190 protein-coding genes and 1 riboswitch (1 of these 191 cut by a window edge) are annotated in these 230686 nt (G+C 38.4%); of the genes, 85 read left to right on the plus strand and 105 right to left on the minus strand.

The genetic code is table 11. From position 1 onward, the window contains the following. Positions 1-358: the 3' portion of a response regulator transcription factor gene (locus tag AC04QZ_RS04450; protein ID WP_478356734.1), read on the plus strand. The gene continues 32 nt to the left of window position 1, outside the view; 358 of the gene's 390 nt are visible here — the last part of the coding sequence; the start codon falls outside the window, past its left edge; it ends in the stop codon at positions 356-358. Positions 359-368: 10 nt separating this feature from the next. On the opposite strand, the gene cysM is transcribed toward AC04QZ_RS04450, so the two are convergent. The 4 genes from cysM to AC04QZ_RS04470 all read right to left on the minus strand — a co-directional run bounded on the left by cysM (position 369) and on the right by AC04QZ_RS04470 (position 6814). After that, positions 369-1241 carry a cysteine synthase CysM gene (cysM, locus tag AC04QZ_RS04455; protein ID WP_478356735.1) on the minus strand — a complete coding sequence of 291 codons (873 nt, stop codon included), beginning with the start codon at positions 1239-1241 and terminating at the stop codon, positions 369-371. A 12-nt stretch (positions 1242-1253) separates the two neighbouring features. Further along, positions 1254-2066 carry a serine O-acetyltransferase EpsC gene (gene epsC / locus AC04QZ_RS04460; RefSeq protein ID WP_086546564.1) on the minus strand — a complete coding sequence of 271 codons (813 nt, stop codon included), beginning with the start codon at positions 2064-2066 and terminating at the stop codon, positions 1254-1256. 221 nt (positions 2067-2287) lie between these two features. Continuing rightward, complete coding sequence (locus AC04QZ_RS04465; RefSeq protein ID WP_478356736.1) at positions 2288-4168, minus strand: heparinase II/III domain-containing protein; 1881 nt, start codon at positions 4166-4168, stop codon at positions 2288-2290. Positions 4169-4207: 39 nt separating this feature from the next. Further along, complete coding sequence (locus AC04QZ_RS04470) at positions 4208-6814, minus strand: DUF7133 domain-containing protein (RefSeq protein ID WP_478356737.1); 2607 nt, start codon at positions 6812-6814, stop codon at positions 4208-4210. A 357-nt stretch (positions 6815-7171) separates the two neighbouring features. Here AC04QZ_RS04470 and AC04QZ_RS04475 point away from each other — a divergent pair, with 357 nt between their 5' ends. The 5 genes from AC04QZ_RS04475 (at position 7172) to AC04QZ_RS04495 (ending at position 11327) form a co-directional block, all read left to right on the plus strand. Continuing rightward, entirely contained in the window at positions 7172-7342 is a 171-nt protein-coding gene (locus tag AC04QZ_RS04475; protein ID WP_478356738.1) for a hypothetical protein, read from the plus strand. A gap of 328 nt (positions 7343-7670) precedes the next feature. Beyond that, positions 7671-8222: a hypothetical protein gene (locus AC04QZ_RS04480; RefSeq protein WP_478356739.1), complete on the plus strand. Its 552-nt coding sequence runs from the start codon at positions 7671-7673 to the stop codon at positions 8220-8222. A 168-nt stretch (positions 8223-8390) separates the two neighbouring features. Continuing rightward, on the plus strand, positions 8391-9476 hold the full coding sequence (locus AC04QZ_RS04485; protein ID WP_478356740.1) for a fatty acid desaturase family protein: 1086 nt from the start codon (positions 8391-8393) through the stop codon (positions 9474-9476). A gap of 468 nt (positions 9477-9944) precedes the next feature. Continuing rightward, positions 9945-10532: a GDSL-type esterase/lipase family protein gene (locus tag AC04QZ_RS04490; protein ID WP_478356741.1), complete on the plus strand. Its 588-nt coding sequence runs from the start codon at positions 9945-9947 to the stop codon at positions 10530-10532. A gap of 114 nt (positions 10533-10646) precedes the next feature. Beyond that, positions 10647-11327 (plus strand): esterase family protein, encoded by a 681-nt coding sequence (locus AC04QZ_RS04495; protein WP_478356742.1) that lies wholly within the window; start codon positions 10647-10649, stop codon positions 11325-11327. Positions 11328-11348: 21 nt separating this feature from the next. On the opposite strand, the gene AC04QZ_RS04500 is transcribed toward AC04QZ_RS04495, so the two are convergent. Then, entirely contained in the window at positions 11349-11876 is a 528-nt protein-coding gene (locus AC04QZ_RS04500) for a hypothetical protein (protein WP_478356743.1), read from the minus strand. Positions 11877-12083: 207 nt separating this feature from the next. On the opposite strand from AC04QZ_RS04500, the gene AC04QZ_RS04505 reads away from it, so the two are divergent. Then, on the plus strand, positions 12084-12866 hold the full coding sequence (locus tag AC04QZ_RS04505) for an HAD-IIA family hydrolase (protein WP_086546572.1): 783 nt from the start codon (positions 12084-12086) through the stop codon (positions 12864-12866). Positions 12867-12964: 98 nt separating this feature from the next. Here the strand turns inward: AC04QZ_RS04505 and AC04QZ_RS04510 are convergent, their stop codons facing one another. From AC04QZ_RS04510 to AC04QZ_RS04560, 11 genes are all read right to left on the minus strand, one after another. Beyond that, positions 12965-13240, minus strand: a complete 276-nt coding sequence (locus tag AC04QZ_RS04510) for a hypothetical protein (protein WP_478356744.1) — start codon at positions 13238-13240, stop codon at positions 12965-12967. 444 nt (positions 13241-13684) lie between these two features. After that, on the minus strand, positions 13685-15187 hold the full coding sequence (locus AC04QZ_RS04515; protein ID WP_478356745.1) for an alpha-L-fucosidase: 1503 nt from the start codon (positions 15185-15187) through the stop codon (positions 13685-13687). A gap of 106 nt (positions 15188-15293) precedes the next feature. Further along, positions 15294-16883 carry a beta-N-acetylhexosaminidase gene (locus tag AC04QZ_RS04520; protein ID WP_478356746.1) on the minus strand — a complete coding sequence of 530 codons (1590 nt, stop codon included), beginning with the start codon at positions 16881-16883 and terminating at the stop codon, positions 15294-15296. Then, positions 16883-18271, minus strand: a complete 1389-nt coding sequence (locus tag AC04QZ_RS04525; RefSeq protein ID WP_478356747.1) for an alpha-L-fucosidase — start codon at positions 18269-18271, stop codon at positions 16883-16885. Before AC04QZ_RS04525 ends, AC04QZ_RS04520 begins: the two co-directional genes overlap by 1 nt. 53 nt (positions 18272-18324) lie before the next feature. Beyond that, complete coding sequence (locus AC04QZ_RS04530) at positions 18325-19695, minus strand: M60 family metallopeptidase (protein WP_478356749.1); 1371 nt, start codon at positions 19693-19695, stop codon at positions 18325-18327. 6 nt (positions 19696-19701) lie between these two features. Then, a complete protein-coding gene (locus tag AC04QZ_RS04535) occupies positions 19702-21135 on the minus strand; it encodes a hypothetical protein (RefSeq protein ID WP_478356750.1) in 1434 nt (477 codons plus the stop codon). 58 nt (positions 21136-21193) lie between these two features. Continuing rightward, complete coding sequence (locus AC04QZ_RS04540) at positions 21194-21496, minus strand: alpha-L-fucosidase C-terminal domain-containing protein (protein ID WP_086546579.1); 303 nt, start codon at positions 21494-21496, stop codon at positions 21194-21196. A 208-nt stretch (positions 21497-21704) separates the two neighbouring features. Then, a complete protein-coding gene (locus tag AC04QZ_RS04545; protein WP_478356751.1) occupies positions 21705-23450 on the minus strand; it encodes a RagB/SusD family nutrient uptake outer membrane protein in 1746 nt (581 codons plus the stop codon). A gap of 11 nt (positions 23451-23461) precedes the next feature. Then, positions 23462-26551, minus strand: a complete 3090-nt coding sequence (locus AC04QZ_RS04550; protein ID WP_478356752.1) for a SusC/RagA family TonB-linked outer membrane protein — start codon at positions 26549-26551, stop codon at positions 23462-23464. A gap of 105 nt (positions 26552-26656) precedes the next feature. After that, positions 26657-28285, minus strand: coding sequence for a RagB/SusD family nutrient uptake outer membrane protein (locus AC04QZ_RS04555; protein WP_478356753.1), 1629 nt, complete (start codon positions 28283-28285; stop codon positions 26657-26659). 9 nt (positions 28286-28294) lie between these two features. Continuing rightward, on the minus strand, positions 28295-31195 hold the full coding sequence (locus tag AC04QZ_RS04560; RefSeq protein ID WP_478356754.1) for a SusC/RagA family TonB-linked outer membrane protein: 2901 nt from the start codon (positions 31193-31195) through the stop codon (positions 28295-28297). Between the two features lie 717 nt (positions 31196-31912). On the opposite strand from AC04QZ_RS04560, the gene AC04QZ_RS04565 reads away from it, so the two are divergent. Next, entirely contained in the window at positions 31913-35911 is a 3999-nt protein-coding gene (locus AC04QZ_RS04565) for a hybrid sensor histidine kinase/response regulator transcription factor (protein ID WP_478356755.1), read from the plus strand. 392 nt (positions 35912-36303) lie between these two features. Here the strand turns inward: AC04QZ_RS04565 and AC04QZ_RS04570 are convergent, their stop codons facing one another. The 8 genes from AC04QZ_RS04570 to AC04QZ_RS04605 all read right to left on the minus strand — a co-directional run bounded on the left by AC04QZ_RS04570 (position 36304) and on the right by AC04QZ_RS04605 (position 52574). Continuing rightward, on the minus strand, positions 36304-38514 hold the full coding sequence (locus tag AC04QZ_RS04570) for an alpha-galactosidase (protein ID WP_478356756.1): 2211 nt from the start codon (positions 38512-38514) through the stop codon (positions 36304-36306). Between the two features lie 53 nt (positions 38515-38567). After that, positions 38568-40547 carry an alpha-galactosidase gene (locus AC04QZ_RS04575; RefSeq protein WP_478356757.1) on the minus strand — a complete coding sequence of 660 codons (1980 nt, stop codon included), beginning with the start codon at positions 40545-40547 and terminating at the stop codon, positions 38568-38570. Between the two features lie 67 nt (positions 40548-40614). Further along, a complete protein-coding gene (locus AC04QZ_RS04580; RefSeq protein WP_478356758.1) occupies positions 40615-42951 on the minus strand; it encodes a glycoside hydrolase family 95 protein in 2337 nt (778 codons plus the stop codon). 170 nt (positions 42952-43121) lie between these two features. Beyond that, entirely contained in the window at positions 43122-44342 is a 1221-nt protein-coding gene (locus tag AC04QZ_RS04585; RefSeq protein WP_478356759.1) for a DUF4998 domain-containing protein, read from the minus strand. A 27-nt stretch (positions 44343-44369) separates the two neighbouring features. After that, entirely contained in the window at positions 44370-45608 is a 1239-nt protein-coding gene (locus tag AC04QZ_RS04590; protein ID WP_478356760.1) for a DUF5000 domain-containing lipoprotein, read from the minus strand. A 100-nt stretch (positions 45609-45708) separates the two neighbouring features. After that, a complete protein-coding gene (locus tag AC04QZ_RS04595; RefSeq protein ID WP_478356761.1) occupies positions 45709-47640 on the minus strand; it encodes a RagB/SusD family nutrient uptake outer membrane protein in 1932 nt (643 codons plus the stop codon). After that, positions 47640-50891 (minus strand): SusC/RagA family TonB-linked outer membrane protein, encoded by a 3252-nt coding sequence (locus AC04QZ_RS04600; protein WP_478356762.1) that lies wholly within the window; start codon positions 50889-50891, stop codon positions 47640-47642. The genes AC04QZ_RS04595 and AC04QZ_RS04600 overlap by 1 nt, the downstream gene beginning before the upstream one ends. A gap of 660 nt (positions 50892-51551) precedes the next feature. Then, complete coding sequence (locus AC04QZ_RS04605; RefSeq protein ID WP_086546590.1) at positions 51552-52574, minus strand: winged helix-turn-helix domain-containing protein; 1023 nt, start codon at positions 52572-52574, stop codon at positions 51552-51554. A gap of 341 nt (positions 52575-52915) precedes the next feature. Here AC04QZ_RS04605 and AC04QZ_RS04610 point away from each other — a divergent pair, with 341 nt between their 5' ends. Then, complete coding sequence (locus AC04QZ_RS04610; RefSeq protein ID WP_478356763.1) at positions 52916-53116, plus strand: YtxH domain-containing protein; 201 nt, start codon at positions 52916-52918, stop codon at positions 53114-53116. A gap of 117 nt (positions 53117-53233) precedes the next feature. Here the strand turns inward: AC04QZ_RS04610 and AC04QZ_RS04615 are convergent, their stop codons facing one another. Beyond that, positions 53234-54670: a SusD/RagB family nutrient-binding outer membrane lipoprotein gene (locus tag AC04QZ_RS04615; RefSeq protein ID WP_478356764.1), complete on the minus strand. Its 1437-nt coding sequence runs from the start codon at positions 54668-54670 to the stop codon at positions 53234-53236. 11 nt (positions 54671-54681) lie between these two features. After that, complete coding sequence (locus AC04QZ_RS04620) at positions 54682-57849, minus strand: SusC/RagA family TonB-linked outer membrane protein (RefSeq protein WP_478356765.1); 3168 nt, start codon at positions 57847-57849, stop codon at positions 54682-54684. 325 nt (positions 57850-58174) lie between these two features. Next, positions 58175-58281, minus strand: a riboswitch (SAM riboswitch). 136 nt (positions 58282-58417) lie between these two features. Between AC04QZ_RS04620 and AC04QZ_RS04625 the strand changes: the two genes are divergently transcribed. Then, positions 58418-59689 (plus strand): peroxiredoxin family protein, encoded by a 1272-nt coding sequence (locus tag AC04QZ_RS04625; RefSeq protein WP_478356766.1) that lies wholly within the window; start codon positions 58418-58420, stop codon positions 59687-59689. Positions 59690-60241: 552 nt separating this feature from the next. On the opposite strand, the gene AC04QZ_RS04630 is transcribed toward AC04QZ_RS04625, so the two are convergent. The 12 genes from AC04QZ_RS04630 to AC04QZ_RS04685 all read right to left on the minus strand — a co-directional run bounded on the left by AC04QZ_RS04630 (position 60242) and on the right by AC04QZ_RS04685 (position 77110). After that, positions 60242-61918 (minus strand): trypsin-like peptidase domain-containing protein, encoded by a 1677-nt coding sequence (locus AC04QZ_RS04630; RefSeq protein ID WP_478356767.1) that lies wholly within the window; start codon positions 61916-61918, stop codon positions 60242-60244. After that, complete coding sequence (locus tag AC04QZ_RS04635) at positions 61915-62502, minus strand: TlpA family protein disulfide reductase (protein WP_478356768.1); 588 nt, start codon at positions 62500-62502, stop codon at positions 61915-61917. Before AC04QZ_RS04635 ends, AC04QZ_RS04630 begins: the two co-directional genes overlap by 4 nt. A gap of 67 nt (positions 62503-62569) precedes the next feature. Continuing rightward, the gene (locus AC04QZ_RS04640; RefSeq protein WP_478356769.1) at positions 62570-64438 is read right to left on the minus strand and encodes a protein-disulfide reductase DsbD domain-containing protein; all 1869 of its coding nucleotides are present in this window, start codon (positions 64436-64438) and stop codon (positions 62570-62572) included. Between the two features lie 21 nt (positions 64439-64459). Next, a complete protein-coding gene (locus AC04QZ_RS04645; protein WP_478356770.1) occupies positions 64460-65593 on the minus strand; it encodes a redoxin domain-containing protein in 1134 nt (377 codons plus the stop codon). 70 nt (positions 65594-65663) lie between these two features. Then, a complete protein-coding gene (locus AC04QZ_RS04650) occupies positions 65664-67085 on the minus strand; it encodes a PKD-like family lipoprotein (RefSeq protein WP_478356771.1) in 1422 nt (473 codons plus the stop codon). 10 nt (positions 67086-67095) lie between these two features. After that, complete coding sequence (locus tag AC04QZ_RS04655; protein WP_478356772.1) at positions 67096-67905, minus strand: DUF4843 domain-containing protein; 810 nt, start codon at positions 67903-67905, stop codon at positions 67096-67098. 30 nt (positions 67906-67935) lie between these two features. Then, the gene (locus tag AC04QZ_RS04660) at positions 67936-69426 is read right to left on the minus strand and encodes a RagB/SusD family nutrient uptake outer membrane protein (RefSeq protein ID WP_478356773.1); all 1491 of its coding nucleotides are present in this window, start codon (positions 69424-69426) and stop codon (positions 67936-67938) included. Between the two features lie 33 nt (positions 69427-69459). Then, complete coding sequence (locus AC04QZ_RS04665) at positions 69460-72792, minus strand: SusC/RagA family TonB-linked outer membrane protein (protein WP_478356774.1); 3333 nt, start codon at positions 72790-72792, stop codon at positions 69460-69462. 274 nt (positions 72793-73066) lie between these two features. Beyond that, entirely contained in the window at positions 73067-74188 is a 1122-nt protein-coding gene (locus AC04QZ_RS04670; RefSeq protein ID WP_478356775.1) for a FecR family protein, read from the minus strand. Between the two features lie 147 nt (positions 74189-74335). Next, a complete protein-coding gene (locus tag AC04QZ_RS04675) occupies positions 74336-74920 on the minus strand; it encodes an RNA polymerase sigma factor (protein ID WP_478356776.1) in 585 nt (194 codons plus the stop codon). Positions 74921-76091: 1171 nt separating this feature from the next. After that, entirely contained in the window at positions 76092-76583 is a 492-nt protein-coding gene (locus tag AC04QZ_RS04680) for an anthrone oxygenase family protein (RefSeq protein WP_478356777.1), read from the minus strand. Positions 76584-76888: 305 nt separating this feature from the next. Then, positions 76889-77110, minus strand: coding sequence for a cold-shock protein (locus tag AC04QZ_RS04685; protein ID WP_478356778.1), 222 nt, complete (start codon positions 77108-77110; stop codon positions 76889-76891). A gap of 122 nt (positions 77111-77232) precedes the next feature. Between AC04QZ_RS04685 and AC04QZ_RS04690 the strand changes: the two genes are divergently transcribed. Then, positions 77233-77958 carry a LytR/AlgR family response regulator transcription factor gene (locus tag AC04QZ_RS04690; protein WP_086546606.1) on the plus strand — a complete coding sequence of 242 codons (726 nt, stop codon included), beginning with the start codon at positions 77233-77235 and terminating at the stop codon, positions 77956-77958. A gap of 97 nt (positions 77959-78055) precedes the next feature. Here the strand turns inward: AC04QZ_RS04690 and AC04QZ_RS04695 are convergent, their stop codons facing one another. Continuing rightward, on the minus strand, positions 78056-78235 hold the full coding sequence (locus AC04QZ_RS04695) for a histone H1 (RefSeq protein ID WP_057933955.1): 180 nt from the start codon (positions 78233-78235) through the stop codon (positions 78056-78058). 342 nt (positions 78236-78577) lie between these two features. On the opposite strand from AC04QZ_RS04695, the gene AC04QZ_RS04700 reads away from it, so the two are divergent. From AC04QZ_RS04700 to map, 3 genes are all read left to right on the plus strand, one after another. Next, complete coding sequence (locus tag AC04QZ_RS04700; protein ID WP_478356779.1) at positions 78578-79732, plus strand: helix-turn-helix domain-containing protein; 1155 nt, start codon at positions 78578-78580, stop codon at positions 79730-79732. A 175-nt stretch (positions 79733-79907) separates the two neighbouring features. Then, on the plus strand, positions 79908-80519 hold the full coding sequence (locus AC04QZ_RS04705) for a Crp/Fnr family transcriptional regulator (protein WP_478356780.1): 612 nt from the start codon (positions 79908-79910) through the stop codon (positions 80517-80519). 117 nt (positions 80520-80636) lie between these two features. Next, entirely contained in the window at positions 80637-81437 is an 801-nt protein-coding gene (gene map / locus AC04QZ_RS04710; protein ID WP_478356781.1) for a type I methionyl aminopeptidase, read from the plus strand. A 93-nt stretch (positions 81438-81530) separates the two neighbouring features. Here the strand turns inward: map and AC04QZ_RS04715 are convergent, their stop codons facing one another. Together AC04QZ_RS04715 and AC04QZ_RS04720 are read right to left on the minus strand one after the other, a co-directional pair. After that, on the minus strand, positions 81531-82535 hold the full coding sequence (locus tag AC04QZ_RS04715; protein WP_478356782.1) for a 2-hydroxyacid dehydrogenase: 1005 nt from the start codon (positions 82533-82535) through the stop codon (positions 81531-81533). Positions 82536-82591: 56 nt separating this feature from the next. Beyond that, the gene (locus AC04QZ_RS04720; RefSeq protein ID WP_478356783.1) at positions 82592-85351 is read right to left on the minus strand and encodes a glycoside hydrolase family 2 protein; all 2760 of its coding nucleotides are present in this window, start codon (positions 85349-85351) and stop codon (positions 82592-82594) included. Positions 85352-85515: 164 nt separating this feature from the next. On the opposite strand from AC04QZ_RS04720, the gene AC04QZ_RS04725 reads away from it, so the two are divergent. From AC04QZ_RS04725 to AC04QZ_RS04735, 3 genes are all read left to right on the plus strand, one after another. Next, a complete protein-coding gene (locus AC04QZ_RS04725; RefSeq protein ID WP_478356784.1) occupies positions 85516-85770 on the plus strand; it encodes a hypothetical protein in 255 nt (84 codons plus the stop codon). A gap of 17 nt (positions 85771-85787) precedes the next feature. Beyond that, positions 85788-85979, plus strand: a complete 192-nt coding sequence (locus tag AC04QZ_RS04730) for a KOW motif-containing protein (RefSeq protein ID WP_478356785.1) — start codon at positions 85788-85790, stop codon at positions 85977-85979. A gap of 113 nt (positions 85980-86092) precedes the next feature. Next, complete coding sequence (locus AC04QZ_RS04735) at positions 86093-88861, plus strand: outer membrane beta-barrel protein (protein ID WP_478356786.1); 2769 nt, start codon at positions 86093-86095, stop codon at positions 88859-88861. Between the two features lie 169 nt (positions 88862-89030). Here the strand turns inward: AC04QZ_RS04735 and AC04QZ_RS04740 are convergent, their stop codons facing one another. Next, positions 89031-90155, minus strand: a complete 1125-nt coding sequence (locus tag AC04QZ_RS04740) for an AI-2E family transporter (protein ID WP_478356787.1) — start codon at positions 90153-90155, stop codon at positions 89031-89033. Positions 90156-90362: 207 nt separating this feature from the next. Between AC04QZ_RS04740 and mnmE the strand changes: the two genes are divergently transcribed. The 6 genes from mnmE to AC04QZ_RS04770 all read left to right on the plus strand — a co-directional run bounded on the left by mnmE (position 90363) and on the right by AC04QZ_RS04770 (position 96067). After that, the gene (gene mnmE, locus AC04QZ_RS04745; RefSeq protein WP_478356788.1) at positions 90363-91721 is read left to right on the plus strand and encodes a tRNA uridine-5-carboxymethylaminomethyl(34) synthesis GTPase MnmE; all 1359 of its coding nucleotides are present in this window, start codon (positions 90363-90365) and stop codon (positions 91719-91721) included. 245 nt (positions 91722-91966) lie between these two features. Further along, positions 91967-92323 (plus strand): helix-turn-helix domain-containing protein, encoded by a 357-nt coding sequence (locus AC04QZ_RS04750; RefSeq protein WP_478356789.1) that lies wholly within the window; start codon positions 91967-91969, stop codon positions 92321-92323. Then, positions 92320-93447, plus strand: coding sequence for a phage integrase SAM-like domain-containing protein (locus tag AC04QZ_RS04755; protein WP_478356790.1), 1128 nt, complete (start codon positions 92320-92322; stop codon positions 93445-93447). The genes AC04QZ_RS04750 and AC04QZ_RS04755 overlap by 4 nt, the downstream gene beginning before the upstream one ends. A gap of 50 nt (positions 93448-93497) precedes the next feature. After that, positions 93498-94304, plus strand: a complete 807-nt coding sequence (locus tag AC04QZ_RS04760) for a hypothetical protein (protein ID WP_478356791.1) — start codon at positions 93498-93500, stop codon at positions 94302-94304. Positions 94305-94398: 94 nt separating this feature from the next. Beyond that, positions 94399-94734: a helix-turn-helix domain-containing protein gene (locus tag AC04QZ_RS04765; RefSeq protein ID WP_478356792.1), complete on the plus strand. Its 336-nt coding sequence runs from the start codon at positions 94399-94401 to the stop codon at positions 94732-94734. Between the two features lie 127 nt (positions 94735-94861). Then, the gene (locus AC04QZ_RS04770) at positions 94862-96067 is read left to right on the plus strand and encodes a VapE domain-containing protein (protein WP_478356793.1); all 1206 of its coding nucleotides are present in this window, start codon (positions 94862-94864) and stop codon (positions 96065-96067) included. A gap of 449 nt (positions 96068-96516) precedes the next feature. On the opposite strand, the gene AC04QZ_RS04775 is transcribed toward AC04QZ_RS04770, so the two are convergent. After that, the gene (locus tag AC04QZ_RS04775) at positions 96517-96759 is read right to left on the minus strand and encodes a helix-turn-helix transcriptional regulator (protein ID WP_478356794.1); all 243 of its coding nucleotides are present in this window, start codon (positions 96757-96759) and stop codon (positions 96517-96519) included. An 86-nt stretch (positions 96760-96845) separates the two neighbouring features. On the opposite strand from AC04QZ_RS04775, the gene AC04QZ_RS04780 reads away from it, so the two are divergent. The 6 genes from AC04QZ_RS04780 (at position 96846) to AC04QZ_RS04805 (ending at position 105750) form a co-directional block, all read left to right on the plus strand. Then, positions 96846-97058 (plus strand): hypothetical protein, encoded by a 213-nt coding sequence (locus AC04QZ_RS04780; protein ID WP_478356795.1) that lies wholly within the window; start codon positions 96846-96848, stop codon positions 97056-97058. Positions 97059-97073: 15 nt separating this feature from the next. After that, positions 97074-97289 carry a hypothetical protein gene (locus AC04QZ_RS04785; protein ID WP_478356796.1) on the plus strand — a complete coding sequence of 72 codons (216 nt, stop codon included), beginning with the start codon at positions 97074-97076 and terminating at the stop codon, positions 97287-97289. 407 nt (positions 97290-97696) lie between these two features. Further along, positions 97697-98011, plus strand: a complete 315-nt coding sequence (locus AC04QZ_RS04790) for a helix-turn-helix domain-containing protein (protein ID WP_478356797.1) — start codon at positions 97697-97699, stop codon at positions 98009-98011. Then, positions 98011-100728: a restriction endonuclease gene (locus AC04QZ_RS04795; protein ID WP_478356798.1), complete on the plus strand. Its 2718-nt coding sequence runs from the start codon at positions 98011-98013 to the stop codon at positions 100726-100728. Before AC04QZ_RS04790 ends, AC04QZ_RS04795 begins: the two co-directional genes overlap by 1 nt. Further along, complete coding sequence (locus tag AC04QZ_RS04800) at positions 100728-102719, plus strand: site-specific DNA-methyltransferase (protein ID WP_478356799.1); 1992 nt, start codon at positions 100728-100730, stop codon at positions 102717-102719. The genes AC04QZ_RS04795 and AC04QZ_RS04800 overlap by 1 nt, the downstream gene beginning before the upstream one ends. Positions 102720-102783: 64 nt before the next feature. Next, entirely contained in the window at positions 102784-105750 is a 2967-nt protein-coding gene (locus tag AC04QZ_RS04805; RefSeq protein WP_478356800.1) for a TrlF family AAA-like ATPase, read from the plus strand. A 257-nt stretch (positions 105751-106007) separates the two neighbouring features. On the opposite strand, the gene AC04QZ_RS04810 is transcribed toward AC04QZ_RS04805, so the two are convergent. The 3 genes from AC04QZ_RS04810 to argS all read right to left on the minus strand — a co-directional run bounded on the left by AC04QZ_RS04810 (position 106008) and on the right by argS (position 111065). Further along, the gene (locus tag AC04QZ_RS04810) at positions 106008-107720 is read right to left on the minus strand and encodes a hypothetical protein (RefSeq protein WP_478356801.1); all 1713 of its coding nucleotides are present in this window, start codon (positions 107718-107720) and stop codon (positions 106008-106010) included. Positions 107721-108458: 738 nt separating this feature from the next. Next, positions 108459-109232 carry a sulfite exporter TauE/SafE family protein gene (locus AC04QZ_RS04815; RefSeq protein ID WP_478356802.1) on the minus strand — a complete coding sequence of 258 codons (774 nt, stop codon included), beginning with the start codon at positions 109230-109232 and terminating at the stop codon, positions 108459-108461. A 60-nt stretch (positions 109233-109292) separates the two neighbouring features. Beyond that, entirely contained in the window at positions 109293-111065 is a 1773-nt protein-coding gene (argS, locus tag AC04QZ_RS04820; RefSeq protein WP_478356803.1) for an arginine--tRNA ligase, read from the minus strand. Between the two features lie 364 nt (positions 111066-111429). Between argS and AC04QZ_RS04825 the strand changes: the two genes are divergently transcribed. The 5 genes from AC04QZ_RS04825 to AC04QZ_RS04845 all read left to right on the plus strand — a co-directional run bounded on the left by AC04QZ_RS04825 (position 111430) and on the right by AC04QZ_RS04845 (position 118306). After that, positions 111430-112875 (plus strand): arginine deiminase family protein, encoded by a 1446-nt coding sequence (locus AC04QZ_RS04825; protein ID WP_478356804.1) that lies wholly within the window; start codon positions 111430-111432, stop codon positions 112873-112875. A gap of 112 nt (positions 112876-112987) precedes the next feature. Then, the gene (ctlX, locus tag AC04QZ_RS04830; RefSeq protein ID WP_478356805.1) at positions 112988-113905 is read left to right on the plus strand and encodes a citrulline utilization hydrolase CtlX; all 918 of its coding nucleotides are present in this window, start codon (positions 112988-112990) and stop codon (positions 113903-113905) included. Between the two features lie 825 nt (positions 113906-114730). Further along, positions 114731-115309, plus strand: a complete 579-nt coding sequence (locus AC04QZ_RS04835) for a PhnA domain-containing protein (RefSeq protein ID WP_478356806.1) — start codon at positions 114731-114733, stop codon at positions 115307-115309. A gap of 539 nt (positions 115310-115848) precedes the next feature. Further along, positions 115849-117237 carry an arginine decarboxylase gene (locus AC04QZ_RS04840; RefSeq protein WP_029277861.1) on the plus strand — a complete coding sequence of 463 codons (1389 nt, stop codon included), beginning with the start codon at positions 115849-115851 and terminating at the stop codon, positions 117235-117237. A gap of 172 nt (positions 117238-117409) precedes the next feature. Next, positions 117410-118306, plus strand: coding sequence for a DUF72 domain-containing protein (locus tag AC04QZ_RS04845; RefSeq protein ID WP_086546626.1), 897 nt, complete (start codon positions 117410-117412; stop codon positions 118304-118306). Positions 118307-118523: 217 nt separating this feature from the next. On the opposite strand, the gene AC04QZ_RS04850 is transcribed toward AC04QZ_RS04845, so the two are convergent. After that, complete coding sequence (locus AC04QZ_RS04850) at positions 118524-119021, minus strand: DUF1579 domain-containing protein (protein ID WP_478356807.1); 498 nt, start codon at positions 119019-119021, stop codon at positions 118524-118526. Positions 119022-119118: 97 nt separating this feature from the next. Here AC04QZ_RS04850 and AC04QZ_RS04855 point away from each other — a divergent pair, with 97 nt between their 5' ends. The 8 genes from AC04QZ_RS04855 (at position 119119) to AC04QZ_RS04890 (ending at position 127631) form a co-directional block, all read left to right on the plus strand. Further along, entirely contained in the window at positions 119119-119832 is a 714-nt protein-coding gene (locus AC04QZ_RS04855) for a 3'-5' exonuclease (RefSeq protein WP_478356808.1), read from the plus strand. Next, entirely contained in the window at positions 119832-121538 is a 1707-nt protein-coding gene (locus tag AC04QZ_RS04860) for an ABC transporter ATP-binding protein (RefSeq protein WP_478356809.1), read from the plus strand. The genes AC04QZ_RS04855 and AC04QZ_RS04860 overlap by 1 nt, the downstream gene beginning before the upstream one ends. 6 nt (positions 121539-121544) lie before the next feature. After that, positions 121545-122585 (plus strand): sialidase family protein, encoded by a 1041-nt coding sequence (locus tag AC04QZ_RS04865; RefSeq protein ID WP_478356810.1) that lies wholly within the window; start codon positions 121545-121547, stop codon positions 122583-122585. Between the two features lie 132 nt (positions 122586-122717). Further along, positions 122718-122978, plus strand: a complete 261-nt coding sequence (locus AC04QZ_RS04870) for a hypothetical protein (RefSeq protein ID WP_478356811.1) — start codon at positions 122718-122720, stop codon at positions 122976-122978. After that, entirely contained in the window at positions 122926-125058 is a 2133-nt protein-coding gene (rnr, locus tag AC04QZ_RS04875; RefSeq protein ID WP_478356812.1) for a ribonuclease R, read from the plus strand. The genes AC04QZ_RS04870 and rnr overlap by 53 nt, the downstream gene beginning before the upstream one ends. 46 nt (positions 125059-125104) lie before the next feature. Then, a complete protein-coding gene (locus AC04QZ_RS04880; RefSeq protein ID WP_478356813.1) occupies positions 125105-126070 on the plus strand; it encodes a polyprenyl synthetase family protein in 966 nt (321 codons plus the stop codon). A 98-nt stretch (positions 126071-126168) separates the two neighbouring features. After that, complete coding sequence (locus tag AC04QZ_RS04885; protein WP_478356814.1) at positions 126169-126924, plus strand: hypothetical protein; 756 nt, start codon at positions 126169-126171, stop codon at positions 126922-126924. A gap of 5 nt (positions 126925-126929) precedes the next feature. Next, positions 126930-127631 (plus strand): hypothetical protein, encoded by a 702-nt coding sequence (locus AC04QZ_RS04890; protein WP_478356815.1) that lies wholly within the window; start codon positions 126930-126932, stop codon positions 127629-127631. 46 nt (positions 127632-127677) lie between these two features. Here the strand turns inward: AC04QZ_RS04890 and AC04QZ_RS04895 are convergent, their stop codons facing one another. The 3 genes from AC04QZ_RS04895 to rplU all read right to left on the minus strand — a co-directional run bounded on the left by AC04QZ_RS04895 (position 127678) and on the right by rplU (position 129693). Further along, entirely contained in the window at positions 127678-128526 is an 849-nt protein-coding gene (locus tag AC04QZ_RS04895) for a hypothetical protein (RefSeq protein ID WP_478356816.1), read from the minus strand. Positions 128527-128912: 386 nt separating this feature from the next. Beyond that, positions 128913-129329: a 50S ribosomal protein L27 gene (rpmA, locus tag AC04QZ_RS04900; protein WP_086546634.1), complete on the minus strand. Its 417-nt coding sequence runs from the start codon at positions 129327-129329 to the stop codon at positions 128913-128915. 52 nt (positions 129330-129381) lie between these two features. Then, on the minus strand, positions 129382-129693 hold the full coding sequence (rplU, locus tag AC04QZ_RS04905; protein WP_025146774.1) for a 50S ribosomal protein L21: 312 nt from the start codon (positions 129691-129693) through the stop codon (positions 129382-129384). Positions 129694-130964: 1271 nt separating this feature from the next. On the opposite strand from rplU, the gene AC04QZ_RS04910 reads away from it, so the two are divergent. Together AC04QZ_RS04910 and AC04QZ_RS04915 are read left to right on the plus strand one after the other, a co-directional pair. Further along, the gene (locus tag AC04QZ_RS04910) at positions 130965-131921 is read left to right on the plus strand and encodes a GLPGLI family protein (RefSeq protein WP_478356817.1); all 957 of its coding nucleotides are present in this window, start codon (positions 130965-130967) and stop codon (positions 131919-131921) included. Then, positions 131918-134575, plus strand: a complete 2658-nt coding sequence (locus tag AC04QZ_RS04915) for a TonB-dependent receptor (protein WP_478356818.1) — start codon at positions 131918-131920, stop codon at positions 134573-134575. The genes AC04QZ_RS04910 and AC04QZ_RS04915 overlap by 4 nt, the downstream gene beginning before the upstream one ends. 162 nt (positions 134576-134737) lie before the next feature. Here AC04QZ_RS04915 and AC04QZ_RS04920 read toward each other — a convergent pair whose 3' ends face one another. The 4 genes from AC04QZ_RS04920 to AC04QZ_RS04935 form a co-directional block, all read right to left on the minus strand. Beyond that, entirely contained in the window at positions 134738-136234 is a 1497-nt protein-coding gene (locus AC04QZ_RS04920; protein ID WP_478356819.1) for a M56 family metallopeptidase, read from the minus strand. A gap of 5 nt (positions 136235-136239) precedes the next feature. Next, positions 136240-136602, minus strand: a complete 363-nt coding sequence (locus AC04QZ_RS04925; RefSeq protein ID WP_057935055.1) for a BlaI/MecI/CopY family transcriptional regulator — start codon at positions 136600-136602, stop codon at positions 136240-136242. Positions 136603-136800: 198 nt separating this feature from the next. Beyond that, the gene (locus tag AC04QZ_RS04930) at positions 136801-137301 is read right to left on the minus strand and encodes a hypothetical protein (RefSeq protein WP_086546640.1); all 501 of its coding nucleotides are present in this window, start codon (positions 137299-137301) and stop codon (positions 136801-136803) included. 105 nt (positions 137302-137406) lie between these two features. Next, positions 137407-138783, minus strand: a complete 1377-nt coding sequence (locus tag AC04QZ_RS04935) for a dicarboxylate/amino acid:cation symporter (protein WP_478356820.1) — start codon at positions 138781-138783, stop codon at positions 137407-137409. Between the two features lie 160 nt (positions 138784-138943). On the opposite strand from AC04QZ_RS04935, the gene AC04QZ_RS04940 reads away from it, so the two are divergent. The 3 genes from AC04QZ_RS04940 to AC04QZ_RS04950 all read left to right on the plus strand — a co-directional run bounded on the left by AC04QZ_RS04940 (position 138944) and on the right by AC04QZ_RS04950 (position 140713). Further along, positions 138944-139441 (plus strand): RNA polymerase sigma factor, encoded by a 498-nt coding sequence (locus AC04QZ_RS04940; RefSeq protein WP_086546642.1) that lies wholly within the window; start codon positions 138944-138946, stop codon positions 139439-139441. Further along, positions 139428-140027: a hypothetical protein gene (locus AC04QZ_RS04945; RefSeq protein WP_086546643.1), complete on the plus strand. Its 600-nt coding sequence runs from the start codon at positions 139428-139430 to the stop codon at positions 140025-140027. Before AC04QZ_RS04940 ends, AC04QZ_RS04945 begins: the two co-directional genes overlap by 14 nt. A gap of 119 nt (positions 140028-140146) precedes the next feature. Next, on the plus strand, positions 140147-140713 hold the full coding sequence (locus AC04QZ_RS04950) for a DUF922 domain-containing protein (RefSeq protein WP_145954248.1): 567 nt from the start codon (positions 140147-140149) through the stop codon (positions 140711-140713). Here the strand turns inward: AC04QZ_RS04950 and AC04QZ_RS04955 are convergent. The 7 genes from AC04QZ_RS04955 to AC04QZ_RS04985 all read right to left on the minus strand — a co-directional run bounded on the left by AC04QZ_RS04955 (position 140702) and on the right by AC04QZ_RS04985 (position 149102). Further along, a complete protein-coding gene (locus AC04QZ_RS04955; RefSeq protein ID WP_086546645.1) occupies positions 140702-141073 on the minus strand; it encodes a diacylglycerol kinase family protein in 372 nt (123 codons plus the stop codon). The genes AC04QZ_RS04950 and AC04QZ_RS04955 overlap by 12 nt on opposite strands. Positions 141074-141171: 98 nt before the next feature. Further along, positions 141172-141768 carry a hypothetical protein gene (locus tag AC04QZ_RS04960; RefSeq protein ID WP_086546646.1) on the minus strand — a complete coding sequence of 199 codons (597 nt, stop codon included), beginning with the start codon at positions 141766-141768 and terminating at the stop codon, positions 141172-141174. Positions 141769-141827: 59 nt separating this feature from the next. Further along, complete coding sequence (locus AC04QZ_RS04965) at positions 141828-143738, minus strand: beta-N-acetylhexosaminidase (RefSeq protein WP_086546647.1); 1911 nt, start codon at positions 143736-143738, stop codon at positions 141828-141830. Between the two features lie 717 nt (positions 143739-144455). Further along, a complete protein-coding gene (gene trxB / locus AC04QZ_RS04970) occupies positions 144456-145412 on the minus strand; it encodes a thioredoxin-disulfide reductase (protein ID WP_086546648.1) in 957 nt (318 codons plus the stop codon). 199 nt (positions 145413-145611) lie between these two features. Further along, the gene (locus AC04QZ_RS04975; RefSeq protein WP_478356822.1) at positions 145612-146772 is read right to left on the minus strand and encodes a dipeptidase; all 1161 of its coding nucleotides are present in this window, start codon (positions 146770-146772) and stop codon (positions 145612-145614) included. A gap of 116 nt (positions 146773-146888) precedes the next feature. After that, positions 146889-147437: a hypothetical protein gene (locus AC04QZ_RS04980; RefSeq protein WP_478356823.1), complete on the minus strand. Its 549-nt coding sequence runs from the start codon at positions 147435-147437 to the stop codon at positions 146889-146891. A gap of 36 nt (positions 147438-147473) precedes the next feature. Continuing rightward, positions 147474-149102 (minus strand): acyl-CoA carboxylase subunit beta, encoded by a 1629-nt coding sequence (locus AC04QZ_RS04985; RefSeq protein WP_478356824.1) that lies wholly within the window; start codon positions 149100-149102, stop codon positions 147474-147476. A gap of 217 nt (positions 149103-149319) precedes the next feature. Between AC04QZ_RS04985 and AC04QZ_RS04990 the strand changes: the two genes are divergently transcribed. Next, a complete protein-coding gene (locus AC04QZ_RS04990; RefSeq protein ID WP_478356826.1) occupies positions 149320-149763 on the plus strand; it encodes a DUF2721 domain-containing protein in 444 nt (147 codons plus the stop codon). Continuing rightward, positions 149750-150220: a DUF1801 domain-containing protein gene (locus AC04QZ_RS04995; protein WP_478356827.1), complete on the plus strand. Its 471-nt coding sequence runs from the start codon at positions 149750-149752 to the stop codon at positions 150218-150220. Before AC04QZ_RS04990 ends, AC04QZ_RS04995 begins: the two co-directional genes overlap by 14 nt. A gap of 1 nt (position 150221) precedes the next feature. Here the strand turns inward: AC04QZ_RS04995 and AC04QZ_RS05000 are convergent, their stop codons facing one another. The 5 genes from AC04QZ_RS05000 to guaB form a co-directional block, all read right to left on the minus strand. Further along, positions 150222-150761, minus strand: a complete 540-nt coding sequence (locus AC04QZ_RS05000; protein ID WP_478356828.1) for a hypothetical protein — start codon at positions 150759-150761, stop codon at positions 150222-150224. A gap of 61 nt (positions 150762-150822) precedes the next feature. Continuing rightward, entirely contained in the window at positions 150823-151284 is a 462-nt protein-coding gene (locus AC04QZ_RS05005; protein ID WP_478356829.1) for a MaoC family dehydratase, read from the minus strand. 73 nt (positions 151285-151357) lie between these two features. Beyond that, positions 151358-151951: an LOG family protein gene (locus AC04QZ_RS05010; RefSeq protein WP_086546654.1), complete on the minus strand. Its 594-nt coding sequence runs from the start codon at positions 151949-151951 to the stop codon at positions 151358-151360. 382 nt (positions 151952-152333) lie between these two features. Then, positions 152334-154913 carry a TonB-dependent receptor gene (locus AC04QZ_RS05015; protein WP_086546655.1) on the minus strand — a complete coding sequence of 860 codons (2580 nt, stop codon included), beginning with the start codon at positions 154911-154913 and terminating at the stop codon, positions 152334-152336. 443 nt (positions 154914-155356) lie between these two features. After that, positions 155357-156826: an IMP dehydrogenase gene (guaB, locus tag AC04QZ_RS05020; RefSeq protein WP_108201063.1), complete on the minus strand. Its 1470-nt coding sequence runs from the start codon at positions 156824-156826 to the stop codon at positions 155357-155359. Positions 156827-157044: 218 nt separating this feature from the next. Between guaB and AC04QZ_RS05025 the strand changes: the two genes are divergently transcribed. The 4 genes from AC04QZ_RS05025 to ppnP all read left to right on the plus strand — a co-directional run bounded on the left by AC04QZ_RS05025 (position 157045) and on the right by ppnP (position 162386). Further along, positions 157045-158052, plus strand: coding sequence for a sterol desaturase family protein (locus tag AC04QZ_RS05025; RefSeq protein WP_086546657.1), 1008 nt, complete (start codon positions 157045-157047; stop codon positions 158050-158052). A gap of 142 nt (positions 158053-158194) precedes the next feature. After that, entirely contained in the window at positions 158195-160201 is a 2007-nt protein-coding gene (locus AC04QZ_RS05030; RefSeq protein ID WP_478356830.1) for a DUF3857 domain-containing protein, read from the plus strand. Then, on the plus strand, positions 160201-162096 hold the full coding sequence (locus AC04QZ_RS05035) for a DUF3857 domain-containing protein (protein WP_478356831.1): 1896 nt from the start codon (positions 160201-160203) through the stop codon (positions 162094-162096). Before AC04QZ_RS05030 ends, AC04QZ_RS05035 begins: the two co-directional genes overlap by 1 nt. An 8-nt stretch (positions 162097-162104) precedes the next feature. Continuing rightward, on the plus strand, positions 162105-162386 hold the full coding sequence (ppnP, locus tag AC04QZ_RS05040; protein WP_478356832.1) for a pyrimidine/purine nucleoside phosphorylase: 282 nt from the start codon (positions 162105-162107) through the stop codon (positions 162384-162386). A gap of 208 nt (positions 162387-162594) precedes the next feature. Here ppnP and AC04QZ_RS05045 read toward each other — a convergent pair whose 3' ends face one another. Then, on the minus strand, positions 162595-163866 hold the full coding sequence (locus tag AC04QZ_RS05045; protein WP_478356833.1) for a M16 family metallopeptidase: 1272 nt from the start codon (positions 163864-163866) through the stop codon (positions 162595-162597). Beyond that, the gene (locus tag AC04QZ_RS05050; RefSeq protein ID WP_478356834.1) at positions 163859-165103 is read right to left on the minus strand and encodes a M16 family metallopeptidase; all 1245 of its coding nucleotides are present in this window, start codon (positions 165101-165103) and stop codon (positions 163859-163861) included. The genes AC04QZ_RS05045 and AC04QZ_RS05050 overlap by 8 nt, the downstream gene beginning before the upstream one ends. Before the next feature lie 137 nt (positions 165104-165240). On the opposite strand from AC04QZ_RS05050, the gene AC04QZ_RS05055 reads away from it, so the two are divergent. The 4 genes from AC04QZ_RS05055 (at position 165241) to AC04QZ_RS05070 (ending at position 169342) form a co-directional block, all read left to right on the plus strand. Continuing rightward, entirely contained in the window at positions 165241-165945 is a 705-nt protein-coding gene (locus AC04QZ_RS05055; protein WP_478356835.1) for a hypothetical protein, read from the plus strand. Between the two features lie 24 nt (positions 165946-165969). Continuing rightward, positions 165970-167079 carry a hypothetical protein gene (locus AC04QZ_RS05060; protein ID WP_086546664.1) on the plus strand — a complete coding sequence of 370 codons (1110 nt, stop codon included), beginning with the start codon at positions 165970-165972 and terminating at the stop codon, positions 167077-167079. Between the two features lie 28 nt (positions 167080-167107). Next, positions 167108-168100, plus strand: coding sequence for a hypothetical protein (locus tag AC04QZ_RS05065; protein ID WP_478356836.1), 993 nt, complete (start codon positions 167108-167110; stop codon positions 168098-168100). A gap of 117 nt (positions 168101-168217) precedes the next feature. Next, a complete protein-coding gene (locus AC04QZ_RS05070) occupies positions 168218-169342 on the plus strand; it encodes a CofH family radical SAM protein (protein ID WP_086546666.1) in 1125 nt (374 codons plus the stop codon). Between the two features lie 175 nt (positions 169343-169517). On the opposite strand, the gene AC04QZ_RS05075 is transcribed toward AC04QZ_RS05070, so the two are convergent. Continuing rightward, positions 169518-170414, minus strand: a complete 897-nt coding sequence (locus tag AC04QZ_RS05075; RefSeq protein WP_086546667.1) for a ferritin-like domain-containing protein — start codon at positions 170412-170414, stop codon at positions 169518-169520. An 18-nt stretch (positions 170415-170432) separates the two neighbouring features. After that, a complete protein-coding gene (locus AC04QZ_RS05080) occupies positions 170433-171158 on the minus strand; it encodes a ferritin-like domain-containing protein (RefSeq protein ID WP_478356837.1) in 726 nt (241 codons plus the stop codon). A gap of 124 nt (positions 171159-171282) precedes the next feature. On the opposite strand from AC04QZ_RS05080, the gene AC04QZ_RS05085 reads away from it, so the two are divergent. The 5 genes from AC04QZ_RS05085 (at position 171283) to AC04QZ_RS05105 (ending at position 177351) form a co-directional block, all read left to right on the plus strand. Continuing rightward, positions 171283-172068, plus strand: coding sequence for a LytR/AlgR family response regulator transcription factor (locus AC04QZ_RS05085; protein ID WP_478356839.1), 786 nt, complete (start codon positions 171283-171285; stop codon positions 172066-172068). Continuing rightward, on the plus strand, positions 172058-175063 hold the full coding sequence (locus AC04QZ_RS05090) for a ligand-binding sensor domain-containing protein (RefSeq protein ID WP_478356840.1): 3006 nt from the start codon (positions 172058-172060) through the stop codon (positions 175061-175063). The genes AC04QZ_RS05085 and AC04QZ_RS05090 overlap by 11 nt, the downstream gene beginning before the upstream one ends. A gap of 251 nt (positions 175064-175314) precedes the next feature. Next, positions 175315-175881 (plus strand): SMC-Scp complex subunit ScpB, encoded by a 567-nt coding sequence (gene scpB, locus AC04QZ_RS05095; protein ID WP_086546671.1) that lies wholly within the window; start codon positions 175315-175317, stop codon positions 175879-175881. A gap of 87 nt (positions 175882-175968) precedes the next feature. Next, the gene (locus AC04QZ_RS05100) at positions 175969-176160 is read left to right on the plus strand and encodes a hypothetical protein (protein WP_057935224.1); all 192 of its coding nucleotides are present in this window, start codon (positions 175969-175971) and stop codon (positions 176158-176160) included. 72 nt (positions 176161-176232) lie between these two features. Continuing rightward, entirely contained in the window at positions 176233-177351 is a 1119-nt protein-coding gene (locus AC04QZ_RS05105; protein ID WP_478356841.1) for a GNAT family N-acetyltransferase, read from the plus strand. Between the two features lie 692 nt (positions 177352-178043). On the opposite strand, the gene AC04QZ_RS05110 is transcribed toward AC04QZ_RS05105, so the two are convergent. From AC04QZ_RS05110 to mce, 11 genes are all read right to left on the minus strand, one after another. Then, positions 178044-178973: an EamA family transporter gene (locus AC04QZ_RS05110; protein ID WP_478356842.1), complete on the minus strand. Its 930-nt coding sequence runs from the start codon at positions 178971-178973 to the stop codon at positions 178044-178046. 4 nt (positions 178974-178977) lie between these two features. Then, complete coding sequence (locus AC04QZ_RS05115) at positions 178978-179457, minus strand: Lrp/AsnC family transcriptional regulator (protein WP_086546673.1); 480 nt, start codon at positions 179455-179457, stop codon at positions 178978-178980. Positions 179458-179576: 119 nt separating this feature from the next. Continuing rightward, entirely contained in the window at positions 179577-179897 is a 321-nt protein-coding gene (locus AC04QZ_RS05120; protein ID WP_478356843.1) for a helix-turn-helix domain-containing protein, read from the minus strand. 148 nt (positions 179898-180045) lie between these two features. Next, the gene (locus AC04QZ_RS05125; protein ID WP_478356844.1) at positions 180046-180711 is read right to left on the minus strand and encodes a hypothetical protein; all 666 of its coding nucleotides are present in this window, start codon (positions 180709-180711) and stop codon (positions 180046-180048) included. A 23-nt stretch (positions 180712-180734) separates the two neighbouring features. Then, entirely contained in the window at positions 180735-182087 is a 1353-nt protein-coding gene (locus AC04QZ_RS05130) for a UDP-N-acetylmuramate--L-alanine ligase (protein WP_478356845.1), read from the minus strand. A 117-nt stretch (positions 182088-182204) separates the two neighbouring features. Then, complete coding sequence (gene prmA, locus AC04QZ_RS05135) at positions 182205-183047, minus strand: 50S ribosomal protein L11 methyltransferase (RefSeq protein ID WP_086546677.1); 843 nt, start codon at positions 183045-183047, stop codon at positions 182205-182207. Continuing rightward, complete coding sequence (tpiA, locus tag AC04QZ_RS05140; RefSeq protein ID WP_478356846.1) at positions 183048-183809, minus strand: triose-phosphate isomerase; 762 nt, start codon at positions 183807-183809, stop codon at positions 183048-183050. A gap of 76 nt (positions 183810-183885) precedes the next feature. Then, the gene (locus tag AC04QZ_RS05145; RefSeq protein ID WP_478356847.1) at positions 183886-185052 is read right to left on the minus strand and encodes a putative sugar nucleotidyl transferase; all 1167 of its coding nucleotides are present in this window, start codon (positions 185050-185052) and stop codon (positions 183886-183888) included. 72 nt (positions 185053-185124) lie between these two features. Continuing rightward, positions 185125-185373 (minus strand): type B 50S ribosomal protein L31, encoded by a 249-nt coding sequence (locus AC04QZ_RS05150; protein WP_025142617.1) that lies wholly within the window; start codon positions 185371-185373, stop codon positions 185125-185127. A 237-nt stretch (positions 185374-185610) separates the two neighbouring features. Further along, positions 185611-185895, minus strand: a complete 285-nt coding sequence (locus tag AC04QZ_RS05155; RefSeq protein ID WP_478356848.1) for a hypothetical protein — start codon at positions 185893-185895, stop codon at positions 185611-185613. A gap of 312 nt (positions 185896-186207) precedes the next feature. After that, a complete protein-coding gene (gene mce, locus AC04QZ_RS05160; RefSeq protein WP_478356849.1) occupies positions 186208-186615 on the minus strand; it encodes a methylmalonyl-CoA epimerase in 408 nt (135 codons plus the stop codon). Between the two features lie 117 nt (positions 186616-186732). Between mce and AC04QZ_RS05165 the strand changes: the two genes are divergently transcribed. The 4 genes from AC04QZ_RS05165 (at position 186733) to AC04QZ_RS05180 (ending at position 191123) form a co-directional block, all read left to right on the plus strand. After that, positions 186733-187944: an IscS subfamily cysteine desulfurase gene (locus tag AC04QZ_RS05165; RefSeq protein WP_086546681.1), complete on the plus strand. Its 1212-nt coding sequence runs from the start codon at positions 186733-186735 to the stop codon at positions 187942-187944. A 120-nt stretch (positions 187945-188064) separates the two neighbouring features. After that, the gene (gene iscU / locus AC04QZ_RS05170) at positions 188065-188478 is read left to right on the plus strand and encodes a Fe-S cluster assembly scaffold IscU (RefSeq protein WP_025142622.1); all 414 of its coding nucleotides are present in this window, start codon (positions 188065-188067) and stop codon (positions 188476-188478) included. A gap of 92 nt (positions 188479-188570) precedes the next feature. Next, on the plus strand, positions 188571-188897 hold the full coding sequence (locus tag AC04QZ_RS05175; protein WP_025142623.1) for a HesB/IscA family protein: 327 nt from the start codon (positions 188571-188573) through the stop codon (positions 188895-188897). 309 nt (positions 188898-189206) lie between these two features. After that, positions 189207-191123: an AMP-dependent synthetase/ligase gene (locus AC04QZ_RS05180; protein WP_478356850.1), complete on the plus strand. Its 1917-nt coding sequence runs from the start codon at positions 189207-189209 to the stop codon at positions 191121-191123. A gap of 75 nt (positions 191124-191198) precedes the next feature. On the opposite strand, the gene AC04QZ_RS05185 is transcribed toward AC04QZ_RS05180, so the two are convergent. Beyond that, a complete protein-coding gene (locus AC04QZ_RS05185; protein WP_478356851.1) occupies positions 191199-191888 on the minus strand; it encodes a DUF2461 domain-containing protein in 690 nt (229 codons plus the stop codon). Positions 191889-192175: 287 nt separating this feature from the next. Here AC04QZ_RS05185 and AC04QZ_RS05190 point away from each other — a divergent pair, with 287 nt between their 5' ends. The 4 genes from AC04QZ_RS05190 to AC04QZ_RS05205 all read left to right on the plus strand — a co-directional run bounded on the left by AC04QZ_RS05190 (position 192176) and on the right by AC04QZ_RS05205 (position 195317). Beyond that, complete coding sequence (locus AC04QZ_RS05190; protein ID WP_478356852.1) at positions 192176-192574, plus strand: hypothetical protein; 399 nt, start codon at positions 192176-192178, stop codon at positions 192572-192574. A 79-nt stretch (positions 192575-192653) separates the two neighbouring features. Next, positions 192654-192980, plus strand: coding sequence for an MGMT family protein (locus AC04QZ_RS05195; protein WP_478356853.1), 327 nt, complete (start codon positions 192654-192656; stop codon positions 192978-192980). Positions 192981-193257: 277 nt separating this feature from the next. Next, entirely contained in the window at positions 193258-194967 is a 1710-nt protein-coding gene (gene lysS / locus AC04QZ_RS05200; RefSeq protein ID WP_478356854.1) for a lysine--tRNA ligase, read from the plus strand. Positions 194968-195104: 137 nt separating this feature from the next. Next, entirely contained in the window at positions 195105-195317 is a 213-nt protein-coding gene (locus tag AC04QZ_RS05205; protein WP_057934006.1) for a hypothetical protein, read from the plus strand. Positions 195318-195435: 118 nt separating this feature from the next. On the opposite strand, the gene AC04QZ_RS05210 is transcribed toward AC04QZ_RS05205, so the two are convergent. Further along, positions 195436-195990 (minus strand): pyridoxamine 5'-phosphate oxidase family protein, encoded by a 555-nt coding sequence (locus AC04QZ_RS05210; protein ID WP_086546687.1) that lies wholly within the window; start codon positions 195988-195990, stop codon positions 195436-195438. A 185-nt stretch (positions 195991-196175) separates the two neighbouring features. On the opposite strand from AC04QZ_RS05210, the gene AC04QZ_RS05215 reads away from it, so the two are divergent. Beyond that, on the plus strand, positions 196176-196673 hold the full coding sequence (locus AC04QZ_RS05215; protein ID WP_478356855.1) for a YdeI/OmpD-associated family protein: 498 nt from the start codon (positions 196176-196178) through the stop codon (positions 196671-196673). A gap of 116 nt (positions 196674-196789) precedes the next feature. Next, the gene (locus AC04QZ_RS05220) at positions 196790-197014 is read left to right on the plus strand and encodes a hypothetical protein (RefSeq protein WP_478356856.1); all 225 of its coding nucleotides are present in this window, start codon (positions 196790-196792) and stop codon (positions 197012-197014) included. A 29-nt stretch (positions 197015-197043) separates the two neighbouring features. Here the strand turns inward: AC04QZ_RS05220 and AC04QZ_RS05225 are convergent, their stop codons facing one another. Next, complete coding sequence (locus tag AC04QZ_RS05225; RefSeq protein WP_478356857.1) at positions 197044-197583, minus strand: DUF2892 domain-containing protein; 540 nt, start codon at positions 197581-197583, stop codon at positions 197044-197046. 115 nt (positions 197584-197698) lie between these two features. Here AC04QZ_RS05225 and AC04QZ_RS05230 point away from each other — a divergent pair, with 115 nt between their 5' ends. From AC04QZ_RS05230 to AC04QZ_RS05245, 4 genes are all read left to right on the plus strand, one after another. Then, complete coding sequence (locus AC04QZ_RS05230) at positions 197699-198217, plus strand: thioredoxin family protein (protein ID WP_478356858.1); 519 nt, start codon at positions 197699-197701, stop codon at positions 198215-198217. 202 nt (positions 198218-198419) lie between these two features. Beyond that, complete coding sequence (gene ung, locus AC04QZ_RS05235; protein WP_478356859.1) at positions 198420-199100, plus strand: uracil-DNA glycosylase; 681 nt, start codon at positions 198420-198422, stop codon at positions 199098-199100. Further along, entirely contained in the window at positions 199100-199747 is a 648-nt protein-coding gene (locus tag AC04QZ_RS05240) for an alpha/beta hydrolase (protein ID WP_478356860.1), read from the plus strand. The genes ung and AC04QZ_RS05240 overlap by 1 nt, the downstream gene beginning before the upstream one ends. Positions 199748-199819: 72 nt before the next feature. Continuing rightward, on the plus strand, positions 199820-200227 hold the full coding sequence (locus AC04QZ_RS05245) for a GxxExxY protein (protein WP_478357417.1): 408 nt from the start codon (positions 199820-199822) through the stop codon (positions 200225-200227). A gap of 120 nt (positions 200228-200347) precedes the next feature. On the opposite strand, the gene AC04QZ_RS05250 is transcribed toward AC04QZ_RS05245, so the two are convergent. Further along, positions 200348-200818: an Lrp/AsnC family transcriptional regulator gene (locus tag AC04QZ_RS05250; protein WP_025142637.1), complete on the minus strand. Its 471-nt coding sequence runs from the start codon at positions 200816-200818 to the stop codon at positions 200348-200350. Between the two features lie 127 nt (positions 200819-200945). Here AC04QZ_RS05250 and AC04QZ_RS05255 point away from each other — a divergent pair, with 127 nt between their 5' ends. Both AC04QZ_RS05255 and AC04QZ_RS05260 read left to right on the plus strand, forming a co-directional pair. Beyond that, entirely contained in the window at positions 200946-201608 is a 663-nt protein-coding gene (locus AC04QZ_RS05255) for a metal-dependent transcriptional regulator (RefSeq protein ID WP_086546693.1), read from the plus strand. Beyond that, positions 201595-203460, plus strand: a complete 1866-nt coding sequence (locus AC04QZ_RS05260; protein ID WP_086546694.1) for an Nramp family divalent metal transporter — start codon at positions 201595-201597, stop codon at positions 203458-203460. Before AC04QZ_RS05255 ends, AC04QZ_RS05260 begins: the two co-directional genes overlap by 14 nt. Positions 203461-203538: 78 nt before the next feature. Here AC04QZ_RS05260 and AC04QZ_RS05265 read toward each other — a convergent pair whose 3' ends face one another. Continuing rightward, a complete protein-coding gene (locus tag AC04QZ_RS05265) occupies positions 203539-204018 on the minus strand; it encodes a TlpA family protein disulfide reductase (protein WP_478356861.1) in 480 nt (159 codons plus the stop codon). Between the two features lie 684 nt (positions 204019-204702). Between AC04QZ_RS05265 and smpB the strand changes: the two genes are divergently transcribed. Continuing rightward, positions 204703-205152, plus strand: a complete 450-nt coding sequence (gene smpB, locus AC04QZ_RS05270; protein WP_057934016.1) for an SsrA-binding protein — start codon at positions 204703-204705, stop codon at positions 205150-205152. Between the two features lie 80 nt (positions 205153-205232). On the opposite strand, the gene AC04QZ_RS05275 is transcribed toward smpB, so the two are convergent. The 3 genes from AC04QZ_RS05275 to AC04QZ_RS05285 all read right to left on the minus strand — a co-directional run bounded on the left by AC04QZ_RS05275 (position 205233) and on the right by AC04QZ_RS05285 (position 208848). Continuing rightward, positions 205233-205889 (minus strand): protein-L-isoaspartate(D-aspartate) O-methyltransferase, encoded by a 657-nt coding sequence (locus AC04QZ_RS05275; RefSeq protein ID WP_108201101.1) that lies wholly within the window; start codon positions 205887-205889, stop codon positions 205233-205235. Positions 205890-205981: 92 nt separating this feature from the next. After that, positions 205982-208462 (minus strand): replication restart helicase PriA, encoded by a 2481-nt coding sequence (priA, locus tag AC04QZ_RS05280; protein ID WP_478356862.1) that lies wholly within the window; start codon positions 208460-208462, stop codon positions 205982-205984. Beyond that, positions 208462-208848, minus strand: coding sequence for a DUF423 domain-containing protein (locus AC04QZ_RS05285; RefSeq protein WP_029279875.1), 387 nt, complete (start codon positions 208846-208848; stop codon positions 208462-208464). The genes priA and AC04QZ_RS05285 overlap by 1 nt, the downstream gene beginning before the upstream one ends. Before the next feature lie 90 nt (positions 208849-208938). On the opposite strand from AC04QZ_RS05285, the gene AC04QZ_RS05290 reads away from it, so the two are divergent. Continuing rightward, the gene (locus AC04QZ_RS05290) at positions 208939-210507 is read left to right on the plus strand and encodes a hypothetical protein (protein WP_478356863.1); all 1569 of its coding nucleotides are present in this window, start codon (positions 208939-208941) and stop codon (positions 210505-210507) included. A 30-nt stretch (positions 210508-210537) separates the two neighbouring features. Then, positions 210538-211947 carry a DUF5723 family protein gene (locus AC04QZ_RS05295; RefSeq protein ID WP_478356864.1) on the plus strand — a complete coding sequence of 470 codons (1410 nt, stop codon included), beginning with the start codon at positions 210538-210540 and terminating at the stop codon, positions 211945-211947. Between the two features lie 5 nt (positions 211948-211952). Here the strand turns inward: AC04QZ_RS05295 and tsaB are convergent, their stop codons facing one another. From tsaB to AC04QZ_RS05335, 8 genes are all read right to left on the minus strand, one after another. Beyond that, a complete protein-coding gene (gene tsaB, locus AC04QZ_RS05300; protein WP_478356865.1) occupies positions 211953-212648 on the minus strand; it encodes a tRNA (adenosine(37)-N6)-threonylcarbamoyltransferase complex dimerization subunit type 1 TsaB in 696 nt (231 codons plus the stop codon). Positions 212649-213018: 370 nt separating this feature from the next. Then, positions 213019-213249 carry a membrane protein insertion efficiency factor YidD gene (yidD, locus tag AC04QZ_RS05305; RefSeq protein ID WP_057934022.1) on the minus strand — a complete coding sequence of 77 codons (231 nt, stop codon included), beginning with the start codon at positions 213247-213249 and terminating at the stop codon, positions 213019-213021. Next, positions 213233-213631 carry a ribonuclease P protein component gene (rnpA, locus tag AC04QZ_RS05310; RefSeq protein ID WP_478356866.1) on the minus strand — a complete coding sequence of 133 codons (399 nt, stop codon included), beginning with the start codon at positions 213629-213631 and terminating at the stop codon, positions 213233-213235. The genes yidD and rnpA overlap by 17 nt, the downstream gene beginning before the upstream one ends. A gap of 67 nt (positions 213632-213698) precedes the next feature. Continuing rightward, the gene (gene rpmH, locus AC04QZ_RS05315; RefSeq protein WP_010601723.1) at positions 213699-213857 is read right to left on the minus strand and encodes a 50S ribosomal protein L34; all 159 of its coding nucleotides are present in this window, start codon (positions 213855-213857) and stop codon (positions 213699-213701) included. Positions 213858-215017: 1160 nt separating this feature from the next. Further along, positions 215018-215752, minus strand: coding sequence for a LytR/AlgR family response regulator transcription factor (locus AC04QZ_RS05320; RefSeq protein WP_478356867.1), 735 nt, complete (start codon positions 215750-215752; stop codon positions 215018-215020). Beyond that, a complete protein-coding gene (locus tag AC04QZ_RS05325) occupies positions 215730-216791 on the minus strand; it encodes a sensor histidine kinase (protein WP_478356868.1) in 1062 nt (353 codons plus the stop codon). The genes AC04QZ_RS05320 and AC04QZ_RS05325 overlap by 23 nt, the downstream gene beginning before the upstream one ends. Further along, positions 216781-217128 carry a DUF4288 domain-containing protein gene (locus AC04QZ_RS05330; RefSeq protein WP_478356869.1) on the minus strand — a complete coding sequence of 116 codons (348 nt, stop codon included), beginning with the start codon at positions 217126-217128 and terminating at the stop codon, positions 216781-216783. The genes AC04QZ_RS05325 and AC04QZ_RS05330 overlap by 11 nt, the downstream gene beginning before the upstream one ends. A gap of 23 nt (positions 217129-217151) precedes the next feature. After that, the gene (locus AC04QZ_RS05335) at positions 217152-217916 is read right to left on the minus strand and encodes a LiaF transmembrane domain-containing protein (RefSeq protein WP_478356870.1); all 765 of its coding nucleotides are present in this window, start codon (positions 217914-217916) and stop codon (positions 217152-217154) included. A 131-nt stretch (positions 217917-218047) separates the two neighbouring features. Here AC04QZ_RS05335 and AC04QZ_RS05340 point away from each other — a divergent pair, with 131 nt between their 5' ends. Beyond that, a complete protein-coding gene (locus tag AC04QZ_RS05340) occupies positions 218048-218920 on the plus strand; it encodes a ChaN family lipoprotein (protein WP_478356871.1) in 873 nt (290 codons plus the stop codon). A gap of 42 nt (positions 218921-218962) precedes the next feature. Here the strand turns inward: AC04QZ_RS05340 and mscL are convergent, their stop codons facing one another. Then, positions 218963-219352: a large-conductance mechanosensitive channel protein MscL gene (gene mscL, locus AC04QZ_RS05345; RefSeq protein ID WP_086546707.1), complete on the minus strand. Its 390-nt coding sequence runs from the start codon at positions 219350-219352 to the stop codon at positions 218963-218965. Between the two features lie 166 nt (positions 219353-219518). Between mscL and rpoN the strand changes: the two genes are divergently transcribed. Continuing rightward, positions 219519-220991, plus strand: coding sequence for an RNA polymerase factor sigma-54 (gene rpoN, locus AC04QZ_RS05350; RefSeq protein ID WP_086546708.1), 1473 nt, complete (start codon positions 219519-219521; stop codon positions 220989-220991). 414 nt (positions 220992-221405) lie between these two features. Here the strand turns inward: rpoN and AC04QZ_RS05355 are convergent, their stop codons facing one another. The 5 genes from AC04QZ_RS05355 to AC04QZ_RS05375 all read right to left on the minus strand — a co-directional run bounded on the left by AC04QZ_RS05355 (position 221406) and on the right by AC04QZ_RS05375 (position 227651). Continuing rightward, positions 221406-222416 (minus strand): PorP/SprF family type IX secretion system membrane protein, encoded by a 1011-nt coding sequence (locus AC04QZ_RS05355; RefSeq protein ID WP_478356872.1) that lies wholly within the window; start codon positions 222414-222416, stop codon positions 221406-221408. Between the two features lies 1 nt (position 222417). Then, positions 222418-225975 carry a PKD domain-containing protein gene (locus tag AC04QZ_RS05360; RefSeq protein WP_478356873.1) on the minus strand — a complete coding sequence of 1186 codons (3558 nt, stop codon included), beginning with the start codon at positions 225973-225975 and terminating at the stop codon, positions 222418-222420. A gap of 250 nt (positions 225976-226225) precedes the next feature. Then, positions 226226-226438, minus strand: coding sequence for a hypothetical protein (locus AC04QZ_RS05365; protein ID WP_086546712.1), 213 nt, complete (start codon positions 226436-226438; stop codon positions 226226-226228). Positions 226439-226495: 57 nt separating this feature from the next. Then, the gene (locus tag AC04QZ_RS05370) at positions 226496-226636 is read right to left on the minus strand and encodes a Sec-independent protein translocase subunit TatA/TatB (protein WP_086546713.1); all 141 of its coding nucleotides are present in this window, start codon (positions 226634-226636) and stop codon (positions 226496-226498) included. A gap of 160 nt (positions 226637-226796) precedes the next feature. Further along, positions 226797-227651, minus strand: a complete 855-nt coding sequence (locus AC04QZ_RS05375; RefSeq protein ID WP_478356874.1) for an HD domain-containing protein — start codon at positions 227649-227651, stop codon at positions 226797-226799. Between the two features lie 224 nt (positions 227652-227875). Here AC04QZ_RS05375 and AC04QZ_RS05380 point away from each other — a divergent pair, with 224 nt between their 5' ends. Both AC04QZ_RS05380 and AC04QZ_RS05385 read left to right on the plus strand, forming a co-directional pair. Then, positions 227876-228529, plus strand: coding sequence for a TetR family transcriptional regulator C-terminal domain-containing protein (locus tag AC04QZ_RS05380; protein WP_478356875.1), 654 nt, complete (start codon positions 227876-227878; stop codon positions 228527-228529). A 7-nt stretch (positions 228530-228536) separates the two neighbouring features. Then, a complete protein-coding gene (locus tag AC04QZ_RS05385) occupies positions 228537-229841 on the plus strand; it encodes an ABC1 kinase family protein (RefSeq protein ID WP_478356876.1) in 1305 nt (434 codons plus the stop codon). 23 nt (positions 229842-229864) lie between these two features. Here AC04QZ_RS05385 and AC04QZ_RS05390 read toward each other — a convergent pair whose 3' ends face one another. Both AC04QZ_RS05390 and AC04QZ_RS05395 read right to left on the minus strand, forming a co-directional pair. Next, positions 229865-230260 carry a hypothetical protein gene (locus tag AC04QZ_RS05390; protein ID WP_478356877.1) on the minus strand — a complete coding sequence of 132 codons (396 nt, stop codon included), beginning with the start codon at positions 230258-230260 and terminating at the stop codon, positions 229865-229867. A 57-nt stretch (positions 230261-230317) separates the two neighbouring features. After that, positions 230318-230674, minus strand: a complete 357-nt coding sequence (locus AC04QZ_RS05395) for a response regulator (protein WP_086546717.1) — start codon at positions 230672-230674, stop codon at positions 230318-230320. Positions 230675-230686 lie beyond the last annotated feature (12 nt).

The following is a 230686-nucleotide window of genomic DNA, read 5'->3' on the forward strand; positions in this document are numbered from 1 at the left end:
TATTGAAGATCACCCTGCCACGCTTGACGCGATAAAGATGATCTTCGAATTTGAAGGCTACATTACCATGAATCTTTCCAATGCGATAGATTTACATAGCAAGGTTGCTGCTTTCCAACCCGATATTATTTTAATCGATAATATGTTGGGTATGACCGATGGAAGGGCGATATGTACAGAACTCAAGCTATCGGTACATGGTTCCATTCCTATCCTGCTCATGTCATCACGAAATGGTATTCATAACGGCGCTTATTACAAAACGCATTGGGATGATTACATAGAAAAACCCTTTGAAATGGAAGCCATTACGCAAAGGGTTCGCATGCTTTTATCTAAAAAAGCCCAACAAGATTAATGATTTATCCTCAACCAAAAAGATCGCTGCTTAGGTAGCGGTCTCCCCGGTCACAAGCAATAAAAACAATAGTTCCTTTATCCAGTTCACCGGCCAGCTTTAATGCAGCTGCACAGGCACCGCCTGAGCTCATTCCCGCAAATAAACCTTCTTCTTTAGCCATTCGTCTCGACATTAGGGTTGCTTCTTCCTGTGCAATATCCATTACCCGGTCTACCCTTAGCGGATCGAATATTTTTGGCAAATATTCTTCAGGCCAACGCCTGATGCCCGGAATTGAAGAACCTTCAGTGGGTTGACAGCCAACAATCTGAATATCATTATTTTTTTCTTTAAAAAACCTCGAACAGCCCATAATGGTGCCTGTTGTTCCCATGGAGCTTACAAAATGTGTAATCTCTCCTTCGGTATCCCTCCATATTTCTGGTCCGGTTGTTTTATAATGCGCCAGGTAATTATCTGGATTTGCAAATTGATTTAATAAAAAATATCCTTTTGAAACGCCTTTTTCTTCCGCATAATCCCTGCAATCTTCAATACTTTCTAACAGGGTCACTTTTGCGCCGAAGGCTTCCATCGTTACCTTACGTTCGCGTGTTGAATTGGCTGGCATCACCAGTTCAATTTCTAAGTTATATAAACTTGCAATCATGGCCAATGCAATGCCGGTGTTACCACTTGTAGCCTCTACCAGTTTAGTTCCTGGCGATACATCACCCCGTTCTATTGCACTTCTGATCATATTGAGCGATGCCCTATCTTTAACACTACCGCCCGGATTGTTTCCTTCTAATTTGGCAAATACCCGTACAGCTGGGTTAATATTCAGCCTTTGAAGTTCAGCCATTGGCGTATTTCCGATCAGATCGATTATTCCTGCCATATTTTAATATATTTAATTGGTTTCTTTATGGTTTCTAATGGTAATTATTGGAGAATGATAAGCGGTAGAAAAGGCCGGAATACTTTCTGTAAGCCATACGTTCCCGCCGATGATACTATCATGTCCGATGATGGTTTCGCCCCCCAGAATAGTCGCTCCGGAATAGATGACTACCCTATCCTCTACGGTTGGGTGGCGTTTGCTGCCTGCCAGTGTTTTCTTAACACTCAACGCGCCGAGTGTTACGCCCTGATAAAGTTTTACATAACGGCCTATTGTACTGGTTTCGCCGATAACAATCCCAGTTCCGTGATCGATATGAAAGTACTCGCCAATACTCGCTGCCGGGTGGATATCGATACCTGTTTTAGAATGGGCATATTCGGTAAGTATCCTCGGAACCAGTGGTATACCGAAATTATAAAGCATATGGGCAATCCTGTAAAAACAGATGGCATAAAAACCCGGATAGGTTCTGATTACCTCAAACCTGCTCTGTGCCGCCGGATCGCCTTCATAAATGGCTACGATATCGGTATTCAATACACGGTAAAGCGCTGGCAGTTCTTCAAAAAACTGACCGGCTGCATTTTTACATTCACTATTTTTAAGCCTGCAACTGGCCGATATGATATCATAAAGCTCAAGTTCCAAAACAGCAATATATTCTTTTACTTCTGTAATCGTTGAAAATACTTTAGGGGAATTTTCTGGAAAAAGTACCTGAATTAACTTTTCTGCCCAACGGGATATCACTTCATTGGGTGGAATATTTGGTTGTTCAAGAGGGTTCTTAATAATTTGTTCAAAAAAATGGTCTTCCATAACTGGTGGTTATACCGCTCCGATCTGCTCATCGACTAGGTATATAGATTTAATCGCTAAATGTAAGTTTTGTTTTTTTAAACCAAAACAACTGGCGCAATTTTATGCTAAAAATTGCTCGACGATAACAATAAAATTCATCTTTATCCCTTTTTGAAAGAATGATCTTTAAAATGAAGGCTTAGAAAGTAGAGCAGAAATATATCAGCTACCAGGCTTATTTATTTTTTAGGCCAGCTGGATATGGGTTGAGCAGAAAAGCTTTTTGGTGAGGGGGATTGCGCATCTAGAAAAACCGATATGGCCTGTTCGCTACCGGCTTTGAGCCTTACTTCGAATCCTACAATTGAAGTACCTGGATTTTTGGCATCATAATCGGTAAGTGGATCCGTCGACCAGGTTTTCATTTTAACTTCGCTTTTGGCATCAACGAAGAGATAACATCTTTTGCCCTGGTAACTTAATTCGATGGTATGCCCATCAATAATCTGTACCCTGGCAGGTGTAACCATTGACCAACGAAGCGTTACATCTGTGTTTCCTACAGTTATTTCATCACGGATCAGTACCGTTTTTTTATTAATCAAGGCTACCCCTCTAACTGATTTATTTAGTTTATCAGTATATAAGGTGCTCAAATCGGCAACAGCATTCATAAACTGACCATCATCACTGCTACTGATGAAAGCAGCATTTCCCTTTACGTTCTGCAAGGTACTATCGATTGAAAGGGTATTGTGTGCGAGATTATTATAACGGAATATTTTCCAACGCTGTGCATTTTGTTTGCTGTCCCAAAGATTAATTCCTTTTGATTCGAGCGATTCGTATTCCTGCATCCCAAAATCCATTGCCCAGCGTACGCCTTGCGATTCCATGATGAAAGAACCTACATCCATATGACCATGGCTAACAGCAGGCGAACCACCTTTAAAACCCACAAAAGTAGCCAGCGGATCAGTCCAAGAACTACGCATTAAAGCCACCGGATTAGGGCCGTTTCCGGTCCAAAATTGTGCAGTTTTAGGTTGAATATGGTTAAGCGATAATTTTGCACCCCAGATCATTGCCGATGGCAGCAACCTATTCTGTAAAGGCATTTGTTCATCGAGCTGTTGTTTGGTTACCCATAATAAGCCGGGATCTTTTAGTTTTGATGCAAACCAAAAAAGTGCCGGATTAAATTCGGCAACTGCCCGGCTATCAGAATAGTTAAAAGGAGTGCCCGAAGGCCCCGTCATATTAGTCAGGTAATCAGCCGTTTTAAGGAAACCAGGCTGAGCGCTCAGGCCAAAGTCCTGATGAAAAATGCCCTCCAAAGCACTGATAAACATCACATTAAAAGAAGTACCATATTCCCAGTATCCATAACCTTCCGGATAAGCCCCATCAGGCGCATATTGTTTCATGGGTAGGGTTACACTTTTTATTGCACGGTTAATCAGTTTGGCTGATAAGGCGGGGTGTACTTCAAAAGTAGCAATTGCACCAAATGTGATTCCCGCATTACATACCTGATTCCAGTTATTGGTAATATTTAACCAGTTGTTATATTTAGTATTTGTTGAAGGCTGTATTCCCTTTTCGAGAATGGCAAGCGCCACAATATTTCTGGTTGATTGGGGCAAATCCTGATATAACCAATCGTAACCTATTGACAAAGCCATAGTCATTTCACCGACATCAAGAAAATGACTGGGGTTCCAATCTTTAAAGCCGGATACAGCAAGCAGTTCTTTTTCAGCCCTGGTTACATACTTTTTATCGTGGCTAAACCTGTAAGCATAAGAAAGGTAATAAATTCTTTTGAGTGCTTCTCTTGATACATCAAGTAAACGTTTACCAATCATTATGCGTTCTAATGCAGGTTTATTTAAAACCTGATCTGCTGCTGATAGTATGGCTTGATGGATTTGTTTAAACCTCCGATCGCGCCTGACATTTTCTAAGATCTGTGTTTCAAGCTCGTGGCTTATCAGTAACCTTGGATGCGGAGGCATCTTAAAAGTAGAATCAATTTCCTTGTTTTGCCCGACTGCAAGCGTTGAGCAAAACAAGGTTATGATGGTAAATATGATTGTGATAAGCTGATTTTTCTTCATGGGTTAACGATCATCCTTATCAAATTTTTATAGGGGAAACTATTTTTTCTGTTCAGATAAAAAAGTAACCAGCGAAGCTAATTCTTCATATGATAATGAATTAGCCAAACCTTCCGGCATCATCGAAGTTTCCATTTCTTTTCTCGATAGAATATCGCCTGCTTTAATGGTAAAAACCTCACCTGCAATATTACGAACCACTACTTTGGCAGCAGTTTCTTCTGTAATGAAACCCATATAGGTACGGTCGCCTTTAGCACTAATCATGACCGAGGCAAATCCCTGAGAAATGGAAGCATTAGGTTTCAATATCGATTCTGCAATCTGCTCACGGTTCATAATAGAGCCAATTTGTCCCATAAACGGGCCTTTCATTTTCTCGCTTTTGCTCAAACTATGGCAGGCTACACAACCCTGACTATTGAAAATATTTCTTCCTTTTAAAGGATTACCCTGTAATTTATTGATAGCCAGCAACACATCTTCGATAGATGATTTACCTACCTGACCTTTTTTGTTTTTGATTTTATCCAGATCAATTTTTGGTTCTTCAGTAGCCGCTACTTTTTCTTCTTCGGCAAATTCAGGGATATCCATCCTTTGGCGTGCATTTAAATCAACATAAAACTGTTTTCCCTGCGCTCCGGCTTTGGTTGCTTCCTCTTTCAAAAATTTCTCGATGATAGGAGAACCTTCCCACGAAACCGCTTTAAAGTATGGGCCATGAGAGTCAGGGCGTGTACCCCACCACCAGCTCGCATCGTAAGCAATTTCTTTTTTATACAAACGGCCTAAGGTAACCAGGATCTGTTGTTTTAATTTTTCATCGTTCGATTGTTTGTAGTTTTCAATCAGCCCGTTAACTGCTTTTTCGGTATGGATATAACGTAATGCCCAAAGCGCAAGGGTAGAATTTTCGGTTTTTACCGCAGCAAGCAAAGCATCTACTGCCTGAAGATCAACTAAGGCCCGAACAGCTAAGTGAGGCAAAATAATGGCTGAATTAGGTGTTGCATGAGGTCCTTCGGTGCCTTTTGCAGGTGCTGTAAACGAAGCAGGCACCTTGGTTTGTAAAAGCACATTAGCAACTTCTGCCCTGCCCAAACGGTTTAAACCAATTATCGAAGCAGCCTGAACGCGAACAGAAGGATCTTTTAAACCTTCTAAAAATGGTTCAACCGGTACTTTATCTATACTGCCTTTACGATCAGCAAGTGCTTTTAATGCAAATTCTTTAACTGCTTTATCTTTGGTAAATTCAACTAAAGTAGCGATACCGTTTTCTTTGGTCAGCTGTGCATAAGTATAAATACCAGCTATACGAACATCAAGTGCTAAACCCTGATCGGAAGCTACTTTTAAAGCCGTTGCAATAGCTTGTTTATTGTTGCGTGCAACCAATTCCTGCGAAGCCGTTAAACGGCCTACCGCACTATTGGATTTAAGTAGCTCGGTTAGTTTTTTAATTGAAGCTTTTTTAACATCAGGAAAAGCTTTATATGTCCAGTTATTTGGCACTGCACGAACAATGTAACCTTTATTCGGACTGCCAGAGTAACCTGCGCCATCCCATGCCGAGAGATACAATCTTCCAGAACCATCTACATCAAGATCGGTAATTTGAGGTAGTTTAATAAAATCTTCGTCTTTTTGGGTAAAGGTAGGGCCATCAGTAGTTACTCGATGAATATAAAGCATGCTTCTGCCCCAATCGGCCATCATTGGTACATGGTTATATTGTTCAGGCCAGTTCGGCTCATCCATAAACAATGCGCCGGTACCCGATCCTCCGCCTAAATCGGCAAGTGCCGGAATAATCTCGTCTGTAAAATTCTGAAATAAAACTGGGTAACCATATTCACCTGATTGTATGTGGTGCGAGAAACGAACATTCCATCCTCCACCATCATTGGTATTTTCTCTGGTAAAAACGTTCATGTAAGGATCGATAGCGACATCATAAACATTACGTGTACCATGTGTATATACTTCCATTTCAGTTCCGTCAGGACGAACGCGCATAATCCCGCCGCCTAACATGGTTAATTTTTTACCTGAACGGTCTACAGCATCATGGAATCCAAAATCTCCTACAGAAATATAAATCCATCCATCAATCCCCATTCTTATACCATTGGTGGCATGGTCGGTACCACGTTCGCGGATATATTTGGCATTACTGATGTGCTCAATAAGTGGTTTTTCAGGTCCATCGGCTTTACCATCGCCATCCTTATCTTCGAAAACAACCAAATTCATGCCTGTAGCCTGCTTTGTTTCTTTCGAAAAAGTGGTGTGTAATACATATACCTGACTGCCCTGAACAATAATACCGCGGGGATTATCCACTTCGGCAAAATCTACATGTTCGTCCATTTTACCATCATTATCCTTATCTATTAATTTAAGGATGTGGCCTTTACCAGGATCTTTACCTAAAGAACCGATCATATCCACACCAACATATACTTCTCCTGTTGGTGCGACTGCTAAACAGGCTGGGCTGGGTGTAACATCTGGACCTGCAAAATTGGTTATCGTTAATTCGGGGGGTGATACGCGTTGTATCCTGGGTTCGCTAAAAAAGTTTTTTAATCCAAAAAAAACTAGGGTGAAAGAAATTAAGCTTAAAGAGAATTTAATCATTTGTGTGTTATTGTTTCTGGTTAGTTTGTGTCGCGTAAACTTACAAAAAAATATAAATTTCCTTATGCCACAATTTTGTGTTGTTTTAATTCTTATTTCATGCGTAGCGACAAGGTCTTATACCGTTTATTCATTGCAAAAGTTAAATTTCTGACTTTACCCGGTATAATCTCCAAAAAACAGCCACAATTGCAATAGAAATCAGAAGAACAGCTATTAAATAAACAAAAAACACCTTGAAAACTGAAGAAAAACCTTCCATCATCATAACTAGGTAAATTATTTTCATAATAACTTGAATTATAGCATACATTTTATTATATTTACTAAATCCAACATTCATTAAATCAGTACGTTATGAAAAATATTCTTTATTTCTTCCTGACTGCCCTGATCTCCTCCATTGCGCTGTTGATTACAAGGGATTCATTTGAACCCGAATTGGTTTACAGCACCGTGGTATTAATATGGATTCTGTACATCTGGTACCATGTTTATGCTGCTAATAAGAGGAACTACAGCGAGTAGCCTGTGTTTTTGTTCATTTTAATGCCCAAACCATTATTGTTGGGCTAAATTTGCATGCCTTATATTTTAGCATGATACAAACGTAACGGACTGCCCACCAGGATAAAAAATATATGATAGCACGCTATCATGTTTTTCCGGAATGGTAAGGATGCAATAAAATCCGATATCCAAACAGATCAATCCCAATTCTCTACACAAATCCCTGGTTTTACGAAGCTTTGCGTCAGTTGCTTAACATAAAGTTAACAGACATCGGTATTTCCAATTTCAGTTAAATTGAATAATTTCGCAAGGTTAGGTCATTGACAAGAAAATTAAATCCATTATGAAAAAAATTATCTTCACTTTGTACTGCTTAGGATTTTTGTTGGTGGCCCAGGCACAAAAAGTAATGCCCGAAATTAAGGCAGGTACCACCTTAAGCACAACAGTTTATGTTCAGAGCAGAGATGTGCCTGTGCTTTTTACCATTAAGCGCATTGAAGCGCCCATTACTTTTGCCTGGTTTGTAGAAGGCTATGGCGAAGGTGAGTTCGAAATCAACCAAAAAGCTTTTGAAAATGGTAAGGCCATCTATACACAACAACCTCCGCAGGGAATCACAAAGCTAGGCGATGATGAAACATATGGACTGATTTCGAAAGAAGCATATAAATCATTGGTAGACCATAAAACGTTTACCTATAACACCATTAAGTTCAAAACAAAGGAAACAGGTGTAAAACCACTTAAATTTGGCGACAAAGAGGTTGATGCAACCAATGTAGCTAGTGAAGATGGCAAATTGGAACTCTGGATTTTAAACAATCCCAACTTTCCGCTTATCTTGCAAACCACTGGCTTTGGTTTAGATATCCTGATCAACGAAATCAAGTAGGTGTCTTTTAACTGCAAAACTCACCAGTTAATTTATTACCTTCGTCGAAAACTAAAACAAATTAGTTTACGTTTATAACTAAGCTTGGCGCATTAGCCAGGTTATACATAAAGCTTAATGAACTTGGAGTATCGACCTCGTACATGGGGTAGATAAGGGTACAAGATCATGAAATCAAAAGCTAAATTCCCATGTTTACCGGGAAATACATTTTATGCTGAAGTTCGCAGCAGAGTAAACAACCACTTTAAAACGAACAACAGAAGTACCAATGCCAATGTACTGATGTGGTTCAAAGCCTGTCTTTTCCTAACCATATTTCTGGCCCTTTACTTTGCTATACTCCTTTTAAACGTTCACAGCAGTATACTTTTGGGACTTACCATTTTACTGGGCGCAACCTGTGCATTTATTGGTTTTAATATCTGTCACGATGCCATCCATGGTTCTTTTTCGAGCTCTAAACGCACCAATTCATTTTTCAGTTTTCTTTTTAATATGGTTGGCGCTAATCCATATGTATGGAACATTACACACAATGTGGTGCACCATACTTATACCAATATCCCAGGTCATGATGAAGATATTGAAGTGGCGCCAGGCTTAATACGGATCTGTACCGAAGATGAGTTAAAACCTCATCAGCGTTTCCAGCAGTGGTACGCCTTTCCTTTATATAGTTTGGCTTCGCTTTCCTGGGTATTTCGTAAAGATTATAAAAAGTTTTTTCAAAAAAGTGTGGGTGCCTGTCAGAACAAGCATCCAAAAGTTGAATACTTTAACCTTTTTTTCTATAAGTTCCTATACTATTTTATTTTTATTGGTTTACCGATATTGTTTATGGAAATTCCATGGTGGCAGGTTGCCATCGGTTTCGTTGTGTTACACATGGCGCAAGGGTTAACCATGGGACTTGTTTTTCAACTGGCTCATGTAGTAGAAGGAACCACTTTTCCTTCCACAAATGCAGAAGGTAATATGGAAGAAGCCTGGGCAGAACATCAAATGCGTACTACGGCTAACTTTGCTACCCAATGCCCTATTTCGGCTTTCTTTCTTGGTGGATTGAACCGGCAGATAGAACACCATCTTTTCCCAAAAATTTGCCATGTGCATTATGGACAAATCTCCACAATCGTAAAACAAACAGCCTTGGAATTTGGATTGCCTTATCACGAAAACGCCACTTTTTTATCGGCACTCCGCTCCCACTACCGCATTCTTAAAAAAATGGGACAGCCCGAAACAATTTAGCCATCTTTCAATTTCATTACCTAACGAATAAGTTATGGGCAATAATTGAAACTTAATATTCTTAAATCCTTAATGGTAAAAAAGCGTCAAACCTTTATTTCTCAACCATTAAGAAATTCAGGGCATTAAGTTATATTTCTTTGGAATTATATAACAAATAGACTTCTATACAACCATACTTCTCAACCATTAGTTAAGGGCAATCATTCAAACTTAATGTTCTTAAATCCTTAATGGTAAAAAAGCGTCACACCTTTATTCCCTGACCATTAAGAAATTCAGGGCATTAAGTGCTGATTTCGTGTGAATGAACTAAAAACTCAATCAACAAATGACCAATTAACCAATGACTAATGAACTAATGACCAATAAACTAATGACCAATAAACCACCAACTCTATAGCTCATAACATAAACTTAACACACAATACATTTCTTCAGGAGGCAGATATTTTTATCTTTAACGGTATGTACTGGTACGAAGAAGAAGTTAAACAATTGGAAAGGGCGCATCGCTTAGATCGGGAGCATCCGGGTGTTATTTTCTATGGCAGTTCATCTATTCGTTTATGGAATAGTCTGGAGGATGATTTTGATTACATGAAAGTAACTAATTTAGGCTTTGGTGGTTCTACATTAGCAGCTTGTGTGTGGTTTTTTGAGCGGATTATGATCGACTACAGGCCCAAGGCACTAGTGGTATATGCAGGCGATAACGACCTTGGCGATGGCAGAAACCCGGAAGAGATATTTATATTTTTCCAGCAGCTGATGGTTAAGGTTAACCAACGTTTTGGCATGCTGCCCTGTTATTTTATCTCCTTAAAGCCCAGCCTTACCCGCTGGCAAATGGCCGATCAGTTTAGGTATACCAATAACCTTATCGAAAGCGAAATTATTAAACTCAACAGCCATTGGAAATTTATTGATGTTTTTAAGAAAATGCTCAACAAAGAAGGCAACCCAAATCCGGCACTTTATGATCACGACGGACTTCACCTGAGTGAAGAAGGTTATCGTTTATGGGCCACTATTGTTAGAGAGAAATTAGGTTAATCATTACGCTCAATTAATATCCCGATAACATACATGCCTTAATTTTCCGCAAAAGAATTGAAGTTAATGAATAGGGAATATCATAAATGGTTCAGTCATCATCTCCAACGGGATATGGAGCTACTAGTTTTCGGCCATGCCGGAAGAGCAGTTATCTTTTTTCCTACCCGAATGGCCAGGTTTTACGATTACGAAAACTGGGGAATTATCGCTTCATTAAGTGCGCAGATTGAAAATGGTGAACTTCAAATTTTCTGTGTAGATAGTATTGATGGAGAAAGCTTTTATAATGATGAGGTATTTCCATCGGTACGGATCAACAGGCATTTACAATATGAAAAATATCTCCTTGAAGAAGTATTATCGCTTATTTATCAAAAAAATGATGGCAATTATATAGAAACTGCCGGTTGCAGCATGGGGGCTTATCACGCGATAAACCTGGCCATGAAATACCCCTGGTTATTCAAAAAAGCAGTCGGCATTAGCGGAAGGTACGACCTTACGGATAACATTGGCGATTTTAGAGACCTGCTGAACGGATTTCACAGCGATGAGGTTTATTTTAATATGCCTGCCCAGTATATAGCCAACCTAAATGATGACCGGTTGTTATCGGCAGTTAGAAACATGGAAATTATTCTGGCCGTAGGTGAAACGGATCCTTTTTTAAGTGGCAATCAACACCTGAGCAGCCTGCTATGGGAAAAAGGTGTTCCCAACCAGTTTCATACCTGGGAGAGTAATGCGCACCGCCCCCATTACTGGCGAAAAATGGCGCCTATGTACATTTAATTATCGCAAAGACAAGCCTTCTTACTTTACGGCTAAATTAAAATATTGTTTAATGTGAAGGGTATCTACAGGTTTGCTGGATTTTTCGGCAGCTAAAACAATATTTGCATCAAGCAGCCATTTTTCTGCTGAGCTATTCATGCTCGCCACTTTAATTCCTTTAACCGTCCCTGCAATTGGAGTTAAGTTGAAATAATCACATGTAGGGCAAGAAAACAGATATTTTACTTTTCCAGCCAGAATATCAGCATCCGTTAGTAAAAATTTATCACCCAGCATAGGCGCCTGAATATATACCCGGGTGGTACTAAAGTTATTACTTTTTGTAGCCAAGAAAATCCGGTATTGTCCGGTTGTAAGTGCCATCTGCTGATCGCTCATAGCTGCATAATTAACATACTCATATGAGCAGTTTCCTTCACTACATGGCGTTAAATTTTTCGCATCAATGGTAAAATCCATGGGATTATCAGTTTTCTTTTTACAGGCACTCAAGATGCTTAATGCAATAAAAAAGATGGCGGTTATTTTAAAAGCGTTTCTCATCATTTAATTTTCTATGAATACGGTATAAACTTAGGATATGCTACAATTCGAATATTAATTTTTCATTAAATCGATGAACAGCATGAAATATCATGCGAACACAGCGAATAAGTTTGGGTTAAAAACTGACCGCTGAAAGACTTTATCTTAACATTGATTGAACAAGAAAATATTAAGTTTGCACCTAAACAGATTAAATCTACAAAAAACATGAAACAAGGATTATTAATAGATATGGATGGGGTGATTTACAGCGGGGAAGAATTGATATTTGGTGCTGATAAATTCATTAAAAACTTAATTGACGAAGATATTCCTTTTGCATTTATGACCAACAACAGTCAAAGAACGGCTTTAGAAGTGGTACGTAAATTAAAGGGACTGGGAATAAAAGTAGAAGAAAGCCATGTATATACCAGTGCAATGGCTACCGGAAAATTTCTATCCGACCAAAGCCCGGCTGGTACCGCTTATGTATTGGGAGAAGGTGGTTTACTAAGCAGTTTACACGATCATGGCATTACTTTGGTAAACACCGATCCGGAATTTGTGGTATTGGGTGAAGGCCGAAACTTTACACTCGAAATGGTACAGCGTGCTGTGGATATGATTCTTGCGGGAGCCAAGTTTATCACTACAAACAGAGATCCATCACCTAAAAAACCAGGATGGAATAACCTCGGAATCGCGGCAACCACAGCAATGATTGAGGAAGCTACCGGCAGAAAAGCCTTTGTTACAGGTAAACCAAGTCCGGTGATGATGCGCTCGGCACGTAAATTCCTGGGATTGGAAACCAGTGAAACCACTGTTATTGGCGATACCATGGAAACTGATATACAAGGCGGTGTTCAGATGGGATATAAAACCATTCTGGTGCTTTCGGGTATCTCAAGCAAGGATACTTTAGGCCATTATGCTTTTAAACCAGATATGATTGCCAGCTCTGTTGATGAAATTAAGTTTCCTTTAGCCTGGTGGGAAGATAAGTAGTTTAGCATTTTGAACCTGGAGTTTAAACGTGGTGTCAGAAAGAAATATCTGGCACCATATAAAAAAACTAATGAACTAATGACCAATGAACTAAGGTACTACTTTAGCTGATTAATGGTTAATAAAGGCGCAGAATGGAAATATACAGGCTTAAAAAATTTCAACCGATAATCAGATGTAAATATTCCTGGTTTATGATCAAACTTGGAAGCTGAACCACTAGCTTTGAATAAACTAAACGAAGCTGAATCTCTCGCCGTGTGCTTATGCGTCGGGGCATCAGGCACTTTGTGATCAGTAAATTTATCCGCCCGGGTTAAAAGTCCAACTGCTGGTATAACCATTAATAACGCCATGCAAGAAATCAGTCTCATATCATTGTGTTTAAATCCGATTATTATTTGGTTAAGTTTAAACAAAGATGAGACGATGTTATTAGTAAGATGATTAACTGGCGTTATGAAATTGTTAAAATTACGATGTCATTTTAATTCAATATTAAATGATATGGATGTATACCCATTAGGTTAGCATTAAGACTGCGCAGCAACATCCATCGCTACGCAATCATTAACTAACCAAAATAAATGTATTTACCAGGCGTAACATCAGATAACCAGTCTTGATGCGCGCTCGATATAGACGGTAAAATAGGGCACTAATCAACCTGTATATTACCTATCGTTTACATTTAAATCTTAAATCAAAACCCGGCTAATGTCTCCTTTTGTCAGGAAGCCTGATTTGATATGATCATCATGCGGTTTGCTTTAAACCGTACTGAAGTAAAAAATTCAATAAAATAACGGGCGATTAACCTACATTTTAGCATCCATTAACTTTGCGGCTTTTGCTTTCGGTGCTTCCAGTTTCATCTTAATTACAAATGCCTTACTGGGCTGAAAATCATTTGGCAGTGTTACATCGTAATAGGTATTCTTATCCAGATCCAATCCGATATCCGATTGTTTTAATTCCAGTTTTTTGCCATTGATTAAGAGCGCAGCTGTACCCGGAACCTGTTTGGCATTTTTAGGCACCGCAATACGCACAAGACCATTTACCGGTCGGTTAAAAACAGTTAAATAAAGGTTATCGTCCTTTTGTGTAAAGTAACCTAATTTGGAAGGTGTTAATGCGGCATGGCGAACCCCGTACACGGCTTCGGCGTTTTGTTTTATCCATTCGCCCATTTCCCTGGCAATTTTATCCTCCTCGGGATGCATATTCCCGTTTCCATCAGGGCCAAAGTTTAATACAAAATTGCCATTCATAGATACCGAACGCATCAGCATATCCAATAAATCGTCGGTGGTTTTGGTATAAATTCCCGACCAGTCTTTCATATAACCCCAGCCGTTTGGTGGAATAGTCATAACCGCATCCCAGTCGTGACCATTTAACCACTCAAATTCTGCAGGTAACTTACGCTCCCAGCCTTGTTCGTAGTCGCCTAAAATATTGCCATTCGAATCGAAGTGCCGCGATCCGTGTTCATCGTTACGGAAACGTGAGCCAATAATTAATCCGGGGTGTTTTTCACGGAGTTCTTTTTCTAAATTGTAGGTAAATTCGTAGGCACTTTTCCAGGAGGCATCCCAGGTACCATCGAACCAGAACCCTTTAATTTTAGGATAGTTCTCCAGTTGCTCTAAAAGCTGGTTTCGGGTATAAGCCAAAAATTTACCGAATTTTTCTTTTTCTTCGTCTGTTTTTGGGGCTTTACCCATATAATTTGGGTTATTCCATTCTAAAATCGAGAAATAGAGATATACATCAATACCTTCGGCAGTATAAGCATCTACAATCTGTTTCACAATATCCTTTTTATATGGCGATGCAGAAATATTATAATCAGAATATTTTGTCGGCCAAAGAGCAAAACCATCGTGGTGTTTGGTTGTAAAAATCACATATTTTGCCCCCATTTCCTTAGCTTGTTTAGCCCAACGTTTGGCATCGAAATTTTTCGGGTTAAATTGTTTGTATAAGTTATCGTAAGTTTTGGCCCAGTCTTTTGGTGCCGTTGGCCCTCCCCATGAGCGGATCCATTCTGATGCTGCTGCACCACCCCTTGCGCTTACCCCGTTCCATTCGTTACCCGCGATAGAATAAATTCCCCAATGGATAAACTGCCCCAAACCATAGCTCCGAAAAGCCTCCATATCTGCATCGGTACGATGCGGTGGCGTTAATGTTCCGTATTTAACTTCCACTTCTTTTGTCGGTTTGCTCTTTGGCCCTGTCCATTGCGCATCTGCAGGGTTTACTGCAGCTATAGCAGCAAGGCTAACCAAGGCAAACTTTAATATATTTTTCATCTGTTTAATTTTGTTTTCTTTTGTAATGAAGCTGCCATGATTTAATCATTATATGGTGTGGTTTGAAAATCATGACAGTTTCATATTCAAATTTTATGCGTTCTTGTTAATCTTTATAATTTAATGGTTTCTTTCTCCTAACCGGTATTTCGGGGTTTTGCAAGGGTTTTGAAGGATGATAATAATAAAGCCCTGCTTTGCCATAAAGCGTCAGATGCTGGCTTAAATTATTGCTGAAGGTTTTAAAATCTTTATGTTTTTGTGGCGTCCATGCAGCTTCTGCCAGGGCAGCAATGCGTGGAAAAAGCAAATAATCTAAACGGTTATCGTTATCTACTGTTTCTGTCCAAAGGTTGGCCTGAATACCTAAAATAAGCTGTTTTTCTTTTTCATTTTCAGTAAAAGACTGTGCATCGAACTGGTAAACCTGCTCAACCGGACTATACAGTTTGTTCCATTTCCTGCCATATTGATGCGTACTATCCTGAACAAAATCGAAATACAGGGGTAAACGTGGACATAAAACCGTCTGGTAACCTTTACTCAAGGCAGTACGGAGTTGTGCAGGTTTTTCCTGGCGCCACCAAAACATAATTGTTTTTTCTTTTGGCAAATCGGCTTCGGCCATTTCATCCCAAAAAATAGCCCTGACGTTTAATTGATAGAGCGAATCGGCCATACGTTTCATAAAATAATGTTCTACTGCAGCATCATCTTTAAGCTTTTCGCGTTCGCGGAGTTTCAAAATATCGGCATTGCTTTTCCACTTTTCATTTCCATAACTCACTTCATCTCCACCTAAATGAATTAATCCGGCAGGGAAAAGCACATTGGTTTCTTTTAGAATATCGGTTAAATAACCGTAGGTTTTGTCCAGACCAGGATTAAAGGTAAACTCCGGGTGCCCTGCTGAACCACCTCCAGAATATTCGGGATAAGCCCGATTGGCTGCCGTAGCATGCCCGGGCATATCAATTTCGGGTATCACTTTAATGTAACGTTCTGCAGCGTAAGCTACAATTTCCCTAATATCGGCTTGTGTGTAGAACTGAGCGGGTAAATTAGGTGTTAAGTAATCTCCAATGCCTCCAATAAGGGCTAAATTAGGATATTTCTTAATTTCCAGGCGCCATGCTGGTTCATCAGTTAAATGCCAATGGAAGGTATTTAGTTTATAAAAGGCCATCCAGTTTAGAATGGATTTTACTTTTTGTTTACCAAAAAAATGGCGCGATTCGTCGAGCATAAAGCCACGCCAGCCATAAGCTGGTGCATCGCTTATCTCTGCTACCGGAACCTGGTTATTTTTACTGGTTAGCGCCAATTGCAGCAACGAGATTATTCCATAAAAAATCCCGTTAGGGTGTGTAGCAGAAATGGTCACCTGTTCAGGCTTAATACTGATCTGGTAAGCACATGAATCTGCCTGCCTGCGACCTGCCTTTAGCACCAGAAGAATATTTGCCGATTTTGCTTTCTGCTGAAGGGTAATTCCTTTTTGACTTAATAATTCGTTCTGAAAATAGTAAGCAATCATTTTTAACTGTTCGTTATGATAACCAATGCTACTGTGATTATTAAGCGTAAAGTAACCACTGCCTTTTGCAAATTGCAGCGGCATAGGAATAATTCCGGCTTGCTGTGCAAAGGCCGTTGAGTAAATAAGTAATATAGATAATGCATATAGTACCCTCATTAGTTGGTTGTTATTTTCAATACATAAACAGGAATTTGATTTCCTTTTTTATAATCAACGGGTAAATTCAGGTTGAGGCCTTCATTATTGATGGTCCATTCGATTTTCTTATTGTTTCCTAAAAGCTCAATATTTTTAACAGATAATAAACTTTTATTTATTTGCTTTAACTGTACAACTGGTTTTTGCCAGCTCCTTAAAAAAACATACACGTTCTTATCCTTTGCCGTATAATAAACATCTGGTGTTACAGATTTTGGTGTACCGTCAAAAACAGCATCTTTAATGGCGTTTTTACTTTCTTCAATGGAGCTATTATCGCTCTTTTCATTGTTGTTTTCTTTAACAGCTAACCATGGGTGGCTGGCGTAAATGGCCTCCTGGTTAATATCCATCCATTTGCCTACAGCTTTTAATCTTTCGGTTGCCCAATCTGGAAAGGTACCATCGCCTTTAGGTCCAACGTTTAGCAATAAATTACCCCCGTTAGCCACTACTTCTACCAAATGCCTCACCAGCATTTCGGGCGATTTCCAAACGCTATCGTGTTTGTTATAACCCCAGTTTTGGCCAATGGTTAAACAAGATTCCCATGCTTTTTTTGATGATGGAGATAAAGATTGTTCAGAAATTGAAAAGTCGCCATAACCATTCCCAATTCTATTGTTTACCAGGCAGTTTGGCTGTATTTTTTCAACCAATGCTTTAAGTTCTGCACTCTCTTTTTTACTGATGAGTTCGGGTGTATCGAACCAAATTGCACCAATCGGGCCATAGTTACTTAAAAGCTCTGTAATTTGTGGTTTAACCTTTCTTTCGAAATAGCGGTTAAAAACTTTAGCATCTTCATTCGGATAATCCCAGGTATTGCTTCTGCCCGCTTTTACAGGCCAATTTGTTGGCACATCCGGATCTTGCCAATCTCTCCCCAAGGAATAATAAAGGCAAAGGGTGATGTTGTATTTTTTACAGGCTTTCGCCAGCGCTGCAACTGGATCGCGTTTAAACGGACTTCTTTTTACAATATTATAATCGCTGCTGGCCGAATTATACATGGCAAAACCATCATGATGTTTTGCTGTAAAAACGATATACTTTATGCCTGTTTCTTTGGCTTGCTTAACCCAGGCATCTGCATCGAACTTGATGGGATTAAACTGATTAGCAATGGTTCCATACTCCTGTACCGGAATGCGTTCGTACAGCATAAAATGCTCTCCTCCTTTAACCCGGTGGCCTTTCCAATCGCCGGCAGTTTGCGCATACAAACCCCAGTGCAGGAACAGACCGAATTTTTCAGCTTTAAATTGATCTATCGGACCTGTTTGTGCAAACAAGTTTGCTACCAGACCTATCGTAAATAAGGTAAACAAGTATTTTTTTTTCATTAACTTATATTTTACACTCCGGAATCCATTTTCCGGAGTGTATTTTTTTTTATTTAATCTCTCAAGGTTGTCAAATCAACTGCAGGCGCTGGCAAAGCCAAAGCTGTAATTTCATCATAAACCGATTGTGTTACTGGCAAGCCCCATTTTTTAAAAAAATCGCTTAAATCGTTTCCGCTAATCGTACAGGCCTTTAGCATAAAATAACGCATTTTAGCCGCATCGTTAGCTAATGAAGGATTTTCGGTACGGGTTTGCTTATGCAGCGTAATGTAAAAGGCATCGCCATATTTGAGCCACAACTGATAAAACATCCCCAACCTGGTATCATTCGCATTGGCAACTGTACCATTAAAATTACGGCTAGCCTGGGCAATACTAAAATAATTATCAACCGAGGTCCATTTGCCATCCCGGTTCATGCGGGAAGGTGTAACACCAAAATATCGTTCGGCAGCCATCGAATACAGGTTTACCGTAACCTCGGTCAAACCTGTCCAGGTCCACGGACCTTGTTGATGGATATGCCCAACCTCATGCCATAATCCCCAGCCCGAAACTCCACTAACATTTGCATTTTGCAGAATACGATAAGTTAAAGAACGGATATAAAAAATCCCAATCCCCGCAGCCATGTAATCACCTGAATTTGCAGGGTCTTTAACGGTGATCAAATATTTATATGGCCCTGCGGTATGCAATGCTGTAGATCCATCAATGCCACTAAAAGCATCTTCTGCATCAATAATCTGATCAATTTTAGTACTCACCGCTTGCTGATCGTCGGTTTTATAAGTAATTGCATCATCCCTTCGGGCAACCACAATGGCACGACTGGTTTCGATGATAACATCAGGTACATTAGTTAAACTATCGAGCATGGTTAACCAATCGGCATTTGAAGTAACATTTTTCTTAAAATAAGGTACAGGCTTAAAACCTTTACCAAAGCTAAGACTTGCAGATGCTGCGGGAGTAGCGCTACTTACATATTTTACCCAGGCCATTCCACCATATTGATCGGCTTTAATCTTATTTAAACCTACTTGTAAGGTGTAATAAGTACGCACGGGTCTAATGTTATCTCTAAATGGTGTACCTAATACCAGCTGAGGCAAACGGGTCCCGCTGGTTTGAGCAACAGTAACATAAATAGAATCGTTTGCAGCCACATAATATCCGGTAGGTAACATTTCGTTATGATTGGACTGAATTAGTCTGTTAGCTACCGCCTGACTGCCCACATTTTCGGTATACGTTTGCGTAACCGGAGCCACCATACCTGATACAGGACCAACTGCAGTAAGCTTATTTTTTAAACTAAAAGTATCTGTGCTGTCTGCCTGCTCATTGGTCTTTTTACATGCAAAAACAGAGATTGAAAAAGCCAGGCTTAGTAAGCCAATTTGATATAGATTTTTCATAGCTGTTTAGTTTACGGCAATTACTTTTATTGAAGATGCCTTATCGTTAAAGGTAGAAACAAAGGTGCTTGATGAGGTGAGTTCTATACTGCTTCCGGTAAAGTTATCTCCGTCATACATAATTACTTTAACACCAAGACCTAAATTAACAGATGATATATCGTTATTACTAATGCCACGACTAATTAAATCGGCGGTGGTATACTGGCCCACAGGCAATGATACACCATAACCTCCATAACTGGAATTCTGATGAAATTTAGCAGAACCATTAGCCCCAATTTGCGGCACACCATTTAAAAATGAAAATGAATAGGTTTTGCTCACATTGCCTCCATTCTTCAAGAGCAATTTCACCCTGATGTTGTACGCTTCGTTATTTTTATAATAAAGTTCGCTAAACGGGATGGTTGCCGAAATGGTATTTCCGGTACCCGGGTTCGATCTCCATGCCACTGCATTATAATCAGCGTCACTACTACCCAAATCCGGATCCATGTAAATCAAAATATCATTTACCACTTTATTGCTGGTAAACGAACCGGTAACAGTGAAAGCCTGCGTTGTTGCATTGTAGGCAAACTGCGCATTAATCGTGGTAGTAGCTGCCTCGTAAGGTATTTCTGTAGGCAAAGGATTCTGGAACACTTCATTACGGTTCAAAATGGCCGCATCAACCTCGGTTAAGAATGTTGGCTGGCCTTTACTGAAAGTTACATTTCCTGATCCCATTAAAGAAGTACCTAAGGTTGGTTGTTCTGAAGCATATTTGGCATGATCGTGTGGTAAATTTAAGCCATGTCCAAGCTCATGCAGCATACCCCCAAGTAAATTTGATGTTGCATTAGGAATTTTATCAACCGCCATGTTTAAATTATCAGTAGCAAAACAATTTTTACCATAACCGTAAAAGGGCTGATCAAAACTACCATCTGTACGCTGCGGCAATAAAATCAGCGTGTGACTCGAATTAGAGAACTCTGATGCATGAGTAGCTTTGTAAGTAGCAATTTCATTCAGGATTTTAGTTGCCGAAATACTGGCATCATAAGGATAAGCCGATTGTCCGAACTGAGCTGGTATTTCGATAAAACGCACCAATCCGGTTGAATCGATTTTGGGAAGCCCCATGTATTTATCATAGCCATATCGTAACATTTCGGTATGGAACCAGCCCTGAAAATGAACCAATAAGGAGGTTAGGCGGGTTTTGTAATCAGAAAGCGCCGGATTATCGGTTGGCACAAACATTACAATGTTTAAATTTTTGGTATTGGTTACGAAACTCGGCGGAGTGGTTCCCGAACTTAGTGCCAACGTGGTTGGTTTTGCGCTAAACGTTTCTGGTTCTGAAACGGGTGCTTTTTTACAGGCAGTCATTAGAAGGCCGCTTGAAATCATCAAAAGCAGTGCAAAGCAAAGTTGTTTTTTGTTTTTCATGTTTAATGGTTTGAGGTTATTTGATTAATTGATTTTTATTTCATCATTGTCATTTTTGTTAAAAAGTGACCTTTACCACCCTCCCCGCAGCTTCCTTGCTGATCAGCAATGTTTCTGGCACCGATATCCTAAGCCCTTTATGATCCTGTTTCCAGTTTAGTTTTTCATCTGTTTCGTCGAGCACTACCGCTTTAACCTGAATCTGGTCGTGAGATAGCGACTTGATAATCAGTTCGCCATATTCGGTTTCATTTAAAAAAATATGCAGTTCATCTTGCTTTCCCGAATAAAATATAATGGGTTCAAGTGTTCTGATATCGATGGTAGATCGAGATTGTGCCGGAGTAAATTGCTTCGTCATTTGATCAATAGTTCATAAGTCAATAGATTCATATTTTAATGCTTTATAACTGGGTCCTTCATTAGCAGGCAGAGCAAACGGATGTCGTACTCATCTTAAACCTGTCGTCACTGTAGCCCGGATGAGAATCTTAGTGCTTACCGCATTAAGATTCCCAATCGGGTTTGTCATCACGAAACGTCCAGTTCGCCCAGCTTTCAACTCACCATTACCATCCTGGATTTTGAATCAGTACTGTACTCTTGTTAATTTCTGATTGTGGAATAGGAAAATAATACATTTGAGGATTGGTAAATCTCCTTGTTTCGAAAGAAAAACGAGCGCCGGTAACGGTTGATCCGCTACGTGTCCAACGCATCCCGTTTGCCGGACCATTTATTAAAGTTTCTGCCAGTTTCCATCTTTTGATATCAAAGAATCTGATCGCTTCTTCATAGGTTAACTCTACCCTTCTCTCATTGCGGATTACTTCTCTCATTTGCTCTTTGCTTAACTGCGATGGCAATTGAAATGGTACTAAACCAGCCCTTTCCCTAATTTGCTCCACAGCCTGGTACACTTCTGTGCTGGGTCCGCTAAATTCGTTAAGTGCTTCTGCGTAATTCAGTAATATCTCGGCATATCTGATGGCCACCAGGCCAATATTATTGGATATACCAAAATTGCCGCCAGCACCTTCGTGACAAAATTTACGGTATAAATAGCCCGTTTTAGTAGATCCTGAGGTACCTAAACCATCGCCTGGGGCATTGGCATATAAATTCACTACCGTTTTGGTGTTAGTGGTATTGTTTAACCACAAGCTGCCATCATATAAAATAGAATAATAAAAACGGGGATCCCTGTCTTTGTACATATCTGCTTCTACGTAACCAGAGCCTGCCTCTTTAATGTTTTTACCATTTTTCATCGGATAGGTATCTACCAGTTCCTGGGTTGGATAAGAGTAAGCCTGTCCGCCGCGGGAAACCGGAAGCAGAAAACCTTCGTACCACCTGTTTGTCGATTTCATGACCTGAAAAATATGTTCAGGGGTATTTCTGGTAATCATCATCTGATAATACCCGTAACCAGGGGCAGTTGTATTATCTTTTACCAAATTGTATATGCCCATATCCATTACCGCCTTTGCGGCATCTGCGGCCAGTTTCCATCTATTGTTATCCAGATTATCGTAACCTGCCAGGTTTTTATTGGCACCTGTACCAGGATTTTGCCCGTTAAAAAGAGGACTGGCAGCCAGGAGTAAAACTTTTGATTTTAAACCCATTGCAGCACCTTTTGTCGGGCGTCCGAAATCTTCAATTTGTGTGGTTACAGGCAAAGCTGCGCAGGCATCTAATTCGCTCACCACATAATTTACAGTTTCAGCAAATGTAGACCTGGCTAAACCAAAATCGTCTGTTATGGCGTATACTTTATCGCCAATAACTGGCACACCACTATAATTACGTAGTAAATGCCAGTAATAATAGGCCCTTAAAAACCGGGCTTCCAGTTTTAAAGTTGCTCTTCTGGCGGCCGAAATTGGAGATCGGTCTACGTTTGCCAAAAAAACATTTACCCGCCTGATATTATTGTAACAATTGTTCCAGTGGTTCTTAAACCGGCTAAAATCGGCCTGACTTTGAAATGTTGCCGAATTAAAGGCGGGTGCTATTTGTGCGGTGGCTCCGCTCCATACGATATCCGAATCGTCTGATGCATCGCTGTACGACCACAAACCACCGCCTGTTAAGCCATTATCGAGATAGTATGTTCCGGCCAAACCGGTATAAATACCCGTTAAAAACCTAAACGTTAACAAACTATCGGCAAATACGGTCGCTTCATTGAGCTGCCCTACGTCTGTTTTATCCAAAAAACTACTGCTATCAGTTTTTTTGCAGGCAACAGCACCTATCGCTAATAAACCAACTAATGTTAAAGTTTTTAAATAATTTATATTTTTCATCTGTTTATATATTAGAATGTTACCTGTAAGCCAAGGTTTACGATTTTTTGTTGAGGATAGGATGAATAGGCCTCTACCGTCCCTGTAGAATTTATAGACTCAGGGTCTACATCATAAATCTTCAGGTTAAACCAGGTAATCAGATTTGCAGCATTGGCATAAATGCGGGCATTTGATAATCCGATTTTACTGATCAGTTTGGTACTGAAATTATAGCCGAGTTCTACATTTTTGAGTCGGATATAATCTGTTGGGCGTAACCAAAAAGTAGACTGATCAAAGTTGGCGCCACCTAAGCGTGGTAGTTCTGCCGTTTCCTTGGTTTCCGGCGTCCATCTTTTTAAGTGTATTTCGGCAGGTGTACCGTTCACATTCCCAATCTGGAACATGGTAGAAGCGCTTAAGCTTCCTTTTGCAGCCCCCTGGAAAAGTACCGAAACATCAAAACCTTTGTAGCTTGTGCCTAATGAAAAACCGTAGTTGATCTGAGGGATATTCGGGTTGCCAATCGGGCCAATATCACCCTGATCGATCTTTCCGTCGTTGTTGATATCGGCATACTTCAAATCGCCAGGTTTAACTGCGCGACCAACTGATGTGGGACTATTGGCAATATCGGCCGCATCATTGTAGAAACCTATGCTGGTATACCCATAAATCTGACCAATAGGCCGGCCTGTGCGCATCAGCAAGGGGTTGCCTTGATTATAAGGCTCATCGCGGTAAATTATTTTATTTTTATAGATGGAAATGTTTCCTTTAATGAAATAGGATAAGTTTTCTGACAGTTTATTCTGGTATGACAGGTCGAGTTCAAAACCTTTATTATTTACAATACCCAAATTTACCGGAGGTAAGGTAATACCTGAGAAATTAGGCACGGTTTCCCTAACGGTTAAAATATCATACCTTTTATGGTTAAAATAATCGAAGGTGATCCCGAGTTTACTGTTCAGCAATTTAATGTCTGTACCAATATCCAGTTTTCGCTCCTGCTCCCATCTTACATCTTCATTTGCGAGGGCGCCCGGCGTAATGCCATACTGTAAGCTGTTATTATCGCCAAACCAGTAAGAGTTTGCGGCTGTTGCCGGCGCATTATAAATTTCTTCGTAGATATAACGGTAAGTATTCGGGAAATCATCAGAACCAACGGTACCTAACGAGCCCCTTATTTTCATGTAATTGATAAAAGGAAGGGCTTTTTTAAAGAAGGGTTCCTCACTAATGTTCCAGCCTGCACTTACTGCCGGAAATAAACCATTCCTTTTACTTGCTTTGAACCTGTCGGTACCATTATATGCTCCATTCAGTTCGAATATGTATCTCGATTTGTAATTATACCCTACCCTGGCAGAATATCCTCTGAAATTTGCAGGAATATTGGCACCAGAAATATCTGCTAACTGGTTGTACACAATCAGACCATATAAATTATGGTTTCCAAACTGGCGGTTATAATCTAAAATACCTTGTACGTTAATCTTACGAAGGGGGTAGCTGGATGTGTTGGCATCAAATGTAGTTGTTGCCGTAAGCGGTTCTAACCTGCTTAGCTCCGGAAAAACAGGGTCTAAAACATCCGATCCCGGCAGGTAGGCATACGTAGGAAAGCGCCCTCTGGTTAACGATCGGTTAAACTCTACATTATTGGTGTAGGCCAAAATTACCCTTGCGGCAAGCCCTTTGGTTAAAAAATCTAAATTTTGGTTAGCCTTTAGGTTTAAGTTAAGGTTATTGCTATAGTTTCGGTTGTAACCGGCATATTGCAAAATACCAACCGGATTTAATGTGGCTGATTTTCTACCTCCGTAACTCCCGTCTTCGTTTTTTACCGGGTAATTCCATGGATTTAAAAGTCCGCTGCTTAACCTTCTCCAAATAGAAACGGCACCACCGGCCAGTACATCAGGAAGATTTGGCTGGTTAATTTCATTAAACCTGGCCGAAAGATCTAACTTTAAGGTTAAGGTTTTAGTTACATTCAAATCAACATTCGACCTGATATTGTATCTTTTTAAATAATAATTACTGTTAAAATTTTCATCTTTTTCTATCTCTTTTAAAATACCGTTTTGATTAACGTTACCAAGCGCTACGAAATACTTTAAATTTTGAGTACCACCAATAATGTCGATATTGTTGCTTTGCTGTAATGCATTTTTGCGCATAACCTCATCGTACCATTTTACGCTCGGGTAACGGTAAGGATCGTCTCCCAGTTTAAAATGGTTTAGTGCCTCTTCGGTAACCAGTCCGGGATAGGTCAGGTTGGGATCTCTGCCTTCATTTACCTCTTGCTCCTTTAATAAGAGTAAGGCGTTATAAGAATCCAGTGGTTTTCTTCTGATGGTAGGTGTTTGTAAACCAAAATCGCTTCTGAATGTAATTTTCGGGGCAGAATTTGTTCCTCTTCGGGTGGTAATCGCAATTACACCGTTAGCGCCCTTTATACCGTAGATAGCCGTTGAAGAAGCATCTTTTAAAATGGAAACGGTTTCGATTTCATTGGAATTTAACTGGCTTAACTGTTCGTAAGGGTACTCTACATCATCTACAATAACTAATGGTCTGTTAGATGCACCTGTGTAAGTACTAACCCCACGAATGTAAATATTAGCGGCATCGGCACCTGGCTGGCCGCTGGTTTGCTGCTGGAACAAACCGGGAAGCCTTCCGGCCAGTGCATTTTGAAAACTTGCTGCAGGACTTTGTCTTAATTCCTTACCCGACACCGTACTGGTTGCACCGGCATTGGTTATCTTCTTTTGCGGGGTAAAACCCACTACAACCACTTCATTTAAATTTGAATTATCTTCTTTTAAAACAATATTTAAAGGTTGGCTGGTAATGGTTACCACTTTTGTGATGTAACCAACAGAGCTTATGATCAGTTTGGTACTGTTTGCACCAACCTTAATGCTAAAAGCGCCACTGGTATTGGTGATCACAATATTCTTTGGGTTTTCCTGTTCTGTAACTGTTGTAGCAATCAATGTTGTGCCCTTATCATCGGCCACCACACCCCTTACCATTTTGGTTTGGGCGTAAGCCAAATTAGTGATCAGCACAAGCAATATTATATTCAGTATTTTTTTCATCTGTATATAGTTTCTTTTTTATCGGCATGAAACCATCCTGATTTCCGTTTCACTTCTGTGATTTGAAAACCTGTATGCTTCATTAATTTAAATTTATGCCCCTTACTAATTAGACCATCCTGGGTTTTGAACCATTTTGTTATTGGCTAATATTTCAGCCTGTGGTATAGGGTACCAGTACATTTTGGTATCGAATACAGCATTTGCGGCATTGAAATAAGTATACGAGTAGGCTGTTCCGTTTTTGATAATCTGCACACCTCTAACCGGTTTGTTTAATTCAATTTCGGCCAGTTTCCATCTTCTCAAATCCCAGGTTCTGTGCTCTTCAAAAGCCAGTTCTATCCGGCGTTCATTCTGAATTATTTTACGCAGTTCATCTTTGCTAAGCGTAAGCGATAAACCGTAAAGATTATTGGAACCAGGAAGAATTCCTGCTCTTTTCCTGATTAAAACCAAATTGTTAACGATATCAGCAACTGCCCCACCCGATTCGTTTAGCGCTTCGGCATGGTTTAATAAAATTTCAGCATACCTCAATAAGATTACATGATGGGCCTGATTGGTGTAAGTAGTAGAACTTTCAAATTTGCCCATAAATTTCCTCAGGTAATATCCCGTTCTGGTCTGTGTCCGGTTTCCTCCCGGCTTATCCTGACCACCTTCAAAGGTTTCAACAGGCCTTCCCAGCCAATTTTTGCCATTGTGCATAATGGTAGCGGTTAATCTCGGGTCTCTGTTTAAGTATGGGTTATTCGGATCATAAGTCGATCCTGCATCGGAAATGGCTTTTCCATCGAGCATTAAAAATGCATCGACCAGGTTTTGCGATGGACTGGTTAAACCAAGGCCCTGTAAATATCCAATCGGACCATTGTTGATTTCGATATTGGTATTTAAAACGTTCTGTTTAATAAAAATAAATTCGGTGTTTTTGGTTGCATTAAAATTGGCTACCCAATCGGTTACCAGGGTATAACCCAATGCTTTAACATCGGCGGCTGCCTGTGCGGCTAATGCCCATTTCTGGATATTATTTGTTGGGTTACTTAAGGGACTGGCGGCATACAACAGTACTCTCGATTTTAGGGCCATTGCGGCTCCGATATTCGCCCTGCCCCAATCTCCATCTGTAATGCCATAAGGTAATAATGAGCTTTTTATGGCATCCAACTCTGCTACGATATAAGCATAACATTCGTCGAGCGTATTTCTTGATACATTTATATCATCATTGATGGTATATATCTTATCGCCAATTAAAGGCACACCGCCCCAGCGCTTAACCAGTTCAAAGTAAAAATAGGCCCTCAAAAATCTTGCTTCCGCTTTAAACTGCGTTTTTAAAACTGCAGTTGTGGGTACCACATCTACTTTGCTTAAAAAAAGATTGGCTCTTCTGATGCCCAGATAATTTTTGCTCCAAACATCATCAGGAAGGGTTGTAGATGAGATTCTACCCGTACGGTAAAATTCTGCCTGGGTTCCTATTCTTGATGGTACGGCATCGTCTGTTCCGGCATCTAAAAAGCTGCCATCTATCCTATTATACCAATCTGGCAACAACAAATAGGTTCCGTTTAAAAATTGTTTTGCATAATCAGCATTCTTATCAGAAGGGTCAAAAATTAAGTCGCCGGTGATGCGGTCTAAAGGTTCTGCCTCAAATTTTTTCGAACAGCCAAATGCAAATAACAGGCAGATTATAGCGATGTATATTTTATAATTATTCATAATCAAGATTTAAAACTGAAGGTTAACACCAAAATTGAATATCCGCTGATTGGGCACATTTCCGATCAACACTTCCGGATCTACCCCATCCAAGGTTGTAGCGGTTAACAGGTTAAGACCATTGGCAAATACTCTTACATTGGTCAAGCCGATTAATTTGATCAGGCGGCCAGGTAAACTGTAACCTATTTCTACATTTCTTAATCTTAAATAGTTGCCGTTTTTCACCCAGAAAGAAGAAACCTGGCTATTATTTGGGTTATTGCCAACACTTAAACGTGGGTATTCTGCCTGCGAAGCGGTAGCAGGTGTCCATCTTAACAAGCTACTTTCTAAGGCTTGTCCATATCCACCGGCTGCACCGGTTGATGCAAAATTGATAAAGTTGAAATACACATTTCTGTTTGCTGTACCATTTAAGGTGAATGAAAAATCCAATCCTTTATAATTGATCCCACCTGTTAAACCATAAAAGAAAACAGGTTTGGTACTGCCGATCGCGGTCATATCATAAGTGTTGATGATGCCATCGTTATTTAAATCCTTATATTTTAAATCGCCCGGAACCGGGAGGTAGCCATCAACCTTTGGTCCGCTGTTAATTTCTGCTGTATTGTTGTAAAAACCATCAGCCACATAACCAAAAGTTTGCCCTACAGGTTGACCGGTTCTGTATTCGTAAGCATTTTTTCTAAAAGGCTCATCATTAAAAATCACTTTGCTTGCGCTCCACGAACCATTGGCAGTAATAAAATACCTGAAGTTGTTGATCTGATTTTGATAGCCAAGCGCCAGCTCAACACCCGAATATTGGTTTTTACCTATATTTTCAGGCGGCAAAACAGCTCCAATTACTGCACTTGCATTTGTTCTCCTGGTTTGCAACAGATCGTAATAACTGTTCTTATAATAATCGGCGGTTAACCATACTTTATCCTTTAACATCGAAACATCTAAGCCGATATTAAATTTCTTGGCTTTCTCCCAGGTAATATTTGGGTTAGCCAGCGGTCCTTCATCTTTTGTACTTGAAGTGGTTAGCGGATTTCTGCTGTAAAAGGTATCGCCATTATCAAAGTTTTGCAGATATAGGAAATATCCCGCGGCCGCATTTGTAGCGGTTAAACCGTATGAGGTTCTCAGTTTTAATGAATTAACTGTGTTTTTTAAATTGGCAAAAAAACTTTCGTTGGCGATGTTCCATCCTAAACCAACTGATGGAAAGAAGCCCCACTGGTCTCCCGCTTTATAACGGTCGTAACCCATGTACGAAGTGGCCAGCTCCAATAAATACTTATTATCGTAATCGTAATTAAACCTTCCGCCCAGCGATTGATTAACCTGCGATAAAGCGCCACCCAAAACGTAACTGTCTCTGATAAATAACAATTGGGCTTTAAAGTTATTTTTATCGATTGTTTTATCATAGCCCAGATCAAAACGGGAAAATATCTGCTGGTTTAAATCTGTTGGAGAAGAACTATTCGACTGCGTACCATCGCCCCCTATTGTTTTATAGCTCGTTTGGTTTGTAACAGGATTTACTACCGGCGAATACACTGCAAAAGATTTACTTCTGTTAATGTTTTCGTTATAGTAAGAATTGAAAGATATTGCGCCACTAGCATACAAACCAGGCAAAAAAGTATCGAGCTTTTGCATTAATGATACATCTGCCCCTAAATTTCTATTGACCGATGGCCTGTATCCCGATTTTATCGACATACCATACAGGTTATTTTGAAACTCGGTGTTTCCCCCAAGCGAGCCGTTTTCGTTAAATTTCGGATAGGCATTATTGGGCGTGGTTAACAATGTGCTATAAATACTAGCTATTGTAGATCCGGGTTGATTGCTATTTCTTATTCTTCCAAACAAGCTTAAACTGAGCGTAGTACTATTGGTTAAATCAACATCGATATTACTTCTAAAAGAATACCGCTTAAAACTATTGTTCGTTTCATAGGTATTGATGGAAGGATCGGTAACTAAAAAACCACTTTGGCTCAGGTAATCAAGGTCTACAAAATACCTTACCTTGTTGCTTCCACCTCTTAAGTTAAGGTTTTGTCTGCTCACAGGGGCGGTAGCTTTTAAAATTTCATCAGTCCAGTTTACATTGGGGTGCGTAAAAGGATTTGTACCATTTTTATACTTATCTAAATCAGCTGCTGTATAAATGGCTTGACGCCCGTCGTTTGCCAGCGCCTCATTAAATAAGGTAGCATAATTAAATGCATCCAGAAATTTAGGTCGTTCAATTTGCTCCTGAATACCGTACTGACTGGTGAAGGTAATTTGCTTAGGCATATTTGCACCGCGTTTGGTCGTGATCAATAACATCCCGTCAGCGGCTTTCATGCCATATAGCGCAGTTCCCAGTGCATCTTTTATGACTGAAATACTTTCTATTTGCTCAGGATCGATACTGAGATACGAACGTGGTACGCCATCAATTACAACCAAAGGCGTTCTTCCCCTTAGCGATATAGCAGGTTCGTCAGAACCCAACTGGAAATTATTTTGAACCACGTACAAACCTGGCAGTTTCCCGTACAACATTAAACCAACCTGTGGTGTAGGAAAACTCTTTAGCTCTTCTCCACTTAAAGTAGCCGAAGATTGAATTCTTTTTACATTTTTCTGCGTTCCAAATAAAAGCGGAACATCATGATCTGGCAAAGTTACGGCTACAGAATTCCTGAGTTTGTTTCTCAGAGAATCTCTCAAATTCGATAATGAATCGTTGGGAATTTGTTTACTATTTTTTTTGGCCGGCGAGGGCACCTGAAATTTCTTGCTTGAATTGGTAAGGTTTGGGAATGCCAAAACATCAACACTGTTTGCCAAGAATAACAGCACCCCAAACAGCGTCATCCGCTTTATAATCGAAGTATAAGTTCCGCTCATTTAAAATAATTTATTTTGTTTATAATTTTATTATGCAGAAGGCAATGACTCTCCATGCTGCGCGAAAATTTTAATCATTCCGCATACTGATAGCCAGCATGATTACTGCATACTGCATTAATGGTGAGCATTTACTCACATTTATTCTATTGATAATGGATTGTATTTATGCCTTAAGCATAGGTATTAGAAATTTTGATTCGTTTCCTGCGAATAGCAAACGGAAAAGCGGGTATATGCAAAACGGCATATTGCCCCATTGGTTAGGGATAAGTTTCATGGTTTGGTTATCTTTTGATTAGCTGATTTGAATTATTCAATTTAAAGTCGTGAATAGACTGTACTTTAGTTGGTGTGGTTAGCTTTTCTTCATATCCTCTGGTTTGGTCAGTTTATTTAATCGATAGTTTCTGTGCCACTGGTTATTGTGGAATAGTTAGCTCAATTTCGTTAAACCAAAACTGGCGCATTATTCCCTAAAAAAGGTCGAAAATTGTAAATGAAAGGGTAGAAAAACCGTAATCCTTTAATATTTTAATAAGTTCGCACTATATTTAAAGGAAATACATCAAAGGCTATTCTTCCATAGCGATAAGATGGCCAAAAAACTAGCTTAATTTTATGAAACTGCGTTTAATCGCTTTATGGTTTTTCCCAATGCTTTTTATTTGCACCACTTTGTGTGCCCAGAAGCATCTTGTTTTTAACCACCTCAGGATGGAAAATGGTTTGTCGCAAAATTCGGTGATGGCCATAACGCAAGACAAAAACCAGTTTATCTGGATGGGTACCAGACATGGGTTAAACCGCTATGATGGCTACCGTTTTAAAATTTACAACAATAGCTCCGATAACCTCAACAGCCTTTCAGATAATGTAATTAACACGCTATTGAGTGATAGCAAAGGAAGATTGTGGGTAGGTACAGAAAACGGACTGAATATTTACAATGATAAAAACGATCATTTTTATCGCATCAATAAACGGAGCTCTGCAAATTCTTTTAGCTGCGATTCGGTAGAATGTATATATGAAGATCCTCAAAAAAATATCTGGGTAGGCACATATAACGGCCTCAACCTGGTTATCGATGCCGAAAAGCAGATTTTCAAGAAATTTCTTTTCGATAAACCCAATTATAAATCTGCACTCAACTGTATTTTTTCAATTTTTAAAGACGAAAAACAAAACCTTTGGGTAGGTACTTATAATGGTTTAGTACGTATTTATCAGGTTAAGGGTAAATACCACTTTGAGATTTTCAGGCATAATCCCAACAATCAGAACAGCATCAGTTCTAATGCCGTAAAAAGTATCGTAATCGATAAACAAAAGCGGCTTTGGTTAGGTACCTATAACGGCTTAAACCTATTCGATTACGAACACAAAACCTTTAAACGCTATCAGACCAGTGCTACGGATCCAAATTCGATCATTAATAACGATATCAGGAAACTCACCTGCGATAAAGTAGGCAACATTTGGATTGGCACACAGGAAGGGTTGAGTATCCTCGATCCAAATACCCGGAAATTTAGCAATTACCGTTACGATCCGGAGCAACCAGACGGATTGAGCCAGAATTCTATCCATAGTATTTTCCAGGATCTTAACGGCTCAGTTTATTTGGGGACTTATTACAAAGGTGCAAATGTGGTTTACCCCTCTGCAACACCCTTTACCGTTTTTAGAAATTCGAAGACACGGCAAGGTTTGAGCAGCGATATTGTGAGTGCTATGGTCGAGGATCAAAACCATAACCTGTGGATTGGTACCGAAGGTGGTGGTTTAAATTACGTAAACAGAAGCAACCATACCTTTACCTATTATAAATTAGAGCCAAACAGCAACAACGGCCTCAACTCCAACTTAATTAAAACCCTGTGCCTCGATAAAACCGGGCAGCTACTGGTGGGTACACACCGCGGTGGTTTATACCTGTTTAATGCCGCAGGTCATAATTTCAAGAAAATAATCAATGTTAAAAATAAAAAAAACAACCCCGGGGGTTCAGAAGTCATTGCAATAACTGAAGATAGCTATGGTATGGTTTGGGTAGGCTCAAGGGATGGATTATCGACACTAAAAAAAACAAATGGCCTTTACGCCGCTACAACGGTTAAAAGTCCTTTAGAGCAGAACCTGAGAAACAAATATATTCAGGTTATATTTGAAGATAAGGCCAAAAATCTATGGATCGGAACGATGGCCGGATTATATGCTTATCACCCAGCCACTAAAAGGATTACAGCCTATTATAAGAATAAAACCAAACCAGGAAGTTTAAATTCCGATCATATTAATTGTATTGTTCAAATCCAGAATGGAAATATTTGCGTTGGAACTTCATTTGGAGGTTTAAGTATTTTCGATAATAAAAGTAGAAAATTCAAGAATTACAACGAAAAAGATGGCCTGCCAAACAGTAATGTATTGGGCATCATTGAAGATGAAGAAAACAACCTGTGGATTAGTACTGATAAGGGACTTTCTAAATTGATTACCAAAACAGGGAGATTTATTAATTATACCAAAAGCGACGGGCTTGCCGGTAATGATTTTAATATCCGTTCGTTTTTAAAAGATAGTCGTGGTGAATTGTTTTTCGGTGGTTACGATGGTTTAACCGCCTTTTATCCCAGCCAGATTGATATAAATAGCAATCGGAATGTTGCGCCAATCACGTTTACCGAACTCAAACTGTTCGATAAACCAGTGGCGGTAAATGCTCCCGACGGGCTGTTGAATGAAGATATCAAAAGCATCAAACAGATAACGTTTAAACACGACAACAATAATTTTAGCCTCGATTTCGCCTTATTAAACTACATTAAACCAGAAAAAAACAGTTACCGTTATATCCTGAAAGGCCATAGTAAAGATTGGGTAAAAACCGATGTACCAAGTGTTACGTATAGCGATCTTCCGGCCGGCAATTATACCTTTATCGTAACCGGAAATAATAACGATGGCAATCCGGGCAACAAACCTGCGAGCCTTAAAATCACCGTGCTTCCACCCTTCTGGGCTACCTGGTGGGCGTATCTAATTTATCTGGCCTTCTTCTCGGGTTTACTGTTTTTAATTGTACGTTATCTTTTTGTTCGTGCTTTACTTAAACGGACAGAAGACATCCAGAAAATGAAACTGAATTTCTTTACCTATGTGGCCCACGAAATCAGAACGCCGCTTACCCTAATTCTGGGTCCCTTAGAAAATCTTTCCAAACAATATCAAACCGATACGGAACTCAACCGGCAGATTATTCCGATAAAAAATAATGCCAACAGGTTAATGCGGCTTATTACCGAATTAATGGATTTCAGAAAGGCTGAAACCGGGCATCTTACCCTACACGTTACGGAAGATAATATCGTCGATTTCATCAACGAAATTTTCATTTCCTTCTCTCATCTTGCACAGACAAATGACATACAATACGAATTTGTACGCGGGCAGGAAAACATCAGTCTGTTTTTTGATAAAAGGCAGCTCGAAAAAGTATTGTTCAACCTGTTATCAAATGCATTTAAATTCTGCGATAAAGGTGGTAAAATTTCTGTCACGCTCGTGGATATGGATAATGAAGTGGCGATTAGCATTGCAGATAACGGACTGGGTATACCTGCAGAAAGTTTAAAAAATCTTTTTAGCGATTATTTCCAGGTAGATGAGCAGCACTCCAACCAAATCGGGTCAGGAATAGGTTTGGCACTTTCTAAAGCGATAGTTGAGGAACATAAAGGACATATTGCCGTAGAAAGTACACCTGCTGAAAATGGTGAGCGTGGTTTCACCAATTTTACGGTGAGGTTAAAGAAAGGAAAATCGCATTTTAAAACAGCGATTTTTGATGGGGCAAAAGATTATCCTACCCACCCCAATATCTACACACAACAGCCCGAAAAAGAGTTAACCATTTCAAAACCTGAAAAAGAAACTGATCTTTCTACCGAAACCATATTGGTGGTGGAAGATAATAGTGAAATCAGGCAATTAATCGCATCACTCATTGGCGGACATTACCTCGTAGCAGAAAGTGAAAATGGATTAATGGGTTGGGAAACGGCTGTAGAAACACTGCCCGACCTGATTATCTGTGACATCATGATGCCCATAATGGATGGTATTGAACTTTGCCGCAGGCTTAAGGAAGATGAGCGGACCAGCCACATCCCGGTTATTATCCTTACTGCCCGCTCCTCACATATCCACCAGGTGAGTGGCCTGGAAACCGGCGCTGATGCTTATATCACCAAGCCTTTCAGTCCTGAATTGCTTTTGCTGAATGTGCGTAATTTACTGATGTCAAGACAGGTAATGCGTCAAAAATTCCTGAAACACATTCATTTACAGCCAAAAGAGCTCACCATTAATGCTATTGACGAAGCTTTTATGTTAAAACTGTTAAAATACATTGACGAACACATTACTGATGAAGATTTTGGGGTATCTGAACTGGCTTCGATGGTTGGGATGAGCAGGCCTGTTTTGTATAAAAAAATCAGAAACCTCACCAACCTTTCCGTAAATGATTTTGTTAAATCGATACGTTTAAAGAAAGCGATGGAACTGTTTAAACAAAATAGATTTACCATTTATGAAGTAGCCTATCAGGTTGGCTTTAACGATCCAAAATATTTTAGCAGGGAGTTTAAAAAACAGTTTGGAAAAAGCCCGCGTGCTTTTATGAATGGAAGTGAAGAAGAGGATTAGTTTGGTAAAGAGTCCTTAGTCGGAAGTCAGTAGTCCAAAGTCGGTCAATCAATGAGTTGTATATAGCCCTCATTTGTCATCCTGAGCGGAGTTGAAGGATCTACAGGGTAAATTTTACGTATTTGACTGACGTGATTTGACAAAGGTGCTATGTGAGACACATACCCGAAAATCATATTCCGTCATTGCGCGAAGGCTTTTTCAGCCAACAGCTTGTCCCGACCTTTCGGGGAAGCAATCTTTCTAGCAAGGATGGCTAGCTGGAAAGATTGCTTCGTCGTTCCTCCTCGCAATGACGATCGCTCTACCGGGGGCTGTGCAAAAAAAATGGAGAAACCATTAATTAGATTTCTCCATTTCGCTACACTTCAGTCGAAATGACGAATACCATATTACTTCACCTCTTCTAATTTTAGCACCACACTGGTCCTTGTGGTATTAAGATTGGGGTTAAAACCCACTTTCATTAAGAAATCACCCGTATAGGTTTTAGTAGCATCTATCGATGATTTTGTACCTGGATAAAGGTTGATTTCTTTAATCTGGTATTTCTTCGCTGCATCTAAACCATTCAGTTTAATCGGATATTTACTGTTTTCGCCATACCGGTAGTTCACCAGGTAATTAAAAATAACAGCTTCAGTTTTTTCTGCATTTACATATAACATCGATGCAATGTTGCCGCTACGGGGATTGGCTAACCGGTATTGTTCGCCTTGCCAGATCGTTTGTTTTACATCATTATAGTTTTTAATGGCCTCCTGGCAGAATTGAAGTTCCTTTTCAGGCAGTTTGCTTACCACGATATCAAAACCCAATTTGCCCATCATGGCTACATCAGTACGGAATTTAATAGGTTGTTTTCCCCAGTCGGTTACATGGTTAGCACTGCTGATGGCCGGATAAAAATAAGAGTACTCCCATTGCATAAATATGCGCTCTAATGGGTCGGTATTATCGCTCGGCCAAAACTCTGTAAAATACTGTAAGGCAGCATAATCTACCCTGCCGCCTCCACCAGAACATAACATCATGGGTACCGTTGGGTATTTTGCACGAATTCTTTGCAATACACTATACAATCCCCTTACATAATCGATGTAAAAATGAGATTGATTTTTTAAGTGCGCGGTGTATGCGTTGTAAATGACCGCATTACAATCCCATTTAATATAAGCCAGTTTCGGATTTTTATTAAACAGGCCATCCACCACACCAAAAACAAAATCCTGTACTTTTGGATTGCTCAAGTCGAGTTCTAATTGGTTCCTGAAATAGTATTCAGGTCTGTTAGGCTGTTTCACCACCCAGTCAGGATGTTTTTCATAAAGTTCACTTTTAGGGTTAACCATTTCCGGTTCTATCCATATTCCGAATCTGGTTCCTACGTTATCGGCCTCTTTTACCAAAGAAGCTATTCCGTTTGGCAATTTCTTCTTATTCTCCTGCCAATCGCCAAGTCCGGCATGATCATCGTTACGCGGATATTTGTTTCCGAACCAACCATCATCAAGCAAAAAGAAATCGACACCTAGTTTTTTGGTATCTTTTAATAAATCGGCCAGCTTTTGCTCATTAAAATCGAAATAGGTGGCCTCCCAGTTATTTAAAAGGGTTAACCTGCTGCCTTTTCCATCTAATATTTTATAGTTACGTGCCCAATCTTGCAATTTTCTGCTGGCATCGCCTTTTCCCTGATCAGAAAAAGTATATAAAAAAGCAGGGGTTGTAAAAACTTCACCAGCTTTTAAACTATAAGGAGAGGCATAATTGTTCATTCCGGCAATAATGCGGAGGTTATCCTGGTAATCCAGTTCAAGATCGATCTTGAAATTACCGCTCCATTCCATCGCCCCATACAAAACACTGCCTTCATTTTCTTCTGCTGGTTTATCTAACGAAATCATAAAAACCGAAGGTTGAAATAAATTTGCCCTCGTACCCAATTTGCTATCTAATGTTTTAATACCATGGGTGATTTCACTTTGTTCAGGTTGCATTTCTTTAGCCCAATCGCCATGATACTGGTTTAGCCAAAAACGCGGTGATTTTAAATGCAGATTGGCTGAGGCATATTTATGCAGCACCACAGTTCCCTTTTCGCTATGTTTAATCTCTGTCCATTGTTCTATCACATCCTGTTTGTAAAAAGATTTATAGAACAGGCTTACCTCAAAATTATAAACGGGATCTTTTAATCTGATCTTTATTAAACTTACATTATCATCAATAGCAGTAACCGTATGATCAACGTATTTCAGATCAAGCGAGTTATTACCATCGGCATGGGTAACGCTAATGGCGGGTTCGACCAGGTTTCTTGATCCTGAAGGCGTATACACCGAATTGAGCTGTCCGGTATAATCTTCAGTCTGTTTATATTGTGCGGTAACCTGGGCATATTCTTCTTTGTTAGCCAGTTTTTTTCCAAAAAATATGGTGTTTACATCTTTTTTGGCATTGGCCTGTAGCACCAAAGCATGATGCGCGGTTTCGATGGGGATGATACTTTGGGCTTTAATATTGCCGATGGTAAAAAGTGAAACGGCAAGGGCTAATGCCCCATGTTTCATGTAACCTGCAATTAGATCTGATTTGTTCATTTGTGTTTTCAATGTTAATCGGGTAATGTTTATCGGTAGTAGTTGATATAAGTTTATTTTTTAAGTGTTATTTTAATCATAGTGGCATCTTTTCCGGCTAAATTCAGGGCCTGGTTGTTTTTTAAATCTTCTGTTTTCTGTGTGAGTAAATTTTGGGCACTGTACACCTCATCTTTATTTAAACCAATCCTCGAAAAATCTAACTTAAAAGGTTTTGTTTCATCGTTATAATTAAATATGGCCAGGTATTTTACATTTCCAACCTGTTTTACAAAAAGCTGTGAGGCCAGTTTAGCCCTGTTCCCTTCTACCGGAACAAAAGCTTTTCCATCCTGTAACACCTGAAGAATTTCGGTATTGTTCAATAAACGCTGAGCGGTACTGCTCCATTTTCCTTGTTTGGAAAAATCATCGCCATTGATGCAAGTCCCTGTAACGATTGCGGATAGAAATCTAGCCGTATTTTCCCCATCAGATTGATCAGAGAATACCACATGGTCGGCATCGATATAATCGTAGAGATAGGTTTGCCACCAGCCGTTGCTCAGGCCGTTTAAAGTATACTCTGTATCTTTTATCGATTTAAAAGCATCGCAGGCTATTCTGCGCATATGTATATATCGTGCGGAAGCTAAACTTGGCGATATGGCTGCATAAACGAGCATTTTATGATCCAATTGTTTTAATAAAAATTCCATGCCTGCTTTATAAGCCTGCATTCCGGTGGTAATTCTGGAATCGTAAAAATGATCGGATTCTATTGCTGCGTGACCTAAAAAGTCGATTTTAATCATTTCAAAACCACATTCCTTAAACTTTTTGATAACGGCAGCCATGCGTTGCTGAGTACCCGGATGTGTTGGATCTAAGGCCCTTGCACCATCTATATCGTGGTAACCTGAGCCAACCTTGGTCCACATTTCGCCAAATGTATAATTGCTGCCTTCTGCCTTGCGGTTGCCGCCTCCGGCAAATCCCCAGTCAACAAAAGGTGCCCAATAAATTCCGGGTTTTAATCCTTTCGATTTTGCATAATCAGCAAAGGCTTTTAATTTGGAGTAGTCGCCTGTTAAGCCTCCTTTTAACAGGTTATCCCAATAAGAATCGAGGTCGATATAAGCCACACCACCACTTCTGAAGGTTTTTAGGCTATCAGCAAAAAAATCGACTACCTGATTGGCCTTTTCGAGTGTTATTTTCTCTTGCATTACCCCCCAACTGTTCCAGCCTACAGGAGTTCCGGCTTTCCTTTTAAAAACAAGAGGCGGTTCTGCTATGCGGTTAGCCTTTGCATAGTTTTCCATGCCCGAACGCCAATCGGCAAAAGCACCAAAAAATACCTTCGCAGAACTGATCGAATTGCCTTTTAAATAACCATGTTCAATTTTATCCCGGGTGATGTTTTCTTCGGTATAACCACAAATGGCCTGTATAGCTATTTTTTTGTCGCTATCTGCGGCGGTAATGATGCCTGTTTTCCAGTTGCTGTGTTCTATAGATCCGATGATAAAACCATTTCTGGATTGATCGTGGTATAAAGCGGTAACCTCTGCACTCGGATTGCTGGTATTGGCCTTCAGTGGAACAGCATGGTAAGAAATAAAGGTATCGTTATCAAACGGCACGAATAAACTGGTGGGTATGTCTGAAACCTCCCGGTCGGTTAAATTTCCGCTTAAAGGCACCATGTGGTTGATGGATAAATTAACGCCTTGTAAAGTAAGGCCAATCATAAAATAATCCAGACCTGAATAGGTATAAAAAACCTGCTGCATATTAGGCAAACCAGCTTGTTTCAACAGGAAAACATGTTTAAATCCATTTCCAAAACCATCTTTGATAGCCATTTTGGTGTAGCTAATTTGCCGGTAATCTGTTGAACTGAGTATCTTTTTCTGATACCCTGCCTGAGAAAAACCATTTGATAACAGTTGCGTAGTGCCATTTAAAACCTGGAAAGTGCCGGTTTTAAGGTTATAGTCTATTTTTCCAGCTTTACCATAATTGATTATAACGGCAGATGCAGACCGCATTGAAAACAATAGGATGAATAAAATCAAGAATAACTTATGCCTGAATAAAAATTTAAAAACCATGTGTTTATTTAATTTTGGTCGACATTATCTCGGTTAATTTTCCATTCATTTTTAGCTTTACCTTTTGTGGGGTGGCCGAAGCGATGCTGTAATGGGTAATTTTACCATCTTTCCAATTTATGTCAACTGTAAAATTACCTCTGGCTTTTAATCCTTTAATTTCACCAAAACCTTTCCAGGCATCAGGAATAGCAGGTAACAGTTCGATAAAACCATCATGGCTTTGGATTAGCATTTCTGCAATAGCTGCCGATGCGCCAAAATTACCATCAATCTGAAATGGTGGCCCGGCCGATAACATATTTGGATAAACACCTCCACCAGCGCCGTAATTAATATCCGTTCGTAAAGTAGGTTTTAAAATCTCTCTAAACAGTTTAAAAGCCCGGTTTCCATCCTGTAGTCTTGCCCAAAATAACTGTTTATAAGCAATTGACCAACTTGGCCCGTCATCTCCCCTTACTTCAAGCGTTTTCTTTGCCGCCTCCGCAAGTGCGGGCGTAGCTGTTGGGGTAATTAATCCAGCAGGGTAAACCCCGTATAAATGTGAGATATGACGGTGCTGAGGATCGGTTTCTTTATAATCTTCCAGCCATTCCTGTATGCGTCCGTCTTTACTGATTACACCTACTGGTGGAATAGATTTTAATTTTTCCTGTAATGATGCACTAAAGGCTGCATCAGTTTTAAGCAGTTTAGCGGCTGTAATTACGTGGTTAAAAAGTTCTCTCACAATCTGGTTATCGATTGTTGGCCCCATCGAAATACTCGCAGTTTTTCCGTTCGGAAGGTAGAAGGTATTCTCCGGCGATACCGAAGGTGAAGTAACCAACCAACCCGTTTTTGGATCTTTCACTAAGGCGCTTTGATAAAATGCCGCTGATCCTTTCAAAATCGGATAAATACTTTTCAGGTATTTTAAATCGCGGCTATAGGCAAAATGATCCCATAAATTGCTGCATAACCAGCCCGAACCTGCATTTGATGCGCCCCAAGAAGCACTTTCGCCAGGCTCTGTAAATCCCCATACATTCGTAATCACGTGGGCTATCCATCCATCAGCATTGTAATAGGCTTTTGCTGTTTTTGCCCCTGGTCCGGTTAAATTTCTTACCAATTCAGCCAGTGGAAGGTTTAACTCCGAAAGGTTGGCGGGCTCAATAGCCCAATGGTTCATCTGTACGTTTACATCTAAGTGGTAATCGCCATTCCATGGGGTATTAATCTGGTTTGCCCATAAGCCCTGAAGGTTTGGTGGTAAAAGCCCTAGCCTTGTACTGCTGATGCTTAAATAGCGACCAAACTGGAAGAACAAAGCGCTTAACGAAACATCATTTTTGTAATCTTTATAGAAGCGCTCTAACCTTACATCTGTTGGCAGTTTGGCTGCTTCGCCCTCTCCTAAATTGATTTTCAACCTGTTGAAAAGTTTACCAAATTTTGAGGTATGATTGGCCAGTTCCAAGCTGTAGGCCTTCTTTTTAGCGTTTTGTAAAACTTGTTTTACCCTCGCTTCAAAATCGGCATGTTTAAAATCGGTTTCTGCCGCAACATAAATAATAAGCTCAGTTGCATTTTTTACTTTGATGATATTTCCTTCATTTGTTACTGTACCATCTTTCAGTTGAGTGCTTACGCGGCTCAGGTATTTCATCCCCTTACCATCAGTGCCGTTATCGAGTTGACCAAACATCAGCAGTTCATTACCTTCGCTAGCCAGTGTTGCTTTTTCTGGCCTGCTGATGGAAATATTGCAGTTCAATTTTTTAGGCTGATCTGCCGTGATCCTGATTACGTTTACATCATCATCAAAACTGCAGAAATATTCTCTTTTGTATTTTACGCCATCGAGCGTAAATTCGGCCACTGCAACGGCTTTATCTAAGGATAAAGATCTTTTATAGGTCTGTGGACTTAGGTTTTTTACACCTGGGTAATCAAAATCGAGCTGAAGGTTTCCAAGGGTTTGGTATTTACCCCAGTTTGCGCCACCCGATCCCTGCCCTTTGCAAACAAAATCGCGGTTAACCAATTCCTGGGCCTCATCATTCTTGCCTTCCAATATCAGCTGCCTGATTTTGGGCAAACTTTTGTAGGCTTCGTAATTGTTGGCATCTTGTTTTCCGCCGCTCCACAAGGTAATATCGTTCAATACAATATGCTCCCTGGTAATTCCGCCATCTGGTGTCATGCCGAGTTTACCATTACCTAAAGGAAGGGTTTCTTCCCAGATTTTGGCCGGTTTATCGTACCATAATGTTAAAGGTTGCTGTTGGGCAGCGGCATTTTTACCGATAAAAAACGAGCATAGTGTAATAAAAATAAGTTGCTTTTTATACATTTTATTTGTGTGTTGTTGTACGATATGAATTTGATCCTGCCGTCGGGATCGTCATTTCGAACGGAGTGCAACGAAGTCGAGAAATCTTTCTAGATAGATCTCTCCATTCCACTGCGCTCCAGTCGAGATGACGGAATTAAATTATTAATCAAATTCAATTATATAAAAGATTACTGTTTATTCCAGAACCTGATTTCGCTCATATTGCTATAATTTCCATCACCAGTGGTTACATGTTTAATCCTGATGCGAATATAACGAATTGGTTTTCCTGCATTGTCAAGTTCCGCCGTAATTGCGTTTTTACCATCATCAGTTCTGGTTACATCTTTTAAAAGCGTCCAGCCCTTACTGGTGGCTTCAGCTGGCCAGCCATTATTGCTTGCTGATAAGGTAGTTGTGGCATTGGTTAAATCAGCTATCCCCCAAACTTCAAAGCGATCAGGATTATTACAACAATCCCTTCCGGTTTCTTCTATACGCGATAAATTGGTATATACTTTACCTAAATCGAAAGTTATTACATGTGGCATACCACTATTGCCGGCACTGTGAAAAATGTTCGGATAGCCTTGCGGTCCAACGCTTCCATCCCAAAGTTTACTGATGCTGGTACCCGATTCGTAAGTTGGCGCATCACCTGGCAAACGAACTTCACTAAAAAGTGAACGATCGCAAAGTACATAAGTAAAAATCTTGGGGAAAGTAGAAAAATCGCTTACCGAAAATACATCCAGCGATCCTTTACCCGGAATATAAGATGATTTATAGGTAATATCGGTTCCGGCTTTATAATCAGTAAGTGTAATAGCGGTATCGGCGGGTAAAAGCGTTTTATCTACACTTGTACCTGCTGTATTGGTATATCTGATTATCGTATTGACGTTGATGGTATCAGGTGTTTTAAAATTTAGCTGAACAGAACCATTGCTGTTTATCACATATGGTGTGATAGCATTGTATGGCCTGTTCAATAATCCAGATTGATATAGCGGGCCAAAAACCCGTACATTTCTAGCCTCTATCGGAATAGATTTATGCCCCTGGGCATCGTACGAATAGATGGTAAACGTGTAGGTATATTCGCTCAAATTCGGAATAATCACCTTTATCGTATCTGTTGGATTATGACTGCTCGCCGTAACGACAACCGAATCGGCGTTGTTATTCCAATAAACCACATATTTACTTACACTTGGATCAGGGCTGGGATTCCACCATAAAGCAGTTCTTAAATTACCAGGTTTGGTTACAATGTTGGCCACACGGCCAGGGTAAATAATTTCACCGTCTTTTAAAAAATCTTTAAAAGCAAGATCATCTTTGGTACAGCTAAGTATCACTGTAACCAACAGCAATAGCAAACCGCTAATTTTATATATACTTTTCATGTTCGAAAATTTATCTTCTTATATTAATTATCTTGGGTCGCCGTAAAAGGCCATTTCCATGGCGTGTGCAAATGTACCGTTAGACCATGTGGTGCTTACCGATAAACGGATATAGCGAACTTTAGGGTTTGTTAGCGGAAAGTTGAAACTTACACCAGCTTTTACAAAATCGTTATCTGCAGTGGTGTGTGCTACGGGTGCCTGGCCCGAAGGTGGATTTGGATAATTATAATTCCCCATGTTTATCCAATCGCCTATAACCGTACCTACCGGTGCAGACAAAGGCAGTTGCGCATCGCGTGGAACAGCTACATCAGAGCCCCAAATGGAGAATACTTTTGGATTTCCATGCCCATAAGCAAATTTGTCGCCACCATCTGGTCTTTCCCATAAAATAAAGCGACTTAATTTTGCGCTGATACCTAAACCAAATGTTGCTATTGCAGGCATTGCACCACCTGGTGCCGTGTGCCATCCGTTCGAGTTACCGTCTGTTTTGCCATCCCACAAATAAGGAAGATCCCAGCCATAGGCAATTACGCCATCAGATGGCAACCTGTATTGAAAAAACTTCCCTCTATCCAACAAGGTTTCAAAAAATGGGGTAACTGTTTTATAGGTGGTATCAGAAATATTTCCAAAATTATCCGTTACGTAATACCCAATCTTCTTCGCAACCGGTGCATAACCCCTAACCGAATAATCGAAAATTTCGGTTTTGCCATAATGCTGATCAATTACATCCGAAGTATTGTTATCGGCAACATTTAAAAGAATTATACCCAAATTGTTTTTTAAAGGATTAGTTCCCGTAATTTTTATGCCTCCAAAATCAGCCTCGGCATTAATCGTTGGCTTTAAAAGCAGGTATGGTGGCGTATCGGGATTTACCTTTACGATAACGGGATCTGACTTAACCTCTGCCCTGCTTACCGCATACAACGTAACATCATAACCCTGTTTTTTCGCAAAGCCATCTACCATAATAGAATCGGAATAATAACTCGATTTCGTTTCTCTAGTCGTTACACCGTTTATTTTGTACTGCGCCAGCACATACAAAAGATTTTTCGAGTTTGGCAAAGAATAGGTAATGTATGCGCCGCCATTAAAATTATCAACTTTAATATTGGTTACCACCCCAGGCTTGGTCATATCTGAAGAAGCCGGATCGTTATAGGTTTCCATTTTTTTGCAGGCAGCTATGCTCACCAAAACAGAAACGATAAAGATTAGGTAAATACTATTTTTAATATTTTTCATCATTTTGAATTTATTTTCAATGGTGATGAAGCGATGATGCAGGTAAATAAAAAATTATTCCTTAAACCAGACATCATGGTTTCATTTCTTTAAATATTTTAAACTACCAATAAGGATTTTGAACTAAGTTTGGATTTACCACCAGATCGTAGCTTTTTATTGGCCATAAATAATCTTTTAAACCAAATACCGGGATAAACTGTGTAGTTGGACGATAGTAATTCACTGCTTCTGCATTGTTTATACTCCAGCCTTGGATCGGATTATTTAAAACCGCCTGAAGTTCTTTCCATCTTCTTAAATCCCAGCCGCTCTGACCTTCAAAACAAAGCTCAATTCTTCTTTCCTGGTGGATAATCTGTCGCAACCCTTCTTTGGTATTAAATTTATTCGGATTTTTGGAAAAGTTTGTCCACGAGGCTTGTACTCCTTGTAAACCAGCTCTTTGCCTCACTTTATCTACATAGGTAAACACTTCTGCAGTAGGCCCATTCACCTCGTTTAATGCTTCTGCATATAGTAAATATAAACCTGCCAATCTGATCAAAGGCAAACGGAAGGCTGAAGGTTGAAAACCATCATCATAAACAGATGCATAACTAACCAGTTTTTTAGGCCAATAACCCGTAATATTTAACCTGATGTTATCACTTGGTGCCGCAAATCCGCTACCTCTTGCTGATACATAATACAAAGGATTAGCCGGGTCGTCCTGATTATTTCTTCCATTTCCAAACCAGATACCTCCGTCAAAAGCAATATCTGCGTAAAAACGGGTTTCGCGGGCGAAATGGCCTTTTATCGTTTCGTAACCCTGCTGAATGTAATATCTGCTGGCATTGTCGCCAGCTTTAATGGTATTCCTGCCGGCATAATCCCAGGTTTTATCTTCCGTAATCGGCACCCCGTTAACTGTATAAAAAAGTTCTTGGGTACTTATTGGAGCCGAAAAAGTAGAAGGATTGGAAAAATTATTGACCGCAGATTTTGCCGTGAGTCTTGGCGTTGCAAATCCTTGGTAATTAAATTCCGGGTTTGATGCCCAAATGATTTCCGGATTCAACTCCCACCTTTCTGCTACAGCATTCTGTACATCTAATTCTCTTTTTAACGAATCGGATAATTTGCCCACTGTTGATGGCGAATTGAAGGTATACAATTTAATTCCTTGTGCTTCGGCAGCAGTAATGGCAACTTTCGCCGCATCAGCCGCTTTCTTCCATTTCTGCGCATCGTAAGCTGCAGGGAAAAGGCTAACACCATCTTTATCTTTAAAACTCACATAATCAGGATTGCCGTTAAAAAGCGGACTTGCCGCTGTAGTTAATACATCAGCCTTTACCGAAAGTGCAATTACACTGGTTACCCTGCCCAACTCAGTTGCCTGACTTGTAATCACTGCAGGTAGATCAGGAATAGCCTCATCTAATAGTGAAATGATATAATCTACCGTTTCATTTACCGGAGCTCTTTTAATCCTTACCTCATCAGTGGTACTGTTTATGGCTAAATTATTTTTAATCAGTGGTATTGGACCATACATTTTAAATAACACATAATGATAGTAGGCCTTTAAAAATTTAGTTTCTGCTGTCCAGCGTTTCTTTTCCGCAGCACCTAAATCAATAGGCTTATCGATATTCTCGAGCATAATGTTACAGATCCTGATGGAGCGCCAGAGGCTATAACTTCCTTCTTCTCCATCCCAGGTGTTTAGTCCTGGTTTTGCAGCCGTTTGTGTTCCTCTCAATAAATTAAAGCCTGTTCGGTTAAAACCTTGAAAATTATCAAGTGTATTCGAGTAAATCAGTTCTGATGAAGTGGTAAAACTTGGATTTGAAGCCACATCGTTCATCCGTTGCAGATAGGCATAACACGAATACAGGTAGTTTTCGGCTTCATTTCTGTTTCTGAAGGCATAATCAAGCGTACCAATATCATCAGGCGTTACATCCAGATACTTTTTACAGGATACCATGCTGCAAAGCACTAGAACGATGCAACTGTATGTGAAATATTTTTTTATCGTTTTCATTATAAAGTTACGTTAAGACCAACATTGAATACCTTTTGTATTGGATAGGCAAAACCGTTTCCACCTTGCTCCGGATCCCACATTTTAAAGGGACTCCAGGTAAGCAGATTTAGCCCGTTGAAATAAATCCGGCAGGAATTCAGCTTTATTTTAGTAGAAATGCGCTGAGGCAGGGTATATCCAAATTCTACAGATTTCAAGCGCATTAAGCGGCCATTTCTCATCCACCAGGTGCTCGTTTGTGCATTATTTTCTAAATCGGCAGCATTAACAGCAAGCCTTGGATAAAGCGCATATAAATTCTGGTTTTCCGGCGACCAGTGATTATCTGCAAAATCTTTCAATAATTGAGTATTACCTAGAATATATTGCTGATTGCTCGGCACAAAAGGACTTACCCGGGTTGGGTCGATAAAGAAAGTCATCCTATCCTGTCCGGTAAAAAAGGCAGAAAGATCGAAACCTTTGTATGATGAACTGAAACCAAAACCATATACCACTTCAGGAGATTGAGGGAAACCAATATAAGCTTTATCAGCATCATCAATTCTACCATCGTTATTTAAATCGCGGTACTTAATATCGCCGGCCCGTGGTGCTTTACCATTTGCAGAGAAAATCTGTGTTGGCGAGTTTTGTACTTCTTTATCATCAACAAACAGGCGTTCGGCTATGTAACCAAAGTTTCTGCTAATGGGCTGTCCGGTGGTATAGCGGTAAGACTCTGCCCATTGCGGTTCTTCGTAATTAATGTATTTGTTTTTGGCGAAAGTTAAATTAGAGCGTACGGCGAAAGAAAATGCATTCACATTAAACTTATAATCTAACGATAAATCGATCCCTCTCGATCTGGCCTCACCCACATTGGCGCCTACACTGGCTTCTAAACCCAACGTGCTAGGCAGGTTGGCACGACCCATATAGATATCGTAGCGATAATTATTATATACTTCGGCAATTAAATTTAAGTTTTTGAAAAGCGTAGCTTCTAAGGCCAAATTGGTTTGTTGTGATGTTTCCCAGGTAACATCTTTATTTTCGTAATTATTGATGAATACCCCACTGCGGTTAGAAGCGCCATTAAACCCAAATTGGGCATAATTTCCGCCGCCGTTTAAATTCACTTCTGAGATATAGAAGAAACGTTGTGCACCAATGGCATCGTTACCCACAATACCATAACTACCTCTTAATTTTAAGCGGTTAACCACGTTGGCAATTCCACCGGTCCAAAATTTCTCGTTAGAGAGCACCCATCCGGCACCAATAGTTGGAAAGAAACCAAAACGATGGTCTTCTGAAAACCGTTCAGACCCATTATAACCAAAATTAGATTCTAAAAAATACCGGCTTTTATAAGAATAGGTTAAGCGTCCGGCTAAACCCAAATTCCGGTAAGGAAGCGAATTCTGCAGGGAACTGGCGTTACTGTAAACGGTTTGTTGTGCCGTACCAATTAAGGTTCCACTAACATTATGATTACCGAAAGATTTATCATAATTTAATGATGCCTGTGCATATAAAAAAGTATTGATATTGGTATTACCTGGATTATAAGATAGGTATTCTTGTGCAATGTTGGGTGCACCGCCGGTTACCGATGAATTAAGCCAGTTTAAAACATAGGTATTACTTTGCTTATCGTAAGAACCAATATTATAATAAAATGGAGAGTATGCCCTTTGCGAATCGAAATACGAATACCTGTTGGTACTAAAAATAGATTTAAAGGAAAGGCCTTCGGTAAAGAAATCTAACTTCTGATTGACTTCAAACTGTGCCGACATGCGCGATTCAGAAGAGTTTTTATGTCCGCGTAACATCGCAGCGTAAGGGTTGTTATCCAAAATACTGTTTACACCTGCTCCACCTCTATTTCCAAAAAGAATATGTTGCGCATTTTGGTTGGCGGCATCAGCCGGATAAAATGCCGGAAAGGAAACCGGACTGGTATGTACAGCGATATTATATAAATCGGTCGAAAAACCCCCATCTGTTGCCAGCGGCCCATTATATTCGCTAAAATTACCCGACAGGCGGACTACCATTTCGGTGGTTTTACTTAAATCGATATTAATATTAGAGCGTAATTGATAATTGCGGAATTTCACATTATTATCATTGTTATTCCGCTCATCCTCTTTAAGTATACCATTATCTAAATTGTAAGAACCTGCAATATAATAGCGGGCCACGCCACCACCGCCACTAATGCCAATATTGGCCCGTTGTGTACTGGTCCGTTTTTTAAATAACATGTCTAACCAATCTACGGCTGGATAAACGTATTCATTATAACCAGGACTTTTATTTATTGTAGCCTGTGTATTAATAATCTGGTTAGGTGTAAACATGGGGTCCATGCCTCTGCCAATTGATGCTTCGTTAAAAAGTTTCATGTAAGTAATCGGATCAGCAAGCTGCAGGCTCTTTACCGATTGAGAAGCAGAATTTTCTAACCGGAAGCTTATTTTGGCTTTGCCTTCTTTACCCGATTTGGTGCTCACTAAAATAACACCATTTGCACCTCTTGCACCATACAATGCCGTAGCACTTGCATCTTTCAAGATAGAAAAGCTTTCAATATCGTCAACTTGTAAACGCGCTAAATCTGAAGCACTCAGTTCTACGTTATCAATTAAAATAAGCGGATCTTGTTTATAACCAAAAGTAGTTACCCCACGAATAAAAAACTGCGAGTTATCCTGCCCGGGCTGTCCGCTACGCTGGTACCCGATTACACCTGCTATCTGGCCTGAAAGCGCATTGGTAAGATTACTTGATGGTATTTTAAGGTTGCCAACTTTTACCGTTGTTACCGAACCAACCAATGCTTCTTTACGTTGTTTCTGCCCTAAAGCGGTAATTACGACCTCTTCAGATAACATATTTTCTTCAGTTAATTTAATGTTCAGCACATTCGCTGCACCAACTGTGGCCCTTTGCTCCCTGTATCCCACATAAGAAAACCGAAGTATTTCTCCAGGTGTTACATCAAGTACAAACTTTCCGTTATTATCGGTCTGTGTACCCACATTAACCTTATTAACAACAGCTACCGTTACCCCGGGCAGCCCTACCCCAAGTGTATCTGTAACCTTACCCGTAATGGTTTTCTTTCCCGTTTGAGAAAAACCTTCAGCGGGCATAAAAATCAGGAAAAATACAAGAACCGAACCCGTCAATACCATTGCATTTCTTAACCTGTTGGACACCGATAAGTGCCCACAAAACAAAAATAATTGCTTCATTTGCTAATTAGCTTTTAATGAGTGAATTAAAACTATTTAAGATAGATGTAGATAGACGGCAGGTTAATGCCCTTTAAGATGTTGTAAATCTGCTGGTCGCCATGTAGCGATCATAAAAGACGGAAATTGCTTTCCATTAAAGTAATTTGTAAAATTTCTCATATCGTTTTGGTTATTTGGTTAATGAAAATGTAATCGGGATTGGGGTAAAATCTGCTCATTTACTTGTTTCACATTTTTATAAAGGGAAACTAAGCGCTGGAACGCAAGCAAATAGTCATTTTATCCTATCCTATCCTATCCTACTATTTTCGAATACAATTATAAACAAAAAATTTAATATTCCAACTTTCTAGAGATAAATCGTTTAAGAATAATGAACAGGATTAAAGGAATAAACCGGGGGCCTTGAAAAAGGCACCGCAGCGGTATATCAGGAACAAACCACTCGATTATAAACCTGACAGGAACATCAGCCTCCGATTTCTTCTATCGGAGCTAATTGGATGGCAGGACTGTATTGGCCAAGAATTACAGCACCTTCGTTTTCAAATAAAAGAATAGCTCTTGATGTAAATTTATACTGCCTCTAAATTTTGATAAGAAATTACACCAGCAAGAAGCATGAACGAGCTGAATTTGAAAATAATGAAGTTTGCGCTAAAGTGAATTCCTTCTGATCAGTTTATTTTCCATGATGTGTTTAATGGGTTTTAAGCTGAGTACAAATTCTGCAGCCAAACGGCCCATATGCGCAAAATCGATTGAAAATGTAGTGATTCCGTCAAATATGATCTCTTTAACATTATCATCATTATGCGAAAGAATACCTAAATCTTTGCCCACCTTTAAACCTTTTACCTTAGCATCTTTTAACATTTCCCAAAGCTCGAGGTTGTGGATGGTAAAATATACTTTGCCAGGCGCAATACTGCCAGATTCATAACTGTTTTTAATTACGCCATTAATCTTAAACGCTTTTACGAAACGTTTAAAGGAAACCAGCACTTCGTTAGGCTCTGCAGATGATGGTTTAAAAAAGAAAACAAACTCTGAAAATTCTTTTATCCGGGGTGCCAATTCCAGAAAAGCATTGTATGAAGCTTTCTCAAACTCCTGAACAATGTACGAATATTCACCTTTTAAGGCTACATACCGGTCTACAATGAGTAGTTTTTCTTTTGGTAACTGTTCTAATATTTCTTTGGCTTCGTTACTTTCTATCGGTGCAATAACATACAAACCATACTGGCCTTTATTGCTGTTGATGATCGATTCGAAAACACTTAAATTATTGTGATGGAAGTACACATCAACCTGAATATTTTCGCCTAAATGGTCGCGGAAGTTCTGGTAAAAAGTTTCCTGAAAAGTATCGAATGCATAAATTAATAAACAAACTTTAAGGTGTTGTTCAGTATCATCGGTCGCCACAAAATACCCTCTTCTGTTTTTCGATTCTAAAATCCCCCTGCTGATCAGTTCTTTATATGCTTTGCCAATTGTTTCTTTGGCAAAACCTGTTTCCCTCATCATTTCGTTAACCGAAGGCAGAATATCTCCCTTGGCAATCAGTTTATGGTTTAGGCCATTGATGATTCCCTGTACAAGTTGTTCGTGTTTCGATAAAGAATTTATGATGCTCAAATCCTTGATTTCATTGAACAGCTTTTCCTTATTCATGCAACTCCATTTAGTTTATAATCGATTTAGTTTAAGGTAATTTTGCTCGAAATATATAAATTTAATAGTGATAATCTGTAAAATTTTTATCGTAGCCCTAGCTATTTACCAATAAGAATCAAAAAAAATCATCGTTGCGAGCTACTGTAGGCTCCACAATGATTAGCTTAAAAAACATCTCATCAGGCTTAAAAAAATTACGCTAATTCCTTTTTTTAACCTGCAGAAATAAAAGTATCCCGATGAACAACAAGCATGTAAAATCCTGTAACAACCTCTATTAGAAATCGTCTAAAACTTTTAACGATCTCAAAATGTTTAACTAATAAAAAGAAAAGAACATGGGAATTTTAAAAACAGCAATTATTGGCGCCGCAGTTTATGCTGGCGTAAAATATATTACCAAGAAAGATCCGATCACCGGACAATCGATAGTAGATGAACTATTAGATAAAGCTCCGGAATGGGTAGATAAAGCAAAAGGATATACGGAAGACCTGAAAACCCGCGCAAGCCATGCTGCCGAAGATTTAACCAGATGAATACCTGGAAGAAATAAGGAGGCTCCACAACAGCGGTACCTCTTTCTTTAAGTAGTTAAAAAGCAAAAACGTCCCGATTTTACATCGGGACGTTTTTGTTGGTATCAAATGCTAAGGCTAAAAAGCATCAAACCAAAGTTTGGTGGTTAATAAATCCGCACCCTGACTGCTTACCGCATTTTTGTAATTCTGTCCGTTTAATGATTGCTCCGTACCAGGATATATGAAACGTACCGGAATTTGTCCGTTCAGTACGGTATTTACTGAAGCCGTTAACTGCGGATAATCTAACCTTCTTCTTTCCGCCCAGGCTTCTAAACCCTGACCAAACAAAGCGATCCACTTTTGCTCACCGATTGATTTTTTATAATTACCAGCATCATATTGTACGGAAGCCTGATTTAGATAATCATCAACCGCACTTCCACTTATGCTGTACTGATCAAAGGATGCCCTGATGGCTTGTTTATACAGGTCAGCTGCATTTTCTGTAGTAAAGCCTCTTGCAGCAGCTTCGGCCCTATCAAAAAGCAATTCGGCATAACTAAAAATCACAGCAGGTGCTTTTGGTGCTAAAAAATAAGTTCCTGGTCTTGAAGAATTTGCTAAACCTATTGCACTGGCTTCTGAATTTGTTGAGCCATTCGGGATACCTACATAGGTTTGAGGCGTGGCATTATCAGTTTTGCTTGCATAAACGGGTAACCTAGGATCATTTAATGCAAAAAGTTTATCTACGATGGTTTTGCTAATCCGGTAATCGTTCCGGGTTTCGAATGATGCAGCCACTGGATTTTGCTGTGGCGAATCACTGTAGAACAGTGTTGCATTCTCCGATTTGCTGTTAATATAAGTGCCACCTTCAGCCTGTACTTCATCAATTACCTGTTTGGCTTTAGCCGGCTCTTTATCCGCAATGCGTAAAGCGATGCGAAGGCGTAAAGAATTGGCAAACTTTTTCCATAAAGCAATATTTCCACTATAAATCACATCTCCACCTACAGCCTTTCCTGAAGCTGGATCTAAAGCGGCCTGGGCTGTCTTTAAATCGTTAAGAATACCATAATAAACATCCTTTTGTTTATCGTAAACCGGCGTCACAAACTGTTTGATTTTTCCAGCCTGTGTATATGGAATATCGCCATAAGCATCAGTAAGTAACAAAAATACCCACGATCTTAAGACCAATGCAACTCCCTTATAATTTGGATTGCCCTGTGCATCGCCCAATTCGATAATTTTATTAAAACCGGCGATACTTTGTGCATAGCCTGTAGACCATAAAGCCGTAAAACTACTGTTCGAAAAGATAAAACGATCTTCTTCTGTATATTGAACTTTAGCCCAATGTTGAGTAAAAAGCAGGCTCGAATTCATGTTATTGGCTACTCCCCAATAGGTATCCGCTGTAGTTTTAGTGGTTCCGGTCAGTAAATAATCAGGCTGTGGAATTTCTGGTGCATTCGGATTAATATTTACCTCATCCAGCTCTTTATTACAAGATGAAAATGCAATTGCCAAAATGGCCAGTATATATAATTTTTTATTTTTCATGATGGTAAGATTTAAAATTTAACATTCAGGTTGATACCGTAACTGCGTGTGCTTGGATTAGAAAGACTTTCTAAACCCTGACCATTACCAGTATTAAAAGCTACCTCCGGATCAATATCTACTGTATTGCGGTGGATAATCCAAAGGTTACGACCCACAAGTGATACCGAAACGCCTTGTAAACTTAACGGGCGGAGCCATTTTGCCGGCAGGTTATAACTTAATTTAACCTCGCGGAGTTTTACATAGGAAGCATCGAAAATATTGGCTTCATCTATATTTCTGAACGATTTATAATATTGTTGAGCAGGTAATACTTTTTCATTGCGTTTGCCATCGGCTGTTACGCCATCAAAAACAATCCCGTCGTCGTAAACTGTTACGCCTGCCGGAGCTGTTCCGTTTACCCTCACCGTTCCATTCTCTTTTTTGTTACCCGGATAATAATACGAGATTCCGCCATATTCTGCCGCTCTTCCTGGTAATGTAGAGGCCAATACACCTGTATAAGTACCGGTTGCATAAGTACCATTGTAAATAGAACCACCAAAACTTGCATCAACCAATACCCCTAAACTTATTCCTTTATAGCTGAATGTATTGTACACGCCACCAATCCAATCTGGTGTATATTTTCCTAATACTTGTTTGGTTGGGTTTATTGTTGGCGCACCTGTAGCGTTTACAATGATGTTTCCATTTCCATCTCTCAAAAATGCGGTACCAAATAACGATCCGTAAGGTTGCCCTACCGTAGCAATAACCTGCGCTGAGTTGGTAGCAACAACATAATTGGTCAATAATTTTTCTGCATCCAATTCAATTACCTTACTTCTGTTTGCAGCAAAGTTTACATCAATGTCCCATGTAAAAGCCTTCTTAACCGGTGTAATTCCCAACTGTGCTTCTATGCCTTTGTTGTTAATTTTTCCCGCGTTAAGCAGTTTTGAACTAAATCCGGTACTTTGACTTACATCTACCGCCAAAATCTGGTTGTAACTATTGGTATTGTATGCGCTTAAATCGAATCTCAATCGCTTATTAAAGAAAACAGCTTCAACACCAAGTTCTGTTGAGGTCGTGGTTTCTGGCTTAAGATTAGGATTAAGGTCGATACTACCAGTAGTCAGCTGAGGATTTGCCGTAAATGGCGCACTAAACACATAAGTATTAATTAAACGGTACGGATCTGCATCTTTACCTACTTTAGACCAGCCTCCACGTATTTTTAAGTAGTTAAGGGCTTCGCTTTTAATATCAAAAGCCTCGGTTGCAACAAAACTTCCGTTAAATGACGGATAAAAATAAGACCTGTTCTGTGCCGGCAAGGTTGAAGACCAATCGTTACGGGCCGTGATGTTGGCAAAAAGGTAATTTCTGAAGCCAATCTGCCCTGATGCATAAACACTATAAGATTTTAGCTTTGAAAGATTATTTGATGAAACCAATGGATCGCGGGAGTTTTTAAGGGTATAAAGTCCTGCAATGGCCAGTTTTGGTGCACTTTGATCATTCTGTTCAATATATTGCCTGCGAATGTTACCTCCTCCCAGCAATTCGAGACTAAAATCGTCATTTAACTGTTTGTTAAAATTTAAGGTCGCATCGGTATTGTTCTCATTCACGGTGAAAGCACTTTCCGTGTACGAGCCAAAAGGCGTGCCGTTCGTACCATAAGCAATCCTCACTTTACGCCTATCATTGTAATAATCTGTTCCGGTTCTGAAATTGAAATCAAGTCCGTCAATAATTTTATAATTCAGTGCAACACTTCCAATAATACGGTTACGGTTTTGCGATACGGTATTCTCGTAAGCTACCCAATATGGATTGCTGTAATAGCTGTTGTTCCAGTTAAACGTTTTTCCATTTTCATCCAAATAATTTTTCAATTGGTTAATATCAACCTGACGACCAAACCAGGTAAACTGCAACATGGTACTGGTTGATCTTGAACCACCCGTTCCAGGTAAGTTATCAGAGTTAAGTCTGCTGTAGTTTGCGTTCGCTGTTAAACTTAATTTAGGGGTTATTTTTAAGGTAGTATTCAGCACAAATGAATTTTTGCCCTGTCCGGAGTTAGGCACAATACCCACCTGTTTTAAGTTGTTGTATGATATCCGATAGTCGTACTTTTCACCTGCATCTGCAACCGATACGCCATTGTTTAATGAATATCCGGTTTGAAAGAAGTCGCGCACATTATCAGGGTGTGCTACAAATGGAACCGCCACTCCTTTCGAATAAAATTGTGGAATTAATCTGCCATCCAATTTTGGTCCCCAGCTTTCGTCTACTCCATCATTAAGGCCTTTACCTGCACCATCTACATAACTGAACTGACCTTCTGAACCCTGACCAAAGGCATTTTGATAAACGGGAAGGGTGAGTAACGTTTCTAAAACGGCATTTGAATTGACCTCAATTCCCAATCCTTTTTTCGATTTACCGGTTTTGGTTTTAATGAGGATAACCCCTGCTGCAGCCCTCGAACCATATAGTGCCGCGGCATTTGGTCCTTTTAACACACTTATTGATTCTATATCTTCGGGATTGATATCCGAAATGGTATTTGCATAATCTCTTGCCCCAGCCGAATTTAACTGAGAATTGTCTACCGGAATTCCGTCAACCACAAATAAAGGCTGGTTATTTCCGGCAATAGAGGTTTCACCTCTGATGACTACCCGTGATGAACCCATACTCCCCTGGCTATTGGTTACCCTTACACCGGCTATTTTTCCGGCGAGTGCATTTACCAGGTTGGATTCTTTAGCTTCAGCCAAATCCTGTCCTTTCAATTCCTGAACCGCATAACCGAGCGATTTCTTCTGTCTTGAAATACCCAGGGCCGTAACCACTACTTCATCCAGCGCATTATCGCTCGACTGGAGAATGACTGAAATCGGGCCGGCATTTTTATTGATCTGTATTTCCTGGCTCTTAAAACCGATGTAAGAAAACAACAGGGTACCTTTATCTGGTGCATTGATAGAGAAAGCGCCCTTTGCATCAGAAATCGTGGCTTGTTTAGTTTCTTTTATTAAAACGGAAACACCAGGGAGTGTTTCACCATCTGCCGACTTTACCGTTCCGGTAACCTTCGCATCCTGAGCGGAAAGCTTTTGCGCGATGAGGAGCAGCAAGATAAACGCTATTGATTTTAAATTTTTAAACATATTGTGTAGTTAATAATTAGTTAAAAGGGATAATAATTTTGGGCAAAACCATTTCACCACGACTAAAACGTGTTTGTTTTTAAAGCAAATAAGGATTGGTTAGTCTAAAAAAGCCTGTTAAAACGGAGCAATTTTAACAGACTCCACGCATTCGGAAGCCTGCGTTAGGGTTTACATCAATGGATTTCAGCTCGTCTGTCTTTTTCATTTGAATGATTTTATTTAATGCATAATTTAATCTCAAGAACGCATTCAGGGCAAAAAAAAAGCACCCCTTAAATCAGAAGTGCTCCATATAATTCTTATAAGGATAACGCAAACAACTGACTTAACTACCCCAGATTCATCCGGGATGGAATTAGCACCATTTCTAAAAATTAGATGGTTGCTAAGGCTTCACAGGGCCATTCCCTCCGCCTTTCTTGATAAGTATTTTAAAATAACTGGGGCAAAGGTATAATTAATTCCATTTATCCTATAGTTTTTATAGATTTTTATTCAAATATTTTTTCTTTGGCAATTACATCCCTATATTTGTCGACTAATTTAGTCGATTAAACACATCCCAATGAAACTCAAATCCCTATTAACAGCCCTATTGGCCATATCAACCACCTTTACCTATGCACAGGAACATACTACATTAGCAAATAACCAGGCGAAAAAACTTCAGGAGAAAAAACAAAAAACTTTTGTTGCCCTTGGTAGCTGGCGCGGGATAGCTAAAGTAAAGGAAGGATTAGAAATCCCTTTCAACTTCGAGATCAGTGAAAAAAGCGGACAGCAGAAATTATATTTTCGTAATGCCGAAGAGCGTTTTGAGGGTGGTCTGATTAAACAAACATCCGATTCACTTTTCGTTAAACTGGACCAGTTTGATAACGAACTCGCCTTTGCCATAGACGGCGACCAGTTAACCGGTACATTAAGGAAACAGGATAATACAGGTAAAGCTTTGGTGATTGTTGCCGAGCGAAAAAATTACCGTTTCAAAACGACAGCTAAACCTGCAACAGCAGATTATTCCGGCAGTTATGATGTGGTTTTTAAATCTCCCAATGGCAAAGCGGAAAAAACAGTAGGTTTATTTAAACAGACGGGAAACAAACTAACAGGTACTTTTTTACGGGTGACCGGCGATTCGCGTTACCTGGAAGGTGTTGTAGAAGGAAATGAATTTCAACTTTCGAGCTTCATTGGCTCCTCTCCTGCCTATTACAAAGGAACTTTCCAGGCAGATGGTTCGTTAACAGGCGAAATTTTAGGTGCAAGGGGAAGTCAGCCTTTTACCGGAACCAAAAACAAAGATGCAGCCCTACCCGATCCTTACAAACTTACTTATCTGAAAAAAGGATACAAAACACTTGATTTTAGCTTTCCTGATGTAAACGGTAAAAAGATTTCGTTAAAGGATGAGAAATACAAAAACAAGGTGGTGATTTTAACCATCACCGGAAGCTGGTGCCCTAATTGTGTTGATGAAGCTACTTTTATTGCGCCCTGGTATAAAGAAAATAAGAAACGCGGTGTCGAAATTATAGCTTTGCATTACGAACGCTCAACAGAACCTGAATATGCAAAAAAGGTGATGACGCGTTTCCGCGAACGTTTTGGCATTGATTACGACCAGGTTATTGCAGGCACTGCCGATAAACAGGTGGTATCTGAATCGTTGCCTGCACTCGATTCTTTTTTATCGTTCCCAACCACGATAATTATTGATAAACAAGGCAATGTAGCACAAATCCATACTGGTTTTAATGGTCCGGCAACCGGTAAATTTTATGATGAATTTGTGAAAGAATTTAATACAGAGATTGATACCTTGCTGAAGAAATAAGCATTTCTTATCGGTTGGTGTCTCACCAACCGAAATAACGCGTTGGTCGGTAAGACACCGACCATTAGCATAAAAAACTTTAATAGTAGCGCAGGCAAGTTGCTCCAAATAAATAATAATGCATCATGCATCTTTTTTGTAAAGCAGGAGCAGTGCTTTTCGGTTTGGGCAGCCCTTCTTTCCGCTTCTATCTTTTTGTGAATGAATTACATAAACAATTAGTCTTGCACAAAAAGGATAGCCGCTTCAATAAGGTTTATTGAACAAAGGCCTGTTCATTTAACACAAATATGCCCTGAAGAAAGATTTTTGCCCTGATTTTTTGCAATGACCAGCGTAACTAGCCCTGGGCGTAGCGTCATCCCCGAAGCGCAGCGGAGGGATACAGCGAAGCACGGGAAAAAACTTTAATAGTAGCACAAGCAAGCCGCTCCAAATAATAATGCATTATGTATCGTTTTTGTAAAGCAGGTTTAGGCAGTCCTTATCGGTCGGTGAGACACCGACAAACAGAATTTCCGTGATTGCTGTGTTTCCGTGGCGAAAACCAATCTACTGAACAGTCTTTAAAACAAAACTGATAATGCTTTTCTTTGGAACCACCACCGTAGTCGTCCGGCTAAACCTGGCGATATTGATCCCATAAAAATTACCTTGCCAATCGAAAACAGGAGAACCGCAGGCATTGGGTTTAATGGCTGCATCGTGCGTAAAAACAGCATTAAAACCATCCCTCCTCGCTGATTTACCGCCTTCAAATTTCTCAGCTGGATGGTTAGAAACCGATTGCCCCCGTCCGTCCAGTTTAAAAGTTTTCTTCATTTTCCCGACAGGATTTGTCCATTCAAACGTCACCTCATCATCTGCCCAATATTTTAGCAGTTCAGGGGCAAATTCACTTGCCTTTTTCATAGGCTTCCCATTCATGCTGATCAGCTCATCGCCAACTTTTAGCCCTGCTTTTTCTGCCGGACTACCCGCTTTAATTAAAGAAAACTGAACAGGGCTGGAATTGTACACCACCATTGCGCCCAAATAAGGCTGGCTGTTAATTTTGGGTAAATTAAATAGTGAACTGCCTAAAACACTGTGCATCACTTTGCCACCCGGTTCAACAGTATATAAAAACCTTCCCATTTCTATTTTAAGGGAGTCAGATGAATTAAGATCCAAATCGATTCCGCCGGTAAGTTTCTGATCAACCTGAAATAAAACAAGATCGTTTTCCTGATCTCTGGCCATTAATTGGAGTGGAACAGCTGATCCATTGTTATCCAGTCGGGCATTTTCGCCTACCATGGTATGCTTACTCAGCAGAAACTGTTTTTTAGTGCCGTCCGGCATTTTAACATTCAATAAGGTGGCAATTATCTCTTGATTTTTACCTTTTAGGCTACTTTTAATGAAAAAGCAACTGTTTTTAAAGCCTGGTATATCAAAATCAGGATGTAATGCTTTTTGTTTGCTTTCTTTTTGAAGGACTCTTAAAAGCGGATCTGTTTTAACTTCATCCACCTTTTCGGGAAAAGCCGTATAAAGTGTTTCGCTGTTCAAAGCTGTCCAATACCGGCGGTAAAGGTCAACAGGAATTTCGAAGTTCATTTCTTCAGAAACATCAATGGCACTATGCAAGCCAATAACACGGCCATAATAATCAAACAGCGGACCTCCAGAATCGCCCGGTTCCATTTTGCAGGTGGAGCGGATAAAACCGTATTCATTTTTCACTTCGGCGACAGTTCCCAATCTTAAAGTTGGCAGGGTCTGGTTTAGGCTTTCGGGATAAGAAATACTGATACAAGGTTCATTTTTAAGCAAACTTGCTGAATAACCCATCTCGGCAAATGGCCAGGTGCCTTTATCGGTGATTTTCATCAGGCCCACATCGGGAATGCCGGGGGTATCTTTATTCTCTATTTTACCTAAAGCCAGGGCAATACATTCGCGCCCGTCAGGAAAAAAAACCTTATAATTTTTACCTGGTAAAATGGTGTGTGCTGCAGTTAAGATGTAGCCATCGGCACTCACCACTACCCCGCTAAACTGAGCACTGGTTCTTTGGTTCTGTTGCACATCGAAACCCCACATCCGTACACTCGCTGGGTACGCTTTTTTAACCGCTTCGGCAATGGTTTTCTGGAATTTGACAAGCTGTTTTTTCTGGGCCACAGCATTAAGGCTGAGTAGCAATCCTACCGTTATCGCAATTCCCTTAATATAGTTATTCATGATGATTTATGATTTTTTGCCAGCGTAATCCGTTCAGAAATTTCCTGGAGTGCATCGGCATCGGTTCCGGTGAACCCGGTGAGTTTAAATACAATATTCCCTGCTTGATCGATAATAAATTTGGCAGGAATGGCACTAACGCCATAATCTTCAACCGCAGCATTATGCCCGGCGCCATCTTTCAGATCCATCAGCACCTGAAAATTAAAACCCGATTGTGCGATGTACTTTTTTACGTCTTCAAGTGGTGTTTTAGTGGTTTCCCAGGTGTGGATAAATAAAAACTTTACAGCAGGATCATTTTTATAGGCATTAACGGCCAGCTGCATAGCCGGAAAAGATTTTTTGCAGGGCACGCACCAGGTAGACCAGAAATCGAGTACAATTACTTTCCCTTTTAGATTCTTTAGGGATACCACATTTCCGTCGAGGTCTTTTAAGGTAAAATTGGGTGCAGGCACGGTTATCATTTCTGCCAAAAGCTTGTTATGAAGCGAATCGGCTCTGTTAGCAGATTGTGCCCACAGTGAAGTACAGGTTACACAAAGCAAAGCCAAAAGACAAAGCCTGAAAAAAGGTTTCATATTTTAAATTAAGGGGTTTAAAAAACAGCAAGGCCATTTTACCGGCCATGCTGAGCGCATAGGTAGACTAGATAAGTATCTCCAATATCTTTTCTTTTGGTGGATAACATTTGGTTTCATCACAGACCTGATAGTACAGACCGCATTTAATTTTAGTGCCGGCTTTTGCCTTACTATAATCGACCATTATCCGAAAGTTTGCCTTTCCTTCAAAAATAAACATGCCATCGTTACCCGGATATGGTACTGCTGCTGTTGTTTTCCATTCCTGATCAGCAACTGCACCTTCAGGAAGTTCGAGTCGGGTTTCGGTAACCACAAATGGATTATCTTTAGCAACATAAGCATAAATATGCCAGCCTTTTAAAATTTTAGCCTCGATAAGCAGGCTGTCTTTTTTATCACCATTACCTGGAATAAATCGTGCAGAAACAGCTACCGGATCGGCCGTGGTAGGTTCTCCGCTTACAATGGCTTTTGGCAATTGATAACTTTGCTGCTGACCAACAGGAACATTTTTTCCATAGGTATTCACCATGAATTTAAAACCACCGGATTCGGTGTAAAATAAATGATTTCGGTTTTGGTTAAGCCAGTTTCTCCAATCAGCCGCTTTATTAAACTTTTCAGTGGTGTAACGTTCGAGCAATCGTTGCGCCATGGCGACCTCTTTATTGGCTTCCAATAAACTGATGCATTTATCTAAAAGGGCTACTTTACGGTTCGAAATACCTAATTTTTGTGCATCGCGGTCTAATTGGAGCGTATACACACCAGAAGGATAGAAATACTCATAATTTTGACGGTAATACTTGTGATATAAACTGATGTTGGTACCATAAATGGCAAATAAACTATCACCGGCATAACCTTTCACATAATCTTCAAAAGATTGGGTATCGTTGGTTACCGGCATTTTCAAAAACATTTCGTTGCCATGGCCAATATCTTCGCCCCTTGCTTTTTTATCTTTTAATTCCTGCTGCATTTTCAGCATGCGAAGATTACCTTCGCGCCGCGAAGCAATAGCCTGATTATAAAGCTCTTTGCTTAAGCGGTAAATCAGTTCATCTATACCGCTACGGGTTTCGATCTGTACTTTTTTAACAATCGTCGAAAGGTGATCGAACTTTTTGATGTAACAAATGGCATTTACAAAAACATCTTTGGCTTCATCCGTCATATAATCCGGAGATCCTGCAAAACCCCACATCAGGTAATTTCCCTGACGACCTAAGGCCACTGCTTCGGCATTTTTAAGACAAACGCCACCTGAAATCGATTCAGCATCAGGCGAATCGTTAAATCCCTCACCATGCGAAACCATGCCGATTAAATAAGGCTCTTTAGAAGAAAAACCCTGCTTTACTACCTGCCACATATCCATCTGCTTTGGTGTTGTTGCTGCTTGATGGCCGTTAAAAAAAGAACCTGGTGTCGGTTTTTTTATCAGGGTTAGTTTTACGGCATTTGGGGTATTAAAAATCGGGTGACTGGTTTTGATATTCAGAGCCTCATCATCCAGACACTGACAATACCAATCGAATTTCAGGCCTAAAGGCAAACCAACGTTGGGTGCCATGGCATGCATTAAAACCATCGGCCGGCTAAAGTTTGCGGGTATGTTAACCGGGCCGGCGTCCATGAGGGTTACATCCACCTCATCAGACATTTCAACCTGATAATCAGCCACATCAACCACCTTAACTTCAGTAAAACGTTGTTCCAGAAAGGCTTTAAAATCCGCCATTCTGGTTTTGTATATTTTTTCGAGGATGTTTGGTGTAGTGGAATAATACACTACATTTTTCGGCATGGGTTTATCAGGATTATACCCAACATATAAAACCTTTAAGGCAATCTTCTCCTGGTATTTCGCACGCCCAAAGGTGAGCAGCGAAACCAGCATCAGGCAGGCCGTTAGCATCTTTTTCATGAATCTATTTTTTATCAGTGGTTAATTGAATATTTCAGCCAGTTTCTTATTCAAAGGTTCGCCACGTAAGCCATTGCCGATAATTTTGCCCTGTGCATCAACCAGAAAACTTGCGGGTACCGCACGTACGCCATACAAACGCCCCACTTCATTGTTCCAGCCTTTTAAATCAGATACATGAATCCAGTCTAAACCGTCTTTTTCAATCGCTTCTAACCAGCGTTCTTTTACATTATCCAATGAAACCGATATAATTTCGAAGCCCTTATCTTTGTAGGTCTGGTATTGTTTTACCAGGTTGGGATTTTCTGCCCTGCATGGGCCACACCAGCTTGCCCAAAACTCAACCAGCACCACCTTACCCTTTAAACTGGCCAGCGAGACCGGTTTACCGACTACATTATTCTGCGTAAAAAGCGGAGCAACATTTCCGACAGCAGTAATGCCACTTGCCGCAATACGCTGGGCCAGTTCTTTTCCCATATCTGTTTCGCGGTATGCTTTGTTCAAAGCGTTAAAAAGTGGCTGAACTTTGGCTACATCTACCTTACTTCCGGCAGCTTCTGAGAGCGCCACCAAAGCGAAATAAGATGCAGGGTGTTCTTTGGCAAATTGGAATTGTTTGTCTGTTCTGTTCTGGATATTTTTTCTGTACCGCAGATCTACAGCTTTCATGTAAGCCGTATCTTTTTTCTGCTCGGCTGTACCACTGTTAAAATCAATATTAACCGCTTTGGTAAGGGCCATAATGGTACCACCGATGGCTTTGTTATAAGCATCATATTCCTGATAAACTTTCGAGCCGCTAAAAACAGCATTTTCTAAAGAATCTTTTGAAGTGATGCTAACCTGCTCTTTACCAAAATAAAAGTAAATCACATCTCCGGTATACACCGCCCTACCTTTACCTCCGCCGGTATGATCGAGTGCCATTCGGGCATAAGCATTGCCAGAAATATGTCCGGAAAATTTAAAAGTTCCGTTAACAAGGGCTACAGAATCTTCATGACTTACGCCATTGTCCATATAATCGATATAAGCCATTGCCGGTGCACCTAGCGTACCTATTTTACCTGTTAAACTAAAATTTGAGGTTTGTGCCCAGGTTAAAACCGGGAACAGCAAAGCCAATACTGCTAATTTTATGATTTTCATTTGTATGTTTCTTTATGGGTTAAATGAGTTCCATGCTTAAGATTTTTGACATCCTAAACATGGAACAGGATTATTTTCTGATGGCGATATCAACCGGAGATCCTGGTATTCCTTCGATCTTTTTAATGAATACGCCATTCATTCCGGTACTGATATTGAGAAATGAAACGGTTTCTTCTGTTCCGACCATTAGCGTTTCTTCATCATCGGAAAGTTTTAGCATCGAAATTGTTTTTCCATTAAAGCTCGTGGCCAATTCTCTTAATTCTTCATTTACAGGGTTGTACCGGTAAACCTTATTGCCGTTGGCAATATAAATTACGCCGTTTTTAGCACCACTCCATTTTGTATTTTCATTAATTAATTCCTGGCGTATAAAAAGACGTTTGTGTTGAGGTGTAAAGGTAAATGGCCCGTTAAACTGCACGTTGAACTTTAATTCATAAATCTTTCCATCTGCTCCTTTACAATAGGCAAAACAATCTGCATTATTGAGTTGCTCCAAATGAACAAGATCCATACCTACATTTACAGGGTCGAAAGCACTTGTTGTGGTTACTGCGTATTGGGTGCCAAAATAAACAGGCGCTCCATAAAGATTAATCCGGACAAATTGCCTTCTGTTTTTGTCGAAGCCAATAAAATAAGTTGCCGATTGCGTAAAACTCATCACAAAAGACGGTGCCAGTTCATAATCACCATCAGCAGGTAAACCAAACATTCCATAAGTAGCTGCCTGATCCCAGGTGCTCGTTGTTCCACCGTAAAATTTACCATTCACAATCCCCATCATCACGCCCTGAGGATGTGAGATCAGTGAACCCACTTCAAGATTGTCTGGCGTCGTAAAGAAGTTATTTTTAAGTGTATTTGGATATTTTGGATCTTCCTGCATGGTATTTGGTTCCAGCCTGATTCCGCCATTTTTGGTGATAATCCAATAACCCAATAAGGTGCCACCCGTAAATGTATTCCTCAGCAGAAATAAATTCGTGGGGTTCGCAGGTAAATCTTTCCCCTGCATGGCCCTGTATAAACGGGCCTGTACGCTACCATCTGGTTTTACAAATGAAAACTGTGTAATTCCATCTTCAACACTTAATACCGTTGTACCACTGGCAAATTCGGTTCCGCCGTCTACATAAAAATTATGGAAATATTTCATTCCGTTCGCTTTGTTGAAAACGGTAAGACGGGCAGCATATCTTTTAGCCTGCAAACCAAATATGATCCTTAAGGCCGGGCCGGTGTAAAGAACATCGTTACCCTCCATTACACTGATTTTCCATTGAAGTTCTACATTCGCAGCATCGGCACCTTCTATTTTTGGTTTGATGATTAAACTATCACCTACACTCGCGGTATAAACAGAATCCAGATTAACCAGTTTAGGCTCAACAGGCATATCAATATCATAATTGCCTAAGTCTTTATGGCATGCGGCTAAAGAAACCACACCCATTATTAGCAAGATTAATTTTTTAATGTTCATTTTTCTATATTTAAATAACCTCATTGCCATTTTCGTCTATAAAATAATATTTACCATTCTGCATATTTTTTCGCAAAAGCGTTTTCTTGGCCGGATTACTTTTATTGTAGAAATAGTAGCTATCGGTATTACCCGCGGTTACCTCTTCAATTACATAACCTTTTGTTTGATTTTTAGTAACCCAGTTAAAGGGATTGTTTAGCATAGTGGTTAATAAACCTATGTAATAGAGGTTTTTCGGTGCATCCAATCCGTCGGTTGTAAGGGAAGTCTGTCCGGTTACCAGAATAAACAATTCGTGTTTGGTCCTCGAATAAGGAGGTAATGGCCAGGTGTCCCACCAGTTTGGTTTTTCCAGTTTGGAGGAAAAAACTACTTTTGCCCTGATCAGATAAGGGTTTTCGATGCCCAGATCTGATGTGCCCATTAATTTGATCAGTATCGAAACCGATCTGTTTTCGAGTTCCTTATCCTTGTTATAAATCACCACGGGAATGTAGCCTATTCCGCTGTTCGGAAGAATTGAATACTGGGCTTTTAAAGGTTCGTAATGAATTCCGGGTGTGGCCGTAGAAGAATCGGCGTCTACCTTTGCACTAAATTTACGATCTGCATCTGTTCTGATTCCCGATAAACGAACCGGAAGCCATACCGTATCCTGGGCGCGTGTAGGATTATAGGCAAAGGTCCTCACGATACTGTCTTTATCGCCATTATAAATGTCGAAATAAACATTTGCGCTGTGATCAAAACGCATTTCTTCTGCTTTCTTGCAAGAAACCAGACAGATGATTGCGAATATTAATATATATATTTTCATAATTTGCTATTAATAGAATTTCAAATGGTATTATCTGCCACCATAAACAATCTCATCGTTAGGAAGAGGGAGCACAAAAATGTTATCGGAAGCAGGAATGATGACACCGGTTTGCCCTACTATGCCTCTGTTTAGCCGCTTATACATATAGAACAACTGACCTTCTGCTAACCATTCTTTACGTGCATCCTTAAGCAACTCTTTTATTAAATCCTCTTCATTATTGATGGCCAGGGGATCACCTATTTGTCTGGCTTCACGTACCTGTTTAAGATAATTGACCGCAGCTGTGGGATTGCCTGCATATGAACACTCCGAAGCAATGTAATACATTTCACTGAGCCTGATTGCAGGAGCCATCAGGTAATGTAGATTCGCATTTACTTCAGCACTTAATGGGTTTCTACGGTATTTAACAATGTCGTAAGATCTTGACGATTGACTCGATGTAGCCGACAGCCAGTATTTATAACGGGAGTCACTTGCTCCGGCCGTTGCCTTTTCATAAATATAATCTGCAGCGTCTTCAATCAGGTAAAAGCCTCTGGTGCCACTTTGAAACCAATTGTCTTTTATATCTTTTGCTGCACCCGGGATATACCATCCGAAAACAAGTTCCTTATACAGGATACGGTCTTTCTTGGAATCTTCGAATGCCTCGAAATCGCTTTTAGCGGTCCATGGAAACTTTTTTGAGTCGATTACCTCTTTCGCATTCAGTAAGGCTTTAACCTTATCGTTTTTATAAAGATAAACCCGGGCAAGCGTTCCACATACCGCATAATAATTCAAACGATGTCTTCTGTTCTGCAGGAAAAGACTTGGATTTTTCTCCTCGGTATTTTTCAGCGAATCGGTAACCAAGGGATAGTTTACAATATAACCGGCACTCCGAATCGGATCGGCAACCAACAGTTGTTTCGACTCTTCCAAATCCCTGATAATGAGATCCATGGTTTCTGATACGGTAGAAACCGGAGTAATCTCTTTCGTGTATTTGTTTGCATAGGGAATTCCTTTTGCCGAAGGGTTTCTCAAATAAGAAGGCGCAAAAAGACGCAGCAGGTCGAAATGCAGATACGCCCTTAATGCCAGGGCTTCTCCTTTGATAATGGCATAATTACTCCCGCTAAAAATGTTCTTTTTTGCATCTATATTTTCGAGAATCAGGTTACAGTTTACAATTGCATTGTATAAGCCTGCCCATATTTTATCCTTGCGTTTGATAAACTCACCATGTTTATAATTGTACAATGAGGTTTGTCTGTAATCCTGTCCGTCTTCACGCATCGAAAAATTTTGGGCCAGCACTTCTGTTGTACCAAATGTGAGTTCTTTACCGTAGAGATCTGATTCTGTGCTACGGTTATACACGCCGTTTATGGCTTCCATAAAACCACTTTCGGTACTGAATAAAATCGGAGCAGCTATTTCTGATTCTGGCTCAACTTCCAGCCATTTTTTGCAGGAACTCAATAAACCTGTTATTAAGATGAGGCAGATTAACAATCTAATCTTCATATTTTTATATTTTAAATCTGTTAATAATATAGCTTAAAAAGCTGCTCTAATTGAAAAGGTTAAACTCCTGGTAAATGGATAATTAATTCCCCTTTCTTCTTTTACTGATGACCAACGCACCAAATCATTGGCCGTCACCTGAAACATCAGACTCGTCATTGATAATTTAGATGCGAATTTTTTATTCATATCATAAGAAACGTTGAGTGACTGAAGGTTGATCAGATTATCAGGTTGTATAAATCTCGAGCTCACATCGGTCTCGCCATTATCTGCTATATTCTTATAAAAAGAGAGATCGCCAGATTGCTTCCATTTTTCTTCGAATACACGCTTATCAACATTATATTTTGGATCAGCATTTTCAACACGCTCTACCAGGGTGAGGTTATATTTGTCGCCCCCAAAAAAAGTTTGAAACTGCACATAAAGACTAAATCTTTTGTAGTTAACCGTTCCACCAAAGTAGCCGCTCACTTTCGGATTAGGATCGCCTATTACCACATAATCTCTCTTATCATAATCATAGGTAAGTGTACCATCTTTTTTGATGTAGAGCTCACGTCCGTTTTCAGGATCTATGCCCAGCGAACGCACACCATAAATGGCATTAAATGGTTGTCCTTCGCTAAACCGAAGTAAGGGAATCCCTCTGTAACCGCCATCTCCTGGTTTCAACGACTGCAGTTCGTCTGCCCGATCATTGTATTTTTTTAAGGCATTTGAAATTCTCACTACTTTGTTTCTGTTGGAAACCATGCTTGCATTCAGGTTTACCGACCAGTCTTTGCTTCTTACAGCATCTACGGTTAAGCCCAATTCAGCACCTTTGTTTTCCATGTCGCCAAGGTTTTCTTTATAGGATAGAAATCCTGTTGATGGCGGTAAGGTTATATCAGCCAAAATATCTTTAGTAAACTTCTTATAAATCCTCGGCGTAATCATGATACGATCTTTAAACAACCCGATATCGATACCAATATCCGTCATACGCGTTTTTTGCCAGCCCAGGTTTTCATTTCCATAATTGTTTACGTTGGCACCAATACCCGATGAATACCAATTTCCGGTATTATACTTATAAATGGTTTTTGACAAATAAGGATCAAATTCTACCGAACCTGTTAGTCCGGTGGAGGCCTTTATTCTCAACTGGCTTATGACATTATTGCCCTTAAGAAATTCTTCCTGGTGTACATTCCATCCTAATCCGAATGACCAAAAAGGAGCCAGTTTGTTGTTCACTCCAAATTTTGAAGAACCATCAATACGAACAGTTCCATCCATCAGGTATCTATTTTTATAGGAGTAGTTCATGGTAAAGAAAGAGCCAAAAAGTCGTGCTTTTTCGAGCCTGCTTTGAGGTTTTCCATCTTCAGCATACCCCTTGGCAAAGCCTATGCTCGTAAAACGATCATTTGCAAATCCGATAGCTGTAAATTCTTTTTGATCGCGCAGCTCTGTGCGGGCATTAACCCCTACCAATGCGTTAAAATAATTGTCGCCGATCTGCTTGAGCCAGGTTAACCTAATATTACTATCCCAATAGGTTTCCTTCATTTCCCTGTTCATGTATTCCCCCTTCTCCTCTATTTTATCTGTTGTGTACAGGTAATATTTATTTGCCAGCGGAGAGGTAAATACATCATCAGAATTCGATCGTGTGGTTATGCTCATTTGAGCCCTTAACCTAAGGTTTTTAGCCACCTCTACATCCGCAGAAAGGTTATCAATAATTTCGGTGTACTTGGATTTATTGAAACTACTTAAAGAGGCATCATACAATGGATTAAAAACATATTCTTTCGATCGGTCTTGCTTTTCATATACATCCGAAATCCGCATAATCATGCCATTGGCATCCTGCAATGGATAATAGGGATTCATCCGTACATAATTAGAAAAATCGCCATAGGGAGATTCGGTAGCGCCCACTTGTGTTATGGATAACTCATTTCTGAATTGAATTTTGTTCAGATTATACTGAAAACTCATGCCACCTGAATATTGATTCCTTTCAGACCCTTTCATGGCTCCGGGTCTTGTTTGGTAGCGAAGGTTTACATTGTACCTAAATGCCTGTGAACCTCCATCCAGATTCACCGCATGTTTATGTCCAATCGTGTTACGCAGGGGTTGCGATAGCCAATAACTGTTAACGCCACCAATCACATTGGCTTTTTTGTGGTAATATATTTCATCGAGCTGATCCTGAGACACCTGTTGTTTCGCAGAATTGTATAATCCTGCCAGGACTTCATAATCTAGTTTTTCAGCTGCATTTAAAACCTGGTAATCACTTAGGTCTGCAGCAGTAAGATTCAATTCGTAGTTGTATTCTACCCTTAATTTCCCTTCAAGAGGTGTTTTAGTGGTAATCACAATTACACCATTAGCGGCACGTGAACCATAGATTGCTGTTGCCGCTGCATCTTTCAATGAGGTAACCGATGCAATTCTATTCACATCCAAATCGAATACTTTCTGCACACTTACTTCATATCCATCGAGCATGAAAACAGGCATGTTTGCGGTTCCAAGAATGTCGTCCCTCCTTAACACCTGCCCATCACCGCTTGGCAGTGCAGAAGCGCCCCTAACATTGATGGAAGGAATTCTGTTGGGATTGGAGCCTGCCAGATTATTATCGATCAGTTTAAATGAAGGATCGAATGTTCCGATACTTTGAAGCAGATTTTGTGGATTTACCCTTTTCAGCTGATCACCAGATATGGTTATCGCATTACCGGTATAGTTATCTTTTTTAATCGTTTGATAACCCGTTACGACCACATCGTTCATTTGGGTTAATTTAGCGTTAAGCTTAATCTCAAGTGTTTTTCCTCCTGTAGCTTTCGCTTCTAACAAGTCGTAGCCGACATAACTAAACACCAGAATACTTCCTTCATCAACATTGACTTTAAATTCTCCTTTATCGTTGGTAACGCCTACACTTGCACCATTTTTAACGGAAATGGTAACGCCTGGAATGGTTTCACCTGTCGCTTTATCAAACACTACACCCTTAACTTCAACTTTTACAGCTGCACGTTCTGGTGTAAGAGCTACATTTTCCTGTCTACTGATTACGATCGTTTTGTTCACAATGCTATAGCTCAGGTTTTGATCTTTTAAAGAAGCATTCAACGCATCTGTCAACGATGCCTTAACAAACTCGACGGTAACATCTGGTTTATCCTGCAGCAACTGACCTTTGTAAAAGAAAAAATAGCCCGTTTGCTTTTTTATCTCCTTAAAAACTTGTTTAAGCGAGGTTTTTCTTCGAGAGAGCGTTACTGTTTGGGAGAAGGTGGCTGCCGACAAATGTAAAGCACCGACCAATAGTAAGATTGTAGTCAATTTCATGACCAATAAAAATTTAATCTTTACCCTCCGCATGTCGCACACGGGGTTGTAAAGGGTAGTTAATTTCATACCTTTGTAATGAATGAGGTTAAAAAATAGCAGCTGGGTTTCGAAGCAAGCTGCTTGTCCAAATTTCTACCGGAAGCGTTGTCGCGCTTTCGGTTTTTTTAAAGGTAGAATGCTAAATTTCTGGTAGTTTTTTCATCATAAAGTTTAGTTAGTTCGTGAATTGGTTGGTTGATTTCTCGGCTGTTTATAGAAAAGCCATTCTTGTTTAATTTCCTGATACGGTAAGTACTTTACCCTTTACCTCAATATGTACATGGTTAAGTTCTAATATTTTAAAAACCTCTGCCAGGTTGCTGTTCTTCTGTATTTCGCCTACATATTTTTCTGGTCTGATTTTGCCCTGATAAACCACATCCACATCATACCAGCGCGAAATCTGCCGCATAACGGTTTGCAAATCATCATTATCGAAAGAAAAAATATTATTCTTCCAGGCCATTTCTTTATCGATATCGACCTGTTGATTGACAGATAACCTGGCATTGTTTGTATTAAACTGCGATTGTTCTCCCGGGTGCAGATTTACTGTAGCCGATGCAGCACTCACTTTTACGGCACCCTCTAACAAGGTGGTTTTAACCATAGGCTCATCGCCGTAGGCGTTAACATTAAAGTGTGTGCCTAAAACTTCTACGGTTTGGGCATTTGTTTTTACCCTAAAAGGACGGGTATGGTCTTTTGAAACTTCGAAATAGGCTTCTCCATTTAGCTCAACTACCCTTTCGTTTTTGGCAAATGCATAAGGGTACTTTAGCGTTGTGGCCGCATTAAGCCAAACTTTTGTACCATCAGGCAGGCTTACCTGATATTCTCCACCTCTTGGTGTAGCAATGGTATTTGATCCGCTAATAGCCGCAGCATTCGGAATTTCTTTGATAATATATTCGAGCTGACCGTTTTTAGCCTTACGGATGATGATACCATTTTGATTGGCAATCTGACCATTTTCAGCATCATCCAGATCAACAATGGTTCCATCAGCCAGTGTAAGCACCGCCTGATGTCCGCCAGGAAGAATATCTTTCAGTTCTGTTTTGGCTGTTAATGAAGTGGCATTGCGCTGTACAATAAAATAAAGTCCTAAGCTAAAGCATAAAATAATACTTGCCGCAATGGCAAAACGCTTAACCATAACCATTTTTAAAGACCTGCTGCGAGGACTTAATTGGTTCCAAACCTCCTGTTTACTGGATTCAATAAGTACATGACTGGGTGCTTCTTTTTGAAAAGGGAGCTGAAGGTACCAATCTTCAACAATAGTCACCTCCTCAGGCGTACAGTTGCCCGCAAGATATTTATCTAAAAGCTTTTTCGCATTTTTCTCCATCAAAAAAGAAGTTTGTTTGGTTAATTAAAGTATATACGGCGAAGGTATAGCCCTGGGGGTATCGGAAAATTATTTTTTTTTTAAAATATTTTCAATACACCTTATTTTAAAGAGAAAAGACTGCATCTTCAAGCAGCTTTCGACAGATTAACGATAGGTTTTTAAAAGAAAAGCAACATAAACCACCAGCCCTAACCGCGACTTAAGGATTCTTAGTGCTTTTTTAACCTGTGTTTTAACCGTTAATTCAGAAAGCCCCAATTCGAGTGCAATTTCTTTATGCGATTTATTTTCTTTTCGGCTTAAAATAAATATTTCGCGCATTTTGGGTGGCAAAGCATCAATTTCCTGCTCAATTAATAGTGCCATTTGCTTTTCTCGCACCCGATAATCAGTAGATACATGATCCTGATCGATGTAATCCTGTAAAGAATCAACGTATTTACTTTCTACTTTTTGATGTGCAAACACATCCAGTACACGGTTACGCACTGCTGTGTATAAATATGCCGATAAATTACCATCAGGTGCTACCTGTAAACGTTTCACCCAAAGCGATTCGAATAACTGGTGTAATACATCTTTTGCTTCTTCCTCATCATTTAAGCGCCTGCTGGCATGGATAAAAAGTAGCCCATAAAAGCGGTTATAAATTTCAGTAAAAGCCTGTTCATCACCTTGAGTTAACAAGAATGCCAATTCGCTATCAGAATATGAACCGTAAACACGCATAGAGATCACACAAAGATAATACAAATACAATCGGTTTCATTGTACCATATTAGCACTTATCTTACTTAAATATTCATATTTACAGCTTTTTTACAATGAACTAGTGCATTTTACAGCATATAAAGAAAAATTAAACAATTTTCGAAGGTTTTGTCATCAAAAAACGACTGTAAATAAACAAACTTATATTTAATCATGAATTTAGTCGATGAGACACTGAAATAAATTTAAGTTATCCCGTCTTTACACCAGCTTCCCTGCAGAAAAAGCGTAACTAGCCCCGGGCGTAGCGCCATCCCCGAAGCGCAACGGAGGGATATAGCGAAGCACGGGAAAAAACTTTAATAGTTGCACAGGCAAGCCGCTTTAAAAAAAATGCATAAAGGCTTATTTTTCGTAAAGCAAGTGCAGTGCGCTGTAGGTCCGGCAGTCCTTCTTTCCGCTTTTATCTTTTTGTGATGGTTAGCATGATAATGTGGCTTGGTGGAGCAAAAAGGATAACCGCTACAATAAGGTTTATTGAACAAAGGCCTGTTCATTAAAACCACAAATATTTGCCAAAAGAGAATTTTTGCCCCTATTTTTTGCAATGCCCTGCGTAAATAGCCCCGGGCGTAGCGGCATCCCCGAAGCGCAGCGGAGGGATACAGCAAGGCACGGGAAGAAACATTAATAGCCGCACAGGCAAGCCGCTTCAAAAAAAGCATAAAGTCCTGTTTTTGTAAAGCAAGTGCAGCGCGGTAGGTCCGAAAGTCCTTCTTTCCACTTCTATCTTTTTGTGATGGTTAGCATGATAATGTGGCTTGGTGGAGCAAAAAGGATAGCCGCTACAATAAGGTTTATTGAACAAAGGCCTGTTCATTAAAACCACAAATATTTCTCGAAAGGAAATTTTTGCCCCTATTTTTTGCAATGCCCTGCGTAAATAGCCCCGGGCGTAGCGACATCCCCGAAGCGCAGTGGAGGGATACAGCGAAGCACGGGAAAAAACTTTAATCGTTGCACAGGCAAGCCGCTCCAAAAAAATATTCTATGTAATGCAGCGTTCATTGCCTTGTAAGTCTGACAATCCTTCTTTCCACTTTTATCTTTTTGTAATGATTAAGCAAGATGTTGTGGCTTAGCGGAGCAAAAAACGATCGCTGCTTCAATAAGATTGATATATTGGCTTTTAAGGATTTCGGCTTAATATTGCAGCATAAGCGACCAGTACAATACAGATAAATGAAGCGATGGTTCTGATCCGATGGAATAAATTCCAGTCTGGCTCAAATTTTTGGCGTAACGCAGTAAGTTCAGTTGCATGTAGCTGATCAAGATTTGCCCCATCCAAAAGGTTATTAAGGGGCACATTGCCTATGATGGTAACCAGAAAAACGCCGCCAAAATACAATAAGCTTGCTGCTAAAAGCAGGTAAAACACCATGGGTTGTTCTCTGAAAAACCAAACACTTATGGGTAATATAACCAGTGTGCCCATAAAGGAAATAAAAAATAACGGATTTAAAATCGCCCGGTTGATGGATTGCATGGCTTGTAAAAAGGAAGCATCGGAAAGACGGGCAAGGCCTGGAATAACGGAACAGGAGTAGGCATAAAAAAGGCCACCAATAAGCGCAGTAGAAACTGTGCTCAATAAAAGAACTAAGTTTTTGACATTCATAAACAATTGCTTTAAAGTATCCGTATCCTAAAGAGTATGACGAATTTAAGCAAAAACGTTATCCAAAAAAAAATCCTATCTAAAAAAAGAGCGCTAATTTAGATAGGAGAGAGAGATAATCCAGATATGAAATTTAATAGGTAGATGTTAAATAAAAAATTTTAATGCTTATTGCTCCCAAACCAAACGCCGTCTGCTTTAAAATTTCAAATTTTGATTGGTGTTGGCGAAGATCGTACTCTGTCCCTATTTTCAGCAATAGGTTACACAGATCGGTCTGTTTTCGTTATGGATCGGTGTAAATGCTAATCGAAACCCATATTCAGAACGACAATATTAGTTGCCTGGCATCCCACCTGCCCTTGTTCTAAATCAAAGCGAACCTTGGTTCCTACGATTAAAGAAGGGCGATAAATCCCGATCAGTTTCTGGTTATCCGCATAAATCATTTCTTTTCCACCATCGGGTGCGATAAACCCGAAACCTCTTATCGGATTATACCATTTAATCACTCCTGTATACATCATAAAGCACTTTTTTTACTTTAAATTAGCCAATAGAAAGAAAATTTTAGGCGAAACGGGATAAAGCGTTCTATTTTCGGTATGAAAAGGTGTAATTTCGTTATGTGTACCAAGAAGATTAACAAATGATTAAGTGTATAGCCATTGATGACCAGCAAAACTCGATTTCCGGTCTTGAAAAATATATAGCAGATACCCCGAATATGAAGCTTCTGGCCAGTTACACCGATCCGGTAGTAGCCCTGAACGCGCTTAAAAATATAGACCAGGTAGATGTGATATTTATGGACATCCAAATGCCACAGATTTCGGGCATCGAACTTTCTAAAGCCATCCGCTCTAAAACCAGGAAACTGATATTTACCACCTCTCATGAGGAATATGCATTTGAAGCATTCGAAGCAGAAGCTGATGCTTATTTACTTAAACCTTACGGCTACGCAAAATTTGCCTTAACGGTAAACCGTGTTTTTGAGAAGGAAATAGAAAAGACAAGCCAGGAAACTTATTTTTTGGTCAAAAATAAATCAGAAGACCACAAAGCCGTTTTAGTGCACTATGCAGATATCATTGCTTTCGAAAGTTTCCACAACTATGTTAAAATCCATACCAAAGAGAAAATAATTATTGCTTATTTAAGCTTGAAAGATGTTAAAGAACAACTGAACATTAAAAAAGGCTTTATCCAGCTGCATAGGGGTTATATTATCTCCATTAATCATATTTTACATGTAGAGGGTACAAGGGTAACCCTTTCTAACCATACCAGCTTTACTGTTGGCGACCTTTATTACAATGATTTCCGTGATTTCTTCACCGATAAACTCATCACCAGTAAGCGCAATAAGTAATTTTCAGAAAGAAATAAGGCGTTGAAGACGAGATAATTGCCTAAAAAGAAAGCCCGCGTAATAAAACGCGGGCTTTCTTTTTAAAAGCGACAATAAATTATTTAGCGCTATTTTTTTTATCAGTTACTTCAGCTCTAATTTCCTGGGCTAAAACTTTAAGGTCTTGCATTGCTTTACGCACACGTGTACCTGCTGCAGCATTACCACCATCATAAAACTTAGTTACATCTGCTTCAACAGAAGAGATTAGATCTTGTACTTTTTTAAATTTGTCCATAATTTTCTTTTATAGGGATGGAAGTCTCCATCAATTAAATAATATTGCTTTCCGCTCTACAATAAACGGGCCGCAAAACTATTGCTTTTTATAAATTAAACAAACGTTTATACCAAATCATTATTGCGAATAGTTTAAAATTAATGGCGATAGCAGCCTTATTAGCCCCGTTTTTAACCAAAAACAACTTCATTTTTAGCATTTTATGCACCAAATTTTTAAGAATAAAAAATTTACAATTAGGGTAATTTAATTTAACAATTATGTTTTATCTTGGTTGGAAATATGCAGTCTTTGAACCTTATTGTTAGTACCAGTTGTCTATTCTTACTTTTATTCTCTATGCACCTTTTTTTCGCAAAAAAAGGGAATAAACTGCTTAACATTCTGCTGTCAGTTATCTTTTTTGCACGCTTTGGTCAAATTTTAACTTCATTACTTTTTAAATCTGGTCAGCCCAATACCTTAGCCTTCTTTTATCAGACTTTTACGCCTTTGTATTATGCTGCTCCGGCCTGTTTTTACCTCTACATTACAGGCTTTCTGCAGGATCGTAAAAGTTTAGAAAAAATAGAATGGCTTCATTTTGTACCCGCTTTACTGGCTGTTATTCATGTTATTCCATGGCATTTCGCTACCGCACTCGATTGGAATTTGATAGGAAAGCAGTTAGCAGAAAATGGTTACTTCTCCCTAAAAGCAAAAAGTGGATTGTTTCCGCCATATTTCCATTACTTATTCAGGCCCATACTGGTATTTGGTTATTTATGCCTGACCTGGATTGCCGTTCTCCGCCTAAAAAACAACACACAACAAATACTCGAAGGTGAAGGCAGAAAATGGATCATCTTTTTTCTCCGGATTGCGACCTTCTTCCAGTTGTTTAGTTTGGTACCCATTATTTTAAGAGGTTTACACATTCCATATGTTAATGCTTCGTTTATTGTGCTCAATTGTCTGGCACTGCTGGTCATTTTATTATATGCGCTTCACAAGCCTTATATTTTTTATGGCTATTTGCTGGTGGCTGTAGACTGGACTAAAAAACCTGCAGCTAAGAAAGCAGAAACTGATGCCTCATTAATTTCCGCATCAGAAGAAGAGGCAAAACCTACGCATGCAGCTGTCAAAAAAATTAATCTTCTTGATGCGCAGCTGTCTGACTATGCCCTAGCGATGAAAGAAATAATGCAGGGAGAACAACTTTACCTGGTTCACGATTTTCAGATTATCGATCTGGCGGCCAAACTCAACATCCCCATCCACCATTGCTCTTTTGTAATTAACAAACATATCGGAAAAAATTTCCGCGACTGGATAAACAGCTACCGGGTAGATCATTTTTTAAAGCAGTATCCGCTTAAATCGGATAAAATCACCATCGAAGCCATTGCTTCTGAAGCCGGTTTTAAAAGTCTGGCTACGTTTTACAATGCATTTAAAAAAGAAACGGGTTTAATGCCAACCTCCTATTTTGCACAGGAATTAAGCCATTAAACTATTATTAACCCGTTTTTTAGTCTAACGATCGTATCGTTAGAGGCCACAACCGCTGTGTATTTCACCAAAAATTGAAATACCAGTTATCTTTGATTAGAGATCATCATATGCTTATGGTATTGCAAATGAGTATGCTTTAAATCGTTTCTCAAAAATCTAAACCGCCTGAACTATGCCCTATTCAACATCATTTTTACGTCCGCTTTTCGATTATATTGAGCAGTTCTATCCCCTATCTGAAGCCTTTAAAGCCGAACATGAAAAATCTTGTAAGCTCATCCATGTCAAAAAAAATAAACATATCCTTTCTCCAATAGACAGTAATGCTTCGTTATATTTTTTGGTTAAAGGGCTCGTTCGTGGCTTTGTACGTGATGGCAAAAAGGATATCAGCACCTGGTTTAGCTTTGGAAATGAATTAATAGGCGCTATACGTCACCCTGATCAGCAGCCTAGTCATTCGATAGAATACCTGCAGGCCCTGGAAGACTGCCAGCTGATCTGTATTCCTTACACCCTAATCGATTTGATGTATGCCAACTATCCGGAGGCCAACCTGATCGGCAGAAAACTATTGGCGCTTCATTATTATGCGGCATCAGAAAGATCGATCCTGGCCAGGATACCAAAAGCAATGAGCAGGTACCGCAAACTCCAGCAAAGTGATCTGGACATCAACAGAATACCGCAGCGTTATCTGGCCAGCTACCTCGGCATGCGTTTAGAAACCCTGAGCAGAATTAGAAATAAAGTTTTAACACTCGATTACAGGCTGTGCTCTTAATGATCGGCGGATATTTAGTCCTCCGCAACCCATCATGCTAGCATTTAGGCATTCAATCTTTTACCGCTCAGGCCTTCTCCTTTTTTCCTTTCGGCTTCTTTTGCTAAATTTGCGGCAATGATTTTATATAAAACCAACGAAGAAGTAGAACTGATGCAAATCAGTGCCTTACTGGTGAGCGATACCCTTGCAGAAGTAGCTAAAATATTAAAGCCAGGCATTACAACCCTGGAAATTGACAGGATAGCCAACGAATTTATACTTGATAACGGTGCTGTACCTTCCTTTTACAACTATAATGGCTTTCCTTTCCATATTATTACTTCGGTAAATGATGTGGTGGTACATGGCTTTCCGACTAAAGATGAATTGAAAGATGGCGACATTATCTCAGTAGATGTGGGGACCATAAAAAACGGTTTTCACGGCGATCATGCTTATACTTTTATCATCGGAGAAGTATCGGAGGCAGTATTAAAGCTGGTTAAAACAACTAAGGAATCGCTTTTTCTTGGAATTAAAGAAGCTGTTGTAGGTAAACGCATAGGCGATATTGGTGCAGCTATCCAAAACCATAACGAAAAGCAGGGTTACGGCGTTGTAAGAGACCTGGTTGGCCATGGTTTAGGTAAAGACATGCATGAAGATCCGCAGGTACCTAATTATGGAAGAAAAGGCAATGGTTTACTATTAAGAGAAAATCTGGTGCTAGCGATTGAGCCCATGATCAATATGGGTAAAAAAGACGTCTTTCTGGATGAAGATGGCTGGACAATCAGAACAGCAGACGGAAGTCCTTCTGTGCATTTTGAACATGATGTATGCATTAAAAAGGGTGAAGCGCTTATTCTCTCTAATTATGCCCCTATCGAAGCCGCAGAAAAGCAGAACAGCAACCTCAATACTTCTTATTACTAGAGCAACAATACAACGCGCATGGAGATTTTGTGGCAACCTTCATTAAAGCTCCATGCGTTCAATTTTATTTCCTGGTATCAAACTGCTGTCTTATTAAACCAATATTGCATCTGAAACTTCCTCTTCAGCCTTATTTTCCGATAATATCTTAACCGTTTTTAAAGTAGATTCTGCAATTTCTGTTATGGCCTCTTGCGTAAAAAAAGCCTGATGTCCGGTGAGCAAAACATTCGGAAAACTGATTAATCGCTGAATATCATCATCTCCAATAATACTTCCGGAAAGGTCTTTAAAAAAGAGTTGTTCTTCCTGCTCGTACACATCGATTCCCAGTGCAGCAAGCTGCCCGGTTTTTAGGGCGTCAATTACCTCTCGCGTATTAATCAATCCACCCCTGCTTGTATTGATTAATGTCACACCTTTTTTCATCGTCGATAAGCTATTCGATCCAATCAGGTAATGGTTCTCTGGTGTAAGCGGGCAATGCAGCGAAATCATATCCGCTTCTTTTATGACTTCATGAAACGGCAAATACTCTACGCCTGCACTTGCTAATGATGCATTCACGAAAGGATCAAAAGCCAGTACGCGGCAACCAAAACCAAGCATAATTTTACAGAAAGCAGTGCCAATTTTCCCTGTACCAATCACCCCTACTGTTTTTCCAAAAAGATTAAAACCCATTAAACCCGAGAGTGAAAAATTCTGTTCACGTACACGATTATAAGCCTTATGGGTTTTACGATTTAGGGTAAGCAACATCGCTACTGCATGTTCTGCAACAGCTTGTGGCGAGTAAGCCGGAACGCGGCAAACACGAATTCCATATTGTTTGGCCGCATTCAAATCCACATTATTAAAGCCTGCACAACGTAAGGCAATAATTTTTACCCCTTTTTGTGCCAATGTAGCGATAACCTCAGCCGTAAGTTTATCGTTTACAAATACACAAACCACATCGGTACCGGCTTTTATCGCGTCGGCAATATGAGGCCCGAGATGGGTTTCCCAAAATTCCAGTTCAAAGTCATAATGTTTATTAGCACTTTCAAAAAATTCATGGTCGTAAGGCTTCGCAGAAAAAAATACAATCTTCATATGGTTAAAAATACGGATTAAATATGGCTTTGATGTGCTGCTTTGACTTCTGATTGCTAATGTTCATGCCCAAAATCGAATAATAGTGTCCCTTTAAAAGTTTTACCATCAGCTTTGTTTTTCTGACTCTGAGGCCCTAATAATAAAGCCGACTGAAACTTAGTACCAATGGCACTTATCCCTTTTAAGAAGCCAATACTCCCTTCCGGAAAGGCAGGCTCTACATTGTTATTGCTTAATGCCGCAGCTTCACGTGCAGGCCTGAACATTTGCAGATAAGTATCCTGATCGGGAATATAAACGGTAAACGGGGCTTCCTTATTTTCTATAGTTACCCAGTTCACTTGCGCATGATAACCTTTAAACTCAGGATATCCCCAGGTTTCGCCGGTGATTGAATTATTATAATCCTTATGCCAAACCCCAAACTGCTGTCCTTTTAATCTGTTTTTCCAGGCCCGGTATGGGCCACGGCCAAGGTATTTCATCCCAGTAGTTTTATCCTCCGGGTAATCAAAGGTAATGCCCATAAAATCAGCCTCGCCCTGTTGGTTAAACTGGTATTCGAGTTTTGCCAGCTTTCCAGGTTCAAATGTCCACCTGGCATGCAAACCACCTGCTCCCTGGTAGTCAGACTCGACGATATACTTTGCCGCTTCTGCCCTATGACTAAAATTTTTCAATTCGGTAGTTACACCGGCCAACACAGGACCTTTTGACAAAGAAATAACCGTATTGCCTTTAAGTACTTTCTGCAGATACCCTGTTGACTTTTCAAAATAATAAGCAATATCATCCTGTTTAATCACCAGCGATTGACCAGTTTCTTCAGCTTTTACGCCCGAATTGGATGCGATCGTATTTTGCTTATCTGCAATTAAAGCCGCAGTTTTTATCGGCCAGCTCCAGGTAAATATTTCTTTCTTATCGGCCCCATAAGCGGTTAAATATAAAGCATCGCTTTGTGTCCACGATTTTGGTAAAGCCAAATCGAGTGTGCTTTTTTCTCCAGGTTTAAGCTTAGAAGTTGCTATCCCACTGGCCCTTACAATAGCCTTTGTTCCTGCGGCACCAGCTAAAGGAAAAGTAACTAATTTCCATTTAAAAGTACATTGACCAAGATTGGTAAAACTGAAACGGTTCTCCACGGCAATTTTCCCTTTAAAATCTTTGTCAATTTTTGACAGATCAACAAAAACAGGAGACCAGATCTCTTTTATGGTGTAAAAACTGGCTTCCTTTTCACGATGCGGCCCAACAATTCCATCAGGCGCATGATTTCCATCACCATCATTAATGCCGTTTTTATCTGTCCGGATTACATTTTCATCTACCAAAGCCCAAATGAAACCACCAGCGCCATGCGGGTGAATGAGCATCTGATTCCAAAAATCGTCTAAAGCGGCACCAGCACCCCCATCGTAAAGGCCATGCATAAACTCTGTGGGAAAGAAAACTTCCTGGCCTGAATTAGCCGCCTTAACCATATAATTATAATCCGGATAATGTTTGGTATCGGTTCCGTTAAACTTCTCCCAGGGGTGGATTACGGTACGTTTCTGCGGATCGTATAAGGCATAATCATTATCGAGGTCAGTATTAAATCCCCCCTCGTTGCCATTGGCCCAAAATATAATAGAAGGATGGTTTACATCCCTGATGACAAGTTCTTTTACCAGCCTGTGCCCAACGGTATTATCGTATTTTGCCTGCCAGCCTGTTAACTCATTAATCACATATAAACCTAATGAATCGCAGACATCCAGAAATTCTGCATCTGGAGGATAATGCGACATGCGAACGGCATTCATGTTCATTTCTTTCATTAACTTCACATCCATTAAATGTACCTCAGGACTTAATGTACGTCCGCTTTCAGGCCAAAAGCTGTGGCGGTTAACGCCTTTCAAAATCATTTTCGCTCCATTAACATAGAAACCGTCGCCATTTCGCAGTTCAAGTGTCCGAAAACCGAACTTTTGTTTCACCTGATGAATAATCTGCTGTTTATTCCTGATCCGCACCACCACCTGATACAGATTGGGGAATTCGCTGCTCCATAATAAAGGTTTTGAGAAAGTAGAATTCAAGGTTTGTGTACCCTTTTCTAAATTCACCTTCACAGCAAACGCTTTGCCTACATTTTCACCATTTATTTTTTTTACCTGGGCTTCAATAATATCGTCAGCAGCTAAGTTTTGGCCATAAACATCCAGCTGAAAGGTCCCGTCGGCTTTAGCATTCACCGCCACCCTTTCTATAAATTTATCCGGAACCGTTTCCAGGTAAACCGGGCGGAAGATGCCGCCAAAAACCCAAAAATCACTTGTTCTTTCGGCCTTATTAATGGAAGTATTTGCCGACATCTTGTCAACCGTTACTTCCAGTAAATTCTGCTCACCGGGTTTTAATAGCGTAGTAATGTCATATTTAAAACGATAAAATCCGCCCTGGTGCAGGTCTCCGGCCAGTTTTCCGTTAACGCTTACCTTGGTATCAGTCATAGCGCCTTCAAATATCAGGAACACCTTTTTCCCTGTAATTTTACCCATCGGAAATTCATAACGATAAATGCCCTGTTCGTTGGCTTTAACTTTATCATGCCCATAGTTATAACTTCCAAAGCCCTGTAATTCCCAGTTAGAGGGCACTGGTATTTTAGTCCATATGCCGCTTTTACGACCTGCCGTACAATAAAAATCCCATTGTTTGGTATGATCTTTATCTGTTCCGGAAAGATAGATTTTAGTAGTTTCCTGCGAAAAACTCGAGTAAGAAACCAATAGTAACAATAGTGGTAGTAATCTTTTGATCATGATATACTTAGTATTATTTGGATTTATTAAACCGAACGTTTACAAGATAATGGATTTTGTGCTTAGATAAGATTGCCTAACCAGCATTTTACAACTTTGATCCTTCAGGACTTAAAAAACATTAAAAATTTTATAATTTTACGGAGAACCCTAACCGATTCACGATGAAAGACAACAAGTTATCTGAACTTACCCTAACCGAATTAAACAAACAGAAAAAACAATTGAGCGGTATTTTAATTGGAAGCGCAATTGTCATGCTGTTTCTTATTTGTGCACTTTTATACCTGATTGTTAAAAAACAAAACTTTGTTCTCCTGGCCATTATTCCGGGCCTTATGCTGGTTTGGTTACCCGTGGTAATTAAATTAAGTCAGCTAAATACCGAAATAAAATTACGAGGTTCAGAGACAAATTAAAGCCCGCAAAAAGCTAAATGGAGACTACAAATTTAAAAGATGGCGACTACTGCACGGTAGTTAAAGGAACGCATATCGGTAAATCTGGCAAGGTAAGCGATATAAATACCAGTAAAACAGGTCACATTACGATTACGGTAGAACAAGACAATGCTGTTAGGTTCAAAACCCTTGGCAGAAACGTGGTATTACAAGAGCACACAAAATAAATGCCCTGAAGTTAAGCTGGAATCTTAATTTTAAATACCATTCATTCGTTTATTTTGGATAAAAACTCCATCTTTTATACGAATTACACCTTCATGATCATAAATCGATCATTTTGCCTGATAACCAGGCGAAAATCACCACATTAACCGATAAAACAGCCAAAATTAGTAACATGTTGATTACGCTGAACAGTGTTAGCACGCTGCTCCGTACTTTTATGCCACACACAAATAAACTCATGAGGGCTTTTACTAAATCGATTTGGCTACTCCTGCTCTTTGCAGGTATTTTCACAAACAGTAACGCACAAAATTATACCGTAAAGGGTATTGTGCTTGATACCGCAGGCTTACCACTTCCCGGGGCGGTAGTGAGGATTAAATTCGGTGCTGACAGCACAGGCACCTCTGCCAATCCTGATGGTACATTTGCATTAGATAAAATTAAATCTAAACAGTTTACCTTATCAGCAGCTTTTATTGGCTTCGACACCTTTATAAAAAAGTATGTGATCGAGAAAGGCAATAGTTTAAATATTACTGATATCAGGCTGAAGCCATCATCAAATACACTCGAGGGCGTAGTGATTTCAGGCGTCCCTCCTGTTAAAGTAACTGAAGATACCGTGAGTTTTAGTGCCAAGGCCTTTCCAGTTAGGGATGGCGATGCTGTTGATGAAGTACTGAAAAAATTACCCGGTATTAAGGTAGATAAGGATGGTAACGTAACCAGTCAGGGCTCGCCAGTAACCAAAATCCGTGTTAACGGCAAAGATTTCTTCGGAACAGATGTAGCCACAGCCATCAAAAATCTCCCGGCAGATATCATCAAAAACCTACAGTTTATCGACGATTATGGCGATCAGGCCAAACTTACCGGCATTAAAACGGGTGAGCCGGAAAAGGTGCTGAACCTGACCATTGAAGAAGATAAAAAGAAAGGTTATTTCGCCAGGGCTTCTGCAGGTGTGGGTAACTCCGATCGCTACAATACCAATATCAGGGGGAATAGTATGAAAGGTGAACAGCAGATTTCATTCGATGGAACTTCGGCCAATGCCAATATGCGTGGCGGAGGCGGCGATGGTATTACCACCAGAAATATTATCGGCCTTAACTATAAAAATGAGTTTAATACCAAACTCTCTGCAGATGCGGGATATAATTTCAACAACAATAAAAACAACACCATTAGCTCTACCTATACACAAAGTGTGCTTCAAGATGCGGGACAAAATCCGTTGAGCAGGCTTGAAGATGCCCGAAATAACAGTAAGAGCGACAACTATAGCCACTGGTTTGGCGGTAATTTGGAGTATAAAATAGATACGATGAATTACCTAAAAATTTCTCCAAACTTTTCTTACAATACCAATAGTGGCAATAATACAGGGAGCTCGCTCATCACTCAGGATACCTTGTTTACGCGAAGAGAAAGTAACAATTTCAGTAATTCGAATAATTTAAATGCCCGTACCAATATCTTTTACAACCATAAATTCTCTAAAAAAGGCCGGAACCTTAGCTCCTGGGGTAACATCAATTATACCAATGGCGAAAATTATGGTAATGTGTATAACAAGTATATCAACATTCATGCTAACGTAGCCGATTCGGTACTGCAAAACCAGCTGAACAATCAGAATAGCCGGAATTTAGGACTTAATGTGGGTGCATCGTATATGGAGCCTCTTTGGAAGAAAACCTTTTTAGAAGTAAATTATAGCTGGAACCGATCATCAACAAATAATTCGAGGGATGCTTATGATGTGGCCAATGGTAACCAGGTATTTAACCCTAACCTCAGCAATATTTATGATTATCAGTTTATCACCAATAAAGTGGGACTGAATTACCGGTATATTGGCGAAAAACTAAACTATACAGTAGGCCTTAATGCACAGCCTGCGTTGCTTCAGGGGCAGAATTTAAGTAATGATGTGCAAACCGTTAACCGAACTTTTAACCTCATCCCTTCTGGTCGGTTTTCGTATAAATTTTCTAACCAGGAATCGTTAGATGTTAATTATTGGGGAAGAAATAACCAGCCTGGTTTTTTACAATTGCAGCCTATATCCGACAATTCGAACCTGCAAAACGTTGTTACCGGAAACCCAAATCTGAAACCCGAATTTATCCACAGTGTCAATGCGCATTACAAGCAGGCCGATTGGAGTGCCGGAAAAGTAATAATGGCCAATTTTAAGTATGAACGCACTAACGACAGGGTTGTAACCACTAAACAGCGCGTACCTGGTACCGTTAATCAGCTGACCAGCTACACCAACACAGACGGATATTACACTTTACAGGGCGATTACGACATCAGCAAACCCCTTTCACCCGAGCGAAAATTTACCATAGGCTATTCTGGTTCGGGCCAGCTGAACAATAACATTACTTTTACCGACGATAGCAGAATAGAAGCACGCAATATGGCCTGGCGCCAGGAACTCGAATTTAGGGTCGACCTGAAAGATATTGTCAACTTTGAAATAGAAACTTCTTATTCCCAAAACCTGACCAAATATTCGAATGACACCTTTACCGACCGTCAATCTAACCGCTTTGAGTGCGGCATAGAAGGTCGCAATTATTTCTTTAAAGATCTTACCCTGGGCTACGATTTCACCAAACAGATTAACTCAGGTTTCGATAATGGTGCAGTGCGAAATCCAACATTGCTTCGTTTATCAATGGAATATAAGTTTATGAAGAATGATATGGCCGCTATCCGTGTGGAAGGATTTGATCTTTTTGATCAAAACTCCGGCATATCAAGAGATGTTTTCGATAACGTAATTGTAGACAGGCAAGTTAACCGCTTAGGCAGGTATTTCATGTTATCACTTATTTATAGAGTGCGTAAATTTGGTGGTTAAGATTAACGATCGGCTGTGTTTATCTTCTTCAATCTGCGGGAAACCTAAGTACCAGGTGTTCCCGCAGATTACATTGATCCCGCAACCCTCATTACATCGTCCATTCCCCATCTTCCATCTTACATTCCCCATCTTCCATCTTACATTCTCCATCTTCCATCCGCACAACCTATCCCTTCTCTATTCCCGTTTTGGTAGCCACTGGCTTTTTCTTCCTAAAGTTTGGAAAAGTCATCGGGCTTTTGGCTGGTCGTTCATCGCCTAATAACACACCCCATTGTTTAAATGATTCTGTACGGTCAAAAATAATTTTGAGTACAGCCACAATCGGTAACGCGAGGAACATACCGGAGACACCTGCAATGCTTCCTCCTATAAATACCCCCAGAATGGCAAATAAAGCATTTATTTTTACTTTAGAGCCTACAATGCGCGGCATCAAAATGTTATTATCTAAAAACTGAACAAAGGCAATAACCCCTAAAACGGTAATGACCGGCCACAATTCTTGAGAGGAAGTAAGGGTTAACAGCACCCCAATTAAGTTACCAATTAAAGCGCCCACATAAGGAATCAGGTTTAATATGGCAAAGATCACCCCAATTAATAAGGCATGTTTAATACCGATTAGCATTAATATTCCGCCCAATAAAATGGTCATATAGGTGATTTGGATCAACAGTCCGATTAAGTAGCTTTTAATGATCGACTCCGTTTCATAAATGGCTTCTTTCACTTTTGGATGATCATCGGTTTTAAACCACATGAAAATAAAACGCAATAAAATGTCTTTATAAAAAAGCATCAGGTAAATATAGATGGGCAATAAACCGATAAATACAAAAATGCCACTTAACGTTACAGCGGCACCACCAGCTAGTGAGGTACCCATGTTCATCAGATCGTCGCTTTTAGTTTGTATGAAGGCTTTTTGCTGCTTATCGTCGTAATGGGTAATGCGACTGATCCAATCGCTCAACGAATTAATATGCTGTGTTACATTCGATTTTATCTGTGGAAAATCTTTAACCAAAATGCCAATCTGGTTCGAAAAAAACCAAACAATCAAGGCTACAAAGAGCGCGACCAGTAAAATGGATAGAATAATGGCTAATGATTCTGGTATTTTTTTTCGTTTTAAGAAGCGATACACCGGTAACAACATAATGCTGATAAAAAAAGCCATCAACATGGGCATGATAATGTCTCTTCCGATTACCATAACGGCTACAATGGCCATCAGCCCCAATAATTCTATCGATCGTTTAACGGTCAGGGGTAAATTGTTCGTCATAAAAAGCTTATTCTGATTTGAGGTTTAAACACCATCGGAGTGAAAATGTTTTAAATAATTAGTTGTTGGTTGGGCGTTTGGCGGTGAGCGCTTGGCGTCAGTTAACCGATTTCAACAATTAACCATTTAACCCTTGCTTAAAAAAATTACTTCCCTTACACGATATACCCATAGATTAGCCTTATTTTTGCAGCTTTAATACCGAACATGAACAATCAAGATACCATTATTGCTTTATCTACGCCTTCCGGTTCAGGCGCCATTGGCGTAATCCGTTTATCTGGTCCGGAGGCTATTTCATTGACCAATGCCGTATTTGCAGGAAAAGATTTAGAAAAGCAGGCCTCGCATACTTTACATTTTGGTCTGGTTAAGGATGGCGATCATATTGTTGATGAGGTTGTAGCAGGTTTATTTGTTGCCCCTAAATCGTACACCAAAGAAAATGTGGTAGAGATTTCCTGCCATGGTTCTAATTACATCATCCAGCAGATTATTAACCTGTTAATTAGCAAAGGTGCACGTGCTGCCAAACCAGGCGAATTTACCTTACGTGCTTTTTTAAATGGTGCTTTCGACTTAAGTCAGGCAGAGGCAGTAGCCGATTTAATTGCCTCCAATTCGAAAGCTTCGCACGATGTGGCCATGCAACAGATGCGCGGTGGTTTTGCCAACGAATTAAAAGGCTTACGCGAGCAATTGATCCATTTTGCATCAATGATTGAGCTCGAACTCGATTTTGCTGAAGAAGATGTAGAGTTTGCCAACCGTGAACAATTAAAAAACCTGGTTAACAAAATCAATTACGTTCTGCAACGTTTAATCTCCTCTTTCGAAATGGGAAATGTGATTAAAAACGGTGTTCCTATTGTTATTGCAGGCAAACCTAATGTGGGTAAATCTACCCTGTTGAATGCCCTCCTGAATGAAGAACGGGCTATCGTTTCGGATATTGCCGGGACTACCCGCGATACCATTGAAGACGAACTGACCATTGGTGGCATTGTTTTCCGTTTTATCGATACAGCCGGAATCCGTGATACAGCCGATATTATTGAAGCTTTAGGAGTAGAACGTACCTTAGAGAAAATGAAACAGGCTAAACTGATCATTTATATGGCCGATGCTGCTCAAAGTATTTCAGAAATTGAAGAGCAGATTCGGGGTTTGAAGCAATTGGCTATCCCATATTTAATTTTAGTCAATAAAGCCGACCTCATGGCAGACACACAGCGTAAGGCTTTCGAAGCTTTAGAAGTTGTTTTTATTTCTGCTAAAGAGAAACAAGGTATCGATGAATTAAAAACCACCTTACTGGAACAGGTTAACTTGCATCACATAAACACCAGCGAAACCCTTGTGACGAATATCCGCCATGTAGAAGCTTTAAAACAAACCGAACATGCCCTGCAAAGGGTTTTGGCCAATGTAGATAATCCGGTAACCTCTGATTTCTTAGCCATGGATATTAAACAGGCTTTACACTATCTCGGTGAGATCACAGGTACTGTAACTACCGATGATTTGTTGGAGAATATATTTACGAAATTCTGCATCGGAAAGTAATAAACAATAAATACTGAGAAATAACAATTAATAAATCATAATAAAGCCCTTATAATCAACAATTATAAGGGCTTTGTGTTTGTTGATGTTTTTTGATTTTTTTGTACCTTTCGTTAATATTTGTACCTTTATTAGGATGTTTTTAAAAAGGTACAAATAAATACAGTATTTTTAATTGATTGGAGAAATGATGAAACACTTTGAAACATCAGGAAACAGTTAGAAACATCCTGAAACAATTTTATATGAGTTCAAATATCAGATTGAATAGATTTTGTGAGGAGTGTAATGCATTATTTGTCGCTAAAACTACAGTGACACGATTTTGTAGCAGGTCTTGTAATGGTAAAAATCTTAAGAACAAGATAAAACGGTTAAAGATTGAAAACAGTAATCAGGAAACCAAGAAAGTTAAGGAACAATCAAAAAATGAACTTAACGGAATGGCGTATTTGAGTATTCAAGACACCTGTACATTATTAAATATAAGCAGAACTACTCTGTGGAGATTGCTGAACCAAGAAGTTATTAAAGCCTACAAATTGGGTGGCCGTAAAATTATTAAAAGAGAAGAAGTCGATAAATTATTTGTCAACCTATGAAACAGAACCGCACAGTAAAATTAAGAGAGAAAAAATTAAATGATGGTCGATTGAGCCTTTATTTAGATTTTTATCCTCCCGTTTACATTCCTGAGACTGGAAAAGAAACCCGAAGAGAGTTTTTAAAAATTTACCTGTTCGAGAAACCGATAAATGCCATTCAAAAAGAGCATAATCACGTTTGTAAAACAAAGGCAGAAAGCATTCGTGCTGAAAGAAGTTTGCAGTTCATCAATCAAAACTTTGATTTTACCGACCGTTTATCTTCAAAGATGGATTTTCTTGCCTATTTCGAGCAAAAGGTTAAGAAACGTAATTCATCAAAAGGGAATTCGGATAACTGGTTTGGCTCATTCAAATATTTGAAACTATACACTGGAGGTAAATGCACTTTTGGCGATGTGGATGAAAGATTTTGCGAGGGTTTTAAAGAGTTCTTGAAAAATGTAAAATCACTTAAATCTGAAACGGCAGGTTTGGCTCAAAACTCCCAGTATAGCTATTTTAATAAGTTCAGGGCTTGTGTTAAAGAAGCTTTTGAAGAACGCCTATTTTCTATCAACCCCATTCTTAGGGTAAAAGGAATTCCCCAGGGCGAAAGTGAAAGAGAATATTTAACTTTTGAAGAGCTGAAAGCACTTTTTGAAACAGATTGTGAACCAAATGTTTTAAAAAGAGCATCTATATTTTGTGCTTTGACAGGTTTAAGATGGTCAGATATGATTAAACTTACTTGGAAAGAAGTACAACATTCCGAGCAAGACGGATATTTTATACGTTTTACCCAACAAAAAACCAGTTCAAATGAAACGTTGCCAATTGCCGAACAAGCCTACGAGCAATTAGGAGAACGAGGTAATTTAGAAGATAGAATTTTTAAAGGCTTGAAATATTCCGCTTATACAAATGTTCAATTAGCACGTTGGGTAATGAGTGCTGGAATAACCAAAAAGATTACTTTCCATTGTTTTAGGCATACCTACGCTACTTTACAATTAACAATGGGTACAGATATTTATACCGTATCAAAACTATTAGGCCACAGGCATTTAAAAACCACAGAGGTTTATGCAAAAGTTATTGATAAAAAGAAAGTAGATGCATCTAAACGTATTGTGTTGTAGTTATGAGGCAAATCATCCTAAAGCAAAATAAGAACCTTAAATATCTCCCATTGGCTTTTAATAATAATATTAAAGCTGTTAAGGAGGAATTAGAGGCTGGGCACTCTAAGCTCCATGTGTTTCAAGTACAGGATATTAATGGTGTATTATTTAATGTAAATAGAGAAATAAATGCAGAAAACATTTACGAGCTGTTTGGCGCACAAATAGAAATGTTGCTTGATATCCTTAAATATCTAAATGAGAGCATAGAGGTTTACGAACGTTACGAATTACTGAAGGGCTTTATTGCTGAATATGAACTCATAAAACAATTGACAAACAAACCCGTTTTTGACATTCTTAACCATCACATTGATTTTATGGGTAGCGAGTTAATCCCATTGGTAAATAATCATATTGAGCGGATTGATGAAGAATTGAAAATCAAGAATCACAAAAGTTTTGTTAGAAAAAATCTGATAGATAAATCTGTGGTGGCGTTTACAGCAGGTGTTAACGAGGTAGAAATTAAAGGAATTTTGGCGTTTATGAGGATAAAATGTGCAAATGAAGCGGATTTTTCAGCACTTAAAAATGAGCTATTAAATATTGGTGACTCACATCCTGAATTTTATAATTTAAATAATGTTACTCCTGACGATATGATCCTATTTTTTAAAATTATGCAAGACAGGCAGATCTTATCCAAAATTACCAATAAGGATTTATCTAAGTGGCTACACAGAAAATTCAGGTATTTTAAAAATGGAGATTACCTAATTGGACAGTCTCAAAGGACAATGCTTGATAAGTTAAACGTTAAATTGACAGCAAAAGAAAAAATAAAAGAATTGAATATCCATTTCAAAAAATAATTGAAACTTACGTGTTATGGCGATGCACGTAAGTTCTGAGGCTTACTTTGTGATACTAATAAATACTTATTATTCATCACATAAATAAAGCCTTATGAACGATTTAATGTTAACATCCATAAGAAAGGAAGAACTATCGGCAATGATCGAAAGCAGTGTCAGAAAAGTTCTTTCAGAAACCCCATCCTCAAATTCGGAAGAAAAGCCACAAGATTTCTTAAGTATCGAAGAGGCATCCAAATTTCTCAATCTTGCTAAAGCAACGGTTTATACTTTAACCTCCGCAGGGAAAATACCAGTCATTAAGAAAGGTAAAAGGCTATATTTTACTAAACAGGAATTAATGGACTGGTTGAAAAAAGGGCGTAAAAAAACAATTGAAGAGATTGAAGAAGAAGCGACCCAGTATGTTCGGAAAAATAGGTATTAAGGATTATAAATAAACAAAACCGAAAACACTGATAGGCTTTCGGTTTGTGAAATCGTGCGAAATGGTTTTCTTTTTGACGAAGTAAATATACCATTTCGTAATTAATTATCAATTAATTACTTAAAAAATGGATGACAAACCCAATTATGAATTAGATAATTCGGAGAGCAATAGTAGTACAGTAAAAATGATTAAATTTCTTTTCTCGAAATATGATTTTATAAATAATACCATACTGAATGAAGTGATGGGTAGCTTAAAAAGCAAAAATCATTTCAGCCCAGTAAATCCCAATACCTTATATATTGAATCGAGACAGGCAGGTTGTAGGACAACTGTAGGAGAGATCAATACATTTTTAAGTTCTGATTATATCAGAAAAATAAATCCTTTTGAGGAATATTTCTCGAAAATTTCTAATCTCTGGAACGAACTTGAGCATGGCGACTATATCTCAAAATTTTCCTCATATCTTGATGTTGAAAACCAGCAAAGATTCGCAATTCAGTTTAAAAAATGGTTAGTTCGTTGTGTAGTTTGTGCTTTAGTTGATGACTATTTTAATAAACAGGCACTTGTGCTATCTCAATCTGACCAAAACCGTGGTAAAACATCATTTATGCGTTTTCTAGTTCCCGAAGAACTTGCTGGTTACAAGGTTGAAAATATTTCAATTGATAAGGATAGCTTGATAGCCCTATGTCACAATTTCTTAGTTAATCAGGATGAACTTGCAACATTATCAAAAAATGATATCAATGCACAAAAAACGTTAATGAGTAAGTCCTATATAAAGGTTAGACATCCGTATGATAGAAAACCTAAGCTTGAGCCAAGAAGAGCATCTATTATGGGTTCAACAAACAAAACTGACTTTCTTACCGATGAAAGTGGTAGTGTTAGATGGCTGTGTTTTGTACTTAACGATATTAATTGGGCTTATAAAACTGAAATTGATATAAATATTGTTTGGTCACAAGCCTATCAACTTTACAAAGGTGGATTTAAATACGAAATGACAAGCGAAGAAATTGCTGAAAATGAAATGGCTAATAACAACCATACAGTATTTACGGTAGAGATGGAGCTGATACAAAAGTACTATATGCCTGGGACAAAAGATGATTACGATCAATTTTACACTGCCACAGATCTAGCTCAAAATTTAACAACAAATGTTGAGGGGAAAATAAAGGTTAGTCCTATAGAAATAGGAAAGGCAATGAAGATGCTAGGTTTTGAGCAATCACAGCGTAGAGGTCATGAAAATCAAAAATATGCGGTAAAAGGTTATCTGATAAAATACAATTCTCTTACTACTTACTATAAATAGTTAATATGCTTTAATTCAGGCGAATATATGTAGTAGTAACAAAAATTTAAGTTACTACTATCTACTACACATTTCTGTAGTATGTAGTAAGAGAAGTAAGTGGATTTACCATTTTCACGTTAAAAATCGTTACAAATACTGTATAAGATAAACAGTAATTTTAAAACTAATGTATATACGTTTATGTAAACATGCGTGTATACGTATATACGTAAAGATATATTTGCGTATAGATATATATGCGTATAAACATATATACGGAAGGATAATTTCCTTACTGGCGGAAATAGGTGTGTTTTCTATTGTTGTTTTTAATATTGCAAGATGTGTTTTTGTGTATCGTAAAACCCTGCGGTTTTACTTCACTCAAAAACTTTCTTGCCAATTTTCCAAGAAAAATTGGAGATACAAAATTCGCAACTCATTTTGTGTAGTAATAGAAGATAGCTTTATAGCGGTAAATCAGGAAAGAAATCCTTGATAGAGCAATTTAAAATTTGCGCTAATCTATTTAAATGATTGAGGTTATACTTTGCTCGGTATTTTGGGCTTTCGATATGGCCAATGAAACCTACCGATAAATCAAGTGCTAAAGCAAGATCGGCTTGTGAAATGCCAGCAGTGATTCTCAATTCACGCACTTTGTTAATTACGTAAATATCAATTTCTGATTTTAAAAGTGCCTTGCTCATTGCTGTGCAAGAACGGAAAAGCGATTTTTTTAAACACCTATGCAGGTATAAGTAAAATTTGTATATTTACTGCTCAATAAGTGTTTATGACGGTTTTCGGTAAATTTATATTAGCATCGGTCATCAGTTTCTTTTGCATGGTTGGAGCATTAGGGAGTAAGCATCCTGTTTTCCTAATTGCATTGGCTATGCTTTGTTGGATTATATTTGCATGGTCTGTTTCTTCAGGCAGTAAACGCAAACAGCAAAATAAAAAAGATTTTGACGAGTTTATGAAGTTTAAAAATAGAGGTTATTAATTCTTATTTTTGAGTATGCCCGAGACACTAAACATCAAAAACAATGGTTTTGTTACCTACATTCGTATAAGCGAACTGCCACAACACGAACAAGAACCATTTAGAAAGTGGCTTCTAGCCGATGGGCAAACACGCCCTGTCATAGAGGAAGAAACTGATCCGCTGGATTGTGCTTATCCTTGGGATTACGAGTTATGGAAATCAAATCCAAATGCTACTCATTTGCTTTAATTGATTTTTTTCTTTTTGCTGTAATTTAAATTCTCGAGATCTCACCTAAATATAGTTTTGCTATATTATCAATTTTTCAGCCCCACAATTTATAGCTACGCTATATTTATGCTTTCAAAAATATAGCGGTCGGTATGTTATAATGCTTTTTTGTAATAGTGGTTTGTTTTCGTTTTAAATACCGTTACTTATACCTGTATCGGTCGAAATACTATTAGGGTTTTAAATAATTGGTTTTGTAGTCTATTTAAGGGCCACTACTTACTTTTTTGTTGGTCGGCATATTATTATGCTTCTAGGTGTTAAGTTTAATCCCTTTTAATGTTAGTAAATTTTCATAATCTAGAAGTCTTTTACCATCGCATATTATTTATATTTGACATTGTTGTCCAGAAAATACAATCAAGATGAAAGAAGAAAATTTAGGGGTGTATATCAGACAATTGAGAGAGAATGCTAATATGCCATTAAGGAAGTTGTCCGCTTTACTCGATATAGATCAGAGTACCTTAAGTAAATTGGAGCGTGGAGAAAGACCGATAGCTCGACAAATGTTGCCAATTATAGCAAAAACTTTCAATGTAGATGAAAAAGAAATTGTGGTAAAGTTTATGAGTAAGCAAGTTGCGTATCAATTGGTAGATGAAAAATATATTAAAGATATATTGTTGGCAGTTGAACAAGAAATTAAATACTTAACGAAAGCGGTCGATAATAAGTAATGGAGATTAAATTAGAAGAATTACAATATCAACAGACTGCCATTCGATCGGTTGTTGATGTGTTTGATGGGAATATTAAAAATACTTTTGATAATGCTTGTTTTGAGGGCATACGATCAAATAATTGTACGTTATCCATTGAACAAATTACTGAAAACATCAAGGCTGTTTCAACCGAAAATGCAATTGATAATCAAACGGCAAAAATTACTAGTGAAAATGAGGTTACCATTGAGATGGAAACAGGTACGGGTAAAACCCTTGTTTACATAAAGACAATTTGCGAATTGTATAAACATTATGGGTTAACAAAATTTATAATCCTAGTGCCATCCGTTGCCATTCGTCAAGGTGTATTAAAAACGCTAAATACCTTTGAAAGGCAATTAGAAAGTATTTATGGCTTCGTGCCGAAATCATTTGAATACAATAGTAAAAAGCTAAACAAAGTAACCAATTTTATTGAGGAGCAATATCCACAAATCATGGTAATGACTTTGGCTTCTTTTAATTCAGAAGATAAAATCCTCAATCAGGCTAAAAGGGAAGATTTATTTGCTAATATACCTTTTATAGATGCTATTGGTAGAACGAATCCAATAGTTGTGATGGACGAACCACAAGAAGGAATGGACACAGTAAATTCTGTAAAGCAAATAGCAAAACTCAATCCGCTGTTCAAATTAAGATATTCGGCTACTCATAAAGTGGTTAAAAATTTAATTTATCGTTTAACTCCTTATGATAGTTATAAGCAAGGCTTGGTAAAAAAAATTGAAGTATTAACCGTTACCGAAAAAAATGATGAAGCGACCCTTAAGCTGGAATTGACAGAAATACAAAATGGTAAAAATCCAATTCGTGCGAAAATTAAAGCCTGGCATCAGTCTGCAAATGGAAGCATAGATTTTAAAGAAACCAAATGGTTGAAAGATGGAGATAATTTAGGCGAATTAACTAATAATCCAAGTTATCTTAATTATCATATTGAACGAATTAACAAAAGTTTGCGCACAGGTAAATGGTCGGTTACTTTTACCAACGGAACACAGATTTTAGAAAAACAAACTTCGGGTAATATAGAAAGTATATGGGCACTACAGCTAGAATGGTTGATGATTCGTCACTTTACCAAAAAGCAAAAATTACAAGAAAAAGGTATCAAATGCCTATCCCTTATATTTATTGATAAGGTTGCAAATTATGTAAGTGATGAACCGGTTATCAAAAACCTTTTCATTGAAAAATACAAAAGCATTTATGCCGAGTTTCATGATGGACAAACACCCTCGGCGAGTGATATTGAAGCTGTACAAGGATTCTATTTTGCTAAAACAGGTAAAGGAGAGTTTACAGACAATGAAACCTCGATGCGTAAAAACTCAGATGTTTTTGATGCTATTTTAAAGGATAAGGAGGAATTGTTAACCTACGGTGATTCCGTAGCAAATAAAATTGAATTTATATTTTCACACTCTGCGTTAGGTGTAGGTTGGGACAATCCAAATATTTTCAATATCGCCACATTAAATAACTCTTATTCAGAAATTAAAAAAAGGCAAGAAATTGGCCGTGGTTTGCGTATATGTGTTAATCAGGATGGACAACGTGTTTATGATGGTCTGGAAATAACTGATGAAGAACGCATTAATCAACTTACCGTTATCCCAAATGAAACCTACGAAACATTCGTAACGCAGTATCAGGAGGAAATTAAAGAAACTTACGGTACAACTTCGGCTGGTGCTGGAATGACCCATACACATAAAGGTAAACCTCAAAATCAAGTCAGTTTTAAACGTAATCAAAGCGAAACCATCAATCAAGCCTTTAAAAGGTTTTGGAAAGCATTGGCCAAAAAGACAAATTATTCCGTTGCTTTTGATGAAGAAGCTTTGGTTACAAGAAGTAAAGAAGCACTAAGCACTATAAAAATAGCCGATTATCAAGCTGAAGTAACCAGCCGATCCATTGGTGCGATAAGCGAAAGTGGCATTGCGGATGACTTTGGAGGAACGGAATCGTATAAACTGAAAGCTAATTATTCTGCTTTGGATTTATTAGAAGAACTAAGTGAAAATACAAGCTTATCATATACAACTACTTTTAAAATCATTGAAAATATTGGTAGCATTAATTCCTTCGCAAAAAATCCACCACAATATATTCATCAAGCCTCTGCATTAATTAAGAATATAGAACTAGAAGAAATGCTAAGGGGGTTAGATTACCATTTAACAAGCGAAGTATTTCCTTTTGACTTTGATGATTTTGTGAGAAATATAGATGAAAGTAGCTATGTGACGACACCTAACAAAGGTGTTTTTGATAAGCAATTGATAGATAGCGATGTTGAACGAAAATTTGCCATAGGTGCCGATTTAGATGATGAACTTATTTGTTTTCTCAAATTGCCCAGCTACTATAAAATACCTACTCCAATTGGAGATTATGAGCCAGATTTTGGTATTGTAATGAAAAGAAAACAATTGCGAGACGGTAAGGAAAGTGAATTTTACTTTGTAGTAGAAACTAAAGGAACAAACGATATTAATAATAAAAAAGCTTTAAAAGAAAGTGAAGTCTATAAAATACAATGTGCTGTAAAACACTTCCGAACGCTTGGCGTAGAGGTGCAATACAAAGCACCAATAAAAGATTATCAATACTTTAAAGACGAAGCTGTAAAAGACATTAGTGCCTTAACACAAAAATAATGAGCAATCAAGAATATACAGAAAATCCATTAGAAAATGTACAATCTCATGATTGGAATCAAGAACGATTGGAACAATTAAAAATGTTGATGCCCGATTTGTTCACCAATGATGGCAAGCTAAACATAAACGAACTGAAAAAGGTGATTGACCCCAAAAGTGTGAATGAAACTGAACGGTATGAATTTCGTTGGTTTGGTAAAAGCAACGCCAAACGAGAGGCTTTCACATCAACTGATGCCACATTGATTTTTGATGAAAACCGAAGCGTAAATCCTATAGAAAGTGAAAACCTAATTATTGAGGGCGAAAATTTAGCAGTACTAAAGCTATTGAGCCGAAGCTATAGAGAGCAAATTAAATGTATTTACATAGATCCACCTTATAATACTGGAAACGATTTTGTTTATTCTGACAAGTTCAATCAAGACAAAAAAGAATATTGGGAAGATACCGAAGTTACTGAGGAGGGATATAAGATAGATTCTAACACAGAAACAGATGGACGCTATCATAGTAACTGGCTAAATATGATGTACAGTCGTTTACTAATAGCAAGACAGCTGTTAAGGGAGGATGGTGTGATTTTTATATCATTAGATGATAATGAAATCCATCATTTAAGGAAGTTGTGTGATGAAGTTTTTGGTGAAGAAAATTTTTATTCATCAATAATAGTTCGTTCAAACAGCCGTGGACAAACTTACAATCAAATAGCTAAGACACACGAATATATCCTCGTATATACAAAGTCAATAGATGGGGATTTGCTGGAATTGGAAAAGAGCAATGATAACTCTGACCTCAATTTGGAGGATAATGTTGGGAAATTTAATATTAGGGAATTGAGAAATCGTAATCCAAAGTTTGGCAAACACAATAGACCTAACTTGTTTTATCCAATTTACGTCAATCCTAATTTGATTGACAAAGATGGTTTTTGCCCTATTTCATTAGAAAAATCGGAGGAATTTACTTTTAAATCCGAGCCGTTCAATTCAAAAGGAATTGAATCTTGCTGGCGCTGGGGAAAGACAAAATTGACTAATAATCTTGAAAAAGAAACTTTAACTAGTAATGTTGTTGCCAAAATTAAGGGAGACGGTAGTTACGGTATTTTTGAAAAATACAGAAAAACAACATATAAACCAAAATCAATTTGGGATGAAAGTGCTTTCTTAACTGAAACTGGAACAGTTGAAGTAAAAAGTTTAGGGTTTGATGGAGAATTTGATTTTCCAAAGCCTGTAGAGTTAGTTAGAAGATGTATAGAGCTAACAGTAGAAAAAGATGATTTGGTTTTGGATTTTTTCGCAGGCTCAGGAACAACTGGGCAGGCCGTACTAGAGCTGAATAGAGATACAGATAAAAATATCAAGTTTATTATTGTTCAACTACCTGAAAAATGCAACGAGCAAAGTACTGCACTAAAAAACGGTTATAAAAAAATCAGTGATATAACAATAGAACGGAATAAACGCGTGGTTGAAAAAATTATTGAAGAAAAGAAAAATAAGCAACCCGATCTGTTCGATAAAAAGGAGGATGACGAAAATCAGTTAAATGCTAGTGGTTTTAAAGTTTTTAAACTCGTAAAATCTAATTTTCCAAGGACAGAATACGCACCCGATCCTGAAAAATCGGATGAAGAAAACGTAGAAGCGTTAAAAAAATATATCCGGGATAAAGAAGCACAGTTATTAACCGCCTTTAACCGTGATGAACTAATAACCGAAATCTTGATTAAAAATGGTTTCAAGTTAAACTATACAATAGCTAAACAAGAACAGTTTAAAAAGAACGAAATCTTTTTAGCTACAGATGGAGATAAAGAAACCTTAATCTGCTTAGATGGTACTTTAGCAGACGAAACCGTAGAATATTTCAAAACTAATATTGATCAGAAACTGATTGTACTTGAACGTGCATTAGATACTACTAAGAAGTGGAATTTGAAGCATAGTATGGGCGATAAGTTTAAGGCTTTTTAGTAACTGGTTTACAAGTAATAAAAATCAAAATATAGATATATAAAACACTTAAATTACGCTCATAATGGATAATAATGGTTCAATTTGGAGAAAATGGGATTTACACATTCATACTCCAGCATCAGGTTTCGCAACTGATAATGACTATGCTACTTTAATTGAAAATATTAAAAATTCGGAAGCGGACGTTGTAGGAATAAATGATTATTCAACTTTAGAAGGCTATTCAAAAATTTTAGATCTAGGTGGTGTACCAAATAAGGAAATATATCCTGTTGTTGAATTTAGGATGATTAATAAAATTAATCATAAAAATACAACTGCAACTTCTGGTGGAGTTAGTATAAACTTTCATGTTATTTTTGATAATTCCATCCCTGTCCAAAGCATATTAACAGAAATTAATGCATTAGAGTGTTTTTATGAAGGTGGTAATGAAACAAAATTAGGGCATGTTACAAGTGTTGATGATAGAAAAAAAGTTTCATTGGATTTTTTCAAAACTGAAAAAGCACTAAGGGATTCTAAAATTTTAAGAGACAGATATCTAATTTGGGTTCCATATGATGAATATGGCGGTGTTGATCCGATAGATCCTATTAATGATGGTTTTTTTAAATTAGGTATTATTAAAAAAGCAGATGTTCTTGGCTCGGCTAATAAAAAACAAATTGACTTTTTCCTAAGCAAGCAATGTATTGAAAGTATAGGAAAAACCGTCCCTTGCATAAAGGGTAGTGATTCACATGAAATAGACTATCCATTTGGTAAATTAAAAGATAAAAACTCGCAACCTATTGAGAAATACTGTTGGATTAAAGCAGATAAGAGTTTTAAGGGGTTAAAACATTTAATTATTGAGCCAGAATCAAGGGTATTCATTGGAAAAACTCCATTCATAATAGAAAGAGTAAATAACAATAGAACGAAATATCTAAAAAGTATTTCAGTTAAAGCGGTTGAAGGATATGATGGTAAATATGGACAATGGTTCGATGACATTGAAATACCATTGAATCATGAGTTGGTTGCTATTATCGGAAATAAGGGAAGTGGGAAAAGTGCATTGGCAGATATCATCTCCCTTTGTTCTAATTTCGGTGGAAATCATGATGATTTTTCGTTTTTGAACTCTAAAAAATTCAATGCTAGCGGTGGAAAAATTGCAAAGAATTTTAAGGCAACGATTACTTGGGAAAGCGGTGTCAGTAATAACAAAAATTTAGCTGATAATTTAGACAATGGAGCAGTTGAGCTGGTCAAATACTTACCACAAGGTTATTTTGAACGGTTAACAAACGAAATCAGTTCAGTTGAGGATTTCAAAAAGGAAATAGAAAATGTTGTATATACTCACTTAGATGATGATGATAGGATTGGAGTAACATCATTTGATGAATTGATTAACAAGCGCAAAGAGTTAATTCATCACGAAATAAATATACTAAAAGAAAGACTGACACTGGTCAATCAATCAATATTTGAAAAGGAAAAGAAACTAAATACAAATTATAAATTAGGTCTTGAGGCTCAGATTAGACAAAAAAAAGAGGAGCTTATTGCATTAGTTGAACCTATTGAAGTCAAAAATCCGAGTGAAGATCCTGCCATTGCAGAAAAAAACAAGGAAATAAACAGCAGAATATCAACTATTCAGACTGCAATATTAGATCTAGAAAAAAGTATTGAAGAAAAAACAAATCTAAAACGTGAGTTATTAGCCGAGATCAATGAAATAAAAGATCTTAGACAGAGATTTAAAAGTAAAGAAGAGGAATTGAATTTCTTTAAAACTACATATTTAAAAGACCTAAGTAAATTTAGCATAAGCTTTGATGACACTTTAAAGTATGAATTTAATTATACTCAAATTGATAATTCTTTATCACTTAAAGAAAAAAAACTTAAAGAAATTAGAATATTATTAGGCGATGAAACAAGTGATAATGTCGATTTCATCCCCCTTTCTAAACAGTTATCTGGCCAACAGGAAAACTTGTATAATATTCAGAAAAACTTAGATGAGGCAGAGAGGAAATATCAGTCATATTTAACCGATAAAAAAACTTGGGAGGAAGGAAAAAAATTAATTATTGGAGATTTTAATATTCCGAATTCTTTAAGTTTTTACGAGCAAGAATTAGAATTTGTTAATAAGAGCCTAATACCTGAAATTGAAAATGAACGAAATAGTAGGTTCGAAATAGTTCAATCCATATATAGTAAAATGGAAAGTATCTTAGAGGTCTACAAAACCGTTAAGAAAAAAATAGATTTAATCATAGCGGATAACGCCGAATTGCTGGATCAATATAAAATAAACATCGATGCATCTTTCAACTTAAAACATAATTTTCAAACGAAATTTTTAAACTTTGTCTCTTTAAATAAAACAGGTACGTTTTACGGACGAGATAATGCTGAAATGCAACTAAATAAGCTCATCGAAGGTGTTAATTGGGATAGTTATCAAGATGTTAAAGAATTACTAGAAAAGGTAAGTAGGTCATTTTTTAATGATAAAAGAAATGATAATAATTCACAAACATTCATAGAAACTCAGGTTGACGAAGTGGTGAACTTATACGATTACTTGTTCTCGCTTGAATTTTTGGACTATAATTATGAACTAAGACAAGGCAGTAAGAAATTGGAACAATTATCTCCAGGAGAAAAGGGTGCTTTGCTTTTGATATTCTATTTACTATTAGATAATAATGATATTCCATTGATAATCGATCAACCAGAAGACAATTTAGATAATAATAGTGTTGCAAATGTGCTAGTTCCTTTTATTAAAAAGGCGAAGACAAAAAGACAAATTATTTTGGTTACTCATAATCCAAACTTGGCAGTGGTTGCTGATGCCGAACAAGTGATTTATGTCGATTTGGATAAGGAAAATAAAAATGAATTCAGTTTTAAATCTGGTTCAATCGAAAACCCTGTAATAAATGATTGTATTGTAAAAGTCCTTGAGGGAGCAATGCCAGCATTTAATAAGAGAAAGCAAAAATATTATGATCAATAAAACAAGTCAACACGGATTTGTACCGAATTTGTATCTTAAATATCATAACTATCTGTTAATCAGTATTACTTTACTTTCTGTATCGGTAAATAGCTATTTTGCATTTGATATTCAAATCATTACTTATCGTTATTTCCTGTGTAACATAGAAACTTTAAATTTAAGAAGGCCTGCATGTCGTATAAAACAGCAGGCCTTCTTAGTTAGTAATCAATAAGATATAATTATAAACTGATTTATTTTTATGGAAAAATTAATCAGTTGGTAGGAAGCGAAAGCTGGGGCAAATAAAGTTTCCCCATTAAGTTCCATTGACTTGGCACAGCAATATTCATCCAATTGTAAATTAGTACTGGAATATCTACGCCATTAGGAACAGCTAAGAAAGCTGAAGAAGAAATTTCTGGAGAGATGTTTGGAGAGATATCCGCGAAAGATGTAATTTGAACACGATTATCATAATTAAAGGAATTCCCATTTCCAGACAAATCTCCCATTAAGCTACCTGATGATTCGTTTCCAGACCAATATCCTAGCAAACTACTATACAATGGATCTGAAGGTTGCAGTTGCTTTCTCATTTTTGTAATGATATCTGCATCCGACAAGGAAACATTAAATAAGGCGATATCCCTTATCAGGAAATTTGTTATCCCCCCTGCATCTGCGCCTATTTTTAAAGGAAAATTATTATCAGCATTTTTACCCGTAATGGTTATCGTACCTTCTTTTACGCCATCTATAAATAAATCCATTTTACGAACTGCTCCCTGGTTAAAAATGACAAATGCTACGCTATGCCATTTCCCATCCCTAAGATCTTTTGTCAAAGTAATTTTAGTGGCCGAATAATCAATTTGAATGTTATTTGACCCAACAAAAAGTGCCCAGTACCCCCCTGTTGTGCCATTTTTTTTACTTAAAATATTCGGAAAACCATTAGACGAGCTGCGGTCATCTCTATATTTGAACATGAGGGTGAAGCCACCTGATAAACCAAAATTACCAACTGAAGTATTACTTAGGCTAGCTGTTGCTGTTAAAGTAGTAGTAGTAGCATTAAATCTTGGTGCAAATCCTGAAAAAGGTAAACCATTTAAATTCGGCATATTATATGCTACTGTTTTAAATTTGGGGTTATAAAATGTGACAAATGTATTTCTGGACGCATCATCGTAAATATTAGAGCCTGGGGCACCACCCGATAATCCACCACCTTTATTAGAAGCTACGACCACCAACCAATTTTCGCCACTGAAAGTTTTTCTAGCCCTTAAGGCTGTTAAGATTTCACCTACATAAGCATCCAATGTAGTAATAGCACTGGTATAAGCTGCTGTTGATGTGGTGTATCCGTTGGCTGCACCTGCAGTTTCTGCACTATGAAATTGCGCAACAAGTATGGATGGGTCATTTGTACTTAACTCGTTAACTACAGCCGTTTTTACTGCGGCATCGTCATTTGGAAAACTTTGTTTAACTGTTGCATCTTTAGCTAAATTGTCGTTAAAAGCCGCACTAGCCCCAAACGATACCATCCTAACATTACCAATAGTAGCCTTTATTCTACTAAAAATTGTAGGTGCCACCTGTAAGTTGATATTCGTAAAATTCTCGTCTGTTACATTGTGCACGGCATTATCTACCCCAGTTAGCATGGTGGTCCAGGCCGATGCATTGGTAATGGGGTTACGTTGATAATCAGCAAGTCCATCGTAACTGTAAATTGCATTTTTTGTAATTTGGGTTAAGTTAGATGGTGCCAATGCATTCACTACCGAGCCTTTAACACCATCCAATACAATGTATAATACTTTTTTCTTATTGTCGCCTAATCCAGCTGTGTCATTTTTAAAGGATTTTGGCAATGTATTTTCAAAATCTTTATTGCAGCCAAAATTTAGTCCAATGAAGCCAATAATTATAATTGTAAACAGGTGTTTAAAATTCAAACTAATATTCTTTTTCATTTCTTTATTTAATAGTGTTGTGTATATTTTAAAACACTTAGTTTTGCTTAAGCCGAAGTCGGCAATCTTGTAAAGTTTAATCATAGTTTGTTTAGGTTAATTTGGTTAGTTTTCGAATATCTATAGCCGGCTGTTAATCTCAAAGGTGAAAATCCTGATATTGCCATATATAGACTTCCCTCCGGGGAATAATACAAGTCAAACATTTTTTCTTCTATCGTATTGAATAGCTTAGCAATGCCACCGGGCTACCAGTAACTCCTTAATTGAATGCCTTTTAGAAGCAAATAATTTCGCGTGCTCAGCTGTAACTGTATCATGCAAAATTCCAAGATGTTTAAACTTCGTAAAAACTGGTTCATTAATCTGTTTGGTTAGTTATTTATCCCAACCAATTTCTTGATCTGGTTAGCATACAAAGTTGTTTAATCGGATGATTATTGTGTGAGGAAAATCTTAAACGAATGCTACGAAAATCTTAAATACACAGGTTATGCAATACTTTGTCGCTTTTTATCAACGTAAAAGCCTTATTTCGTTACTTGGGGTACCCAAACAGGGTTTTGGGCTATTTTGAGTTCAGGATGGATTATAAGCGAATAGCTGATCTAAAAGCAGTTAGAATCCATAGGTATTTAGTTCAGACGGAAAGGAAAAAATATTGTATTTAGTCGGCAATACATTTGGCGGTCACTTTACACTGAAACAGGCAGGTCACTTTTAGTGAAATATATACTTTTACCCTGCATACACTTTCAGAATATCATAAGCAAATCTTAGAATTGTTCCGAAAACAACGATCAGAAAAAATACACGTACAAATTTATTCCCTTTAAGCAAGGCCAGTTTTGTACCGAAGAAGGCACCCGTTAGGTTAAAAAGTGCCATTGGGATGGCGTATTGAAACAGGATATGTCCTGTAGAACTGAAATAGATAATGGCTGCCAGATTAGTCGCCATATTTACAATTTTGGCATGTGCACTGGCACCTATAAAATCGAAACCCAGAACCGCAATAAAAACCAAGATCAGAAAAGAGCCGGTACCTGGTCCGATTAAGCCATCATAAAAACCAATCAATATTCCAAATAAAGCAGCCATTAAAACCTGTTGTTTAAGCGAATGGTCTTTCTCCTGATGGATACCAAATTGTTTATTAAAATAGGTATAAAGTGCAACTAAAATCAGCACAACAAGGATTACCGGTTTAATGACTGAATTATCGATCCTACTCACCAAAAACGCACCCATCAATGCGGCTAAAAATGCAGTAAGCACACAGGCAGCAAGCACCTTGTAATTAAAACTAACCTGTTTCGAATATTTGAAAGCGGCCAGCGTTGTACCCGCCATTGATGGGATTTTGGTAGTCCCTAAAAGCGTAGCCACAGGATAATGTGGTAAAATAAGTAAAATGGCGGGAGTTTGTAATAAACCGCCGCCACCTACAATAGCATCTATAAATCCGGCAGCAAAAGCCACCAGACAAAGTAAAATCAGTTCGTTAACCACTAATTAAATTTTTAAATCAATACTTCCGAATTCATTACCGCTGGCTTCAGCCAACAGTAACTACATCCGCTCCGGCGAAGTAATCCCTAAAATCAGCATCCCAGCATGAATAATATCAGCTGTTTTTTTGCTCAGGTTTAAACGGAACTGTTTCACTTCACCTTCTTCAGTTTTTACAATTGGCGGTACCTCATGATAAAACTTGTTGAATAGTTTAGCCAGTTCGTATAAATAGTTGGCTAAACTTGCCGGACTGTAAGCTTTAGCTGCAATAGCAATTTCTGCAGGGTATTTCGCCAATTGCAGAATCATTTCCAGTTCCACATCCGATATTCCTGAAAACTGCTCACTACCAACTGCAAACTGATAATCCGATTTACTCAACAGCGATTTAATCCTTGCATGTGTATATTGGATAAATGGCCCGGTATTCCCCTGGAAATCGATACTTTCAGCAGGATTAAACAATAAACGTTTTTTCGGTTCAACCTTTAAAAGGAAATATTTCAAGGCTCCTAAACCAATATTTTTATATAACTCTTCTTTATCTGCTTCACTAAAATCGTTGGTTTTACCCAATTCTTCCGTTTTCTCTCGGGCGGTGGTTACCATGCTTTCGATTAACTCGTCCGCATCAACAACTGTTCCTTCACGGCTTTTCATTTTTCCGTTTGGCAAATCAACCATTCCATACGATAAATGGTATAAACCTTTCGCCCAGCTTTTGCCCAGTTTCTCCAAAATCAGGAACAATACCTTAAAGTGATAATCCTGCTCATTTCCCACCACGTAGATCGACTCATCCATATTGAAATCGTCGTGTTTCATTTCGGCAGTACCCAAATCCTGTGTAATGTAAACCGAAGTTCCATCGGCACGTAAAACCAGTTTCTGATCTAAACCATCAGCAGTTAAATCGATCCATACCGAACCATCTTCCTTTTTAAAGAAAACGCCTTTGGCCAAACCTTCATCAACCGTACCTTTCCCTAACAGGTAAGTATTGCTTTCGTAGTAAAATTTATCAAAATCAACCCCAAGGTTTTTATACGTTACATTAAAACCAGCATAAACCCACTCGTTCATGGTTTTCCAAAGCGAAACTACTTCCTCATCACCTTGCTCCCATTTCAGCAGCATTTGTTGCGCTTCTTTAATCAACGGTGCATTTTTCTTGGCCTCTTCTTCAGTTTGTCCTTCCGTTTTTAACGCATCAATCTCTTTTTTGTATTCTTTATCAAAAATGACGTAATATTTTCCAACCAGGTGATCGCCCTTTAAGCCAGTACTTTCAGGTGTTTCGCCATTACCCCATTTTTGCCAGGCCAGCATCGATTTACAGATGTGGATACCACGATCGTTAACCAGATTTACCTTCACCACATCGTAACCATAAGCTTTAAGCAGCTCAGAAACCGAGTAACCCAATAAATTATTACGCACGTGCCCCAGGTGAAGCGGTTTATTGGTATTTGGCGAAGAATATTCGACCATTACCTTTTTACCATTAGGTGCGTACACACCAAAATCGGGCGATAAAATTTCTTCGTTAAACTGTTTTAAGAAATAACTTTCAGCAATGCTTAAGTTTAAAAAGCCTTTAACCACATTAAATTTAGTGATATCAGTTACGTTGGCAACCAAATATTCGCCAATTTCTGTGGCGGTTTGTTCCGGCGATTTCTTCGAAATTTTGGCGATCGGAAAAACAACAATCGTTGCCTGTCCTTCAAATTCTTTACGGGTTTCTTGTATGTTGATTACACTTTCGGCTACTTCTTCCTTATAAAGTTCAAGAATGGCTTTCTGTGTTTCGGCAATAATAAAATTCATGTGCCAAAAATATGTAAAAAAGGTGGAAGGTGAAAGGTTTAAGGCGGAAGGTTTTTGAGCTTTTAAAAGGCTTGGAAAGCTGCTATAGTGCCAGTCGGTTCCAATAGTCCTTCTTTCCGCTATAGTCCCGATTGAAGGAATCGGGAGCTGCCGCTTCAATAAGGTTTAAAGATGTGGGTGCTGTGCAATAAAAAAGTCGGGAGTCCGATGTCCGGGGTCGGAAGACAGAATACCTATAAATATAAATCTCATTGGTCTTCTAACTTTTCCAGCACCTATTTTCAAACTATATCTTCGGACTTTCGGCCCCCTGGACTTTCGGACTCTCAAAAATTCTAATAGATTTGCAATAACTAACTTTTTTATGAGCGAGCAGAACCCAAATTTTAAAGTGAGCGTAAACACCGAAATCGGCAGATTGCGTAAATTATTAATACATAGTCCTGATAGTGGATTAGGCAAAGTAGTACCCTCTAAGGCACAAGACTGGCTCTTCGAAGATATTGTACATTTAGATACCATCCGTAAAGGCGAATACGATTATTATATTAAACTGTTGATGTATTTTCTTGATCCTGAAAAGATTAAAGGAAAACTGAGTGATATAGATTCGGAAGCATCTAACCGTAATTTTTATAAACCCAACCACCCCGATTTTCACAATTCTAAATCGGTAATCGAGATTCAGAATCTGTTGAGCGAAATGCTCGAAAACGAATCCATCCGTAAAAAACTGGTTGCTGCCGTTTGTGCGATTGAAGGCTGTACCTATAAAGTACAGTTAGCATTAACCAATACCGATCCGAAACAGTTGGCTGAGATTTTTATCTCCGGTACACTGGCCAACGATACGATGATTTTCGCACCGATCCCCAATTTAATTTTCACCCGGGATGTAGGTACCACAATTAATAACCACATTCTGTTAAACAAACCCGCAAAAAAAGCCCGTGTGCGCGAAACGCTTTTAATGCGTTATATTTTCTTCAACCATCCTTTGTTTGAGGGCTACCGCAATAATATTCTCGAAATTCCGGATGTAACCATGCACTTTTTAAGGCCGGGCGATGAACCTGCTTTCAGCACCACTTTAGAAGGTGGCGATGTGATGATGGTGAGTCCCAACCATGTACTGATTGGCTGTAGCGAGCGGACATCAGAGCATGGTGCCAACGAAGCGATTAAGTTATTGTTCGACCAGGATGTGGTCGAAAAAGTTACCGTGGTGAAAATACCGAGCAAACGTGATTATATGCACCTGGATACGGTTTTCACGCAAGTTAAACGCAATACCTGGGTAATTTTGAATTCGATTGCGCATTCACCAAAGTATAATCCTTATGAGCCGATCAACTTTTTAAAAGAGCCCGAAAAACTGGAAGCGACTACCGCCATTCAGTTTACTAAAGCCAATCCAAGCGAGCCGAAACACTTCGAACATGTAGAAGCTTTATTAAATGATATTAGCCAGAACGATTTAAAAAGCACCGAACCAACTAAAATAATCTACAGTGGAAACAATCAGTTCCCTTACGATTCGCGTGAGCAGTGGACAGATTCCTGTAACCTTTTAGCCATTAAAGAAGGTGTGGTTTTAGGCTACGACAGAAACGATAAAACCGTCGAAGCCTTTAAAACAGCTGGTTTTGATGTAGTGGATGTAAAAGATTTGATTCAGGATTTAGAAAGCGGTAAAGTAAATGCCGAAACCATAACCGATACCTTGATTTTAATGCCTTCGGCAGAATTATCGCGTGCCCGTGGTGGTTTCCATTGTATGAGTTTGCCGATATTAAGAGACAATTTATAAAATGTAAAAAGTAAGATGGTTAATGGAAAATGGTTGATGGCAATCGCTAGAAACAATTAACCAATTTCAACAATTAACCGATTTACCAATGAACAATTGAACTAATGAACTAATGAACCAATCTACCAACCATATCCTCATGATCCGCCCTGTTGATTTTAAATTCAACGAGCAAACGGCGGGAAATAACAAGTTTCAAGTTGCTTCTACTGAAACCAATGTACAAACAGAGGCTTTAAAAGAATTTGATGCCTTTGTTGATTTACTACGAAAAAATAATGTTGATGTGACAGTGGTTGATGATACCTTACAACCTGAAACACCTGATTCTATTTTCCCCAACAATTGGGTTTCCTTTCATGAGGATGGCTCAGTATATCTTTATCCGATGTTTTCTGAAAACCGAAGATTGGAGCGCAGAAAAGAGATACTGGATGGTTTAAAAGAAAACTTCGAAGTTAACCACATCAGCGATTTAAGCTTTTACGAACATCAGCATGCGTTTTTAGAAGGCACAGGAAGCATGGTATTAGATCGCACCAACAAAATTGCTTATGCCTGCTTAAGTGTGCGTACCGATGAAGAAGTGTTAAACAATTTCTGCATGCTAACCGGATATGAACCGGTGGCATTCCAGGCGGTTGACGAATCGAATTTCCCGATTTACCACACCAACGTGATGATGTGCATCGGCGAGCGTTTTGCAGTAATTTGCCTGGATTCGATTAAAGATCCTGAAGAAAAACTGAATGTAACCATCAGCTTAAAAGGATCAGGGAAAGAAATCATCGAAATCAGCCTGGAGCAGATGAACAAATTTGCAGGCAACATGTTACAGCTTAGCAATACAGATGACGAAAGTTTATTGGTGATGTCGGAACAGGCTTATCTATCCTTAACTGCTGTTCAGATTGCTGCGCTTGAACAATACAGCAGAATCATTTATGCCCCGCTTTATACCATCGAAAAAAACGGCGGTGGCAGCGCAAGGTGCATGCTGGCGGAGATACATTTGCCCAGTAAATTGTAGATATTAAGCAACACGAACGATTTTTATTTTTGCAACGAAAAACACCGAGAACACGGAAAATCTGTTGCATAATTATACTCGCTGGTAAACCTCAAATAGTAGCACCGGCCGAAATATATAAACCTGATAGCAATGAAAAGCACGCAAAGCCGATCCTTCATCGGCAGCGGACTTGTAATGAATAGCAGGACTAACCCAAACCGACAATAACAGGAACCTGCTTTTCTAAATGATCAGCAAACAAACCGTTTTTATTTTTGCCACGGAAAACACCGAGAACACGGAAAATCTATTGCATAATTATACTCGCTAGTAAGCCGCAAATAGCAGCACAATCTCAACTTAAATAAACCTGATAGCAATGAAAAGCACGCAAAGCCGATCCTTCATCGGTAACGGACTTGTAATGAATAGCAGGACTAACCCAAACCGACAATAACAGAAACCTGTTTTCTAAATGATTAGCAAACAAACCGTTTTTATTTTGCCACGGAAAACACCGAGAACACGGAAAATCTCTTGCATAATTATACTCGCTAGTAAGCCGCAAATAGCAGCACCATCCAAATTTAAATAAACCTGATAGCAATGGAAAGCCTGCAAAGCCGATCCTTCATCGGCAGCGGACTTGTAATGAATAGCAGGACTAACCCAAACCGACAATAACAGGAACCTGCTTTCTAAATGATCAGCAACATTACTTTCTTTTTCTATCGAACAAAACCTTTAACTTATAGGAACAAAGATTTCTCCGCTACAGGCTGTAACACAATGCCTGTTCATTCCGATTAGTTTTATTACTTTCGCCAAAAATCCAGTATCAATATGTCTTTAGCACAAGAATTACAAACCCGTTCGGGCAATAAATGCGAATTATGCACTTCTGAAACCAATTTATCGGTGTACGAAGTGCCGCCAACCAGCAATGCCAATAGCGATAACAGCATTTTAGTCTGTAAAACCTGCTTAGACCAGATTGAAAAAACGGAGCAGCTTGCCCCTAACCATTGGAAAATATTAACAGAAACCATGTGGTCGGAATTTGCCCCGGTACAGGTTGTGGCCTGGCGCATGTTGAGCAGGTTAAGGAATGAAGGCTGGGCAGCAGATAGTCTGGATATTTTATACCTTGAAGATGAAACTTTAGAATGGGCTAAAAAAACCGGCGACCATGAGCAAGATGGAACAGTAGAATTTCATCAGGACAGCAACGGCACGCGTTTATTTGAAGGGGATACGGTGGTTTTGGTGAAAACGCTGGATGTTAAAGGCTCAACTTTGAGCGCTAAATTGGGTACTGTGGTTAAAAACATCCGCTTAGTTCATGATAACATCGAACAAATTGAAGGTAAGGTGGAGGGACAAACCATTGTAATTTTAACGAAATACCTCCGCAAAGGATAATATGCTATTTGGTTCCAGAGCCTGTATCTTAAGCTGTGTTCATCCAAACTTATCACGTTGAGCTTGTCGAAACGTTTTACAGGAGCATTTAAACAAGTCCTTCGACAGGCTCAGGATGACAACCTATAATCAATTAATGATTTACCTATAATTGATTAGCCGCTTGCTGTTAACCTTAAATAGCAGCACCAACCTAACCTCAATAAACCTGAACGGAACGAACATCCCGAATGAAGCATTGTTGTTTATTATTTTTTGGTATGCTTGCTTGTTGCACAGGTTTCTTCGGGATAAAGTGGAGCGCAGGGCAAAACCCAAACTATTAAAACCGGAACCTGCTTTCCAAACCCTTAAACCAACTCCTTATTACTACTTGTTTTCCAGATTGTTAACAAAACAAGCAACCTGTTTTTTTGCTAAAAACAATTTGTACTAAAATTTTGTAGTTAGGCTAACGGTTTCTCTACAGTAAAAATATTTTTATTAAAGATTAATTCTCGATTTAAAATTACATTTTTGCAAAAATTATTTAAAAGTAAATGCAGAGTTACTCAGAATTTCTTGATCTAAGTGTTGGTTTCCCTCAGGAGGGTTTCGATGTTATAGATGATGAATTATATTTTCAGGATTTAAACCTGATGGAAATGATCGAAACTTACGGTACTCCCCTACGTTTCACGTATTTACCAATGGTAAGTAAGAAAATTCAGCAGGCGAAGATTCTTTTCCAAACCGCTATTTTAAAGAACAATTATCGTGGCGATTACAAATATTGCTACTGTACAAAAAGCTCGCATTTTAAGCACATTGTAGAAGAAGCTTTAAAAAACAACATCCACCTGGAAACTTCTTCGGCTTTTGATATGCCAATGGTTGACGCTTTGGAGAAAAAAGGGGTGTTAACGAAAGATACCACCATCATTTGTAACGGCTTTAAAACCTATCAGTACAAACAATATATCATTGATATGTTGCATGATGGTTATACCAATATTATCCCCGTTTTAGATAACAAAGAAGAATTTAACCTTTTTGATGATGAGGTAGATATTGATACGCCTTGTAATTTGGGTATCCGTATTGCCGCTGAAGAGCAGCCAGATTCGCAATTCTATACTTCGCGTTTAGGTGTGCGTATGGAAGATATCATCGATTTTTACAACAATAAAATCGTTCATAACCCTAATTTCAGGGTTAAATTATTACACTTTTTCATTAACTCGGGTATTACCGATTCGCCATATTACTGGAACGAGTTAGAGAAATATGTAACACTTTATTGCAAGTTCAAAAAAATCAATCCTGATTTAGATACCCTTGATATTGGTGGTGGCATGCCATTTAAAGATTCGTTGGTGTTCGATTTCGATTACGAATACATGGTAAACGAAATTGTAAAAAGGATTAAAGAAATCTGTGCCATCCACGATGTAATGGAACCAGATATTATTACTGAATTTGGTAAATATACTGTTGCTGAGGCGTCTGGTATTCTTTATAAGGTATTGGGCCGTAAACAACAGAACGACCGTGAGCGTTGGTTAATGTTAGATGGTTCTTTCATTACCAATTTACCTGATGTTTGGGCACTAAACCAAAAATACATTTTATTGCCGATTAACAACTGGGATGCTGAATATGAACGGGTTAACTTAGGTGGTATTACCTGCGATGGTCAGGATTATTACAACCAGGAAGCACACATGAACAGTGTATTTATGCCTAAAACGCGTAAAGTACAGTATTTAGGTTTCTTCCATACTGGTGCATACCAGGAAGTGTTGAGCGGTTATGGTGGTATCCACCATTGTTTATTGCCTAGTCCGAAACACGTTTTAATCCGCAGAAACCGCGATGAAAGTTTCAACTTTGAGGTTTTTGGAGAAGAACAGAACAGCAAACAGGTATTGAAAATTCTGGGTTACTAGTTCAGTTTGCAGTTTTCAATTCTCAGTTTGGAGCTCTTCCAAATAAACTTTCCACAATGAATTAAAGCGAGAACAAGTTTCTTATTTTTACAATATATAAATACCTTAGTTAAATAAACTAAGGTATTTTTTTGCCTTTAACCTTTTACCTTACACCTAAAAACCTTTAAAAATGCAATTCGGTAAAGTAGACGACCCCTCAATTATAGATTATACGCTTCCTGCTGATGCGCCTGAAACAGCAGCAATTTTAGCAGCCAATAAACCTAAACAAGCTTTTAAGGCTTACGTGGGTTGTGCCAAATGGAATAAGGCTGATTTAAAAGGTTTTTATCCAAAAGGGACAAAAGATGAGCTGACTTACTATTCTACTCAATTTAATTCCATTGAGCTAAATGCCACTTTTTATGGTATGCCAAGTCGTGAGCAGGTAATCACCTGGACACAAAAAACACCTGCAGATTTTAAGTTTTTCCCTAAACTCACCAATACCATCAGTCATTTTAAAAGATTGATCAACGTTAAAGAGCCTGTAGAGCAGTATTGCGATGCCATCAGTAACTTCGAAGATAAGTTGGGTATGGCTTTTCTTCAGCTGCACGATAATTTTAAACCTAAAGATTTCGAAAGGTTAAAAACCGTAATCAATGAGTTTCCAAAAGTTATTCCTTTGGGCGTTGAGGTGAGAAATGGCGAATGGTTTTCGAATCCCGCCATTGCCAATGAGTTTGCACAATTGTTTCAGGAAAATGGTGTAGCCAATATTATTGTTGATACTGCGGGCAGAAGAGATATGTTACATATGCGTTTAACCTCACCTACGGCCTTCGTACGTTTTGTAGGCGCCAATTATGATGATATTGATAAAAAGCGCTTAGATGATTGGATTGAAAGAATTGTAACCTGGAAAGAACAGGGATTACAAAACCTATATTTCTTTGTACACCAGAATGTAGAACTATCCTCTCCGCTATTTTCGGCTTATTTTACGGAGAAACTGAATAAGGCTGTAGGGACTGATCTAAAAATTCCGGTGATGGCCAATCAGGCTTCGCCAGGTTTATTTTAATTTTTTACGTTACGTCATTCCCGTGCATGCGGGAATCTTAATGCATTTTACATCAGGCACTAAGATTATCTTCGATGAGCACTTCGTGGTTCCCAATCAAGTTGGGAATGACGATCTTACTGTTAGTCGAGATTTGCAATCTCGATTAAATGAACTATGGATTTATAATCCAATTAAAGATTCGAAAGTCGGGATTGCAAATCCCGACCAACAATATTTACTGTCTCCTATAAACCGTTTCCGTCGCTTTTGCCTCATCCCCTTCCGGCGAAACGTTGTAAGCCGTTAATATCATTTCATCTGCACTGATAATCTCAAGTGTTGTTCTCCAGCCCCAAAGCTGCTCGCCATATTCCGGACTCCCATATTCACCAAAAACTGAAAAACCATTTGCCGTAGCTTCACCACTCGAAAGCATGATCTGTGTCCCCATGTGGAAACTATCGACCCAGCTTGCGGTGAATCTTTGGTAAGGAATGTCGAAACCGATAATCATTTTGCCTTCAAAAGCTTTTCCTTCCAAACTTCCATGATAATCAAAAGAAATAAAACGATTACCCAGAATAGCAATAATGGTTGCTTCAGCCGGAGATTCATCTGCCAGTACATCTTTTTCAAACCAGGTTTTGGTTATGCCTTTCCAGTTACCCATTAAACTTTGAAGCTGTTGATGAGCACCATCTATTAGAGATTGCTCGAATTTACTTGTCGCCATAATCCAAACTTATAAAAATATAGTTATAATGTTTAATGGTTTGCATAGAAGATTTTGAATTGAAAATTGTAAATTGTTAATTGAAAATTACTGATGTATGCTAAAGGCGTTAGATCTCAATCAGGTAATGGTTATCGATATCGAAACTGTGCCTCAATATCCATCTTTTCAAGATGTACCTCCCCATTTTCAGGAACTTTGGGAACAAAAAACACATTACCAAAGAAATCAGGACCAAACTGCTGAAGAATTTTATGAAAAAGCCGGTATTATGGCCGAATTTGGCAAGATCATCTGCATCAGCATGGGGATTTTTAGTATACAGGGCCAATCTACCTCATTGCGCATCAAATCTATTTTTGGCGATGATGAAAAAGAAATGCTGCTACAGTTTTCTGCCCTATTGAGTAAACAAATACCCACCTTAATGTTCTGTGCACACAATGGAAAGGAATTCGACTTTCCCTATTTATGCCGCAGGTTATTGGTTAACGGCATAGAAATCCCGGTTCAACTACAACTTTCGGGCAAAAAACCATGGGAAGTGAACCACATCGATACCATGGATCTTTGGAAATTCGGCGATTACAAACATTTTACATCTTTAAACCTACTCGCTGCTATTTTAGATATTCCTACGCCTAAAGACGACATCAACGGCGCACAGGTAAGGCAGGTTTATTACGAAGAAAAAAACCTGGATAGAATTGTTACCTATTGCCAGAAAGATGTAATTACTACCGCTCAGGTGTTATTAAAATTTAAAGGAATGGATATAATTTCAGCAGAAAACATTACCATTGTAACCTAATGTTAAACGTTGAGCATTTAAATATCGATTTCTATAACCAGGAAGAAAAAACCTGGTTTAAAGCGGTTAAACAGATCAGTTTTAAGGTAAAAAAAGGAACTGTTTTAGGTATTGTTGGCGAATCTGGTTCTGGAAAATCGGTTACGTCTTTTTCTATTATGCGTTTGCACGATGAACGTGCAGCAAAAATTACGGGCGAGATAGATTTTGAAGATATTAGTCTGCTTAACCTGAGTTCGAATGAAATCCGCCAGATCAGGGGAAACCAGATTTCGATGATTTTTCAGGAACCCATGACTTCGCTCAATCCAGTTTTTACCTGCGGGTATCAGGTGGCTGAAGCCATTATGCTGCATCGAAAGGTAGATCAAGCGGAAGCCAAAAAACATACCATTGCTTTATTTAACGAAGTGCAATTACCACGACCAGAAAAAATATTTGAGAGTTACCCACACCAAATATCAGGCGGACAAAAGCAAAGGGTAATGATTGCCATGGCTTTAAGTTGTGATCCAAAATTATTAATAGCCGATGAACCCACCACAGCTTTAGATGTAACCGTTCAGAAAACCATCCTGCAACTGCTATTAAAACTGAAACAGGAACGAAATATGGCAATGATTTTTATTTCGCACGATTTAGGCGTAGTAAATGAAATTGCCGATGAAGTTGCTGTAATGTATAAGGGCGAAATCGTAGAACAAGGTCCGGCAAAATCTATTTTCGAAAATCCACAACATCCATATACCAAAGGTTTACTCGCCTGTCGCCCCTCACCTAACCGCCAATTAAAAAAACTACCTGTGGTGGCCGATTTCCTTACCGGAGAAATTGATGATGCCTCAGCACACCTCCAGGCCTCAAATCAGTTAACAACAGCCGAAATAGCTGCACGCAGAGCCAAACTTTATGCTCAGGAACCTTTACTTCAAATTAAAGACCTATGCACCTGGTATCCCATTCACAATGGCCTTTTCGGTAAAACCACCGATTATGTTAAAGCTGTCGACCAGTTAAATTTTGAGGTTTTTCCTGGAGAAACTTTAGGCCTGGTGGGCGAATCGGGTTGTGGTAAAACCACTTTGGGGCGGACTATTTTACGATTAATCCAGCCCACATCCGGAGAGATCATTTTTAATGGGGAAAACATTACACATATCGGCAAAACAGCCTTACGGAAATTAAGGAAAGATATACAGATCATTTTTCAGGATCCATATGCGTCTTTAAACCCTAAATTAAGTATCGGTCAATCAATTTTAGAGCCATTACAGGTACATAAATTATACCGTAACGATAGCGAGCGTAAACAAAAGGTACTGGAACTGCTTGATAAGGTAGGCTTAAAAGAAGAACATTTTAACCGATATCCGCATGAGTTTAGTGGCGGACAAAGGCAACGTGTGGTTATTGCCAGGGCTTTGGCTTTGCAACCCAAATTTATCATCTGCGACGAATCGGTATCTGCTTTAGATGTTTCCGTTCAGGCGCAGGTTTTAAACCTCATCAAAGACCTTCAACGCGAATTCGGACTCACTTATATTTTCATTTCTCATGATCTTGCTGTTGTAAAGCATATTTCAGACCGTATTCTGGTGATGAATAAAGGAAAAATTGAGGAAGAGGGTTTTCCGGAACAAATATTTTATGCACCAAAAGCAGCTTATACCCAAAAGCTGATCGAGGCTATTCCAGGACATCAATAATAGAAAATGCTTAGATCGCTTTCGATTGTTATTTTAATGATTTCCTTTTCTTTTAGCATTTATGCGCAAAAAGTAGAGATTATTCAGTCGGCTACCATTTTTGAAAAGGCGCCGTTCGAGGCCTGTCACGCCTCAACTTTGGTTGATTTAGGCAAAGGAAAAATAATGGCCGCCTGGTTTGGCGGTAAACACGAAGGCAGTAAAGACGTAGTCATCTGGTCGTCAATAAAAACCGGAACACAATGGAGTAAGCCCATCGAAATCGCAAATGGGATAATAAATGATACGAGCAGATTTGCCTGCTGGAATCCTGTCCTTTTTAAGACAAAAAACGGCACATTATTTCTACATTATAAGGTTGGTGCGAATCCAAGAACCTGGTGGGCAGAATATAAAACATCTGTCAATGATGGAAAAACTTGGTCGAAAGCACACCAATTGCCTAAAGGTTTCTTAGGCCCAATTAAAAACAAACCTCTTCAATTACCTAATGGAACAATCCTTTATCCTTCAAGTACAGAAAGTTTGGATGAAAAAACATGGGCAATCCACATTGAGAAATCAGATGGCAAAGGAAAAAACTGGAAAAAGATTGAAATTAACTGCGATACCTTTGGCGTAATCCAACCTTCTATCCTCACCTATCCAAAAGGAAGGTTACAGTTATTGTGCAGAAGCCGACAGAATGTGATTGTAGAAAGCTGGTCGGAAGATAACGGCGAAAGCTGGTCTAAATTAACGGCAACAACATTACCCAATCCCAATTCGGGAAGTGATGCGGTAACCTTAATTGATGGAAGACAATTACTGGTTTATAATCCACTAACAGCAGGTAAAAACTGGTGGGAAGGACGTTCTATCTTAAAATTGGCCATATCAACGGATGGCAAAAACTGGCAGGACATTTACACCTTAGAAAACCACGATAAAGGAGAATACAGCTATCCGGCCATTATCCAGGATAAAAGCGGCAACATACATTTGAGTTATACTGCCGAACGGAAGAAAATTACTTATGTAGAGATTAGGGTAGTCCGTAGTCCGTAGTCCGTAGTCCGTAGTCCGTAGTCCGTAGAATGGAAAGGGATCTTGAAAGAAGGTTTAACTTGCAAAATATTATTTAGTTCATGGCTAATAGTCGATAGTCAAAGAGTGATTTTCTCATAACCTCTCCGGTCAATGAACTACCAAACCACCAACTATGAACTTTTGGCAATTTGCCTTACTAATGAACTAATGGCCGCTGAACCAATGAACTATAAACCATCATCCATACACCCTTTTCCATTTTCCGTATCCTCTCTTCCATCATCCATTTTACATATTGTCCCCTATATTTTCCATCCTGAGCATCTTTTCTGTATCTTCGGTAAATTCAGTTTAGCATATGGCAAAGAAAAAATCGGCAAATATAAAATTGGTTCTGAATCAATTGGTTAGTGATGTTTTTGAAAAAAACAATAATCAGCTGCTTAATTATAAGCAGGTTTCGGCCAAATTAAATTTGAACGATCAGGAATCTAGAGAAACCATTCTCGAGATCTTAAAAGAAGGAAAAAGTGCAGGAATTTTCTTAGAACCAGAAAAAGGTAAATTTAAACTTAAAGAACTTCAAAACTTTATTATCGGTACAGTTGATATGACTGCTGATGGTTCAGCGTATATCGTTCCCGAAGATGAATTTGAGAAAGATATTTTTGTTGCCCCCCGCAAACTCAAAAATGCATTGCACGGCGATACCGTAAAGGCTTATGTTTTTGCGAAGAAAAGCGGTCGTAAAAATGATGGCGAAGTTGTCGAAATTATTAAAAGGGCAAAATCAGATTTCACAGGTGTAATCAAAATATCCGATCGTTTTGCATTTGTTATTGCAGACGATAAAAAAATGATGCACGATATTTTTGTGCCTCTGGCCGATACCCACGAAGCCAAAAACGGACAGCGTGTATTGGTAACCCTATCTGACTGGCCTGAAAGCGCCAAAAACCCGATTGGGATTGTTAAACATGTACTCGGCAATCAGGGTGAGAACAACACCGAAATGAATGCCATTTTAGCGCAGTATGGTTTTCCTTTGGAGTTTCCGCCACAAGTTGAGCGCGAAGCCAATGCCATACCGGAAGAAATTCCTGCAGCTGAAATTGCCAAAAGAAAAGATTTTAGAAACGTATTAACTTTTACCATAGATCCGGCTGATGCGAAAGATTTCGATGATGCCATCTCCTATCAAAAGCTCCCTAACGGAAACCATGAAATAGGCGTCCACATTGCCGATGTTTCACATTATGTCATTCAGGGGACCGAACTGGATAAAGAAGCTTATAGCCGTGCGACCTCGGTTTACCTGGTCGACCGTGTAATTCCCATGTTACCAGAGCGTTTGAGTAATGGAGTATGTTCGTTGCGCCCGCACGAAGATAAATTGTGTTTTGCAGCAGTTTTTGAATTAGATGAACAAGCCAACATCCAGTCTGAATGGTATGGCAGAACGGTAATCCACTCTGACAGGAGATTCAGCTATGAAGAGGCACAGGAAGTAATCGAAAATAAAGAAGGCGATTATGCAAAAGAAATCCTGAAACTCAACGAACTGGCCTATATCCTTCGCGACCGTAAATTTAAAAACGGCGCGATCAGTTTCGAAAGTACCGAAGTTAAATTCAAACTGGATGAAGCTGGCAAACCAATTGGTGTTTATGTAAAAGAGCGTAAAGATGCCCATAAACTGATTGAAGATTATATGCTTTTGGCCAACCGTAAAGTTGCCGAGTTTATCGCCAAAAAAACAAAAGGAAAAGACAAACTGACCTTTGTTTATCGCGTACACGATTCGCCAAACATGGAAACCCTGAATACTTTCGCCACATTTGCTTCACGTTTTGGTTATAAAATCAACACCAAATCAGATAAAGAAATTGCCAGATCATTAAATAATTTAATGAATGATGTAGAAGGCAAAAAAGAACAGAATATTCTAACTTCGCTGGCCATCAGATCAATGGCAAAAGCAATATATTCTACTAAAAAAACAAGTCATTACGGGCTGGCTTTCGAATACTATACCCACTTTACTTCGCCTATCCGTCGTTATCCGGATGTGATGGCACACAGGCTATTACAGACTTATTTAGATGGTGGTAAATCGGCAGACATGGAATTTTACGAAGTGGCCTGTGTACATTCTTCAGCTATGGAAAAAAGAGCTGCTGATGCCGAACGTGCTTCTATTAAATACAAACAAGCCGAATATTTGGAAAACAATATCGGTACGGCGTACAAAGGTATTATTTCGGGTGTTACCGAATGGGGCATGTATGTAGAGATTGAAGAGAACAAATGTGAAGGCATGATTCGTTTAAGGGACATCTCAGACGATTTTTATGTGCTTGATGAGAAAAACTACTGTATTGTAGGTCAACGCAAAAAGAAAAAATACCAGCTTGGAGATGAAGTGATGATCAGGGTGAAAAAAGTAGATCTTTCTAAACGTCAAATCGATTTCACCTTAATTCCAGATTAAAAATTTAAAATTGTGCCTTAAACACAGTGTTTACGCAATAATTACAATGCATACTACAGAAGAATTACAACAAATTTTAGATACTGCAATACAAAATTTAAAGTTTCCGGATCACCCTAAACAGCTTTACGATCCGATTACTTATATCATTAATCTGGGTGGAAAACGGGTAAGACCTTTATTGGTTTTAATGGCTACCGAGTTGTTTGGTGAAGATGCTAATGAATCGATCCATGCCGCTATGGCCATTGAGATCTTCCATAATTTTACGCTGGTTCATGATGATATTATGGACAATGCGCCTCTTCGCAGAGGAAAAGCTACAGTACACGAAAAATGGAGTACCAATATTGCCATTTTAAGTGGCGATGTAATGATGGTAGAAGCCAATAAAAGCCTTGCAAAAGTTAACCCAGCCTTTCTCAGTCCTGTACTAAATGCCTTTAATGCAACGGCACAAGGCGTTTGCGAAGGTCAGCAGCTGGATATGGAGTTTGAAGGCCGTGATGATGTAAGTATTGAAGAATACATCAACATGATCAGGTTAAAAACGGCGGTGCTTTTGGGTGGTGCGCTAAAACTTGGAGCCATTATCGCGGGTGCTTCAGAAAAAGATGCTGACTTAATTTATCAGTTTGGCGAAAATATAGGCATTGCCTTTCAACTGCAGGATGATATTTTAGACGTCTATGCCGATCCTGAAAAATTCGGGAAACAGATTGGCGGTGATATTATTGCCAATAAAAAGACTTTCCTGCTATTGAAAGCACTATCGAAAACCAATTCATCAGCACTTCAGGGTTGGATTGATAATAAAAACCCAAATATTAAGGAAAAAGTTAAAGCAGTTACAGCAATATATAACGAACTTCAGATCCGAGAAGAAGCCGAAAAAGAGATGATGAAATATGCAGCGCTGGCTTTCCAAAATCTAAAAGATATTGAAGCCACAGCATCAAATAAAGAAGATCTTCATCAACTCGCAGAACAGCTATTGAAACGAAATAATTAAATCACAAACATAATTAACCTCTCATGCAAACCTTATCCATAAAAACACGATCATTATCCTACCGAATAGCTTTAAAATTAACTTTTCTTTCGGTCTTTTTGACCATTTTATTAGCTAATACTGGCTGTAAAGATTCGAGAGATCAGATGGCTAAATTTGTAAAAGACTATAACGATGGCGCCAGTTATCGCAATATTCAATCTGTAAGCCGTACTTCAGCAGAAGCAGATTACAAAAACAAAATCATCAAAATAAAGACAGTAACTACATTTTCGATCAGCGATCCGGAAAATAATTTCATTAAGCAGATTATGCCGAATATGATGATGGAGACTTTAAAAAATCAACCCTTATCAAGGCAGATGCTTGATGAAGGTGTTAAATTCGAAATCATCTATTACACCGATAATTTATCGGAAATCTCTTCTATCATAGTGGATAAAAAGAAGATGGATGAGTTAAACAGTGCTACAGCGGATGTACTCAACAACCAACCCAGTATTATTAATCCGAAGCCCCACGCTCCCACCAGCGAACTTGGAGCAATGCTGACCGCGCTGAATAAAAGTTTGCCATATACTGATCCATCATCTGGAATGACCATTTTCAGGGTCGATCAAAATAGAATTGGCGACCTCGTGTATCATGTTAGGGCTCCAAAAGACTTAGTTAATCCGCTAAAAACCGAAGCAGGTATATCATTAGTAAAAAGTGAAATATTAAGAAGTGGCAAATTATCAAAAATGCTAAACTCTTTTGTTCGCTTTAACATTACTGCGGTCAAATATATCTATTACGATCAAAAAGGAAACCAGCTGAACGAACTCCGTTTAACAACTGCCGATTTTAGATAATCAATATGGAAGATGAATACAAAGAAAGACCTGTTTGGAGAACGGTGCTTAGTATAGTTATAGCTATTTTTGCAGTAGTGCGTCTTGTTGCCACTTGCAACAAAATGGATTCGCGACAATCTAAGGCTACAGAACCTATTGAGTTTAAGATGTCGGAGCAGCAGTTTTCGGATCAGCGGCCATTGCCTCCTGCTCATGCACCTAAAGCCTGGAACAGTTTGCTTTATAAAAGATACAAATATCTCGACTCACTGGACCAAACTCGTTTAAGGGATTTTTATATTGTTAAAGTGGCAAAAGACTCTCTTGTTGCCCTGGATATAAAAAGCCAGCTTAAAATAGAAAAAGGTTGTTTTTTTCAGAACACACACGATGATTCCTTAAAATTCGCATTTAAAACCAAAAAAAATTTAAATGTCTTCGTGCATGATTTTGAAAGTAGTACAGCTGTCGACAAATCTTTTAAAAAGTTAAAGGCAGGGAGCGGAATTAAAAATTTCAAAGAATTTATAAAGTTAAGCCCAACAACTAAGCTGGTAACTTATAACATTGCAAAAGAAGGTATAAAGTTTAATGGTATTGCATATGTTTATGAACAAAACAACTATAAGATGTTTATTGAATTTGAAAGCAGCACATTACCACAAATGAAGTTAAACCATGAGGCCTTAACCTATGTTGCTTCTCACATTAAAGTGAGCAAATAAAAAATGTTGTTCTGTGAGCTTAGAACAACATTTTTTATTATTCTGATTAGGCTTTCACCAGCTTATATTTAATCCAAAAATCCGAGCTTTTAGAAGCTGATTCGCCACCCTCTGGTGGGCGTTGACCACCGCCTCCACCCATTCTTCCTCCACCACCCATACCACCACGGCCGCCACCGCCCATAGCTCCGCCTCTCATTCCACGGCTACCGCCTGATCTTCCTCTGCCGCCGCTTGCACCTTCAGGCTTACCTTCCCTTTTAAAGCCCGACTTATTCGGCTGATTGATTTTAATGTTGTATACCAATGGTTTTTTGAGGTCCAACCCCACCTGTAATTGCGCTAATGGAATACTCAGTTCATAAATAAGATCCCTATTCGGATGAATACTCATTCCGGTTTCAATGCCGTCCTGGTTCATTGCTTGCAGTTCACCATCAGCTATATTTTTAAAACCAGAAACACGGATACTTTTATTCATCACTACAGGATCATGTGTAGCTCCATCTGGTGATAAAGGCGCATGATCATGGTGTTCTTCTCCTTCTTTCGGCATTGGCGGCCTATCCATTAAAGGGAAAGTTAATTTCATTCCGTCTTTTTTCTTGCCTTCCGTATTAATATTTAAGGTAATTCCACCCTTCAGTACACTAAAAGTAGTTTGGGGATCCAACGATTCGATAATGATGTACAGGTTTTTGTCATCGTTGGCCAGGGCAAAGGCCAGCTTGGTGGCATCGTTGTATTGGTTAAGCGGTTCGTTCCATTCGTTCGATATGCCATCGGCCTTAAAAGGTTTCACCATGCGGATATTCTCTTCTACATCCTGTGCTTTAACGGAAAAGCTACCTAGCATAATAGAAAAAACAGATAAGCTGAGTATTTTAAAATTCATCGCAAATAATTAAATAATGATATACGAATGTATCGCGAGGAATTGTTAAATTTTGTTATTTAACAGGCTTTAACAATTGAGTCCGAAGTCGGTAGTCTGGAGTCCGAAGTCAACTAACCGATTTCCATCATATGTCATCCTGAGCGGAGTTGAAGGGAAATTATAGTGTTTGGCGTCAAGCGTTTGGCGGTTGGTGTTAGTTAACCCATCGCACAATATCTCGTCCTGAGCGGAGTTGAAGGGAAATTATAGCGTTTAGCGTCAAGCGCTTGGCGTTTAGCGCCAATTAACCGGTTCGACCAATGAACGAATGACTAATGAACCACACCAAAACAAAAAAAGTCCCGATTTTCATCAGGACTTTTCATTTATAAGTTCGTTACTAATTATTCTGCAGGTGCAGCTTCTTCAGTAGTTTCGTCTTTTTTAGCTGCTTTTTTAGCTGGAGCTTTTTTTGCCGGAGCAGCTTCTTCAGCTACAACTTCTTTCTTTGCAACCGCTTTTTTAGCCACTGGTGCTTTAGCTACTGCTGCTTCGATTTCAGCTTCAGTGATAGGAAGGATAGAAACATAAGATTTGTTATCTTGTTTCTTTCTGAAAATTACAGTACCATCAACTAAAGCAAATAAAGTGTGGTCTCTACCAATACCAACACCTTTATCAGGGTGGTGTTTTGTTCCACGTTGACGTACTAAAATGTTTCCAGCGATAGCTAATTGCCCACCGAAAATTTTAATACCTAAACGCTTACTATGCGATTCACGTCCGTTTTTCGAACTACCGGCTCCTTTTTTGTGTGCCATGATTTTATATTTTGTAACTCGCTAAAAAGCGAATTATTGGGTTAACAATTAATTATAGAGTGATGTCAGAGATCTGAATCTTAGTGAAAAACTGGCGGTGACCATTTTTCTTTTTGTAACCTTTTCTACGTTTTTTGTGGAAAATAATTACTTTATCACCTTTTAAATGAGATACGATCTTAGCTGAAACTTTAGCACCTTTAACTGCAGGAGCACCTACAGTAATTGCACCACCGTTGTCAACCAACAATACATTATCAAATTCAATACTAGCGCCTTCATCTCCTTGTAATCTGTGTACAAAAAGGTGCTGGTCTTTAGCAACTTTAAATTGCTGCCCTGCTATATTTACTATTGCGTACATTGTTTAAATATTAGTTTTTTAATTTTTATTTAACGAGGTGCAAATATAGAACAAATTCAATTAACACACAAATACATATCGAAAATATTTTTTACTTCAATCTTACCGGATCAGGATTGCGAGGATTTAAGGATTTCAAGATCTATTGAACAACTATTTTAATTGCATTTTTTTTAGAAAGTATGGCGGCATTTCATTTTCGGGCTTGCCAGGTGCAGAAGCCTTTGTTCTTAAACCTGACAGCAGCGACAGCCTCCGGTTTTTTCTATCGGAGCTATAGCGAATGGCAGGACTGAAGGCCACCAAAGGCTACCACCCGCTCATTTCCAAATCATAATTAAAAATTTGCGAGTATCCTGCACTTGTATAAAGATATGTATCGTTTTTTTTTGAAAAGCAATTTAGGCTATCCATCGGTTACTGCAGTCCTGCTGTTCATTACAAGTCCTCGTTACACTCCGGGCTTTTCATTACCATCAGGTTTAGTTCACAGAATTCAGTTTTTCAAGCCATCCTTTGCTATAATGCATCGCGTTACGAACCCACCAATAGAATGTCCTGTTCAAGCTCCGTCGACTCCGCTAAGGATGACATATCAATATTTTTTACTTCAATCATACCGGATCAGGATTGGGAGGATTTAAGGATTTCGAGATCGATTGAACAACTATTTTAATTGCATTTTTTAGAAAAGGATCGGCCATTTCATTTTCGGGCTTGCCAGGTGCAGAACCCTTCGTTCTTAAACCTGACAGCAGCGACAGCCTCAGATTTTTTCTATCGGAGCTATAGCGAATGGCAGGACTGAAGGCCGCCAAAGGCTACCACCCGTTCATTTCCAAATCATAACTAAAAATTTGCGAGTATCCTGCACTTGTATAAAGATACGTATCGTTTTTCTTGAAAAGCAATTTAGGCTATCCATCGGTTACCCCAGTCCTGCTGTTCATTACAAGTCCTCGTTACACTCCGGGCTTTTCATTACCATCAGGTTTAGTTCACAGAATTCAGTTTTTCAAGCCATCCTTTGCTATATGCATCGCATTACGAACCCACCAATAGAATGTCCTAATCAACTCAGTTACCCATTTCACATTTCCCATTTCACATTTCCCATTTTACATTTCCCATCTTACATTTCCCATCTTACATCTTCAATTTCATTTTCTCCCCCCTATCTTCTCTTCGTTAAAAAATGTTAAAGCGCTTTTCTTATTACGAATATTTCGTAGATTTACGAATATTAAATAGAAAACTTAAAAACAAAACTCATGAAACTAACCCTAACCATCTGTTTAGCAAGTGCCTTAACCCTTTCGGCAAAAGCCCAAAACCCTGATAAGGCCCTGGCAAGAGTAAGATATACTTTTACGCACATTGCAGATACAACGCAAAAAGACAAACCCCGTACGGAGAATATGTTGCTGGTAACCGGCAAAAATGCTTCTGTGTATACCAGTTATGATAAGCTGAACCAGGCCTTAAATACCCAAAAGCAGATACAGGAACAGATGAAAAACCAAACGGGTAACAGCAACATGAAAATTGAGATCAAAAGTGAAATGAAAGCTCCGCTAACACAGGTAGATTATTTCTTTTTTGCCAATGAGCATAAAATGATTACCAAAGAGCGCTTGTTTAACAATTACCTTGTTGAAGAAACTGCGCCACAAATCGATTGGAAAATTTTAAAAGATACCATGAGTTTTTCGGGTATAGCCTGCCAAAAAGCAACCACAAACTTTAAAGGCAGAAACTGGATAGCCTGGTTTGCTACAGAAATACCTTTTCAGAGCGGTCCGTGGAAATTAAATGGATTGCCAGGTTTGATTGTGGAAGCTTATGATGAGAAAAAAGAGGTAAAATTTACATTTGCTGGTCTTGAAAACGTAAAAGAAGATGCCAGCCAGGCAAACTCGGGTGAGGATGGCAAAATTGTAATGCCGAACAGTACAGGTGTAGTCAAAATGGTCGGAATAGATGTAAGCACCTCTTACCTTGGATCGGAGATTAAATTACCCGCAGATGCCATCAAAACCACCAGAAAAGAATTAGACAAACTTAAAGCGGCAAGAGATAAAGATCCACAAGGGTTTATGCAGGCCCAAATGGCCGCAAGCGGCATGCAAGGTTCGTTTAGGGCTAACCCTGCTCCACGTCCGGCCGGAGGCGCAATCATAAACAAAGCCGAGATCAACAACCCAATCGAAATTCCAGAGAAAAAATGAGAAACTATGCGATAATGCTGCTGTTTTTGCTCACTGCTTTTTCGGCTCTGGCTCAAAAACCGATCAAGGGTTTGGTTAAAGATCATAATGGTAAGGCAATTGAATCAGTTAATGTCAGTCTAAAAGATGCTGAAGGGAATATTATAAATTTTACCAGAACCAACCGTAACGGAGAATTTAATATTCCTTTAAAAAATGATCAGATTGCAGGTTATAAAATTGAAGCCTCAAGCATTGGTTATAAAAAACTGAGCACCGTTGTGACAGATGTAAACAAAAGTTATGACCTCGTTCTGCAACACAGTGAAACCACATTAGAAACCGTAACGGTAAAAAACCGGCCATCATTAACGGCAAATGGCGATACCTTAAATTACAGGCCATCTGATTTTGCCGACAAACAAGACCGGAGCATTAGCGATGTTTTGAAAAAAATGCCGGGAATAGAAGTTGCAGAAAATGGGAAGATCAGTTATAATGGAAAATCGATTTCTAACCTCTATGTAGATGGCGATAATCTTTTAGATGACAAGTATAACATCGGCACCAAAAGTATCCCACAAAGTGCTGTAGATAAGGTACAGGTTATCCAGAATGACCAGCCCATTAAAATGATGCGCAAAAACAACATGAGTGATGATGTTGCCTTGAACCTGGTGATTAAAGACGATGCTAAACTGAAGGTGATGGGCGATGCAACCGTTGGTGCCGGAATGCCCAGGCGCTTTGACGAAAACCTCACAGCTATGTTATTTAATAAAAAGCTGAAGTTCATCAATAACATTAAAGGCAATAACATTGGTAACGATCCGGGGATCGACCTTACCTCACACAATTTATCGGATTATTTAAAACGCCTCGACAATGATAAACCAGGCGGACTTTTATCTACAGGCGCTGCAGGCGTACCGTCCTTACCACAAAGCAGGTATCTTTTTAATCAAGCCGGATTGATTAATTTAAACAATTTATACAAGTTTAATCAGGACCTGCAACTAAGGGCAAACCTTTCCTATCTGTACGATCAGCGCGACCAGCAATACAATAAGTTTTCAGAAACCTATCTTTCTGGTCAAACCATTAGTTATTCAGAATCGCAGAACAATGTTATCAATCCGCAAAAACTCCGCACCCAATTTAACCTGAATGGAAATGCAGACAAATATTATCTGAATAACAACTTTGTATTGGATTATGCGCCTTACAAAAGCGCTTCTGGCTTTATCATTAATAATCTTGCAGCTAATCAGGTACTTCGTCAGGAAACCCTCGATATTTCTAATGAATTTAATTACCGTAAAAAATTAAAGTCGGAAGATGTAATTAACCTCTACTCTTATTTAAACCGGACAACGCAGCCTGAAACATTAAACATTACACCAGGCCTCAATGCCGATATCTTAAACAATGGAAACAGTTATCTGGGTTTAAGCCAGTACATTAAAATTCCAACCTGGTACACCAATAATTATGCATCGTTCGCCTTTGTGAAAAACAATTTCGTACAAACCTATAAGACAGGTTTTAATATACAGCAGCAACAGCTCAATTCAGAGCTTTACCGTATACAAAATAACCAGCAAACAGAACTTTCGGCTAATGCGGTAAATGATCTCGACTGGCTTAAAACAAAGCTCTACGCGGACGCGACCTATGAATTTACAAATGACAAATTAAAAGCAGGACTCAGCTTACCCTTAAGCTACAATCAAATTAACTACAGCGACGAAGTAAACCAACTGGATAAAAGCCTGCATAAATTATTTTTAAACCCTTCGCTTAATGTAAAGTATCAAACGAGCACTGAAAATTATGTGACGGCCAATTATGCCTTTCGGAACGACCTGGGCGGAATTGATGACGTTTATAGGGGTACCGTATTAAAAAATTACCGTTCGCTTTTCGCTAACAATGCACCGATTTCGGAATCGAAAACACATAACCTTGGAGCCGGATTTAACTTTAGAAAAGCGATGCAAATGTTATTCATCAATTTAACGGCCAACTACAGTGATGCAGAATTGAACACCATTTCTTCATACAGTTTAAGCAACAATATCCAGCAAAGGGTTGTGCTACCGTTAAGCAATCACATCCGTACGCTTTCATTTAGTGCAAATGCAAGCAAATATCTTTTCGATCTGAGAAGCACGGTGAGTGCAGGGTTAAGTTTTTCGCAGAGTAGATACGATCAATTACAGAATAACGAGCTATTTGCATTTAATGCACAAACTGTTTCTTATAAAGTAGGTATTGAAGCAAAACTTGCCAGCTTTATCAATTGGTCTTACCTTGCCAATTTCGCGGTAACCGATAACAAAGCCAAAGTTGCCAATGCGATAAAAACAAATTTTCAACAGCTTAGACAGCAATCTACCCTGGCCATTACCACGGTTAGAAATGTGTATTTAAATTTATCGGCGGAGCATTTATTCACACATCAGTCTACACAGCCGAACCTAAAATATCTTTTTGCAGATATGAATATTAAGTACAAATACCTCAAAATGAAAACGGACTTAGAATTTGGGATAACCAATCTGGCCAACATCAAAAGGTTTGATGCAATTTACCTTTCAGCAAATTCACTTACCACCGGAACATATTACATACCAGGCAGAGTGGCTATGCTTAAAGCTACTTTTAATTTTTAATAAATAGATTCGTCATTGCGAGGAGGAACGACAAAGCAATCTTTCATGCTAGTGATTCTTGCCATAAAGATTGCTTCCCCGAAAGGTCGGGACAGGCTGTCGGCTGAAAAGCCTGTCTCGCAATAACGGGCTTTCGCAGAAAGCTACGCTATTTGAAACCGATTATGGCTTCATACTAATCTGGATAGCCTGATTATTCCGGTCCACTTTGAGATCAGAAATCTTATTTAAATTCAGTTTATCAAGTTCCTCTTTTGAAATTTTATTACCATTTAAAAAATAGGTGGTAGTTTCATTCACTATAGTTCCACTGCCTGTTACATGTTGATTTCCATCCTTCCGATCTGATATTTTGGCTGTTGATTTTAAAAAATAAAACATACCAACACCACTTTTTGGGGGCATTGGCAAGGTCTCGAAATCACCGTCTTTTTTAGCTACAATCTTTATATTAACAATTTTATGGTCCGGATTTATCGTATCGGTAAAATTAAAATGCTGTACAAAGGTTTGGCCTTTAAAATCTCCATCTGTTTTAAAGCTCATCATTTTCACTTTATTACCCAGGCCCTTCAAAACATCTTCTACTGATTTTCGGGAGGAATCTGCACCATCGACTATACTTTTAAAAATAAAAGTCATTTTAGTGATTGTATCTGGTCTTTTCAATGTATCAATAAGTATGCTCTTTTTTGCTTTAGGCTTTAAAACCGTTTTCGGCTGTACACGAACGGCAGCAACTTTATCGGGCAAAACATCGTTGACTATTTTTGTTAAGGGTGCCAGGCTTTTCTTTACGTCCTTCTTATCGATGGTAAAAGCGAGTGTAATACAAAGCAATACAGGCAACACAAATAAATACCGGGTGAGGTTTACTTTTGAAGAACGTTTCGCATTCATCATCTTAATCCGTTTTCTAAGGTCAGACAGGTTAAAATTGTTCACGATAGCGACAGATGGCTGCAAGGTTCCTACATCTAATAAACTGTATTGGTAAGCTTTTTTATCAATCCCTTTCCTTAAAATTTTAGCGTCGGTAATAAATTCAATGTTTTCCCTTACGGCTTTTTTCATTAACCAAACCCCTGGATTAAACCAGTAGAAAACCACACAAATTTCAGCCAAAATGATATCAAAAGTGTGCCATTCTTCTACATGCACACGTTCGTGCTCGAGAATATTGCTTAAATCTTGTTTTTTATGTAAAAGCGGATTGATATAAATGGTTTGCCAAAAGCTAAACGGGCTTACCTCATCATTTAAAATCCGCACATGATAGTTGTTTAATTGCTCTGGCGAAGATTTTTTATGCATCCTATAAAGTGACATAAACTGCACCAGTAACCTCATGCCCATTACTATAACGCCAATATAAAAAAGAACAGTTAAACCTTGCCAAAATATCGAAACGGCATTTTGTTGCACCAATTGACTAACCTGCTGATTGAATTGCGGAACGAAGGCAGGTACAGCTTTCTGAGCGGCAAAAAACGCGGTCAGGTTAATAAAGGGATAGGCTGAAGAAAAAATGATCCCAAACAGCAGAAATACCCTGTTGATGGAATAGAAAGTTAGCCTGCGCAACACCAGGTAATAGGTTGCTGAAAACAAAATCAGCACCAAATTAATTTTCAATAGAATGATAAAGAAATGTGGCATGGCATTTACTTTTCAGGGTTCTCAATTAAATTTATAATCTCTTTAAGTTCCTCCGCACTGATTTTTTTATCCTTTGCAAAAAAAGCAACCAGTTCTTTATAAGAGCTCTGAAAATAATTATTCACAAAACCACTCATAAAGCGCTTTTTATATTCCACTTCCTTCACCTTGGCACTGTAGCGGTTCGCATTCGCAAAACGCTCGCTAACCAGATAGCCTTTCCGTTCTAAATTTTTGATGGTAGAGGCCAGTGTAGTGTATGGCGGTTTCGGATCTGGAAGTACATCCATAAAATCTTTGATAAACCCCTTACCTATCTGCCAAACGGCCAGCATCGCTTCTTCTTCCTGTAATGTTAACTTTTCCATTATTACGAATATATCGTAAATATACGAAAACATCCTAAAAGAAAAAGACTTTAACAAAACGCTAACATTTAGCACTTTATTAAAGTCTTTTCTGGTTCATTGTTGATTGATTAATCGTGCTTCGATAATCGACCCCAAACTGATTTACAGGCAATTTGGCTTCGGACCGCCGGACTCCCGACTTCGGACTAACCTTACCTACTTCCCGCTTCTTTTTTCCGCCTGTAATAAGGTTTCCTGAATAATTTTTCTCATTTGAACAGCTGCATCCAGTAATTTTGGATTGCCATCAAAGTCGCCATAAATGGTTACGTGTTTTGATTTCTTTTTATAATTGAAAGTAATATCATAGCGCGGTACTAACCTGGATTTGTCACTTTTTTTACCAATGGTATCTGGAAAATTCCAAAGGCCGATTTCATTTGCCTTTCTATGCATGTATAATACATCGTTGCTCTTTAAAAAGAACTTTTTGGTCACCACAGAGTCCTTATTGTTTACGTACTGATAAACACCAGTTTTTGAATCATATGTATTTTCTAAAGTATCTTTTAAGCCATAACTATATTGCATCGACACAAAATCATCCTTGCGGAAAGGTGCATTCTGAATAATCGGTTTGTAATAGATATAACAATAAATGATCATCGGAACGATAATGGTAATGGCTAAGAATATTTTTTTTCCTCTACTTGACACTTGATATTGAATTATTGAATGAATATTTAATTATTGAATGAGAGAATTGTTGAATGATTGAGTGATGGAATAAGGCAATTGGACTCAAGACTATTGACTCCGGACTCAGGACTCCTTAAGCTCCCCTTCCCACTTACTTACTACAGCTGTTGCGATGCTATTTCCTACCACATTTGTTGCAGAACGGCCCATATCCAATAATGGATCGATACCGATTAACAAGGCCAACCCTGCTTCCGGAATATTGAAACTTGCAATGGTACCTGCAATGACCACTAACGATGCTCTTGGCACACCTGCAATTCCTTTACTGGTTAACATCAGGATTAAAAGCATAGAAATTTGCTGTTCGAAACCCAGGTGTATACCATAAGCCTGTGCGATAAATAAAGAAGCGAAGGTCATGTACATCATCGATCCATCTAGATTGAAGGAATAACCCAATGGCAAAACGAAACTTACAATTTTATCTTTGCAGCCAAAACGTTCTAACAGCATCATTGTTTTTGGATATGCCGCTTCGCTACTTGCTGTACTGAAAGCCAAAAGTGCTGGCTCTTTCATATCGTTTACCAAGCGGAAAATACGTTTCTTCAATACTAAAAATCCTAAGAAAATTAAAACAGCCCAGAGTATGGCTAAACCCAGATAGAATTCACCAATAAATATAGCATAGGTATTTAGTACATTTAAGCCTTGTTTGGCCACGATGGCGGTCATTGCCCCAAAAACGGCCAATGGTGCAAAATTCATTACATAACCGGTCATTTTTAAGATTACGTGCGCAATGGCATCGAAAGCTTTGATCACAATCTGCCCTAAATCGCCGATGGCTGCAGTGGCTACCCCAAAAAATAGCGAGAATACCACAATCTGCAGAATTTCGTTGGTTGACATCGATTCGGCAATACTTTTTGGAAAAACGTGCGCAATAAAATCTTTCACACTCATTGCTGCTTTCTGGATCCCCGTATTTACCAGTTGATCTGGTAATGATAATTTCATGTGTCTTCCTGGTTCAAACAAATTAACCAGAACCATTCCCAAAACCAGCGACATCAGCGACATGGCCAGGAACCAGCCTAAGGTTTTACCCCCGATTCTGCCCACTGCTTTAATATCGCCTACTTTGGCTACCCCAACCACTAAGGTTGTAAATACCAATGGGGCAACAATCATCTTAATTAAGCGAAGAAAAATATCACTCAGCAGCGTAAAATATTCTAATTTTTTCTCCCTGATGTCTTCGTTCTCTTTTTTGATTTTGGCATTGGCTTTTCGTTCAGCTTTAAGTTGTGTATACCCAACACTGGTGGTATCGGTCGATTTGGCAATGCGAACCTCAATACTTTTTACTTTCGCATCGGCGGTAAGTATATTTTGGTTGTAAACATTTATTGAATTGACATTTAAAATATAGCCTAATGCAATACCCGCAATCAGCGCTAAGAAAATAAAAAGCGTGAGTTTGTTTTTCTTCATGAATATAAAAAGTTTGTGGCAACTTAATTTGGTAAAACTACGATATTTACGGCGTGTAACAAATTTTGATAACAGGTGACATTAAAAAATATATTATTTTTGATTTCCGCTGTAACAAAAAACACGCATCATCATCTAAAACGCAACTATAAACCCCTAAATGGAACAAAAAGACAAGTTATTTAAAGAGATCTTCGATTCAAATTCCAAAAAAATATTCCATTTATGTTATGGTTATACTGGCGATACCGACGCTGCAAATGATCTTCTACAGGAAACTTTTTTAAAGGTTTGGCAAAATCTGGACAAGTTCAGGAACAAATCTTTAATTTCTACGTGGATTTACAGAATTGCAGTAAATACCTGTTTAACCTATTTGCGATCAGAAAAAAGACAGGCAAAAGATGAATTAACAGATAACATTATAGAAAATAAGGTAGAAGAGTTTTCAGAGAAAAATGAACAGGTTGCCCTACTTTATAAATGTATATCGAAGCTCGAAGAAAATGACCGTTTGATCATTACGATGGTACTTGATGAGTTACCATACCACGAAATTGCCGATATATCAGGGATAAGCGAAGGCAATTTAAGGGTAAAAATTCACCGAATTAAACAAAAATTAACAGAACTATATAGCCAGTATGCAAGCGTTTGATCAAATACAGGAGTTGTGGCAAAAGCACGAGGTAGAAGTTAAAGTTTCTGCTGATGAGATGTTGCAACAAGCGAAGAAAGAAGTAAATGGATTAAAGCTAAAATCTGCTTTAAATATATTAGGAATGCTGGCATCCTTTATCGCTATTGCTGCATTATGGATTTTTATGCATTTCGAATCATGGACAACCCATGTTGGCATCAGTATTACCATCGTTGCTATTGGTGTATATACGCTTATCCTCTATCGCGACCACCGTTTGATTGCGAAAAATGATGCGACTGCCCATCCGCACGAATACCTGAATAACTTAAAAACCTATCAATTAAACCGCTTCAAACTTTACAATTCTCTATATTGGTTTTATGCCATTGCATTATCACTGGGAATTATATTTTATTTCATCGAAATTTTAACCTACTTGAGCATGCCTCAAAAAGTAGCGGCCATTGTGTTAACTTTTTCATGGATACTATTCTGCTCAACTATATTGCGCAAGGCTGTAATCAAACGCGAAAAGGAAAGAATTTCACTACTGATTGAGAAATTTGAGCGCATTAGCGGACAGATTTCTGTTGCAGAGTAATTTTAGGCACGGTTTTTTCATTGTAAAAACCAACACATGAAACCGTCATGATTTACCCATTAACAATGGAATAACTAAATCATGATCGCTTCACCACAGTTGAAACTAAAATTACACAGGTGAAAACACGATTGATTTTTTTATTATTTTTACTCGCATTGCCATGCACTTTTGCCTTTAAACAAGATTTTACCCAACCGGTTCAGCTGAATTGGGAAACACATTTTAAAGGTAAAGCTGATCTGCGCTCACCATTTTTTGCCTTAACCGCCATGACATGGAGATATAGTTATGAAAGTACTGTTTACCGTAACCGCGTGGCCATTAAGCTTAAAAATGATGTGAGTATCGATAAAACCAGATCGTGGGTGAAGTGGGATAAAATTAAAGATCCCGAAATCAGGGCCAGTCTTTTACACCACGAACAGGGTCATGCTGATATTCAATATATTTTGCTTTTAGAAGCCGAAAGGGTATTAAAAAACAGAAACTATTCAGTATCCAACTATAAAGCGCAAATATCTGAGCTGGCCAATCAGATCAGCGATTACTTTGATACCATGCAACGTAACTATGATGAAGAAACTGAGCATGGCAGCAATCATAAAATGCAGGCCCGATGGGATGACATTATCCAGGATAAGATTGAAGAATCGAGGACTGCTATGGCCGAATTACAAAAATAGTTTTGGAAAAAACACAATAAACCCCACAGCTACCGCCAGAAACGCAGCCACCAAAACTGCAGCCGCCGCCAGATCTTTAACCACTTTAATTTTGGGATGATAATCCGGAGAAACCACATCGGCTAGTTTTTCGATCGCAGCGTTTAAAATCTCAGCTACTATAACTGCTGAAATAACAGATAAAATAGCAATCCATTCTAAGTCGGAGATCTTTAAATAAAAAGATAAACCAATGGCTATTATTGCCGCAAACAGATGAACCCTGCCGTTATGGTCCTTAACGAAAAATAGTTTCAGGCCATTAAAGGCATATTTAAAGCTTTTAATGCGATCGATAATTGAAAACTTTTGGTTGCTCATTGTTTTTTAAATGCATGATAGATCCTGAATCAAGCTCAGGATGACGTCCTCCCAGGAATAACTCCTCGCCTTACGCCTTACGCCACACGCGCTACGTCTTATTTCACCTCACTTGTAGAAAAACTATTTCCACTTAATTTATACTGATAGGTTTTGGTAATGGTTTTAGTGCTATCGGCGCTATCTTTTACCGGGAAAGAGCGGAACAGGTCTCCGTTTTTAATAAAAAAATTATCGTTGCCGGTATAACCTTTCTTTTGACTGGTACTTAAAGAAGGGAAACTGATTTTATTGAAATTGCCACCCGAGTATTCAAAAACATTTAAATCCGAAACTGTTTTTTTGCTTAAAAGCTGAATGTACAATTCAGGATTTCCATCATTATCTAAATCCATATTCCAGGCATCGATCAAAATACCTTTGCGATCTACCGCAGCAGACCTATAATTATTGCGAACAGAATCAGACATGAGGATCTGATATCCGCCTATAGAGTCAACCCCTTTTCCCCAGCTCACAATTTCGAAGTTTAATCCGGGTTTCACTTCTATATCTTTATAAAAACGGAAGGGGTTTTTCTGCACTTTTGCCGTTTCTGTCTTAATTTCTTTCGGTTTTTCTTCTGTGCATGCAAAACAAAACAGCATCCCTGTAATTAACAAGAGATGCTGTAATGTATATTTTTGTAATTTCATTTATTTAGGACGTTTTGGTTGCCCCAAATTAAGTATTTTAGCCGTTTAAAGCAACATTTTTATTTCTTTGCCTCTGCTTTAACTTCAGGTGCTCCGTTATTTAAAACGGTTTCAGTAACTACACTTCTTCTACCGCTTGGTGCAATTACAATGGTTTTTAATACCCTTTTTTCGCCTTGTGGAACGATGATCTTAACCGGCGAGGTGTATAAAAATGCATTTTCTGATGGACGTGATAAATCAATCGAATAATAAATTTTAGCTCCGGTAATTGGTGCTTTTAAATCAATCGTAAATTCTCCTCCGGTTAAAGGTTTATCGCTCTGACCAATTGGTGTTGGTACCCAGAAATTCACATTCATCTTATCTAAGCGCGCTAAATGCGCTGGTAAACGTTGTTCAGAAAAATTCTTTAAATCTTTACGCTCAACCGGCGACCAGGCAATTTCTGATAAAGCCAGTAAACGTGGGAAAGCATGATTTTCTGCTTTTGCCGTAGTTTTGATATACTCAGACCACATATTGGCCTGTACGCCTTTAATGTATTTTCTTTCATCAGCAGTTAATACTTTCGGAATCGGATCGTAGGCATAAATCTTTTGATAAGGCGCGAATCCACCAATGGTTACCGGCTCATCAGGAGAATTAGATTGTTTATGGTCGATGTATAAACCCATTGAACCAGGTGTCATAATCACATCGTGTTTTTGTTGTGCAGCCGCTATTCCACCGTCTTCACCTCTCCAGCTCATTACGGTTGCATTTGGAGCCAAACCACCTTCTAAAATTTCATCCCAACCAATAATCGATCTTCCTTTTCCATTAACGTGTTTTTCAATAGTCTGAATGAAATAGCTCTGTAATTCGTGCTCATCTTTCAAACCTTTCTCTTTCATCAGGTTCTGGCAGAAAGGAGATTCTTTCCAATAGGTTTTAGGTGCCTCATCGCCACCGATATGAATGTATTTTGATGGGAAAATAGCAATAACCTCATCCAGGATATTATTCAACATGGTGAATGTGTTTGCAGATGGCACAAAAATATCATCAAAAACACCCCAGGTTTGCTGTACTTGTTTTCCTTTTCTGCTGCCCGCCCATGGCGTTTTATCGCTGATAAAAGTATCACGATCAGGGAAACAGCTTAATTCAGGATATGCTGCAATTGCGGCTGAAGCATGTCCAGGTAATTCAATCTCCGGTATAACGGTGATGTATTTGGCAGCAGCATATTGAACAATATCTTTGGCTTCTTCCTGCGTATAATAACCTTTAACCGGTGTAAGGTAATTGCCATTACCCGGATAATTACCGATAATAGAACCGTTACGTGAAGAACCAACTTCAATTAGTTTTGGATATTTTTTTATTTCCAGTCTCCAGCCCTGATCATCTGTTAAATGCCAGTGAAAAGTATTGATTTTATAATAAGCCAGCTGATCGATATACTTTTTGATAAAAGAAATCGGGAAGAAATGACGGCATACATCCAACATCGTTCCGCGGTAAGCAAAACGTGGATAATCGTTAATATTAACCGCAGGAATGGTAATTTTATCGGCAACTTTATCAGGCATCATTTGCATAGCCGACTGAACGGCATAAAACAGACCTGCGCCTTTTCCTGTTAAAACAATTTGTTTCGGTGTAACTTTAATGGTGTAACCTTCGGCTGGTAACTGATCTGCTCCAACAGATGTTAAAATAATAGCCTTTTGGTTAGGTTGAGTAATTTTAGCTTCTCTTAGGGCAAAACCTGCCTTGGTCACGATAAAAGCATTTAATAAATCAGACATCTTTGCGCCGTCGATGCTTTGATTTACTAAAACTGTGGTTTTATCTAATACGAAATTTCCGCTTGCCCTGGTAATGGCTACAGGCGCAGGTATGATACCCAGGTTAGGATCACTCTGCGCAAATGCACTCGTGCTGATTAATACTCCAATAAAAATCGATAATGCTTTGTTCATGTTGTGTTTTGGTTTTTATAGATTCATTTGATTATTTGAACCAAGATAGAGATTATGGAGACATTATAAATCCCACATTCTTGTTACAATAGGGATCAAACGTTTGATATCCGCGATTTTCATCATAAATCGATTTATTAATTACGGGCAGGTGCTTCATCATAAAATAGTCGTATTAACAATGGAGATAACGTTTATTTGAAAATCAGGTACAGCATTATTAGGAGACGGGAGTCCCGCTCCCGCTTCTGCCGATGGAAATATCGGCATCTCGCTTTGATCGGGTTTAAGTGGCACAACCATTGGTACTATTTTGGGTTGCAAAGTGCAAAAGAATTATTTCAGGCCACCTGCCATTCGACTTTAAATAGCAGCAGAAAACAATTATTTAAACCTGATTGAAGTGAAAAGCCCGCAGCGTAGCGAGGACTTGTAACGGAAAGCAGGACTAACAATAAAAAGAGTTACTGCAATTGCTTTCCAAAAAACATCAATCATAAGAAAGAGAAATCATCTCTTAGAATTTCTTCTGATAGATCTCTCCATTTCACTGTGTTCCAGTCGAGATGACGATTTTAATAAAAAAGAGACATCTGCTCTTAGAACTCCTACTCATAGATCTCTCCATTTCACTGCGTTCCAGTCGAGATGACGATTTTAATAAAAAAAGAGAAACCGTTACTGATTTCTCTTCTTCAAAATATTTTAAATTTATTTTTATGCTTCTACCGCGTGTTCTTTTGCGGCTAAGTATCTTTCTGCATCGAGGGCAGCCATACAACCAGAACCTGCAGCGGTTACCGCTTGTCTGTAATACATATCCTGAACGTCTCCGCAGGCAAAAACACCTTCGATATTGGTTAAAGTAGAACCAGGTTTAGTCGCTAAATAACCGGTTTCGTCCATATCCAACTGACCTTTAAAAATATCAGTATTCGGTTTGTGACCAATAGCCACGAAGAAACCTTCTACTGCGATATCTGATTCAACACCGGTTTTGTTATTTAAAACTTTAACAGCCGTTACATTTTTGCCGTTACCTAAAATCTCTTGTGTTTCGGTATTGTAATGCACCACAATGTTTGGTGTGGCCAATACACGGCTAACCATGGCTTTAGAAGCTCTGAATTCGTCTCTACGCACCAATAAGTGCACCGTTTTACAAAGTTTTGCTAAATAAGTTGCTTCTTCGGCTGCTGTATCTCCCGCACCTACAATGGCAACATCCTGTCCTTTAAAAAAGAAACCATCGCACACGGCACAGGCTGAAACACCAAAACCATTGTATTGTTGCTCGCTTGGTAAGCCCAACCATTTAGCAGTAGCCCCGGTAGCAATAATTACGGTATCGGCTGTAATGGTTTTAATTTCGTCAACCACTACTTTATGCGGCGTTGAAGAAAAATCTACAGAACTTACATAACCAAAACGGATATCGGTACCGAAACGCTCGGCCTGCTTGCGGAAATCTTCCATCATTTCTGGCCCCATAATTCCTTGTGGATAACCTGGAAAATTTTCTACATCTGTAGTCTGTGTAAGCTGTCCACCGGCTTGCATACCAGTATACATAATTGGTTTTAAATCAGCTCTGGCAGCATAAATTGCAGCCGTATAACCTGCAGGACCTGAACCTATAATTAAACACTGAACGTGCTCGTTTTCTTGTGACATTATATTGTGTGTTTGAAATTCATTAATCGTAGCGCAAATTTAATGCTTTAAATATTTGCTGACAAGTGCACATTGTCAACATAGTTTACTTATTAACATCATGGGATCAGCGGATAACGCCTGGGGTTTGGCGATTAAGTCCAAGTGCACATTCGTGATGTAATTAAGGGTAAGATGAAACATCTTACAGCACCAAAAATCACCGACCTTTATTCTCTCTAATCAACCGAACTACATTTCCGCCCATAATTTTCCTGATATCGCTTTCCGAATATCCGTTTCTTATGAGTTCTTCTGTAATTTTAGGATAATCTGCCACACTATTCATTTCCAGAGGAAAAGATTCGGCACCGTCAAAATCTGCACCCAGCCCCACATGGTCAATACCAATTAATTTTACAACGTGATTAATGTGTTTAACCAATAGCGATATGGGCGGACGTGTAGCATCGGCATCAACCTGATGGTTATAAATTAAGGTATCAATGGCATTGCTTCTGCCATATTTAGCCGTCAAAGTTTTAAGCTCGCTATCATATTTGGCAAAAAAAGCTTTTTGTTTGGTATTGAAAGCAGAATCTAAGAAACCACTGTAGAAATTAATACATACTACGCCCCCATTTTTGCCTACAGCTTTAATCTGATCATCTTTTAAATTTCGCGGAACCGGATTGATGGCATAAGCACAGCTATGGGAAACCATTACAGGCTTCGCTGATACTTTGATGGCATCATAAAATGTTCTTTCACCTACATGCGATAAATCGACCATTACCCCAAGTTTATTCAATCGCTTTACTACCTGTTTTCCAAAATTGTTTAAACCTGCCTGTTCAGGTTTTACCTTACCCGAGCTTTCTTCGGCGGCCGAACTCGACCAAGATGTACTGTTGTTCCAGGTTAAAGTAAGATAGGCCATTCCCCGCTTTGCCAGGCTATCGATGTAATCTAACCGGTTTTCGATCATATGTCCACCTTCCACCCCAATCATTGCGGCCAGTTTTTGTTTTTTAACAGCTTGTTCCAGATCTTGAGCCGTTGTAACCAGTTGGATCTTATCGGGATATCGTTTGATTAAACTATATAGCGAATCTATTTCCTGGTTAGCTACAGCATACCCACCCGTTTCATCACACCAAATGGAGAAAAACTGAACATCTAAACCGCCCTGCCTGGCCCTTACTAAATCGAAATTCCCCTTCGGCTGAAGCTTACCGATATCGATACCCGATTTAATCTGATTGAAGAGTATATCTCCATGGGTATCTACTACAATGGCATCTTGATGAATTTTGGAACTTTGGGCAAAAAGATTGATTTGTAAAACAATCAGACCAAGAAAAAGGCAAATACTTTTCATGTTTTAAATATAACATTAATTGTTTTTTACCACGAAGCAACAAAGGCACCATTATACTTCATTACCTTCACTACCTTATCCAGATAAGTAAATTGCGATTAAGCGGCGCTTGAAATTTAACTCAGCTGATTAATCCCTGCATTTAACAACCAATCTGCCTGAGATCTAGCTGAGCAGTTGATCATTGCTTTTAAGGCTATCTTTTGCTGTGCATTTTTGATTGAACGGCTAATCATACCGTGTTCAATTGCTTCATTTTCTTTCATATCCAATTTCTTAAATACTTCTACAATGCCCGCTCCACCAAACAATTGAAAGATAGGTTCGGATAAAGCAGATAAAACGGTTATTTCGTCCTTTCCAAATGTTGTGGCTATTCTTTGTTCTTCACTTGCCAAAGGATGATGTTCGACAAAAATGAGCTGTTTATCTGCCTGAACCGAGTTTAAATAATCAGCCAGGTAAACTTGTTCTTCTACCAGATGATTTGCCTTAAAGTAAGCTTCAAGTTTATTTTTGGTTTCCTGGAACCAGGCCATAAATAATATGTTGGAATTAGATTTTTTCAATTCAAGACAGGCTTGAAATTTTGCTTCTTCCGAAATCCAAATTTTATCAACAACCTTTAATTCTTTATTTTTTTTACCAAATAATCCAAATATCATAAGTGTATATTAAATTATTGATTAATATGTTAAACCCTAGGTTTGTATTATACCAACATTAAATTTCTTAGTAATCGGCGATTGATTAGCGGCCTCAATGCCCATCGAAATAACCTTTCTGGTTTCTAATGGATCGATAATACCATCTACCCAAAGCCTTGATGCTGCATAATAAGGTGTGGTTTGGCTATCGTACCTATCGGTAATTTCTTTTAACAGTTCGGCTTCTTTTTCTGGCGTAATTACCTCGCCTTTGGCTTTTAATGAGGCCTCCTGAATCTGGAGCAAAGTTTTTGCTGCCTGCGAACCGCCCATTACGGCAATTTTAGCAGTTGGCCAGGCATAAATCAACCTTGGATCGTAAGCCTTCCCGCACATTGCATAATTGCCAGCACCATAAGAATTCCCCAATACGATTGTAAATTTTGGCACCACAGAATTGGCAACAGCATTAACCATTTTAGCCCCATCTTTAATAATACCGCCATGTTCTGATCGGCTGCCCACCATAAAACCGGTAACATCCTGTAAAAAAACCAACGGGATTTTCTTCTGGTTACAGTTCATAATGAAACGGGTAGCTTTATCGGCGCTATCAGAATAAATTACACCACCAAACTGCATTTCGCCCTTTTTCGACTTCACTACTTTACGCTGGTTGGCCACAATACCTACTGCCCAGCCATCAATGCGACCTAAACCACAAACGATGCTTTGTCCGTAGCCTTTTTTATATTCTTCAAATTCAGATCCATCAACCAAACGGTTAATGATATCCATTATTTCGTAAGGTTTATCGCGGTTCTCCGGAAGAATACCGTATAACTCTTCTTCTTTTTCCTTAGGTTTAGCCGGTTTAATCCGGTCGAAGCCTGCATTTTGAGGAGCCCCCAGCATACTCATGATATTCCGGATGCTATCTAAACAGGCCTGATCATTGGGGTGTTTGTAATCGGTAACACCAGAGATTTCGCAATGTGTAGTGGCTCCGCCTAAAGTTTCATTATCCACTTCTTCACCTATGGCCGATTTTACCAGATAAGAACCTGCTAAAAATACCGACCCGGTTTTGTCCACAATCATTGCTTCATCGCTCATAATCGGCAAATAAGCTCCTCCCGCAACACAAGCGCCCATAATGGCCGAAATCTGCACAATCCCTTCCGACGACATGATGGCATTATTACGGAACATCCTCCCGAAATGCTCTTTATCTGGAAATATCTCATCCTGCATGGGCAGGTATACACCTGCACTATCTACCAGGTAAATTACCGGCAAGCGGTTTTCCATCGCAATTTCTTGCGCACGCAGGTTCTTTTTTGCGGTCATCGGAAACCAGGCGCCCGCTTTTACAGTGGCATCATTGGCCACAATCATACATTGCCTCCCGCTTACATAACCTATACCACACACCACTCCTGCCGAAGGGCATCCACCCTGCTCGGCATACATGCCATCAGCAGTAAAAGCCCCTACTTCTAAAAAGTTAGAATCTTTATCAATTAAATAAGCAATCCGCTCGCGGGCCAGCAGTTTGCCTTTTTCTTTTTGTTTTGCGGCGTTCTTTTCACCGCCACCCAAATATATTTTTTTGAGTCTGGTTTTCAGTTCGTAAACCAACTGTTTATTTACATCCTCGTTTTTGTTGAATTCGATATTCATGGTGGCAATTTAAATTTAATTTTAGAAAAACAGTATTGACCAAAACGGTTTCTGGTCTACCGCCTGGTTTAACCGCCAGGTGCGCCGAGAAAAGTCGCAAAGAAAATAAGGATTTGCACATTATTAACTAAAAAATTTCTTTACGAAAACTTGGCGTCCTTTGCAGTTAATATAAAAGAAATCCATTTAAAATGATATTTTTGGGTAAATCCTAAAAATGGAACTAACCATCAATATTCCGGCACTATTGTTTCCTGCCATCAGTTTAATTATGCTGGCTTATACCAATCGTTTTCTGGCTTTGGCCAGCCTGGTGAGAAGTTTAAAGTCGAAATATGAAGACGGCGATAAAAATGCTGCGCTTCACCTGCAGATTGAAAACCTACGTTACCGGTTAAGGTTAATTAAAAATATGCAGGCTTTTGGTGTGCTCAGTTTTGCGAGCTGTCTTTTTTGTATGTTTTTTATTTACCTGGAGTGGAATACGGTTGCTGAGATTCTTTTTGCATTGAGCTTGATATTTTTTATGATTTCGCTCATTATCTCACTGATCGAAATCCAGATCAGTACAAAGGCACTTGAGCTGGAATTGAGTAGTTTAGCAGAATTGGATAATCCATCGATAGTGAGCAGGTTAAAAAAGAAGTTTGATAAAAATTAATAAACAGATGGCCATTAATACACCAGAAGAATATTTAAACAGTATTGCTGAAGAAAGAAAAATACCCGTTTCAAAACTGAGGGATACTATTCTAGAAAACCTACCCAAAGGTTTCGAAGAAAAAATTACCTATGGTATGCTGGGTTATATTATTCCGTTAACACTTTATCCGGCAGGTTACCACTGTAAACCGGAACAGGCTTTACCCTTTATCAATATTGGTTCGCAAAAGAATTTTATTGTGATGCACCACCTGGGTTTATATGCATTTACCGATTTACTGGAATGGTTTCAGGCAGAATACCCCAAACATTGTAAATATAAACTCGATATGGGCAAAGGTTGTGTCCGTTTTAAAAAGCCGGATGATATTCCGTACGCCTTAATTGCGGAACTGGCCGGAAAAATTACGCCTGCACAATGGATTGAACAATATGAAAAAGCATTGAAACGTTAAGTTAATGCTGGTAAACCACACCATTAATGATTAATTTTTTCCAGTTGCCAGCAAAACCTTTACCTTTTAAATATTTTATGGAATGCGGATGTCCTTTTAAATTTGGATGATAAACGGCATCGAATGAGAAAGTCATTTCGGTATCTGATTTTTGAACCACCGTTACTTCGTTATCATTTTCATCCTTTTCTCCTGTAGTGAAAAACTTATCACCCATTTTTGCATTAAAATCAGCTCTGGTATACGTTTTCGAAGGACTATCGGGATAACTCTCAATCAATTTATTCTGCTCGTCGATTCTTAAATAAACTGTGCTGATTGCATCGCCCCCAATCAAAGAATAAAACTTATAAAAAAGCTTTTTATTAATCCGAACGGTATCCTGAATTTCGGTATAAGATTGAGCATCCATGTACCATAGGTTACCAACCTGCATGGGTAAAAATGAATCGGCAACAGGATCTTGATCCTTATTTTTCATACAGGATAAGATAAACAGACCAATTAAAGCAAAACCTAAGAAATTGAAAATATTCTTCATCAGCGAATTTGTTTTTCTTTTTTTAAATGTTAAAAATAAACGATCCGCTACATCGCCATAATTAGCTGATAAAATGGTACAAGAAAACAACCTCTCCGCTAAATGCAGGCTTTTTCTGGTCTTCGATTTCCATTTCAATACCCATGTTTATCTTAGTTACGCCCCGAAGGTTAATGATAGAAGCCAGTTTTGCTTTTAATCTTACTTTGCTGTTTACCGTAACGGCCTGTGCAAACCTTAAACTTTCAATCCCGTAATTGATCTCCATTTTTAAATTCTGGATATCCACTATCTCTTTCCATAAGTAAGGGATTAATGATAAAGTTAAATAACCATGGGCAATAGTTGCTTTAAAAGGTCCTTCATTTTGTGCCCGCTCTTCATCCACATGTATCCATTGATGGTCTAAAGTGGCATCAGCGAATTTATTAATCTGTTCTTGCGTAATGGTATGCCATGAAGAAACGCCTAATTCCTTGTCCAGGTATTGTTCAAATTCTGCGTGGGAAGTAATGATTTGCATTTTTTATATATTTTTAGCGCCAAGCGTTTTGCGGCTGGCGAATTGATAATTGCTTGTGATTGATAATTAATGTTTAGCTTAAGTTTCTTTCCCTAAACCAAACTTCATCAGGACTAGCAGAAAAGCCATCCATTTTATGAATTAATATTTCTGCATCTGCCTCGTTAAAAACTAAATCGCGATTGGCCGGTTTCAAAAATTTACTTTGCACCATCATGTCCATTTGGGCAAATAAGGGATCATAAAAACCACTTACATTTAATACACCAATTGGTTTATTGTGCAAACCGAGCTGTAACCAGGTTAACACTTCAAAAAATTCTTCCAGTGTACCAAATCCACCAGGTAAGATCACAAATCCATCGCTCAAATCGGCCATTTTCTGTTTCCGCTGGTGCATGTTTTCAGTAACCACCATTTCGGTTAAACCCTGGTGACCGACTTCCTTATCCATTAAAAACTGAGGAATTACCCCTGTTACTAAACCGCCCAACTCCAATACATCATTGGCTAACACGCCCATCACGCCAACACTGCCACCACCATAAATCAACCTGATCTGCTGTTTTACAAGTGTTTCGGCCAATTGCTTTATCGCCTTACGCAATGTGATATCGCCATTAAAGTTTGAGCCACAATACACACAAACCGAGTTAAGCTTATTCATTTATTTCAAAAATTTACCGAAGTTAATATTTTATCAGCTTTCTATAAATTTTAATTCTGCACAATACTGTTACAGGTCTGTTTTTTGAAGTTTAAAGCACCAAAAGCGATAGCTTATTTTACGCTGTTTCATTTTGCCCTTCAAATCTCTTAGTCATGATAAAATTAGTTTCTGGTATTTTAATCTCCTAAGAAGCACTGACTGAAGTAAAACAGACCTGATGGAAGTGGGCATTCCGATTCTTCATCGGGATAAAACGTACAGCAGGATTAGCGGAACCGAAAAGCACAGAACCCTGCGCTGCCTAAAACAAAAAAAGGAGTAGCATTACACCACTCCTTTTAACCAAATATAAGAGAGAAAAGATTTCTTTGTTAAGCACTTAGAAAGAATAACGCAAGGTAGCGCCATAAGTTCTTGGATCGCCAAGTACACCTGCATACAAACCAGAGTTACCTGCGGCTGCCTGCAATTGCTCGTAATAATTTTTGTTTCCGATATTTCTGCTCCATACAAATGCCGAGAATTTATCAGATTTGAATCCTAATCTGGCATTAAATAAAGCATAACCTTTAACATTTAATATACTCGATGGTGTAGGATTTGAAGAATACTCTGAACGGTAACTGGCATCAGCAGCAATAAAATACCTGCCCAGTTTGGTTGCTAAACTACCAGGGGTGCTAAATTCTGAACCACCAGAAATATTCCATTTCGATATACCTGGTAATCTACCTCCTGAGGCATCTTTAAATGCTACCTGAGTCGCTACGCCATTTACCAATTCTGTATGTCCGGTTTCTTCTAAAGGTAGTGGTGCGTTGGTAAATTTCACATATTTACCATCTAAATAAGCAACAGCAGCATTTAAAGTTAAGAATCTTTCTAACTGATAAGTTCCATCAACTTCTAAACCTTTTACCTGAACTTTTTCAGCATTGGCCAGATAACCTCTGTTTACACCCAATTGTGGCGATTGCACATTGGTTTGATAATCTTTAATATCGGTATTAAAAGCTGTAATGTTCAAAATAGCGCCTTTAACTGGTTTGGTTTTTAAACCCAGTTCGTAATGCTGAACATATTCTGGTTTTACAACCGCTACTGATAAGTCTGCCTGTCCGGTTGAGGTAGTTGGCAAGCCCCCTACGTTTACACCAACTGGTTTATAGGCGGTTGAAAAAGTTCCATAAACATTTAATTTAGGGTTTGGACGATAAGATACAGTAAGGTTACCAGACAAATTATTGTTATCTACATTGGTAGTGAACTGTTGATTGCTGTACACTGCTGCTTTGAGTGCTAATAAAGCTGCATCAGTTGTTTGCAAACCGCCGTAAGTTACCCTGTCGTAATCAACATCTTTTTTGTCGTAAGTGTATCTTAATCCAGGTAAAACATGCAGGTTGGTTAAAAATTCCCAATCTACCTGTGCAAAAATAGCAGCACTTAGCGATTTGATGGTTGAATTGGTTTTAATACCAAAGCCATCTAACAAACCTGGCGTTGAATATAAAGCCTGGCTACCGGTATTGCTGGTTTGTACAAACCTCCACTGATCTTTACCCACCTCTTCGGTTTGAGCTAAACCTTTTAAGTTTTGGGCAAGGGCAAACACACCAATTACACCACTTAATTTATCGGTGATATGACCAGCATATCTAACTTCCTGTGAATATTGATCGTGACGAGAGTTACCTTGTGATTTTGTTAATGCCGACAATTCCGAGAAATCCCTGTCGTTTGTTGGATCCCAGTTCCAGAATCTCCAGGCAGTAGTAGAAGTAAGCGTTCCGTTACCAATTTTATAATCTACGTTTAATGATATCCCACCAATGGATTGATTGTGTCTCCAAGGTGTATTGGTATTAATTTCCCTTGAAAATGGATCAATCTTAGGTTGCTGATAGCCTAAATCAGAAACAATTTTAGCATACTGACGGTAAGCACTTCTTTCGGTTTGGGCAACGCCTGCAATGACCAGCGGATAACCTGCAGGGTGCTGCACACTTACATCGCCACTTAATAATATTTGTAATCTGTCTGACGGCGTATAGTACAACTGGCCTTTAAAACCAAGGTTGTTTTGTCCGCTGTATTTACGTTCTTCACGTGTATTCCAGATGGTACCATCGCGCTGCGTACCCGATATTGATATTTTTGCAGCAAGATTTTTGGCTAGACCACCAGAAACTGATGTTTTTGCCTGGATAAAGTTATAGTTCCCCACGCTCAGCTCTACCTTTGCGCTTGGTGTTTGGGTTGGTTTTGTGGTGGTAATGTTAAATGCACCAGCAGTAGTGTTTTTTCCGAATAATGTTCCCTGAGGACCACGGATCACTTCAATTTGTTCAATATCAAGAAAATCGGTTGAAGTTGCAGCCGGACGGGCATGATAAACCCCATCTACATAAAAACCTACTCCCGGATCAATACCATCATTGGTTAAACCGAATGTTGAGCCCAATCCCCTGATATTTAAAGTGGTATTTCTGGCATTCGAAGCATACAACTGTACCGAAGGAACCAGTTCTTTTAAACGGTTAACGTTAAAGGCACCTGCATTTTCTGCTGCCTGTCCACCGATTACAGTAATTGGAATAGGCACATCCTGTAAAACCTCCGAACGTCTTCTCGACGTTACCACAATTTCATCCAGCAGTGCATCTTCTACCAGAACCAATTCAATCGGTGCCTCCTGAGGTTTTAAAAACTGAAAATCCTGCGGTTTAAAGCCAACTGAACTCACTTGTAAATAAAATGGAACGTCTTGCTTCACATTTATGCTAAAGGCACCGTTATCATCGGCTACAACGGCCTGATTGGTTCCTCTTACTTTTATGGTTGCGTGTGGTATGGTGCTACCGTTACTTGCCTTTATTACACCCTTTATTGGGGTCTGAGCAAAAACAAAGCTTGCAGAAAGTATTAATGAAAAGAAAATAAGTAAACTTTTGTTCATGATTGGTTATATAGTTTGTTTTAAATGTTATTGATAATTGGCTTTGTTAATTGTTTAATTCTGTTTTAGAATATGAGCTACAACAACTATACAAGCGGGTTTTTAGCTCAAATTTCATAATTATATATAAATCCTATAGATTTAGTCGACAAATATATTAAAAAAATTTAGCTGCCAAATTTTATTTTGTGATTTTTCTATTTTTATTAATCCTCCAGTCCTTTATTAGGTTTTAAAACCTATAAGATCTAAAAGCAAAACGGGGCTATCGTAAAACGATGCCCCGCTGTAATTATCCTTAAATCCCCTAAAGGTAACTTTAGATATATATTCTTTTCCTAAAATTTTGAGTGGTTAGGAAATCCTCCTGGTCAGATTATTAAAAGCCTAAACCTTACACCCTAAACCTTTTACCTTACACCCTAAACCTTTTACCTTACACCCTATCTGGTATAATTTGGTGCTTCTTTGGTAATGGTAATATCGTGAGGATGACTTTCGCGCATACCTGCAGCCGTAATTTGTACAAATTGTGCTTCCTGTAACGCTTCTATAGTTGCCGCTCCGCAGTATCCCATACTGGCACGTAAACCGCCGATATATTGGTACATTACTTCTGCTAAAGTACCTTTAAATGGCACACGACCAACAATGCCTTCTGGAACTAATTTTTTAATATCATCTTCCACATCCTGGAAATAACGGTCTTTCGAACCTTGCTCCATCGCTTCGATTGAACCCATTCCGCGGTAAGATTTAAATTTACGTCCTTCGTAAATAATGGTTTCACCTGGCGATTCTTCTACTCCTGCAAATAACGAACCTGCCATTACTGTACTTGCACCTGATGCAATTGCTTTGGCAATGTCGCCAGTGTGCTTAATACCACCATCAGCAATAACCGGTACGCCTGTACCTTTTAAAGCTTTTGCACATTCGTAAACAGCATATAACTGCGGAACACCTACGCCTGCAATAATTCTGGTGGTACAGATAGAACCTGGACCAATACCCACTTTAACCGCATCAGCACCAGCATCTGCTAAAAATTTCGCAGCAGCACCGGTAGCAATATTACCAACAATAACCTGTAAATCAGGATATTTAGCTTTAACTTCTTTTAATTTATCCACTACACCCTTTGTATGTCCGTGGGCCGTATCAATGGTAATTACATCAACACCGGCATGAACCAACGCATCAACACGCTGTAAAGTATCGGCTGTTACCCCTACCGCAGCACCTACCCTTAAACGGCCACGCTCATCTTTACAGGCAGCAGGATAGTTTTTAACTTTCGAAATATCTTTAAAAGTGATTAAACCACTTAGGTATCCATCTTTACTTACTACAGGAAGTTTCTCGATTTTATGGTTCTGAAGAATTTCTTCTGCCTGAACCAAAGTGGTTCCTTCTGGTGCAATGATTAAATTTTCTTTAGTCATTACCTCAGAAATTGGTCTCTTCATATCCTTTTGAAAACGTAAATCTCTGTTTGTAATGATACCAACCAGTTTATTATCGCTACTAACAACCGGAATACCACCAATTTTATGCTCTTTCATGATTTTGAAAGCATCGGCCACAACAGCTGTTTCCAATAAGGTAACAGGGTCCTGGATCATACCGCTTTCCGAACGCTTAACTTTACGTACTTCCGCAGCTTGTCTGTCAATAGTCATGTTTTTATGTAACATACCAATACCGCCGTTTTGCGCAATGGCAATGGCAAGTTCGGCTTCTGTTACTGTATCCATTGCCGCAGAAATCAATGGAACGTTAAGTTTAATTTTTTTAGTTAAAAAAGTGGCTGTATTTACTTCACGGGGCAGAATTTCGGAATATGCGGGTACTAAAAGTACGTCGTCATACGTTAAACCTGTGGCAATAAACTTTGTGGAATCGAGTTGCATAGCAAATAAATTAGGATTTATTATTTGCCAGGCAAAGATACGAAAATTGAGGGAAAATAAAAGCACAAAGATAAAAATGCTTAAATATTGAGCTTGCCTGACAATTGCCACAGCACCAGAATGGCCAGGTTAGTATAAAATAACCTGACTAATTATTTAGCGATTTAATTTGATTAAACTCGGGATTTATATAAATTCATCAAACCAAATATATAAGTATGATTGATTTTTTGGAAGGAACGAAGGAATGGCTGATTGGCTTTTTCGGCTTATCGGCAATTTTACAGCTGCTGCAAACCAACGATTATAGTCAGTTTATGAGCTGGAAAGGAATCAGTGCGTTGATCGGTCCTTTAATTCCTTTTCTATTGGTTTTTGAAATTATTAGGATGACATTTTACCGCCGTTTTAAAGTGGTAGATTACCGCATTTCTTTCTTTTCGCTGGTTTTCAATTCATTTGTTGGTCGTATCATTTCAATCGGAATGGTTTCCATTTGCATTGGTTTATTTGGAAAATATGCCATTTTTAAAACCGAAATTACCTGGTACTGGCTCATTTATGGTTATGTAATATGGGAATTTGGCCATTTCATTTACCACTTTTTAGCGCATAAAGTCAGGCTGTTCTGGTGCCTGCATTCTACTCATCATGCGCCAGAAACCATGAATCTATCTGTAAATTTTGCTCACTTTTTTCTTGAAGCTCCCTATGCCGACCTGATTAGAACAACAACATGTATTCTTTTGGGTGTAAGTCCTTCGCTGCTTTTTTTAATTATGTTTATTGATGGCCTTTGGGGATCTTTTATCCATATTGGCGAAAACATTTCTAAAGATGGCCGTTTCGGTTTTCTTAATAAAATCATCCTCACCCCTTCTCATCATCGGGTACACCATGCGAAGAATGCATTGTATATGGATACCAATTTCTGCAACCTGCTACCCATCTGGGACCATGTTTTTAAAACCTATCAGGAAGAAGACAAATCGATAAAAATTGAATACGGCATTACCCGGGAAATGAAAAAACATAGTTTTTTAGATGCTTATTTTGGTGAAATTGTTCTTTTGGCTAAGGATGTTTGGCGTGCACCGGGGATTAAGAACAAATTCCGCTACATTTTTATGCCTCCCGGATGGAGCCACACCAAAGACCATAAAACGGCCAAAATAGTGAGATCAGAATACCTGAAAACTTACAAAACTGAAATGACGAGCCCATAAAAAGGAATACCAGATTACTTTTTAAAATTTCGCATACCCTATCGTCTGATTTAAAAGATTATATCAAAATTTGTTGTGCAGGAATTGATCATATCTCGCTGAATCTTTTTATTATTGCACAACCAAAAAACTAATTTTATAAATGCAGAAAAATGCTCTCAAATTTCTGACTTTAATGCTATGCATTGGAGTTAGCACCCTTTATGCCCAAACTACTCAACCTATAAAAAGAGAATTCAAGTTTGGTAAAATTGCCCCGACAGAATTTGAAGTGAAGGCCACAGGACAAGACTCCTCTGCCTCGGCGATTAAACTGTTTGACGTTGGCGACTGTTATTTTGAAGTCGGGCCTGGATCCGGAGGATTTATTTATGTTTTTGAAAGACACATCCGTTACAAAATCTTAAATAAAAATGGCTACGATCTGGCTAATTTTAAGGTAGAACTTTTCAAAAATAGCAATTCGGCAAAAGAAGACCTCAATTTTATGGACGCTGCCACCTACAACATGGTTGATGGCAAAATGGTTACCAGTAAACTGAACAAGGATGCCAAGTTTACCGAGGAGTTTAACAAAAACTATGTAATCAAAAAATTTGCATTGCCTAACGTTAAGGAAGGCTCTATTATCGAATTTAAATACAAAATCAAATCAGACTTTATTTTCACCTTGCGTGGCTGGAAATTCCAGTCAAACATTCCAACCCTTTGGTCGGAGTACAATGTAAAGATACCTGAATACCTCACCTACAAGAACAACCTGAGTGGATATTATCATGTCGACCATCCGCTTCACCAAAATGTAAATGCAACCTATGTACCTGGCTTAAGTTCTACTGCTGTTTACGATAAATATTGTGCTGCCAACGTCCCTGCGTTGAAAGAGGAGCCTTACGTTACCACAATGGACGATTATACGCCTAAAATAGAATTTGAACTTAGGGCAACCCAGTTCCCTGGCGAAGTTTATCAGGACTTTAATGGTTCGTGGCCAAAAATTATACATGGACTGGCCGAGGATGAAAATTTTGGTGGTTTTATTAATAAAAACAGTTATGCCAAATCGGTACTTCCAGGCATTCTAAAAGGCGAAAAAGATACCCTTGCTGCTGTAAAACTTATTTTCAACTATGTTAAAAACAATTTAAAATGGAATAAAGACTACTCGAAGTATGCTTACGAAACCAATCCAAAAAGCATTTTCGAAAAGAAAACAGGTTCATCTGCTGATATTAACCTCGCCCTGTTAAGTTTATTAAAGGAAGCGAAGATTGATGCCTACCCTGTTTTGATCAGCACAAGAGAGAATGGCGAACATCCCGGATATCCGGTGGTATCGGCCTTTAATAATGTAATTGGTGTTACACAGATCGGTAACAATTTATATTTTCTTGATGCTACAGATAAAGATCTTCCTGCTGGTATGATTGATTCTGATAACCTGAGCCACCAGGGCTTTTATATGGACTTAAAAAGTTTTAATGGAAAATGGCTTTCTACTGAACCAAGTGTATCGAGCGAAAAGATTTTTGTTTATAATATGACGCTTGATAAAGACCATAAATTATCGGGCAAAATCAATCAATATTCAAAAGGCTATAGCGCATTAAACCTTCGCAATAAGTATAGAAAAACAAATAACGAAACCGAATTTGTTAAAAACTTCAAAAAAGACAAAACAGGTCTTGAAGTTTCTAATTATAAAATCGACAACCTCGACAATCTTGATGAGCTGCTGACTGAAACGATGGATGCGGTAATTGAAGACAATGTGGAAGAAGCCGGGAACCTGGTGTATTTTACACCGTTGCTTTTCGAAAGAACCAAAGAAAATTTATTCAAACTGGAGCAAAGGAAATTCCCGGTCGATTTTGCCTATCCGTTTAAAGAAAGTTACCGGATTACAATCAACTTCCCGGAAGACTATGAAGTAGATAAGTTACCAAAAGGTGGGATTTTTAAACTTCCGGAAGAGAATGGAACATTTACCATCAATTACGTTGCAGAAGGCAAAACCTTAATGGTAAGAAGTATCATCAACGTAAACAAATCGCTTTATACACCGGAAGAATATTTCGATTTAAAAGAATTATTTAAAACGGTTGTGGAAAAACAGGCTGAACAGATCGTATTTAAAAAGAAAGTATAATGAAGTACTATTTAAGTTTGGCACTAGCGTTTGTAAGCGTTAACAGTGCATTAGCACAGGTAGACTACGATGTAGCAAAGATCCCGGAAAACCTGAAAAAGGATGCGATTGTAGTCATCAGGAATGAAGAATCATTTTTTGATGTTAAGGGTTTAGGTGCAGGAAAAATGGATTATAAAGTAGCGATGACCATTTTAAACAAGGCTGGTGAAGGTTACGGTGAAATGGCAGAGGTTTATGATAAATTTAGCAGCATATACAACATTAAGGCTACGCTTTACGATGCTGCAGGAAAAAAGGTAAAGGACTATAAAAGCTCTGATATTAAAGACCAAAGCCTGATTTCGGATTTTTCGATCTTCGAAGACAATAGACTTAAGCTCTTAAAATTTGTAAGTATAACCTATCCGTACACCATAGAGTACAGTTATAGTCAGGATTATAACGGATTGCTTTATTTCCCTTCATGGCAAGACCTGAAAGGTTTCGGGGTGTCGGTAGAAAAATCGGCCTACACGATTCAAAAGGCTAAAAACTACAAAATGCGCTATATTACGAGTCCGAATTTACAAACCGACTCGGTGCTTAATGGAGAAAAGGTACAGTACAAATGGAAAAGTGCTAACGTTGCAGCAGTTGCCGATGAGCCTTTAAGTGTAGGCATTGATAACATTTCTGCCTGGGTTAAAGCCTCTCCCACTCAGTTTGAATACGACGGTACCACAGGAAATTTCGATAACTGGAAGAATTTCGGATCCTGGTTGTTTACCTTAAATCAGGGCGGGAATAAACTTCCTGAAGCAACCAAATTAATGGTGCAAAACTTAATTAAAGATGCCAAAACCCCAAAAGAAAAGATCAGCATTTTATATAACCATTTGCAGCAGAATACCCGTTATGTAAGTGTTCAGTTAGGAATTGGTGGATTTAGGCCTATTTTGGCTGAGAAAGTTGCCCAGGTAAATTATGGCGATTGTAAAGCACTTTCTAATTACATGAAGGCCTTACTAAATGAAGCAGGTATTGCCTCAAATTTGATTGTCATTGGAAATGATATGCCCAGCTTAAATCCCAATTACTCCAGTATGGGGCAGGCAAACCACATGATTTTATGCATTCCATTAGCAAAAGACACAACGTTTTTAGAATGTACCAGCCAATATAAACCAATGGGATTTATCGGTTATAGCAATTCAGACCGGAATGTATTGATGGTTACCGAAGATGGAGGGAAAATAGTGCATACCCCTGCTTACAATGCTAAAGAGAATTATCAGATCAGAAAAACCAAAATTATCCTGGCTGAAGATGGTACCGCCAGCTCTGAAATAAAATCTACTTATGGCAACGCACAGTTTGAAGAAAATTTTTCGATGACTTTAATGGAACCCGTTGAGCTCCGCAAAACAATAATCGAAGACAGTCCTATTCCGGTGGCAGAGCTGATTAGCTATAAATATGCACAGCCAGATAAAACGGTGCCGGTGCTGACCGAGGAGATTAACTTTAAAACCAATCCATTGTTAACCAAAGGTGGAGATAAGTTGTTTCTGGTGGTAAACCAGGTGAATCGTCGCGAGAGTGTTCCGCTTAAAGTAGAGGGCAGAAAAACATACTTTTCTGTTCCGTTCAGTTATAATGATGATGATGAAATTAGTTACGTTTTACCAAAAGGCTATACTGTAGAGTTTATTCCAAAAGATATTGCCATTAACTCTGAGTTTGGCTCTTACACTGCAAAATTTAGTGTTAAGGATAACATGATTGTTTATAGCAGAACGCAAACCATGAACAATAAAAAGTATCCGCCAGAAAAATATGGTGAATATGTAGATTTTTATAAAAAGATCTACCAGGCAGATAAACAAAAAGCCGTTTTAGCAAAAACTTTATAAATTAGCATATGATTACTGAAAACCAATATTTTGATGGCAACGTTAAATCGTTAGGCTATGAAACCGCTGAAGGAAAATCGACGATAGGCGTTATCAATCCGGGAGAATATACTTTTGGAACAGCTCAGAAAGAAATTATGCACGTAATAGAAGGTGAATTAACGGCACTTTTACCAGATGCTACCGACTGGCAAAACATTAAAGCAGGTAGCCATTTTGAAGTCCCAGCCAACTCATCATTTAAAGTAAAGGCGAGCGTTCAAACAACGTATCTTTGCCAGTACAGGTAGTAAAAGCCTGCATCATCAAGGTAGAATTGTCATCCTGAGCCTGTCGAAGGGCACTTATAAATATTCTTAAGTCGTTTCGACAGGCTCAACGTAACAGATTATAATAAAAAAAAGAAGTCAAGTTTCAACTGCAGTACGTTAGATACTGAATCAAGTTCAGTATGACGAGTAGAGATAAACTTGACTTCTTTCGTTAGCATGATAACCCTTATTTCTTCCCGATCACCACCTCTGTAAAATGATCAGTTGTAAGGTATTTATTTGCCAAAGCCAGTAATTCTTCAGCAGTAATATTTTTAACTTTCTCGATATATCTGGTATAATAGTCGTAATCCAATCCTGCGAAATAAATGTTTTTGAATTTATCGGCATGGGAGAAAACATTCTCCAAGCTGCCCAGCATCGAACCCAGCATATAGTTTCGAACCAGATCCAGCTCCTCTTCCCCTACCAGCTCATTTTTCAATATCTCGATCTCTTTGTAAATCTCAGTTAATGCAGCGGAGCAAACATCGGCACCAACTTCAGTCGCAATATAAAAATAACCAGCCTGTTGTAAAGAAGAAATACCCGAACCAATGCCATAAGTATAACCTTTATCCTCCCGGATATTGTTCATTAAACGTGATCCAAAATAGCCACCTAAAACGGTATTTAAAATCTGAAGGCCCGAAAAATCCTCATGTGTGCGGTTAATCGCCAGCTGACCTATTCTGATGGCCGATTGTAAAGCCTCTGGTTTTTCGGTATAAACAAACTGTTTTGCTGTTGCGGTGAAATTGAAACTATTCTTTACCGCATTACTTTTTTCCCAATCCTTCCCAAAAGCCTCATTTAACAGCTCAAAGCTGGTGTTATCAAACTTTCCCGAAACAATTATGGTACAATTATTTGGTGCATAGGCCGCTTTAAAATACGTTATTAAATCATCGCGCTTTAATGCATCATAATGTTCTGCTTTAATATTTACACCATAAGCGGTATCGCCAAATAAAGCATGGGCAAATTCTTTTCTCGAAAGCACATCGTTTTTTTTCAGGTTTACCTGTAACTTTTGCTTCTGATTCTGGATGTAAATATCGAGCTCGTGTTGTGGAAACTGACTTTCTGATAAAACATCTTTCACAATCGGCAATACCGAATGTAAATGTTTATTTAAAGTGTACAGTGTAACCGAAGATTGATCCTGCGCATATTCTGTTTGGAAAAATGCACCATAAAAATCAATCTGCTCTGCAATTTCTTTTGAAGTTAATTTATTTGTTCCATTATTGATCAAAGCGCTAACCGCAATCGCCTGCAATGGTTTTTCGAGTTTCCAGTTTACGTTATCAAAAATAAATTCAATACGCACCAGATCCTGCTCTCCGGAATAAATTGTAAAAACGGGTACACCGTTATCTAATACTTTTTTTTCCGGGTGGATAAAATTTATGGTCGATACCTGCTTAAAATCAGGCGCCTGTTGTCTGTTAAGCATTTTCTTCAGTTAAATAATATAAAGTTGACGATGAATTGGTTTGGAAAGTTTCGTTAGATATCCGTTTAATATCTTCGGCTTTAACCTTTAAAAACGCTTCGGTTTCCTGGTTCAGTAAAGCCGCATCTCCAAGTAATTCGTAGTAAGCCAGGTTCATCGCTTTATCTAACAGGCTCATTTCAGAAAAAACAAGTACCGATTCTACCTTGTTCTTCACTTTAGTTAATTCAGTTTCAGAAACCAGCTCGGCCTTTAATTTTTCCAGTTCTACCCAGATTGCTTTTTCTGCCCTTTCGATTGTTACACCTTCCACCAGTTTACCTTCAACAATAAACAAACCCGGATCTAAACTGCTCGAAATATAAGCGTTGATATCGCTAAAAAGTTTCTGCTCTTTTAACAGGCTATTGTACAATCGCGAAGACTGTCCCCGTGATAAAATATCCGATAATAAATCAAAGGCATAATAATCCTGACTTAATCGCCCTGGCATTTTAAAAGCCATATAAAGTGCATTTAATGGCACATTCGCCTGAACAGTTTCGGCCCTAGCTTCAGTTTGAGGTTCTTCCTGTACCAAATCGCGGTTGTATTTATCTCCTGCCGGAATAGGTTCGAACCATTTTTCGGCCAGTTTTTTTACCGCTTCGGTTTTTACATTGCCACCCACTACCAAAATCGCATTTTGCGGGGTATAATGTTTCTTGAAAAATGCTTTCACATCATCCATAGTTGCATTTTCGATATGCGAAAGTTCTTTCCCGATGGTTGCCCAGCGGTAAGCATGCTTTTTATAAGCTAATGGACGCAACTTTAACCAAACATCGCCATAAGGCTGGTTAAGGTAACGTTGTTTAAATTCCTCACTTACTACATTTCGCTGGGTATCTAAACTTTTTTCAGAAAAAGCCAGACTTAACATGCGGTCGCTCTCCAGCCAGAATGCAGTTTCTATATTTTCAGCAGGCAGCGTGATGTAATAATTAGTAATATCGTTACTCGTAAAAGCGTTGTTCTCACCTCCTACGCGTTGTAAAGGCTCGTCATAATTGGGGATATTGATTGATCCCCCAAACATTAAATGCTCAAACAAATGCGCAAAACCCGTTTTTTCAGGATCCTCATCACGTGCGCCTACATCATACAAAATATTCAGAACTGCCATCGGAGTAGTTGCATCTTCATGCACCAAAACTTTTAACCCGTTAGCTAGTGTAAAACGATTAAAATCTACCATTATTTAATTTTAGAGCGGTAAAGATAATTTAATAATTCGTTTAGCAGAAAGTGATTATCAAGAGAATACAATTAAAAGATATTTTAGTCGCTGGCAATTCTATTTTTATTATTTTAGCAACAGATAATCAAGTAAACATGGGTGAGGAAACAGCAAAAAATTCTTTCGGAATTTTAAATAGTTTAAAAAAATTAATTTTTGAAGACAGTGCAGATGAGCCAGGCACCACACCAGCTCAGCAACCAAGCAGCTCCAGTACAAAAACGCCCGAACCTGTAACTAACCAGCCACAGGTTAATCTAAAGGAAAATGTGAGTGCAGTAGGTGTTACCGATGTGAAGCAAATGAAAGTAAAAGTTTTGGGTATACTGGAAAAAATGAATGAGCCCGGACTCGATTTTTTTGAAGTTTGGAATGCTGCAGCAGAAATGGGCAGTATTGATGCTTCAACGATTAAAGCTGCTTATACATCTTTAAAATATGTAGAAAAAGACTTAAATAAACAAAAGCTGTTAACTACCGGCCGAAATTATGCTACTGAGTTAAAAAAAGTTATTGAACAGGAAAGCAGCCAGAAACAGCAGCAAAAACGAAACATAGAAAACAGCCTGGTTGATGAAAAAAACAATCTGGTAAACGAAATTAAAAGCATTGAACAAAACATTGCCGAGCTTAAAACTAAATTGCAAAATAAAGAGCAGGATTTAAAGAGCCTTAATGTGAAGTATGATCCGCAGTTGAAAGATATCGATCAGAAAATTGCTTTAGGTAATGCAGCAGTTAAGGAGGTAATAGCCGATATTGAAAAAGCACTGAATATTATTGAAACAAACATAAATTAACGATTAAAAATTAACGAAAACGTAATGGAAAACAAAAATCAGTATGTAAATATTCCAGCCGAAATTAAAAGTCAGCTGCCTATATTTCAGGTTTTAGGCGATCATCTTCCCAGTCAAATACAAACACCTGAAGGCAAAAAGGTAATGTCAAGTATCTTTTTTTGGGCGCTAATTTTAGGAGGTGCATTTGCATTTTTCAAATTTCTGCCAATTATGCTGGTTTATGCAGCCAAAAGTATTTTACTGGTTATTTTTAGTATTATACTGATTGTATTGCTTTTATTGGCTCCAAAAATTATTTCTTTATTACACAGGTTAGGAACAATTTTACTTTTTAAAGGCGAAAAAGCCATTATAAGAGGTAACCCGATCGAAACCCTGCAACTTTTATCAAAAGACGCCAAGGATACGTTAAAAAGAGTGAAAGATAAAATTGCCAATGTTGATGGCGTACGGATTGACATGATCCAAAGCGGAGAAACCGCTCAGAAAACTGCCGAAGAAAAATATACTTATGCTAAACGCTTTACTGTTGAAGCCGCGGGTTTAGACGAAAAAGCTAAACAGGAAACAGCAAACAACAATATTGAAAAGGCCAATGATTTTAACCGGGATGCAAAAGAAACGCGTACAAAAGCTTTCCTTTTGGGTAAAGAGGGCGAAGCCGAAGAACAGAATGCACGTAGTTACGTACAATACGCCAACCAGTTTGCTAAAGTTTTAGAAGTTTTAAAAGATAACGAAAGTGCTGCCCGCATTTATGTGAGCACTTTAGATAGCAGTATTTCTATCATTTCTAAAAAACTGGAAGCAACCCAAAAAATGAAAAATGCAACTGAAGGACTTGCTGAAGTTTTTAACATTAAAGATGGATGGGCTTTTCAGGAAGCGATGAATGCCGCTACCGGAGCCATCAGCCAAAATATTGCCTCTATCCGTTCAAACCTCGATTTCTTGGATCAGAATAATAACATTACCGTTGGTGGTGCACCATCGCAAAGTGAACTGGAAGAATTCATCAAAAAAGTTGACGACCGCAACCTTAAAATGCTTAATGTAAGCAGAATGACCGATGCTTCTTACGAACTTAAACCTGAAGAAAAAATAGACAAAGGCTTTACCTTATTAGATTAATCAAACTCTTAATTAAAAACATATCACAATGGAAGAAAAATCGACCTGGGCAAGACTACGTTGGCCTATAAAAGCAATTATTATTGCAATACCTATTATTGGCCTTGGTTACTGGGCTTTCGAATCAGGAAAAATTGATGCTGTAACTAACACTGACGGAAGTAAAAAAGACAGTACTGAGCAGGTATCCTCACCTACTGCCGCTAAAAGCGATGAAAAAAGAAGCTTTAATTATACTCCTGAAAAACCTGTAAACGGCGAATATAAAGGTGTTGTTGAAGTTGGTGCATCGGGCTTTAACTCTTTTGTAGTAAATATTGATAAAGAAAAACGCTGGGAAATTATCTCTAAAGATTTCGGAAAATCATTTGTTTATGAAGGTTTAGCCAATACCGCAGATATCAGAACCGGACTAAAAGATTATATAGGTGCCATGTTTGATAAAGGTGTTAAATCTAAAAACATTCACTTTGTAATCAGTTCTGGTGCACAAAAAGAGCCTAAAACAACGGCCATTAGTTCTGAATTAAAGAAAATGGGCTTTGTGGTGAACCTTGTTACAGCAGAGCAGGAAGGTAAACTCGCCTTAAAATGTGTTTTACCTGCGTCTTATTATGATAATTCCTTTGTTGTTGACATTGGTTCAGGTAATACTAAAATTTCGTGGATGGATGGCGATGTGAAATCTTTTGAAGCACCCGGTGCTAAATATTATGAGAAAAATCTGAAAGATGATGATGTATATAACGAGGTTAAATCTTTATCATCAAAAATCCCTTCTACAAAACACGATGTTTGTTTCATTATCGGAGGTGTGCCTTTTGAACTTGCAAAACAAACCCGTACCGGTGATGAAAGATTTACTGTTCTAAATGATCCGGATCAATACAATACCGATAAAATTAAAATCAAAAGCGGTGTAAACATCTACAAAGCTATTAAAGACGCTACCAATTGCGATACTTTCGTATTTGACTGGGATGCCAATTTTACCATTGGTTTTTTATTGTCCCTTAAATAGTAAACGTTTTAAAAAGAGCGGCTCTTCAATAAGGTCGCTCTTTTTTTATGCCAAAAATTTACTTTCCTGCCATAATAACTAAGCAGTGTTGTATAAACAATTTAGTATTTTTGCATTATGAATACAGCCGATTTACTGCAAAGGGCATTACATTTTGACTTTTTAAGCCTTGAAGAAGGTGTCCATCTATACCACCATGCCGATACCGCATCTTTGATGTTTGTGGCAAATGAACTGAGAAAAATACAGGTACCCAGTGGTAAAGTAACCTGGCAGATCGACCGTAATGTAAACACCACCAACGTTTGTATTGCCAACTGTAAATTCTGTAATTTCTTCCGCAGGCCTGGCCACGACGAAAGTTATATTACTGATATCGAAACTTATAAAGTAAAAATTGAAGAAACTTTCCGCTTAGGTGGAGATCAATTATTATTACAAGGTGGTCACCACCCCGATTTAGGTTTGGCTTTTTATGCCGACTTATTCAGAAAACTAAAAGAATTATATCCCGATTTAAAATTACATGCTTTGGGCCCACCGGAAATTGCACACGTTGCAAAGCTCGAGGGCATGACACATACTGAAGTATTAAAAGCACTAAAAGAAGCAGGAATGGATTCACTTCCTGGTGCCGGTGCAGAAATTTTAAACGACCGCGTGAGGCGTTTAATTTCGAAAGGTAAATGTGGCGGACAAGAATGGCTTGATGTGATGCGTGCATGTCATCAATTAGACATTACGACTTCGGCAACGATGATGTTTGGCCATGTTGAGACCATAGAAGAACGTTTTGAACATCTGGTATGGATCCGCCAGGTACAGAGTGAAAAACCTGCTGATGCAAATGGATTTTTAGCTTTTATTCCATGGCCTTTCCAGGATGATGGTACTTTATTAAAGCGTTTACGTGGCATTAGCAACAATGTAACAGCTGATGAATATATCCGCATGATTGCTTTAAGCCGCATCATGTTGCCCAATATTAAAAATATCCAGGCCAGTTGGTTAACCGTTGGTAAAGCCACCGCACAGCTTTGCTTACATGCAGGTGCGAATGATTTCGGATCGATTATGATTGAAGAAAATGTAGTATCGGCGGCTGGTGCGCCACACCGTTTTACGGCAAATGGCATACAGCAATCTATTAAAGCTGCAGGTTTCGAACCTCAGTTACGCGGACAAAAATACAACTACAGAGATTTACCCGAGCACTTAGAAGAACAGGTAATTACGTACTAGGAATGTAAAAGGGATAGATGACGTCAAATGGATGAGGTGAGATGTATTTTTTTATACACATTGATCTTAAAATCCTGTCATCCCGATAATCTTGCAAAAAAAGGGAAGTAAAACCAAGTTCTACCTCCCTACCTTAAACAAAACATTACCTAATTAATAATGTAAAAAATTGCTCTTATAGCTTTTTGCCGTCTTTCAGGAATAAGTTTGCAATGGTGATTACACTTGCTTTATCCAGTGGTTCATCGAAACTTTCCACAGCAGCCAGTTTAGCCGCAGTTGCGTTTGGTGCACCAGTAATATTTGCAATGTTCACATTTGCCTGTACAGTTAAATCTTCACCAGCATAAACCGCATCTACCTGAGGAACTCCAGAGTCATTTGCCTGGCCTGAAGCGCCTAAACTAACCCATGGTTTGTAAACTGCAGTGCCAGCTGCTGTACGCATTTGACGGATGTGTGATGCATGACGTGCCTCTACGGAGTGAATTTGTAAAGCAGTTTGCAATACACCCGGGCTCACTAATAAATTCCCTGCCTGACCTTTATACGCCCTAACACCAGTATCTTCAAAACCTTGTGCTACCGCTAAGAAGGTACCATAATCAGAGTATACGGTACTAAATGTTCCACCTGCTCTAAAATCGGTATCTGCATAGGCAATTGGTGCACGGGCCGAACTTCCCAAAGCGCCTACCAATAAATCAACGTGTGCTTTTTCGTGATCACGAATGGTAGTAATGGCTGCCTGGCTGGCTGCATTAGGAAAATTAAAGGTAACATCGGTTACTGCCGATCCCGGAGTTTTTCCTACAATACAGTGATTATAAAAATGGTATTCTAAATATTCTAATGATAAAGCAAAGTTCAATACATCAACAACCGCTGCCGGTAAAGCGGTTTGTCCATAAGCTTTTTGGAACATTGAGCCCAAAGCCAGTGGCATAGCCGCTAAAGAGATTTTTTTACCCATGTTGAAAAAGCTTTTCATTGCAGCTCTTCTCGGATTTAATCTCTCATAGATTTCTCCGTCAACTTTTTCAATTTCTTCTAATATATTTACGATATTCATGATTTCTGGTTTTAAAAATTAAAGATTGATTACATTAATTTTGGTTTTGATATACTTTCCGGCAATATTTAAAACTTTGTCTGGAGTAAGTGCGGCGTCTAATCCCTTCGAATTATCAGCACCTAAAGCAGAAAGGCTGTTTAAATCAGCAAATGTTCCGTTTGAGATCAGATCGCGGATATAAGCTGCGTGACGGGCTTCAACCGAAACAATCTTACCAGCTAACAATAAATAAGCACCAGTTTTAATTCTTGGTCCGGCGCCATTGTATGCCGCTACTCCCAAATCCTCAAAGGCCATTGCCGTACCTAAAACACTGGCAGAACTGGTAAAATCAATTGATGAAAAATCTACTTCCAGACTTCCGATTGCAGCTGTACCTAAAGCAGCTTTAAAAAACTCTCTGTGGGCAATTTCATGAAACTGAATATCCTGGAAATATGCTTTCTGAGCTGCAGTGAAAGATGCAGGAGGTGCTGAAGCAACTTTAACATAAAATGCAGCTTCTAATTGCTCTAAAGCATATGCATAATTTAATACACCGAAATCATCTTTAAAATCTAGCGTAGCACCTGTTGCAAGCGGATCCATGTAGCCACGATCTTTTTTACAACCTGCGGCAACCAAAGCAATACCGGCTGCACTCGCACCTGCGTACTGAAGAAAAGATCTCCTGCCTACGGTGCTGTTAAATAAACTTTCATCTTGAAGTTCACTTTTTGTTTCTAGTTCATTGTTTTTCATAGTAATCTATGTTTAGTGGTTTTGAATTCGTTTGATGATACATACGTGACAATTTCAAGACTGGTTTTTTCTCTTTGCATTTTTTTTTGTAAGACCATTTTAATACATTCACCAACCTATAGCTATGACGATATTAAAAGCCATTATTGTTGATGATGAGGAATTTGCACGCTCATCGTTATTTTTTTTACTGCAACAGAACTGCCCGCAGGTAGAAATTACCGGTATTGCCAGGTCTGTAGCAGAAGCAAAAGATATTTTAGCGCATCATCCCATTGATCTGATTTTCCTGGATATTGCCATGCCCGGGGGCAACGGCTTTGAACTTATTCCCGATGCACAAAAACACAATGCCGCCGTTATATTTACCACTGCTTACGATCAGTACGCGCTAAAAGCGATTAAAGCAAATGCACTCGATTACTTGTTAAAACCAATTGATATTGATGAGCTTAAAATAGCTGTAGACAAGGTTTTTCAACATATTAAACGTTTTAAAAGCCAGAACGAAAACGACGAAAGAATCAATAACCTGGCTTCAAGTTTAAGTTCACGGGCAGAAATCAGAAAACTGACCCTCCCTTATGGACAGGGTTTTAAAATGATTGATATCGATGATATTATTTACATCGAAGCAGATAGCAATTATTCGATTGTACACTTAAATAACCATGATAAAATAACGGTTTCGAAAGTTTTACGGGAATTTGAAGAGCTTTTACCAGGCGATCAATTTGTGCGGATCCATAAGTCGAGCATTATAAATCTTAACCACTTAAAAGAGTATAATTCTAAAAACGGACTTCAGGTTTACTTAAAAAATGGTGAAAGCATTAACATTTCGCGAAGAAGAGCAAGCGATTTTTTTGAAAAAATAAAATTATTTACAAAGGCTAACAGTGATCATTAAACTACGCATAAAAGCGCTTTTATTTGCTGAAAAAGCAATCCTGAAGTTAAACTTTGGCCGCTCTTTTATTGCTTTTTTATTCGGGTTTATTATATTTTTCGCCCCGAAAAACCTGCTTGCCCAAACCACTTACCTCCCTCATTACAATACAAAAAGCGGGCTTGCCAGCAATAACTGTTATTACATTTTACAAGATAAAAAAGGTTTTATATGGATTGCTACCGATAATGGATTGAGCCGTTTTGATGGGACAAACTTCCAGAACTTCACCATCGAAGATGGACTTCCTGATACCCAGATTCTCCAGATGAGAGAAGATAAAGAGGGACGGTTGTGGTTTTTTGCCCTGAACGGTCAGCTCAGCTACTTAAAAGAAGGAAAGTTTTATAACCAGGACAACGATGAACTGCTTAAAAAATTAAACTTTAATACGGTAATTGTTTCCTTTTTAGTGGATAAATCGGGGCGGATCTGGCTCGGAACCAATGCGAATCTGATTGTTTGCTGGGATGGAAAAACGATCAAAAAATACATCTCTCCTAATCTAAACGATAAATTCATCAACGCCTTTATTCATGAAGATGAGCAAGGTAACATATTTGCTTATAGCGACTTAAGCGTACAGAAGTTTAATGGAAAAACTTTTTCCATGGTCAGTTCAAAAGTACAGCCACTTTCTTACATGACCGCTGCAAACAGTAGCCACAGATCTTTATTTTACCTGGACAGTGGAGGATTAAAACAATACAGGCACGGCAGCATTAACGATCTCATCCCGATTCCCCAGAATCTGATCAAGAACATGTCGGGATATTTTTATTACGATGTTAAGACCAAAGAGGTCTGGTTGTCGAATGCCAATGGAGCCTTCGCGCTCGATAAAAGCGGAAAAACAATCCAATATCTGCAGGATATTTCGGTTAACCAGGTAATCAAGGATAATAACCAGAACATGTGGTTTGCCACCAATCAGGGAATTTATATGCTCCCTAATACCAATAACCGGTTATCGATTATTGATGCAGAATCTGGTCTGAGCAGCAATGTCATCAAAAGCATTACCAAAGATGGGAAAAACCGCCTGTGGCTGGGTACCGATGATGCCGTAATCGACGTGTTAACCATTAACAATTATCAGGTAGATGAAATTGGTTTAGATGACTTTAAGAAATATAAAACCATTAAACAGATTACTTTCGACCCAAAAGACCAATCCATATATTTTGCTTCTGATTATGGAATGGGTGTTTTCAAAAATATCTATAACAACAGTAATGAGGTAAGTTATTTAAAAGAATCAAACAACTCGATGTTCGTTATCAAACACTTTAGCGTGGGTGAAAATAACAATCAGCTTGCCTTAGCCCTATCATCGGGAGTGGTTTTCTTATCAGACAGAAGAAATAAATTTGAGTTTAACGCGGCAAAATACCGCGAAAAAGAAGATTTTTTTAAAGACAGGTCTTACCACGTTTTTTACGATCGCGAAGGCAGTTTGTGGTTCTCGAATATCAATGGTCTTTCTCAATTTTCAAAAGGGAAACTAATTAAACATTACGAAAACCATCCTTTGCTTACCAAAAGGATCAATGACATTCAGCAACTTGCCGATGGCACATTGATTCTGGCGACAGATGGTTATGGTTTAATTTTTTACAAGAACAACCAGATTACCAGGCAGATTACTCAAAAAGATGGTTTAACGAATAATATCTGTACTAAAATATTTGTAAAAAACAGCGAAATATGGGTATTAACCAATAAAGGCGTTAACAAAATAGCCGATTATCCTAATCAACCCACTGTGGCTAATTTCGATTATGGCAAAGATCTTTTAAGTGATGACATCAACAGTTTATTTATTGATGACAGTACCGCCTATTTTGCGACAAACAAAGGCCTGATCTTATTCAAATACAATAATAAAAATATTGTTAGGAATCTTCCTAAAGTTTACGTTACCTCTATCATTAAAGATAATGAGCGTTTGCCAGTTGATCAGGGAAATTTCACTTTCGAAACCGGTAACAATACCATTCTGTTTACTTTTAGTGCAGTCGATTTTACCACCAGTGATATTACCTATCGTTACCGTTTAAACGAAAATTCGGCCTGGGTAGAAACCCGTACCAGACGCTTAGATTTTTCTTCACTACAATCAGGCGATTATGTATTTGAAGTAAGTGCAAAAAGCCAGAACGGTAATTGGGGCGAATCGGCGAAAATCGCTTTTACCATTAAAAAGCATTTTTGGCAAAGTCTGTGGTTTTTATCTATTTTAATATTGCTTGTAGCCTATATCTTTTACAAGGTAGCTGTTTACATTACCCGCAAGCAGAAAGATAAAGAGCAAGCACAATTGTTATTAAAAAACAAAGTACTCATGCTGGAGCAACAGGCCTTGCAGGCCATGATGAATCCACATTTTGTATTTAATGTGATGAACTCCATTCAGCATTACATTAATACGCAGAATACCGCTTCGGCCAATAAGGTTTTAACAGGGTTTGCCAGACTGATCAGAAAAAACCTGGAAATCTGTACAAAAAGTTATATCTCACTTGAAGAAGAACTGGAATACCTCAACCTCTATCTTAAGCTGGAAAAGAATCGTTTTGGAGATAAATTAGCCTATATTTTTAATGTGGATGAAGATATCGATAAAGAAGAAACTTTTATTCCGTCTATGTTGTTGCAGCCCTACGTAGAAAATGCAATATGGCATGGCATTATGCCAAAAGAAACCGGCGGCGAAATCCTGATCAATATTAAACTGAAAGACGAATTCTATCTTAACATCGAAATTATTGATGATGGAATTGGAATTGACAACTCTTTAAAGGATAAAAAGGAAACACACATCAGTAAAGGTATGCAGTTAACCAAAGAAAGATTGCACCTTTTAGGTCAGATTGGAGCAAAACCTATACACTTAAATGTGAAGCAGAACACCACAAATGGTACAACAGTATCCATTTCTATACCGTTAAAATAGAAAATTTACCGTTTACTCAATTATTAATACCACTCACTAAATAGAATCTTGTTCGAACCCGGTTTAGCCTTAAACTTGTGTTAGAAATAAACGATAGTGTTTATCAAAGACGTTCTTATAGAATTGATATAGATATTTAATAACCTAACCTAAAACTATATCTTAATTCAGGTTTCATTTGTGTGTTGAAAGCGGTCTTGTTTTTAAAAGCGAGACCGCTTTTTTTATGCCCAAAAATTCTATTTTTGTATATGCCCAATCACAACATCTCCAGGCACATCGAAGCCCTTGTATTCTCTTCCAGTCAAAGCATCGGTACGCAAGAAATTATACTGGCCTTAAATGCTGTTTTCAATGAAGAATTTACCGAAGCACAGGTATTCGAAAGTGTTGAACAAATTAAGGAAAAATATAGCCATGATGATTTTGCCATCGAATTGGTATTCTTAAATAATGGTTATCAGTTTCTCACCAAAAAAGATTACCATGAAACGGTTAACCAGCTGCAGTTACACCGTTCGAAGAAAAAATTAAGTCAGGCTGCTATGGAAACGCTGGCAATTATAGCCTACCGCCAACCCATCACTAAATTAGAAATCGAACAGATAAGAGGTGTTAATTCAGATTATTCCGTGCAACGCCTGCTGGAAAAAGAGCTGATCAGTATCGATGGAAAAGCAGAAACGCCGGGCCGACCTATTCTGTATAGCACCAGCACCTTATTCATGGATTATTTTGGTTTAAATAACCTAAACCAACTTCCCCAGTTAAAAGATATCGTAAAGGAGGAAAATACGGTCGGAGAAAATGTGGAATAAATAAATTAATTTCTTTGCTTCCAGGTTGTTATTAAAAAAAGTTTTTTTGTATTTTTAAACTATAAAAGCAATTTTTATTTTTGTGTTATGAAAGCGCCAAAGAAACTCCCAACCAAGCCGACTACCAAGAAACAGGTAGACGAAGATGATGATCTTGAAGATGACGATATTCAAACAACGAAAAAGAAGCCTCAAGATGATGACGATGATGATTTTGATATGCCATTAGATGACCTTGACAACTTCGATAATTTCGACGATGACGACGACGATTATTAATATTTAAAAAACATATATTTGAAAAAGCATCCGCCCGCTTGGTAGGATGCTTTTTAATTTTAAAATCTGCCCATGCAAGTTATACCCGTAAGCAATTCATCATTAAAAAAAGACTTTCTAGACACTCCAAAAATCCTATATAAAAACGATAAAAACTGGATCTGTCCGCTGGACAGTGAAGTTGAAAATGTTTTTAACCCCGAGAAAAATACCTTTTTTGCGCATGGAAAATGTATGCGTTGGGTTTTAAAAGACGATGCAGGAAAACTGATCGGCCGTGTAGCTGCTTTTATCAATGAGAAAAAAGCCTACCATTACGACCAGCCAACAGGCGGTATGGGATTTTTTGAATGTATTGATGATGAAAAAGCTGCCTTTCTTTTATTCGATACGGCCAAAACATGGTTAAGCGAAAATGGAATGAAAGCCATGGATGGCCCGATTAATTTCGGCGAAAACGATAGCTTCTGGGGCTTATTGGTTGAAGGCTTCACCCCTCCTTCTTTCGGCATGAACTATAACTTTCCATACTATCAGAAATTTTTCGAGAAATATGGTTTCGTTACCGAATATGAGCAATTAACCAACCACATTAACCTGACCATTCCTTTTCCGGAACGTTTTACCAAAATTGCCAACTGGGTAAGAAATAAACCAGGTTATACTTTCGAATATTTCAGCAAAGCCAATTCGAGCAAATACATTAACGATTTAATGGAAATCTACAATGATGGCTGGCAGGATTTTGAAAACTTTGTGCCCATTAAAAAAGAAACCCTCGAAGAAAGTTTTAAAAGTATGGAGCCCATTATGGATGAACATCTTATCCAGTTTGCGTACTTTAATGGCGAACCAGCATCCTTTGTTGTGCTGATTCCTGATGCTAACCAGATGATAAAAGGTTTTGATGGCAAATTAGGTTTAATTGAAAAATTAAAGTTTGCTTACCGTCGCTGGGTGGGCGTTACCCGCATGCGTGCAATTGTGATGGGCACTAAACCTAAATTCCAAAAACATGGCTTAGAATCGGTTCTTTTTATCCGCTTAGGCGAATATGTGCTGCCTAAAAACCAATACAAGGAACTCGAATTGAGTTGGGTAGGCGATTTTAACGAACAGATGATTGCTATCCATAAAGCCACTGGTGCTACCTTTGGCAAAAAGCATTTAACGATGCGCAAGATATTTTAACCTGAATGGGGTTGTCACTTGCCAAGGTTCGTGTCTCCACGAACCTTTTTTATTTTCCTGCCACGGATTCACTGAAAACACGGATCAATTATTCTAAGCCGTCTGCAGCAGATTTTTCTCCCGAATATTCGGGACTGCACTACAGTTGAAATGACGATTTTACGTTCAGCATCTACACTTCATCGTCCTCTTTTGTAATGAGGATGAAGGAGAAAGGCGATTTTATCGCCATGGAACCTCATCATTGCGCATTATAAATGCGCTTCCCGCTAATCCTCGTTACAAACGAGGACTATATTTTCTCGAAAACAATCTACGCGCTTTTATATTTTGGCAAATTAATCAAGAGCACACTTCTCAAAATAACCTCATCGTCCTCGTTTGTAACGAGGATGAAGGAGAAAGGCGATTTTATCGCCATGGAACTTTCTCATTGCGCATTATAAATGTGCATCCCGCTAATCCTCGTTACAAACGAGGACTATATTTTCTCAAAAACAATCTACGTGCTTTTATATTTCGGCAAATTAATCAAAAGCACACTTCTCAAAATAATCTTCATCGTCCTCGTTTGTAACGAGGATGAAGGAGAAAGGCGATTTTATCGCCATGGAACTTTCTCATTGCTCATTATAAATGTGCATCCCGCTAATCCTCGTTACAAACGAGGACTATATTTTCTCAAAAACAATCTACGCGCTTTTATATTTCGGCAAATTAATCAACAGCACACTTCCCAAAATAATCACCAATCCAATCACCTGAGTTAAGCCAATCACTTCATTGGTAAAGGTTAAACTTAACAAAACCGCTACTACCGGGTTTACATAAGCATAGGTACTCACCTGCGTAGCCGGACGCACTTTAAGCAGCCATACATAAGCACTAAAGGCAGCAATTGAACCAAAAAGGATAAGGTAAATAATCGATAACCAGGCATCAAGCGGTATGCTGCCCCAATCGAGTAATTTAAACTCAGATTTGAAAAATCCTCCGGGCAAAAAAGCCAGACTGGCCATCAACATCTGCCAGCCCGTATTAACCGAAACCGAACTACCGGTAGCGGGATGATATTTCGAATAAAGCGATCCCCCAGCCCAGGCTATTGGTCCAAAAACAAGTAATACCATGCCTATAACCTGCAGGTTACTTTGAGGTTTATCAAGCGCTTGCACGATCTGGTTGCCAAATAAGAGCACCACCCCTAAAAAGCCAATCACTAAACCCGAAACGATATACTTATTACTCAGGTTTTCTTTCCAATGTGATTTATCTAAAATAACGAACCATATGGCTGCTGAGGCCACCATAATGGCCACTAAACCACTGGGGATAAACTGCTCTACCCAGATAACGATTCCATTACCCAGGCCTAACATTAAAATACCACTTACTGCAGCAATTTTAATGGTTTTCAGGTTAAAAATGTCTTCGCCCTTAATCTTGCACCAGGTTAACATGAGCACTCCTGCAATAGAAAAACGGAATGCACCTAAAATAAAAGGCGGAAAACCAACCAGGGCCTTTTGAATGAAAAAGTAAGTTGAACCCCATACGATATATACAATAGCAAATGCGAGGTAAACCATTACCGGAGATGCTGTTTTATTTAAATTTGCCATGTTTTTATTTTTCAGGAATTACTAATTTTTGTTGCTCTTTTACGGTCTCCAGCACAATTGTGGTTTTAACCGATAAAATATTCGGAATCTTACTAAATTCATCCCGCAGTAAAGCCATTAATGAGGCCGAATCTGCTGTCCTCACCTTAATCAGAAAGCAATCGTCCCCTGCAATGACGTGCACTTCCTGCACATCAGGTATTTTTGCCAGCTCGTTTGCCGTATCACTACAGCCTAAACTTTGAGATGATTTCATCGAAATAAAGGCCAGTAATTTTAAATCGAGCGCCACAGGATTTATCCGGGCATTATATTGGGTAATTACATTCTTCTTTTCCAACTTCTTTACCCGTTCCAGCACAGCTGATGGAACCAGATCCAATGCCTTCGCTAAATCTACATTCGAGATCCGCGCATTATCCTGCATAAGTCTGAGTATAGCCAGATCGACATGATCCAGGCTAAAATTGTTTTCGATTACCATTCTATAAAACTATAAATTATTAGAATAAAATTCAAAATATTTTAAATAAATATGAATTTTATTCTTTAATATAATTTTAATATGATAATTAGTCGGCAAAACAACAGATTAACCGCATTTTATATTCCAAGTTTATCATACAGATCGATCACCTTTTTGCGGAGTTTGTTAATTTCCTCTTCTTTTTCGATCAGTTCTTTTTTAAGCGCGGTTAATTCTTCAGATGAATTAGATCCTCCTGATTGCCCGGCAATCAGCTGCATAACCGGAACCTTAAATGTTTTGGAAATCTGGAATAAACGGGAGATATTGAGATCGGTTTGACCCGTCTCGATTTTACAGAAAGCCGGAGTAGAAATATTTAGCTTTTTAGCGGCATCAGCCTGACTTAAACCTAAGGCCAGCCTGCTTTGTTTAATGTGATCTCCGATGCTTTTCATTGGGGTAGATTTGAGGTGTTAGATATGAGATTTGACTAAAAGGATTCTTCACAAATCTCACATTCGACTTGACAAATATCGGGATTATCAATACAAAATTTTATGTAAGTGCTAAATCACTACTTTTATTAGACCTATTAATGCGTTATTATTGAGAATACATCGTATCAAGTTCATCAAAATTTTTAATTTCTTTCAAATTAATCATTCTGTTTAACTTTATCTTGCTCCATTTTTCTTTAAAAACTTCATCACCACCCTGAGCATTTTCATTTGTATTTACTTTTTCCTGCTTCTTTTTAGTTAAAAAGTTAATACTAATTTCGCTGTCGATTACAGCACCACCGTTGCTTGCGTTATAACCTATCAATTCAAAACCTGAATTTTGATACCTAAAAGTATATTGCCAATAGCCATACCTACCGTGCCCATATTGAACATACAAATTTCCTTTTTTAATTTCAATAGAAAGTTCAGGCGCAAAATAAACCCCACCATCTTCATTTTCTGAAGAAAAACAATCATAGTTTTTTACTGCTAGTTCATAATACTTTTTTTTGTTGAACAGAATTATGATACCTCTTCGGTTACGGTCTAGCTTTCCACGATATTTGTCTGTAACAATTTTTCTTTTATCTGTTGCCTTGATGAGAAGAACACAGTCTTCCCGACCATCTTTATTCAAGTCGCCATTTATTTTTTCAAAAACCACATAGCCTTTTGGTAAAAAATCAGAAGGATTTTCCCGTTGTTCAACTTGTCCAAACACTATTGTTGATACAATTGCTACCAAAAACGTTAGTGTTTTTTTCATATAACTGGTTATTATCGCAACACCTATTTACGCAATTCACCAGCCAGTTCAGGCAGATCGAATCCCGCATAATTACCAGAGCTCATCATCAATAAATTAGCATCCTTGTAATTCAGACCTAATAAATAAGCTTTTAACTTTGCTGCATCATTAAAAAACTTCAGTTTTGGATTGGCAAATGCCTGCTGAACATCATCTTCAGAAAAAGGCTCCATGCGTTTTTGCTCGAAAGATTTAATATCGATGAATACAATCGCTTCATCGGCTTTATCCATTGCGCCGGTATATTCTTTCAGGAAATCTTTGTTCAAACTGCTAAAAGTATGCAATTCAATACAGGCTACTAATTTACGATTAGCAAACTGTCCTTTAACCGCATCAATCGTGGCTTTTAATTTTGATGGTGAATGTGCAAAATCTTTATAAACGTTGGTCGATTCATCAGCTGAGATGACTTCTAAACGTTTAGCTGCACCTGTAAATGAGGAAATGGCCGCATCAAATTCTTTTTCACTGATATCTAACTGTTTGCACACCAATTTTGCTGCATTTAAATTCATCAGATTATGGTCGCCGAATATTTTTAAAGCCGTTTCTTCAGGAAGCAAATACGTGATTCCATTTCTGATTTCATGCGCCGGAATGGCATAAGCAATTTTTGAGATATTGGCTTTTGATTGTGTTACAATTTCATTCAGATCGGCATCTGCTTTACAATAAATTAAAGTTCCATTCTCCTCAATCGTATCAATAAATTTGTCAAACTGCGAAGTATAATCGGCATAGGTTGGAAAAACATTAATGTGATCCCATGCAATACCACTAATTACGGCAACATTGGCTTTATAAAGATGAAACTTAGGTCTTCTATCAATTGGTGAGGATAAATATTCATCACCCTCTATAATCATCACAGGCGCTTCTTCCGTAACTTTCACCATCGTTTCGAAACCAGCCAGCTGTGCACCAACCAGATAATCGAAATCGCGTTTGTAATAATTCAGCACATGCAAAATCATGCTGGTAATGGTTGTTTTACCATGACTACCGCCAATTACCACGCGTAATTTATTTTTACTTTGTTCGTAAATGTATTCGGGATAAGAATAGATTTTAACACCTAATTCTTGTGCTTTCAGTAACTCTGGATTATCAATGCGGGCATGCATCCCTAAAATTACAGCATCCAGATCATTTGAAATGCGGTTTTCATCCCAGCCCATTTCGGCAGGCAATAAACCATATTTATCCAAACGGGATTTTGCTGGTTCGAAAATCACATCATCAGAACCCGAAATCTGATACCCTTTTTTATGTAAGGCGATGGCCAGGTTATGCATTGCACTTCCGCCAATCGCAATAAAATGTATGCGCATATTTTTTATTTTAGATTTGAGACATGAGATGTGAGAAAACTCCCTACTTCTTACGCCTTTGACAGCGTTTGGCGGTTTGCGTATGGCGTTTAAGCCTTAAACCCTAAACCTTTCACCTTAAACCTTCTTTTCAAATTGAGCCGCAACCCAATCGCCATTTTGTTTATGATCAACGTATTTGATGCCGTATTTCGCACATTCAGCGGTAATCATTCCTAAATCAGGATCTAAATAAAATCCACTGAAGAAAATTTTGCCTCCTGCCTTCAATACCTCGGCATAACGATGAATCTGGTCAAGCAGGATATTTCTATTGATGTTGGCAAAGATGACATCGTATTCTTCGTTAGGAATCACCTCTTTACTGCCACAAAGTGCCTTTAAATTATCTACCTGGTTAAGTGCAGCATTTTCTACCGTACTTTCATAACAGATATCATCATAATCGATAGCCATTAAACTTTTAGCACCTAGTTTCGCAGCCAGAATGGCCAAAATACCGGTTCCACAGCCCATATCGAGGATATTTTTATCCTTTAAATCGGCAGCTAAAATATACTGCATCACCATTGTAGTCGTTTGATGATGACCGGTACCGAAAGCCATTTTAGGATCGATTACAATCTCGTATGGATATGATGGCTGTGGCTCATGAAAGGTGGCTCGCACATAACACACATCATCAATAATCAGCGGACTAAAATTTTTCTCCCATTCGGCATTCCAGTTTTCGTCGGCAACATCTTCTAAGGTATACGCTGTTGTAAACTCTTCACTATAGTTCGCCAGGAGATCTTTTAATTCCTGCTCATTAAAATTATCCTTGATGACAAAAGCCGTAAAACCACCCTCACTATCTTCGAAAGTATCGAAGCCTAAATCGGCAAGATCGCTGATAAGCAAATCCTGTTGATAGTCTTCGATACTTTTGAATGTAAATATTGCTTTAATGTATTGCATTTAGCTGTTTAATGCTTTAATAATATCTGTAAAATCGCGTGATTTTAATGATGCACCACCAATTAGGCCACCATCAATATCGTTTTGAGAAAATAAGCTTGCAGCGTTGCTTGGGTTACAGCTGCCACCGTATAAAATAGTGGTATCATCAGCTACATTAAAACCATAGTTAGCCTGAATTTCACTCCGGATAAAAGCATGAATATCTTGTGCCTGCTCTGGTGAAGCAGTTAAACCTGTACCGATAGCCCAAACTGGCTCGTAAGCAATAACCAGTTTTTTAAAGTCTGCTTCAGCTAAACTAAAAATACCTTCTACCAATTGTTTTTTTAATACTTCGTAATAACTGCCGTTGTTACGCTCATCTAAAGTTTCGCCGATACAGAAAATTGGTGTTAAACCATTCGCCAAAGCAACTTTAGTTTTTTCAGCCAATAAAGCATCGCTTTCAGCAAAATATTGCCTGCGCTCTGAGTGACCTAAAATAACGTATTCTGCGCCAACAGATTTTACCATTTTAGCCGAAGTTTCGCCAGTATATGCTCCGCTTTCTTTATCACTAATGTTTTGAGCGCCAATTTTAACATCGTTACCACCCAATTTTGCCAAGCTGTTTAAATGAATAAACGGTGAGCAAATAATAGCCAGCTGATCGCCTTTGCGCTCATCTTTAACCATATTTACGATTTCGCTGAACAACGAAACACCTTCATTGTAATCTAAGTTCATTTTCCAGTTACCGGCAACAATCTTTTTTCTCATTTTGTGTTATTTTAATGTTAGAATGTTTTAAAGTTGGAATGTTCAAACGCTGAGACATTTCAACCTTTCAACTTATTTAAAATCGTCTATACGATTCAGTTAATTCAAATACTTTGGTAATAATATCCTTTTCTACTTCATCAAAAGCTATATTTTTCCGGGCAAATACCTTTTCGGTTGTTTCGAACATTTTATTCAATTTATAGGTATCGAAACCGCTGGCGCCACCCCAGCTAAAATCAGGAATATGGTGTGGGGGGAAACCCGCCCCAAAAACATTCGCACCAGTGCCAACCACACTGCCAGTATTAAACATGGTATTTATGCCTGATTTAGCATGATCGGCCATAATTAAACCACAGAACTGCAGATTGGTATTGCGCATTTTTTTGCCTTCATAATCGTAAAGTTTTACTTCGGCATAGTTGTTTTTTAAATTCGAGTTGTTTGTATCGGCACCAATATTACACCACTCTCCCATTACCGAATTGCCCAAATAACCTTCGTGGCCTTTGGCCGAATTGCCCCAAATGACCGAATTGTTAATTTCGCCTCCGGCACGGCTATTAGGGCCAATGGTAGTACCGGAATATATTTTAGCACCCATTTTTATTGATGAGTTCTCGCCAAGCGCAAAAGATCCCCTGATTAAACTCCCTTCCCATACCTCAGCATTTTTACCGATGTAAATAGGCCCGATAGTGCTGTTTAGCACACTACATTCGGCTTTAGCGCCTTCTTCAAAGAAAACATCATCACCCAGCAATTGGTTGGTACTACTGATCTTTGCTGAGCTGCGTCCTTCGGTTAACAGTTTAAAATCTTTTCTGATCTCACCTGGATTATTCCCAAAAATATGCTCCGGATAAACAATCTGTATAAAATCACTTTTATATTCAACCGGCTTTAATGATTTAACCGATGCTAAATCATGCTGATCTGAGCTATACGCAATAATCACATCTCTTTGATAAAGTACCTCACCCGCTTTAATGCCTGTTACGGCATTAAGTAAAGCCTCATCGGGACAAACGGAGCCATTTATAAATAAATCGGCATTTGGTTTGGGCGCAAACTTTACAGAGAGGTAATCTTGAGTTTGGAAACCGAAATCGGCTTTTAAATACTTAGCCCATTTCTCTGCGATGGTTAAAATACCAATGCGTAAATCGGCCACAGGCCTGGTAAACGTAAGTGGACGTAGAGACATCCAGGAAGCATCATCAAATAGATTGATTGTCATAAGCAACAAAAATAAAAAAAGTCCCGATGCTTTTGGCAAAGGGACTTCAAAAAATGCTTTTTGTTGCTAAAATTATTTCTTAGCGTAACGGTTTTTGAATTTATCGATACGTCCTGCTGTATCAACCAATTTCATTTTACCAGTATAAAAAGGGTGAGAAGTGTGAGAAATCTCTAATTTGTAAAGAGGATACTCGTTACCATCTTCCCATTTAATTGTTTCTTTAGTATCTACGCAAGATTTTGTTAAGAAAGCATACTCGTTAGACATGTCTTTAAAAACAACTGGTCTGTAGCTTGTTGGGTGCAAATCTTTTTTCATTTGAATATTATTTTTAGTTATTTGTGTGAAAGCATCAAGAACATTCTTGCAATTTGCTGGCAACAACGCTTATGACATTTCCTATTAGTCTTTCTACCTCTATTTTAGAGGATGCAAATGTATTAAATTATTTTTTAAAAATCAAGCCATCAAAACAAAATATTCTATATGTTTTAAACAGTTTTAATTTTCAGAAAGCAATTTACCACCTATTCTTATGGCTGCAAATTACGAAACCTAACTATACTTCTTCCAGGTTTCTACTTTAGCCTTTTGGCGGGCAATATAGGCATCGGCAATTACTTCAGCGGAGCTTAAGCCTTCTACGGTTTCCAGCAGTTCTTTTAGCTTATACTGATCTACATCTGCCTTATATAAGATCTGGATCAGTTTAGGAAAATCGTTGTCAATTAAATAAGCAAAGGCATCAACCATGGCATTACGCAATTGATTTTCGGAAAGATTATCTTCGATATCAAAATCTTTGCTGATAATTTTGATCACAGATGGTATATCGCTCACTGAATAGATATTTTTAAATCCGTTGATTAAAACCAACGGGAACAATTGATTAAGCGCATGCTTATCTGATATACACTTCCCTACCTCACCAAGCACCGCAGCACAAAGTTAAATAAACCTGATGGAAACGACAGCTCCCGATTGAAAAGAGGGACTAAAGTGTACAGCAGGACTGAAAGGGCTATGGAATACGGAACCATTCGTTTTCAAAAGACCCTGAAATAAATTACCTTCGGTGAGCTCGCTAAGGCTCGGTTCAGGGTGACGCCCGAGTTAAGCCATTTCCCATCTTACCTCTTCCATCCTCCCTCCTTATACCCATTTAATTTCCTGGCAGATCTCAATCAGTACACCATTGATATCTTTTGGATGCACAAAACACACCATTTTATTATCTGCTCCTTTTTTAGGCGACTCGCTAAGCAACACAAATCCTTCTTGATGCAAACGTTCCATTTCGGCAAGAATGTCATCAACCAAAAAAGCGATATGGTGAATCCCCTCTCCTTTTTTTTCGATAAATTTAGCAATTGCACTATCTGGAGCCGTGGCCTGCAGCAGCTCTACCTTATTTTCGCCGGTTTTAAAGAAAGCCGTATTTACAAATTCGGATGCAACTTGCTCTGTTTTATAGCAATCGGTGTTCAATAGTTTCTGATAAATAGCTATAGAACTGTTAAGGTCTTTTACCGCGATGCCGATGTGTTCTATCTTATTCATAGATTATAAGGTTATGTGAATGTAAAAATGCGGCTTTTCTCTATAAGGTCATAGCTATTATTTATAATTGTTAAATAAGTTTTTTCGTATCTTTGTGTTATAATTAACAGAATAGAGATGAAACAGCCGATATATTTAGATAATAATGCTACAACCCCGTTAGATCCGAGGGTGTTGGAAGCAATGCTACCTTACTTTACAGAGAAATTTGGAAATGCCGCAAGTCGTAATCACGCGTTTGGCTGGGTGGCTGAAGAGGGTGTAGATTATGCCCGTGAGCAGGTAGCCAAACTAATCGGCTGTACTGAAAAAGAAATTATTTTTACATCAGGTGCTACCGAAGCCGATAACCTGGCTATTAAAGGTGTATTTGAAATGTACAAAGAAAAAGGTAACCACATTATTACTGCGGTTACTGAACATAAAGCGGTTTTAGATACTTGCAAACACCTGGAGAAAAACGGTGCACGTGTAACTTATTTAGGCGTCAAAGAAGACGGTTTAATTGATTTAGCCGAATTAGAAGCTGCTATGACTCCTGAAACGATTTTAGTTTCGATTATGTATGGCAACAACGAAATCGGTGTAATTCAACCCGTTAAAGAAATTGCAGCAATTGCGCACAAACATGGTGCTTTATTTATGACTGATGCTACGCAGGCAGTTGGTAAAATCCCGGTTGATGTAAATGCTGATGGTATTGACTTAATGGCTTTCTCGGCACATAAAATGTATGGACCGAAAGGTGTTGGGGTACTTTACGTTCGTCGTAAAAACCCAAGGGTTAAAGTTACTGCACAAATGGATGGTGGTGGCCATGAGCGCGGAATGCGTTCGGGTACGTTAAACGTTCCGGGTATTGTAGGTTTAGGTAAAGCCTGTGAACTTTGTCGTTTAGAAATGGAAAGCGAATCAGTTCGTTTATCAGCTTTACGCGATAAGTTAGAAACTACTTTGAACAAAATGGAAGAGAGTTATGTTAATGGTAATACACAACACCGTTTACCACACGTAGCCAATATCTCTTTCAAATATGTTGAAGGTGAAGGTTTAATGATGGCGATGAGTGATTTAGCGGTATCTTCAGGATCGGCTTGTACTTCAGCATCATTAGAACCATCATATGTTTTAAAAAGCTTAGGTTTATCTGATGATTTGGCACACTCTTCGATCCGTTATGGTTTAGGAAGGTTTACTACGGAAGCAGAAATTGATCAGGCCATTGAAGTAACTCAAAAAGCGGTTAATCACTTAAGAGAACTTTCTCCGCTTTGGGAAATGTTTAAAGAAGGAATCGACTTGAGTAAAATTGAGTGGGCAGAACACTAAAAAAGGTAGAGGGCTGGAAGGCTTAAGGTAGAAGGTTAATCGCCAAACGCCTTACGCAAATCGCCAAACTGAAAATTAATTAAAAAAATTGCTCCGTAAGGAGATTAAAAAAATAAAATCATGGCATATTCAGAAAAAGTAATTGACCATTACAATAACCCACGTAACGTAGGTACTTTAAATAAAGACAGCAAATTTGTAGGAACAGGACTAGTTGGTGCGCCTGAGTGTGGCGACGTAATGCGTTTACAGATTGAAGTTGGAGAAGATAACGTCATCACTGATGCTAAATTTAAAACATTTGGTTGTGGTTCGGCTATTGCTTCTTCTTCTTTAGCTACAGAATGGTTAAAAGGAAAAACAATTGACGAGGCTTTATCTATCGATAACATGGATATTGTTGAAGAATTGGCTTTACCTCCAGTAAAAATTCACTGCTCAGTTTTAGCAGAAGATGCAATTAAATCGGCTATTAACGATTACCGCGTTAAAAATGGCTTAGAGGCAATTGTATTAGAAAAATCGCACCACTAATACCAGTAACAAGTATTAAAGAGTCAAGTATCGAGATTAAATGTCGACTTGATTGCAATCTTGATACTTGATACTATTATCTTGACACTATTATGATTACGATAACAGATAAAGCAAAAGAAAAAATCACCCACTTAATGCAGGATTCGGAAATGGGTTCTGATTACTTTTTACGTGTTTCAGTAAAAGGTGGTGGTTGCTCGGGTTTATCATACAATTTAGATTTTGATAACGAAGAACAAAAAGGCGATCAGTTTTTTGAAGACAGAGGAATCAAAATTGCTTTGGATATGAAATCATTTCTTTATTTGGCCGGAACTGAACTCGATTTCACCGATGGCTTAAATGGAAAAGGTTTCAACTTTATAAACCCAAATGCCAGCCGTAGCTGTGGCTGTGGCGAAAGTTTTTCAGTTTAATCGAGTCGATACAACTTATAAAAAAAGGTTTCATTTATGGAACCTTTTTTGCGTTTCAAGAGGTTTGTTTTTCACAGGATACATCATCTCGACCGAAACGCTTGTAGCGGAGAGATCTATCCCGATAGATTTAGCAACGCTGAGTAATTCGTAGTTCTCGACTTCGTTGCGCTCCGCTCGAAATGACGACATCGAAGTTGGTCCCATTGAAATCAATACCGCCTTAAAACTACTTAAAAGCCAATTTGTATTTTTAAACCAAAAAGCCTTATAATTGTTAATTATAATTAGCGAAACCAAATTACGAGCATGCCATTAATAAACGAGTTTTCAACTGTTCCTACCTTATTGCGGAATGTTGTTAAAAACATCCACAAACCTCAGGAAACCTTTTTAATCCATAAACAAGGTGCAGAATGGACTGAAATTTCTTATGAAGATACCTTAAAAAGAGCCGATGCTGTTTCTGCCTTCTTCCTGGAAAAAGGAATAAAAAAAGGCGACCGTTTAGGCTTAATGATTGAGAATTCTCCTGAGTACGTATATTATGATCAGGGTATTCAGCAAATTGGTGTAATTAACGTATCTATTTACCCTACACTTTCTGAACAGGAAGTAGCCTACATCATTAACGATTCGGGTATAAAAGCCATTCTGGTTGGGAACAACTTTTTATACCGTAAAGTACTAAAGGTAGCAGCCAATTGTAAACAGTTAAAATATATTATTCCGGCTTTTAAAGATTTCGAAAAAGTTGTTATTCCTAAAGATGTACAGGTAGAAGTAATTGCTTTTTCAGATATCCTGGCGCTTAAACATCAGGTTACGGCAGCAGAAAGGGCCGAAATTGATCAATGCAGAAGTTTAGTTTTACCTGAAGATGTGTCCTCTTTAATTTATACTTCGGGAACAACAGGAACGCCAAAAGGCGTAATGCTTACCCATTATAACTTTGTTAAGAATGTGGAGGTTTGTTTACAACAGATCCCCGTGATTGATCAAACAGAAACTTTTCTTTCTTTTTTACCGTTATCGCATGTATTCGAGCGAACAGCTACTTATCATGTTTGCTGTGCCCAAGGCTGTAAAATTGCCTTCGCACAAAGTTTAGAATTATTAGCCAAAAATATGGGTGAAGTCCGTCCAACGGTAATGAGCTGTGTACCGCGTTTATTGGAACGTATACACGATAAAGCCATAAAAGGAGGAACTGCAGGCGGAGGTACAAAAGCAAAAATATTTACCTGGGCCTTAGAAACAGGCAATAAATACCGTGTAGCAAAAGAGGCCGGCAAAAATCCGGGCTTTATTTTATCGGCTAAAAAAGGAATAGCAGAGAAACTGGTTTTCAGTAAAATTAAAGAGAAAACAGGTGGCCGTTTAAAGTTTATGATTTCGGGTGGTGCAGCATTACCTAAAAATGTTGGCGAGTTTTTCGGCGATTTAGGCATTAAAATATTAGAAGGATTTGGCCTGACAGAAACCTCACCGGTGATGTCGGTGACTGAATACCACAGACAGGTTTATGGCACGGTTGGCCGCGTGATTCCGGGTATTGAAGTAGGTATACAAGAAGTAGAAAGCAAAGAAATGCTCAGTATTCAAACGCACAATACCTTTAACGAAGAATTTGAATGTGCTGAAGGCGAAGTTATTGTTCGCGGTCATTGTGTGATGAAAGGTTATTTTAATAAACCTGCCGAAACCGCCGAAGCAATAGATAAAGACATGTGGTTCCATACGGGAGATATTGGTCGTTTTTATAAAGGAAATCTGCAGATTACAGATCGTTTAAAAAACATGATCGTAAATGCTTACGGCAAAAATGTTTACCCTACCCCGGTAGAAAACATTTACCTGAAAAGCCCGAAAATTGATCAGCTTTTTTTAATTGGCGATAAACGTGAATTTATTACAGCAATCATTATCCCGAACAGAGAAACTTTAGAAGAAACCTTTAAACTTAAACCATCGTTTTTCGAAGAAGCTGATCCTTTTATCCGCGATCAGGAAATTATGGATTGGATGGAACAGGATATAAAAAAAATATCAAACGAACTGGCCAAATTTGAGCGCATTAAAAACTTTAAGATCAAGCGTAATCCTTTCAATATAGATGAGGGAGAAATTACCCCTACCATGAAAGTTAAACGCCGTATTGTAGAAAAGAAATATGCCGAAGCCATTAACGAAATGTATGAGGAAGGCATAGAAGCCGAATCATAATTAAAAAAGGGTCATCATTACTAATCTGGTAATCATGACCTTTTTTTTTTTCGTTATAACGTTTTTAAAAATCAATTACAGGTCCATTCCATTTGCGTCTGTTGTTAATATTTCGCTCATATAATCAAAGAAAGGTCGCATGTTTTTAAATTCCTGATTACAATACGATAAGTAATCTTTACTTAAAACTTCCTGATCGGTGAATCGATGAACTAACAAAAACTGTTTATAACGCAGCAAATCGATATCCTGATGATCTCCGTCAAAACCCTTTGGAGCTGTTTTCAATTGTTCGCCTTTCAAAGCCTCGAAAGAAGAAATAAAAGTTTTATCATTTAATATGGCTCTCAGCGGTTCTGCATCAAAACTTATATTTTCCCTTATCAATTTCAAATCCTGAGGAGAAGGTCCGAAAAAGCCACCAGCCACAAAACTATTACCCGGTTCGATATGGAAATAGTAACCTCCCCTTCTTTGTTTGCCAGCCCGTTTAAAACTTCCACTCCAATGCGTTTTGTAAGGCGTTTTATCATTTGAAAAACGTGTATCCCGATAAATCCGGTATAAACTTTTCTTTCCTGAAGGTGTTTCAATTACATCATGGGTATTCATGAGGTCTAATAAATCCTGTGCAAAAGATTCTATGTAAACCAGTTCTTTCTGGTAGGCAGTTTTATGGTCATTAAACCATTCGCGTTCATTGTTATTTTTCAATAACCGTAAAAACTCAAAACTAGAAAGTGGAATTTGTGTTATATCGGGCATAGTTTTTTTAAAATGGCTAATTCATCTCCAAACAAATATAACATCTGTAAAACACTAAATTCATATCACTTATTCATAAAATTGTAATGGTTACCCTCATTTACCATGGATGGCTCAGTATTTAAAAAAAATAAAATTTCATAAAACATTCCTGTATCGAATATTGTTAGGCTATCAAACCTTACATCATAAGTAATATTTTTTAACGCAGCAGCTAATCGTTCATTTATAAGCCAATACTGTATTACATTATGTCTCGCCGTCCCCTATGTTTAACTGCATTTTTAATGCTTCTTGGATTACTATTTTCAAAAAAAGCACATTCCGCAGATGATTTCCCTTATGGTTGCAAGGTTTTTTACTCAGGTGCTGAAAGGGTTTTTACAGACTATTCTTCCACAGATGGAACGCAATCCAGGCATTACAGCATGTTAACCAATTATATTATTGGAGGCAACTCTTGCGAAGTCACCATATCAGCCAGCACCCCTTATCCGGGCGGATGTACTGTAGATGGGGTAACCACCGGGCAAAATGTGACCATTACAGCTGTTGTAGACTGCCCCATAGATCATAACCGCTTCATCCTTTTTATAGCCAGTGTAATTTTGGGGGTTTATATCATCAGGCAAAATGCAAGAAATTCTCTTAGGCAAGTAAGTTTATTTGCACTGTTGAATAGCTAATTCTTTACAATTTAAGATTGTTATTGATTATTAGTGTCTGATATATTTAATAGTTTTACGTATCATTTGCCTGAAAACCATGAAACACGATTTATTTTTTGAGCAGGTTTGGGATTTAACCAGAGAAATACCCAAAGGTAGGGTCACTTCATATGGTGCAATTGCAAAAGCTATTGGTGCGCCTAACCTATCGAGAATGGTGGCCAGAGCCATAGGCGCTTGTGGTGCAGCACAAACTCCGGTGCCTTATTATAGGGTAATCAGTAGCAATGGCTTGCTCAGCGGTGATCCATCATCAACAGCTAAAAGACAGGAACTTCTGGAAAATGAAGGCGTTGAAATTAAAAACCTGAAAGTTCAAAACCTTAAAAAGGTATTTTGGGACCCTTTTGTTGATATGGAATAAGTATTACGGGTAAAGTTTGATAATCCATCTTTTTATTTCATGGGGTTTAACAGCCTAAAATGCGATGTTATATCGAATAAAGCATTTAGTAATTACAATAGCTTTCTTATCTTTGCAACCATCGGTTTTATATGGATAGCTAATTGGTACTGAAAATTGAATTTTTTCCAATATTAATTCAAAATTTAATCAGCTAATTATTTCTTTTTCATTAAAGCACCAAAATTTAACAATAACAAAAAATGCAAAAGCATTACTTTTGCAAAAAATACCTGAAATGAGTATAGGATTATCAGAACAAGAAGTATTACGACGTGAGTCGCTAAAACAATTACGTGCGTTAGGCATTGAGCCTTATCCTGCAGAAGCATATGAAGTAAATGCATATGCTGCAGATATATTAGCTAATTATGAAGTAGATAAGACAGCATACAAGACGGTAGTATTAGCAGGTAGAATTATGAGCCGTAATATTATGGGTGCGGCCTCTTTTACGGAGTTACAGGATTCTACCGGCAGAATTCAGATCTACTTAAAGCGCGATGAACTTTGTCCTGGTGATGATAAAACCCTATACAACACCGTATTTAAAAAACTTTTAGATATCGGCGATTTCATCGGGGTTAAAGGATACGTATTCACTACACAAACAGGAGAAATTTCTGTGCATGTTACCGAATTTAAGGTGCTTTCTAAATCACTACGTCCTTTACCAATCGTTAAACGAGATGATGAAGGTAATGTATACGATGGATTTACCAATCCGGAATTACGTTACCGTATGCGTTATGTTGATTTAACAGTAAACCCTGATTTTAAACAGATCTTCATCAAACGCAGCAAAGTGATTAACACCATGCGCAACTATTTTGATAACCAGGGTTGGATGGAAGTGGAAACCCCTATCCTGCAGCCTATCCATGGTGGTGCTGCAGCGCGTCCTTTTGCCACACACCACAATACTTTAGATATGCCGCTTTATTTGCGTATTGCAAACGAGCTATATTTAAAAAGATTAATCGTTGCCGGTTTTGATGGTGTATATGAATTCGGTAAAATGTTCCGTAATGAAGGAATGGACCGTACGCATAACCCTGAATTTACTTCAATGGAAATTTACGTGGCCTACAAAGATTATATCTGGATGATGGCAATGGTTGAAGAATGTTTAGAAAAAGTAGCGATTGCCACAACGGGTGCAAGTGTAGTTAAAGTGGGTGCTAACGAAATTAATTTTGAAGGACCGTACGAAAAACTAACCATGTACGAGTCTATCCAAAAATATACAGGAATTGATGTTTCGGCGATGACTGAAGAAGAAATTGCCCAAACCTGTAAAGATTTAGGTATTGAAATAGATGATACAATGGGCCGTGGAAAATTAATTGATGAAATTTTCGGGGCTAAAGTTGAAGCGAATTTAATCCAGCCAACCTACATTACCGACTACCCTATCGAAATGACGCCATTGGCTAAAAAGCACCGTACTGCTGAAGGCCTGGTAGAACGTTTTGAGTTATTTGTTAACGGTAAAGAGATTGCGAATGCTTATTCAGAATTAAACGACCCTATCGATCAAAAAGAGCGTTTAGAAGATCAGTTAAAATTAGCTGCCCGCGGAGATGATGAGGCGATGGCCATGGATGATGATTTTGTTCGTGCACTGGAATATGGTATGCCGCCAACTTCAGGCTTGGGTATTGGTATTGACCGCTTGGTGATGTTAATGACCAATCAAAGTACCATCCAGGAAGTTTTATTCTTCCCGCAGATGCGCCCGGAGAAAAAGAAAATAGAAATGACACCAGAAGAAACAGAATTATATGCATTGGTTTCAGAAGGCGAGCAAGCTTTGTTAACCGAAGTAAAAGGCAAACTGGCCGATTGGAGTAACAAAAAATGGGATACAACCTTAAAAGCTTTAACCGCAAAAGGAATCCTGAAAGTTTCTAAAACGGATGATGGTTTATTCCTATCGCATAAATAGTCGAATCGGAGCCCCAAGAAGGGAATTACGGATTTGATTTTAACAAAAACATAACATAAACTTAAAAGGCTTGCTAACAATTGTTTAGCAAGCCTTTTCTATATTTACAGCAATCGATAATTAAAAATCATTGCGATATGAATACATCAAGTTTAGAAATCAACGAAAGAGAATACTGCATTAAATTAAGCAAAGATGCTTTTGATTTAACGCTGGTACGCCAATTAATAAAAAGAATCCAGGCCGAAGCTTTATTTTTCTCAAGAGTACAAGCTGAAGAAGAAGATATCTTAAGCAAAAGAGCCCAAAGAGAAGAATTGGAAGGATTTGATTATTTAGGAGATAAATAATAGATAATCGTCACCCTGAATTTATTTCAGGGTCTATAAGATGCTGACCACGAAGTAGCTACTAAACAATTGAAAATAGTATTTCTACTTGTAAAATAAATTCAGCATGACGTTAAATTTAATCTACCTCTAAAGTTCCCTCTACAGAATCATCCATTGTTTTTCCTGTAATTACCGACGCTGCCATTTTTAAGAATGCTACTGCAGTGCCGTGTTTGGTATCCCAGTAATATCCCTCCGAAGGGATAACCTTAATCAAGGTAATATCCGGATCGTCTTTCCCGCCCTGGAACCAGGTTTTAATAAACGGACTCCAAAGTTCATCAATTTTGGCCTGATCCCTGCTGATTTCCGAAATTCCATAAATATTTACAAAACCTGAGTGTGCTCCAGCCTGGAACAATAAATGTGTAAAAGGATCAGTAGAAATCTCTTCATTTTTATGACTGTCTTTCATACTCATAAACCAGATATTCCCTTCATCATCAACCTGTTGAATAGCCATTGGTCTTACCGATAAAGGTATGCCTGTTTTAATATTGGTACAGAAAAAACAGCTTTCAGCCTTTTCAGCTAAAGTTCTCAGTTTTTCGATGGCTGCTTTACCGTCCAAATCTTTAATATTATTTTCTTCCTGAGTATTATTGGTACTCCCTTCTTGTGATGTTGCCATAGGATTAAGATTTTATATTAACTACAATGGAAAGTAGAATTTGGTTTTGAGTTTTTGCGGAAAGTGGACGGCGGAGAGCGGAAAGCGAAAGGCGCTCAGCGATGAGTGTTTTAGCACAGCCACATATAATAGATTTATTGATCTGTAGTTATGGATTTTTTAATGAAAGGCAATATCTTTAATTAATGAATATCAAAAAACCGCAACCATTTAAAGCTGAAATTAAAATTATCGGCATTAATCCTTTTGTATTTGTGCCGGAAGAAGTATTAAACTATGTTTTTCATCAGGCCGGGAAAGACAAAGGTCAGCTGCCGGTTACGATGAAAATTGATGGGCATGAGTTTAAGCAAACCCTGGTAAAGTATGCCGGCGACTGGCGTTTGTACCTGAATACGCCAATGCGAAAAGCAGCAGGCAAAGATGTTGGAGATAGCGCAATCTTCGAAATAGCATTTGATACTGAAGTGCGTTCAATAACCATGCACCCGAAACTGGAAGAAGCTCTGGCGGAAAGTAAAGCAGCTAAAGCGATATTTGATGGCCTTGCACCCTATTTGCAAAAAGAAATTATACGTTACATCGCCAACCTTAAAACGGAAGAATCAGTAGAGAAAAATGTTAAAAAGGCAATCGGTTTTCTGTTGGGTGAAGAAAGATTTATCGGAAGGGACCCTTTGTAAGAGGATTCGTCATGGAGGTACGACAGCCTGCTCCGACTTTTCAGGAAAGCAATCTTATAACAATCGCTAACCCATAGTAGTAAGATTGCTTCCTCGGCTGAAAAAGCCTCATCGCAATGACGAATTTTATTGTTCAGAATGATTTATATTTTGAAAACCAAGCTTTTTATGCACAGCCTCTTCATTATAAACCTGATAGTAGCGAACACGATCCCGTTCTTCGTCGGGAGCGTAAAGCGGATAGCAGGACTGCCGCTTGCGAAGAAACACAACCCTCCCGTTTTCAAATCAAAAAAGACCACACAAAACTAAATAATACAAAAAAGCCATCTCAAATCTGAAATGGCTCTATATACGATGTAATCAGTTACTATCTGTAACGAACATGCTGTTGCTTATCCATCATGCCCATCTGATCTTTCATTTGTTTAATCTGATCGGCCAGTAATTTATTTTTATCTGCTTTTTTCGCTTCAGCAAGATACATGGTTGCTTCGCGTTTGTTACGTTTAGCCATTGCAATACCCGCTAAACTTAATTTTGCCAAAGCAATGTTATGATCCATCTGCATACCTAATGCAAGCGATTTTTTGAAATATTTCTCACTCTGCATGGGCGCTGTTCTGCTTTCAATTAACCCGATTAATAAGTTATAATAACCATGTTGAACTTTAATCAACTGCGTTTCGTAATTCGTAATACGGTCTAAAAACATTTTTGCTTTAGGCATGTTATCTTTTCTAAGGAACCATTGTGCTAAAAGCATGTTTTCATTAAAGAAATAAGTTACCAGTACAATTATCCCCAGTAAAATGGCAACAATGCCCCATGGCCAGAAACCGAAAATAAATAAAGCTACTGCGCCACCCAGTAAAGCAAACCCCGCAATTAATCTGATAATATTTGGCATAAATTTTATTCTAATTATTTTTTTTTGCAAATATCGTGTTTAAATGGCAGAAATTAGATTTTAAAACAATAATTTCATTAAAAATTTAAAAGCTCAAAAAAACCATCTCGTAATTATGAAAATCCTCTTATCCATAACCCTAATCGTACTTGCAATGAATGTTTCTGCACAAGATGTTAATAAAAAAATACACGATCAAGTCCACAACAAAGACATATTAATTAATGCTTGTACACGTGAGGGCATTACAACCTTTCCTGAGTTCAAAGAAATGTACGATCCACTTTACGCAGCATATGTACCGGATGCAGCTACCCTGATTGAACTGAAAAAACTGGTTAAAAACGAAAAAATCAAAATTGTTTTAGGCACCTGGTGTGGCGACAGTAAAGCAAACGTTCCAAACTTCTTTAAAATTTTAGACGCCTTACACTTTAAAGAGAAAAACGTAGAAATTATTGCGGTTGACGGAAATAAAAAAGCTGAAAACGGCATTATAGATGGTCTGGATATTGTTAGGGTACCAACTTTTATTGTTTTTGATAAAAAAGGAAAAGAGCTTGGGAGAATTATAGAGGGTGCGAAAACAACCCTTGAAGGTGATCTGTTAGCTATTTACAAGAAAAAATCTTAAACTTTTTGAGATAATTTTGGTTCATAGTTTAATGGTTCATGGTTGATAGCCTAGGAGTTCAGAACCTGAGGACTTAATACTTACGGGATCATCGTTTAATGGTTGATGAATAATAGCCTATCGCTTGATTGACACCCAAACCATTGACTATAAACTATTAAACCATCAACCATATTACATCACACATCTTACATCAAAAAACATGTCTGCAGCATTAGAACCAGGTTGGTTAGCCGTTTTAGAAGAAGAATTTGAAAAAGACTACATGAAAAGCCTTAAGTCTTTTTTACAGGAGGAAAAAAACAATGGTGCAATGGTTTACCCCAAGGGAGCCGATATATTTAATGCATTAAACACCACACCATTTGACAAGGTAAAGGTTGTCATTTTAGGTCAGGATCCCTATCATGGTGTTGGCCAGGCACACGGCCTATCCTTTTCAGTGCAACGCGGTGTTGCGGTTCCGCCATCACTAAAAAACATTTACAAGGAGCTGGAAACGGATATTGAAGGTTTTAAAACACCAAGCCACGGGCATTTAACACACTGGGCAGAGCAAGGCGTGTTATTGTTAAACGCTACTTTAACCGTTCGTGCTTCAGAAGCAGGCTCGCATCAAAACCGCGGCTGGGAAATTTTCACTGATGAAATTATTAAGGCTTTATCTCAAAAACGCGAACATATCGTATTTCTGTTATGGGGTAAATATGCGCAGCAAAAAGCGGTTTTAATCGATCAGAAAAAACATTATGTGCTTACCGCTGCCCATCCATCGCCTTTTTCGGCCTACAATGGTTTCTTCGGATCGAAACATTTTTCCAAAGCAAATCAGCTTTTAGTACAGAACAATTTAACACCTATCGACTGGAACTTACCGGCCTGATGAACACTTATTTTATCAGCGGTTTAGGTGCCGATAAAAGAATTTTTTCTAAGCTAAAGCTGGATGAAAAGATCAATATCATTCATGTAAATTGGATAACCCCAAATAAAGACGAATCATTAGCTTCATATGCTCAACGACTAAGTAGCGTCATAGACTTAAGCCAGCCTTTTGCCTTGGTAGGTGTTTCTTTTGGTGGGATGATTGCAGTAGAAATTGCTAAAATATTAAAGCCCGTAACAATAATAATAATATCGAGCACCATGTTAGCAGCCCAGTTGCCAACACTTTACCGTTTTGCAGGCCAGTTAGGCTTATTGAAGCTTATCCCTGCAAAACTCTTAAAATCTTCAAATAAACTTACTCAGCATTACTACTTCGGTACACGATCGGGCAATGAGAAAACTTTGCTAAGCAAAATTATAAAAGACACTGATCCTCATTTTTTGAAGTGGGCCATCGGGAGTATTTTAAGCTGGAGGAATACAATTAAACCAAATGGAATTTACCATATTCACGGCACCAACGATAAAATTTTATATGCTAAAACAGCACAACCAGATTTTATCATCGAAAACGGAACGCACTTTATGGTTTATCAAAATGCAGAGGAAATTTCAGGAATTATTAATAAATTACTATTGTAATTTTACCGACTATAGAATTACTTAAAAATCATCCCATAAGACATTATTAACTAATTAATGGATTTTATGATGATGAATAGAACTTTTCTCGACCAATTAGAATACAAGGTTACAGGCGCTTGTATAGAAGTAAATCGAGTTCTTGGCCCTGGCCTTCTTGAAAGTGTTTACCAGAAGTGCTTAATGAGAGAACTACAGTTACAAAGCATAAATTTTACTGCTGAACATCCTATTGTACTTTCTTATAAGGATGTGCTACTAGATACAGCGTTGAAGGTAGATTTGGTGATTGAAGACTGCCTGGTATTAGAACTAAAAGCCGTTGAGCGTATATTGCCCATTCATGAAGCCCAGATTTTAACTTATATGAAATTGTTAAGAATACCGAAAGGATTGTTGATCAATTTCAATTCAACCAATATAGTTCACAATGGAAAAAAGAGTTTCGTAAACGAATATATGTACGATATCGATTCTTAAATGCGAAAGTATGTACACCCAACTTAGTTGATCTCAGGTGACTAAGGTGGTAAAAATGGATGAACCACCTTAGTCACCTAAGCACACCTTAGCATTTTAGGTTGCTATAATTACCTAATGTTAATACTCCAAAGGCACAATCGGTTCTTTCTTCGTGGTCGACATGATCATCATCGTTTGGAAAGTTTTAACCACAGAAATCTTACTGATTTTATCCATAATTAAACGTTCGTACGCTTTAATGTCTTTCACATAAACCTTTAGCAGAAAATCGGCCTGACCAGTAACATGGTGGCACTCTGTGATTTCTTTAATTTGATTTACTTCATCCAAAAAGATCTGGATGGTATTATTTTTATGAAAATCGAGTTGAATCTGAATAAAGGTTTTTATACCTAAACCTAGTTTTTCTTCATCTACCAATGCATGATAACTTTTAATATATCCTGCCATTTCAAGCTTGCGCACACGTTCTAAAGTTGGTGCCGGTGATAAACCAATTTCCTGCGATAAAAGCAAGTTGGTAATTCTTCCGTTTTCTTGAAGAATTCTTAAAATTTTAAAGTCAATTTTATCTAATTCAGATGCCATATGGTGTTAAAGGTATTTGAGAATACAAACATAACCAAATTATATTCTAAATTTTAACATAATTTATCATATATATTTTAAATAAAAATTTTTAGATTTACCTAAAAATAAAATTAGATAAACATAAATGCAAAGTTACACGGAAGAGAACTATCTAAAGACTATTTATCACCTTGCGGAGAAAACCACAAACGTTCAAACCAATGCCATTGCAGAGCAAATGCAAACCAAACCAGCATCGGTTACCGACATGATTAAAAAATTAGCCGACAAAGGCTTAGTTGATTATATTAAATACCAGGGGGTGACTTTAACCGAAACCGGAAAAAATACGGCGATCGATATTGTACGTAAACATCGATTATGGGAAGTTTTTTTAGTGGACAAATTAAACTTTAAATGGGATGAGGTACATGATGTTGCAGAAGAGCTTGAGCATATTAAATCAATCGAGCTGATTGAAAGGTTAGATGAGTTTTTAGGTTTCCCGAAAGCTGATCCGCATGGCGACCCCATTCCTGATAAAAACGGAAGATTTGCCAAAACCCAGTTTATAAAATTAATCGAACTAAAAATTGGCGATCGTGGTACCATTACCGGTGTTACCCAACACAGCTCGGCATTTTTAAAACATTTAGAAAAATTAGGCCTTACCCTGGGCAAACAAATCCAGATCAGTGATGTTACCGATTTCGATGGTTCAGTAGAAATCATGTTATCCGATAAACAAGTTAATATTAGTAGAGAAGTTGCAAAACATATTTTAATCAGCAGCAATGGCAAAAACTGAATCGTTAAGTGAAGTACATCAAAGTGTAAATACGGATAAAAGAAAAGGCTGGAAGAGAATTCTGGCTTTCATTGGTCCCGCTTATTTAATTAGTGTTGGCTACATGGATCCAGGTAACTGGGCAACTGATTTAGCAGGGGGTAGTAAATTTGGCTACCAGTTAATTTGGGTTTTACTGATGTCGAACCTCATTGCCCTACTCTTACAATCGTTAAGTGCACGTTTGGGCATAGTAAGGGGACTTGATTTAGCACAGGCCTCTAAACAAGCTTATCCGCGCTGGGCCAATATCCCGTTATTTGCCTTAGCACAAACGGCCATCATCGCCTGCGATTTAGCAGAAATTATCGGGATGGCCATAGGCTTACAGCTGCTTTTTGGATTACCCTTAATCTGGGGTATTTCCATAACCATTTTCGATACAATTTTACTCCTCTTTTTACTTAATAAAGGCATGCGGGCCATGGAAGGCTTTATTGTTTCGATGGTTTTTATTGTCGGGATTTCCTTTCTGGTTGAAATGTTTATTGTAGAACCATCGCTTAAAGAAGTAGCACGAGGGTTTGAACCCTCTATACTAAATGGTGATGCACTTTATATTGCCATCGGGATTATTGGTGCAACAGTAATGCCGCATAACCTGTATCTACATTCATCTTTAGTACAAACCAGGAAGATTGAACGTAGCAACAAAGGCATTAAAGAGGCCTTAAAATTCAACCTCATTGATACAACCGTTGCATTGAACCTTGCTTTTTTTGTTAATGCTGCCATATTGATACTTGCTGCAGCTGCCTTTTATAAAAATGGCTTACATGAAGTGGCCGAAATTCAGGATGCGCATAAACTCCTTTCCAATATTTTCGGTAATGTAGCCCCAACCCTATTTGCTATAGCGCTAATCGCCGCCGGACAAAGCTCTACCGTTACCGGAACTTTAGCAGGACAGATTATTATGGAAGGCCACATTAACTTAAGAATACAACCCTGGTTACGACGTTTGATTACACGCCTCCTGGCTATTATCCCTGCATTTTTCACGATATTACATTACGGAGAAAATGCACTTGGTGGCTTGCTAGTGTTGAGTCAGGTGGTATTAAGTCTGCAATTGGGTTTTGCCATTATTCCATTAATCCACTTTACATCAGATAAAAAACTGATGAAAGATTTTGCAATTAAACCCTGGGTTAAGGTATTGGCATGGGCAAGCGCTTTAGCTATTATTGCATTGAATGTGAAACTTGTCATTGAGGAAATAGGTGGCTGGGCAAAAGAGGCCAATAACTGGTGGATTTATGTGATTGTAATACCAGCATTAATTTTAGTTGTTTTACTCTTGCTTTATGTTTTCTTCCATCCACTATTAGAAAAGAAAAAGAATGCCTCAAAACAACTTGTACCGCACGGGAATGCTTTAGATATAGGTAAAATAGATAAGATCAGCTATAAACGCATTGGAATTGCGGTAGATTTCTCTAAGAACGATAGAAATACCATCCGGCATGCTTTAATTCAAGGTGGCAAAGATGCACACTATTACCTGATCCATGTTGTAGAAACTGCTGCCGCCCGTTATCATGGTAATGATGTAATGGATCATGAAACACAGAGTGATGCAGCCAATCTGGAGAAATACAGGGTCAATCTCGAAGATCTTGGATACGATTCTACACCCTTTATTGGTTTTGGAAATACCGGTAAAGCCATAGCCGATATCAGCAACAAAAATGAAATGGAACTATTGGTAATGGGTGCACATGGACATAAAGGCTTAAAAGACCTTATTTTTGGCACCACCGTTGATTCGGTAAGGCATAAGGTAAATATCCCTGTATTAATTATCAGGTAATCGTTAACCACAGATAAAATGATTCACACCGCTATCAAATCCGTGTTTATCTGGGTAATCTGTGGTTTAAAAATAAGATTATTTACCGACTACCGTCATTAGCTTTTTGATGCCGCCATCTCCCGATTGGTACATCAGCAATTTACCTGTTGAAGAATACAGGTACATAGACGGGTATTGCTTTGGCAAAAAGGTTGGAATAAACATGCGTTTCTTATCCTGCAATACCGTTACATTAGGTTTGGCATTTAAACCTTTGGCGTACGAATTGAAAAACTGAGGGATAATGTAGCCCTCATCCATGGTAATCATGTAAATATTAACGTCTTTAAATTTGGCGTAATTGGTATTCAGGATTTTGCTTTCCCGCTGACAGTGCTCACAGGTACAATCAAACAAGATAAAGAGGTTCTTTTTTCCTTGTTTGATATCATTGTTTGAAAATGCTTTTCCATCCAGTTTGTAAAAGGTGAATTGTGGCAATAGTGTAGGTTGCTGTGCTTTTACCTGGAAAGCGATAGTTAACAATAAAATTAAAAAAAGGTTCCTGAATTTCATTTTTGATATTTAAAGTCCAAACTTAAACGAATAAATACGAACATAATAATATATCCTTAGCTTTTACAAACAGATGAACATTTTTATTGATTCCTTACTCGGAAGTTTTAGTTTAAAAATCGTCGTCATCTCGACTGAAGCGCAGTCCCGAACGTTCGGGAGAGAGATCTATAGAGACGGATTTCTCGGCTGCGTTACACTTCGCTCGAAATGACGACCTTTTACCACTTCTCCCATAAAATAAGAGCCTGGTTGACAGATGAAAGGTTTCTTATTGCATAGCCCCATCTTAAATAAACCCGATTAGCGCGGAAACCAAAAGCTTTTTCTGCTTTTGTTGCAGCAAAAGCGGGACTGAAGATGCCAAATGTCCCATACGCACATTTCTAAATATCAAAGAAGTCAAGTTTGAATAGCCAAACCGCTATAAAACTTGACTTCTTTATCTGTACAATTAAAAATTAAAAAAAATTATCACATCAATTTTTAGGATATTTGCACCGGCTGAGGGCAAAACGCATAAACAGTCGTCATCGTGAATTTGCTTCAGGATCTTTACAGTTATAAAAAGATGTTGAAAAGAGTTCAGCATGACGAGGCGGCATTTTATAGCTGCATTTGTATCCTTAGCATTATACTTTATACAATAGTATATATTACAACAACCTATACATTAGTACAATTTTGAAAAACGACATCCACATAAAGAATAAAAGAGCATATTTCGACTACAATCTTTTAGATAAATATGTAGCAGGGATTGCACTTTTAGGAACTGAAATAAAAGCAATCAGACAAGGTAAAGCCAACATGACGGACGCATTTTGCATGTTTATTGGCGGCAATCTGTATGTGCGTAACCTTCATGTTTCGGAATACTCACACAGCTCTTTCTATCATCACGATATTAAACGTGACCGTGCTTTACTACTTCAAAAGAAAGAAATTAGAAAACTAAAGCTTAAAGGTGAAGAAAAAGGTTACACCATTGTTCCATTACGTATTTTCATCAACGAAAGAGGTTTCGCTAAAATAGAAATTGCTTTGGCTCAAGGTAAAAAAGAGTTCGACAAACGCGATAGTATTAAAGACAGAGATACCAAACGGGAGCTGGATAGAGCGATGAAGCGGTAGGATAGTCTTCAGTCCGGAGTCTTTAGTCCGGAGTCAAAATCGACTAAAGACTGGAGACTTCGGACTATGGACTTAAACTACTACCACGCCTGGTCGCCAACTAAGGGCACAAACCTAAAGGTATCCAATACAATTTTTTCGTAGTCCGTTTCGCTTACGCGGATCACAGTAACCATTTTCTGGGTTTTCTCGTCTCCCACCGGGATCACCAGAATCCCTCCTATTTTTAACTGTTTCAATAAGATTTCAGGAACCAAAGGAGCGCCCGCAGTAACGATTATTTTGTCGTAAGGCGCGTGTGCAGCAATTCCTTTTGAGCCATCACCACAATAAAAAGTAGGTCGGTAGCCCATTCCGGGTAAAACCTGAATGGTTCTGTTGTAAATATTCTCTTGTCTTTCGATGGTAAAAACTGTGGCACCCAGTTCCATTAAAATACAGGTTTGATAGCCCGAACCTGTTCCGATCTCGAGTACTTTATCTCCTTTTTTAATATGCAGCAGCTCACTTTGGTAAGCAACCGTGTATGGCTGGGATATAGTTTGCCCATCACCTATTGGAAAAGCAATATCTTTATAAGACTGGTTCCAAAAAGTTTCATCGAAAAAGAAATGACGTGGAACTTTACCTATGGCTGTTAACACATTTTCATCTTCAATCCCGCGAGATTTTAACAACTCAACCAGCTTTTTTCTCGCTCCACGTTCCCGGTAATTATCAACAAATTTATACGCCATGAGCTTCAAAATTAGCGTTTCTTAAACGGTGATACAAGATAAAGAAATCCACATTACTGTAAGTAACACTAAATCAAAACTTAAATTAGTAATTAATACGGATCGACATCTATTTGTGTAAAAACGCCTTTAAATTCTTTGGTTGCATTAAACTGCGTGAGGGTTTCTCTTAATGCATCTTTAACTTTTTGAATGGCAGTATGTTTATCTGCTTTGATAATGATTTGTTTAATATAAAGGTTCCGCACCCTGCTTACCAAAGGTTGTTCGGGACCTAAAACGCGTTTACCAAACTTTCCTTTAAGGATATTCGCCAAAGTAAACGCAGCGTGATCCAGAACATGTGAATCTTTATGTTTGATGTACAGGAATATCATCCGCGAAAACGGTGGATAAAGAAATTTCTCGCGTTCAACAATTTCGTCGTTGTACATTCCCTCATAATCGTTATTGACCACCTGTTTAATAATGCGGTTTTCAGCATCATAAGTCTGGATACAAACATTCCCCTGATCGGCCCTTCTACCTGCCCTACCCGCAACCTGCGCCAATAGCTGGAAACTTCGTTCGTAAGCACGAAAATCGGGGTAACCTAAAAGTGTATCGGCATTAATTACCCCAATAAGATTCAGGTTATCGAAATCCAGTCCTTTGGCCACCATCTGTGTGCCAATTAAGATGTCGGTTTTCTTCTCCTGAAAATCATTTAAAATTTGCTGCAGTCCATTTTTTGTCCTCGTACTGTCCATGTCCAACCTGGCGATGGTCACCTCCGGATAAAGTAACCTGAGTTCTTCTTCAATCCGTTCCGTACCAAATCCTTTTTGTTCTACATGTACCGAGCCACAAGCCGGACAGATATTTACGCTACTTTGCTGATAGCCACAATAATGACAATGTAACTTGCCGCTGCTTTTATGATAGGTTAAACTTACATCGCAGTTTACGCATTTCGGGGTATAACCACAGGTTGCGCAGATCAGAATGGTGGCATAACCTCTCCTGTTCTGGAATAATACAATCTGTTCTTTTTTAGACAGCGCCAGATCAATATCTTTGATCAATACACTCGAAAAATAAGAACTCATCGTTTTTTTCTTCGTTTCTTCCGAAATACTGACTACCTGCTGATTAGGAAGCTGAACTCCACCAAAACGCTCTTTCATTTCTACGAGTCCGTATTTACCCTGTAAAGCATTATAATAACTTTCCAGAGATGGCGTAGCTGAACCTAAAATAACCTTGGCCTGATGCAGATAACCCAGATAAATGGCTGCATCCCTAGCCTGATAGCGTGGTGCCGGATCATATTGTTTGTAAGAGGGTTCGTGTTCTTCATCAATCACAATCAGTTTTAAGTGTTCGAAAGGCAGAAAAACTGCTGAACGGGCACCAAGAATAACCTTGTACGCGCCAGTACGCACTTTATTCCAGATTTCTACCCGCTCGCTATTGTTAAATTTAGAGTGGTATACCCCAATTGAATTGCCAAAATAGTGCTTAATCCGTTCTACAATCTGGGTGGTTAAAGCAATTTCGGGCAAGAGGAACAAAACCTGTCCATCTGTATTTTGTATAATTTTCTCAATGAGCTTGATGTAAACCTGCGTTTTTCCGGATGCGGTAACACCATGCAGTAAAACTACCTCTTTCTCTTCAAAATACTGATTAATCTGACTTAATGCTTTCTGCTGACCTTCATTCAGTTCGAAATTCACACTGAATTCTTCATCATGCGCTGCCAAACGGCTAACCGGCCTTTTCATTACCACAAAAATATCCTTATCGGTTAAAGCTTTTAATGCGGCAGGTCCGCAATTGCTTTCTTCTAAAAGCTGTTCCTTAGAAATCGGCAGGTTAGATTTTTGTAATTTCAGGTAAGCCAGTAAGGCATCTAATTGTTTAGGTGCCCGATCCAAAACATTAAAAAGCTGTTTCAGATTTTCTTCATCGCTATAAAAATCGTTTAATATGATGAACGATTTAAGCAACGGTTTATATTTCTGCACCACCTCTTCAGCCACCAGAACCAGTTCTTTATCCAATAAATGATTGATGATCGGATAGACGGTTTTCTGCCCAAGGAGCTTAGAAACATCATTAACGGTAAGTTTCTGCTGCTGTTTCAGTGCATTGATAATGATTTCTTCCTTATCGGTGAGTTCGGTATCTTCATTGTAATCTTCGCGAAGAATCAAAATCGTTTCGCTGGCCAGTTTTAAACTTGCTGGTAGAGCAGCCGCCATTACATCGCCTTCGTTGCACATGTAATAATTGGTCATCCAGGTCCAGAATTTGAGCTGGGTAGGTGTAATTACAGGCTCGGTATCTACTACATCGATAATATATTTGGCCTCATAAACTGTTGGCGGTACCGTGCTGATTCCACTAATTAAAGCGGTATAAATTTTATGTTTTCCAAATTGCACCACTACCCGTTTTCCAACGGCAATCTGGTCGTTTAAATCAAAAGGTACACGATAGGTATAGTTTTTCGCCAAAGATAATGGCAAAATAACTTCAACAAAAAGTGTTTCTCTTTCTGCAAAAATATCACTTTCGAAAGTATTCATTATTTATCTTTAAATGCCGCAAAAAAGAGCATTATCCATCCCAGTACAAATAAAAGCCCGCCAATTGGTGTTATTGGGCCAATAAATTCAGTAAATCCTAAATGCGATATGCTTCGGGTAGCCAATAAATACAACGACCCTGAAAAAAGGATAATCCCAAAGGTGAAGCAAAAGTAAGCGATATTAATGAGCTTGTTCCGATAACGGGCAAAGGTAGAGAGATATAATAGCGCAAATGTATGATAGAACTGATAATCAACACCTTTTTGCCAAATTTCTAATGATGGTCCATCGATTAAGGCTTTTAAACCATGAGCACCAAATGCGCCAAGTAAAACAGCAACAGCACCAAAAAAAGAAGCAGTAAGAATTATTCGTTTATTCATAGTTATTTGCAAGTAGCAATCGCTAAATTAATAAATTGACAAAGAACTTCTCACTAATCAATGTAATAAATTAAATTTGTTGCACAGCAGATGAAAAAAATCGTAATTCTAACAAGTGCATTATTTTTAGGTGTAGCCTTTATGGCTTACCTCTATTTTTCAAAATTGGGTACAGATAATGATGCGAAAGACCTGGCGCTGCAATCGGCAACCAATAATGCAGCATTGGTGTTTTCTTTTCAGAACGACAAAGGTTTTTACGATATTATTGAAGGGCAGCAACTTATCCAGCAGGTCTTGGGAAAGGACAAAATGAGCCTCTTAAAACAGCTGAAAACAAGCATTATTGATGACCATCTGCTCAACAAACAACTGAAAGATCAGCAGGTTTATATCAGTGTATTACCCGATTCGGATAAAACCTTGAATTTCTTATTTACCATACAGATACAGCATGATGATGATATCAAAAAATTCTATGAGCAGTTAAAACTTAAAAAAGCGATCAGTGAAAATGCTAAAGACCTGTATACCGTGAAGTTAAATGACAGCTTATCGGTTTATTTAGGCGTGCATGGCCAGGTATTAACGGCTTCAACATCGCTTAAACTGATCAATGATGCAAATGTACGTTTAACGGAAAATCCCTTTACTGAGTACATTAAGGAGAATAACCGGCAGATCAAAAATGTATTGGCCCACGTGTACATCAATTTTAACCAGGCGCCGTTATTACTCAAAAATATTATTGCAGGCAACATTAACGGAGAAATTGCGCTGTTTAACCAACAGAACAGTTTTGCAGTACTCAATTATAATTTCAGTAAAGAAAGAATTCTTTTTAGTGGCAATACCGAGTTAAAAGATCAGCATAATTACCTTAAACTATTCGAAAACACCGCTGCACAAAATACCTCTTTACAAAATATCCTGCCTGATAACACGGCAAACTACGCCCTGTATGCTTATGATGATTACGGCAAATGGCTTAAAAAATTAACGAACTGGCAAGCGCAAACTAAAGTGGCTACTAAAGCCAATGCAGTTATTAAAAATATCAAAGGTGAATACCGGATAGATTTGAATGCGATATTCCCGGCTTATACAAAAAATCAGTTTATTCTTTTTCAATTAAGCACAACCGAAAAATTAGGGGCTATTGCTTTAAGCAACGGCGAAAAGGTAAAACAGCTTTTGCTTGATGTAAGTGCAGACTACAATGAAGATATTAAGTTATTTAAATCATCCGATATCCTTTACAGTTACTTTGGCGAACCATTTAAAAAATTCGGCCGGCCTTATTATACCATTGTAGATAATAATTTGGTTGTGGCCAATAATGCGAGTACGGTTCAATCATTTTTAAATGATTACAAGCACAACAGGCTTTTAATACAAACGCCACAGTATTTAGATGCGGTGAACCAGATTTCGACCACCTCGAATGTGAGTTATTACATCAACACCAAAAATTCGGCAGATATTTTCAGGAATAATATTCAGCTTCCATTTTACAAACATTTGAGGGCAGACAGTGGTTTGAAAAGTTTCGATACTTTTTATTACCAAATGAGTGCAGACAAAAACAAGTTTATCACTAACTTACTTTTAAACAAATATTTACAGGCAGAAATACCAGATTCATTAAGTAACCGTTAATAAGGAAACCATCCCAACATACTATTTTACATGAAGAAACTTTTACTTGCGTTACTGGCAATAGCTAGCTTCGGGGTTGCAAATGCTCAACAATATGCGCTTTTCGGTACTAAAACCATGTTCGATGCATTCGAAAATCCATCTCAAAAATCTTTCACCTTAGATTCGTCACGAAGATTTTCTTCTAATTTCTTCCTACCCTATTTTGGAACAAATGCCATCAATAAAGGAAGCTCTAAGTTTGCCATAAGAAGATTAACACAGGAAGGTGTTTTTGATACAAAAAGTTTACCAATCGGCACCGGAGAAGTAAATCATTTTTTCGAAAACAGCAATATCTATGTTGCTGCATTCAGGCTTTTCAAATCTTACAAGTATCAAAAAGAAATGGGCTTTTCGTGGCAGATCAGGTCTGACGCTCATATCGATTACACCAATGAAACATTGGCAATTTTTGATTCGTTCGAAAGGTTTACGCCCAACCAGCAGTATACCGGAATATTCGATACCAAGGGTTATGAGCAGAGTTACCATCAATTTAGCTTTACCTACCGCGAAAACTGGAATAAAAGGCTGGCATTCGGTTTAAAAGCAAGTGTATTAAGCGGAATACTTTATAACAAATTAAATGTTACTGACTCTTATTTATACATTGATCCTGAAGCGGATGCACTGTTAATTGGCTTAAGAGGAACTTATTCCAGCAATTTTTCAGATTTTAATGAAGTAAATAAGAAAAACTTCTTTCCCAACTTTAAAAACCCGGGTGTATCTTTAAGCTTTGGGACCAATTACACGACTAAAAAAGGCCTGTTCTTAATGGCGAATATTAAAGATTTAGGTTTTATCTGGTGGCGAAGTAATACGCAACGTACGATGATAGATCAATCGAAAATTATTGAGAACATCGAAAACAACCAATCGAATACCAATCAGGAAATAGAAGATATTTTTCTCCTTTCGGAGCAGAGCAAAAAGTTTTTAGCCCCTACCAACGCCAAACTTGATGTTTACCTGTCCAAACGATATGGTTTTTACAAACCAGGATTGGCTGTTTCGAAAAACCTGTTTTACAAAGGTGGAGACATTGCTTTTGTAAATACCTTTATTGCCAACGATTTTTCGGGAAGTATTACACCCTTATACAACTTAAATGGCGTTTTTATGGTTGGGTTGCAGGCAAAATACCAAACCCCTAATTTTGAATTGTTTATGGGCACCGACAATTTGGTCGCGACCAGTTTTCAAACACTGGGAACGATTAAAAATGATGCAACTATTGGCAGTGGTCCTAATGGTGCTTCTTTTTACATGGGTGTAGGCATTAAATTCGGCAATGTGGTCAACCATCCGCAATTTGCCGACGTTATACCAGGTATAAATGATAATGAAGGCGGAAGTTTCTTTAAAAGTTTATTTTCAATCTTTAAAAGGAAATAAGCTACTTAACCCTGTGCCTGTTGTTTTTTAGATTGCGTAACGACAAAATCTTTCAGGTAAAAAGGTTCGAAATAAGCAACATCTTCAAATTTACTTTTGCTGAAAGCTTCATTCGCTAATCGCGACATGTATGTTGCAGAATTGAAATTAGCCGCATCGAATTTTGCATTTTGATGTGTTAAAACTTCAGCACACTTGGCAGCCCCATCACCTAAAAAAGTAACTGTTTGTTGTGCTAGATAATCCGTGAAACTGTCTTCGTCGATAATTTTGGCTTCGGTGGGTGTGATTATATTTAAGGAGTGATCGAAAATTGAGGTATAAACTTCCATCCTACGGGCGTCAATCATCGGGCAGATTAAACCAGCATAATCAGGATTTTCTGCCAGGTAACCAGCTGCCATCATTTCTAAGGTTTCGACGGCAATTAAAGGCTTATCTAAAGCATAACACAGACCTTTAGCAGTAGAAACACCAATCCTTAAGCCGGTATAAGACCCCGGCCCTTTACTTACGGCAACGGCATCTAATTCCTGGTAACTTACTCCTCCGGTTTTAAGCACGTCATCAATGAACAAAGTTAAATTTGCCGCATGCAGGTTCTGTCCCTGCTCCTCTTTAAATGAAAATGTTTTGCCGTTGACAGATAGTGCTACAGAACAAATTGCGGTAGCTGTTTCTATTTGAAGTATTTTAGCCATTGGACAAAGATATTAATAAAATGGAAGATGGAAGAGGTATTATGGAAGATGAGCTTGAGATTGAGCGTTATCCCGAAGTCTTGAGTCTGAAGTCCATAGGCGATTGACCAGTTTGGAGCTGGGCGTTTGGCGTTTAGAGTCGATTAACCGCTAGCCCTAATAGACCATCTCAAGATAGTGGCCATACACAAATGACTAATGACAAATGAACTAACTCGAAGTTGGAATCAATTAATCGATTGATCAGTTTGGAGCTGGGCGTTTGGATTAAATGACGGCCGCATCAACCAATAATCAAATGACAAATAAATCAATAACTAATGAGCGATGCCAACAAATGAACTAATGACCAGTGAACTAATAAACCTCGCTAAGGAACAGGATCATGACCATGTTTGCCCCATGGATGGCAACGGCCAATACGTTTCAGTGCCAGCCAGCCACCTTTAAATGGGCCGTGTTTTTTAATGGCTTCAACCCCATACTGTGAGCAGGTTGGTGTAAACCTGCAATTTGCGCCGAGCATTGGCGAAATGGCGTATTGATATACTTTAATTAAGCCTAAAAAAAACCATCCAAAAATTTTATTGATGAATTTCATTGGGCTGGATTAAATTGTGAAAACGCTTAAAAGTAGCAATCAGTTTTTTCTCGATAAAGGCAAAATCATATTTTTCTTTACCCACAAATTGAATGGAAATCAAAAGCAATCCCCGGTCAGCAGGTAAAGGCAGGTATAATTTATCTTGTTTATGGAGGCGATAAGCTTCGCGTATGCGGCGCTTGAGCAGATTACGATCTACTGCCCGTTTATATCTTTTTTTAGGAACGTTGATTACCACCTGCGCTTGTACATCAGCCGGTTGATCGACAAAAAGATAAGAAATCCGAAAAGGGTATAATAAAAAAGAAGAACCGTTTTTAAACAACAGGTCTAAATGTTTCCTGCTGCATAACCGTTCTTCTTTCCTGAATGTGTACATATATTTTTGATTGATAACTGCAGATTTTGATCTGCCAATCCCGAATTAACGGAAAAGCAATCAAAAATTATGCTTTATGCTTGCGTTCGTCAGAAACTGTTAATCTTTTTCTTCCTTTAGCACGACGTGATGCTAATACTCGTCTGCCGTTAGCTGTTGCCATTCTTTCGCGGAAGCCGTGTTTGTTTCTTCTCTTTCTTTGCGAAGGTTGGTATGTTCTTTTCATGACTGTATATTATCTATTGTAAAATTAAGAGGTGCAAATATAAAGCGATTTCTCTACAAATGCAAGAGTGATTAATTATTATTTTTTCTATTTAAATGCAAATGTAATAATTCTTTTGAAAAAGATGCCTTAGAGGCATTTATAAATATCTTATTGTACGTTTTATTGTTTTATCAAACGCGTCTACAACCTATGATTCGTCCTGATGGGACCTATCGTGTGGAAACATCTTTGTTAGCCTGTATTTTCTTGACATGTTCCAAAGGCGATCGTCCTGTGTCCTGAAGCTTCGGTATCAGCATCTTTCCTGCTATTAAGAGCTCCTTGTCTTTAAAAAACTATTTTGTGGTAACAAATATTATTATTTTTTCCGCTCTCTGCCGCGGGGGCATGGTAGTTTTTCGCAGATCATGGTGTTTTATTTGTGCTCAAGAATGCTGGCGCATTTTGGAGCGCCAAAGTACCCAAAGCGCTTTGTCAATCCGGCAGGTGGCTTCTCACTGCCCCAGGCTTATCAAAAAAACAGCGGCACTTCGTTTAATCAGGATTTGTTTTTATTTTCTTTGTCTGATTGAGCCCTTCGGGGTTTGTGTTCAATATCTTTTAAAAGTTGGGAATCATGATTATTGAACACAAAACCACTGCGTTTAAGGTTTGGTAGTGCTATTTGTTCTATTCTGTAACTGTTTTTTTGATTTTTCTGCCACTTGGGATTGACGACGTTCTTCGGCAAAACCTGAACTTTATTAATGTTGGTTAGCAAAATGCATAAAAACCCAAATCAAAATATGGGTCTACACGATGGGACGGGCTAATGTTCTCCTTTCACACGATTACCTGTGTTATTTATTTCATCAAACGTTCCTACGGAACGAAAATATGCATATGGCATTTTTTCTACCAATGATTCGTTCCTATGGAACGAAATTGGCAACCTGTAACTATATCCCTTGTTATTAGTATAAGGCGCTAGAAAGGCGCAAACCATTAATAGCAGCACAGCAGATGTGAAATAAACCTGATTGGAGTGATCCCGATTCTTCATCGGGAATAACGAAAAGCAGGACTAACAATAACTTCAGCACTCAATTGCTTTCCAAATAAAAACGGTTTATTTCTGTCGGTGAAACATCGACCGATAGATTCAATCAAAGGGCAATTTACAAGCCTAGTGCGGCCTTCAGTTTCACGTAACCCGTTTTACTCACTGGCAGCCAGATATCAGACTTTAACAGTACCACATAACTATCTTTCTCTTTTAGCTCAATTTTGGTTACCTGTGCCAGATTAATGATGTACGACCTGTGTATGCGGATAAATTGGCTGACATCGAGCGTTTGTTCGAAATAAGCCATGGTTTTGTTCTTATAGAAAGCACCATCAGTGGTACTTAATTTCACATAATCATCATCGGCCTCTAAATAGTTAATATCAGCAACCGGGATAATTTTAATTACACCATCTTTTTTAACCACTACCCTATTATTTTGGGCAGGACTTAAAGCTGCCGCATCCAAAACAGCCTCGGTATTTTCTTTTTGGTTTAATTTGTTCGGTAATTTTTTAAGGGCTGCATCGAAGCGCGATTTATCAATGGGTTTAAGCAAATAATCTACCGCATTAACCTCAAAAGCTTTAATGGCATATTCATCAAAAGCCGTGGTAAAAATTACGGCAGGTTTATCTTCAACCAGCTCGAGCATTTCGAAACCGCTGATTTTAGGCATCTGTATATCCAGAAAAATTAAATCGGGTTTATGCAAAGTAATGGCTTTTAAACCTTCAAACCCATCACCACATTCGGCTACAATTTCTATTTCTGCATGATCTGAAAGGTAATATTTTACAATATCTCTTGCTAAAGGCTCATCGTCAATTAGTATTGTTCTGATCATTTTTTTGTGGAATTTTTAGGGTGGTAATATATAAATTATTTGCCTCAATATCGGTTTCTAACAGGTGGGTATTCGCAAATAACAGATATAACCTGCGTTTAATGGCACTTAAACCAAATCCGGTTCCCCCGGCAGCCTTCATTTCCGGATCAAAAGGATTTTGTACACGTAATTGCAAAATATTATATTCAACAGTAACATCTATTTTAATTGTTATACCTGCCGAAGTGTTATAAAGTCCGAATTTAATGGCATTTTCTACAATGGGCTGCAACAATGTACCTGGTAAACAAAGATTTAAGGTATCATCGGCAACATTAACCTCGATGTTTAACCTGTGGCTGAACCTTACCTTTTCGATATCGAGGTACAACTGGATGTATTCCATTTCTTCCTCTACCGAAACCCATAACTCATCATCGCGTTTTAGGGTACCGCGAAGAAAAGAAGCTAATTTTGTAATCATTACTCCAGCCTCTTTCGGATTAACCATGGTTAGTGCAAATACCGAATTTAAGCTGTTAAAAAGAAAATGCGGCTGTAATTGATGCCTTAATTTATTTAACTCGGCCTCTTTAGCCAAACTTTTGGCTGCTGATAGTCTTTCGTGTGTTTCTGACTGTTCTTCTAACCTATACCATAAAATATTGGCTAGGGCACACCAGGCTAAACACATAAAAGAAATTAAACCCCTGAAGGCAAAAGAAAAATTGTAGAAATCCTTGTACTCTTTATAATCGGAAAAAATATAGAGCACCACATATTTTGATGCATAAATAATTACAAAAGTAAGTACAAGTGTGATGATCAGCACATACAGTATCCGCTCATTTTTCGGCTGGTAATACCCAAGCATATTACTAATACCAATGCAAGCCAAAGCCAGCAAAAAGTTATTGGTTAAGCTATCGGTTATCGATATCCACCAGGAAAAATTAACTACATAATGCAATCCGACACCACACAATACCGTCCACACTATTGCAATGGTAAGCGAGATTTTCTGTATTTGCGGAACGGATAAGGGTCTAGTTGTCAAAATGGTTTTGATTAGTTAATGATTTATTGCGGTGCTCCAGCTTTTCCAGGTATTGTGTAACCGATTTAGGCTCAACAATCCTCGAACTTACTTCTACACCATCAGCAAGTTCTTCGACTGCCGATATTCCGCCTACACCTATAAACTTCCATACTACTTTATCACCGTTACAATTATTAAAAGGAGGATTAAAATGTACAGCATTCAATTTAGCTTTATCTAAAGCCTGCGCAATCCCATCTGCTTGGATTAAACGCGTTTGTTCATTAAACTGGGGTGTATGTTTTCCCTCACCACAAATTACCTGATAGATACAATTTACTGCAAACCATTTCATAGGCGATGTTTTATCATAAATGTTTAGAAACTTTTAATTTCGATGCCTCCAAATAAGGCCGTCCCATCTAAAATCAATGTTTTTTTCATCTCTGCTACCGGCATTACATGCGATCTTTTATCTTCAACACTACCAAATAATGCCGTTACGTTCGATTTTATTGCCCAGTTTTGGGGTACAATTAATTTAATGCCTCCAAAAACTGCTGTTACATCAAGCGATGCGGTTTCAGGAAAATCAGCCTGAGTCATTACAATATCTGCTCCTCCAAACACCGCGGTAATATCGCCACCCTGAAAATTTTTAGAGTAAACGGTTTGGTTACTGCCCCCGAAAACGGCTACCACCTCTATAACATCATTATTATTTGCGGTTTTCTTATCGGTCGTTTCATCAAAATCAAAATCCGTATTGTGCTTATCTTTACGTTTTTTCTTAAACCCCCAAACATCCTTTGGCCTGAAGATTAGAAAGCCACCCACGATAACCAAACCAATACCTAAAGCATATTTGGATAGATTTAAATCCAGACCAGGTATATTATCTAAGGTATTGTATGTACCGATCAAAATCAGGATCAGCCAGGCTATTCCTTTAAAGTTACGACGAACGCCGATAAATACACCAAGTACAATTAAAAAATTAGACCAGCTGAATATCCATCGTGGAATGTTTAGTCCCATATTATTCAATAGAAATGCAAATCCGATGATGACTATGATGAAACCGCTCCAAACCCTTCCTGAGTTTTTGAGCTGGTTGTTATCGTTATTATTAATATTTTCCATTTGTGTTCATATTTAATACCCAAAAGTATTGATAAGCACCCGACCATAACAGGCCTGACTTGCAAAAACTCGGTAAAGGGCGGTAAGTGCCCTTATTTTATCGGTGAAAATTATTTTGTTATTTTGATGGCATGAAATTTTCCCTATTAATGTTTGTTCTTACTATTTCTACCGGCTTATATGCACAGGAAATAAGTAGCCATTACAAGATTTACGATGTAAAAAAACAGAAATCCATATCCATAGATGACATTGTTGCTGACATGGACCAGGCAGATGTTTTATTCTTTGGCGAAGACCACAACGATTCTGTAGGGCACTACCTGGAAGCGGCTCTTTTTAAAAAACTCCATTCAAAATATCCGTTGAAAACGGCACTGTCTTTAGAAATGTTCCATACCGACGTACAACCTGAAGTAGACGAATACTTAGCAGGCTTAATCTCGGAAAAGAACTTTATTAAAGAAGGCAGGGCCTGGGGAAATTACAAAGATTATAAACCTTTAATAGAATACGCCAAACAAAATAAGTTAAAAGTTATTGCGGCAAATGCGGCAACGCGTTATAGCAATGCCGTTACGATGGGCGGACTTAAAGTTTTAGAAAATTTCCCCAAAACATCATTCAATTTTTTACCACCTTTACCTATTGATACGGCCCGGGGTAGATATTATGAAAAATTCACAGAAACTTTGGGTGGCCACAGTATGGGCCCGATGAAGATTTACCAGACACAAAATTTATGGGATGCCACCATGGCCTGGTCTATCAATAAGTTTGTTAAGGCAAACAGGGGGATGAAGGTGTTTCAGCTTAACGGACGTTTCCATAGCGATGAAAAGCTGGGAACATTAGCCAAACTGGCTCAATCTAATCCAAAATTAAAAATCTTAAATATTTCATCATTTTCTGATGAAAGTTTTACCAATCCCAACTGGGAAAAATTTAAAAATCTTGGCGATTACGTCATCATAACCGATCCAACAGTAAAAAGGAGTTATTAAAAAAAAGCCGCCCCAATTTGACATCGGGACGGCTATTGTATGTTATGCTTTTGCTTTTAATAAATCTCTGATTTCTGTTAACAGCACTTCTTCTTTTGTAGGCACAGGGGCAACAGTTGGCGCAACAGCTTCTTTTTTCTTCAGGTTATTGGCACCTTTGATGATCAGGAAAAGAACAAATGCAACAATAATAAAGGTGATGACCTGCGAAAGGAAATTACCGTATTTTATTGCTGTACCTGCAATAGTAAGCTTGCTTAAATCTTCCAGCCCTGCTGCTTTTAATGCCGGACCCAAAACCGCTGGCGTAATTATATCTTCAACCAAAGAGCTAACAATTTTGCCGAATGCAGCACCAATGATTACACCGACAGCCAAGTCAAGTACATTTCCCTTAACTGCGAATTCCTTAAATTCTTTTACAATGCCCATATTTCATTAAGTTTTAGTTTTTTATTTACTAAAGTAGCAAACATTAAACTCAATACAAATGTTTAGCAAATAATTTTAAAACCGGACATATCGATAGCATTTAGGTCAAATCAGCAGAATATCTGAAATCTATTGTTTATTTTTGCCCCATTCTTTTATATTTACTATGCTAAAGCAACACTTACAACAAAAATTATTACAAAAGTTATCACCACAACAAATACAGTTTATTAAACTGTTGCAGGTGCCAACCGTTGCATTAGATACCCGTGTAAAAGAAGAACTTGAAGAAAATCCAGCGCTTGAAGATCCGAGTTTAATGACTCAGGATGAGCCAAAAAGCGAATACGATGATTTAAATGACGGGCCGGAAGATTACGAACAATCATCAGAAGATACCAGCATGGATGAATTTAATGTAGATGATTATTTACAGGATGATTCGGCCAATGATTATAGTACCAACTACAATAATGGCGACGACGATGAGGAGAAAAAAGAAACCCCTATCGCCATTGAAAGTACTTTTTTTGAAAGTTTACAGGAACAATTAGACCTTATTCCCCTCTCCGATCAGGATTTTATTATTGGCAAGCAAATTATAGGCAGTTTAGATGATGATGGTTATTTACGCCGTCCGTTAGGCTCTATGATCGATGATCTTGCTTTTTCTCAAAACGTAATGGTTGAGGAAGAAGATGTACTGGAAATGTTAAAACTGATCCAAAGTTTCGACCCTCCAGGCATTGGTGCAAGAGACCTGAAAGAATGTTTATTGATCCAGTTAAAAAGGAAAGATCCGAATAATCCGATTATAGTTAAAGCAATGAATGTTGTCGAAAACTATCTGGATGAGTTTACCCGTAAACATTACGATAAATTAGAAAAAAGTTTAGGTTTAGATAGCGAAGAACTTAAAGAGGTTGTAAACGAAATTTTGCGTTTAAACCCAAAACCAGGTGACGCGAATCAGGTTACGACTAAACAAATGCAGATTATTCCTGATTTCCACATCAGTAATAATGATGGCGTGTTAATTTTGACCTTAAATTCGAAAAATGCACCTGAATTAAAGGTAAGCAGATCTTACCAGGAGATGTTTGAGCATTACGACAAAGCCTCATCAAAAGATAAAAAGCTGAAAGAAGCAGTTCAGTTTGTAAAACAGAAGCTCGATTCGGCAAGGTGGTTCATCGATGCCATTAAACAAAGGCAGCAAACTTTGTTAAAGACTATGAACGCCATCATGCACTATCAATATGAATATTTTTTAACGGCCGACGAGCGGAAAATGCGCCCGATGATCTTAAAAGATATTGCCGATAAAATTGATATGGATATTTCAACCGTATCGAGGGTAGCAAACTCTAAATATGTACAAACTGAATTTGGCACTTTCTTATTAAAATCTTTCTTCTCAGAAGCGATCCAAACCGAAAACGGTGAAGAAGTTTCGAATAAGGAGGTTAAAAAAATATTGGAAGACTGTATCGGCAACGAAGATAAACGCAAGCCATTGGCAGATGAGAAATTAACCGAAATTTTAAAAGAAAGAGGTTATAACATTGCCAGAAGAACTGTGGCGAAATATCGCGAGCAGATGAATATTCCGGTAGCAAGGCTTAGGAAAGAACTTTAGATCAGTTTTCAGTTGGTAGTTGACAGTTATCAGTTTTAAGTTAGCCGTAAATTAGCATTGCCAAACAGAAGTTTTCTATTGTTGTGACTGGGAAATGAAAAAGTTCACTACGCTTGGCAGCTTCAGTCCCGCTTTCTATTCCAATCAAGCTTAAGCACAAATTTTTGCGCACCCTGCAACCTCAGAAATGAAAAACTGCCCTGGCCATTTAGCCCCGGTTGCAGCGTTACCCTGCAGCGAAGAGGTATGACGAAGCGAAGCGTAAAAGCGTAAAACGGGAGGACATTTATTAATTTGTACAGGCCCTGCGCTCCAAATATAAGCTGTGAATACAGCGATAAAATCGCCTTTCTCCTCCATCCTCGTTACAAACAAGGGCGATGAATAAGTTTTCGGCCTATCGCCCACTGAAAACTACCACATTTTAATATACGATGGTACTTTGTAGATATTGTTCAACAATAAGCCCAGTACAATTTCGTGGCTGCCATTACTTACCTGATTTAACTCCGATGTTGTAAAATCGTACGAGTAGGTTAAATTGACCATTTTACCAATGTTAAAGCCTGCCATTGCGGCAAAGGAGTCGTCTTTACGGTAACTTCCACCCAACCAGATTTTATCTTTAAAAGCGAGTTTAAGGTTGACATCAACAGAAACAGGTGCAGGCGAAACATACTTTACCATTACCGATGGCACTGCAGCAATCTCATCATCAACGAAAAATTTATATCCTGCAGTGGCAAAATAATGTGGCGCTTCTTTACCCAAATTATAGCTGTTATCACCTGTGAAACTTAATTTCTGCGGCAAAATTTGCTGTACAGATAAACCTGCAAACATCCTGGCACCATATAACCATAAACCAATACTCAGATCGGGCTTTACCTGATTTATTAATGCCCTGTTCATAATCGGATCTATCGGTGTATCGAAAGTAAGTGCATTCACATCTAAAGAAATACTCGAAATCCCCGCTGCAACACCTGCCGAAAGATTAAAATTATTACTGAGCTGCAGATGATAAGCATAAGTGACATTTGCATCCAATCTTTTTATCGGACCGGTTTTATCTAAAACGGCGGTTACGCCCATGCCATGGTGCGATGGTGATGACATGTAGTTTTGCATATAATTACGGTCCATCGGATTACCGGTTTGCTCAGGGAAAGAGGTTAACGCATTACTCCATAATTGATTATCGCCTAAGGCCCAGTGTGCAGATACAAATGAAGTTTGAGGTGCATCGGTAATACCCGACCATTGTTTACGGTAGCCAGCTTTAAAATCAAGGTAATTTTCAATTCCTGAAAGCGCCGGATTTAGCAGATACTGATTAAAAATGTATTGGGTATACTGTGGCTTTTGTTGTGCACAAACCTTAAATGTTGCAAAAAGAGCAAATATGACGATGAGTTTTTTCAATTTATCTGATTATAGTGAGCGGTCCTGTTATTGTTTTTCTTCCGTTACGGGGGTTGATGACATAATAATAAACACCTACCGGAAGTGGTTCATTTTGGTAATTCCCATCAAAAGGAATTTTATATCCATTGCTAAAAAATACCTTATTCCCATTTCTGTTAAAAATTTCGACAGTTGCATTTGGGTAAGATTCTAAATATTTAATAATCCAGGTATCATTTACATTATCGCCATTTGGTGTAAAGGTATTGGGTGGATTTAATACTTGCAAAACTTTAACCAAAACTTTCGATGTTGTGGCGCAGCCATCAGGCTGTGTGGTTGCTGTAAGCGTATATTCTGTATCGCTATCTGGGGAGGCAATGGGATTTAATACATCCGTTTTGTTCAAACCTGTTGCAGGTGACCATTTATACTTCAGGTTAGTACCTTCAGCAGTGGCAGGGATTTCGATCTGTCCACCTGCTAAAATGTAAACCAATGTACCTGCATTAGCAACGGGCGATTTATACACTTCGATTGTATTGGTTATGGAGCTTGGACAACCATTATCACCTGTAAAAGTATAAGTGATGAGGTGTGGCCCAAGTCCGGCAATTTTCGGATTAAAGGTACCATATTCTTTTATGCCATCGCCACTATATACGCCTGGTCCTCCATTCATTTCTTCCCCAGCTTTCTGTTTCGCCTGCGTAATTAAAACGGTTCCGTCGGCCTCGCAAACCGGAGCCATATCATCAAACACCAATTGCGGAACGGGTTTTAAGGTAAGCGTTTGATCTAAAAATTTAGAACAGTTTTCTCCGGAATAAGCAACAAGCCTGATGTTAAAAGTTCGGTCAGTGGTGCCGCCAAAAGTATCATACTTTATCACAAAAACTTCGTTATTACCCGGATAAGGGATGGTTTTATAAATAGAAGTTTCTCTGCCAAAATCTCTGTAAATCTCAATCTTTGTGATGTTACCTGTAAATACGGTGGATGTATTTTTAATCATGATATCTTCACTCACACAGCTATGATCGTTCAAAATTTCAAAATCTGCTGCTTTAACATCACCATTTACCGTAAATGGTTTTGAAACGAATGCCTCACATCCATCCTGATTTTTCACTGTCAGAATCACATTATAATTACCCGTGGCTGCAGGCGTAAAAGCACCATCTACTCCTGTGGTTGTGGCGATTACATTATTGTTATTGTCAGTGTACTTCCACTCAAAAGTTAAGCCTGTTGTAGTTCCATCTGCATTTTTGGAAATATTTTTAAACCTGGCTACTCCATCTGCTAAACAAAAATCAGGAAGCTCGAAATCAGCCGATTGCGGATCAATGACAGTTACCATTTTGCTTTTCAATACACTCACACATCCTTTATCGCTTTCCGTTATTAAAGTAATGGTATAAGACCCAATAGCACTGTATTGGTGAACGGGATGCTGTTCAGTTGAAGCCGTACTTCCATCACCAAAATCCCAGGTCCATTTCACGATAGTGCCCGGGCTTTCAATCGTCGATTTTTCAGTTAAAATAATCGGTTTGCCCACACATAAACCTTTCACATCAAAATCGGATATGGGTTGAGGATTAATCACAATTGGAAATGCCGAAGATGTTTCTGAACATTTAGAATCTGTCGTAGCCGTTAAAACCACATTATAAGTCCCCGGACGATCATAAATATGAACAGGGTTCTGCTCAGGAGATGTTTTCCCATCACCAAAATCCCATAACCACTGTGTAATACTTCGCGAATTTGAATTGGATTCACTTTTATCCGTAAACTGAACACCAGTAGACTGGCAACCCGTAGCCGGTAATTCAAATGCCGCTGTAGGCTGATTATCAACCGAAAAATCGATAATCAATTCTTCAGTATTACCACAATTATCGGCATTTGGTTTAGTTGCAATTACTTTAAACTGATAATCACCAGGATTTGGATAATTCAGGTCGTTAGGATACTTGTAGGTGTAGTATGTATTGTTGTCATTTGGCCTGGTAAAGGTGTTTATTGCCACGGGGTTATCATCGGTAAAACGTGCTGCGCCCTCAATCTCCCAATCTATTTTAGTGGCCTGGTAAGGTAAATTTATCGTTAAACTAATGGGTTCTCCTAAGCAACCGCTGCTAATAGGTTGTCCCGTAACCGCACTGGTAGGCTGAAAAGTAAAATTCTGAATATTTGCCCCGGCTAAATAAGCATAAGACTCTACTGCTCCGTAACCATATGAAATTGCCGAAAAACCACCTGCCGCAGATAACCTGTGCTGGGGTTGTGTATTGGTCACGTCAATTACAGCATAACTAAAAGTGTTATCAATAGTGGTAAAATTATTCACCGGGTTACCATCCAGCCTAAATGAAGCTATATCTGCTGTTTTAATAATTACATTAAGATAGTACCTCGTGATCTGGGTAGGAACGCCTACCGATCCCAAATCAGAGAAAACCGTAATATTATTTAGCGTTTGTTCAACCGGGTTAAGTACTGTTATTTCAGGATCGCCAGGAAATTGATATTGGTTGGTATTGGTTCCATTGTTTAGGTTGCAAGTTTGCGAAGTTTGGTATTGTGCCACCGCAATTGGTTTCGAACCTGAAATTACATTTGCTGAAGTAGTAAAAAAGGTAACCACTGCTCCTTTATTGTAAGGATTAGAAAGCGGAGTTCCATTGGCATTAGTGGTGCTCCCATTTACGGTTAAAACTGTATTGTCATCAGCTACAATAACCCTCATAATATCGGTATTACCATGAAGGGTGTTATAAAAAGGTGCGGTTACAAAATTCTTTCCCCATGCAGAAACCGGAAAAACCTGTTGGTACAGGTTATCTCCCCCAGCTGGATTACGACTATTACCTTCATTACAAAAAGCTGCCCAGGTATTACCTGTAAATACGGCTATAGGATTACAGTTTAAGGCTTTGATGTGGCTCCCGGTTAAATCACCAACTGATTGATACTGATAAACATCGCCTCTATTTAACTTAATGGTAAAAGTGGCATCAGCGTTTCTTCCTCCGTATCTTTCGTTTTGTTTAGGCGTAATTTCTACATCAGTATTATCAACTGTTGCTACAATTGTAAATTGCGAAAAACCCTGTTGATTTCCATGATTTTCATAACTAAAGGCATAATACTCTTGTCCCAGCGTATTGGTTGGCAAGACTAAGGTACCACCCGTACGGGCATTATTGGAAATAATACTATACAATGATATGGCCTTCGTTGTAACCACATGAATGGCTTTATTGGGTTCTATTAAATTGGAGCTGCCCATCAACACCGCGTAAGTATTGGGATTGATTACAAATGGCAAACAGGTATTTGCAGGTATGGTTGCACCTGCCGGAGAAACTAAAGTATTACCAACATAAACTTCATATTCGGTAGCCTGATCTGCAGATAAAAACAAGGTTAACCTTGACCTATCTCCATCAATATGCCCTGCATAAGGAACATAAAAATCTTTTCCCTTATTTGATGTGTTTTGAGCAAAAGACAAGGACCTTGCAAAAAGCAAGAAAAACAAAACCAATAACCAATGCCTGCTCATTACCTATCAGTTTAGTTTGAAAACGTTATACATGTTTGTTTGATTAGATATGCAATATACTATTAATCAAATCACAAGAAAAAACAATTATTAGAATTTTAACAATTTTTAAGTAGAAAAACGGCCTTTCGTGTAATAAACTGAATGAGTAGTGTAAAAAAGTTTCAGATGCGAAAGTAATGAGTTAGAAAAAGGAATATCATGTAAAACAAAAAAGCCACCTTATTAAAAGTGGCTATAAGATAAATATTCAGTTATTGCCTTGATCGGACTGATCGCCGCTACCGTATTTTGCAGAGAAATCTTTAGCTTTCTCATCTGCAACACTATCGTTATGATCTTCAGGTTCCAGATTTTCGTCTAAGCGGTCGTTCCAATCATTTAATCCCTTTTCAGGATGTTTTGCATTTTCTGCTGTAAAATCAGATTTTGATTTAGCCAGATCTTCTTTTTTATTTTCCATGTTGGCGTTTATTTTAGATAAAACAGTGCCGCTAACAGAAAGTTTGGTTCAGTACGATTATTTAACAGGAGGTTCATCTTTGGCATCCTTAAATTCTTTCACACTTCTCCCAATTCCCCTCATCAATTCCGGTATTTTTTTACCACCAAAAATAAGCAGGATAACCACTCCTATTAAAATAATTTCTATTGCAGACATATCTTTATATTTTTCACAATATACGTTAATTCTTATGAAATGGATTGTTAGTGATTGGGTTAATCGGTTAATTGTTTAAATCGGCGAATTGACAAAACTACAGACTTAAGCCTTCGGACTAACGATAGGATAGTTTACACCAAACGCCAAGCGCCTAACCCTAGACTAGCAAGGCATTTAAAGTCCTTTTTTTGATTTTAGGGACCGCGCCATGGCGCATAAATTCGGCAAAACCTTTTAATTGTTTGATCGACTTAATGGCTTCGTATCCTTCATAAGAAGTTCTGATTTTGTTTAGCAGCATGGTATCTGTTTTAAACAGATCACTTTCAACCAATATCCCTTTATTCAGAAATTTCTTAATCAGTTCGGCCATTTTGCCATTGGCATATAAATGAAGTGGTAATTTAAACATATCATTATTGAGCTTCTCGAAAGCTTCATTGATCCAAAGCACCTCAGTTTCTACATTTACGGCTATTTTTCCATCCTTCAAAACAATGGAAGTCAAAAATTCGCGGGCACGCTGACGGGAAATTATTCCACCATGAACCCCATCCCGTAAAGTATAATCCAAACGATCGGCACAGAGCGCTGGTAAGGGTTGTTCTAAAATATCAAAAGTACCGTACAAAATCTGGTTAACATTGTATCCATAATTTAACAGTACATCAGGCACTTCCGATTTACATAAAACTTCTGCAAAAACCTTTTCATGATAATCTTCATCTGTATTGTCGAAAACATAATCTCCCACATGAGAAAAAGCAGTATGCGAAATATCATGCAGCAAGCCGGCAATTTGTTCCAGTTCTGAGCCACCTAACATCCTGATCAACATGGTTACGCCAATGGCATGCTCCAGTCGCGAATGGCAGATATCCGGGTTGACCAAAAATATAGCCCCGCTTTGATGGATCCCGCCTAACCTTTTTAAAGCATCCGTATTTAACAGATCAGAAAATACCGCCGGCAGTTCCATTTTGCCATACAAAAAATCGTTTAACTGGATCATGTTGCTTTTTTTACTTATAAGGAATAATCAGTAACAAAAATACTAATTATTTTAGTTTTATTATAAAAAATTATCCACATTAAAACTTTTATAAACTAAATTAATTAGCCACAAAACTACTTTCAAATATTTTGAAAGCTATTATTACAATTTCATGATCAACAAAAAAGCAGCAGTAAAAACAAGCCTATAAATTAAACGTTATACTTGTAAAAAACAGCTATATGGCAACTGCTCAGCAAATTAGAAAAGCATATCTAGATTATGTTTTAACCAACGATGAAAAACCAAAATCGGTTTATATTTTTGTGAAGAAGCTAAAAATTACTGAGGCTGATTTTTATCAGTTTTTCTCTTCTTTCGAAAGCATAGAAAAAACAATCTGGTTCGAACTTACTTTCGAAACCATTAGCAAAATCAAAGAACAGGAAGTTTGGCCCCAGTATACTTCCAGGGAAAAAATGCTTTCTTTCTTTTACAGTTACCTGGAAAACCTGAAAAACGAACGGAGTTTTGTGATTTACAGTTTAAAGAATCACCATGGTAAATTTTCTACCCCTGATGTTCTGGCTGGCGTAAAACCCATTTTCGAAAACTTTGCTCAGGAAATCATTGAAGAAGGTTTAGATAGTGGCGAACTTGCTGAACGTCGTTTTCTAAGCAAGCGTTATAAAGATGCTTTATGGATTCAGTTTGCCTTTATTGTTAATTTCTGGATCAACGATGATAGTGAAGGTTTTGAAAAAAGCGACGAAGCCATTGAAAAAGGCATCAATGTCACTTTTGATCTTTTTCAGCATTCGCCAATTGATAATTTATTGGAATATGGAAAGTTTTTATCCAGAAATGGGAAGTTTGCAGATAAGATGAGGTTTTAAATACCAGATGAAGACACAAAAAAGTATTCCAACTACCAAGGTAGAGCGTTCGGCAAAGTTTGTTAAAACCGGTATTCAGATTGGGGGCAATTATATTAAACATTACTCCAAAAAACTGTTTAACCCTGAAATGGACCGCGAGCAGCTAAACGAAGATAATGCCACCGACATTTATAAATCGCTGAGCGAATTAAAGGGAAGCGCCTTAAAAATTGCACAGATGCTGAGCATGGATAAAAATATCCTGCCAAAATCATATGTAGATAAATTTACCCAGTCGCAATACAATGCCCCGCCCCTTTCGGGTCCATTAATTGTCCGGACTTTCACCAAGAATTTCGGTAAAACACCTGAAAACATTTTCGATAGCTTTAACTTAAGCTCCAGCAATGCAGCTTCTATCGGACAGGTACATCAGGCAACGCTTAATGGTAAAAAACTGGCCATTAAAATTCAATATCCAGGTGTAGGTGATAGCATTTCTTCTGATTTAAAACTGGTAAAACCTTTCGCTTTCCGTTTATTGGGCATGTCGGAAAGGGAATTGAATATCTATATTAAAGAAGTTGAAGAACGTTTGCTCGAAGAAACAGATTACGAACTGGAAGTTAGGCGTTCAATAGAATTTTCTGAAGCCTGTAAAAACCTCTCTCATGTGGTTTTTCCGAAATATTATCCCGAATTATCTGGAAAGCGGATCATTACCATGGACTGGATTGATGGCTTACATTTAAAAGAGTTTTTACAAACCAATCCTTCTCAAGCGCTGCGAAATAAAATCGGTCAGGCGCTGTGGGATTTCTACAACTTTCAACAGCACGAACTCAGGGCGGTACATGCCGATCCACATCCGGGAAATTTTATGATTACCCCTGACGAAAATTTGGGCGTAATTGATTTTGGCTGTATTAAGGAAATGCCTGATGATTTTTATTACCCGTTTTTCTCTTTAATTTCTACCGATGTAATTCATGATAAAAATAAAACGATAGATGCTTTTAGAAAACTGGACATGATTCATGCAGACGATTCTCCTGAGCAGGTTGAGTTTTATCATCAATCGTATAGAGAGATGATCAGCCTGTTTGCCAAGCCTTATACCAGTAAATCTTTCGATTTTAGTAAACCTGACTTTTTTGAGCAACTGTATAGGTATGGTGAAAAGATTTCGAAAATGCCGGAATTTAAGCAGGCACGGGGCGTAAAACATTTTATTTATGTTAACCGGACTAATTTTGGCCTGTATACGATATTACATGAATTAAAGGCAACGGTTAAAACAGATACTTATAAACCAACATTGAATAGATAAACTATAATGAGGGGATATTCAGTTTATTTTGATTGGGTTATTGTTAATCCATCAAAATAATTTCCATTTTGCAACGCTATAAACAAGAGTCTATCAGCATTTGTTGTATTCTGATTCATGATAATAATGATTTTGTTTCCATCTTTTCGCTCAACCTGAAAATCAGTGTGATTTACAACAAAATTCAAATCAGTTTCTTTGATGTTTTTTACATCAACTATTGCATTGTTATAGGTAATACCATTTAACCACCAACCTGTAGATTCGGACGTTATTGTGATTGAATTTTTACTGGAATTAAGAATGGCTGTTTTCTGAGATAATTTTATATTATCGTCCCATTTCCCAATTTGTTTCCCGCAGGAAATGGTAAAAAAGAATAAGATTACCAATGAAAGATAAAGGATATTTTTTTTCATAAAACTTGTCTTTTTATTATTTCTTGGGATAATAAAACTAAACAATTCTATTTAAAATTATGAATTTTTCTTTACCACTTCAACCATATGATCGATATCAAATGGTTTTTCGATATAGTCATCAGCTTTGCAATCTTCGGCCTGTTGTGGTAAGTTATTTGATGTTGAGGTTAGCACGGCCGATACATCTTCGGTTTCAGGGTCAGATTTAAGTTCTTTAATCACCTCTGATCCTTTCTTTTTTCCCTTGATGTGATCATCTACAATCACTACATCGGGTTCAATTTCATCTATTTTATCTATCGGCTCGGTTGTCAATGATGCCGTAACATCAAAGCCTTCCTCTTCCAATACCTGGTCCATTATATCGAGGATATCTTTATTATCCTGAACAAGTACAACCTTTTTCTTCATAAATAAACAGAC

The sequence above is a fragment of the Pedobacter folensis genome, from assembly GCF_056490665.1.

Coding starts and splice junctions, on each gene's coding strand:
- AC04QZ_RS05335 (WP_478356870.1), bottom strand. CDS start 217,916: ATGGAAAATATTAATAATAACGATAACAACCAGCTCAAAAACTCAGGA.
- yidD (WP_057934022.1), bottom strand. CDS start 213,249: ATGAAATTCATCAATAAAATTTTTGGATGGTTTTTTTTAGGCTTAATT.
- AC04QZ_RS04575 (WP_478356757.1), bottom strand. CDS start 40,547: ATGCGGTCTGCATCTGCCGTTATAATCAATTATGGTAAAGCTGGAAAA.
- AC04QZ_RS04470 (WP_478356737.1), bottom strand. CDS start 6,814: ATGATTAAATTCTCTTTAAGCTTAATTTCTTTCACCCTAGTTTTTTTT.
- AC04QZ_RS05070 (WP_086546666.1), top strand. CDS start 168,218: ATGAATACAGCCGATTTACTGCAAAGGGCATTACATTTTGACTTTTTA.
- AC04QZ_RS05320 (WP_478356867.1), bottom strand. CDS start 215,752: ATGATCAGAACAATACTAATTGACGATGAGCCTTTAGCAAGAGATATT.
- AC04QZ_RS04870 (WP_478356811.1), top strand. CDS start 122,718: ATGAACTACCAAACCACCAACTATGAACTTTTGGCAATTTGCCTTACT.
- AC04QZ_RS04790 (WP_478356797.1), top strand. CDS start 97,697: ATGAAAGAAGAAAATTTAGGGGTGTATATCAGACAATTGAGAGAGAAT.
- AC04QZ_RS04635 (WP_478356768.1), bottom strand. CDS start 62,502: ATGAAACCTTTTTTCAGGCTTTGTCTTTTGGCTTTGCTTTGTGTAACC.
- AC04QZ_RS05035 (WP_478356831.1), top strand. CDS start 160,201: ATGAAGTACTATTTAAGTTTGGCACTAGCGTTTGTAAGCGTTAACAGT.
- AC04QZ_RS05000 (WP_478356828.1), bottom strand. CDS start 150,761: ATGAAGAATATTTTCAATTTCTTAGGTTTTGCTTTAATTGGTCTGTTT.
- AC04QZ_RS05210 (WP_086546687.1), bottom strand. CDS start 195,990: ATGGCAACATCACAAGAAGGGAGTACCAATAATACTCAGGAAGAAAAT.
- AC04QZ_RS04550 (WP_478356752.1), bottom strand. CDS start 26,551: ATGAAAAAAATACTGAATATAATATTGCTTGTGCTGATCACTAATTTG.
- AC04QZ_RS04965 (WP_086546647.1), bottom strand. CDS start 143,738: ATGAACAAAGCATTATCGATTTTTATTGGAGTATTAATCAGCACGAGT.
- AC04QZ_RS04765 (WP_478356792.1), top strand. CDS start 94,399: ATGAACGATTTAATGTTAACATCCATAAGAAAGGAAGAACTATCGGCA.
- AC04QZ_RS04490 (WP_478356741.1), top strand. CDS start 9,945: ATGTACTGGTACGAAGAAGAAGTTAAACAATTGGAAAGGGCGCATCGC.
- AC04QZ_RS04825 (WP_478356804.1), top strand. CDS start 111,430: ATGAGCGAGCAGAACCCAAATTTTAAAGTGAGCGTAAACACCGAAATC.
- mnmE (WP_478356788.1), top strand. CDS start 90,363: ATGAACAATCAAGATACCATTATTGCTTTATCTACGCCTTCCGGTTCA.
- AC04QZ_RS05215 (WP_478356855.1), top strand. CDS start 196,176: ATGAATATCAAAAAACCGCAACCATTTAAAGCTGAAATTAAAATTATC.
- AC04QZ_RS05195 (WP_478356853.1), top strand. CDS start 192,654: ATGAAACACGATTTATTTTTTGAGCAGGTTTGGGATTTAACCAGAGAA.
- AC04QZ_RS04955 (WP_086546645.1), bottom strand. CDS start 141,073: ATGAGCAACCAAAAGTTTTCAATTATCGATCGCATTAAAAGCTTTAAA.
- AC04QZ_RS05395 (WP_086546717.1), bottom strand. CDS start 230,674: ATGAAGAAAAAGGTTGTACTTGTTCAGGATAATAAAGATATCCTCGAT.
- AC04QZ_RS04665 (WP_478356774.1), bottom strand. CDS start 72,792: ATGAAATTGACTACAATCTTACTATTGGTCGGTGCTTTACATTTGTCG.
- AC04QZ_RS05080 (WP_478356837.1), bottom strand. CDS start 171,158: ATGAAAAACAATGAACTAGAAACAAAAAGTGAACTTCAAGATGAAAGT.
- AC04QZ_RS04780 (WP_478356795.1), top strand. CDS start 96,846: ATGACGGTTTTCGGTAAATTTATATTAGCATCGGTCATCAGTTTCTTT.
- AC04QZ_RS04600 (WP_478356762.1), bottom strand. CDS start 50,891: ATGAAGCAATTATTTTTGTTTTGTGGGCACTTATCGGTGTCCAACAGG.
- AC04QZ_RS04570 (WP_478356756.1), bottom strand. CDS start 38,514: ATGAACAAATCAGATCTAATTGCAGGTTACATGAAACATGGGGCATTA.
- AC04QZ_RS04865 (WP_478356810.1), top strand. CDS start 121,545: ATGCTTAGATCGCTTTCGATTGTTATTTTAATGATTTCCTTTTCTTTT.
- AC04QZ_RS05245 (WP_478357417.1), top strand. CDS start 199,820: ATGAATAGAACTTTTCTCGACCAATTAGAATACAAGGTTACAGGCGCT.
- AC04QZ_RS04800 (WP_478356799.1), top strand. CDS start 100,728: ATGAGCAATCAAGAATATACAGAAAATCCATTAGAAAATGTACAATCT.
- AC04QZ_RS05120 (WP_478356843.1), bottom strand. CDS start 179,897: ATGAAAAGCATCGGAGATCACATTAAACAAAGCAGGCTGGCCTTAGGT.
- AC04QZ_RS05015 (WP_086546655.1), bottom strand. CDS start 154,913: ATGAACAAAAGTTTACTTATTTTCTTTTCATTAATACTTTCTGCAAGC.
- AC04QZ_RS05025 (WP_086546657.1), top strand. CDS start 157,045: ATGATTGATTTTTTGGAAGGAACGAAGGAATGGCTGATTGGCTTTTTC.
- AC04QZ_RS04515 (WP_478356745.1), bottom strand. CDS start 15,187: ATGAAAAATATATTAAAGTTTGCCTTGGTTAGCCTTGCTGCTATAGCT.
- AC04QZ_RS05030 (WP_478356830.1), top strand. CDS start 158,195: ATGCAGAAAAATGCTCTCAAATTTCTGACTTTAATGCTATGCATTGGA.
- AC04QZ_RS04730 (WP_478356785.1), top strand. CDS start 85,788: ATGGAGACTACAAATTTAAAAGATGGCGACTACTGCACGGTAGTTAAA.
- AC04QZ_RS04945 (WP_086546643.1), top strand. CDS start 139,428: ATGCAAGCGTTTGATCAAATACAGGAGTTGTGGCAAAAGCACGAGGTA.
- AC04QZ_RS05125 (WP_478356844.1), bottom strand. CDS start 180,711: ATGAAAAAAACACTAACGTTTTTGGTAGCAATTGTATCAACAATAGTG.
- rnr (WP_478356812.1), top strand. CDS start 122,926: ATGGCAAAGAAAAAATCGGCAAATATAAAATTGGTTCTGAATCAATTG.
- AC04QZ_RS04545 (WP_478356751.1), bottom strand. CDS start 23,450: ATGAAAAATATAAATTATTTAAAAACTTTAACATTAGTTGGTTTATTA.
- iscU (WP_025142622.1), top strand. CDS start 188,065: ATGGCATATTCAGAAAAAGTAATTGACCATTACAATAACCCACGTAAC.
- AC04QZ_RS04880 (WP_478356813.1), top strand. CDS start 125,105: ATGCATACTACAGAAGAATTACAACAAATTTTAGATACTGCAATACAA.
- AC04QZ_RS04805 (WP_478356800.1), top strand. CDS start 102,784: ATGGATAATAATGGTTCAATTTGGAGAAAATGGGATTTACACATTCAT.
- AC04QZ_RS04630 (WP_478356767.1), bottom strand. CDS start 61,918: ATGAATAACTATATTAAGGGAATTGCGATAACGGTAGGATTGCTACTC.
- AC04QZ_RS05380 (WP_478356875.1), top strand. CDS start 227,876: ATGGCAACTGCTCAGCAAATTAGAAAAGCATATCTAGATTATGTTTTA.
- AC04QZ_RS04755 (WP_478356790.1), top strand. CDS start 92,320: ATGAAACAGAACCGCACAGTAAAATTAAGAGAGAAAAAATTAAATGAT.
- AC04QZ_RS04990 (WP_478356826.1), top strand. CDS start 149,320: ATGGAACTAACCATCAATATTCCGGCACTATTGTTTCCTGCCATCAGT.
- scpB (WP_086546671.1), top strand. CDS start 175,315: ATGCCCAATCACAACATCTCCAGGCACATCGAAGCCCTTGTATTCTCT.
- AC04QZ_RS04975 (WP_478356822.1), bottom strand. CDS start 146,772: ATGAAAAGTATTTGCCTTTTTCTTGGTCTGATTGTTTTACAAATCAAT.
- AC04QZ_RS05385 (WP_478356876.1), top strand. CDS start 228,537: ATGAAGACACAAAAAAGTATTCCAACTACCAAGGTAGAGCGTTCGGCA.
- AC04QZ_RS05180 (WP_478356850.1), top strand. CDS start 189,207: ATGCCATTAATAAACGAGTTTTCAACTGTTCCTACCTTATTGCGGAAT.
- AC04QZ_RS04605 (WP_086546590.1), bottom strand. CDS start 52,574: ATGAATAAGGAAAAGCTGTTCAATGAAATCAAGGATTTGAGCATCATA.
- AC04QZ_RS05110 (WP_478356842.1), bottom strand. CDS start 178,973: ATGGCAAATTTAAATAAAACAGCATCTCCGGTAATGGTTTACCTCGCA.
- ung (WP_478356859.1), top strand. CDS start 198,420: ATGTCTGCAGCATTAGAACCAGGTTGGTTAGCCGTTTTAGAAGAAGAA.
- AC04QZ_RS05115 (WP_086546673.1), bottom strand. CDS start 179,457: ATGGTAATCGAAAACAATTTTAGCCTGGATCATGTCGATCTGGCTATA.
- ppnP (WP_478356832.1), top strand. CDS start 162,105: ATGATTACTGAAAACCAATATTTTGATGGCAACGTTAAATCGTTAGGC.
- AC04QZ_RS05330 (WP_478356869.1), bottom strand. CDS start 217,128: ATGAAATGGTTTGCAGTAAATTGTATCTATCAGGTAATTTGTGGTGAG.
- AC04QZ_RS04715 (WP_478356782.1), bottom strand. CDS start 82,535: ATGAAGATTGTATTTTTTTCTGCGAAGCCTTACGACCATGAATTTTTT.
- AC04QZ_RS04485 (WP_478356740.1), top strand. CDS start 8,391: ATGAAATCAAAAGCTAAATTCCCATGTTTACCGGGAAATACATTTTAT.
- epsC (WP_086546564.1), bottom strand. CDS start 2,066: ATGGAAGACCATTTTTTTGAACAAATTATTAAGAACCCTCTTGAACAA.
- rpmH (WP_010601723.1), bottom strand. CDS start 213,857: ATGAAAAGAACATACCAACCTTCGCAAAGAAAGAGAAGAAACAAACAC.
- AC04QZ_RS04560 (WP_478356754.1), bottom strand. CDS start 31,195: ATGAGCGGAACTTATACTTCGATTATAAAGCGGATGACGCTGTTTGGG.
- AC04QZ_RS04725 (WP_478356784.1), top strand. CDS start 85,516: ATGAAAGACAACAAGTTATCTGAACTTACCCTAACCGAATTAAACAAA.
- AC04QZ_RS05390 (WP_478356877.1), bottom strand. CDS start 230,260: ATGAAAAAAAATATCCTTTATCTTTCATTGGTAATCTTATTCTTTTTT.
- tsaB (WP_478356865.1), bottom strand. CDS start 212,648: ATGGCTAAAATACTTCAAATAGAAACAGCTACCGCAATTTGTTCTGTA.
- AC04QZ_RS05275 (WP_108201101.1), bottom strand. CDS start 205,889: ATGGCGTATAAATTTGTTGATAATTACCGGGAACGTGGAGCGAGAAAA.
- AC04QZ_RS04985 (WP_478356824.1), bottom strand. CDS start 149,102: ATGAATATCGAATTCAACAAAAACGAGGATGTAAATAAACAGTTGGTT.
- AC04QZ_RS04700 (WP_478356779.1), top strand. CDS start 78,578: ATGCACCTTTTTTTCGCAAAAAAAGGGAATAAACTGCTTAACATTCTG.
- AC04QZ_RS04660 (WP_478356773.1), bottom strand. CDS start 69,426: ATGAAGATTAGATTGTTAATCTGCCTCATCTTAATAACAGGTTTATTG.
- AC04QZ_RS04520 (WP_478356746.1), bottom strand. CDS start 16,883: ATGAGGGTACTATATGCATTATCTATATTACTTATTTACTCAACGGCC.
- AC04QZ_RS05290 (WP_478356863.1), top strand. CDS start 208,939: ATGAAAAAAATCGTAATTCTAACAAGTGCATTATTTTTAGGTGTAGCC.
- AC04QZ_RS04845 (WP_086546626.1), top strand. CDS start 117,410: ATGCAATTCGGTAAAGTAGACGACCCCTCAATTATAGATTATACGCTT.
- AC04QZ_RS04940 (WP_086546642.1), top strand. CDS start 138,944: ATGGAACAAAAAGACAAGTTATTTAAAGAGATCTTCGATTCAAATTCC.
- AC04QZ_RS05190 (WP_478356852.1), top strand. CDS start 192,176: ATGCTTCTTGGATTACTATTTTCAAAAAAAGCACATTCCGCAGATGAT.
- tpiA (WP_478356846.1), bottom strand. CDS start 183,809: ATGAGAAAAAAGATTGTTGCCGGTAACTGGAAAATGAACTTAGATTAC.
- AC04QZ_RS05165 (WP_086546681.1), top strand. CDS start 186,733: ATGAAACAGCCGATATATTTAGATAATAATGCTACAACCCCGTTAGAT.
- AC04QZ_RS05050 (WP_478356834.1), bottom strand. CDS start 165,103: ATGGTAGATTTTAATCGTTTTACACTAGCTAACGGGTTAAAAGTTTTG.
- AC04QZ_RS05295 (WP_478356864.1), top strand. CDS start 210,538: ATGAAGAAACTTTTACTTGCGTTACTGGCAATAGCTAGCTTCGGGGTT.
- AC04QZ_RS04690 (WP_086546606.1), top strand. CDS start 77,233: ATGATTAAGTGTATAGCCATTGATGACCAGCAAAACTCGATTTCCGGT.
- map (WP_478356781.1), top strand. CDS start 80,637: ATGATTTTATATAAAACCAACGAAGAAGTAGAACTGATGCAAATCAGT.
- AC04QZ_RS05265 (WP_478356861.1), bottom strand. CDS start 204,018: ATGAAATTCAGGAACCTTTTTTTAATTTTATTGTTAACTATCGCTTTC.
- AC04QZ_RS04910 (WP_478356817.1), top strand. CDS start 130,965: ATGAAACTAACCCTAACCATCTGTTTAGCAAGTGCCTTAACCCTTTCG.
- AC04QZ_RS05340 (WP_478356871.1), top strand. CDS start 218,048: ATGAAATTTTCCCTATTAATGTTTGTTCTTACTATTTCTACCGGCTTA.
- rplU (WP_025146774.1), bottom strand. CDS start 129,693: ATGTACGCAATAGTAAATATAGCAGGGCAGCAATTTAAAGTTGCTAAA.
- AC04QZ_RS05045 (WP_478356833.1), bottom strand. CDS start 163,866: ATGCTTAACAGACAACAGGCGCCTGATTTTAAGCAGGTATCGACCATA.
- AC04QZ_RS05250 (WP_025142637.1), bottom strand. CDS start 200,818: ATGGCATCTGAATTAGATAAAATTGACTTTAAAATTTTAAGAATTCTT.
- AC04QZ_RS04530 (WP_478356749.1), bottom strand. CDS start 19,695: ATGAAAAATCTATATCAAATTGGCTTACTAAGCCTGGCTTTTTCAATC.
- AC04QZ_RS04640 (WP_478356769.1), bottom strand. CDS start 64,438: ATGAAAAAGATGCTAACGGCCTGCCTGATGCTGGTTTCGCTGCTCACC.
- AC04QZ_RS05365 (WP_086546712.1), bottom strand. CDS start 226,438: ATGGAAAATAAAAAAGAAGATCTGGCTAAATCAAAATCTGATTTTACA.
- AC04QZ_RS04675 (WP_478356776.1), bottom strand. CDS start 74,920: ATGCGTGTTTACGGTTCATATTCTGATAGCGAATTGGCATTCTTGTTA.
- priA (WP_478356862.1), bottom strand. CDS start 208,462: ATGAATACTTTCGAAAGTGATATTTTTGCAGAAAGAGAAACACTTTTT.
- AC04QZ_RS05055 (WP_478356835.1), top strand. CDS start 165,241: ATGGGTGAGGAAACAGCAAAAAATTCTTTCGGAATTTTAAATAGTTTA.
- AC04QZ_RS04915 (WP_478356818.1), top strand. CDS start 131,918: ATGAGAAACTATGCGATAATGCTGCTGTTTTTGCTCACTGCTTTTTCG.
- AC04QZ_RS04925 (WP_057935055.1), bottom strand. CDS start 136,602: ATGGAAAAGTTAACATTACAGGAAGAAGAAGCGATGCTGGCCGTTTGG.
- lysS (WP_478356854.1), top strand. CDS start 193,258: ATGAGTATAGGATTATCAGAACAAGAAGTATTACGACGTGAGTCGCTA.
- AC04QZ_RS05185 (WP_478356851.1), bottom strand. CDS start 191,888: ATGCCCGATATAACACAAATTCCACTTTCTAGTTTTGAGTTTTTACGG.
- AC04QZ_RS04810 (WP_478356801.1), bottom strand. CDS start 107,720: ATGAAAAAGAATATTAGTTTGAATTTTAAACACCTGTTTACAATTATA.
- AC04QZ_RS04525 (WP_478356747.1), bottom strand. CDS start 18,271: ATGAAAAAAAAATACTTGTTTACCTTATTTACGATAGGTCTGGTAGCA.
- AC04QZ_RS05175 (WP_025142623.1), top strand. CDS start 188,571: ATGATTACGATAACAGATAAAGCAAAAGAAAAAATCACCCACTTAATG.
- guaB (WP_108201063.1), bottom strand. CDS start 156,826: ATGCAACTCGATTCCACAAAGTTTATTGCCACAGGTTTAACGTATGAC.
- AC04QZ_RS04890 (WP_478356815.1), top strand. CDS start 126,930: ATGGAAGATGAATACAAAGAAAGACCTGTTTGGAGAACGGTGCTTAGT.
- AC04QZ_RS05230 (WP_478356858.1), top strand. CDS start 197,699: ATGAAAATCCTCTTATCCATAACCCTAATCGTACTTGCAATGAATGTT.
- ctlX (WP_478356805.1), top strand. CDS start 112,988: ATGAACCAATCTACCAACCATATCCTCATGATCCGCCCTGTTGATTTT.
- AC04QZ_RS05285 (WP_029279875.1), bottom strand. CDS start 208,848: ATGAATAAACGAATAATTCTTACTGCTTCTTTTTTTGGTGCTGTTGCT.
- AC04QZ_RS04670 (WP_478356775.1), bottom strand. CDS start 74,188: ATGGAGAAAAATGCGAAAAAGCTTTTAGATAAATATCTTGCGGGCAAC.
- AC04QZ_RS04840 (WP_029277861.1), top strand. CDS start 115,849: ATGCAGAGTTACTCAGAATTTCTTGATCTAAGTGTTGGTTTCCCTCAG.
- AC04QZ_RS04935 (WP_478356820.1), bottom strand. CDS start 138,783: ATGAAGAAAAACAAACTCACGCTTTTTATTTTCTTAGCGCTGATTGCG.
- rpmA (WP_086546634.1), bottom strand. CDS start 129,329: ATGGCACACAAAAAAGGAGCCGGTAGTTCGAAAAACGGACGTGAATCG.
- AC04QZ_RS04860 (WP_478356809.1), top strand. CDS start 119,832: ATGTTAAACGTTGAGCATTTAAATATCGATTTCTATAACCAGGAAGAA.
- AC04QZ_RS04775 (WP_478356794.1), bottom strand. CDS start 96,759: ATGAGCAAGGCACTTTTAAAATCAGAAATTGATATTTACGTAATTAAC.
- AC04QZ_RS04850 (WP_478356807.1), bottom strand. CDS start 119,021: ATGGCGACAAGTAAATTCGAGCAATCTCTAATAGATGGTGCTCATCAA.
- AC04QZ_RS04505 (WP_086546572.1), top strand. CDS start 12,084: ATGAAACAAGGATTATTAATAGATATGGATGGGGTGATTTACAGCGGG.
- AC04QZ_RS04535 (WP_478356750.1), bottom strand. CDS start 21,135: ATGAAAAACAAAAAACAACTTTGCTTTGCACTGCTTTTGATGATTTCA.
- AC04QZ_RS04475 (WP_478356738.1), top strand. CDS start 7,172: ATGAAAAATATTCTTTATTTCTTCCTGACTGCCCTGATCTCCTCCATT.
- AC04QZ_RS04920 (WP_478356819.1), bottom strand. CDS start 136,234: ATGCCACATTTCTTTATCATTCTATTGAAAATTAATTTGGTGCTGATT.
- AC04QZ_RS05205 (WP_057934006.1), top strand. CDS start 195,105: ATGAATACATCAAGTTTAGAAATCAACGAAAGAGAATACTGCATTAAA.
- AC04QZ_RS04960 (WP_086546646.1), bottom strand. CDS start 141,768: ATGAAATTACAAAAATATACATTACAGCATCTCTTGTTAATTACAGGG.
- AC04QZ_RS04680 (WP_478356777.1), bottom strand. CDS start 76,583: ATGAATGTCAAAAACTTAGTTCTTTTATTGAGCACAGTTTCTACTGCG.
- AC04QZ_RS04555 (WP_478356753.1), bottom strand. CDS start 28,285: ATGAATAATTATAAAATATACATCGCTATAATCTGCCTGTTATTTGCA.
- AC04QZ_RS05065 (WP_478356836.1), top strand. CDS start 167,108: ATGGAAGAAAAATCGACCTGGGCAAGACTACGTTGGCCTATAAAAGCA.
- AC04QZ_RS04610 (WP_478356763.1), top strand. CDS start 52,916: ATGGGAATTTTAAAAACAGCAATTATTGGCGCCGCAGTTTATGCTGGC.
- mce (WP_478356849.1), bottom strand. CDS start 186,615: ATGAATAAGATAGAACACATCGGCATCGCGGTAAAAGACCTTAACAGT.
- AC04QZ_RS04750 (WP_478356789.1), top strand. CDS start 91,967: ATGAGTTCAAATATCAGATTGAATAGATTTTGTGAGGAGTGTAATGCA.
- AC04QZ_RS05100 (WP_057935224.1), top strand. CDS start 175,969: ATGAAAGCGCCAAAGAAACTCCCAACCAAGCCGACTACCAAGAAACAG.
- argS (WP_478356803.1), bottom strand. CDS start 111,065: ATGAATTTTATTATTGCCGAAACACAGAAAGCCATTCTTGAACTTTAT.
- cysM (WP_478356735.1), bottom strand. CDS start 1,241: ATGGCAGGAATAATCGATCTGATCGGAAATACGCCAATGGCTGAACTT.
- AC04QZ_RS04645 (WP_478356770.1), bottom strand. CDS start 65,593: ATGAAAATCATAAAATTAGCAGTATTGGCTTTGCTGTTCCCGGTTTTA.
- AC04QZ_RS05360 (WP_478356873.1), bottom strand. CDS start 225,975: ATGAGCAGGCATTGGTTATTGGTTTTGTTTTTCTTGCTTTTTGCAAGG.
- AC04QZ_RS05225 (WP_478356857.1), bottom strand. CDS start 197,583: ATGCCAAATATTATCAGATTAATTGCGGGGTTTGCTTTACTGGGTGGC.
- rpoN (WP_086546708.1), top strand. CDS start 219,519: ATGCTAAAGCAACACTTACAACAAAAATTATTACAAAAGTTATCACCA.
- AC04QZ_RS05075 (WP_086546667.1), bottom strand. CDS start 170,414: ATGAATATCGTAAATATATTAGAAGAAATTGAAAAAGTTGACGGAGAA.
- AC04QZ_RS04855 (WP_478356808.1), top strand. CDS start 119,119: ATGCTAAAGGCGTTAGATCTCAATCAGGTAATGGTTATCGATATCGAA.
- AC04QZ_RS04590 (WP_478356760.1), bottom strand. CDS start 45,608: ATGATGAAAAATATTAAAAATAGTATTTACCTAATCTTTATCGTTTCT.
- AC04QZ_RS05085 (WP_478356839.1), top strand. CDS start 171,283: ATGACGATATTAAAAGCCATTATTGTTGATGATGAGGAATTTGCACGC.
- AC04QZ_RS04480 (WP_478356739.1), top strand. CDS start 7,671: ATGAAAAAAATTATCTTCACTTTGTACTGCTTAGGATTTTTGTTGGTG.
- trxB (WP_086546648.1), bottom strand. CDS start 145,412: ATGTCACAAGAAAACGAGCACGTTCAGTGTTTAATTATAGGTTCAGGT.
- AC04QZ_RS04785 (WP_478356796.1), top strand. CDS start 97,074: ATGCCCGAGACACTAAACATCAAAAACAATGGTTTTGTTACCTACATT.
- AC04QZ_RS04565 (WP_478356755.1), top strand. CDS start 31,913: ATGGAAAATGGTTTGTCGCAAAATTCGGTGATGGCCATAACGCAAGAC.
- AC04QZ_RS04770 (WP_478356793.1), top strand. CDS start 94,862: ATGGATGACAAACCCAATTATGAATTAGATAATTCGGAGAGCAATAGT.
- AC04QZ_RS05255 (WP_086546693.1), top strand. CDS start 200,946: ATGCAAAGTTACACGGAAGAGAACTATCTAAAGACTATTTATCACCTT.
- AC04QZ_RS04540 (WP_086546579.1), bottom strand. CDS start 21,496: ATGACGAAGCAATTTACTCCGGCACAATCTCGATCTACCATCGATATC.
- AC04QZ_RS04895 (WP_478356816.1), bottom strand. CDS start 128,526: ATGAATTTTAAAATACTCAGCTTATCTGTTTTTTCTATTATGCTAGGT.
- AC04QZ_RS04595 (WP_478356761.1), bottom strand. CDS start 47,640: ATGAAAACGATAAAAAAATATTTCACATACAGTTGCATCGTTCTAGTG.
- AC04QZ_RS04510 (WP_478356744.1), bottom strand. CDS start 13,240: ATGAGACTGATTTCTTGCATGGCGTTATTAATGGTTATACCAGCAGTT.
- mscL (WP_086546707.1), bottom strand. CDS start 219,352: ATGGGCATTGTAAAAGAATTTAAGGAATTCGCAGTTAAGGGAAATGTA.
- AC04QZ_RS05005 (WP_478356829.1), bottom strand. CDS start 151,284: ATGCAAATCATTACTTCCCACGCAGAATTTGAACAATACCTGGACAAG.
- AC04QZ_RS04740 (WP_478356787.1), bottom strand. CDS start 90,155: ATGACGAACAATTTACCCCTGACCGTTAAACGATCGATAGAATTATTG.
- AC04QZ_RS04795 (WP_478356798.1), top strand. CDS start 98,011: ATGGAGATTAAATTAGAAGAATTACAATATCAACAGACTGCCATTCGA.
- AC04QZ_RS05105 (WP_478356841.1), top strand. CDS start 176,233: ATGCAAGTTATACCCGTAAGCAATTCATCATTAAAAAAAGACTTTCTA.
- AC04QZ_RS04580 (WP_478356758.1), bottom strand. CDS start 42,951: ATGTATAAAAAGCAACTTATTTTTATTACACTATGCTCGTTTTTTATC.
- AC04QZ_RS04655 (WP_478356772.1), bottom strand. CDS start 67,905: ATGAAAATATATATATTAATATTCGCAATCATCTGTCTGGTTTCTTGC.
- AC04QZ_RS05145 (WP_478356847.1), bottom strand. CDS start 185,052: ATGACAATCAATCTATTTGATGATGCTTCCTGGATGTCTCTACGTCCA.
- AC04QZ_RS05220 (WP_478356856.1), top strand. CDS start 196,790: ATGACGAATTTTATTGTTCAGAATGATTTATATTTTGAAAACCAAGCT.
- AC04QZ_RS04835 (WP_478356806.1), top strand. CDS start 114,731: ATGTCTTTAGCACAAGAATTACAAACCCGTTCGGGCAATAAATGCGAA.
- AC04QZ_RS04585 (WP_478356759.1), bottom strand. CDS start 44,342: ATGAAAAGTATATATAAAATTAGCGGTTTGCTATTGCTGTTGGTTACA.
- AC04QZ_RS04650 (WP_478356771.1), bottom strand. CDS start 67,085: ATGAACATTAAAAAATTAATCTTGCTAATAATGGGTGTGGTTTCTTTA.
- AC04QZ_RS04685 (WP_478356778.1), bottom strand. CDS start 77,110: ATGATGTATACAGGAGTGATTAAATGGTATAATCCGATAAGAGGTTTC.
- AC04QZ_RS05130 (WP_478356845.1), bottom strand. CDS start 182,087: ATGCGCATACATTTTATTGCGATTGGCGGAAGTGCAATGCATAACCTG.
- AC04QZ_RS04500 (WP_478356743.1), bottom strand. CDS start 11,876: ATGATGAGAAACGCTTTTAAAATAACCGCCATCTTTTTTATTGCATTA.
- AC04QZ_RS04705 (WP_478356780.1), top strand. CDS start 79,908: ATGCCCTATTCAACATCATTTTTACGTCCGCTTTTCGATTATATTGAG.
- AC04QZ_RS04980 (WP_478356823.1), bottom strand. CDS start 147,437: ATGATATTTGGATTATTTGGTAAAAAAAATAAAGAATTAAAGGTTGTT.
- AC04QZ_RS05150 (WP_025142617.1), bottom strand. CDS start 185,373: ATGAAAAAAGATTTGCACCCAACAAGCTACAGACCAGTTGTTTTTAAA.
- AC04QZ_RS05010 (WP_086546654.1), bottom strand. CDS start 151,951: ATGAATAAGCTTAACTCGGTTTGTGTGTATTGTGGCTCAAACTTTAAT.
- AC04QZ_RS05240 (WP_478356860.1), top strand. CDS start 199,100: ATGAACACTTATTTTATCAGCGGTTTAGGTGCCGATAAAAGAATTTTT.
- rnpA (WP_478356866.1), bottom strand. CDS start 213,631: ATGTACACATTCAGGAAAGAAGAACGGTTATGCAGCAGGAAACATTTA.
- AC04QZ_RS04720 (WP_478356783.1), bottom strand. CDS start 85,351: ATGATCAAAAGATTACTACCACTATTGTTACTATTGGTTTCTTACTCG.
- AC04QZ_RS05060 (WP_086546664.1), top strand. CDS start 165,970: ATGGAAAACAAAAATCAGTATGTAAATATTCCAGCCGAAATTAAAAGT.
- AC04QZ_RS04625 (WP_478356766.1), top strand. CDS start 58,418: ATGAAACTCAAATCCCTATTAACAGCCCTATTGGCCATATCAACCACC.
- AC04QZ_RS04615 (WP_478356764.1), bottom strand. CDS start 54,670: ATGAAAAATAAAAAATTATATATACTGGCCATTTTGGCAATTGCATTT.
- AC04QZ_RS04495 (WP_478356742.1), top strand. CDS start 10,647: ATGGAGCTACTAGTTTTCGGCCATGCCGGAAGAGCAGTTATCTTTTTT.
- AC04QZ_RS05375 (WP_478356874.1), bottom strand. CDS start 227,651: ATGATCCAGTTAAACGATTTTTTGTATGGCAAAATGGAACTGCCGGCG.
- AC04QZ_RS04465 (WP_478356736.1), bottom strand. CDS start 4,168: ATGAAGAAAAATCAGCTTATCACAATCATATTTACCATCATAACCTTG.
- AC04QZ_RS04695 (WP_057933955.1), bottom strand. CDS start 78,235: ATGGACAAATTTAAAAAAGTACAAGATCTAATCTCTTCTGTTGAAGCA.
- AC04QZ_RS05370 (WP_086546713.1), bottom strand. CDS start 226,636: ATGTCTGCAATAGAAATTATTTTAATAGGAGTGGTTATCCTGCTTATT.
- prmA (WP_086546677.1), bottom strand. CDS start 183,047: ATGCAATACATTAAAGCAATATTTACATTCAAAAGTATCGAAGACTAT.
- AC04QZ_RS05260 (WP_086546694.1), top strand. CDS start 201,595: ATGGCAAAAACTGAATCGTTAAGTGAAGTACATCAAAGTGTAAATACG.
- AC04QZ_RS04620 (WP_478356765.1), bottom strand. CDS start 57,849: ATGTTTAAAAATTTAAAATCAATAGCGTTTATCTTGCTGCTCCTCATC.